Raw genomic sequence first — 189,016 nt, forward strand, 5'->3', positions numbered from 1 at the left:
TTTGGTCAAGCCGTTCCACCGGGAGGAGCTGCTCCTGCGGCTGGAGGCGATTGTCCGTCGGTCAGGCGGGGAGTTGAAGGAAAGCATGCTGACCTTCAAAGACTTGAAACTGAATATCAAAAACAAGACTGCTTTTATTGGGGAAGAACCCGTCAAACTGAACGGAAAGCAGTTTGATCTCCTTGAGTACCTGTTGAACAATAAGAATATTATATTAACGAAAGAACAGATTTTCGACCGGATCTGGGGGTTCGAGTCGGATACTTCGACCACTGTGGTGGAGGTATATGCCAGCAATCTCAGGAAAAGCTTAAAAAAATTCAATTACGACTCCTACATCAAGACCTTCCGGGGGCTCGGCTACATGCTGTCAGAAAACGGTGGGGCGAATGAATAGAAAGTCCGTTTTCAGGAAGCAGCAGCTCCGATTTATGGTATTGAATCTTTTGGCGTTCACAGTTATTTTCGCGATTTTTGGGTTTATTATCTTCAACCAAGTACAGGGTACCTTATTTTCTAAAACCGACGAGGAAATGTTAAACTTCAAAGAAATGATTGCTGAAGATCCTTTGGGGGAAGAGGGGATTCCGCCAAAAGGGGAAGAGCAGCGGGATTCTCCTGATTTCAGAGGGCCCGATCCAAATCCTCGGATTATCGTACTCGATTGGAACGAAAATGGGGAAATCGTCAATGAGGCCCAAATCGGAACTTTACTATATGAAAATTACTTTCAGGACTATACAGTAGACACTGAAAATCTGAATACCTTTACTAATAGTACATTTGATGAAACATACACATTCAGGTATTTGCTTTTCGAGGATGAAAATCCATCCGATGAAGTTGCCTATACGCAGCTCCTGGTGAATATCGATCCCGAACAAACAATTATAGAAAACTTTGGAAGGCTGCTGATCGTCTGCTCGCTGATTTTCATTATCTTGTCGATTTCGGCAAGTTACTACCTATCAAAGAAAATGATGAAACCCATCATTCAATCGTGGAACAAACAAGCGGAATTTGTCGAAAATGCTTCTCATGAACTGCGCACGCCATTAACCATCATTCAAAATAAATTGGAATTAATGTTGATGGCACCCCAAGAAAAAATCATGAACAAATTTGAAAATATTGCGCTTAGCTTGTCGGAAACAAGGCGCTTATCGAAATTGACTTCCGACCTCTTGACCTTGGCAAGGGCGGATTCCGCTGAAATGCAGTTATCCAAGCAAACCATACCGGTTGATTCTTTTATCGATAAAACGACTGCCCCTTACAAGGAAATTGCAGAGTCCCAAGACAAGTACCTATGGCTCGATCTCAATTCCAATGTAAATATGGAAGCGGATGAAAGCCGCATTCATCAGCTTTTGGTCATCTTGCTTGATAATGCCTTGAAATACACAGAGGAAAGGGATAGCGTCGGAGTCAAAACTTATTTAGAGGATCAGAAAGTGGTCATCGAAGTCAGCGATACGGGTGTCGGCATCAAAGAAGAAAATATTCCGCACATCTTTGACCGCTTTTATCGCGAGGACAAGGCACGTTCCCGGGAAACCGGCGGCATGGGACTTGGCCTGTCAATCGCCCAGTGGATCGTCGCCAGCCATTCCGGAACAATCAGTGCTGTGCCAAACAAGAAACAAGGAACAACTTTCAAAGTGAAATTGCCCCAGTAAGAGATCACAATCCTGTGATCTCTTTTTTTATTATTTTTATAAAACTTTTAAGGTTTGTTTAAGGTTAGCGCTCAATAATAGGTTTCAAGAGCTTAACACCACAAGAATACGGTTTGTTGAAGCAGAGCAAAGGAGTGAAGAAAGATGAAGGCATTGTGTTTGAATGGCGTACAAGGCCGGAGAGAATTGAAGCACGAAATGACAAAAATGGATTGTTACCTGCTGAGGAATAAATTGAAACATTATATGGAGATAGATCCTCATGCAAAAGCAAACGGCACGTATTCAATCCGCAGCGTCTATTTCGACAACTTTGACAACAAAGTGATGAACCAGAAAAAAGAGGGATTGTTCGAGCGCGACAAATTCAGGGTCCGGCTTTACGACAACAACACGGACTTTCTGAACTTGGAGAAAAAAAGCAAGCGCAATAACCTTACGTACAAGCAGAAATGCAGCATTACAGCTGAAGAATATGAAAAGATCCGTTTTGGCGACATTGCTTGGATGGAGAATGATGCAAGGCCGCTGATGCAAGACCTCTATTGGCAAATGGCAATGTTCCAGCTGCGGCCCGTCACTGTCGTCGATTATGAACGGGAGGTGTTCATCTATAAATACGGCAATGTCCGGGTGACGTTCGACAGTTCGATTCGGACGAGCCTCCGAAATAACGATGTCCTGAATCCGGATATCCCGATGGTGGACACGGAACCGGATGTTGTCCTGCTGGAAGTGAAATACGATGAATTTTTGCCGAATGTCATCAAGCAATTGCTGCAAGTCAGCGATTTGCGCGCAGGCGCTTATTCAAAATACCAAATCAGCCGGATGTACGGGTAACATACCCATTGCCAGGCTATCAAACTATTATTGGAGGAATTAGTAATGGAAAGTGTAAATTTTAGTGATATTTTCAAATCCAACTTTTTGGAGACAACTGGCAGTTTCTCGCTTGTCGATTCATTGATCGGCTTGGGGGTAGCGTTTGCCATCGGGTTGTTCATCTATATGATCTACAAGAAAACCTTCTCAGGTGTCATTTATTCGCATAGTTTCAATATTTCTTTAATCGTCATGTCGATGGCCACTGCGCTAATCATCATAGGGATTTCAACCAATGTGCTGCTATCGCTGGGGATGGTCGGGGCCCTGTCTATTGTCCGGTTCAGAACACCGATCAAAGATCCTATGGACCTGGTCTACCTTTTCTGGACAATCGTTTCAGGCATCTTGTGCGGCGCCGGATTTGTTTTACTGGCCATTCTCGGGTCGCTGTTGATCGGACTGGTGCTGATTGTCTTCATCAACAAGATTAAAATCGAGAATCCTTATTTATTGATTGTTAAATACGAAGATAATGCCATTGAGAAGTCATTGGAACACCTTATTTCTTCAAGTGTCCGGAAACATCTGGTCAAATCGAAATCCGTTGCCCAAGGCTTCGATTATGAAGTGACTTATGAAGTGCGCGTCAAAGATTCGGATATGAATTTCATTTCCCGCATTTCAGAAATGGCCGGAGTTAAATCGGCAGTTATGCTGAGCTATGATGGCAATTTCACAGCTTGATCAAAGGAGCGTTCATTCACCATTGCCGGTGAGTGAACGCTTTTTTTATCGCAAATTATCCAACTATATTTTTATAACTTGCAGTTTACGTTTAATGGAAAGGGACGATGGAGTAATTTAAACGGAATAAAAGAGAGGAATAACAATTTTTAAGCTTCTTTTAAGCTTCGCTCACTATAGTTACCTTATACCAGGCGAAGAAGTAAAGTTGCTTCTGGGAATGCAGAAGAAAAAATGGAAAAAGTGTATCAAAGGTCATAACTGGGCACCGTGAACGAAGTGGTTCACAAAACTATACATTGGAGGAAGAAAAAATGAAGAAGAATATACTACTGGGATTTGTACTGGCAACATCAATTGCAACGGCTTTAACAGGCTGCGGGACTGAAGAAGAGAGCCAAACATCAAGTGTAAACGAACAAGCGGAAAGCACAGAAACAGAAAGCGCAGAAAGTGCCACTAAAATGCCCGATGGTCCGCCAAGTGGAGGAGGGGGCATGGGCTCTGCTACTGTGGATACGGAAAGTATTGTGACAGACGTGGCTGCAACATTGGATGAAGAAGTTTCCGTTTCAGCTGAGGGTGCTTCCGTGGACGAACAAGCGACTAAACTAGCACAAGCGTTTTTGGCGACATTATCTGACGAGCAAGTAGAAACCATTCAATACGATCTGACTGCTGAAAATGCAGCGGTTTGGTCGAACTTCCCGGTAAATATGGTGCAGCGGAATGGAATCCTTCTTGGCAGTCTTTCAGAAGAAAGCCTGAAAGCAGCGAAAGCCTTATTTTACACCGCTTTAGGTGAAGAAGGGTATGAACAGCTGGTCATGAATTTAGAAGCGGAAGAAGAATTGGGAGAATCGGATAGCGGCTATGATGCTGATTTGTATTATGTGTCCTTATTAGGAGAAGTGTCAGATTCTTCCACTTGGATTCTTCAGGTAGGCGGCCACCATTATGCCAATAACTTCACATTCAATGCTGAACAAACGGGTGCCACACCTTTCTTTGTTGGGACAGAACCACAATCATTTGAGACGGCTGATGGGGAAACAGTTGAACCGATGGCTGTGCATAAAAGCGCAATCTACACGATGCTAGATTCATTGAGTGAGGATCAATTAGCTGAGGCAGAAATTACAGATAAATTTGATGATGTTCTTGTGGGTCCTGGAAATGATGGAAACTTCCCTGCAGAAAGCGAAGGAACTCTTGTCTCTTCATTAAGTGAAGAGCAGCAGGAATTGGTGAAGGAAGCCATCGAAGCATGGGTTTCAGATGTCAATGAAGAAGACCGGGAAGCGCTTTTAGAAGCTTATTATGCTGAAGATGCATGGGCGGAGACGTATATCGCTTGGTCCGGTTCTACAAGTTCAGAAGACCAGGGCTCCTATATAAGAATAGATGGACCGAGAGTATGGATCGAGTTTGCAGTACAAGGAGGAATCGTTTTTGATGATGTACACTTCCATACAATATGGAGAGATAAACTAGCCGATTATGGCGGGGAGTTTAGTTCGCAATGATTAAACAAATCACAGTTATAGCCATGAGCTTATTGATGGCGGTGCTGCTCATAGCACCTTCATCAACATCTGCTCATTCCATGCCTTCTTCACTTGTATATTTGGATTTCTTGGAAGATGAAGTGGGAGCAGAGCTGATTATCCCGCTGGATCGATTGGAAATCGCAATGGAAAAGAATTTGTACGAGGATCCCGAGCAAGCCATCGAGACCTATCATGATGAGCTTGTCACTTATATCACAAGCCATATCAGCGCCGAAACGCCTGAAGCAGAACAATGGACTGTGACGGTTGATGAAATGTCCCTTTTGTATCCGGATACAGAAACGGATCCGATTGACTTGTCTGCTCAGCTTACGCTTACACCTCCGGCAGGAGCAGCTGTCGATTCCTTTGCTTTGAACTATGATGCAGTAGTCAGGGAGCTTGTCACGCATACCATAACGGTTGCTGTCAGAAGTGACTGGAACAATGCCATTTACACAAGCAGCCCTGAAATTATTGCGACTGTTATTGAAGGCAATACGACAGTGCAAGTCGATCAGTCAGCGGGCAATACGTGGACAGGTTTTATCAGCATTGTTCAATCAGGCATGGCCCATATTGCAGAAGGTGTGGATCATTTGCTCTTCCTTCTTGCATTACTTTTGCCTGCGCCACTAGCAGTGAAAGGAAAAAGATGGGAGCGGTCGGCTGGCATTAAATCCAGCATAAAGCAGCTTTTGAAAATTACGCTGGCGTTTACTATTGGCCACTCCATCACCTTGATCATCGGAGCCACTGGCTGGTTGGCTGTTCCAAGCCAGCCGATTGAAGTTCTCATAGCTGTCTCTATTTTAGTCTCGGCAATTCATGCAATCCGTCCGATTTTTGCAGGCCGTGAAGTATTTGTGGCTGGAGGTTTCGGTTTGGTGCACGGATTGGCATTCGCGACCTTAGTGACTGAGTTAGGCGTGACACCGATGCGAATCATATGGAGTGTATTAGGCTTTAATATCGGGATTGAACTGATGCAGATAATCGTGATTTTACTGATCATGCCATGGTTGCTTGTACTGAGCGGTACAAAGAGTTATGCGCCAGTGAGAATAGCCGGGGCGTTATTCGCGATCGCTGCCTCTATCGGCTGGATTCTTGACCGCGCCTTCGCTGTAAGCACCCCCGTAGATGCCATTGTTAACGCACTTGCGCAAAACGTAGGGTGGGTTGTTGGAGTACTTGCAGTACTTGCTATTGTAAGTTCAGCTTTAAAGAGATTGAGAAAGAAGCAATATTCATTTAGCTGAAGGCAATGATTAGGTGTGATTTGGCAAACAGCCGCTATTGAGAAGCTAGAAGCGAATGAAAAAGTGATAGAATCGAAATTGTTTTTCGACTTTGAAAGCTGTTTCTAGCATTAAGGAGGTCAAAAAATGGAACGACTGTATATAAGAGTCAAAGAGTTAAGAGAATCACATAGCCTCTCTGCGGAAGAATTAGCAGAAAAAATAGGCGTTGCTAAAAGTACCCTATCGGCTTATGAAAGTGGAAAGAAACAAGTATCTATAGCACATCTTGTTAAACTAGCTGATTATTTTGAAGTAACTCTTGATAGTTTACTGGATCGAAGCAAAGAAACAATCAATTTGGATCTTCAAAACCCTAGTATCTTAAACGACCATAATTTTATGTTAGGCGATCAGCCGCTTACCCAAGATGAAATTGCTGAAGCCGCAACTTTCATTCAAGTAAAACGCCGTATGAGTAATTATGGAATCCCGAATTCGTAATTGCTAAAACTTAAAAAGGCTCATCCTTTTCCAGAGGAGGGGCTTTTTTTGTAGGCTGCAGACTTTTTCTTTCACAAAGACAAATGCTTAGCCCGACTAGCTGTGAACAGCGGAATCAATATGTCCAAACTACGGATTTTCGCTGCTATAAAGCAGGCGTTAGACAGACTGTATGGGATTTCATAGCCTTTTGTCTGATAGACAACAAGCATTTTTCGGCGAAAAGCTCTTCTAGATAAGTTTTTGTTTCTGTAGTTGCTTCTGCTGAATTTCTAGAAAAATTGTAAGAACCGCGGCCAACCGCCAGCAGCAGAGCAGTTCAAAATTGCTCATATGAACAACATATAAACAATCAATAAACCGAAAGCTATTTAACATTGAGTCTAGGCTTCAATCGACTAGTGTCATTTGCTAAAGAAAAGTTTATGGAAGTTACTGAGGATAGAATCCGAAATGCTTTTCGTCAAAACCATGCAATTTATACTCGGCCAAATGTAAAATAGCCGTCCCCAGTGGAATCAATCGATTCTGAGGACGGCTATTTATGTTTTGCTTCTCATATGAAGCAATCGCTTCTTTGATTTTTTCCGCTATCAGCTTCCAGAATTTTTCGGCCCCATTTACTGGCCCGATGCTAGTTTTTTATCTATTACAGTTCTTTCCCGTTAGTAGTGATGACATTTTTGTACCAGTCGAAAGACTTCTTCTTTTTGCGCTCAAGGGTACCGCTTCCGTCGTCGTGCTTGTCTACATAGATGAAGCCATAACGCTTGGACATTTCACCAGTAGAGGCACTTACTAGATCGATGCAGCCCCAAGGCGTGTAACCCATCAGTTCCACACCGTCTTCGACCGCTTCACCCATCGCTTCAATATGACCGCGAAGATAGTTGATGCGGTAATCGTCATTGATGCTCCCATCTTCTTCTACCGTATCGTACGCACCAAGCCCGTTTTCCACGATGAATAAAGGCACGCGATAACGGTCATATAATTGATTCAACGCAATTTGTAAGCCGGTAGGGTCGATTTCCCATCCCCAGTCACTTGCTTTTAAGAATGGGTTTTTCATGCCTGACATGATGTTTCCTTCTGCTACATCTTCTGGTGTTTTCTCTTTCTTTTCCGTACGGGACATATAGTAGCTGAAAGAAATAAAGTCAACTGGATGTTGTTTGATCGTTTCCAAATCGCCTTCTTGCATTTCAAGTTCGATGCCGTTTTCCTTGAAATAGCGTTTTGTGAAGGCAGGGTATTCGCCGCGCACTTGTACATCTCCGCAAATATAGTTGAAGATCTGCTCTTCCTTCATTGCATGTAATACGTTTTCTGGATTGGAATCATATGCATAAACGGGAGCATAGATCAGCATACAGCCGATTTGGGAACCGGGAATGATTTCGTGGCAAGCTTTCACTGCCAAGCTGCTCGCTACAAATTGGTAGTGCAGTCCTTGGAAGCTTTCCTGCAAACGGACCTCTTCAGTAGCAGGGGAGAAGCCAAGACCGAAAATCGGCATATGTGTTGCGCCGTTGATTTCATTGAACGTCAACCAATATTTCACTTTGTTCTTATAGCGGTTGAATAAAGTTGTGGCATAGCGCTCGAAGAAACCGATGACTTCACGGCTTCTCCAGCCGCCGTACTCTTTGATCAAGTACAAAGGCATTTCATAATGGGAAATCGTTACAAGCGGTTCCATTCCATGCTTTAAACACTCATCGAATACACGGTCATAGAATGCAAGGCCTTCTTCGTTCGGCTCAAGTTCGTCGCCGTTCGGGAAAATGCGTGACCAAGCAATGGAAAGACGGAACGTTTTAAAACCCATCTCTGCAAACAACGCGATGTCTTCAGCGTAACGGTGGTAAAAATCGATGGCGTCATGGTTTGGATATGTATACTTTTCTTTGTCAATTTCAAAATCGAATCCAGGCTGAGTGATCAGTTTGAAACGGATTTTCCCGCCAGGCATAACGTCTGCAAGGTTCATTCCTTTGCCGCCTTCAAGATGCGCTCCTTCTAATTGGTTGGCAGCTGTAGCGCCGCCCCACAGGAAATTCTCGGGGAATTGATATGTTTTTGTCATTGATAAACCCTCCACTTATGTATTATGGTTGCGCTTTCACGCGGGCAATAAAAAAACCTAAATCACGTAAGGAAGACATACTCGTCCCGTAGTTTACGCGATTTAGGTTTTGCCTGCATAACCAGTAACAACCCTATAATATTCAATTGCATTAACTGTAACACCGCTTTTTTGATTAGGCAAGAAATTCGAAGGAATTTTTCTATGAGCATTTGGGCTTCGCAAACAAAGTTTTTATGCCGAAAATAAAGCATATTGCATTTGGTTCTTTTTTTTGGTAACGTCGTTTCGTAACGGAAGAGTTTGAAAAACTTGGAAGGAGCAGACATACAGCAGTTTGCAGAGAGGGGAAATTACTGCGCGTAAACTGCGAAAAGCAAAAGGAACGTGTACTTAAGATAAATTCGAGATAGTGATCAAAAAGAAAGCAGGTGCACCTATGCAGAAAATTATTTTCATGGATATTGATGGAACACTGGTTAATGAGAACGGTGTAATTCCACCTTCAGCCAAAGTGAGTGTTCAAAAAGCCAGAGAGAATGGCCATCTTGTTTTTATCTGCACCGGACGATCTAAATCCGAATTGTTTCCGGAAATACTGGAAGTGGGCTTTGATGGCATCATTGGTGCAGCAGGCGGCTATATCGAAATGGGTGACGACGTATTGTTGCATGAAACGGTAAAAAAAGAGGATGTTCGCCATCTTGTGGAATTCTTTAACGGGCATGGAGTCGATTTTTATTTGGAGTCAAACGATGGACTGTTTGCTAGTGGAAATTGTAAAAAGCATATTCTTGCCATTATAGAAAAAATGGCAAGTGAAAAACCCGAAGCGAAAGAAGAAATTGAAAAAGGGATAAAGCCTTTTCATGATCTTTTAAAAGAGGGGCAAGAGTTGGTCAGAGAAGATATAAATAAGATTTCTTTTTTAGGGTCAGATTTGCCTTTTGAAGTCATAAAACAGGAATTCCAATCGAAATTTATGATTATCCCCAGCACCGTCCCGGCGTTTGGTGAAAATAGCGGCGAATTATCAGTTCTTGGAATCCACAAAGCAACAGCTATTGAAAAATTGATTGAACATTTGGATTTAGCGAAGGAAAATACGTATGCCTATGGCGACGGGGTAAACGATATCGAAATGCTTCAATTTGTTCAATACGGAATTGCCATGGGCAATGCAAAAGAAGCGGTAAAGAAGGCGGCCGATGACATTACGGAGTCGCATGATGAAGATGGCATTTTCAATAGCTTCAAAAAATATGAGCTGATCTGAATTGCCCCTACTTACCGGATAGGTGGGCTATTAAGTTGCCGTTAAGAACCTTTAAAACCAATAAAAACGTTTATGGTTATATATAAAAATTTAAAATTTCTGCAATGTAAGCGTTGACATCCGGATTTCACGCTGATATATTTAAGCCTATCAACTACATATCAATCCCTTTAGGGTTGTTACTGGTGAAGCAGGCAAAACCTAAATCATAGAACGTTACAGAGCTCTTTCTCTGTCGTTGTATGATTTAGGTTTTTTTGTTTCTAAAAAAGAATTGTTGACTAATACGGGGGTGGAAAAGATGAAGTACGAGAAGTTGGCAAAAGAGATTATTGAGAATGTTGGTGGCCGTGAGAACATCAACAGCGTGGTGCATTGTATTACCCGTCTTCGCTTTAAATTGAAAGACGAAAGCAAGGCGAATACAGAAGTATTGAAAGATATGGATGATGTTGTAACGGTTATGAAAAGTGCCGGACAGTATCAAGTGGTTATCGGCAATCAAGTGCCGGATGTATACAAAGCAGTTGTAGAAGTAGGCGGCTTTTCATCAAACGCGGCGGTAGAAGAAGATTCAAGCGACACAAACATGTTCAACCGATTTATCGATGTCATCTCCAGCATTTTCACGCCGATCCTGGGTGTGCTTGCTGCAACCGGGATGATCAAAGGATTAAATGCACTGTTTGTAGCGCTTGGATGGCTTGATACAACTTCTGGTACATATCAGATTTTAAATGCAATCGGCGATTCACTGTTTTACTTTTTCCCTATTTTCCTTGGCTATACAGCAATCAAAAAATTCGGCGGCAGTCCATTTATCGGGATGGCCATCGGTGCAGCACTTGTTTATCCGGCACTTTCCGGTGTAACGGCTGGCGAACCACTTTATACGCTGTTTAGCGGTACGATTTTTGAATCACCGGTTTTCATCACATTTTTAGGTATTCCTGTTATCTTAATGAGTTATGCGTCATCTGTTATACCAATCATTCTTGCTGCATTTTTTGCAGCTAAAGTAGAAAATGGCTTCAAAAAAGTGGTTCCTGATGTTGTAAAAGCATTTGTTGTACCGTTTGCTACATTGCTTGTAGTTGTACCGGTTACATTTCTGCTAATTGGACCGATTGCAACTTGGGCGGGCCAGCTGCTTGGCCAGGGAACTATGTTCATCTTTAACTTAAGCCCAATCATTGCCGGCTTGTTTATCGGCGGACTGTGGCAAGTCTTTGTTATCTTCGGTTTGCACTGGGGCCTTGTGCCAATCGCAATCAACAACTTGGCGGTTCAAGGCTCGGATCCTATTCTAGGGATGATGTTTGCGGCTTCTTTTGCACAAATTGGTGCCGTTCTTGCAGTCTACTTAAAGATTAAAGATCAGAAATTGAAAACACTTAGCGTTCCAGCATTCATCTCAGGGATTTTCGGTGTTACAGAACCGGCAATTTACGGAATTACGCTTCCGTTGAAAAAACCATTCATTATGAGCTGTATTGGCGGCGCTGTAGGCGGTGCGATTCTTGGATTTGCCAAATCAAGTTTATTCATGGTCGGCGGCCTTGGAATCTTTGGAATCCCGACTTACATCCACCCTACTGAAGGCTTGAATTTCGCTTTCTGGGCAGTTTTAGTCTCAATTGCAGTAGCCTTTATTCTTGGTTTTGTGCTGACATACCTGTTTGGCATGAGCAAAGTGAAAACAGCAGCTGATGCTCCATCTCCAAAAGTAGTCGTTCAAAAAGACGAAGCATTGCTTGTAGGAAATCAAATCGTGGCAAGCCCAATGCAGGGAGTAGTAAAATCGCTTTCGGAATTAGAGGATGCTGCATTTTCATCAGGTGCACTGGGCAAAGGCGTGGCGATCGAGCCGACAGAAGGAAAATTGTTTGCGCCGGTTTCCGGAACCGTAACAGCATTGTTTTCAACAAAACACGCAGTCGGCATTACAGCAGACAGCGGCGCGGAAATTTTGATCCACATCGGCATGAATACGGTCCAGCTCAACGGCAAGCACTTCACTGCCCATGTTGAGCAAGGCGTTCAAGTAGAAAAAGGCCAGTTATTGATCGAATTTGATATCGAAGCAATCAAAAAAGCAGGATATGAAGTGACAACACCTGTTGTCATCACAGACACTGAAAATTATACCAGCGTCCATACAACAACAGACAAAAAGATCAAGTGGGGCGAACCGCTCATTTCATTGGAAGTTTAATGTAGGTTTTATAAATATAAAAATTAGAATGATTGTTTATAAAAATAATGGATATTCCGTAAACCAGCTAGGCTTGCCGCGGACGAGCGCGAAGCCTAGCTCGTTTGCTTCTTTTACTAGTGAAGAATACTAGAAGAAAGAGCGGAGGGCGGCGAAGGGCAAAGATGTGCTCCTGTCTCTGCATCGCTACGCTAGCTTCGAGACATGAAAAAGCGTTGCGACGAAGCAGCACGAGCTGAAGACCCTGGACTGAGCGGAGCGAAGGTCTTTGTCTTTGCGACGAGTAATCGCAGGAGCAAGGGAAGCGGCTGAAGCCGTGCCCGCGGAAAGCGTCCGCCTGGAGCGATTTCTTTATCTCTTCTTCAATTTATTAATTCTTTTGTTCAATTAACACAAGAAGAAAAACGGAATTCCGTTTTTCTTCTATACATAATAGGAAAAGGAGCTCAGATCATGACATCTACTAAATTTCCAAAAGGGTTTTTGTGGGGCGGCGCAACAGCTGCCAACCAATTAGAAGGCGCATTTGATGCTGGTGGAAAAGGGCTGTCGATTTTCGATATGGTTTCTTTTGTTCCAAAGGAAGAGCGCGGAAACGACATCGAAATGGATGTAAAAAGCGAAGCGGAACTAAACGAGCTGTTGGCACAGGAAGGAAAAACCAACTTTCCGAAACGCCGCGGAATCGATTTTTATCATCGCTACAAAGAGGATATCGCCCTTTTTGCGGAAATGGGCTTTAAAACGTTCCGTTTGTCGATTTCATGGCCGCGTATTTTCCCGAACGGTGATGAGCAGACGCCGAATGAAGAAGGGCTGGCTTTCTACGATCGGGTATTTGACGAATTGCAGAAATACGGTATTGAACCGTTGGTAACCTTATCGCATTATGAAATGCCGCTTCATTTGGTCCAAAAATACAATGGCTGGACCGACCGCCGCCTGGTCGACTTTTTCGTCCATTATGCGGAAACAGTATTCAATCGCTATAAAGATAAAGTGAAATACTGGCTGACTTTCAATGAAATTAATATCTCTATGTTTTCTCCTTATATCGGCAGCGGCATTTTGATTGACGATGTCGAAAATAAAGAACAAGCGGTATACCAAGCGCTGCATCATCAGTTTGTGGCAAGCGCAAGAGCAGTAAAAGCATGCCACGAGATCATTCCGGGTTCACAAATCGGCTGTATGTTGGCCCGCATGGAAGTTTATCCAGAAACATGCAGCCCGGACGATGTACTGGCAGCTCTTGATGAAGATCAAAAAAACTTATTCTTCACAGATGTCCAAGTGCGCGGCTATTACCCAAGCTTTATGAACCGATACTTTGAAGAAAATAACGTCGAAATTCAAATGCTTCCGGGCGATGAAGAAATCCTGCTTCAGCACACTGTCGACTTCTTGTCATTCAGCTACTACATGACAATGGTGGCAAGCGGCAATCCGGATAAAGCAAAAGAGAAAGGAAACTTTTCTCTTGGCATCAAAAACCCTTATTTGGAAGCTTCCGACTGGGGTTGGCAGATTGACCCGAAAGGCTTGCGCATCACCTTGAAGAAATTATATGACCGCTACCAAGTGCCGTTGTTTATCGTGGAAAACGGCTTAGGGGCATATGATGTTGTGGAAGAAGATGGGTCGATCAACGATGATTACCGCATTGATTATCTTCGTTCGCATATCGAACAAATGGGAGAAGCCATCGAGGACGGCGTTGATCTAATGGGTTATACGAGCTGGGGCTGTATCGATTTGATTTCGGCCAGTACATCGGAAATGTCGAAGCGTTACGGATTCATTTATGTCGACCAAGACGATTACGGCAATGGCACGCTGGAGAGGAAAAAGAAAAAGTCATTTGACTGGTATAAAAATGTAATTGCCACTAACGGCGAAGAATTGCATCAGAAAAGTTTAAACGAAGTAAACTGATGAAAAGTGCCTTACTCACTTGAGTAAGGCACTTTAAATGTATCTCAATTTTATTGGAAGAGGAGATAAGGTATGAAACTCATTGCTATTGATTTGGATGGCACGTTGCTATCCCCGGAAATGGAAATCACGAACGAAAACCTCGAGGCGATGCGGGAAGCGCAGAGCCGGGGGAATATTGTCATGATCTGCTCTGGCCGCGCACCCGAAGATATTCAGCAGATTCTTACAAAATACGATTTTTCGATTCCGTTGGCTGGAAGCAACGGATCGGTTGTGCAAGCCCAAGGGCATCTCTTGAAAAGTGTGTCGATGAACCGGGAAGATATCATAGAGATTGCAGAAAAATTAGATGCTGATAGAGTGCCGTATCGGATTTACACGAATGACGGAATTTACATGCCCCAAGATTGGTCGGAACGTGTGGAAAGTGCTATGGAAAAAGAGCAGATCCAAGTCCAAGGCATTCCAGATAAAGTTTATAAATGGATTACGGAACAGCCGCAAAAATCCAGCCTTATCAACTTTTTTAGTCACTATAGCGAATTGCTCCACAAGAAAGATTTAACCATTCAAAAATTCTTCGTGCTGACATTGAATAACAGCGTCAAAACATCATTGGCTGCTTATTTGGAGAAGATTGGCACGATCGGTTTCACTTCTTCGCATCCTCTAAATATTGAAGTGATGGACAAGAACGGAAACAAGGGAAGTGCGTTAAAAAGAATGGCTGAACATTACGGCATTTCGTTGAAAGATACAATGGCCATTGGCGATAACTTCAACGATATTCCCATGTTTGAAATGGCGGGGCTTTCAGTGGCCATGGGAAATGCCGAGCCAAAGGTGAAAGAAATCTGTGATACCGTTACCTATTCAAATGATGAAAACGGCGTAGCTCACGCCATAAACAAATATGTATTAATTAAATAAATATCTCTAATCCAGCTTGATCCAGCGGAAGAGATAATAGACTGGCGAACTGATAAAAATGCCCTTGAAAATAGCGATAAGTCAGCTGTTTTCAAGGGCATTTTAATATGGGTTTTCAATTTGTTAACGTCTGGTTCATCTTTTTACAACCCGTTCAATATGGATAGTCAAATAAAGCATTTCTTCGTTGGTCAATTCATGGCCGTATTCTTTCTTAATGTATTCCTTGATTTTTTCAGTACATCTCGCAGCGTCTTTGTGCTTTTCCTTGACCATATTATATAAGGAATCATCCGTGCTTTCGTAATGCGTCCCTTTGAAAATGCGCTGAGCGAAAAACTTCAGATGGGTGATAAAGCGCATGTAATTCAAGGAGTCTTCTTCAAACTCAACTTTGAAATGGTATTTGACGATTGTGATGATCTGATGGATGAATTTCGTAATATTCAATGTGTTTGACACGTCTTCATTCATCTCTGCATTGATCAAATGGATGGCGATAAAACCTGCTTCATCTTCAGACAAAGAAACTTTGAATTTTTCATTTATATATTCGACTGCTTTAACACCGACTAAAAATTCTTCCTTGTAAAGCTGCTTTACTTCCCACAACAAGGCGTTCTTGATCTCGATTCCGTCGCGCAGCCGCTCCAGCGCGAAATTGATATGGTCTGTCAATGAAACATATATATTTTCATTCAATTTCTTGCCTAATGTATTTTTCGCATAGGTAATGATATCTTCAACCACCACCATCAATTCGACAGGCACTTCCCGAAGAAGCATCTTGAAGTTATCAGAGGTTTCTTTATTTTTCAAAGCAAACACTTTCTGGATTTTTGCCTGATCCACTTCTTCACCCGTCTTCTTTTGAAAAGCAAGACCTTTCCCCATTATAACCAGCTCTGAACCATCCGACTGCAGCACGCTAATTACATTGTTATTAATAACCTTGGCTATTCTCATGGCTTCGCCCCCCATCATTCCTCTGTCCAATAAAAAAACCCAAGCCGCACTAAAGGAGATAAAATCAAAACGATTTTAACCTTTTAGCGACTTAGGTTTTGCCTGCATGACCAGTAACAATCCTATTTTCAGTCTATTAATTTAGACCTAGTATAGACTTGGTTTTAAGGGTTTGTCAACGCTTTCATGCATTGCTTTTCTTAAACAAAAAATCCGAAATCCTGAGATTTCGGATTAGTATTTTATTTCTCGATTATTCTAGAAACTTTGCTTTTAGCAGTCCTATCTATTGGTTGCGATGACGTTCTTCTGCCATCTGAATCTTTTATCCGTATTAACGGAGCGTCACAATTTCCGTTTAATCAGTATATAATTTAACCTGGTAAAGAATGAAAATAAAGCAGACCATAAATCAAAATTAATCATTCTTAGTAAAATGATTAAGAACTGCAAAAATTAATGCTCTCTCTGTGCCAAATGATTTTCTCTAGCCTGTTGTGCCTTACTTAGCTTTGATATATCTTTCGATAACCTTTTCTGGATGTCGCTTAGAAGATACAGCCCCCGAAACAAGGTGCCTGCAATAATGCCAAAAGCGAGTAAGCCGCCGACCAACGGCCCCGTCATAAGCAATAGGTAACCTAATATGACCGACAAAATAATTGATAAGACCAACTGCAATGCAAATCCCCCTTTTTTCTAAAAAAACAGCCCCTAAAAAGGAGCTGTAATCATCAGTCTCTCGTTAAAAACGATGTAAGGCGCAAGATGTTCAAGAACAGGTTCAGGAAATCCAGGTACAAGCCGATGGCCACGAACGGCACATCCTGTTCCGACATCGGCTGGTGCCGGATGCGGTTGAAGTCATAGATCGTGTAGAGCGAGAACAGCAACACACCTGCCATCGAAAGGATCATCGCAAAGCCGCTTGAGAACGGAACGAAGAAACCGAAGAGCGAAATCACAAAAAATGCGATCAACGCAACAAACAGATAGCTCGACCAGCCGACCAGGTTTTTGTTCATCCGGTAGCCGACCAGGCCATAGGCGGCAAAAACAACTGCCGTTGACACGAATACCGCGAGGACGATTTCTCCGCCCAAGCTGCCTACGTAGTAAGTCAGTACGGGATAAAGCGTCACGCCGCTGATCAAAGCAAATACCATCGCAAATGTTCTGCCCGCTTTTTTTGCCTTGCGGATGAAGATCATGGAAATCAGAAGAATTACCTCAACAACCATCAATGGCAGCATCAGCGCCGGCGGCACGAATTGCCCTGCGATAACGCCGATTCCGGATATTACCCATAGCACCGAAAAGAAGCTCAAGACGCTTTTCAGCATTTCGTTATTCGGCATCTCTTTTTCTAGTTCATAGTGCGAATACATGTACATTTCCTCCTTTTGTCTATATAAAGTATACGTCCATAGACTTGTTTGGATTCACTGATTCGAAATTTTTTTAGGATATATGAAAAGGAGAAACTGAAATCCAGCCGGTTCCTCAAAAAAAAGCCGCTTCTACTCAATGTAGAAGCGGCTTTCAGGTTGTTGAATAATCCATATGATGAATGGATCTGGAAATGTCCTCGTTGCTATTCCGCCAAAAGCTGTACTATCTGGCAGGGAAGCATCGGCTGAACGGCATTCGGCCGATCGCTTTGCGATGAAGCAGCGAAGCGATGCAGAGACAGGAGCACATGTTTTCTCCGTTGTTTTGCTCCATAGCTAAAAGACAGGTATAAAACGAATTCATCAACTTTTTCCTGAAGACTTTCTGCTGGGATATGGAAAAGGTATATTCTTATCAAATACCAGGAGAACTCTCCGGTTTGAGTAAGCTTTTGAATGAAGCGGAAGGCGGCGACTTCAGCGGGGCTAGCACGAGCCAAAGACCCTGGACGGAGCGAAGCGGAGGAAGCGGCTGAGGCCGTGTCCGCGGAAAGCGCCCGCCTGGAGCGAAATGAAAAAAAGCTAATAAAAATTTCCCGACAGTCTGAAAGCCGCTTCTACTCAATGTAGAAGCGGCTTTGTTTGTAATGGCTGTAAACTTATTTTCGGCCGAGCTCGCGCCCCATGCCTTTCAGGAAATTGAGCCCGAATTTTATAGAGCGGTTGATATCCGGGTCGCGAAGCGCTTTCACAAGGCCGAAAACGCCAACTTTTTTCGGGTTGTCCCGGTGCAGTTCCGCTTCGTCGAGTCCGCCTTTGACGCTGTCCATGATGCGGGCCGTCGTGTTCGGATCGATGGTGGTGACAACGGCCGCCGCTTTCATCGCGTTGTTGATGAGGTTGGTGACCGGTTCCCGGGAAGCCTGGTGGACGGCGATGCCGGTCAAATTCTCACGTGCTTTGACCATCGCCCGCACCGCGTCGAGTATGCCAGCGTCGTTCAATTCGCCAGTGATCTCCAGTATTTTATTGAGTGCCTGGTCCTGCTGGACGAGCAAGGTCTCGAGTTCGCCCAGTTTTTTCTCTTTTTCTTCCTCTGGCGTCAGCTGCCGCTTGTTGATCTGCTTGATTGGCGTTGCCATGACATATCACATTCCTTCCTCATTGATCGGTCAGCGGCACATAGCCCGGGCGCTGCCATTTCCGTTCGACTTCAATGCCCCGTGTCGGCGTGCGCTTTTTGCCGCGCGGATTTGATTTTGATATCGGGCTTTTGCCTTTTTTCTCGAGCAGTTCAAGGCGTACTTTCGTCTGCTTAAAGGCCGGTGTGTTGGTCACCCGATCAACGGCAGGGCCCGTCAGGAAGTTGATGGCCGTTTCCTTGTTGGTCGAGTGCATCGGCATGAACAGCTCATTGCCTTTCACACGGTCCGTGACGAACGCCGGCACTTTCAGTGCGCCATAAGGGGAGATGAGCCGTACCAGCGAGCCATCTTCAACGCCGCGCGCTTTGGCCAGGTCCGGCGATACTTCGACGAAGGTTTGCGGCATTTTTTGATGGATGCCGCGCGATTTATCGGACAGGTTGCCTTCATGGAACTGCTCAAGCAGCCTTCCGTTGTTGATGTGCAGGTCATACTCTTCAGGGAACACCGCTGGCTGAACCCATTCAAACAGCGAGAAACGCGCTTTCTTGTCCTCAAAGTTAAAGCCGTCAAGGTAAAGGACCGGCGTGTGCGATCCATCAAGGCTGCCCCATTGGAAACTGTTCCAGCCTTCCAATACGTCATAGTTCGCCTGGGAGAAGATCGGCGACAAACTTGCCATTTCATCGAAGATGTCGCTTGGATGGCTGTAGTTCCAGCCGGCGCCCAAGCGGTTGGCTATTTCCTGGGTGATCCACCAGTCGGGCTTCGAGTCGCCGAGTTCCGGCAGAGCCTTGTACAAACGCTGGACGCGGCGTTCGGTGTTGGTGAACGTGCCGTCTTTTTCAAGCGACGGGGCAGCCGGCAAAATTACATCGGCATACTGGGCCGTCCTCGAGAAGAAGACGTCCTGGACAACAAAGAAGTCCAGTTTCGACAGCACTTCGTCGACGTGGTTGGAGTTGGAATCGACGAGAGCCATGTCTTCGCCGACCAGGTACATCGCCTTCATCTTGCCGGCATCGATCGCGCGAAGCATCGTGACGTTGTCATATCCTGGTTTGGAATCGATCTTGACGCCATAAGCGCGCTCGAACTTTTCGCGGGCCGCGTCGTCGGTTACATGCTGATAGCCCGGCAGCCATCCTGGCAATGAGCCCATGTCGCAGGCACCTTGCACGTTGTTGTGGCCGCGGAGCGGGTAAGCGCCGGCGCCCGGACGGCGGTAGTTGCCTGTCACCAGCAGCAAGTTTGAAATCGCTGCGGACGTATCCGAACCGCCGGTGTTTTGCGTAACGCCCATGCCCCACAGGATGCACGTGCCGTCCGCTTCGTGGATGGCGTGCGCAATCTCGACCAAGGTTTCCTGCGGAATGCCGGTTTCTCTTTCGGCGTAGTCAAGCGTGTATCTCTCGAGCACTTCTTTAAATTCCTCATAGAAGTTGACGTTTTCGCGGATGAACGCCTCGTCGTGCAGATCGTTGTCGATCATGTATTTCGTCACGGCCATCAGCCATACCTGATCGGTGCCTTGTTTCGGGCTGATGAAAAGATCCGAGCGCTCCGCCATTTCGTTGCGGCGCAAATCGGCGACGATGAGTTTTTGACCGTGCAACTTGTGCGCCCGTTTGATGCGGGTCGCGAGTACCGGATGGCCTTCCGCCGGGTTGGCGCCGACTATGATGACGAGGCCGGCTTTCGCGATATCCTTGATCGAACCGGCGTCTCCGCCCATGCCGACCGTACGGAACAGTCCGTCCGTTGCCGGTGACTGGCAATAGCGCGAACAGTTGTCGATGTTGTTCGTCTCGAACACTTGGCGTGCAATTTTCTGGAGCACGTAATTGTCTTCGTTGGTGATTTTCGACGAGGAAATGACGCCGATGGCATCTTTTCCGTAATCGCGCTTGTAGCCGCCGAGTTTGGACGCGACGAGGTCGAGCGCTTCTTCCCAAGAGGCCTCGACGAATTCATCGCCTTGCCGGATGAGCGGAGTGGTGATGCGCTTGTCGCTGTTGACGAAATCCCAGCCGAATTTTCCTTTGACGCAAGTGGAAATCTGATTTGCCGGCGCATCGGATACCGGCTGGATCTTGAGGATCTCGCGGTCTTTCGTCCATACTTCGAACGAACAGCCGACGCCGCAGAATGTGCAGACCGTTTTGGTCTTTTTCATGCGGGTGTGGCGCATCGCCGCTTCGGCGTCCGAAATCGCCAGAATCCCGCTGTAGCCCGGTTCGACGTCTTTCACAAGGTCGATCATCGGATTAAGGATTTCCGGTTTCAGGCTCGTCATAAAGCCGGCTTCGCCGAGCATGGTGTTTTCCATAAGGGCGTTGCACGGGCAGACCGTGACGCAATGGCCGCAGCTGACGCATGAGGAGTCGTTGATCTTCGCGCCGCCGTCCCAAAGTACGATCGGCCGGTCGCGTTCCCAGTCCATCGTCAAGGTTTCATTTACCTGTAGGTTCTGGCAGGCTTCGACGCACTGGCCGCAGGCGATGCACTGGTTCGGGTCGTAGCGGTAGAACGGGTTGGTGAAATCCACCGCATCGGTCGAGCATTTCGGCTCGAACGGGTATTTCTGGTGTTCGATCTCCATCATGTCAACGGTATTATGTACCTTGCAGTTACCGTTGTTGTTGTCGCACACCGTGCAGTAAAGCAGGTGGTTCTCGAGAATGCGGTCCATGGCTTCGGTCTGTGCCGCTTTCGCACGGGTCGATCCGAGCTGAACGCTCATTCCGTCCGCGGCTTTGGTCGAACAGGTGCGCATCAATTGGCCGTCCACTTCCGCGATGCATGTATCGCACGTCTGGATCGGGTCGACTTCAGGCATATAGCAGATCTGTGGGTGGGTGATATTATTCGCGTTGACGACTTGGAGAATCGTCTGGCCGGGTTCAAAGTTAAAAGATGAACCGTTGATGATGATCGGCATGCCATTACCTCCTTTTAGTCACGTAAATCGCGGGATATCCGCCAAAACGGCGGCTGACGATTCTTATATACCCGCATTGTGTGGTAGTATTATAATCAATTTAACAGAACCTTGTGATAAATTCATGGAATTATCAAAAAATAAAGGTGATTTTCCGAAGGAGCGTGAATTTGCCGATGGAACAGCACACTATACGCACCGTCATGCGCTACGCAAACGGGGCATTCACCGAAAAAGAAGACCGGGTCGTCGTCGAAGAGCCAATCACCATCCACATCAACGGCCGCGAATTCATCACCATCGTCTGCACGCCGGAATGGATTGAAGATATGGCGGTCGGGTTTCTAGCATCTGAAGGCATCATCCCGAACCATCAGGACATCAAGGAAATCCGACTGGACGAAAAGGCGGGAATCGTCCATATCACAGCCGAAAAAGTCTATCCGTTCTATGAGCAATTACAGAACAAGCGCTTCGTGTCCTCGTGCTGCGGCATGAGCCGACAGGGCTTCGTCTTCGCCCACGACGCCATCACCGCGAAGACGATGAAGGAGGCGCGGGTCAAACTCACACCGGAAGACTGTTTCGCGCTGATGCGGCAGATGGATGTGAGCGCCGAGACGTTCCGCAAAACCGGCGGCGTCCATAACGCGGCGCTTTGCAGCACGGACGGCTTTTTCCTGTCGCGCGTCGACATCGGCCGGCACAATGCGCTCGATAAGATCTACGGCCACTGCCTGAGAAATGAGATTCCTGTCCGTGACAAAGTCATCGTCTTCAGCGGCCGCATCTCGTCTGAAATCTTGCTGAAAGTCGCAAAAATCGGCTGCGAAATCATCCTCTCGAAATCCGCACCGACCGAACTCGCCCTTGAACTTGCCGAGGAGCTCGGCATTACGGCTGTCGGCTTTATCCGCGGCGAGTCGTTCAACCTTTATACGCATCCCGAGCGGCTTGTGGCAGGGAAAGCTGGCGGAAACTCGAATCTGCCGTCTTCAAAACAGGAAATTTAACAACGGAACCCTAAGGCAAAACGTCGGAAGTTCCATTTTAAAGCAATAAGCGGTGAATTAGTTTAAACTGAACTAGAAGAACTTACTCGCAATTTACAGAAAAAGGTGAAATTATGAATGGTTTTATGATTGAAAAACCCGTTCCGTACTATGAACAATTCTATCATTCGATCAAAGCGATGATTTTCGAAGGGAAATTCAAACCGGGGGAAAGAATCGTCGAAACGCAGCTTGCAAAAGAATTCAATGTAAGCAAAAGCCCGATTCGGGAAGCCATTCGAATGCTGGTGCAAGAAGGCTTGATCGTTACGGACGACAAATCAAAAATGGTCATCTACGAACCTACTTTAAAAGATGTGGAAGAAATTTATTTTTGCAGAAAAGCATTGGAATCATTTGCAGTCAGGTTGATGATAGAAAAAGCGACCGACAGTGAGATAGAAGAGATAGAAGAGCTTCTGCTGGAAACGGAAAAAGCAATCCACAATGGCCAAGAGGACAAGGCCATAATTGACCTGAACGCGTCTTTTCATAACTTGATCATTGAATTCACGAAAAACGAGCGGCTGAAAAAACAGATAAAAGACTTAAAAACCTTAATGTACTTTTTTAGGGTGATGAATTTTCAAGGTGGAAACCGGGCTGAAGATATACTGAAACAGCATCGCGACATCTTCTGCCATATTAAAAAGAGAGATGAAGAGAAAGCTGCACAAGCTATGCTCGGGCATTTGCAATTGGACGTGGATCATTTAACCGAGGTTCTAAATAAAACCGTAAAGTAAAGGCACTGGGAATTTTGCTCAGTGTTTTTTATTGGTTTGAAAAATAGTTAGAAAGTTTAAAATAATCTATTGATTTTCTTTCGGGCTTCTTGTAGTATTCAGTTTAGAAGTTAGTCGACCGGATACAGTCGACCAAATTAGACCGAAATTCAAAAAAGGTGGGTTAATATGAAAACTTTTCAAATCGCGAATATCCCGGGAGATGGAATAGGAAAAGAAGTTGTGCCAGCAGCAACGGAAGTTTTGAATGCGCTTGCAGAAGTGCATGGAGGCATAAAATTTGAATTCACCGAATTCCCTTGGAGCTGTGAGTATTATTTAGAGCATGGCCAGATGATGCCGGATGACGGCTTGGAGCAGTTGAAGGATTTCGACAGTATTTTCTTAGGCGCCGTTGGGAATTTGCAGCTTGTTCCCGATCATATCTCTTTATGGGGACTATTGATAAAAATCCGCCGTGAGTTTGAACAGGTTATCAATATCCGGCCTGCAAAGTTGATGGACGGGGTCCGCTCCCCGTTGGTCAATCCTAAAGATTTTGACTTGATTGTAGTGCGTGAAAACAGTGAAGGAGAATACAGCTCCATCGGCGGAAATATCTACAAAGATGAAGATGAAATAGCCATCCAAAATGCTATTTTTTCAAGAAAAGCTTCAGAAAGAGCAATGCGCTACGCTTTCGAGCTGGCAGCTAAACGCGGAAAGCATGTAACAAGTGCCACTAAATCGAATGGGATCATTTATTCAATGCCATTTTGGGACAAGGTTTTCAAAGAAGTCTCGAAAGACTACCCGGATATCACAACCGATTCACAGCATATCGATGCACTTGCCGCATTTTTCGTTACACATCCGGATAAGTTTGATGTAGTGGTTGCGAGCAACTTGTTTGGCGATATTTTAACTGATCTTGGAGCGGCGATCATGGGAAGTATCGGCATTGCCCCGGCAGCCAATATTAATGTGAACGGAAAATACCCTTCCATGTTCGAACCGGTGCACGGGTCAGCACCTGATATCCTCGGCAAAGGAATCGCCAACCCGATCGGCCAGATCTGGACAGCGAAAATGATGCTCGACCATTTTGGCGAAGAAGAACTGGGAACTGCTTTACTGGATATAGTGGAAAGCGTAACAAGGGACGGTTATTTGACACCGGACATCGGCGGCACAAATACAACTAAAGAAGTGACGGACGAAATTATCAAACGCATCAGGGACTTAGGGAAGTTGAATGCGGACGAAGAAACGACCGGCTACTCGAAAGTATAAAACCGGGATCTAGAGAATTGCATGGCAGGAGCAGAAGTTCTACCATGCTGTTCTTTGAAAGAATGTAAACGCTTTCTTAAAGATTTGCATAAAACGAATAGGGGTGAAAAGAATGAGCAGTAACAATGTCCAAGATATCAGCGGCATCAACAATGTAGGTGAAAAGCGCAAGGGATTGGGGTTAAAAGGCGTAAAAATTTCAGGAATCGAGGCTCCTGTATTTTTCGGGATTGCGGCAATCGTATTGATCGGCATGTATATGGAATTGCTGCCGGAGAACATTGTAAGCGGCCTGGCGGTCACCATGGTTTTAGGCGGTTTGCTGATGTGGATCGGGAACAGCATACCGGTCTTTGGAACGTTCGGCGGAGGTCCTATCCTTTGCATTTTGATTCCGGCCTTATTTCTGTATTGGGGATTGATCCCGGAAAGTTTTGCAGTGCTGGCGGATAATTTCTATAACGAATGGGGCTTTGCTGAACTGGTTGTAACCGGTTTGATCGTCGGCAGTATCTTAAGTATGGACCGGAAGATGCTGATGAAGACAGGGCCAAGATTTTTCGTGCCGCTTTTAGGCGGAGTGTTTGCTGCTCTTCTAATCGGCGGAGCGGTCGGCCACTTGATCGGCTTCGGCTTCTCGGAAACCATTTTCTTTGTCGTAGGCCCGATCATGGGCGGAGGAATGGCCGCTGGGGCTGTGCCTATGGCTGAGATTTATGCAGCAAACGGCAGCGGAGATGCGGGCAGCTACCTTGCGCAGCTTGCACCGGCTGTTATGGTCGGCAATATGGTTTGTATTCTGATTGCTGGTGGATTGAATGGGTTAGGAAAACGCAAAAAACCGCTTTCCGCTAACTTCACAGGAAATGGCAAACTCTTGAGAGCGACAGAGCCGGGTGCTGAGAAAAAGGCCAAGGAGCATAAAGAAAGCATCTTGCCGTTGTCATTAAGAAATTTGGCGGTTGGTTTGCTGATAGCTTCCGGGCTGTTCATTTTTGGTGAAATCGTCAACTCGTTTGTTCCAAGCCTTCATGCGTATGTCTGGATTATTTTGGGGGCAGCAGCTTTGAAGCTATTCAGAATATTGCCGGAAAGCATCGAGAAATCTTCGGAGGATTGGTACGACTTCATCTCCATGGCATGGGTTCCAGCTGTTTTGGTTACCATAAGCGCCGGAATGATTGATTTCAATAGTGTATTAGGGATTGTCACAGACCCAAGCTATATAACTTTGACGATTCTGACGGTGGTGCTCGCTACATTAGGTGCTGGTTTTATCGGAACATTAGTCGGGTTCTATTTTGTCGAATCTTCTATTTCTGCTGGCCTCGGCATGGCGGACATGGGCGGTTCAGGGGATGTCGCGGTATTGAGCGCAAGCGAGCGGATGGGCCTCATGCCGTTCCTGCAGATTTCTTCCCGCATAGGCGGCGCGATGATGCTGATCATTTTGTCGATATTAGCCCCGTTATTGCTATAGGCTGATGAAACTTATAAAACCCGCAGCTCAAATCTTATTTTTTAAGGTTTGGGCTTTTTCTATCACTTTAGCTAGCCAGAAAGGGATGTGTTTGTCATGAAAGTGCTCGTTGCAGTTGATTCCTTCAAGGGCAGTATTTCTTCCATAGAAGCCAGCAAAGCGATTTCCGAGGGCATACAAGAAAGTTATCCCGATGCTGAAATCATTGCCTTGCCTTTAGCTGATGGCGGAGAAGGAACTGTTGAAGCGCTGTTGCAAGCAACAGGGGGAATGAAAATTGAAACAAAAGTGAAAGGGCCGTTATCCATAGAAAAAACAGCGATCTACGGTATTTTGGACGACGGAAAAACAGCCGTGATAGAAGTGGCGGAAGCGTGTGGACTGACTTTCGTTTCACCGGAACAGCGAAACCCTCTTTTGGCGACTACATATGGCGTGGGCGAACTTATTGCAGATGCGATTGGAAAAGGCTGCCGGGAATTTGTCATCGGTCTTGGCGGCAGCGCTACGAACGATGGCGGCATCGGCATGCTGCAAGCGTTAGGTTTCAGGTTTTTGGATGGATCGGGCAATGAGGTGGAGCTTGGAGGGCAGGCGCTAAAAAAAATTACCGGAATTGATGGCAGCGGGGTCCTGCCCGAATTGATGGAGTGCCATTTCAGGATCGCTTGTGATGTGAATAATGTACTTTATGGCCCAACAGGAGCGGCGCATATTTTTGGGCCGCAAAAAGGGGCAACTCCCGAGATGGTGGAAGAACTTGACGAAGGGCTCCGGAATTTTGCGCAGATTGTTTTGGAACAACTCGGCATAGATTTGCAATCCATCGCCGGTGCAGGCGCGGCCGGAGGGCTGGGAGCCGCTTTTTCAGGTTTCTTGCATTCGGAGATGGAATCGGGAATCGATCTCATAATGGACATCACGAATATGGAACAAAAAATGCAAGGAGCAGACATAGCCGTCACAGGGGAAGGCAAATTGGATGACCAAACCGCCATGGGGAAAGCGCCGCTCGGGGTGGCCCGGCTTGCGGCAGTGCACGGCATACCTGTAGTTGCGCTGGCAGGAGCGGTTTCACCGGATGTCTGGGGATTGAACAAACTGGGAATGACTTCCTGCTTCTCAATTGTCAACTCACCCATGACATTGGAAGAAGCGATGGATCCCGAAGTGGCTTTCAATAATTTAAAAAGGACTGCAGCTCAGCTGTTTCGTTTGATCCAACGTGTCGCTGTTCCGGCGGAAAAGCTGCAAAACTAAATCAAAAGGAGAGAACAGGATGAAAATTACGGATGTTGAGGTTATAGGCGTCAATCGATTCCTCTATGTGAAAGTCCATACGGATGAAGGGGTTACGGGCATTGGGGAATCAGGGGCATGGGGGTTTTTGGATGCCTCAAGGGAAGTGGTCAACTCGTTCAAAAGTTACCTGATTGGCAAAGACGCGTTGCAGATTGAGCATCACTGGCAATACATGTACCGCTGTTTCCACTTTAGGGGGGCAGCCATAATGGGGGCCATCAGCGCCATCGATATCGCGTTATGGGATATCGCGGGCAAATGGTTCGGCGTGCCGACGTATGTCCTGCTCGGCGGGAAAAGCAGAAACAAGATCCGGACCTATTATCATGTAATAGGCGAAACCACAGAACAATTGGTTGCAGACTGTGTGAAAGCGAAAGAATTGGGCTATAACGCAATCGGCCACTTATCGCCATTTTTGGATGAACCAAGAGGGAAACCTTATTTCATGCCTTACGCCCAGATGATCAATGAAGCGGTGGAGCGGGTAAGGTTGATCAGGGAAGCGGTAGGAGATGAAATGGATCTTTGCCTGGAGCTTCACCGGAGGCTGAAACCGGGCGAGGCAGTGGCGTTTGCACATGCTGTTGAAAAATACCGGCCTTTCTTTTTGGAAGATCCGACCACTCCTGACAACTTCGATTCGATGGCCCTGATCGCAAACAAGACGAATGTACCGATTGCTACCGGGGAAAGAATCCATACCATCCAGGAATTTGAGATGCTGCTGTCACGGAATGCCATGTCATACGCAAGACCGAGTCTCGGGGTCTGCGGAGGGATTACCGGGGCCAAAAAAATCGCGGCCATCGCAGAAGCGCATGGCGTGCAGATTGTCCCCCATAATCCGTTAAGCCCCGTCAGCACAGCAGCGTGCATTCAAATAGCTGTCGCGGTGGACAACTTGGCGATTCTGGAATTTCCGGATCATGAAACCTTATCGGCTACCGAGCGCTTCACAAGTTCCGGCGTGAATACGCAGGATACTTTCAAACAAAGCGATATGGTCGACTGGGTGCCAAAAACGGTGGATGGATTTATCGATGTCCCTGAGAGGCACGGAATCGGTATTGAGTTGCTTGAAGGCGTCGAGTCGAAATTCCCATACAAGCGAAGAGAAATCAATACAAGATTGGGAATTGATGGTTCAGTTATTGACCAATAAGGGTAACTCATAAGAAACGAGGAAGCAACCACTCCTAAAAAAGAGATGAATCCATATGAGTAAAACCGTTCTCCACAACAATGCAGTATTAAATATCAACCCATGGCACATGCTGACTTGGCTCCTGATCGCTCAGATCATGGTGGCGTTTGTCGGCAGGAGCCTGGCACCGCTCGGTGTTTTGATCGGGGAGGACCTGTCGCTGACAAAAGCGCAGATCGGCATGCTTCCTGCGGCGCTGTTTCTCGGGCAGTCTTTGGTATCGATTCCGGCCGGTTTTCTGGTCGACCGGGTCGGTTCGAAAAAGCTGCTCTTTCTTTTGTCTTTGGGATTGGGCCTGTCTTTCATCCTCATGACAGTAACATCCGCCTATACGGTGGTCCTCACCATGGTGGTGCTCGGCGGAATCGGCTATGGCACCATGCATCCCACTTCCAACAAAGGCATCATCTATTGGTTCACGGAAAAGCGGGGGACCGCGATGGGCATCAAGCAAATGGGCGTAACGCTGGGCTCGGCGCTGGCGGCGCTTCTTTTGCTGCCGGCGGCCACGGTTTGGGGATGGCGGCCGGTGCTGATCGGGGCCTGTTTGCTGCTGATCGCCACCGGATTATTGGCCTTCAGGTTCTATCACGACCCGCCGGCCAAAAAAGCGGATGATGGGCATGCCGAAGAACCGGCGCGCCTGTTTGCGTCGATTCTCCAGATGTTCAAAGAAAAACCGCTGGTGTTGGTCAGTGTAGCGGCGATGGGCCTTAGCGGAAGCCAGCTGATCCTCAATACGTATATCGTCTTGTTCGCTTATGAGCACCTCGGCATTCCGCTTGTTCTGGCGGGCGTGCTCTTGGTCATTTCCGAAGTTAGCGGGTCGTTCGGGCGGGTGGCGTGGGGCATGATCAGCGATACGCTCTTCAGCGGCAAACGGATCATCGTCCTTGTCATTATCGCTTCCTTATCCATCCTGGCTTCAATTATTGTCAGTCTTCTGCCGGCGGGTACGCCGTTTTGGGTGATGGTTCCGATCACGATTTTGTTTGGCTTCTGCATTTCCGGATTCAATGGCCTCTGGATGAATGCCGCGACCGAGCTGGTGCCGATTGAACAGGCGGGAATCGCCACCGGCTTTACGTTGACGCTCGGTTCGTGGGGCGTCATTATCGGCCCGCCGTTGTTCGGCTATATTGTCGATATCACCGGAGTATTCACCTTCGGCTGGCTGTTTCTGGACATCGTCTTGGCGGTTGTCATCGCCTTGCTGCTTTTGGCCATGGCGATCATAAAAAAAGAGGAACAAAATCAAAGCTAGGAAAAATCTGCATCAACAAAATTGAAGGGGCTATGCACCGCCGTCCGGCTCAGGGCGGCGGTTTTCCGTTTACAGCCAATCCTAGAGAAGACTTATAGTATAATGAAGTCGGAAACCTTATATTTATACTTTTCAGTAAAATGGCTGATTGTTTTATTCGTACATAGCCGGAGGAGGAAATTATGTTCAAAGAGGAATTTTATCGAAACCTGAAAGAACTGGCGGCGCTTCCCGGAAGCCCGGGCAGGGAGCAGCAAGTCGTCAAGCGCATGGTGGAACTACTTGAGCCGTACGCGGAAGTTGAAGTGGACCATATGGGCAATGTCTATGCAGTGATGGAAGGGAACAAACCCGGACCTACCGTCATGGTTTCGAGCCATTCCGACGAAATCGGCTGCATGGTCAGCGCCATCGACGGCAAAGGGTTCCTTCGGATGGAGCGGACGGGCGGCATGATGGATTCGCTGCTGGTCGGCCGAAAAGTCAACGTCAACGGCCATTTCGGTGTCATCGGTGTAAAAGCGGGGCATCTGCAGACAGCGGCTGAAAAAACGAAAGTGCTGCCGATTGAGGACATGTATGTCGATGTCGGCGCTTCGTCCAGGGAAGAAGTGCTGGCCATGGGGATCAATATCGGCGACTCGATCACCTACATCAGCGACCTTGACCGGTTCACCAACCAGGATCTCATCTGCGGCAAGGCGATTGACAACCGGAGCTGCTGTGTGCTGTTGGTGGAACTGTTCAAAACCTTGCAGGACAAGGATTTTAGCGGCAAGCTGGTCGGCTTGGTGGCTGTCCAGGAAGAAGTCGGGCTCCGAGGCGCGCAAATCGCCGGCTACAAGATTGACCCCGACTTTGCCATCGTGCTCGATACCATCGCCTGTGCGGATACACCGGACGGCAACTATTACCCGATTGCCATCGGAAAAGGGCCGGTGCTGCCGCTTTTATCTGGAAGTGCGACGGGGAACATCATGTCCCCGCAGATGAAGGCTCTCATCACGTCCTATGCCGATAAGCTCGGCATCCCGTACCAGCTGTCGGTCATGTCGAAAGGGACGACAGACCTTTCTTCCATCCATTTAGTGAAGGAAGGCATCCACGGCGCCGCCATCACGTTCCCGCGCCGATATTCCCATTCGCCGGTTGAAATGGCGAACTTGTCGGATTTTGAGGCAGGTTTCAGGCTGCTTGAAGCCATGCTGCGGGACAGCGGCAATTGGGGCGACTTGAGTTTCGTCTGAACGAGAGGAATTTTCTCCGACGGTGGAAAGCTATGGCAAGAGAAGCGGTTTTAAGAAGATGAAACTAAAAGGAGATGAAAAAATGACACAGAAAATACACACAGAAGAAACGAAACAGCAGTTATTGGACATGCTCACGAGCCGGAAAGACGAAATGATCGAGCTCCGGCGCCGCCTGCATCAGAATCCCGAACTTTCCTTCAAGGAAGAAAAAACGGCGCAATTCATTGCCGACTTCTATAAAGGCAAAGATGTAGAAGTCCAGACCCATGTCGGGAATGGCTACGGCATCATTGTCACCATCCAAGGGGGCAAGCCTGGCAAAACGATCGGTTTGCGGGCGGATTTCGATGCCCTGCCAATCCATGAAGAAACGGACGTACCATTCAAATCGCAGAACGATGGCGTCATGCATGCCTGCGGCCATGATGGCCACACCGCCTATATGCTTGTTCTGGCCGACTGCTTGATCAGCTTGAAAGACCAGCTTTCGGGCACCATCAAAATCATCCACCAGCACGCCGAAGAGACACCGCCCGGCGGAGCAAAAAGCATCGTGGATTCTGGCGTCCTCGATGATCTGGATGCGGTGTTCGGCACCCATTTGTTCCCGAGCCACGCAACAGGCACGATCGGCTACCGGAGCGGCTACGCGATGGCAGGCCGGACGTATTTCAAGCTGATCATCCAAGGCAGGGGCGGACACGGCTCCGCGCCGCAAAACGCCAATGACCCGATTGTCGCCGGGGCCCATTTTGTCACAGCGGTGCAGACCGTCGTCAGCCGGCGGCTGAACCCGTTCGATATGGGGGTCGTCACCATCGGCTCATTCGACGGCAAGGGTTCGTTTAATATCATCAAGGACAGCATCGAAATCGAAGGCGATGTCCGCTATATGAACGAAGAGACCCAGAAACTTATTGCCCGGGAAATACACCGCATCGTCAAAGGGATTGAAGTGCAGTTTGACGTAACGTGCGACTTTACGTATCTTGCTGATTATCCGCCGCTCATCAACGACGCTGCGGTAACGTCAGAAGTGGTGGCGATCCTGGAAAATGCGGAAGACCCGGAAATCAAGGAAGTGGTTGAATTCCCGATATTTTCAGGGTCTGAGGATTTCGCCTACTACTTGGAGAAAACGCCGGGGCTTTTCTTCAATATCGGCTGCCGGCCGAAAGGGGAAGGCACCGTCTACCTTAACCACCATCCCAAGTTCGACATAGACGAAGATGCCCTTCTGGTGGCGGCAAAAGCGGTCGCGCATGTGGTATGCAATTACCACGGAAACAGCTGATTTCTTTTCAGTTGCAGCTGGTCCTTGAAATGGAAATTTACAGCAACTTCTTGTATGATGAAAACTAAAGGGGAAAACCCTTGCCTTTTGGGAGGTGATATCAGATGACAATCGCAGTCCAATTGTCAGCGTCACTAAAAACTCATGCAAAGCCTGGTATTCCAAACGGCGATACTTTGTATGGGGCAAACAATAACCCATCGCCCGATCATCCGCTGTTTTAAGCACCCGGCTTTCTTCCTTATATTCATTTATCCAAACTATTAAGGAGTGAGCACATGATACACGTAAAAGAAACAGCAGATAGAACCGGAAACGCAGGAGACCGTCCTGAAGCGTTCATCCGGAATGACCAATTCAACTTCATCAAAGACCAGACAAAAATCCTGGTGACCGGACAATCCACCGGCAACGACGCCGAAGTGCTGAGTGTCCTTCGCCATTTGGCGCACGAAAAAGTCTTCAAGCTGTTCCCGGAATTGACGCAGGAGCAAAAGGCAATCCTTAACCCGCTTGCACAAGTGAAGGAAAAAGCTGATGCCGAGGCATTCCTGGAGCAACTCCGACCTTACGTCATCCCTTTTAAAACAGTCACTGACCAAGGATTGAAGAAACTGTTCCCGAAAGCGAAAAAGCTCAAAGGGCCGAAGTTCGATACGATTGACTTCAAGAAGCTGTCGTACCTGGGCTGGGTCGAGAGTTCGACGCTCATGTATTTGGTGACGGAAAAAGACGGCGTGCTGCACGGCGTCCACGGCACATTGACGCGCAGCCACAAAAAAGGCATCTGCTCGATTTGCAACCGCCACAGCGAAGTCGGCCTGTTCACCGCCAAGACAAAAAGCTCGGGACAGGACAACTACACGAAACGCGGCAACTACATCTGCCAGGACAGCGAAACCTGCAACAGCAACATCAATTCACTCGACCGCCTGAATGAATTCATGGAGCGTTTGCAGAAATAATTGAATAGGATCCAATAAATTGCAAGGCCGCTAATTCACAGTGAATTAGCGGCCTTTTCTGTTTGCTGTGATGGAGAGAATCTGACATTAGCGGCTGCTGGAAGCCTCTTCGCACTCAGGCGAAAATTTTGCCGGGGTTCAGCAGATTGCCCGGGTCGAGCAGTTGTTTCATGCTTTTCATGACTGGAACGGCCGCGCCGTGTTCGGCTTCCTGGAATTTCATCTTGCCGAGCCCGACGCCGTGTTCGCCGGTGCAGGTCCCTTCAAGCGCAATCGCCTGGAACGCCAGCTTTTCGTTGACGGTCTCTGCGGCGAGCTGCTGGCTGGGATCCTTAGCATCGTACATGATCAGCGTATGGAAATTGCCGTCGCCGATATGGCCAAGTATGCCGCCTTCTAAGCCGCTGCCTGCGATCAGTTCACGGGCATAGTCAATCATGTCGGGTAGTTTCGAGATCGGGACGCAAACATCGCCGCCCGTCACGGAGACGCCGGGCTGGTGGCGGAAAGCATACGCCATTTCATGGCGCGCCCGCCAGACGAGCGCCCGTTCTTCCGAGCCAGAAGCGACTTTCCAATTCTCGCAGCCCATATCGCGCAGCAGCTCCTCGGCGAGAAGCGCTTCTTCTTCGGCCGCTTTCTTCATATTGGCGAACTCGAAGAAAAGCGAATGTTTTTCCGGCAGGCTGTAGCCGCCATATGTATTCACTTGCCGGATGCTCAGTGCGTCGACAAATTCCATGCGCATGACGGGGATGCCGCTGAGCAGGATCATATGGGCAGCTTCGGCGCACTCGCGCGGCGTCGCAAACGTACAGCTTGCGGCAATGGTGTGTTCGGGAATGCCGTGGAGCTTCAGCGTGATTTCGGTGATGATACCGAGCGTTCCTTCAGAACCCGCGAACAATCCCGTCATGTTATAGCCGGACGACGATTTTTTGGCTTTGGTGCCGGTATGCATGACGGTGCCATCCGCCAGGACAATTTCAAGGTCGAGCAGCTGGTCGCGCATGGCGCCGTAGCGGACGGCGGTTGTGCCGCTGGCATTGGTCGCGACCATGCCGCCGATCGTGGCATCGGCGCCCGGATCGATCGGAAAATAGAGGCCGTGGCGATTGATGATGCTGTTCAGCTGCAGGCGTGTCATGCCGGGCCCGACCGTCACAAGCAGATCTTCAGGAGAGAACTTGATGACCTGGTTCATGCGTTCAAAATTCAGCGAAATGCCGCCCTTCAGCGGAATCGACTGTCCTTCAAGGCCGGACCCTGAGCCGAAAGGGGTGACGGAGAGGCCGTACGTGCGGGCAATCCCGAGGACGGTTTGCACGTCTTGCGCCGACTCGGGAAAACACACCGCTTCGGGCTCGTGCGCCGAATGCGACGACTCATCGTGGCCATGGCGGTACAAGTCGCCTTCACTGACGGATAGCTGATCGGTTTTCAGCGACCGGCGCAAAATTTCAATCCACGCTTTCTCCAAAAATAAAACTTCCCTTCTTCATATAATTTAACAATTTAGAAAACTTATATTTACAAACAATTTAGCATATTCTATACTTTCTGTATACAGTATACACTGTTTATCGATGGAGGGAGGAAGGGGGACGTGGATAAAATCATAAAAAAAGCGACGTTAGCCGAGCAAGCCTACGACCAGATCAAAGGGATGATTGTCACCGGAAAACTGGCGCCGGGAGAGGAATTGCCGGAAGGGAAACTTGCTTTAGAGCTTGGCATCAGCAGAACGCCTTTGCGTGAAGCCTTGCGGAAACTGGCAGCTGATGCATTGATAGACTTGCGGTCTACACGCCCGGCAGTTGTAGCCCTTTTTACGTCCCAAGACGTCAAGGAAATCATGGAACTGCGGAAATTGCTGGAACTCCATTGCCTTGACCGGCTTCCCAAAGCCGACCGCTGGCAGCTTCTCTTCGAACTGAAGCGGAATGCAGCCCAGCAGGCGGAGGCGATCGAAGAAAACGATCTTGCATATTTTATGAATAAGGATCAGCAGTTCCACGCGCTCTTGACGAACACCACTCCGAACAAACGGATGAAGGAAATCATCGCTGCCATCAACACAGGCGGCAGCCGGGCGCTTCTGCTCTTATCGGAAACGCTGGCAACCAGCGCAGCGGAAGCATACCAGGAACATCTGGGCATTATCGATGCAATTGAACAAGACGATATCGGGCTGGCCAAACAGCAGCTGGCCGCCCATCTGGAAAACATCGAGAACAGGCTGCTGAACTATTACATCAACCAGGAGGTACTATGAAAAAACTACTAGGCTTACTACTGATAGCGGTAATCATTCTAGCGGCGTGCGGCAGACCCGGCAGCGAATCCACTACATCTACCGAGGGCGAGGGGGACCAGGAAGTCTACACCATCCGATTGGCCCACTTGGTTCCGGAAGAGCAGTCATCCCATGTGGCTGCAGTGAAATTCAAAGAAAAACTAGAAGCGGAATCGGATGGCCGCCTGAAAGTCGAACTGTACCCGAACGGGCAGTTATACGGCTCTGACCGCGAAGCGATCGAAGCGGTCCAGCTGGGCAACGTGGAAATGACCATCCCGGCGGTGGCGGCAATGGCTTCGTTCAACGAAAAATTCAGCGTTTTTGATCTTCCGTTCTTGTTCAACAATCATGAAGCCGCATACAAGGCGCTTGATGGTGAACTTGGCCAGAGTTTGCTGGATGACTTGGAAAACAACGACATCAAAGGATTGGTTTACGGGGAAAACGGCTTCCGGCATGTTTCCAACAACGAACAGCCGATTGAACTTCCTGAAGACATGCAAGGGCTGAAGATGCGTACATTGGAAAGCCCGCTGCATACGGACACGTTCAATGCATTCGGAGCAAACGCTTCGCCGTTCGCTTTCGGGGAATTGTACACGGCTCTTCAGCAAGGCACTTACGATGCGATGGATTGCCCAATTTCCCTTTACTACACGAACAAATTCTATGAAGTCCAGGACTACCTGACATTAACAGGACATGTGTATGCGGCGACGGCTATTTTGGCAAACAACGATTTTTATAACAGCCTGCCGGAAGACCTTCAGGCATTGGTCATGGAAGGTGCCGAGGAATTCCGCTCGGAACAGCGTGTAATGGCGCAGCAGCAGGATACCGACTTTTTGGAGCAGCTGAAAGCGGAAGGGATGCAGGTGAACGAGCTGACGGATGAGCAGCGCGCAGCATTCCGTGAAGCTGCACAGCCTGTCTACGATAAATACGAAGGCCAGATTGGCAAAGATTTAATCGACCAGGCGCTTGCCGCAAACGAATAAATCGAAAACGATAACAGGAAAAATCAAGGAAGCAATTCCTTGATTTTTCATTTCCAAAGGAAAGTGGGGGATATGGTGAAAAAGTTCGCTAAAGCAGAAGAAGCTTTTCTCGTTTTGACGCTTATTGTCATGGTGGCCTTGATCTTCGGCCAGGTAATCGGCCGCTACGTCTTTTCCAATGCGCCGAGCTGGACAGAAGAACTGGCGCGCTATATCCATATATTCCAGGTATGGATCGGCGCAAGCTACGCGGTCAAGTTAAGGGAACATATACGGGTGGAAGCCTTTATCGGGCTGTTCAAAGGGGTGCCAAGAAAAATCCTGGAAACGATATCGGCTTTGATCTGGTTTGCATTGGCCTTATTTTTAGCTTATTTCGGAACGCAATTGGTGCTAAGCAGTTTGAACAACGGCCAAGTGACGCCTGCGATGCAGCTGCCGATGTGGATTCCGTTTCTGGCGATTCCCCTGGGGGGGCTTGGAATGGCGATCCGCCTTGTGCAGCAGATTGTGCAGATCTGGCGCGGGGATTACGAGATGCACAAGGACGGTGAGCTTCCGATATGACGATTGGCATTTTGTTCGGCACTTTATTCGTCTGCTTGCTGATCGGTGTACCGATCGCCATCGCGCTTGGCGTATCGGCACTTGCGGCCATCTACTTCGGCACTACGCTGCCGCTCGGCATCATCACCCAAAAAGCATTTACGTCGCTCGATTCGTTCCCCTTGCTTGCGATTCCGTTCTTTATGCTTGCCGGGATCCTCATGGGCAAAGGCGGCGTATCCAAACGCCTGCTTGACCTGGCAGCGGCGATGGTCGGCTGGATGACCGGGGGGCTCAGCATGGTGACGATATTGGCCTGTATGTTCTTTGCGGCCATTTCCGGCTCCGGCCCGGCCACGGTCGCCGCAATTGGCGGTTTCATGATTCCGGCGATGGTGGCGCGCAAATACAGCGGCGGCTTCGCTTCTGCGGTTGCGGCATCCGCCGGTTCGATCGGCGTCATCATCCCGCCGAGCATCCCGTTCGTCTTGTACGGCGTCATCGGCAGTGTCTCGGTCGGAAGCATGTTCCTGGCCGGGATTCTCCCGGGCCTTTTAATCGGTGTCGCCTTGATGCTGACATCGTACATGATCTCGCGCAAGCGCGGTTACCGGCCGGATCCGGCGGATGGGACGAAGTTCGTTTTCAAGGATGTCGCCAAAGCTTTCTGGGATGCCAAATGGGCGTTGCTCATTCCGGTCATCATCCTCGGCGGCATTTACGGCGGGGTTTTCTCGCCTACCGAAGCGGCGGTAGTCGCGGTGGTCTATGCCATCATCATCGGCAAGTTCGTTTATAAAGAGCTGTCTTGGCAGGGGTTATTCGAATGCTTCCGGCAAGCGGTCGTCATCAACGCGACCACGATGATCATCATCGGCCTGTCCGTATCGTTCGCCTATTTCATGACCATCCAGCAAATACCGGGAGAAATCTCCTCATACTTAACGGCCTTATCGACAAATCCGTTTGTCATCTTATTGGCCATCAACCTGTTGCTGCTCGTGGTCGGCATGTTCATCGACACCATTTCGGCACTCGTCGTCCTGACGCCGATCCTGTTGCCGATCGTCGTCGCAGTCGGCGTCGACCCGGTGCATTTTGGCGTCATCCTTGTGGCCAACTTGGCGATCGGCTTTATCACGCCGCCGCTTGGCGTCAACCTGTTCGTTGCATCAAGCGTCGGTGGCGTGCAGTTTGAACGCATCGCGGTCGCGGTCTTGCCGTTCCTGTTCGCGATGATCATCTGCCTGTTGGTCATCACATATGTACCGGGGCTGTCTTTGTGGCTGCCGAACTTGTACGAGTAAGAAATAAAAGCTGGAAGAACGAAAAAGGCTCTCCGAGTGGCGGAGAGCCTTTTTTCTTTGGTTCAGCTGTCTTGCAAAAATCAACCGCTTTCTCGTATCGTTTCAGGGATTGTCTGTCTTGCCTGGATATAAAGCGCAATCTTGCTTGTAGATAAACTCGGAAGTTGATGGCCATCAAAGTACAACTATTCTCATATTTTGCAATATCTCGGCGCTGGACGAAATCTGGACATGGCTCGGGACTTAAAACATTTTTTGGAAAAGTAGTTTGACGGCTATAAGATCTTAGATAATAATAAATTGAATAATCGGGAAAAGGGGATGGATGATGAAAATTGTTATTTTGGATGACTGGGAGAATTGCTTTCGTAATAATCCATTGTTAAAAACATTGGAAAATAAACACGATGTGACAGTATATAACGACAAGCCTGGAAACAACGAAGTTATCAATCGGTTAAAAAATGCTGACATTGTAATCCCGATTCGAGAAAGGACAAAATTCACAAAAGAGCTGTTGAATGAAGTCAAAAATCTTAAAATGATTGCACAAACAGGTTCAGGAACGGCGCACATCGATATTGAAGAAGCCGAACGGTTGAATATTTCGGTTCGTTCAACTACGGGTGGCCATAAATCAGTGGTAGAACTGATCTTTGGCTTTATCCTGGCATTCAATAAAAAAATAATAGGATTACATGAAGAAATGAAAGATGGCCAGTGGCCGGAACTTTTGGTTGACGGGCTTGAAAAGAAAACCATTGGAATAATTGGTCTAGGCAAAATTGGTTCTGGGGTTGCTAAGATAGCTAAAGCTTTTGATATGAGAGTAGTTGCATGGGGTCCTCGTCTAACGGAAGAGCGAGCATTGAAAGAGGGAGTTGAATACCTATCATTTGAAGAGCTATTGAGGGAATCCGATTTCATTACAGTAAATGTCCGATTGGTTCCTGAAACAAAGGATTTGATCGGTGAGAAGCAATTCAACCTCATGAAACCGGGTGCGTTCTTCTTGAATACTTCAAGAGGTGAAATCGTAAACGAAAAAGCGTTAATTAGGGCGCTGCAAGAAAAATGGATTGGTGGAGCGGGGCTCGACGTATTTGTAAACGAACCTCTGCCAGCCCAGCATCCATTACGTTCTCTCCAAAATGTTATTTTGTCTCCACACATCGGTTGGAAAACCGATACCGTATTCAATCTTTTCTTATCGGAATCCATTCAAAATATTGAAGAATTTTTAAGAATAGAGGAACAACGCAGCCTATCATAATTAATTTTAAAAGAGATGACTTCCACATGGGGAGTCATCTCTTTTATTTTTGAAATCGCTACAAGATACTCTGTTTGGAAATGGATGTGAAAATCACAATAGAAAATATTAATGGAAAATTTAAAGTGAAAATAGAGATCATTGTCATTTGGTATACAATTTAAAATATTTTAAATAAAAAGTTGACTTAATGATACGGTTTTAATATACTCTCTGTATGGATGGTATACCATTACAAAGGGGGAGAAGGAAATGAAGAAAGCTATATGGTTAGTGTTGTTAATAGTAACAGTCGGATTATTAGCTGCTTGTAATTCGCCACAGTCATCGGGGGAAGCTGGGGCAAATAATGTAAGCGCTTCAAAAGAAGAAGTGGAAAACTTTCCGGAAAAGTCAATCACGATTTTAGTTCACACAAGTGCGGGTGGCCCGACTGATTTAATGGCACGAGAAATTGCAAAAGCCGTTGAACCGATTTTAGGACAGAAAGTTTTAGTGGAAAATCGGCCAGGTGGAAGTGGAGCAACTCAGATGGCTGGCATTCAATCTGCAAAAGCTGATGGTTATACACTAGGGGCTATGACTCCAAGCCAAATTGGTTTAATTGAAGGAACATTAAAAGATCAATATAAACTGGATGATTTTAGTTGGATAAGCAGAACTCAAATCGATCCGTATGTAATTGTTGTAAATAAGAAAAGTCCTTTCAATACCCTGGAAGAACTTATAGAGTTTGCGAAAGAAAATCCTGGAGAACTTAAAATAGGCGGGTATGGGGCAGTTGGATCAGGGCATAATGTTGCGTGGAATATTTTAGCGGAAAAAGCTGGCATCGAAGCTACATGGGCTGCTTATGAAAGTACGGGAGATGCTGTAACAGCGATTCTCGGAAACCATATTGATGTAGCGAATTCAAACCCTGGGCAAGTGAGTCAATATGTCGAGTCAGGTGATTTGAAAGTGCTTGGTGTTATGAATGATGAAAGATTAGAAGATCTTCCGGAAGTTCCTACCTATAAAGAATTGGGATATGACGTTGATACTTCATGGACGCAATTTAGAGGAATTTTCGGACCGGCTGGTATAGATCCGGCAATACAGAAGAAGTTAAGCGATGCTTTTGCAGAGGCTATGGAAACAGAAGGCTATAAAGAATATATGAAAAAAACTCAAATGGTTCAAGGTTCCATGAACAACGAAGAGTACACAGAATACATTGCTAAACAATCCGAACTTACGAAAGAATGGTACGAGCGTCTAGGGGTAGAGTAGGCTAAAGAATTGAGGGATACAAGTTGAAAACTCTAACTGCAAATATAATAGGGATGATTTTCTTCATATTAATCGGAGTATGGTTCTTGATTAATTCGCTGCTTTTGCCGGAAAGTGAGGGGACTGCAGATGTAGGTCCCTCTGTCTTTCCTATAATTTCAGCTGTCGGATTAATTATCGCATCATCTTTCTATCTGATTAATGACCTGCGCAACAGAAGGAACGCTGATAAAGAAAAGATAGTAATACCAAATAGAAATAAGGTCATAAGCGCTATCGGCATTTTAATCGCCTATCTGTTAGTTATGGACTTAGTGGGCTATTACATTGCAAGCATCATCGCAATTCCATTGCTGCTATACATTTCAGGAGTGAAAAATGTGATGAAAGTGGGAATTTTAAGCGCTGGTTTTCTAGTATTTATTTACGTTGGATTTGATACGTTACTTGGTATACCAATGCCATAACAAGGAGGTGCTCCATTGTTTGCATCGTTATTAGATGGATTCAGTACAGTATTTACATTTGAAATTCTTTTGTTCATTTTAGTGGGTTCTTTGATCGGCTATTTTGTTGGAGCTCTCCCAGGGCTTACTCCAAGTGTCGGAATCGCTTTGTTAGTGCCTATCACATTTACAATGGAGCCTGTACCTGCGTTGATCCTATTGGTTTCATTGTATGTAGCAGCGGAATATGGCGGGGGAATCACAGCGATATTATTAAACGCTCCGGGAACTCCAGCGGCGGCGGCGACAGCTTTAGATGGATATCCTTTGGCGACCAAAGGGCAGGCGGGGAAAGCTTTAACAATCTCGATTCTGGCATCCGGTGTCGGTGCATTAGTAAGTGCCATATTATTAATCTTTACAGCGGTTCCAATGGCGGCAATGGCATTGCAGTTCGGTCCTTTAGAGTATTTTGCTTTAGCGATTTTTGGATTGAGCCTGATCAGCAGTCTGAGTGAAGGTTCTATCGTAAAAGGCTTTATTGCAATGTTCTTCGGGCTATTGATAATTTCTGTTGGCATAGATCCGATTGTTGGGGTGCCAAGGTTTGCAATGACTGTCGATCTATTAGGAGGCATACCATTTTTACCGGCATTAGTAGGGTTGTTTGCATTATCAGAAGTACTATTCATGTTGGAAAAAGCAGATGAAAAAAGAAATAAAGTTGAAAAGATTACCGGATTAGGTGTGTCACTTGCTGAAATTAAAAGCATCAAAAAAACGATGTTTATAAAGGCCCCATTATTAGGTTATGTCATAGGGGTAATTCCAGGAGCGGGAGCGACCATTGCGTCTCTTATTAGTTACAATGAAGCAAGAAGATCTTCTAAAGACAAAATAAGCTTTGGAAAAGGGAACATTGAAGGGATCGCAGCTTCAGAAGGTGCTAATAATGCAGCTGTTCCCGGCGCTCTAGCCCCTTTACTGGCTCTTGGTATACCAGGTTCAGCCAGTGCAGCGATTTTAATAGGGGCTCTAACAATGCAAGGCCTTCAACCAGGCCCTAAATTATTCACTGATAACCCGGAAATACCTTATTCTCTCTTTGCGGCTCTCTTGATAGCGACACCCATTATGATAGTTATAGGGTTGGTCGGGGTCCGTGCGTGGGTGAATGTAACGAAGATTCCTAATAATATTCTAGCCGTAATTGTAGCTGGAATTTGTGTGGTAGGAGCTTACGCTTATAGTAATTCCATGTATTCAGTATGGGTAATGCTGATTTTCGGGATATTTGGTTACTTCATAAGAAAACTGAAGATACCTACAACCCCTATCGTACTGGCCATGGTTTTGGGATTCATGATGGAAGTAAATTTCAGAAGAGGTATGATTATAGCTGATGGAGAACTTTCCTTTTTGTTCACAAGACCCATTTCACTAATATTGATCGTGTTATCTTTACTCACTTTAATACTTCCTCTAATCCAAGGATACAAGGATGCAAAAATAAAAAGCACAAAGGCAGGGGTTAATCATAGGTAATAATACTAACGGAATGAAAAAAATCTCTGCATACGATTATTTATATAATGCAATCAGAACCGGAGATATAAAGCCTGGACAAACTTTAACGGAAAGAGGGTTGGCTGAGAGTTTAGGTGTCAGCAGAACCCCTATTAGAGAAGCGATACGCAGGCTGGAGGAGCAAGGGTTGGTGACCTATACGCCCCATAAAGGCGTAAAAGTTATAACTTTATCAGTTGAAAAAGTAGCTCAGTTGTATGAAGTCCGCGAACTTTTGGAAGGTCTCGCTGCCAGGAACCTAGCGCAGTTTCATACTCCTGAAATAATTGAGGAATTGAACGATTATATTGTGATTGCTGAAAAGGAAGCTCTTAAGAATAACGTGAAAGAACTTTCGAATATCAATTCCGAATTCCATCTAGCTTTAGCGAAATTCTCAAAAAATGTGTACTTGGAAATTATTATGAATATGCTGCAAACCCAAATCGGTTTAATGATGTCGACTTCTTTGTCATATACGGGGCGTCCATTAAAAAATATAGAAGAGCATAAAATGATTCTTGAAGCGATAAAATCTGGAGACGGTGATTTTGCAGAAAGTACCGCAAAACATCATGTTAGAAATGCCAGAGACTATGCCCTAAAAAAAATTGGAAAAGGTGGAGAATAAAATGGTCACAAAACAACTAGTACAGAATGTTATGAATACAAAGATGAGCGATATCCCGGAAGAAGTAAAATTGCATGGGAAGAGAAGTTTATACAATTGGATGGGTGTAGCGATCGGTGCAGCCAATCATCCTTCTGTAGACATGGTTTTGGGATTGAAGGAGGACATCAACTCAGCCGAGCAGGTATCGATTTTTGGCAGGTCTGAAAAGGTCGATCTTTTGTTAGGAAGTTTAATAAACGGAATGTCTTCTCACATTTTCGATTACGATGATACTCACTTGGATACAATCCATCATCCAAGTGGTCCGGTGGCGCCTGTTGTGTTGGCTCTTGCTGAAAAAATGAATATTTCCGGGGAAAAAGCATTGCATGCATTTGTATTAGGATGTGAAGTCGAGTTGCGCATCGCTAACTCGGTTTATCCAAGCCACTATCAATTGGGCTACCATATTACAAGTTCAACAGGCGTGTTCGGTTCTGCTGTTGCAGCGGGTCTCTTGCTGGATTTAACAGAAGAGCAAATGACTTGGGCTTTGGGGATAGCAGGTACACAATCTTTCGGCTTGAGAGAGATGTTCGGAACTATGACAAAACCGTTCCATCCAGGTAAAGCAGCTCAAAATGGCTTGATGGCAGCTCTATTGGCGAAAAAGAATTTCACAAGCTCAACAGAAGTTTTGGAAGCGAAAAGAGGATTTGCAAATGTACTTGCCCCTGAACATGATCTTTCTAAAGTGAATGTTAAGTGGGGAGAACAATGGGAATTGCTGAAAAATGCATTTAAACCTTATGCTTGTGGTATTGTTTTACATCCTTCAATTGATGCATGTATCGCTTTAGGAAAGCAAGTAGAAGCAGATCAAGTTGAAAGAATTGAACTGATAGTTAATCCGTATGTGCTGGAACTTACCGGTAAACCAACTCCTCCTACAGGGCTTGCAGGAAAGTTCAGCATTTACCATACTGGGGCAATTGCATTTTTAGAGGGAGATGCTGGAGAAGACCAGTATGCCGATGAAAAAGTCGCAGATGCGAAAGTTGTGGAGTTCCGGTCAAAAATCAAACCTAAAGTAGATGAAGGGATGAAGGAAGAGGAAGTAATAGCTACTGCCTACTTGAAAGATGGCAGCAAGGTTGAGCATATAGTGAAAAATGCTACAGGCAGTATTGAGAATCCAATGACGGATAAAGACTTAGCCAAGAAATTTAAAAAGCTTACGGCTTCTATCATTGGAGATCAGCAGGTTGAAGAACTTACCAAAGTCTTTTATGAAATGGACCAATTGGATAATTTAAATGAAATGATCAAATTGACTAATCCAACTAAACAAGAAGTAGTAAAATAAGCAATCAAACAAGAAAAGGCCTTTAAGGCCTTTTCTTGTTTGTACCTGCTAAAGAGAGGAGGGATAAAGTGTCTATATTTATTGATGTGCTTATTAATGTAATAAGCCCGATGTTTTTGCTGATTTTAGTAGGTGTTGTTTTACATAGAAAGTTCAACTTTAATCTCCAGACATTTAGCAACCTGCTTATATATTTCCTATTGCCGGTTGTCTGTTTCAAAAATATTTATGAAGCGGACATTTCGAAAGAGACGATAAGTTCAGTTCTCTTATATCTGGTAATATTTAATTTGCTATTAATTGGGGGCTCCATAGCAATTAGTAGATTTTATAATTTCGATAAAAAATTAAGCTCTACATTTCAAAATAGTTCGGTTCTCAGCAACTCGGCCAACTTTGGCCTTCCTGTAAGCAGTTTAGTTTTTGCAGCTAATCCTTTAGGGTTATCGATTCAAATCATGATTGCAATTGCACAAAATATCTTAACTTATACATGGGGATTTTATAATTCTGTTTCTGCTTCAACCAAAGGCAAAGGTGTAATAAAGAAAATTTTGAAATTGCCTATTCTGCACGCATTGGTTTTAGCATTGTTGTTCAGATTGTTTAATATTACAATTCCGAAGCCCATTTACGGACCTCTAGAAACTTCTGCAGATGCTTTTGTAGCGGTAGCTTTAATAACTTTAGGGGCGCAAATAGCTTACATACATATAAGATCAATTTCAAAGCTTGTTATTATTTCTTCATTGTTTCGATTGATATTATCTCCGGTTATCGGTTTATTAGTTATCTTGTCGCTAGGAATTGACGGGACGATCGCCCAAGCCTTATTTATATCTAGCTCGTTTCCTTCGAATAGAAGTGCTTCCCTGTTAGCATTGGAATACAATAACTATCCGGAAGTTGCTTCTTCTGTAGTAGTCATCACAACACTTTCCAGCTGTTTTACAGTAACAATAGTAATCTACCTTTCTCAGTTAGTTTTTCCGTGAAAGGATATTCAATGGAAAGTTAGACCCGGCCAGTAATGACTTTTAAACAAGAAAGTCCGAGAGATTTGGTTCTGTGAAACCGAGAAAGCTACAAAGCGTTCAAGCTTGAAGACAAGAAAATTTTAGCTTCACCATGCCAAAAGGATTCAACTATCCCTGAAAAAACTTTAAACCACCGCTCATTGATGAACGGTGGTTTAAAGTTTGTACTAGAATGCATACTGAAAAAGCGCATAGTACAGCGGGCCAAGCAGGAAGAGCATGAAAACGGCAGCGAAAAGATCCATTGAGCGTGAGCCCTCCGCATCCGCCTCAACCAATGTGCCCTTCAGGAAAAAGTAAAAGAAAATATCCCATAGCAGCGCGCCGACAAAGACGATCTGCCAAAAGAACGGCGTCAGGATTTCGCGGTGGGTGACAAAACCGAAAAGCCCGACCCAAGCGGTAGCCGAAACGGCCAAGTCGATCAGGAAGACAATGTTCTTATAGCCGCCATGGACCAGATAGGCAATGGTTGAAGTGGCCAAAAAGGCTGCGTAGATATACCAAAAAATTTGTATCATGTTTTTAGTTCCTTTTTAGATAGAATGGATGCACGAAGCAACAGTTTCCATTTTAACACTATTTCAAAATAAGAAGTTGAAATAAACCTAGGAGAAAATTACCCAATTACCGGAAATCTGTATAATGGAAGGTATAAACATAGAGCCAAAACAAGCGGGAAAGAACCCGCTTCTTATACAGGAGGAAAACAAGATGAACAAAACCGAACTGATCCAAGCAGTTTCAAATAAAACAAAGCTATCAAAAGACCAGGCAAGCAAGGCGGTCAATGAAATCCTAGGCAGCATCACGCAAGCCCTCCAAAACAGCGAAGAAGTGAAAATCAACGACTTCGGCGCTTTCCAGGTGGCCGAGAAAAGTGAGCGCAAAGGCCGCAATCCGCAAACGGGCGAGGAAATCACCATCGCTGCATCCAAATCACCGCAGTTTAAGGCGGCGAAAACATTGAAAGACGCGGTGAACGGACGCGACTGGATTGAAGACCTTCTTGCGGCAGGGAAACTGACCGAGGATGAGGCGAAAGTTCTCAGCTTTGTGGTGGAGGAGAACCGGAATACGAAAGAGGCGGGTGGTAATTCGGAGGAACGGATTTTAGTTGAAGTGAAAGATATAGCGGAGTCGTTGGAACTGGACTTTAGAGAGACTGAAAGCATTGCGAACCGGTTAATTGGAAAGCGAATATTAAATACGGAAGTGTTTACAAGCCAGATTGATACTGTTTTCTTGCGGGCGAATTATCGGAAGTATATTTAAGAAAGTGAGGAGAAACACATGAAAAAGAAAATCCATGTCGTAGGAGCAGTCATTACAGACGGAGAAAAGATCTTATGCGCACAACGCGGAACTGAAAAAGCATTGCCAGGACTGTGGGAGTTTCCAGGCGGAAAAATAGAGTCAGATGAAACACCGCAACAAGCCTTGCAACGTGAAATTAAAGAAGAAATGCATTGTGAAATAGAAATAGGCGAGCAAGTAGAACACACTGTTCACGAATATGATTTCGGTATTGTTCATTTAACAACTTTCTATTGCAATTTAGTAGAAGGTACACCGGTCCTTACAGAACATACGGCTATTGAATGGCTAAAGCCAAATGAATTGGAAAAGCTGGAATGGGCTCCGGCTGACATTCCAGCGACTAAGAAAATAGCTCACTTGTTATTATCATAAAATAGAATCATGTGTAAAATAATAGTTCATGAATAAGAGACGGTAATTACATTAAAGTAGGAAAAGTGTTGTTAGATATGTAAATTAAAGTGAAGATAGTGTTTAGAATTAAGAAATATACTGTTTTCTATGCGTTTAAATTTTTCTACATAATAAGGTTCTGCAAAAGTTCTTTATTTGTGTAGTAGAACAAATTAAAAATCTTCATGATACTTTGTGTTTTAATTTTATAGCGATCTGTGAAACATAGGTTCAATAAATACGTTTGATTTAAAAATATATTACTTATATTTTAGTACAAAAAAGGATCGTCATAAGACGATCCTTTTAAAAGAAATTTATTCATATATCCAGCACCAACGGCAACTCCAGCAAGACCAGTCCAAAGTGTTTCTGTCATAACGTTTATGAAGAATCGTGCTTGTATAGATGATAATAAGACAGTTTTCATAGGCATCCCCTCCGTTGTTAATATTTTAAGGCTAATAACTCTTAATGCGAATGCTAACAGAAGGTATCCAAGGGGTGGTACAAGTGGTAGCGTGGTTGCACCTATTAGTGCTGGATATATGAGTTACTTAATTTATACTAATATAACATGAAATTCTGTGAAATTAAATATTGAGAAAACTTTAAATCGATAAATTCACAAGTTTACAAACCTTTTTCTTACTATATTGGCTTCAAAACATTATGAATGTATTCCGGAAGAATATGTATAGAAGATATCTTTTTTCTTTGATTAATATGGAAAATTACAATACGGGAATTTTTAAATAACCTTTCAACAAATTCCATGTTTCATCTAAGGTTGATTTTGGTGGTATATAAATAATCGTACCATCTCGTCCTCTTGTTAGAATAACTCTGTACGCGTTAAGTTTAATTTGAAAGGGATTTTCTACACCCCATTGAAAGTGTTGGCCTTTCCACTTGCCATTTTGCAAAGTTAAGTCGTCATCCCAATGAACAAGTGCCATATCCAGTTCTAGCCCCTGTGTTTGAAATTCTGTTGTGCTATAGGCCAGTGTTTTGCAGTAATAAGGCGAAGTAGGATAATTAAAATATTGGGCAATTTTAATAGGGCGCTCATACCGTTCATCTCGTGGTAGAACCGGCACTTGTTTTTGCCGATCAGCTCCGCCGGCGCAAATAACGCCTACTGTTTTTGCATCATCAGAATAAACATGACTTAGAATCGCCTTAGCTCTATTTAAATCGCGCGTTACAAACAAACTGTAATGGTCCTTTGGCAAATGCTGGACAAGCGATTTTGTCTGCTCGAACTGTTCATTTAATAATGAATTAACAATATCGTAATACTGCAATGCAGCATGTGCACGAAACGAGCAATTCAAATGAAGATAAGTATGGGTTTCGTAGCGTCCAGCGTTTATAAATACAGTGTTTGGGTGCTTAGAATGGACCGTAATGTTTTTCCCTTTAATTGCGGTATTCCATAGCGATAATCCACCTTCTTCACCCGAGTATATTTCTTGTCCTTCCCCAATCAATCCAATTGTTACACTCCATGGTTTATTAAACGTAGCAATATGCACCATAATATCAGGTTCACTCAATTGCTTGGGTGCAAGGTTTTTTCTTATAAGGGATTGATCGACCTTTTTCGCGTCCCAGGCCCGTTGCGCCTCATCAAAAATAATTACCTTCTCCTTAGGAATAATATTCTTTTCAAGATAATCCATTTTATAACCATATAATTTTTGTACAAATGTTCGATTTTTTATCGCATCTTGTAAAACATCTACTAATGGGCCATTACCAGATAAATAAACTGCATCTTCAGTATTATGGGCGAAGGCTAAGCCTAAATAGGTTTTCCCTGCTCCTGGTTCACCGGAAACTAAAATTAAATGATGGGTATTCGTAGTTTGAGCCTCTTGGATAATTTGCTGAACAGTTTGTTGAACTTCTGGAAAATTACTACTTGCTACTGCTTTAACATTCGGAAGGGGCTCATTATGCAGAATAGACCTAGCAGCTTCTAACATAGAAGGAGAAGGTTCATACACTCCGGTTACAATCTCTTTAATACTTAGTGAATTAAGTTTTGATTTTTGTAAAATCCTTTTTAGAATTCCTGCTAATCCACCCATCGAAGCAATAGTAATGTCGTATTCTTTTTTGAACAAGGTCTGTTGACCTTCATAATTTGTTAGTAATAAAATACCGGAAACTTCAAGATCAGATTTTTGAATAGCAGAATGATAATGTTCCAAATCTCGCACATATAGTGAAGTTTGAATATACTCAGCAGGTGAGACGGTGTTAAAGCTTTTACACTCAAGGACAATGACAAAGCCATTTAGAAGTAGTAATACATCTGGACGACGTCCCCCTCCGCGCAATATTTCGTATTCAAAGATAAGAGAAGCCTCTATGTCTGGAAACTGATGAAATAAGTCTTGAAGTTTATTGTAACTATCTGTCCAAGCTCGTAATTGAGCTTCTATTTTTGAATCATTCTTCGTTGTACTTTTATATACATGATTTTGTAAACAAACAATAAAGGTCTGTAAATCTAAATGCCTAAACTGTTCAATTGTTCCAGCCCATCCATAATTCACAGCATATTTTCTCCTTTTTATTAGTATTAGAATGAATTTTCTTTCACATTTCATTATACTTGAAATAAATGGATTTTTTATAGAGTACCTTTCTTTAAATAGGAAAATATTTAGTAAAAATTCAACTTTGGAGAGTGTTTTTTATGAGGATGACACGTTCATTAGCCATAAATGAAGTTCTAAATAACCATCAGCTTTGTGAAGTGTTTTTATGTGCCCCACAAGGCGGAATGCGTAAATCTAACCGTACAAATACGTTAACTCTTATTTCCGACAAGACCAAGCTTTATGACGATCGAATTCTTGGAGAAATTTATCATTATACCGGTATGGGACAAACGGGCGATCAAAAGATGAGTGGGCAGAATTTAACATTAGCAGAATCAGATCGAAATAATGTAGAGGTACATTTCTTTGAAGTAATGAAGTCTAGAGAATACACTTATCGTGGTCAAGTAGAACTCGCTGGTGGACCGTATCAGGAACAACAGAAGGATCGAGATGACAGAAAACGCCTTGTATGGATTTTTCCTTTACGCTTAAAAGATAGCAAAGCAAAGTTTACAAAAATTTCCCCCCTAATAAATGATCAACAAGAGCTAAAAGATGAATTTGAAGAAATTAAGCAGGTTGAAAATTTACCAATTCCTCATACAGAAAAAGCACGCTTGATCAAAGCGCGTATTGGCCAAGGAAAGTTTAAAAAGCTCCTACTTGAACGTAATTGTAAATGTGAATTATGTGGAGTAACCGATTCCCGTATTCTAATTGCGAGTCATATTAAGCCTTGGAGTGAATCGACAAATGAAGAGCGTTTAGACATAAATAACGGTTTAGTGCTTTGTCCGAATCATGATGCATTGTTTGACAAGCATTTAATTTCATTTGATGAACAGGGAAAGATTTGTATCTCGAAAACATTAAGCGAAACTGTACGTATATTTATGAATGTGAATGATAATTTACATATTAGCTTTACTAAAAAGCAATTAAATTACATGAGAGATCATTTTAAAAAAATTAAATTAATAGAAGAGAAATGAGGATGAAAAAATTAATTTAAAAGTAAATCAGGCTGTATGGTTAGCACTTGCTGGGCTTACATATAATTAATTTTTTAAATAGAGAAGAAAAAATAAGAAGATGTAGCTTTTGTACAAGCCAATATTAAAAATAAAGCCCAAAGTTTAACAGTTAGTAATGAAGTTTTATCGAAGTAGTAATTTCATAATAAAAGAGACAGAAACTTTGCTTTAGCAAAGTTTCTGTCTCTTTTTAAGTGTTATATTTTAGATATTTGGAACTTGAAAAGATTAATCTTCCCAAAGTTCATCCATCAGATCCTTTATCTCTTTTCTTCGCTTCTCAGTCTCATCCTTCAAAACCGTTACTCGGTCCCCAGTAATTTCTACGAAGTCCCCAGGCGTAGCGAACTTGGGGAAGATACTCTTGTCGAAATCCTTAGTTACTCCTTCAATTTCTACTACCGCAAGTTCCCCTTCAAACCGGTCGATGATCCCTCTGATCGGTTTCTTCGTCATTTCTTTGAGGTCGCAATCGTGATTTTTGACCCAGTTGAGGTGAAGACGATGTTGCCCTTCTGGTCGGTACGATAGACCGTTGCCCGCGCAGTCTTAAAGCGGTTCAGCACATCCTTGGTCGGATGGCCATAAGAATTCTTTCCGACGCTGATGACGGCATGTTTCGGCTTCACAACCTTCAGGAAATCGGTGTTGGAAGAAGTCTTCGCACCGTGATGGCCGACTTTCAGGACATCCGCCTGCAATGTCTGCTTTGCTTTCACCATATCCGTTTCAGATGCCTTCTCCGCATCCCCGGCGAAAAGGAACTTGTTCTTGTTGTAGGTCACATGCAGAACGGCACTCCAGTTGTTCAAGTCACTTTTGCCGAATGCTTTGGTCGGTCCGACGAACTTGGCTGTCACACCTTTTACCGACAACTTTACGCCTGCTTTCGCCGTTTTGATGGTCAGCTTTTCCGCTTTTACGGCTCTTAGGAAATTCTTGAAGGCATCGGTTGTATGCTCCACTTTCGGCGCATAGACCGATTCCACCTTGTAGGCTTTCAGGACTTCATCCAAGCCGCCGAGGTGATCGGCATCCGGGTGGGTGGAAATCAGGATTTCGATGTCATCCACTTTCTGCTTTTTCAGGTAGGCGATGACTTCATCACCCTGCCCTTGGCGGCCGCCATCGATCAGGACATCTTCCCCGTTCGGCATCTTGATGTACGTGGCATCCCCTTGGCCGACATTGATAAAGTGCACCTTCATCGTTTTCGTGGCAGCTGTGGAAGTGGAAGGCAGGCTAAAGACCGTGGCAAGGAGCAAAAGGGATAGGATGAAGTGGATGGTTTTCTTCAAAGCGTCTCCTTCTTTCTTGTAAGTTTTTTACATCTTTATCATAAGCGATGCCCAAGCAGACCACAATAACATTTTTCTTTTTGGTGAAAAGGATTGTAAGGTGGAAATCTGAGGTATAGAATAAGAACAAGCGTTCTCGTAAAAGGGGTTTTTCAGATGGAAGCTCAAGCATTGCCAAACCGAACGATTGCCTGTATCGACATGCGCAGCTTCTATGCCAGCTGTGCAGCGGTGGAGAGGGGGCTCGACCCGCTGGAGGCCTATATCGCCGTTGTCGGGAACCAGGAACGGAAAGGGAGTGTGGTACTGGCTGCCTCGCCGCGCATGAAGAAGGAGTTCGGGGTGAAGACCGGCACCCGGCTGTTTGAGATTCCGGACGATCCCCGCATCCTGCTTGTCGAGCCGAGGATGGGGTTCTTCCTGCGCGTGTCGATTGCAATTACGGAACTCTTGATGGAGTTCGTACCGAAAGAATCGGTGCACGTCTACAGCGTAGACGAGAGCTTTGTGGACCTCACGCATGTGGAAGCGTTATGGGGCAAACCGGAAGCGGTCGTCCGACACATCCAGGACGCGCTCATCTGGCAGTTCGGCCTGCCATCGGCGGTCGGCCTGGGGCCGAATATGTTGCTGGCAAAGCTGGCGTTGGACTTGGAGGCCAAGAAAACGGGCTTTGCGGAATGGACGTATGAGGACGTGCCGAAAAAGCTGTGGCCGGTGGCGCCCCTCAGCAAGATGTGGGGGATCGGTTCCCGGACGGAACGGACGCTGAACGGCATGGGCATCTTCTCGATCGGGGATCTGGCACAAGCGGAGCTGTCGGTGCTCGAGGACCGGTTCGGTATCCTGGGCCACCAGCTTTATCAGCACGCGCACGGCATTGACTTCTCCCAATTGGGAGCGCTGCTCCTGGAAGGGCAGGTCAGTTACGGGAAAGGGCAGATCCTCTATCGGGATTACATCAAAGAAGAGGAAATCATGACCATCATCCTCGAGATGTGCGAGGACGTGGCCATGCGGGCACGGGTAGCGCGGAAGGCCGGGCGGACCATCCACCTGTCCATCGGCTACAGCAAGACCGCATTCGGCGGCGGATTCTCCCGCTCGCAATCGATTGACGAAGCGACAAACGAGACGATGAAGATCTATAAAGTCTGTCAGGAACTCTTCCGGAAGTTCCATCAGGACAAGCCGGTCCGGCAGGTTTCCCTCTCCATTACGAACCTGGAGGACGAGTCGAGCATGCAGCTGAGCCTGTTCGAAGCGCGGAAGTGGGAGAAGCGGAAGGTGGGTGCCGCCATGGATACCATACGGGAAAAGTACGGCTATTCGGCGGTTTACCGAGCGGTATCCGGAACGGAAGCGGGAACCGCCATTGCGAGGACTCGTTTGATTGGGGGACATATAAAATAATGTAAGCTTATTCAGGCGAATAACAGATGTCTTATACATAGTAGGAAGAAAAACAAGGATAAGGAGCGTTGAAAATGGAGAACGTGCTAACACAAGCTTTCAACGGAATCATAAAGGAAAGAGTTGAAGATACTGCCTTCTTGAAAGTTGAACAAACGCCGGAATATGCTGAACTAGATGAACGGATCACGGAAGGCCTTCACCGTTTGAAGGACTCTTTCACAACGGATGAGCAGCGGAGGAGGCTTCAGGAATTGGAAGAGGCATGGGCTTGCCAGAAAGCACTTTATCTGAATCATGCTTACCGGCAAGGATTAGTGGATAGCAACGTGCTGCAAGACGTGTTGAGAAAGTACGAGCACATAGCCAAGTAACCTTGCACAGAAGATCCAAATCGAAACGAGTGAAATGAAAAGAATAGCAGGAGCCCCCTTCTGTTTATCGCTTTGGCTTTAATTGATGGTAGAGGATCTCAGCGCCTTCAGGGCTTAGAAAGAGTCCCGGGGCGTATTCTTTGTTCTCTTTTTTTATTTCCTTCGTGATGTAACAGGCTTTGTATGGCTTGTGCTTTTTCAATACAAGTCTGTCGTTTTCAAGAAAAATTTCCATCTCATCGTTTTCGTGTATATCTAGTAATTTTCGTAAGGTGATCGGCATGACCACCCTCCCTAAAGGATCCAACTTACGAATAATTTTTGGCTTTTTCATGATTAAGCTCTTTTGTTGGGATGGAGAGAAAATTTGCTGTCACATCTCATTAGCGAATCTTTTATATGTAACTTATTTACATATTCATCATAATCGAGTGCTGATCTTCCAACAATAGGTTCTCTATCTTTTATTTAGTTATTAAAGTTAATTCGTAATTTCTTAATTTAAAGCCAGAAAATAATAACTAAAGATAATAGAGGATTTTCTATATTAAAGTTTTTCTAGTAAAGATAACACTTCAAAAGTTTGAAACTTTAGTATTTTAAAAACGTATGAGTTATAAATTGGTATTCTTTATTTAAGTTATTGATAAGGTGAAAATTAATAGTATTGAACAGGATCCGATTAAGATTAAATAACATAAGAGAAATTAAATTAAAAGGAGAACATATGGATCAAATTTTTTCCGCTTTTTTAAAACTTGCGACATCAGAAAACCTTTGGTATTTACCAATTTTAGTTATTCTATATACTGTATGGAATTGGAAATCGAGGAATCGATTTGAACGGATTTTTTTGACAAGAAATGTAGCCATTTTATATAAAGCTTTGAAAGAAGTCTTTCTATTTATAGGAATTTTATTTATAACTTTAATGTTGAATTTTGAAATAGAAAATTTATTAGATCCGCAAGGTTTGAGTTGGAATCATATAGCTTTAATTGCTTATTTCATAGCCATAATATTTTCTACACTTTATACAGTTAACTTTAAACAAATTAGAGAAAAGCAAATAATGAAGCATAAATTAACTGTGCTTTTTATTATGCTCCTTACAATCTTAGTTTCATGGGTAGTTTTTTTAGATTTGGTCCAACTTTCTCTTGCATCGATTGGAAAATCTTTAAAGGGTAATTTTACAGAAACTAACCAAGTTCTAAAAAATATAATATTTGATCAAGGTTCAAATTCTCCAATTATTGCTCTTATAATATTTTCTATTTTATTTTATTTTCCAGTTAAGAGTACTTTAGAGGCCATGTTACAAGAATATATAACTCATTTAAAATTAAAAAAGACACCAAAAATTACAGTGGTTTTGAAAAATGGAAAAGAAATAAAAGAATGTTATATGAAAAATAATCATCCAGGAAAATATCTTCATTTAATGAATAAAGAAAATGCTTCAACACAACATATAGCAATAAATAAAGAGGAAATAGAATACATCATAATAATGGATGAAAACCACAAAGCGGAATTTGATATTTCTATCACTCCTAAGTGATGAAAAATAGATTGATAAGAATTAACCACAGAATTAGTATGCTTTTGCAAAAAAACAGGTTGTAGAAAGATTATAAGATTGAAGAAATAAATTAATAATTGTGTAAAGAATATAAGTATAAATCAGAAGAAAAGGTGATTTTATGAGCAAAGCTATTGTGGCCCGAATGCATGGTGATGATTATCAAGCTTACTTCTTTTGGTCAAAAATAAGTGAAATGTTTCAGGAACATAATAATATAGAAAAAGTAGGGTATGAATACGAAGAAATTAAATCAATTGATGATGTGGTTGTATTTTATAAAAACAGTATCATGGATGAAAATGGAGATGAAGTTAAAGCCGATTACTTTCAAGTCAAATACCACGCTACACAAAATGGGAGTTTCACTTGGGCAGAACTGATAAATCCTGCTTTCATTAACGCTTCATCTGTCTCTTTCTTGCAGAAAATTGCTAACGCTCAAAAGCAAGTTGCTCCAACTGGAAAAGGTGTCCGCTTTTATATAGTTTCTCCTTGGAATATCCACCCCGACGATCAATTATCACAATTCGTTAGCAATGTCGGTGGACAAATTAGAGAAGATAAGTTATTTAAAGGCGGAGACAAAAGTGCTATGGGAAAGGTAAGAAAAGCTTGGCGAGAACATTTAAACATTACAGATGAGGAATTGAAAATTGTTTTAAGAACTCTTCGTATCAAATTTAGTCATAAAAGTATTGAAGACATGAAAAATGATGTGTTTCAATCTTTGTATATGGCTGGTTTTAAACCAATAAATAAAGAGACAAATACCAATCCTTATATTGATTTAATCAAGTTTGCACAAAAAACCGGAAAAACTGAGTTCACTAAAGAGGCAATTATTAAACTTTGTGAACGAGAAGGGTTGTGGATTGGAAAACCACTTATAACCCCAAAAGCAATTCCTATTGGTATCCGTAGTTTTTCAAGAAATACGGAATATATGGATAATGAATTAATACATTTAGAATGTTTGTTGGAAAACTTCAATGATCGGAAGATAAAGAAAGAGTATGATTGGGATACAAATATTTTTCCTAAAGTAGAAAAATTCCTTCATGAATTTACTAGAGAAAAATCATCTTATCATTTGTACTTGGAAACTCATTCGTCTATTGCATTTGCTGCTGGTTATCTTTTAGATTCAAAAGCTGGAGTTAATGTTGCTCCAGTCCAGAATTATGGAGGACGCCAACCTTGGGTGCCAAATCCAAAGGTAGATCTAAGCGGATATACTAATTGGGACTATAAGGTCGAAACATTGGATAACTCAGCAAAAGATATTGCAGTTGTCATTGCTGTTCGACATGACATTTTGGAAGAAGTAAAGTTTTTCATCGACCAGAAACAGTTGCCAATAAAAAAAATTATCGTTATGACACCTGGAATAAATCCTGGCGCTCATATCATTAAGGATGCTACACATGCATGGATATTAGCGGATAACCTCGCCACTAAAGTCAACAATCGAGCACTTGAAGATCGGTTAGGAAAAATGCATATTTTCATGTCTGGCCCAAATGCTTTAACATTTTTCATAGGTCAAAATGCTCGAGCCTTTGGGAAGTTTACTCTGTATGAATATAATTTCGAGACAAGAATCCCCGGAGATTATGAAAGTTCTTTTTCGTTTCCTCCTGGAATTAAAGAAATGTAGGAGGAATAAAAATGGCAACTATACCAACGTACTTTAACGATTTTTTAAAAGAAATCCGGTTAACAGAAAATCAAGTGAATGATTTAATTACAGGTCATGCCACTCTGCGGAAACGCTTAAACGAATATGAAGATTTGTCCCAAATTGTTATCAGCACCTTCTTGCAAGGTAGTTATAGACGAGCAACAGCTACTAGACCCAAAAGCGGAAAACGTTCAGATGTTGATATAATTGTTGTCACAAATTTAGAGCGAAACTCATGTACTCCTGAAGAAGCGCTAAAGCTATTTGAACCTTTTCTTGAAAAACACTATAAAGGAAAATACCGTACACAAGGTAGGTCATTAGGGATTGAATTAAGTTATGTCGATTTAGATTTAGTAATTACCTCAGCACCTTCTGAAAGTCAACAAGAGATACTAACTGCTGATAGCGTGTTAACGGAATATGCCTTAGAAAATTTAGACGACTGGAAATTGGCTAAATCTTGGGTCATACCGAGTCAAAGAACTTTTCTAAATCGTGAATTTGCAAAAGCAGAAAATGAAGCGGAATGGAAAACAGAACCGCTTTATATTCCTGATCGTGAAAAAGAGGAGTGGACCCCAACCGACCCTTTAGCACAAATGAAATTTACTTGGGATAAAAACAGATTGACAAACAAACATTTTGTAAACGTAGTTAAAGCATTAAAATGGTGGCGTAAGTTTGATGATCCAGAGGCAAATCATCCAAAAAGTTACCCGTTAGAGCACCTGATAGGACAAACTTGTCCTGATGGAATCCGTTCGGTAGCCGAAGGAGTCACCTTGACTTTAGAGAATATTATCACTAATTATAAAGATAAACCTGTTATGCCAGACCACGGAGTACCAGAACATGATGTATTTGGCAGATTAACTGAGGAAGAGTACGGTGCATTTTATGAGAGAGCAGTAATTGCTGCTAATATTGCTAGAAATGCTTTAAATGCTGAAACTCTTGATGCTAGTGCTGAACTTTGGAGAGGACTTTTTGGAAATAAATTTCCCCTCCCTCCTTCTCCAAAGGGGACTAACTCCATAGATAGATTTTCAGAAAGAACGAATCAGACCAGTTTAGGATCGAATAGATTTGCTTAATTATAAAAATATCGTTCCTTCAAATGAATTGGCTATAGGCAGAAGGGTAATAGAAGAGTTTAAGAATATTGAACTTCTTGAAGATTTAACGTGGAATCAAGATGAACTTAAGTGGGTTATGAAGTGTGCTATTACTATTGAAACTACAAGCAGTTTCGTTCCTAAGAAGACTATATGGTATATCTTTATTGAAAATTCCTACCCGCTCGGCACAATAAAATTTTATCCGGCTAAAGACGGGGGAATCACTTCGACTTTTCCTCATCAAAATTACAATGCAGAAGGAAAAAATGAAGTTCCATGGCGTCTAGGAGATTTATGTCTAGACACTAATAGTCGACTTTTTAATCGGCTTGGTTTAAGTCCCGAACCCGCAGAGTATTGTTTGCGATTGGGCTGGCATTTCGAGAGAATAATCCATTGGCTTAAAGCCGCAAGTGCAGAGGAGCTTTTTAAACTAGGAGATCCCTTTGAAGTTCCTCAGTTTCCTCAGAACTCAACATTGAAGTTAGCATTTTCTGAAGATGCCACAACAATTAATAACTGGAAAAGTATCAAAGCTAAATATGGTTATGCTGAATTTAATATTGTTAATAAGCACGAGGGAAATCCACTAGTGGTGACTAGTAAGTTTTTCAATTCTCAAGAAAATTTGGTGCTTGAAAATAAGTGGGGAAGTTTTATTGAAAATAATACAGGTTCTTTAATTTTAGGAGGTTGGCTTATTTTGGATGAAATTCCGGTAATTGAACCGTGGCAAGCGCCCATATACTGGGGAGAATTGATGCTCCAGTGCACAAAGCAGCAAGTTGATTTACTACAGATCTTGAAAGAACTTTCCCCAAAAATACGCGAAGAAAAGATTCAAATTTTAATGGTCGGCTTTCCTATTCCAAAAGAAGTTGGAAAAGATAAAACTCAAATTCATTGGGAAGCGATTGAACTACCCTTATTAACTAAAAACAATAAACAGGCCTCTAAAGGATTTAGAGACGAAGAAAAAGGTTACTGGCTCCGCGATCAACATAGAAATTACAAGGCTACAAATCGTATAAAATGGGCAAAAACAGAAAATTGGAATCAGGAACAGTTGATTAGCAGAGGCAGTATTGGAACAGAAGTTTCTTCAAAGCCTACTTTAATTATTGGAGCTGGTGCAGTCGGTTCAGTCGTTGCAGAACTGATGGTCCGTTCAGGGCAAAAAGAAATGACATTATTAGATCAAGATATTTTTCAAGCTGGAAATCTTGTTCGTCATACTTTAACCCTAAACGATTTAAAATCATATAAAGTTGAAGCAATGGAAAAAAGATTACAAAGTATTTCTCCTCATAACAGAATAAAAAGTTTTACTAGCCATTTCCCTTATATCGATGAAGAAACACAAGAAATCATTAAGATGAATGAGGTAATTATAGAGTGTACAGGAGAAAATGATACTCTTATTCATCTTGAAAATTTCAAATGGAATTCTGTTAAAACTTTCATTTCTCTTTCTATCGGCTATGAGGCTAAGTATCTTTATTTGTTTATAGCTAATGGGGAAATTTTTTCTTCGAAGGCTTTCTTTGACTTAATTTCTCCCTGGATGGAAAAAGAGAGAGAAATGACAGATGGAATTGAATTTCCTCGAGAAGGCGTCGGCTGCTGGCACCCAGTTTTTCCTGCAAGAGCTGATGATATTTGGCTATTGGTTTCCACAGCTATTAAGAACATTGAATTGGCAATAAAAGAACCAAAAAAACATCCAACTCTTTTGGTTTTTGAGCAACAAATTGAAGATGGCATATTCAAAGGCATCTTGCTTATTTCTCAGGAGGAATATAAGTGAATAAGCTTTTTAAGTATACTTGTGCCCATTCTGAAATTGAAATTACAATTCTCTCTAGTCAAATACTTAAGCTGCAAGAATTATGTAATCTTTCATTTCCAAATGAAACCGGTGGAATTCTTATAGGCAGCTACTCGCCCAATCAAAAAACGGCAAATATAATTCTGATTACTGCGCCTCCTACTGATTCAAAAAGTAGTCCAAATACATTCATTAGAGGTGTTAAAGGGTTACAACAGCAATTAAATATAGAATGGGAACTAAACGGTAATTATTACTTAGGTGAGTGGCATTTTCACCCTAACGGTTCAAAATATCCAAGTAGTATTGATAAAAATGAGATGAAAAAAATTTCCTTGGCTAAAGAGTATAATTGCCCGGAACCCATTTTGATGATTGTCAATGGGAAGACGAATGAGATTAATATTTCACCGTATGTTTTCTTCAGAAATGGTAGCTTTGCTTCGTTTTCATAAAAATTGCTCTAATTTTATGTATTATAAATGTGAATTGGTTGCTACTACTATTCAATATAAAATTATCGATATAAAAGCCAAGCCTATTTGAAGAGGCTTGGCTTTTAAACAACTCTCTTTTCATAAACCATTAAATTTTTTTACATATTTTAACTAATTAATCCAAAATAAAAATTTACTTCAATAAAGTAAAACAAAATTTTGAAATTAGGATTTTAAATCAAAAACGATCCTTTTTGGTATAGTTCCCGGATCTTAAAAAATTCCTCCATTTTCAACATCGACACATACTCCTCTGTAACATAGTATATGTCGATTATCCTTGATAAATGGGGAATTTTAAAACGGTGTTATTGGGTATTTTATCACCGGTGGTGACAACACCCCCGAGATCGTGAAACTACTATGATTTTTTATACAGGTAGTCGATCAAAATCTGCTAGTTGTTAATATCATAATAGTGGAAAATATAAACAAAGCATCAATACACTCTGTTATAATTTTAGTATGAAGAGACCGGTAAAATTGTATATTTTCTCTTAAAATAATATAAAATGACAGATAGAGAAGGAGTGTTTATCTATGGGAAACAGCTTTAAGGATTTGAATAAAGCAAAAGCTAATAAAAATGATGAGTTTTATACTCGACTGCCAGATATAGAGTTAGAAATGAAGCATTACAAAGACCACTTCAAGGATAAAATAATTTTTTGTAACTGTGACGATCCCTATGAAAGCAACTTCTTTAAGTACTTCTCCATGAATTTCAAATATCTAGGATTGAAGAAATTGATTGCCACTTGTTATGGGACTTCTCCAATTGTCTACACTCAATTGAATATTTTTGGAGAAGAAGAAGTTATCTCCACAGTTCGAGAAGGTAAAAAAGCCTATAAAATCGAGATTACTGAAGTAGAAGATTTAAACGAAGATGGAGCCATTGATCTGACGGATGTTAAGCAGCTTTTAAGAAGTAAAAAAAATGTTCTAACAATGTTGGAAGGTGATGGGGACTTTAGAAGCGAGGAATGTATAGAACTCTTAAAAGAGTGCGACATTGTAGTTACTAATCCACCTTTTAGTTTGTTCAGTGCTTTTATAACAACAGTAACACAATACGAAAAGGATTTTATCATTATAGGAAATACTAACTCGCTTAAATACAAAGAGGTGTTCCCGTTAATTCGAGCAGATAAAGCAAGAACGGGATATACCAACTTTAATAAAGGGATGTTTTTTGAAATTCCTGATCATTATGAAACATACCATCACATTGAAAACGGGAAAAAATTTGCAAGAGTTGCTTCTTCCTGTTGGATTACCACATTGCCAGTAAGCAAACACACAGAATTTGTATCGCTATACAAGAAATATTCGCCTGATAATTATATAAAATATGATAATTATGATGCGATTGATGTAAGTACATACACAGATATTCCTTACGATTACGATGGAATAATGGGAGTTCCTACCACATTTTTGGATAAATTGAATCCAGAACAATTTGAACTGTTAGGTTACGGTGGGGGAGATTTCGCTAAAGAGCTTGGAATAAGAAAGAATCACAGGGGACGTACCGATTTAGCATATACCATAGACGGTCAGCCAAAATGTCCTTACGCCAGGATATTAATCCGAAATAAGATGATCTGAGGAGGGGCGAAAAAATGAAAATTGAACTGCATGAAATAACCGTCCGTGAAATAACAGAGAACTTTATTGATAATGCTGAAGAAGGTGTTGTTGGCTATGATGGACGGTTGAATATTCGCCCGAAGTATCAGCGAGAATTTGTATACGATGAAAAAAAGCGCAATGCTGTGATTGATACTATCCGGAATGATTTCCCTCTCAATATTATGTATTGGGTAAAAAATGATGATGGAACATTTGAAGTGCTTGATGGGCAGCAGCGAACCATCAGTTTTTGTCGATACGTAGAAAATGACTTCTCTATTCAGATCGGCGAGTACCCAAAGGCTTTCTCAAACCTTACACGTGATGAAAAAGAACAAATTCTCGACTATAAGTTAATGGTATATTTTTGCGAAGGAACAGATACAGAAAAATTGGATTGGTTTAAAGTAATTAATATCGCAGGAGAACGTCTTTATGATCAAGAATTACGCAATGCAACATATACTGGCACTTGGCTTACAAGTGCAAAGGCCATTTTCAGTAAATCAAATTGTTCCGCTTATCTTCTATCCAAAGATTATGTTAAAGGTTCTCCTATACGTCAGGAGCTTTTAGAAACTGCACTGAGTTGGATAAGTAAGGGTGAAATAGAAAAATATATGTCAGTTCACCAACATGATCCCAATGCAAATGAACTTTGGACTTACTATAGGAATGTCATCGAGTGGGCCCAGCTTACTTTCCCTACATATCGTAGAGAAATGAAAGGACTCAACTGGGGAAAGCTATACGATGAATTTAAAGATGAAATGTTCGATACTGCAGCGCTGGAAGCGGAAATTAGAACCCTTATGATAGACGATGATGTAACGAAGAAAAGTGGAATTTATGTATACGTTCTGACAAGGAATGAAAAGTATTTGAATATACGTGCTTTTACAGTAGGACAGAAGCGTTCAGCATATGAAAGACAAGATGGGATTTGTCCTCATTGTGAAGAACACTTTGAGTTTGAACAAATGCATGGTGATCATATTACTCCTTGGCATGCAGGTGGCAAAACTTCTGCAGAAAACTGTCAGATGCTTTGTGTAGACTGTAACCTAGCAAAAGGCGGATAACTAGCAGTAATATACATTACGTTATTCCGGACCAGAGACTAACTGTCTCTGGTTTTTTAAATTTTCAAGAACTCGATTTTATTGTTAATATATAGATAGCGTTATTTTTTCTCTGCCCTTCAGAAAAAGTACAGAAAGTAAGAAAAGGGTCCATCGTAGCAATTATACTCACATAGCTGACGTGCAATAGCGATGCTGCTAAGAAGAAAAATACCTGTCCTAGACTCAGAAAAACAATTGCAATGATGAAATAATTTTAGAAAGTGCGAAGTAATCTTTAATTAATAAATTATAAGTTTGGTACGAGATTCATGAATTTATAAAGAGGTTGAGAAGCCAGTACTTTCTTATTTGCAAGTGCTATTATTTCTAGTACAATGACATAGTCGCCTCTTGGTAAGTAAGGAGGTAAAATCTTGAATCTTGAGATTTCATTTAAAAGCTACATATTTAAGTGTACTGTTACTAACAAAGTAATCATTGTTCTTGCCTCTTTGTATTGGCTTTAGATTACATTAACTAAGAATACTTTTGACTAAAATACCAATGCGACACCTTCTTGCTTTTTATGAAGAAGGTGTCGCATTAATAAATTATAATAATTTAACTAAATAAACGCCCTTCTCAAAGCAGCTATTCCAAGAAATGGCTGTTTTGTAACGTAAAATCGACGAGTTTCTTTATAGTATGTTGGCTGTTTCTTCTTCGAGTGCTTTCACCAATTTATAAAAACTAGTCTTTTTAACCCCAGCTTCTTGCATAGCTTCCACTGCCGTTAATTCTTTAGCCTTCCATTTTCTATAAACCTCTTTAAATTCCTCAGAAACAAAAACGGTCGGTCTGCCAAACTGAATACCATTTTGTAACGCCAGGTCGATTCCTTCGCGCTGCCGTTTCCGAATGCGCTCCCGTTTTTCTTCAGCCATCCAGGAAAGAATTTGCAAAACCAAATCCGCAATAAAGGTCCCCATACTATCTTTATATTGAGTTGTATCCAATAACGGCATATCCAATACGACAATATCGGCTTCGATGTTTTTCGTGAGGTCATTCCACTCCTGGAGAATTTCTTCTTTATTTTGGCCAAACCGATCCAACGAGTGGATGTACAAAATGTCGCCTTTTCGAATAACCCGTTTCAGTAATTGATAATTTGCGCGTTCAAAGTTTTTGCCACTCTGCTTGTCCAAATAAATGTCCCGTTCATTGATATCCATTTTTCTCATGGCTTCCAATTGACGGCCTTCATTTTGATCTTTGCTGCTGACACGTATGTAGCCAAATTTACGATGTTCCATAATTCACCTCTATAAACGATTGTTTCCTCTCATTATACCTGAAAAGCGTTCGTAAAAGTGTATGCAATTTCGCGAACGTTCGTAAAGTGATTTGACACGTTTACGAACGCTCTTTTTGCCATTTTTCGGCCCTTTTTCAAGCGTTCGTAAAAGTGTACTTTTACGAAAAGAAAATGAAGATTTAAAAAGTACCATAATATCTATAATTCTATATGTTATAAATAGATGAGAGATATGAAATTTACTTAATATAGGGGGAAGTAATTTGATAGCACATGTCATATTGGGAATTACTATTGATACAAAAATGTGGATTTCCGTTTTGAAATTGCAGAATTCTGAAAATATTTATGTAATTGACTATGAATATTTTGGAGAACCAATATTATCAAATGAAGTAATATATATATCATCTTTAGATGCTAAGAAGCAATTAACAAAATATGATTCAATTAGTTTTTATAAATCTATGTATGTATATCCGGGAATGGATGGTAAGATGTCATCTTTATACAAGAAATAATGTTAGTATGGCACCATTAAAACTTCCTTTTATAAAGTGATCTAAATTAGATAATGAAATCAATTCAAAATAAGAAGGAGTATATTAATGCCAAGATATAATAAACTTGTTCGTGATGAGATACCAAAGGTGATTAAGAAAACAGGGAAAGAATTTTCAACTCGTATTCTTTCAAATGAAGAATATATTGTTGAAGTAAGAAAAAAACTAAGCGAAGAACTGACAGAATACAACGAAGCAGAAACAAACAAAGAAGCAGTAGAAGAACTTGCTGACATTCTTGAACTAATCCATGCAGCAACAAAAATTCACGGTTCTTCTTTTGAAGAACTGGAAGAGGTTCGCAAACAGAAAACCGAAAAACGCGGCGGCTTTGAGAAGCGAGTCTTCTTGATCGAGGTCGAAGATGACTAAGTTGGAACTTGTAACTTCCCAACTCATATCACACTTAGAGAGATTATCGAAAGATGCGACTGAAATTCATTGGATTACCGCTTTTGCTATGAAGTCCGGTGTTGAGTTAATTGTCCCTTTTTTGAAGAAAGCGACTGAAAGGGGAGTGCCGATTAAACTATTAATCGGCGACTACCTTTTTGTCACTCAGCCTCAAGCGCTTAGACTCCTGTTGAATCAGCTGCCAAAAGCTGAAATCCGGCTATGGAAAAGTGGGGGAACGTCTTTCCATCCCAAATCTTATTTGTTTAGAGGCAAGGAAAACTCCCACTTGATTGTCGGCTCATCCAATCTGTCTGCATCTGCACTGACGAAAGGCGTTGAGTGGAGTTTGATTGCCCCAACATCAGTGGATGCAGAAGTTTTTGAAGAAGCGGTCATTCAGTTTAACAAACACTTCTATGCAGATCAGACAATTCCTTTGAACCAAGAAACACTTACTGAATACGAAACATTACATAAAGAAGCAAATATTAAACGGCCGATCAGTCCGGTCTGGTCAAAAGCTGAAGAAGTGGAAATGACCGTGGGTAAATCTCAGGCAGGGATAGTGGTAGATCCTCCAGCGCCTTACATAACCGATATTTCACCTCGGCCCGCCCAACAAGAAGCGTTGGAAGCTCTCGAAAACGCTATGGCTGAGGACTACAGCCGCGCCATGGTGGTACTGGCAACAGGACTCGGAAAAACTTACTTAGCTGCTTTTTTCGTGGAAAGATTCAAGCGGGTTTTATTTGTTGCGCACCGAGAAGAAATTCTTTTTCAGGCGAAGCAATCGTTCGAACATGTCCATCCGAACCGTTCTAGCACTTTCTATAACGCAGCTGAAAAAGGAACGGATGCCGACTTTATCTTTGCTTCCATTTTTACGCTCGGCAGCCAATACCACTTAGACCGATTCGCTCCGGATGCATTCGATTTGATTGTAGTGGATGAATTTCACCACGCGGCAGCGCCGACTTATGAGCGCCTGCTGAATCATTTCGAGCCAAAGTTCATGCTTGGAATCACGGCAACTCCAGACCGTATGGACAATAAGGACGTTTACGCATTATGCGACGGGAATGTTGCCATCTCAATCCACTTCTTGGACGCGATAGAACGGAATTGGCTGGCACCGTTTCAATATTACGGAGTCTATGACGACACGGATTATTCAGCTATTCCATGGCGTGGTACTCGTTATGATGAAGAAGAATTGCTGCAGGTACAGCTGCGGGAAGATTTTGCCCAGAAGATTATGGATGCCTGGCAAGAATACAAGCAGACCCGAACGATTGTCTTTTGCTCTTCCGTAAAGCAGGCAGTTTATATGAGTGCTTTCTTCCAAAAAAATGGTGTCCGTTCCATTGCACTGCATGGTGAATCTCCGTCAGACGAAAGAAAGTCCGCGAGAGCAAGACTGGATTCTAGGGATCTGGAAATCATCTTTACTGTCGATTTGTTCAATGAAGGCGTTGATATTCCAAAAGTTGATACCCTTCTCTTTATTCGCCCGACAGAATCATTGGCTGTCTACACGCAACAGATTGGGCGTGGTTTGCGTGTAGCTGAAGGGAAAACGCATTGCGTTATTATTGATTTTATAGGAAATTACCGCAATGCTGACTTAAAGCTGTCTGTCTTTGATCAAGGAGAAAAAGTTGGCAAAAGTAGTACGATTCAACCGCTAGTGCCGGTAGCTTGTGAATTCAATTTGGATTTGCAAGTCATCAACCTTCTTGAGGAGCTTAATAAAAAGAGGGCGCCTCGGAAAGAAGCTTTGGTCTTAGCTTACCAGGAACTGAAAAGAGAAATGGGGAGACGGCCGACTTATTTGGAATTCCATCTCCATGCCAATGTAGATTCTCGGACTGTAAAACAAGAATTCAATAGCTACTTCGGGCTGCTTGCTTATGCAGGGGAGTTAACAGGCGAGGAAGAAACTATTTGGATGAAATATAAACCTTGGTTTATTGAAGTTGAAAAAACCGGGATGACGAAAAGTTATAAGTTGGTGGTTTTAAGCTATATGCTATCTAAAGGAATCGAACGCTGGCTGGAGCCTATTACACCAAAGGAGGCTGCTCCTTACTTCCATCAATATTTAACAGAAAAAGATTATCGGTTAAAAATTGATTTTAGTGATGCTCAAGGAAAAAGACTCCATAACTATAATGAAAAGAAAATAGCGGATCTCATATCGAATATGCCGATGTCTAAGTGGAGCGGCAGCGCGAAAGACGGGCTTGTTTTGTTTGAGAATGGAGTTTTTGCGTTCAAGCTTGAACCATCTCTAGATGAAAATAAAGTTTTGTATAATTGGACGCGTGAAATTGCTGAGTACCGGTTACATTCCTATTTTGAAAGGAAAGGTAGCTCAAATTAATAATGGCCTTTAAAAAGTCTCCATTAATGTAAGCTAAGTGTTTTTAACTCTTATCTTAAGCATTAAAGGGGACTTCTTTATTTGCTTTATTAAATTTAAGCGATATTTATATGTATTTTAAGTAAGAGGGGAAACAATATTGACTATTTTCTTTTTTATATGTAAAAAAATGAGAGAAAAGTATATATTAAAGGTAAAAAAAGGTTATAATCTAGGTGTTAGTAAAGCGTTTAGGAGGACAAAGAAAATGGAACAATGGATTGGTAAAAAGCCAACTTCGGATCAAAAATTATTAGTTACACTTCACAAAAAATTGTTGCAGCAAGCACAAAGCTATATTATTGCTGCTGATGACAAAGTATTAAAGGTAATCGAGGCAAATTTACCAAAAACAACTCAACAGAAAGTCACTGGAATTTTGGCTTTAACAAGAAACTCTATAATTTTCGTAACTGGCCACGAGCATTGGGACGATTCATATATGAATATTAGTCATATAGATGTAAGAGAGATCATGAAAAAAAAGGAAGACAAAGAAATTAATGATCAGCGAATAGTGGTGAAATCCAATAATTCCAGAGTAATGCATTTCGATATTAAAAAGAACGAAGACACCCAAGAATTTATTGAAATATTAAAATTTAAATTTGAAAATCCTCGGCAAGAAGTATTAACTACTGTTACTCATGATTTTGATTATTTTTTACATGCCGACAAGCTTAAAGAATTGCAACGCAAAAATGTAAAAACAACTTTCATCTTGATGAAGCGTGATAACTTAGGGTTCTCCAAAAACGGAAGAAGATTATTGCAAGAAAGACATAAAGGCGCTGAATTGATTGTAGAAGGGTATTTTAAAGAGAAGAAGAAAGTTAATGAATTTATTGTAGTAGATAAGAGTATATTTGTTTATGAATATGATGACAATGAACGAAAAGCTAAGTTAATTATTATGTGGCCATTTCTTTTCTTCACAAACGCTGTTGTCGATTATTTTGCTTTCAAAACGGAAATTACCACTGAAGAAGGAAAATTAGTGTTAAATGATTCGGGTAAGAAGTTTGCAGCGATATTAACCACTGCAGGTATCCCGTTGGCATTTAAGAAGAGAAAGCTATATCAAAAAACTCCAGGGTTCCGAAGTGGCAAGTGGTGGAAACGAACCATTGCTTCACTTGTTTATGCTTTTGTGTTGCTTATGATTCTTATAAATGTCTTTGGTGATGAACCGTCAAAAGTAGCTGCTGATGAAGAAATTAATACTTTATCTACATCTGAATCCAAAAAAGATCAGAATGATACTACAGCCGAAGAAAAGGCGGAAGCCGATCGTTTAGCTAAAGAAAAAGAAGAAAAGGCAGAAGCCGATCGTTTGGCTAAAGAAAAAGAGGAAAAGGCAGAAGCAGAGCGTTTAGCTAAAGAAAAAGAGGAAAAGGCAGAAGCAGAGCGTTTAGCTAAAGAAAAAGAAGAAAAGGCAGAAGCCGATCGTTTAGTTAAAGAAAAAGAAGAGAAAGCTGAAGCCGAGCGTTTAGCAGAGGAGCAGCGTCAAGAAGAAGAAGCTGCTCGTTTAGCTGAAGAAAAGCAAAATGCTAACGTTTTTTATAAAAACTGCACTGCAGTTCGAGCAGCAGGGGCTGCTCCAATTCATACTGGAGATCCGGGTTATTCTAGAAAATTGGACCGCGATGGTGATGGTGTTGCTTGCGAAAGTTAATGATTTTTATGGATTGTCTTACAGACAATCCTTTTTTGATTTCTAGTTCTGTACTTAAAATTGGAACTTCCATCCAATCCATACGTAAAAAGAATATAAAGCTGAAAGTAGGAAGCACAATGCAATCTATAATTCTCATAGCCGCTATCTTTTTACTGTTTTTTATTTTAGATAAATTTCTAAGAAAATGGTTCAACGCTGAGAAAGTAGAATTTACAGACTCTCCGGCCAAAGAAATGAACCGATGGGGAGAAAGGATTATTTTTATTATTGCGTTGTGCTGTCTTCCTTTTGTGGTGATGAGCGAGGCTCCTTCTTGGCTTATGTGGTTTCTTATTGGGAGCATCGTTGTGCAGAATTGCTTCCAGGCGTATATGCAGTGGAAATACGCAAGGGAAGCCCGTGAGCATTTGGTGACGCTGTCTCTTATCCCGGTGGGAGCATTAGCAATGCTCGCCTTTGCTTTTCTTATTTGGTGATAGTAGAAAAAGTTGTTATGAAGTACAAGAAGTAAGACGATATTGATAAACACTGGAGGAAATCCGATGGAAATAGTCATTATACTCATCCTGCTCGCTATAGGGCTTTTCATCTTTGAAAAACTCATGCGAAAATGGCTGAATATCGAAAAAGTGGAACTGTCGGAAACTCCTGCGAAAAGCATCGACCGATGGGGCAGGGGGATTATTCTGGTGCTCGCGCTATGTACCATCCCTTTCAGCGCGGGCTCCGAGGAGATGGAGCGGCTGCTTTGGTTTTTTGTTGTCTATCTTTTGGCTGTAAATCTTTTTCAGGCTTATCTGCAATGGAAGTACATAGAAGGATCGAAAGAGTACGTAGTGACACTTATTGCCTTGCCAATTGGGATAGCGGCTTTTCTTTCGATCATTTTTATTTATTACTGAACAAAGCAAAACCTGAAAAAAGTATCCTTCCCCGTTTATTTTCTCTATCTACTAGGTAATCCCAGAGAACCGCTAACGAACGATTCTCTAGGGTTAATTTAGAGAGAGGTGAAAAGAATGGAGAAAGAGATTTACATCAAAAAAGTGGCGCATGACACGCAAGGCGAGCTTTACCAGTTCCTTTACTTGAATCCAGAAACGGGGCAGGAAGAGGCGGTAGACCCTTTCGAAACCGGATTGTTCCAGGAAGTGACGGCGCCGGAACCGGAACTGCTGGAAATCCGCTCGAAGCGGGGGGCGGACGCAAAAGGCTATTACCGGGGCGAGAAGTTTGTCGTAATGAGAGCGTCGAAGTTTGCGGCTTCGACTTCGCCGAAATGCCCGAAAAGGTACGTGAAGCTGCGCGAGCACCTGCTGCTCGAAGGCTTGCTTGTTCCGCTCGGGGCTCAGCTCCTTGTCATGCAGGACATCGAGTTCGAGTCGCCGATGGCAGCGATGGGTTCGGCGATCGGCGGCTGGGTGAGGGGGCCGCATGACTGGAAAGAAGTGAAGAAAAAATAAGGTCGAACTAAAGAGAGAGCGCTTTTTTAAGCTGCACCTCCATTGTTAATGCCACCTAACAATGGAGGTGCGGCTTTTCCTATGGAAAAAATCAATATTAAAGGTGGAATGCAAAAGTCACTTCCCAGATTCAAAAGCCAGCGAATTTTAACCGGGGTAAATTCGATCACCGCTTACCGCTAGAAGTCGTTCTCTGCTTCCGTTCAAATGAGCATCAACAGCTTCTAGTGCTCTATAAAGATCTCTTGTTTTTAATGCTTCAATAATTTCAAAATGTTCACCGACTGCTTCGGTTTTATCTACAGAACCTCTACTATGATAAAAACGGGCGATATGAAGATGGCTGTAAAGCCGTGTGTAAGCCTCAAAAAGTATGGGGTTACCACCTGCTTCCATTATCTTGCTGTGAAATTTTTCGTCGGTTTGAACAAACTCCAGAATTTTGAAGTATGATTCTTCCGTATTTATCGAAGACATAGCGTTTGTAATTTCAATCAATTCCCTGTATATCCCCGCATTATTATTGCGAATAATTGCTGTAACAGCATTTCCTTCGAACAAAATCCTGGCCTGGGAAAGGTCCTTCATCTCAGTTTCCGTCAAGATATCGCTGACACGATATCCTTTATTTCTTTCAAGCACAACCAATTTTTCTGAATTCAATCTGGAAAGTGCTTCTCTTAACGGAATAGTGCTTACGTTAAGTTTTAAGGCTAACTTGCTTATATTGATTTTTTCCCCAGGCTCCAATTTCCAGCCGAAAATCATTTCTTTTAAAATCCTGTAAACATGCGTGGTGGATTCTTGATCACTTTCTTTGCGTAACATACAAGTCATCCTTTCTGAAAAGAGAGCAAATCAAATAACAGAGGAAAATAATATATTATTTTTTGAGAAGATAAGAAGATTATATATAAAAACCAGCTGGTTATGAACCAAGTAACGCAAAAATATTAATCTAATTTCATAAATTATCGGTGGATATTTGGTTTTTGGATCTTCATGAAATAACAAAATGATATTAAATTTCCAGATAAAGATTCCATCTCAGTCTTTTTAATTTTTTCTTTGTTTTAATTTGGTATTTTGAAAATTATCCTTCAGTGGAGTAATTTGAAAATTTAAAAATTAAATTGATAATATATTATTTCTATGATACCTTTTTATGGAGATTAAAAAAGCAGGGGAATTGATGAAGGTATATAGGCATTTTATCGATGGAAAATGGATAATACTGTCCGAAAATCTGCAAGGGTCGTCGGAGCAATAACCCCCTTCAATTTCCCCTTGAATCTGACTGTACATAAGACAGCTCCGGCATTGGCAGCTGGAAACACCGTTGTTTTTCATCAGAAGTAACTTCCCTTGCAGCCAGGAAGGAAGTTAATTTTTCAGCTAAAGACAACGAATACAGAGGAGGAAAAGTAATGAGCAAGTTCGAAGAAGGGTTAAAAATACGCAAAGAAGTTTTAGGGGAAGAACAAGTAGAGAAAGCATTCAGCACAATGACTAGTTTTAATGAGGACATGCAAAAATTGGTGACAGAATATTGTTGGGGGGAAGTCTGGACCCGAGAAGGATTGGATAGAAAACAAAGAAGTTTAATAAACCTCGGAATACTTACTGCGTTGAATAGAGCGCATGAATTCAAACTGCATGTGAACGGAGCGATAAGAAACGGCTGTACAGAGGAAGAAATCAAGGAAGTGATTATGCAAACTGCGATTTATTGTGGAGTCCCGGCAGCGATGGAAAGTTTCCGGAATGCTATGGAGGTTTTGGACGAACATAAAAAGAAACAAAGAGAACAGAATTGAAATTTCCAGAACCGGGAGGGATTTATATGTCGGCTAATCTAGTTGGCTTTATCGGTTTAGGCAATATGGGTTATCACATGGCGAAAAATATTGCTCAAAGTGGCCGCGCTATCGTTGTATATGATGTAAGAACAGAAGCGGCAGAAGCCTTGTCTGATACTGAGAATGTTGTTGTGGCAAAGTCGGTTAAAGAGGTGGCGGACCGGGCCGAGACTGTTTTAGTAAGTCTTCCGAATGCTGAAATCATTGAAAATGTAGCCATTGGGGAAAACGGCTTAATCTCAGGTGCTGCAATAAAAACTTATATTGATTTATCAACTTCAGGAGAGAAAGCTGTTCAAAAAATCAGCGAAAAGCTGGCTGAAAGAGGAATATCCAGTTTAGATGCTCCGGTAAGCGGAGGTCCTCCGGGAGCAAAGGAAGGCAAACTGACTATAATGGTGGCCGGAGATAAAGATCTGTTTGATGCGAAATCTGATTTGTTGAATGCGCTAGGCAAAAAGATTTTTTACGTCAGCGATTCTGTGGGGAAAGCACAAATTATGAAAGTTATCAATAATCTATTGTCCTCGGCTGCTATGGCTATTTCTTCAGAAGCCGTCGTTTTAGGAGTGAAGGCAGGGTTGGATCCTAATCTGATGATCGATGTTCTGAATGCAAGCTCTGGAAGAAATAGCGCTACAGAAGATAAATTCAAAAAGTCGATAATCAGCCGGAAGTTTGACTGGGGTTTTTTAAGCGAATTAGCATATAAAGATATGAAACTATGTATGGAAGTTTCAGAGGAATATGAAGTGCCTATGTATCTTGGAACCAATATTACTCATTTTTGGCGATATGCAATAACCCAGGGCGCTGGAAAAGAAGATTTTACCGCAATCATCAAATACTTTGAGGATTGGGCAGGAATTCAAGTAGGGGAATCATTGAAGCATGAAGCGGATGCCAAAGGACATTAACGAAGAGATAAGTTTGCGGCTTCGGCCTCCTCGAAATGCCCGAACAAGTACGTGAAGCTTAGGTAGCATCTGCTGCTCGAAGGGCTGCTCGTTCCGCAGGACATCGAGTTCGAATCGCCGAGGGCAGCGATGGGTGCGGCGATCGGTGGCTGGATGCGGGAGTCGCGTGACTGAAAAAGAGTGAAGAAGGAATAGAAAGAAGTTCAGATTTGCTTTTTGGCAGAGTGTCTCGTGTAGAGGCACTCTTTTTATGCGTCCTCATAGCTGCAGTGCAGTAACTTGGGCCGTTTCCATGCTTTGGCGTATAAAGGAATCTATTATATGATTTGTAAAAATAATCAAAAAAATATACAATTGAATCACATCTTGGTGTAACTTTACGCTCTGCCTAATATTTATATGAGAGAAGGGAGTAAGGTAATGAAAAAAGTTATTAGTTTGGGAATCATGACAGTTCTCGTATGCTCGCTCTTCGGCAACAACCAGTCCGTTTCAGCAGCAGGCGCTTCTGAAGTGGATTACACAGATTATGCGCCCGGCGTAACAGTGGAGGCGGATCCTGCTTCTCCGACCGGCTATTACGCAACGTTCGTTTACGAGGACGAAACTTCAGCGGCGACAAAAGTTGAACTCTACAGCGATACCTTCCATCACTTCACCATTAAGGATGGTTTTGAAAACCCTTACAAGCCGGAAAACTATAAAACGGGGATGTTCCCTGCCGGCGGCAACAGCGACACCACGTATTATTTGGAATTGAAAAAAATAGGAGAAGATTTATGGGGAGGCAGAGTGCCGCTGTCGAGCGGAGCCTATCCCTACAATTTCCGCATCACCAACCCGGATGGCAGCACAACCGCAAGGCTGGACGATCCCAATAATCCGACGTTGACCAATACGGCAACCGGTATTCAAAGCGTATCCAGCATGGTCTACATTCCGTATGACCGGAAAATAATGGGCAAAGGGGACTGGCTGGACCGCTCGGTGGAACTTCCCCGGACAGACCATAAAACCGGTACAGTGGAAACGGTAGCTTACACTGGCGCTGCCGGTGACACGCGCGGGCTTGCTGTTTACCTGCCTGACGGATACAACCCCAACCGCAAGAAGCCATACAAAGTGCTGTACATGTCCCATGGGATGTCGGGCGACCGGTACGGCAACGAACTGCGCTGGATGAACGAGGGCGCAGTGGCCAATATTACGGATAATCTGATTGCAGATGGGAAAGCTGAGCCTTTTATTGTCGTAACAATGAACAATCAGGACTTTAATTGGGATTATAAGAAAATAGAAGAAGACCAGTTTGAACACATCATGCCTTATGTTGAAACGAACTACAATGTCTATGACACGCCTGAAGGCCGCGCTTATGCCGGTTTGTCGATGGGCGGAATGACCACGAACCGGATGTATTTCAATCATGCTGATGAATTCGCCTATTTCGGCATTTGGAGTTATGCGGTAACGGGAGAAGAACTGAGCAATATCGGATCATACAGCCATCTGGACGACCCTTCCGTAATGATAGGCGTCGGCATTTGGGATTACTTGATCGAACCTGTACAAAACCTTCATAATGCTTTAAATGAAGAGGGAATTGAACATGCTTATCTTGAGGTGCCGGCTGCGCATGATTGGAAATCCTGGCATTTGCTTTACGCAGCTTTTGTAGAAGATCACTTGTGGAAGAGCGATAACGGAAAAGAAGAAAAGAAAAAAGAAAAGGAAAAACTGAAAGAAGAGAAAGAGCAGGAAAAACAGGAAAAGAAACATGCGAAGAAAAAAGAATAGTGAGGGAATAACGGATTGCCTTTAGAGGCGGTCCGTTTTTTTATACAACCAAACGACATGAAAGTCAGACAAAAGCATCGTGCCTCGCTCCTCTGTATCTGGTTTGCCAGCATCAAGAATGACCAGAAAGAAACGCACAGTTAAAAGAAGTAAAGAAAATTCAATAACCGGTTATTAGAGAGGAACTATCAACCAATAGTAAATCGGGGACACAATTCGCATAAGAATTGGTGTCTCTTTTTGGACGATGGATGGAAATTTAATGGTATACTAACTTGAGGCTCAAATTATGTTAATATTTGTAACTTTACTATAGAATCTAAAGGGTGTGTCCTAATGGCAGTACAGGCATATGCCGGGGAAAGCCAATCCTATTTCAGCCCCTATCTGCTGTTTGCGGCATTGGGTCTCGTGGCGGGCATTCTCACCAGGCTCACGGATTTTTTCCCGAGCGGTGATTTGTGGAGCTTCAGTTCAATAGCGACGTTATTCGGCTTTTGGATGGTGACCGTGACACTCGTTATTTATGTTAGCCGCTCGAACAAAGATGCTGCGGTAAACGTCCTCCTATACCTCTTCATGATGAACTTCGGCTTTTATTTTTTGAACTATATTCTCGGCCTTTTTATTCCGTTGTTCTACACTGAAGGGGTTCAATGGGACCTGTTCATCGTTTATAACCTTTTGGCCTTAATATGCAGCGCTGTTGGCTACGTCCTTTACTATTGGAACAGATCGGGCAGGCTGAGCAGCTTTTTGTATGCGTTGCCGGTGAGCGGATTGGCTGCAGAAACGGTGGGCGTCGGAATCTACTTGGCCAAACATCAGACGTTTTTGTTTCAGTTCCTTTTCGATATCGCGGGCTTGATCGTCTTTGGCGGGTGGTTTTACCGGAAAGCGAATAATAAGCTGCTTTACATAGCGGCGATAGCCGTGGTTTCGTCAAGCAGTTATTTCCTGGTTTACCAACCTTTTCTGTGAATGATTTTACGTCAATAAATGAAAAGGCCATTTCCCATTAGGTTGGCAAAAGACTAAAAAGCATCATTCCCCAGTGTTCCGGGGTATGATGCTTTTTGAAATTTGATGTGACAACAGAAGGTATTGCTGCCCTTTCGGATTCAATGGCACGTCCTTCAAGAAAACAAAGAGGGTTTTCAGGTCGAACCTTTCATCCAGTGGCTGAATGGGATAGGAAATGCGGACCAAATCCATGAAGCTGCCATTGGCCAACTCCTCTTTATGGAGTTTTAGATAGGTGATCAGGTGTTCCGCGTGGTCCCGGAAAAAGTATTCAAGGAAAAACCAGCTGATGAACTCGTGGCGGAACTCCAGCAAGTCCACATGCTCGTGCTGCTCCATCTCTTTGTGCATTTTCCATTTTTCTTTTGCCAAAAGCAAAAATTCGACGATCTTTTTCACTTCCATGGATTTGACCGGCCGGAAGGAGACGGTGATCGTATTGATCAGTTCGCTCAGCACCAGCTTGTCTTGTTCATCATACAAAAATGCGTCTTCGCCGATATCCATTATATCCCGGCGGGTCCAATGGCTGTCGAAAGCAGGCAGCCATTCTTTTATAAGGCTGGCATAGTCCGTGATAGGGGGCAGTGTATACGGAAATGTTACACACGACTCCAGGATCTCCTGGCCTAAAGCGATTTTATCCCGTATGCCCGGCTGCTCCACTTCAAGCCGGTGGAGGTTTTTCGCAGCCAACGCCAACCGGACCGGAGCGGGATTCATCGGGATGATGAAATTTATTTGTTTATAGTCGGCATTCGTGTTGAACAGTTCGAGTGCTTCGAAAAACCCGGCGATGCTTTCTTCTGAGCAATTGTCGATATGGTCGACCATCACCACTATTTTATCGGCAGTTTCTTTTAGCCATACGTCAACCAAGGTATTCAGGCTTTCGATGACTTCCACCCGGGTGCCCAGCCGGTCCCGGTAGTCGGGGTATTTTATTTTTGTTTTCAGCTCATCGTACGTCGGCTTGATGAACAGCGTGCTGGTTCTTCTGAATGCCGGAATGGCGACGAATGAAATGAATGCATAGACGAGCGGCGTCAGGCCGAGCAGGATGCTGGCCAACACAGTGCCGGTAACGTCAGTGTTGGGGGCGATGGTGACCGGCAAGTTGATGACAAACCGGATGGAAAGGAGGATAAGCACCGACAGCAAAAGAGCCAATAGGAGCGTTATTTTTCTTTCCCGGCCGATTTTCATCAGGATGTGCTGCCAGTATGCAATTTTGGCCCGGCTGCCGTGTTCTTCTTTGTATTTGCCGAACAGCAGTTTCAGCAGCGCAAGCCAGATCTTTTCCTGGTCGTCGTATTCGGAAGCGTCGAATCTTACGACATGAAACCGTTTAGACTGTCTCGGGTGGATCCGGTCCAGGTTTTGGTTCGCTTTTTTGATTTCGTCTTCGATCAAGGATAAGAATGCCGATCTGCCTTCGCCCAAATGATTGTAAATGCCGATAATGAGGGGGGATGCGATCCGTTTGTCCATCAGGAATCGCGTAAGGGCCTGGGCGTGCTGCTCACGTCTCGGGGCAACCCGCACTTCTTCTATGGTGATGAGGATTTTGAAGGGGTAAGTTGCATCCCCTGAAATTGCATTGAACTCGAAAATTTTGGTTTCGCCGGTATGGATCTGGCGGGGCGTCCAAGTGAACGTCCGGGATTCGGGCTCGAAGCCGGCATCTTCCGGCGACGGCCGCATGGAAAATTCCACTGGAGTTCCGTCCACGGTGCAGTCGATCAATTGGAAAAAACCTTCTTTTCCCGTCTCCCATTTCAGCCATGGCCCCGAAAACGTATGGATCAGACGCCTGATGGGCTGGCCTTTTCTTATTCGTACGCTGCAGTTATAGGAGCTTTCGTTCATCATGAAAGTTACCCCCTAATCTCTATTCCTCCAAGAGGAACAGGCAAAGTTAAGCGATGCTGTTCGGAAAAAATGGCCACAGGAAAATTGTCTTTATCTGTAATAATGATACCATTCCTATTCAAATTTGTGTCATAAAATCAGAATATTGTTACAAAACAAACTTGTTTCCAATGGCGCTTGCTGATGGAGGACAAACTTAGGAGTTTTATTTCTTAACAGGCATAGAACTGGAACTTTCAACCAATTCATCCGTATATGATGTGTAGAAAAGCAAGGAGGAGATTCGAATAGAACTAGTACTTATTTTAATTGGTTTCTTCATTGTCTTTTTCGTTTTGGAGAAGATTTTGAGGAAATGGCTCGGCATCAAGAAAGTCGCGCTTTCGGAAACTCCAGCAAAAAATACCGACCGCTGGGGCAGGGGGATTATTTTCGCAATTGCTCTATGTGGCATTCCATTTATCGTTGGAACAGATGTAGCTAGCCGGCTTTTCTGGTTTTGGGTTGTGTACTTAACGGCGCTGACTGCTTTTCAGGCGTACTTGCAGTGGAAGTACATAAAAGAATCAAAAGAATATGTGATGACGTTGCTGCTTTATCCAGTAGGGCTTGCTGCTTTTCTGGCAATTGCGTTCGTTTATTGATGAATAAACGAAACAATACCAAAAATGAGGTGTCCCATGAAAAAAGCGTGGCTTGCATATAATGGCCTAGCGGTTATTGTTCTCGCCGTTCTGATTGTGCTGGACTATGTTGTCAATATTGTCATAGACGGATCAGGAATCACAACTACTTATACCGAGCTTGCCCTCTATTGGTGCGGGTTCAATATCCTGATCGCCATGCCCGTCTAGTTTGTTGTCCTGCTGATCAACCGCTCCCGGATGAAGTGGAGATCTGTTGTGGCGGGGCTGGCATTATTTTTGGTTTTTCTCTGCCTGGCCGCTTACCCGGTTGCCACGGTCATCGGGTATATGGCTTATTAGCATCGGGCTCATTAGGCTAGGCAGTTCGAGGAAATAAGCCCTCTTTTTAATTTCTGTTTATAGCAGACTATGGATGAATAACGGGAGAAGCCCGGTTAGCTTGTTTCTCAAGCTAACCGGGCTTTTTGAGAGTTTCAGGGGGCATCCGTCATATCTTCATTGGCAAGCTCCGCTCTGTCTAGCTTTCTGCTTTTTCGCCTTGTCCCCGGACAACCAGCACATCGCAAGGGCTGCTGCGCACAATATGTTCAGACACGCTTCCCATCAAAAAATGTTCAACTGCATTCAAACCTTGGGCTCCGCACACAATAAGGTCGGCCTTCACTTGTTTCGCGTAATCACGCGAAATGACCGTTTTAGGGGAACCGGAGGCAAGAATTGTATTTACCTTAAGGACGCCAGCTGCTTCGGCTTCCTTTCTATAACGGTCGAGAAATTCTTTTCCCTGATCGTAGATCCGGTCATCCAAATCGGGCACGCGCTTTGTCATGGTCGTGTAGGTGCGGAGATCGGTCACGTGAATCAGGTGGAGCCCTGCATTATTGCGTTTGGCTATTTCGATCGCTTTTTGGAATGCCCACTTCGCTTCATCTGATCCATCGACAGCTGCAAGAATTTGTTTGTATACAAATGTCATCGTACACCCTCCTATCGTGATTAATGCTGGTGCGTATTATTTCTCCATTCGAAGCTGAAATCCTGCAGGTATTTTATTTTCGGTTCTATTCAATATGCATAGAGAAACCCCGGCTGCCGCGCAGCCGGGGTTTCTCTGACTTTTAATTTTTTACACATGAAAATGCCAGGACAACGGGAATTCGGCGCCTTCTTTCATATTCCTTTTCGTCGGCGAAGTTTTCACGCACCGGTGTGCCTTCCCGCAGGCTGGTTACGGAAAATCCGCAGCGGATCAGCGCGCTGAAATATTGCTCGATTGTCCGGTGGTATTTCACCACGACTTGCCCGATCCATGGCTCTTTTCGTTCCCCGCTGCGGAAATAGTCGTCCACAATCCAGTTTTCGCGCCGGTCGCCTGTTGTTTTGCTGTTGAACGAAGCTGTGGTTACGGGATGCTGGACGCTGAAGATGAATTTGCCGCCATTCTTTAACGTGGAATGGACGTTTTGGAACAAAGGCTCGATATCGGGGACGTAATGGATGGCAAAGCGCGAAGCCACAAGGTCGAACGTTTCTTCCGGGTAGCCATACGACTGCATCGTATGGTGGAACACGGTTCCGTTCACACCTGATAGGTTCTGCTTTGCCGCTTCCAGCATTTGTTCTGACCCTTCCACACCGGTGTAGCTCGCTGCGCCGCGCTCCAGCAATTCTTTGCCGAACGAAGCATCGCCGCAGCCAAGGTCCAATATCGTTTTGTTTTGAAAATCGCCTGCCAATTCATAAATGATCGGCGTTTCAATCGCGTTGTTCGGACTGTCTTTCCGCCCTCTTCTTTTCATGTAAGCTGAAAAGAATTCTTCCTGGTCATACACACTCGATCCCCTGAATTCCATACATAACCCCCCGGTAAAGTTTGCGTATCTGCATCTCGTTTCGTAAACGTGTCTCTTGCGGAACGAGTTCCCGATTCATAATATCATAAAAAGTAAATTGCCTGGAATCTGCAAAGGGAAGACCTCTGTGTTTTGGCTGGTGGCCATCGTTGCAGTCTTTCTCCACAGCAATAAGTTTTCCCGTGGCTCTGTTGAACCGTATTGTTGAGAGTGAAATTAAAATGGCTTTTCATTTTGCTGAAAAGGCGGGCGGTATAGGTGTATGCAGCTCGATATGAATCTGCCGATCATCTGAGGAAAGGCCTGCATGAGCTTTTCCTTTTTTCCTTTCGCTTATAACGCTGCAATTTTAAGGTTAGGTTAAGGTTGACCCTCAATAATGCCATTATACGAGAAGGATACGGCCTTCCGATGAAACTAGTTGAGGGGGCGGGAATGGATGAAACCGGTTGTGATTATACCTGCATTGAATCCAGACGAGAAATTGCTTCTGCTTATAAAAGAGTTGACGTTATATGGCTTTCCTGTACTTATAGTCAATGACGGGAGTAAGCGTAGGTGCGACACGATTTTTCAACTGATATCAAGAGAATATGGCTGTACAGTCTGCAGCCATTCCGTTAATCAGGGAAAAGGGGCCGCTATAAAAACAGCCATAGCCTATGTAATGGAAAATTTCCCAAAAGCTCCTGGCATCATAACGGCAGATGCTGACGGGCAGCATACGGCCACGGATATCCGGAAAGTGGCGGATTCCATGGTCCATCATCAAGAATCTCTCATCTTGGGCGTCAGGGATTTTACAAAGAAGGGCATCCCTCTCCGGAGCCGGATCGGCAATCAGCTGACCTCCTTTGTTTTCCGTTCAGCGATGGGCATCAGATGCATGGACACACAGACAGGACTGCGAGGCATTCCGATGAATTACCTCCCGGCATGCCTAACGGTAACAGGAGATAGATACGAATACGAAACCAATCTGCTTCTTGAATTTGCCGGAAAGGATGTGCCGGTATGGCAAGTTCCGATTCAAACAATTTACCTGGAACATAACCGCTCCTCCCATTTTCATCCTGTGAAAGATTCAATGCGCATTTATCTCAATCTGCTGAAGTACGGCTTATCCTCTGTTTTGGCTTCACTTGTGGACGTGACGCTGTTTAGTGTGTTCAGCCTCTTTATTTTTGCATCGTTTTCCCACTCCCTGCTGATTGCGACAGTGCTTGCAAGGCTCTTTTCGGGAGCCGTGAATTTTACACTCAACAAACATTGGGTTTTCAGAAGCATGCAAAAAACGGGCAGCCAAGCAATCCGCTACGGAATGCTCTTCACCGCACAAATGGCCTTGAACTGGGTTCTGGTTGTCCTGTTGGTCCAATGGTCGGTGCCTTTACTGGCGGCTAAAATTCTCGTAAATATGGCACTCTTTTTTATCAGCTATTCAGTCCAAAAAAATAAAATCTTCAAATCAAAGAAGGAAGGATACTTGCTGTCATGAAACAATTCTTAATAAAACCTTATCGTTGGGCAATCCTGTTTTCGTGCCTCTTACCGGCTTGTTTTGCATTTGTTCTGTTGGATACCTTTGTAATCCCCAGAGCCTTGGAACCGGCCGCAATTTCAGCCGAAGCGGACAGTTCTGCAATGGAATCTGCAGAAAGCGGCTCAACAACATCGACGGCTGAACAGGAAAGCGAAGAAGCCGCTTCTTCAGCGGCAATTACGGATACATCCTATGAGGATGAACAAATACAGATTACAATCGATACCGAAAAGACGGACAATACAACATTCTACGTCGCTGATATACAGGTTTCAGATGCTTCTTATTTGAAAACGGCGCTCGCCGGGGACACATACGGACGGAATATTAAAGCAGCTACATCAGAAACAGCCGGAAGCAACGGAGCAATACTGGCGATAAACGGCGATTACTACGGCTTCAGAGATGAAGGCTATGTATTGCGGAACGGTGTGCTATACCGGGACACTGCGCGGAATTCGGAAGAAGATGACGCATTGGTGATCGATATTGAAGGGAATTTTTCCATCATCTCTGAAAATGAAACAAGCCTTTCTTCTATAGACACTTCATCGATCGCCCAGATTCTTTCTTTCGGGCCATCGTTAATCGAAGATGGTGAGATAACAGTAGACGGGTCAAGCGAAGTTTCCCGTTCCATGTCCGGCAACCCGCGGACTGCTATAGGCCAGATCGATCCGCTGCACTATATCATTATTGTGTCAGATGGCAGAACGAGTGAAAGCGAAGGACTGTCTCTGTTGGAATTAGCTGAAGAAATGCAGGAAAGAGGAGCTGAGACAGCCTATAACTTGGACGGAGGCGGATCCTCGACGCTCTATTTTAACGGAGAAATCATCAATAACCCGACAGACGGCAGGGAGATGGGAGAAAGGGAGGTGAGTGACATTGTCTATATCGGTTATTGAAAGGGGCACACAGCGGCGGGGCGTGATGAAAGCAGCTAGCGTTTATCTGGCCGTGTCACTGTTTGTGTTTGCCGCCGCGAAAGTATACGGCCTGTTTGGCCATGGGGTTGCTTCTCCGGCGATGACATGGGCATTTTTGTATCCGTTAATTGGCGGCGGCTTCTTCTGTTTGCTGAAATGGCGGGCAGTACAGATCCCCGTGCATTCATTAGAATTTCGTCTTTTCTCGAATTTGTATAATTCAGGAATCGCAACACTTGCAGCCGGCAGATTGCTGCAAGGGATCGTGGAAATTGCCGGAGCCAGTTCTGGGTATATCGTGTATTTCTATACAGCCGGAATTGTACTGATCGTCGGCGGGCTTACGTTTTATTTAAGGGGCAGCGGAAGATATGAGATACACTGAGTGCAGAGGAGGCAAAATGAGAAGTATGAAGAAGATCCTGACAGGCATGCTTTGCCTACTGCTGCTGTTCGGCTGTTCGGCTGAACAAGCAGCTGATTCCACAGAAAATTTGGAGCTTACATTTTTTAAAATCGGCAGTGCGGACAGTATGGTGCTGTCTGCCGGCAACCAGACAGTTCTGATAGACACAGGGGAAGACGAGGATGGAGAAGAAATTGCTGATTACTTGAAAGGTGAAGGAATCGAATCAATCGATGCGCTGATCATCACTCATTTTGATAAGGACCATGTAGGAGGGGCGGATACGGTTTTAAAAGAAGTGGACGTCCAGCAAATCTTTGTTCCGGATTATGCGGAAGAGAGTGAGGACTACGACGAGTTCCTTGAAGCGGCAGAAAATGAGGATGTGCCAATTGAGGTGCTGGACGAAGAAGTTGCTTTTACCGCCGGTTCAGCGAATTTCACCATTTATCCTCCTGAGGAAACCGAGTATGAGCAAGACAACGACTACTCGCTTGCTGTCAGTGTCCAGCACGGCGAAAACCGTTTTTTATTTGCAGGAGATGCTGAAGAAACAAGATTGGCAGAGCTGATGGAACAAGGAGATTTGGCTCACACCTTCTTGAAAGTGCCTCATCATGGCCGTTACGCGGAAAATAGCAGCGAGTTTTTCTCAGAAGTAAGTCCGGAGATAGCTGTTATCACCAGTTCTGACAAAAACACGGAAGACGAAGAAGTGGTTGCAGCGCTTGAAGATCTGGGTGCGGATATATACCTGACCCGTGAAGGCAATATTCATATGGTCAGTGATGAAAAATCCATTGAGGTAACGCAGTAGGTATACCAGTATAAATGAAAGATCTTTTCCAAACTGTTTGACTCTTTTTTAATGGAAGCGGTATTATAAAAAACAACAGTCGGACGTTTTTTTCTTTTGCTCTCGACAATGCTGGCTGCACCGTTTCACCAATCTGTCTATACCAGGGGGACTGCAAATTGCCATATCAATTAGGTCGGAACTTTAAGATTTTTTCGTTGAATTCGAATCCGGAACTGGCACAGGAAATCGCGGATATCCTCGGCTGCAAGCTCGGCAAAAGTTCGGTCACCCGGTTCAGTGACGGGGAGATCCAGATCAACATCGAGGAAAGCGTGCGGGGGACGGAAGTTTATCTGGTCCAGTCGACGTCCCAGTCGGCAAATGAACATATCATGGAGCTTTTGATCATGATCGACGCCTTGAAGCGGGCGTCCGCGAAAACCATCAACGTAGTGATTCCGTATTACGGCTATGCGCGGCAGGACCGGAAAGCGAGTTCGCGCGAGCCGATCACGGCGAAACTGGTCGCCAACATGCTGGAAACGGCGGGGGCGACGCGCATTATCACACTGGACCTTCACGCACCGCAAATCCAAGGGTTTTTCGATATGCCGGTGGACCAATTGTATGGCGGAACGATTCTGGCCGATTATTTCCAGGAGAAGAACTTGGAGGACGCAGTGGTCGTGGCGCCAGATAACGGAGGACTGGGGCGGGCCCGCAAGCTCGCGAGCCATTTGGATGTTCCGCTCGGATTTTTGGATAAGCGCCAGCCGGAACCGGGCGCGCCCGAAGTGATCAACGTTGTCGGGGACATCAAAGGGAAGAACACCATCATCATCGTCGACATCATCGATACTGCGAACACGATTGAGCTGGCTGCCAGAGTCTTGATCGAGGGAGGCGCAAAAGCGGTCTACGCCTGCTGCACGCATCCGGTCTTATCGGGAACATCCATCAAAAAAATCGACGAGGCGCCGATCACGGAACTTATCGTCACCAACACCATCCAGGTGGCAGAAGAAAAACGCATTCCGAAACTCACTATTCTTTCCATCGCCCCCCTCTTAGCTGAAGCGATTGAGCGCGTGCACAACGAAAAATCGGTGAGTCCTTTATTTGAATAACCGCACCAGCCGTATAAAGCGGGCCTCCGGTAAGGTCAAACTTACCGGAGGCCCGCCTTTTTCTGCCTGAACGGCCAAAATTAAAGGACAGAATTCGACAATTGCTCAAATTTAGTCCGCCGATTGGTTAAAAACGGCTTGTTCCTGTAGACACTCCACGGGAACTTGGTTTACTATCAATAAGGATACTTTTTTAATGTTTTATGATAAATACGATTTAACTTGGGGGCCAGCACATTGTCTTATCAATTGAACGGGGATTTCAAACTGTTTACGTTGAATTCAAATCCGGAATTAGCAAAAGAAGTGGCTGAAATATTAGGCTGCGAAATCGGCAAAAGTTCTGTCACACGCTTCAGTGATGGGGAAATCCAGATCAATATCGAAGAAAGCGTACGGGGCAGTGAAGTATACTTGATCCAATCGACTTCCCAATCGGGAAATGAACATATTATGGAACTTCTTATCATGATCGATGCGCTAAGACGGGCGTCTGCAAAAACCATCAACATCGTTATTCCGTATTACGGCTATGCGCGCCAGGACCGGAAAGCGCGTTCGCGCGAGCCGATTACAGCGAAACTGGTTGCGAACCTGTTGGAAACGGCGGGAGCGGACCGTATCATCACGATGGACCTTCACGCGCCGCAGATTCAAGGATTTTTTGATATGCCTGTGGACCAGCTGCTTGGCGTTCCGATCTTGTCCGACTATTTCGAGGCAAAAGAATTGGAAGACTTGGTCATCGTCGCACCGGACAACGGCGGATTGGTGAGAGCCCGCAAAATGGCCGGCCGCCTGAATGTGCCGCTCGCGTTCATCGACAAGCGCCGTCCGAAGCCGAACGTTGCAGAAATCATGAACATTGTTGGAGATATCGAAGGCAAGAACGCGATCATCATCGACGACTTGATCGACACGGCAGGAACGATCACGCTTGCGGCCAATGCTTTGAAGGAAAAAGGCGCAAAAGCGGTCTTCGCTTGCTGCACGCACCCGGTCTTGTCCGGTCCGGCGATCAGCCGCATCGAAGACTCGGCAATCGAGGAATTGGTCATCACCAACACGATTGCGCTGCCGGAAGAAAAACGCATTTCCAAAATCACGACTCTATCTGTCGCGCCATTATTGGCTGAAGCGATTGAGCGGGTCCATAACGATATATCAGTAAGCCCATTATTCGAATAAAATTTACAATATATGAATACCATAGAAAAGACGGCGTTTTGGCAGGAAGTTTGCCAAAACGCCGTTTTTTTATATATGGAAGACGCGCCGGAAGGGTGCTAAAATTTAACTTAAAATAAAGTGCTTGAGCCGGGTAGCAAATAGGCAAGAGAGGTCAGGGGGAATGCCAGTGGAGCGGTTTTGGAGTGAAGATGCGGCGTACTTGCGGCCATTCGATGTGAACCACTGGGTGTATATCGCGGTCTTGCTGGCGGTGTTCATCCTGTTGGTCCGGAAAAAAGCCTTTGTCCGCGAAAAACGGAAGAAGATCAGCATGATAGTGCTCACTGTCTCGTTGTTCCAGCAAGTGCTTTTGTATACGTGGTACTACTTTGAAACAGGATTTCATCTCTCCGTGTCGCTGCCGCTCCACATATCGCGGATCTCGACCCTGCTCGGCATGGTCTACCTGCTGACGAAAAACGCAAAAGTGATGGACATACTGTTTTACTTCAGCCTTTTCGCGTACGGGTCTTTCCTTTATCCGATGCGCGTCTATGCCATCGAACACGTTATGGGCCAGTCGTTTCTCATCAACCATATCATTACGTTATTGTTGCCTTACTACGCCCGCATGGCATATGGCTGGAAACCTGCGCCTTTCAGCTTCTTGAAAGCCTACGCTGCTTTTCTCGTCTATTTCGCCGTCGTGCTCATCGTCAATCCGCTCGTCGACGGCAATTACTTCTACTTGAAATTCCGGCCATTTTTCAAAAACTGGCCGGAATTGGCCTACAATACGACTATTCTTGTGGTGGTATTTGCGGGGTTCTGGGGAGTGTACTGGATAGTGGAGCGCTGGACGGGGAAGCGTAATCTGCCGCTAGATAACCAAATATCAGAGAGAAGATGACTGAAAAAAGAGCGCCTCCTTAAGGAGACGCTCTTTTATTTTTTTGAAGGATGAGGATTGGTATAGTGGAATCAGCAACCGAATCTATCGAAGGAGGAAAAACGAATGAAAATAGTTGTGGCACCGGATTCGTTCAAAGACTCGCTGTCGGCGCAAGGCGTCTGCAAAGCGGCCAAAGAGGGGATCCTGTCTGTATTCCCGGACGCCGAAGTGATCGAGCTTCCTTTGGCCGACGGCGGCGAGGGAATCATGGAAAGCATGGTATATGCCACGGGCGGCAAAACAATGAAAACAGAAGTGCACGATCCGCTGCTCCGGAAAATCGAGTCGGCCTACGGCGTCCTCGGCGACGGCGAGACCGTCATCATTGAAATGGCTCAGGCATCCGGGCTGCTGCTGGTGAAGGAAGAAGAGCGCAATCCGTTGATCGCTTCCAGTTTCGGGACGGGTGAGCTGATCCGTACAGCACTCGATGCCGGCTACCGCAAGTTCATCATCGGGATTGGCGGTAGCGCAACGAACGACGCTGGAGCGGGGATGCTGCGGGCGCTTGGCATTAAGTTCTTTGATGCAGCGGGCAAGGAGCTGGAGGACGGCGGCGCGGAGCTGACCCGGCTTGTGCGTCTTGATGACTCGGCTTTGGATCCGCGCATCGGGGAGTCGACATTTTTGGTGGCGAGCGATGTCCGGAACAAATTATGCGGCCCGTCCGGCGCTTCCGCCATTTTCGGCCCGCAAAAAGGGGCTGCTCCGGATATGGTGGGCCAGCTGGATGCCGCACTGGGCCATTTTGCAGATGTGGTTTTAGAAAAAAACCGTGTGGACCTCAGGAGCTTCGAAGGCGGCGGCGCGGCGGGCGGCATGGGCGCATCGCTTATTGCGTTCCTGCACGCCACGCTGCAGTCGGGAATCGATTTGGTCATGGAGACAATCGGTTTTGCTGAAAAGATCAGAGGGGCGGATTTGATCATTACCGGTGAAGGCCGGCTTGATGCGCAGACGCTCGACGGCAAACTTATCACCGGCATCACGAAAGCTGCAGGAAATGCGGGGGTGCCAGTTGTTGCGCTTGCCGGCTCTCAAGCTTTGTCCAGCGAACAAGTGGCGGAAATTGGGCTCGTCGCCGCTTTTTCAATCGTCTCCGGCCCGTGCACCGTCCAGGAAGCGATGGCGAAAGCTGAACCGCTGATTACGGAAAAGACCATTGCGGTCATGAACTTATTGAAACTTTTCAAATGAATACTGGAATACCGTAAAATCAGCAATGCATGAAGTGCTGATAGAATAGGCAACCGTTCAAAGTTCATATAGAAATAGAGGAATGTTCATAAAGTGCTAAGGCATAGCTGCAAACTTTTTTCTTTCAAATAGCCCATATGTTTCACTTGGTTTCATTGCTATTCTTTCCGAATTTCTCATCTCTTGGAGAAGAAAGCTGATAGTACGCTCGAGAGAAGCAAGAAAAGCCGGTTGACGGGTTTAAAAAATGCCACAGAATTACAACAGGAAAGTTCAAATAAAATGAACTAGAAAAAAGTGCCTTGCTCAATCGAACCGAGCACTTTAAACTGTGCCGATGTTTGTGGCCGGATACGTAGAACTTTAGATTAGAAGGCCATTTAAAATGCAGAATTAGAGTAATGGTTTATACTGAAGGCTAGCAGGACATACGATTTTAGTGGAAGAGGGGAAGAGGAATGAAACTTATCGCTATTGATTTGGACGGCACTTTGCTGTCCCCGGAAATGGAAATTACGAAAGAAAGCCTCGAAGCCATGCGGGAAGCGCAGAATCAAGGGAATATTGTGATGATCTGCTCCGGCCGTGCACCAGAGGATATCCAGCAAATTCTTAGGAAATACGATTTTTCAATTCCGCTGGCCGGAAGCAACGGAACGGTTGTACAAACCCAGGAGCGTGTTTTGAAAAGAGTTTCTATGAACAGGGAAGATGTCGGTAAAATTGCAGAGAAATTAGATGATGAAAGGACGCCATATCGAATCTACACCGATTCCGGAATTTACATACCTGCAGACTGGTCGGAACGAGTGGAGCTTGCCATGAAAGAGGAGCAGATCGAAGTCGAAGGCCTTCCAGATGAAACTTATCAAAGAATCACTGAAAAACCGCAAAAATCCAGCCTTATTAACTTTTTCGATCATTATAGTGAATTGGTTGACGAGAAAGAATTGACCATTCAAAAATTCTTTGTGCTGACGTTGAACAATAACGTTAAAACGGCCTTAACTGCTTACCTGGAGGGCATTTCCACCATTGGTTTCACTTCTTCGCACCCTTTGAATATTGAAGTGATGGACCAAGATGGAAACAAAGGAAACGCCCTGAAAAGAGTGGCCGAGCATTACGGCATCTCCCTGAATGATACCGTGGCCATTGGGGATAATTTTAACGATATCCCGATGCTTGAAATGGCCGGGCTCTCTGTTGCAATGGGAAATGCAGAACCGCTGGTAAAAGAAATTTGCGATTTTGTTACCCGCTCGAACGCTGACAATGGCGTAGCTTATGCAATAAACAACTACGTATTGAACAAATAAAAATTCAATCGAAGCTGGCTGGTTGAAAGTTTGCCGGGAGGTTTCAGCATTGGAAATTCTGCACTTCCTATTACGGTTATAAAGTAGCCGCAGCTTATAGCGTTTGGAAATGTTCTTAAAAACTGCATTTCGATTGTACTTCGATTTTAAAGGGGATCTTTCAACTGTCCGTTGTTGTGACCTATAATTAAAATTTAACTCTATTGAAGCAGGAAGGCCTTTGTCGATATTTAATTTGGATAGCAATTTTTGTATGTATGAGTAGTTAGATAGTGAAAGGAAATCAAAAGTGAATTCTTCTATTGATAAACCAGCCATGGATTTCTTGGGAAACAGAGAACTTTGCATCTGGAGGTATTATGAAATTTGTTTTATTATTCGGTCCTCAAGCCGTTGGCAAAATGACGGTGGGCCACGAACTTGAAAAGCTAACAGATCTTAAGCTGTTTCATAATCACATGACGATCGATTTGGTACACCCATTTTTTGGCTTTAATGCAGAAACGTGGCGGCTCTCCGATATGTTTCGAGAAGAAATTTTCAAAGCGGTCGCCCAAAGTGATTTGGAAGGCATGATTTTCACCTATGTATGGGCGTTTGATTCAAAGAAAGACTGGGATTTCGTCAGAAAAACACGTGCTATTTTTGAATCGGCAGGCGGAGAAGTTTTTTTGGTGGAACTGGAAGCAGAGACAAGTGAACGGCTGCAGCGGAATCGAACGCCCCATCGGCTTGAACATAAACCGACCAAACGAAATCTAGAAGAATCTGAATTGCATTTAATCGAAACCTTGGAAAAAAATCGATTGAATTCTTTGCCGGATGAAATTCAAGAAGAAAATTACATACGGATTGATAATACATGCCTGGATGCTTTGACTGTAGCTAAACAGATCAAGGACCGCTTTGCCTTATAAAAACATGACGGGATGAGGATGCCTCGCATGCAATGAAGATTCCAAAGCAAGCTCTGATACCATTGAACCGCACAACGAAACTAATCCCAGAAGGTAATTTTGTCGTTGCAAACGAATATATGATATTGGAAGGTTAAAACAATACTAGGAGATGATTTATTATGTGTGGGATTTGTAACTAGACATATGGAAAGAGATGCATCTTTATCAAAACACCGGGAAGTTCTTTTGAATACCGCCTTGAAGGATTTGACAGCCGATTCAAATGTGCTCGCAATTTATCTGGGAGGTTCATTAGCAAAAAAGGACTTTGATAATTACTCGGACATTGACTTGCATACGATTGTGAAGCCGGAAAAGAGAGCGGAATTCATTGAGAATAAGCGCAATAGGGCAGAAAGATGGGGAAGCGTGCTATTTCATGAAGATGCTAATCCATATGGTCCGGTAGTGGTCACGCACTATGACTGTTTCGTCAAAGTGGATAGCTGGTATCATGCTCCTGAAGAAATCATGCCATCCATCTGGTTAAAAGGGTTAAAGGTGCTTCACGATCCGAGCAGCATAATAAGTGCAATCCTAAAAGAATCATCTGATTTCACATACAAACTTTTGGCCGAAGAAGTAGAATTTTGGAAAGGGAAAATTCTTGCGTTTACTCATGAAACTTATCGGGCAGTCATGAGGAGGGAATTGTACCATGCAGCATCTAATTTAGATAAAATGCGTTGGCTTATTGTTTCCGGCTGGTACATGGAGATGGACGAACATTTTGATGCGCCTTATGGAAGTTGGTCAAAAGTGGAAGGGAAAAGAAGTAGATTAGCTAAAGAGCAGCTATCTCTTTTGGGAAATTGGAGATGTGGGGGAGAGGCGGACTCAATCATGGAAACAGTGGTAAGCATGGTTCCTGAAATCCTTAGACTGAATCAGGTCTTAAGTGAAAAAGTGGATATTGAAGCTAACGAAGAACAATTTAAAAAGATACTGGAATTTAGTTATTGAACAGTCCTTGGTTACATACAAATTTTAAGTGCAGTAGTGGCAAGAAGGGAATGGATAGCGGTGAAGGATTATTTGATCGGTGCCATTCTATCGGCCGTTTTGATGGTTGTATTGTTCGCCATTGATGCAACAATAGACGATCTTGTAATGTTCCTGAGCGCCCCGATTGCGTTCTTGGTCGTGCATGTGCTGATTTTGGGTGCCGCCATCTTCTTATCGCTGCCTGAATTCACCCATAAGCAAGTCCGGCGTGGAATAAACTTCATGAAAAAGCTGAACTTTAGAAACCAGTTCAGCTTTTTTGGCTTGTTGTTATTTTTTCTATCCCGCTACACATAAATGATCTTGCTGGAGCCATGAACTGCTTTATTTGTAAATTCGGTAAGCGTCCTGATCCGATTTTTTTGCTTCGTATAACGCCATATCGGCATACTTGATCAGCTGTTTTTCATTGGTTGTGTCATCAGGATAAAGGGAGATGCCGATTCCTGCACCTATCGGGATTTCGAATCCATTATAAATTAATGGTGTTTCAAACGATTTCAGAATCCGTTTTGCCGTGTTCTCGGCTATTTCCAGTGAATCGATTTCAGGTAAAATAACCCCCATTTCATCACCGCCCAAACGTGCGGCTGTATCGATAGGGCGGACGCAGTCCTGGAGCCGGACGGCCATTTCTTTAATCACGGCGTCTCCGGCATCGTGCCCAAATTGATCGTTAATTTGTTTAAACTTCCGCCCATCGAGCAGCAAAACGGCCACTTTTTTGCCGGAATGGTTTGCTTGATCGATGGCTTTCTGCAGTTTGTCATCAAAAGTGCGCCGATTTGGTATCCCGGACAGATGGTCATAGAAAGCCATTTTTGCAATTTTATCTTGAAGCCTTCTTCGTTCCGTAATATCTCTCGCAATTGTAAATAATTGCTTCACTTCTCCCTCCGCTAAGACAGGAGTTGGGGAAACTTCCATCCAAATGTAATGGCCGTCTTTATGCAAAAAACGGATTTCGACTGGAACCGGTTTGCCGCCATCAATGAGCGAAGTCACGCTTTCCATTAAATCAAATGCATCTTCAGGGTGTACATTTGTAGTGAACGGGCTGCCGATATAAGTATGATCGGGATACCCCAGAATCTTTTCATTTGCAGGCGAGACGTATTCAATCAGCCCTGAGAGGTTAATCAGTGTAATGATGTCAAACGTGCTTTCCGTTATAAGTTTGTATTTCTCTTGGCTTTTCTGCAGTTCCGCTTCGGCTTTTTTAAGTTCTGTCACATTTTTATAGATGATGGTTGCACCGATGATTTCTTTGTCGGCATTTCGCACCGGTGAATAGGAAGAGATGATATTCAACGGTTTTCCCGTCTTGGTTATGCGGATTGTTTCATGGGAAGTTACGGTTTCGCCTTTAACAAGACGATCTATGACATCGAATTGGGCAGTTTTCATATGCTGCGGGATTATGGTGCCTTTCCCGGTTGTCATTTCTTCTTCCGTGTATCCAAACGTTTCTTCAAATGCGGGATTTACTTTCAAGATATCGCCTTTAGTGTCGATGTAAAAGATAGGGTCGGTGGAATTTTCCCAGAACACTTCAAGCTCTTCTTTTGTTTCAGTTAAAGCTTTTTGCGCACGATTCATTTCAGTGATATCGGTCACGATGCCGTGGATGCCGACCACTTGCTCATCTACAATAATGGGAATGTTCATCGCCTGAAGATCGATTAACTGGCCATTTTTGTGGCGGAAGGTCAACTCATAACGTTCAGGCCGCTTTTCATTTATGGCTTTATAAAAATGATGCCGCACTTTTTCTGTTTCTTCAGGTATGATGACCGACAAGAACGATTTGGGCAGCAATTCAGTTATTGGATAGCCTGTAATGTTTTGGGATCCTGCATTGATGCTTTCTAAATTCCCTGTCCGATCAAAAGTGAATATCCCATACGGATGGTTATCGAATAATGATTTATACCGCTGTTCGCTTTCCCGCAAAAGGCGCTCCATTTTTTTCTGTTCGGTAATTTCTTTGGCAATGGCATAGATTCCAATTACTTTTTCTTCGATAATAATGGGAATCGTATTCACTTGAAATATGGCAATCTGCTGATTTTTCTTGCGAATGGTGGTTTCAAATTCTACGGCATCGCCCTTTAACGCCTTCTCAAAATTTGCAAGAGTCTCCTCCAAATAACTATCAACTACTAAGGAAACAATGGATTGGCCGAGCAGTTCTTCTTCGCTGAATCCAGTGGCTTCGTTAACCTTTTTATTGATGCTGATGAAGTTTTTTTGCTGGTCAAATTCAAAAACCGCGTACGCATTATTTTCTACAAGGGAATTCAATCTTGTGCGTTCTATTTCTGATTCTTTTTGCCTCTTTTGAAGGTCCGTCTTTTTACGCTCTCTTTCGGTGACGTCTCTTACGATGGCTAATATATATGTGCATTGTTCAGTTTCTCCCAATATCGGGTTAAGCATGGTTTCTCCGATGAATTCACTATCCGCGATTTCAATTCTTTCGGTAAACTCGATAGGCTTTCGAGTAGTTTGTACTTTTCGGTATTGCCGGATTATTTTTTGGCTTAGCTCGGGCAGAAACACTTCTTCAATTCGGCTTCCAATAACTTCTTGTAAAGGAAGCATGGCCAAGCCGGATGGGTTTACGTATACATAACGAAAGGAATCATGATCTTTCTCCATCAAAAAAACCGGGTCTTTGATCAAATCAAAAAGAGCGGTAGAAACCAAAATGTCCTTCCCAATTTTTGCTGAAAAGTGGTTCATAAATAACGTTCTCCCTTCGGTAAATAAAGGCAACAGTTTTTCAACTCGACTGAATGCGATGTTTTCCGTTTTCTGATATTGTGTGTTCGCAAAAGCTGATAGACAACTGTAGACGCGGCCGAGGCCAGTTTGTTCCTCCTCGATACCAGTAAGTTTCTATAAAATAGCGAAGCGTAAAAGAATTTTGGTGACGTCAATTTCTGAAAGCCCGAAACTATGGAAGAAATGGGAACTCAAAAAGTTCTTCTATAGTTAAACGTTCATTTCAACTTTTTAGATTTCATTTAGTTGGCTGGAGAGTTGAAGAATCTTCCTTAATAAATCTTTTTTGAAACAGTTATTATTTTCCATATTTCAAGTGTAAATGATTTGCCTCTCGCAAGATAGTGATTACTCGAATCTTTTTATAATTTTACAAGTATTTAAACATATTCAATATTTATCAGCGGTTTGTTGTTAATCTGAATTTGCCTGCTTGATAAAAGCGTTGCATATAAATCATTCATTTTATAAGGAAAGCCAGGTATAAAAAGAAAGATCCACAATTGTTATTTTTGCTGAAGAAATGTGTTCAATAAACAAACATGGACCATCCGTTCTAAGAAATATAATCGGGAAAATAGGAGCCAGTTATCCAAATGAAAAGCCGCATGGTGAAAATAAATTTTTCAGGAAGAGCAAAAACTTGATTGTAAGTTGATGCTCTCTTTTCTTGTTCATCGATGTGCATTTTTATGGACGGTTTATAAAGGGGGGAGGTCAAGGTATATAAGGCTTTTAATGGACAGCAAAAAATAAAGAAGTATTTTAGCAGAAAAAAGGTATTTAAATTGCTAAAACCAGCATTTAGGTATAGTCTCGAGTTGAAAAGTTTAATTATTCTGTCTATTTAAATGGATTATACATAATTATAAAAAAGGCGGTCGTTCTTGAATCGATTTTTCTGCTGATTTTTAATTGGTTAACCCCGAATAATGGGAGGGTTGGAATGACAAGCGCTATTGCTGAAAAATCACCTATTTTTTATAGAAGGTTGCCGGGGTGGGGCGTTAGCCATATGGCTAAAGGAAAGAAAATCGCAGGAATGGTTCCTTGAAAAGCAAACTATGAAGGGAGCGTTAATCCATGAAAGCCAGTGTCCACAAAACATACGGACCTCCAGGAGTTATGGAGCTTAGGGAAGTGGAGAAACCGATGCCCAAAGACGACGAAGTGCTGATAAAAGTGTATGCAACAACGGCGACCACAGGGGACTGTAAAGTCAGGCGGGCGGATCCATTTGCCGTAAGGTTTTTCTACGGAATGAAAAAACCTAAAATCGGTATATTGGGATCCGAGCTTTCTGGAGAAGTGGAAGCGACGGGAAAAGATATCAAGTCATTCAAAAAAGGAGATTTTGTATTTTGCGGAACGGGAGGAAGCCTGGGGGCTAATGCCGAGTATGTGTGCATCAAAGAAAAAGGGGCAATTGCCATAAAACCGGATAATATGACGTTTGAAGAAGCTGCTTCGGTGCCTTTCGGTGCCACTACTTCCTTGTTTTTTCTTAGGGATAAGGGGCATATCCGGGAAGGTCAAAAAGTGCTCGTTTATGGTGCTTCCGGCGGGTTGGGCACTTACGCGGTGCAGCTGGCTAAAAGTTTCGGGACAGAAGTTACGGCGGTCTGCAGTACGGGGAATATTGAACTTGTGAAGTCATTGGGAGCTGATTGGGCTATTGATTATACTAAGGAGGATTTCACTGAATCGGGTAAATTATATGATCTAATTTTTGATACGGTGGGTAAGACTTCATTCTCGAAATGCAGAAACTCCCTGAAGGAAAACGGGATTTTCCTTGCTGCAGCAGCTGGTTTGCCGCAGTTTGCGCGGATGATGTCGACGTCTGTCAGAGGCGGCAAAAAACTGAAAGGCGGAGTGGCGTCGATGCGCAAAGAAGATTTGCTTTTCCTGAAAGGGCTGATTGAAGCAGGGAAGATCAAGTCGGTAATAGATAGAAGTTATCCGTTGGATCAAGTGGCTGCGGCTCATAGCTATGTTGAGACAGGGCATAAACATGGAAGCGTTGTTATAACTTTGACACATCCTAATTGAAGACAAATGGCAGTGAATATCAACAGCAGCAGTCAATATATCACCATTTTTCAAAAGTTCCAGATGATTCCACATACAAAAAAGGAAGAGAAACTGCTTAGGATTGAGCAGGATCTCTTCCTTTTTGCGAAGAAGCAAATCTTACTGCCTTGCATTTTTCATCAATGCGAAAACAATTGAGAGAGGATGTAAAGAGCCATAGCCCAGACAATCAGCGCGGACAGTTTGTTTATTTTCTTTAAAAGCCTGCCGCTTGCATCGAACTGGCCGACCTTTCTTCCTGCAAGCGCCAGTGAAAAGAACCAGATCCAAGAGACGCCGATAACCGCTGCTGTGAAAAACCATTTCTCGTCCCCGGAATAAACGAGTGAACTTGTGCCGATCACCCCGATGATATCCATGATGGCATGCGGATTCAACAAAGAGACGGATGCTGCAAACATGATTTGCCGCTTTGCAGAAAATCGGCTGCCTTTCAGATCCGTGCCCGTTTTCGGTTCGGTTTTCCACATGGCCCATCCCATATACATCAAGAAAAAGAAACCAACCAAAAATAAGGCTAGTTTTAGCCACTCAAAACTGAATACGATGACGGAGACGCCGGCAATCGCCGTGTAAATCAAAGCCGTGTCGCAAATTCCGGCAGTGATAACAGCGGGCAACGCATGCATGAATTTTTTATTGGTCGCACCTTGATTGAAGACAAATACATTTTGCACGCCTAACGGCAGAATAAGGCCGAAAGCTAAGATGATGCCATGGATAAACGGTTCCACTAGTTTCTCCTCCTAATCGTCGACTTTCTTAGCTTAAGGCAAAAGAGCCGACTTGTCTCCAGCCAAATGATTGGAAACTGACCCAGCCATTTGGCTATACCGGACGAAACGAGGGGGAAGATGCCTGAAAGGAACTGAAAAGGGCATCGGCCATGCCGCTGTATCCAAGTGCATATCGGAAAAGCGAAATCATGGATGGGGAATGAACCTTAAGCCCCAATGTTCCCGAGCTAAGAACGCTGGCAGAACAATTGAAGCGAACCGAGTGCCATCGTGTGGCTATTTTCAGACGCCTATCGAAGCGGGGCACGGATAATAATTACATGCGGAATAATTAGAGGCAACATAAATTAGAGCTCAACAAGTGATGGATTTCCTCCACAAAATGTACTTTAAGGTTTTTTTAAGGATTGTACAAGATAATCTTACTTAAGCTAAATGCGTTAAGTAATTAACTGCAGCGGGCACAACTGGATATACTGCAAACCATGGAATCTATGTTGTGTAATATAAACAAATCGGAGGATGTAAATAATGAACAAGAAATTTTTTAAAAGCTTGATGGCTATGACATCACTATGCCTTATGTTGACAGCCTGTTCGAGCACGGAAGAAGACCAGACCAGCAGCGGTGCAACAGAAGAGGCGGCTCAAGAAACGGCACAGCAAACATCCGAAAGCGGGGCTCCTTCTGGTGAGAAACCGGAAGGCGCATCATCTGGGATGATGGGCGGTGGGGCAGTCGATAAAAGCAGCGATACGGAACTGCAAGCCATGATTTCTGAAGTGGAAGGGGAGTTCGAACAGCTGGAGTTCACCGATCCGGAAACAGGGGAGACGTTATCTTATAACTTGTATACGCCGGAAAACTACGATCCTTCAAAATCATATCCATTAGTCACATTCATTGCGGATTCCAGCGTTGTTGGCGGAGACGTTACTGCTCCATTAACGCAAGGATACGGCGGGTTGATCTGGGCTACGGATGAGGAGCAGGCAAAGAACGAGAGCTTTGTACTGGTGCCGCAATATCCGGAAGTGATCATTGATGACCATGGCAGCTTTACGACAACCGAGTATATTGAAATGACGAAACGGCTGCTGGATTCCGTCACATCCGAGTACAGCATCGATGAAAACCGGCTGTACGGCACAGGACAATCCATGGGCTGTATGACTTTGATGTATTTGAGCGCAGCATATCCAGACTTGTTTGCAGGCCAGCTCTTTGTATCGGGCCAGTGGGATGCCAATACGCTTGAACCGTTGGCAAGCCAAAACTTCTTCTATATCGCCGCAGCAGGCGATGAAAAAGCATCAACCGGACAGGAGGAGCTGCTGGCAACGTTACAGAATGCCGGCGCGTCAGTAAGTACGGCAACTTGGAATGCTGCATGGTCAGCCGAAGAATCTTCAGCTGCAGTAGAGAGTATCCTTTCTGAAGGAAACAACATCAACTTGGCAACATTTGAACTTGGAACCGTCTTGCCGGAAGGGGTAGAAGTCGGTACAAGTGAACATATGTATTCCTTTGATTATGCTTATAAAATAGAGGCCGTCCGTGACTGGCTATTTGAACAGGTGAACGAATAATAAAGACGTTCCGTCAATAACGCCAAGCCACTGCCTGGAAAAAGCAGCTGAAGAAAAGAAATTTAGAGAAGGGCGTTTTTTCGCCAATCACATCAATTGTCCGTAAAAATTAATTTTATGCTAAAATAAGGATAAGGATTTTATGCAGGCACCTCGCCTAGCACTGAAATCCTTATTTTTAATTCTCAATAATTCTATTTAAAGGTAGTTCTTCGCAAGCCCGCGGAAAGCGCAGCCGTTTTGCGGAGTGTTAATACAGCTACTTAGCGCGGGCTATACAAGAGATAAAGTAAACTTGGGGTGAAAGGAAGTTACAATGGCTAATATTCTATCTAAACGAACGATCGTTATTATTTTATGGGCTGCTTTTTTTGCAGTGATGGGGCTAATTGTTTTGCCCGCGTCCGTACCACTTATTTTTGCTTTCTTAACTGCACTGATATTAGAGCCGGCGGTCAGGCTGTTGCATCAGAAGAAATTCTTCTCCAACCGAAAGCTGGCCGTTTTAACCGTCTTTGTCTTATTTACCTTCATCCTCGGGTTATCCGTTTATTTCATTGTCGCTATTTTAGTCGGGGAAGTAGCCAGATTCATTGAAAATATTCCATATTACATAACAGAAATAAACACGATTTGGGTTGGCTTTGAAAATAATCTTTTTGGCAAAGCGGACAATTTGCCTGAAAGCATCCTTGTAGAGCTGTCTCTGTATGTCCAGAACTTCTTTGATACGATAAAGCTGAAACTTACAGAAGTGTTCAGCTTGGAAAAGATCGGTACATACCTAAAAAACATTCCAAATCTTTTGGTAAGCCTGATTGTTTATTTGATTGCATTGTTTTTGTTTTTACTCGATCTTCCCCGGATAACAGAAAAATTCTTCGGCTTGATGACAGCCAATACTGCCGCTAAATTTCAATTGATGACATTGAAAATGAAGCAAGTTTTTGTCGGGTTTTTGAAAGCCCAATTCTATGTCAGCATCTATATTTTTGCGGTTGCCTTGATAGGGCTTCTGATCATATCTCCAGAAATAGCGCTTGTGATGGCCATTATTATCTGGATTATTGATTTGATTCCGCTAATCGGTTCCATTATCATACTCGCTCCGTGGTCGCTGTATTATTTTGTAGCAGGAGATACGTTCTTTGGTGTGCAGTTAGCAATCCTTGGAGTGATCCTTTTAGTGGTCCGAAGAGTGATGGAGCCTAAGGTGATGGGCACCCATATCGGATTGTCGCCATTAGCCACACTAATCGCTATGTTTCTTGGTTTGAAGCTTTTCGGATTTTTAGGCGTCATCCTAGGGCCGGTTTTGATCATCCTCTTCAACTCGCTGAAGGACGCCGGGATCATACGTTTGAATTTTAAAGTATAAAGTGTTTCTCTTTATAGAAAATATTAAACACATCAAAGTAATTGAAGCAAAAGGAGGAGCTACTGTGCACATATGTAGGTCCTTCTTTTTTATTCGCAGCCGTATACTGCTGTGGACGTTCCAAGATTGATAAAATAGTAATACGTATTTGATAATGCTACGATTAAAGTATAAGGAACAACGGATGAATATCGATTTGTCATACCTGCAATAATAAGGGAGTTGTAATTTAAGCAATCAAAATTTGAAGGGATTGACCTCATGGAACTCATCGGAACTTTGTTATTCTTAATTTCTGTTATGCTGATTATCGGCGTATTAGCTACGAAATTCTCCTCGAAATTAGGGCTTCCTGCTCTTATTCTCTTCTTGGTGGCGGGGATGGTCCTCAACCGGTTCATGTATTTTGAAGATGTGCAGCTCGTTCAATTTATTGGTACATTGGCTTTGATCATCATACTTTTTGATGGAGGGACGCAGACGAAATGGGGAAAAATGAAACCCATTCTTGGTCCAGCCAGCTCATTAGCAACGCTTGGTGTTTTGCTTACAACATTTATAACGGGTGTCGCTGCCATGTACATCCTGGACTTCTCACTGCTGGAAGGGCTTTTGTTGGGGGCCATTGTCGGTTCCACAGACGCAGCAGCAGTTTTTTCTGTCTTGGGCAACAAAAACTTCAACCAGCGGTTAACGGCTACATTGGAGGCGGAGTCGGGCTCCAACGATCCTATGGCAGTGTTTCTTACCGTTGCGCTCATTCAATTGATACAAATGCCGGACATGTCCATTTGGGTCGCCATCGGAAACTTCTTTATACAGATGGGCCTCGGCCTTGCGATCGGTCTTCTTTTAGGGAAAATCTCTGTATTTGCCATTAACAATATTAAGTTGGACACTTCGAGTTTATATCCCATACTTGCAATGGGAGCGGCGGTCTTCACTTTTGCCGTAACCGACTATCTTGGGGGAAGCGGACTGCTCGCGGTTTACGTCATGGCAGTATTTGTTGGAAACAGCGATTTAACCCACCGGTTTTCCATCCTGCGATTTAATGAAGGGTTTGCCTGGATGATGCAGATTATCATGTTTACGCTGCTTGGGCTGCTTGTCTTTCCGGGACAATTGATCAGCGTTTTCTGGAGAGGTATTTTGATTGCCGTTATTTTAATGTTCATCGCGCGGCCCCTTGCTGTATTTATCAGCATGCTGTTCATGAAATACAATTTCAAGCAAAAATTATTCATCTCATGGGCGGGGCTGAAAGGGGCTGTCCCGATTGTTTTGGCCACCTATCCGATTGTGGCGGGAATAGGCAGCAGCAATCTGATATTCAACACGGTCTTTTTCGTTGTCTTGATATCCGCACTCATGCAAGGAAGCACATTGTCCTGGTTGGCTGAAAGGCTAAAGCTGACTGGGGATGAGGACGATGGGAGCGCAAGCGTCGAATTAATAAATCTTGGAGACACGGATTCAGAAATCATGAAGGTGACCATTCCAAAGCAATCACCCGCAGTCAACATGTCTTTGACGGACTTGACCTTGCCGGATCACACGTTGATCATTGGAATAACCCGGAAGAAAAAATTGCTGACGCCAACGGGATCGTCTGTGATTGAAAAAGGGGATACCTTGTACGTGCTGGGAGATAAAGAAAGAAGAAAAGAAGCGAAGCAATCTTTACTGGGAAATACGGAAAGGCCGAAGAAAACCATCTGAAAAAGGGCTGTGAGGAACTCTCCCTATGCAAAAGAGCTTGACTCCAGTCAACTGGACAAGGAGTTGTTCAATCGTCAACTTAGCTTTGGCACTTATCTGACAAGAAGATAGAAGAAGGTGGATTAAAATGAATGTAAAAGGCAATCGCTCCATTCAGCCCTACATAGATTCACCGGAAAAATTGGACAAACTATATCGCCGCGTCATTTTTGTCGCCAGTCTCTCTCAGATTTTCGGAGGTGCTGGTTTAGCTGCCGGAATTACGGTAGGAGCCCTTTTGGCTCAGCAAATGCTTGGAACTGCTGCCTATGCCGGACTGCCCATGGCTTTATTTACATTCGGTTCTGCAGGAACTGCGTTATTGGTTGGCCGGCTTTCCCAGCGCTATGGCCGCCGCTTCGGCCTGACAACAGGTTTTATGCTCGGGGGATTCGGAGGGCTTGGAGTTGTGCTTGCCGCCGTGATAAACAATATTCCTCTCTTAGTCATATCAATGCTAATCTACGGAGCTGGTACAGCAACCAATCTCCAAACCCGCTATGCCGGAACGGATTTAGCCAGCAAAAACCAAAGGGCTAAGGCTGTCAGCATCATCATGGTATCGGCCACGTTTGGTGCGTTTGCCGGCCCTAACATGGTAGGCATTATGGGGGAACTTGCTCTTTCAATCGGGATTCCGGCACTGGCGGGTCCATTCCTTTTATCCGGAACAGCTTTTATCCTGGCAGGGGTGGTCATTTTCCTGCTGCTTCGCCCGGATCCATTTTTGACTGCGAAAGCAATAGAAGCTTACAAACGGGAGAATGGACAGGAAGAAACTTCGCCGGATAGCGCCCAAGCTTACAACAAACAAGGAGTTGCAGCGGGTGCTGCCATCATGGTAGTGACGCAAATGACCATGATTGCGATTATGACGATGACGCCCGTACATATGGAGCATTATGGCCACGATCTTGGGGACATCGGGCTGGTAATCGGCATTCATATCGGAGCCATGTACCTTCCATCGCTCTTCACGGGCATCTTGGTCGATAAATTTGGTTCAACGGCAATGTCTGTCGCTTCAGGGGTGACATTGGGATTGGCAAGTGCCCTAGCAGCATTCGCACCAGGCGAGTCCCTGTTCTCCCTTGTCCTGGCGTTGGCTTTGCTGGGCATCGGCTGGAACATTGGGCTGATTAGCGGAACGACGAAAGTGGTCGAGTCGACGGAAGCTTCAAACCGTGCTAAAACTCAAGGGACCGTGGACGTGTTTATCGCTTTGTCCGGAGCTTCGGGCGGGATATTGTCCGGCATGGTGGTGGCGGGTTCAAGTTATGCTGCGCTGTCATTGATTGGCGGATTTTTGTCCCTGATTTTAATACCGTTCATACTGTGGTCTCGCAGAAGCAACGGAGCTGCACGCACAGATTAGGACAACTGGGCGTGAACCAGGCATCAGGACACTGGGGTGCGTTCAAAGAATGCCAGCACGCACGGATTCTTGTTATTGGAAAACAACTGAGCGGCTAAGGGTGAAATAAGCTCATAGAAAGTAAGGATAACATTCAAAAAAGAGTGGGGGAATCACGTGAATCGTGAAACACCCGCTCTTTTTTCTGTTACAAATGAACATTAATCTCTTTTATTCTTTTCCATCAGTTCAGCCATTTGCGTCGAATCAGGATTCTCTTCATTTTGCAGCTGATCGATGATGTTCCGATAGTCTGTTTCGTTCCGGTTTTGGCTTAACTTATACGCTGCCTGGATTTCTCCTACCTTGATCTTAAATCCGACAATCCCTTTCAGCTCTTTTTCCAATAGCGAAGGGGAGAGTGTATTCCAGAGAACAGGATGCTTGCGATGGTTCTCGTATTTTTCCAGCAATTTCGCCAGGTCCTGTTTCAATTCTTCCTCATCCAAAATGCTGGCCGCGCCGTATACATGGACAGCCTGGTAATTCCATGTCGGAACATTTTCCTGTTCATACCAGGAAGAAGAGATGTAAGCATGCGGCCCCTGGAACATTGCCAATACTTCTTCAGCGGCTTCGAATGTCCGCCACTGGGGATTTCCATAAGCCATATGCCCCGTAATATAGAACACGTCGTCTTCCTTAACTAACTGCAAGGGCAGATGGGTCGCTATTGGGCGCCCTTTCTTTGTGGTAACAAGCGTTCCGAATGAATGCGTTTGGATAAATTCCTGAACTTCGTCAATATTGACGACCTTGAAATGTTTCGGGATATACATGGGGACCCGCCTTTCACAATAAAGTTTTAGTCATGATCAAGTCCACTTGCTCATCATCACCCATATAAAACGAATGGGAACCAGTCTGGACAAATCCCTTTTTCTGATAAAACGTAATGGCGTTTTCATTTTCTTCCCACACACCCAGCCAAATTTCCTTTTTATCCTGTTCCATTGCAGTTTCCATCGCTTTAGCCAATAGCAATTTTCCGAGACCCTGTTTGTGGAATTTCTTTTTCACATAAATGCGCTCGACTTCAAGTGAGTCATCGCCCATTGCTTCTGACTGCGCGTCCCGGGTATTGACCTTCAGGTATCCAGCGACTTCCTGATCCGAATAAACAAAGAAGAATTGCGAAGAGGGATTGGCCAGTTCCCGTTCCAGTTGTTCCAAATTATAAGCCTTATCCAAATAGGCATTCAAATGTTCAGGTGAATTTTGATCTTTGAAAGTTTCGGTGAATGTTACAATACTGATCGCTTGCAGTTCGCGCAGATCTTCAAGGGTACACTCTTTTATCTTTATCATTTCAGCAGGTCGCTCCTTCAGCCTTTTAATAGGTTCTCTTATTCCCTTTTTTTACAGACTCCCAGTCTTTTTCGACATTTTTTCTGATCCGCTGCAGAAGGTCGAAAGCGGCTTTCGCTTCTTGTTCGGAAAACCCTTCCAATGCCACAAGGTTGGAATGATCATTTTCCCTGATGATGAAAGGGTAGACCGATTTCCCTTTCTCTGTCGGAAAGAGTTTTTTTATTTTTTTATTGGCGGGATCTTCTCTCTTTTCGATAAAACCATTTGTTTCCAACTTTTGGATAGCCCGGGTTGCGGTGGATCGGTCCACTTTGATCAGTTCCACTAACTGTTCTTGGATAATTCCGGGATTCTCGCATATCCGCACCAAGTACAGATATTGGCCTTTGGTAAGGTCAATTTCCTTGAATTCGATGTTGCTGATTGAATCGAGTGCCCTGGCTATCATGCCGATTTCGCGTAGGATTTCTTTCATAAGGCGCTCCTTTTTATAAGAATTAGTTGCAAATGCAATAAAAAATGTTATATATTGAATTTAACTTATTTTTGTTGCGTTTGCAATAAAAAACTGATGGAGAGGTTGTGTATAATGAAATATATTTTTTACCTGGCAGGAATTATACTGATGACCTTTGGTATCTCTTTCACCATTCTATCGGAATTTGGAACATCACCCTTCGATGCCGTTTTGGTTGGGCTATCCGTGAAAGTCGGGCTGACGGTAGGAAGTTGGGAGATTATACTGGCTATTCTTTTGATTGGCTGTAATTCGGCTTTAAGGAGGCAAAGGCCGGAAGTTCTGGGATTGGCAACAGCGTTTATTACGGGTATTGGAATTGATCTGTGGCTTTTCCTTCTAAGTAACGTAATCAATCCTGAACATTGGTACAGCCAAATGATTTGTTTTATCGCAGGCCTGATAGTGATAGGGGCAGGAACAGCGATCTATTTGCATACGAATGTTGCACCGATTCCAGTAGACCGGTTAACATTGATCCTGCAGGAATTGACCGGTACCAGTCTTTTCTTTTCAAGAACATTGATCTACTTCGTATTCCTGTTCATGGCTATGCTGCTGAATGGGCCAATTGGCATTGGAACGGTATTAACCGTCTGTTTAGGAGGGGGAATACTCCATCTCTTTATGCCGCCTATCGGAAAAGCGTTGGATGGCATGTTGACGAATCCCAATACATCCCTGCATTAGTTCATACAGCCGAACTGGGCAGCGATAAAAGCATGCTTTACAATAATGGCAAGAAAGTATAAATTCTGATGCTTCTGCTCAACTGAAAATCTAATAATTCTGTCATTATATAGACACAAATCGTTGTCTGCACTTTCTTTATAGAGGGTATACTAAAAGTACAACTCAATAGCCTTTGACTTTATGTCGAGGGGGAGTAGCTGTAGGGAAACCTATTTCACAATCGTCATTACATGGTTCATAGCCATCGGTTGTGATAGCAAATTATTTTGCTTAGCGAGACCTTTGCCTTTTATTAGGCAGGGGTCTTTTTTGTTGGCAAAAATCAAAAGGAGGACGAAAGATGGAAGCGATTTTATTGGAGTATTTATGGGTATTGCTGGTGCTTGTGGCATTGGAAGGGTTGCTGGCTGCTGACAACGCCGTTGTGATGGCGGTCATGGTCAAGCACTTGCCGCAAGAACAACAGAAGAAAGCGTTGTTTTATGGGTTAATGGGGGCTTTCATTTTCCGGTTTGCGGCACTGTTCATGATTACGTTATTGGTCGATGTATGGCAGATCCAGGCTTTAGGGGCAGCTTATTTATTGTTTATCGCGTTTAAGCATATTTACGACCAGCAAAAAGGCAAGGAACACTCCATCGAACCGGAAGCGACAAAAGGCTCCGGTTTCTGGATGACAGTATTGAAAGTTGAATTGGCGGATATAGCCTTTGCGATTGATTCGATGCTGGCTGCCGTTGCGTTGGCGATCACGTTGCCGCACCTCGGCGATATGGCAATTGGCGGCATCAACGGCGGACAGTTTGCGGTTATGTTGGCAGGTGGGTTGGTCGGTATCATCATTATGCGATTTGCCGCCCATAAATTCGTCAAGCTGCTGGCAAACTATCCGCAATTGGAAACCACAGCCTTTGTTATTGTGGGTTGGGTAGGCGTTAAATTGACGGTTCTTACTTTGGGCCACAAAGAGCTTGGCATCTTGCCATACGACTTTGCCCATTCAACAGAATGGAAACTCATCTTTTGGGGCATCTTGCTCGCAATCGTAGCGGTTGGGGCAATAATCAGCGTCAAGAAAAAGAGAGAACAGGAAGTATGATGGCTGAGAGGGCAGCCTTCGGTAAATGACTGCCGCATATTAACGCGATTAGCAGATGGCTCCTATATGCGGGTACTGGCAAAGGCCGGCCTTCGGAGGCGGGAAATTTTATGGCATTCCCATTTGAAGATCACGTCAGTACAGCAGCCTGTTTTACGCCAGTCGAAATAGGCGACACGCTATGATCGAAAACATTTGGACTGAAACACAGGATCCCAATCGGTACTTCACCAATAAGATGAACAACAGATTGAAAAAATCATACTCACCGTTTCAATTGCTGCAGGAGCTGTTCAAAAATAGATGCCGAAAAGGAGGAGAAGACGCTTAATGTCTTTTTCTCTTTTTTTATAGTTCACCTTTAAGCGGAATGCATAAAATTAAATAAAAATTTATTGTAAATCGATAAATACTATGTTAATTTCAAGGTAATAATATTCAGGCGTGTTATCAAGCAAGGATTCATAGACTCTTTCATAAGCTGTTGCTATTCCTGAGGGAATTGCTGTGTTTGCTTTTCTTCTATATCGGCTTTTAAAAAAGCAAAAGAATATCTGATTAATTGTCACAAAATTTAGAATTAAGGTGTCATTAGAGTAAGGGCTTTTTGAAGGGAGGAAATAATGATGGAGGTGACGGCGAATTTGTCTGAAAACAGCATCAATTCGTCAGAAGAAGGCAGATTTCAGCAGTTATTCAAACAACATTATCCTCTTGTCGTTCGAAAAGTACTGGTCATCGTTAAAGAACAATCCATTGCTGAAGATATTGCGCAGGAAGTGTTTGTGAAGTTGTACCATACGGATCCGAAAACCATCCACAATATGCAAGGTTGGCTGACAAAAGTAGCTGTTAATACAGCCTATAATCATCTTCGGACCGAAAAGCGCCATCATGCCCGTGCCGAAAAACAAAAAATCTATGAGAAAAATTCAGCTGGCTCGATTGAGGACAGGTACATGGAACTCGAGGACATTCAGGAAGTCCAAAAAACTTTGATGAAATTACCTGAACGGGACCGCGATATTTTAATCATGAAGTTCTCAGGATACAGCTACGAGGAAATTGCGAAAAATAATGGTGTAGAAAAAATGTCCATTGGAACTTTATTGGCCCGGGCTAAACAACGTTTCAAACAGTCGTATATGGAGGAAAGGAGAGGGGATCGATGACTTGCCATGATATGGGGGTGCTGCAGGCTTATTTGGACGGAGAAGTCAGCCGGGACCAGAAAAAGCAGATCATGAGGCATTTGGAGAGCTGCCGAATGTGCCGCAGCAAGATCGCTGAATTGCAAAACCTTCACGCTTTTTGCGGGAAAATCTTAGAGCCGAAAGACGTGGCTGTTGATACCGATCAGGCATGGGCAAAATTCGAAGAAAATCTTCTAAGAGATGGACATCAGAGGCTGGCGGAAAATAAAAATGTAAAAAACAGAAAGGGGTGGAGTACATTGAAAACGAAAACCAAACGCCTGATTATTGCAGGAGCCGCGGCCGCAGCTATTTTCAGCTCGTTTGCGCATCCTCAAGTCCGAGTGGAAGCAAATCAATTTTTATCATTATTCCGTGTGGATCAGTTTGAGGTGGTGACACTGACGCAAAATGATCTCAGTGAAATCGAGAGCTGGGTTAGTGAAAACAAGGACGGTACGCTGGACTTGAAGGGAATCGGGCAATTGGAAAAGTCAAAAGCCGCAGGTGAACCAATGTACTTTGAAACAAGAGAACAGGCTGAAGAAGCTGGCTATACAGTGCCCGATTTAGGCGGAATCGGCGTTGAGGGAGTCAATGTAATGCCAGAATCAACTATAACGTTTACGTTGAATGTAGAAAAAGCGAATCAATTGTTGGCTCAATTAGGCTCCGATCAACAGTTTGATGCATTATTGGATGGAAAACCTTTTTCCGTCTCGACCTATGAAGCGATTCATACAGACTACGAGACGGAAAGCCAGCGCATTTCTTATATGAGCACAAAATCTCCGGAACTCACCGTGCCAGAGGGAGTGTCTATCGAGCAGTTGAAGGATACGCTGCTTTCTCTTCCATTCTTGCCTGAAAATGTGAAGACGCAGCTGGCGGGCATTGAAAACATTGGAACCACTTTGCCGATTCCATATGCAGAAACAGAAGGATCCCAGATGACTGAAGTCCGGGTAGGTGAAGCCCAAGGCTATGCGGTGGAAAGCGACGAGGCTTCCTATATCGTCTGGCAGGAAAACGGTGATATTCATACGATTTTTACGGATGGTAAAATGGCTGCGGATGAATTGGTTGAGTTGAGTCAACAAGTCAATTAAATGAAAGTAAATCAAAAGTTCAGAGTGGCCTGGTTGCACTCTGAACTTTTTTAATCTGCGCGAGGGGGGAAGAGGATGGACGTTATCCAGACAAATTCGTTAACGAAAACGTACGATGGAAAAGGCGGCATCTCAGATGTGACGCTTTCTGTAGGGGAAGGGATTGTGTATGGTTTTTTAGGGCCGAATGGTTCTGGAAAAAGCACTTTCGTTCGTACGCTTCTTGGCTTGCTGCAGCCGACAAGCGGGGAAGGGTACATTCTCGGGGAACCGATCGGGACGACAAAATCGAGGGAACAGGTAGGTTATCTTCCGGAGCTGTTTCGCTACCCGGATTGGCTGACAGGCAAGCAGTTATTGGAAAGCCATGCCGATCTGTGTAAAATCCCGGTCCGCCAACGAAACAAACGAATTGAAGAGGTCATAGAGCTAGTAGGAATGACCGGAAGAGACAATGGCCGGATAAGCGGTTTTTCAAAAGGCATGTCTCAACGGATCGGCCTCGCTTGCGCGATATTAAACGACCCGAAGGTGATTTTTTTGGATGAGCCCACTTCTGCACTGGATCCGATCGGGCGCAAAGATGTCCGCGATCTCATGGTTTATCTGCGTGATCAAGGCAAAACAGTTTTCTTGAACAGCCATTTGTTATATGAAGTGGAATCGGTGTGCGACCACGTGTCGATTGTCCACCAAGGAGAAATGATTGCACAAGGGCCTTGGAGAGAATTGATGATGACCGAAGCGCAAGTTGAAATTGTAACAGAAGGGTCTATAAGTGCCCCGTTTCCTCCGTTCATCACTGATTACCAAAAAGGCAAAGCGGAGGAAGGGCGTACACGGTGGGTGGTCCAGCTGGAAACCGAAAAGGATATACCTAAAATCCTTCACCATTTATCTTCCAGGCATATTGACGTCTATGAAGTAAAACCGATCAATCCTCATTTAGAAGATGTTTTCATGCATTGGGTAAACCGGAAAAAGGAGAGCGCTTATGTGGACAATCAGTAAATTGACATTTAAAGAAATCGTATCAAAGCGGATCTTTATGATCACAATCGTTATGACGCTCATTTTTCTGGCTCTTTATGGAACGGCTATCTATTTTGCTGGAAAGGAAGGAGCGGAGGTTGGAGACGGTGGCCAAGGAACAGAAGCGATTTTGCTGCAGCAGTTTGTCTCTTCACAGCTTTTAGGGGTCGGCCTTTATTTTTCATCTTTTATTACAGCTTTGCTGGCGATATTGTCCAGTGTCAGTACAATTTCCGGGGAAGTGTCAAGCCACCAAATCGATACGTGGTTGATGCGCCCGATTTCCAGATCCCAATTCGTGTTAGGAAAGTTTATGGGTTTAGCCTTTCTGATGATTGCCTATGCGGTCTGCCTGTTTTTTAGCATCATCCTTTTGCATCAAGGGATTGGCACAGACTGGATGGCATTGAACCTCCAACCCATGCAATTGATAAAAGCGGTAAGCGTATTTGCGATACAACCGTTTGTTTTGATAGCGTTCGGGCTCTTATTAAGCACGCGCATGACCACATTAAATGCAGGGATTGTGTCAATTATGCTGTATGGAGCCGCCTTTATCGGAGGCTTTATAGAACAATTTGGCGCACTGGTTGAGAAAACAAGTCTCGTAAACATCGGGATCATCATGAGCTTGGTTTTTCCAATCGATTCAATGTACCGGAAAATGACCATTTTGCTATTTGATACGGCGGATAATCCACTGTCACTCGCACAAGGCGGAATGTTCACAAGTATCTCCACCCCAGGCAATGTGATGGTTTGGTATGCGGTGCTATACGGCGTAGTTGCCGTGATTTTGGCCATTTACAGCTTTAAAAACCGCGATGTGTGAATAGGCGAAAGCTCTCTGTTCCAACCATTGGCGCAGATTCCCTTAAAGACAGTAATTCAGGTTTAGAAAATAAGCCTTTTCGTTGTATACGGGTATGGTAAAGTTGGAAAGTATCGCAGACGTGAAAAAAAGAAATGGATTTTTACAGTTGGCTGGATATAAGCATTAAGGACGGTGGTATAAAAGATGGACTTTGAAACGGTTATGAGGGAACTTGAAGCGTTGGGCAAGGAACGGACGAAAAAAAGGTACTTATCCAATGGCGCACATGAGCCGCTTTTTGGCGTAGCTATAGGGGCTATGAAGCCGATCGCAAAGAAAATAAAAATTGATCAACGGTTAGCTGAGGAACTCTATGCTACAGGGAACTACGATGCCATGTATTTTGCGGGCATCATTGCAGACCCGAACGCTATGACACAATCGGATTATGACCGCTGGATGGATGGCGCCTATTTTTTTATGCTGTCTGATTATGTAGTGGCAGTCACTTTATCTGAGTCGGACATTGCTCAAGAGGTAGCCGATAACTGGATTGCCAGCGGCGAGGAGCTGAAAATGTCGGCGGGGTGGAGCTGTTACTGTTGGCTTTTAGGAAATCGCCGGGACGGCGAATTCTCTGAAAGCAAGATTTCAGATATGCTCGATACAGTGAAAAATACAATCCATGATGCACCAGAGCGGACGAAATCCGCTATGAATAATTTCCTGTACACTGTTGGGATTTCCTATATCCCATTAAACACAAAGGCGATTGAGACTGCAGCAGAAATAGGGGCAGTAGAGATCAAGGGAGCAGAGAAAAAAAGCAGCTTCTTGAATGCTTACGAAAGCATCCAAAAAGACATGGATAAAGGAAGATTAGGCTTCAAACGCAAGTATGTAAGATGTTAGCATATCGCTTTGCATAAGGGAGTTGCGCTTTAAGTGCGAGCAGAGAGTTGAAAAGGGGAATAGCTTTTCAGCCAAAATTAGAGAGGGCGCAGAATTCGCCCTCTCTTTTTATCGGGGATCAAGACGATAAGAGATTGCTCTCGGTCTGCTAAACTGTACTGGGCAATTCCGGAGAATCGATTGCTAACGGCTTGCGTTCAATTAATGATGGTGATGGGCATGCGGCGGTTCATTTTTCGCCGTACAGAGAATGGAGTTGTCGTGTTTGTGTGCAACAGATTCCATTTGAATTGTCACATGCGTAATTCCTTTATGCTCAAGGCTATGTTCGATAAGGTGCAGGATGTTTTCGCTTTCTGCAATCGTAAGATGATTGTCGATAACTGCATGGCAGGATAGAGCATTCAGGCCGCTTGTAATGCACCAGATATGCAGGTCGTGGACACCTTGGATTCCTTTTGTTTTTTTGATCGTTTGAAGAATGTCATTAACATCGATATTTTGTGGCGTTCCTTCCATTAATACATGAACAGATGCTTTTATTACAAAATAACCGCTTCTTAAGACAAGGAGGGCGACGATGACGCTTGCCAATGGATCTGCCCATCCCCAGCCGAAGAACATCATCAGCAATGCAGCTGAAATGGCACCTACTGAACCGAGCATATCGCTGAGCACATGCAGATAAGCGCCACGCATATTCAAATTCTCATGTGTGTCTCCACCCCGCATCATAATCCAGGCGACAAGAATATTGACCGCCAAACCGATGGCGCTGACAATCAGCATGCCTGTTGTTGCCACTTCCGGCGGGTTTGAGAACCGGTCAATTGCTTCATAGAAAATATAAAGAGCCACAAGAATTAAAGTGACGCCGTTTACGACAGCAGCAAGAATTTCAAAACGCTTATAGCCATATGTGTTGCTGGGGCTTGCTGCTTTTTCAGCAAGTTTGAAGGCGACAAGGGCAATCGCTAATGAGATGGAGTCACTTAGCATATGCCCGGCATCTGACAACAGCGCAAGGCTATTCGTCAAGAAGCCCCCGATTGCCTCAATGATCATATAACTTGTAATGATGATAAATGAAACCATTAAAACTTTTTTGTTGGCACCGTGAGTATGGTTATGACTATGGTCATGAGCCATTCCAATCCCCCCTTAAGCTTTCCTGGATTTTATAGCCTCTTCTATCACTTTTTTAAAAAGCGCGGCAAATAGCGCTTAATGATGAGCCGCATGCTCAATGGCTTGAGTCAGCAGATTCATGATATGGTCATCGTCTTTGGAATAATACAATGTTGTCCCGGCTCTTCTATACTTTACCAAGCGCAGCTGTTTTAAAAAGCGTAATTGATGGGACACGGTAGACTGGCTTAAATCCAGTTTCTCTGCAATGCCATTGACGGAATGTTCAGCTGAACAAAGCAAGTTCAAAATGCGTATTCGGGTCGGGTCGCTTAATGCTTTGAACGTTTGGGATACCACAAATAAGGTTTCTTCATCTAACTGCCGCTCTGCTTCAAAATGGTCTTCTTCTTTTTCAAAATCCTGCTTCATTTTGCGGCACCTCCGATTATCAGTCCATAGATTTTCTTTAAACTATATATGAACATATATTCATATATAAAGTATATGCCTCTTGTCCAAGGCCCGTCAAGCGAATGCTGAAAAGGTTTTCTTCTTGTTTATTTATTCATAACCGCGATTTCCGGTTTTAATTGAAAACAGCGTGCACCCGAAAAGATGCACGCTGTTTTTCTTATTCTTTTACGCGCAAAAGCCGTAAACTATTTAATGCGACCAGAAGAGTAGCTCCCATATCGGATAAAATGGCAATCCAAAGGGTCAGCCAACCAGGGATGACCAGCAGCAGCGCAAACACTTTGATGCCGATTGCAAAAGCGATGTTCGCTTTGATGACATTCAAGGATTTCCGGCTCAATTTCACGGTGAAGGGCAGCTTGCTCAAATCATCGCCCATTAACGCGACATCAGCTGTTTCCAGCGCTGTATCGGTTCCGGCTCCGCCCATGGCAATTCCGACTGTAGAAGCGGCAAGTGCCGGGGCATCGTTCACGCCATCTCCGACCATCGCGACCTTGCCATACTCGGCTCTTAATCGTTTGATAAAGTCCAATTTATCTTCGGGCATCAGTTCTGCCCGGATTTCAGAGACGCCCACCTGCTGGCCAATGGCATTTCCGGTTCCTTTGTTGTCACCCGTCAGCATGATTGTCTTCTTAATGCCTATTTGATGCAGTTTCTGGATAATTTCCTTGCTTGAATCCCGGACTTCATCGGCCACGGCAATAAAAGCCAATATTTCTTTTTGCGTCCCGATGATCATCGCTGTCTTTCCCTGATTTTGGAGGACGGACACGATTTGTTCCAGGCTGCTATCGCCACTCGCGGCGCCAAGCTCGTTGAACAGCACCGGGCTGCCGATATAATACGTAGTTCCATTCACCGTGCCTTTGATTCCTTTGCCGGTGATGGAAGAGAAATTTTCGACCGGTACATCGGAATAGCGAATGTTTTCTTCATCCGCTTTTTTCATGATGGCGGATGCAAGGGGATGTTGGGAACGATACTCCAAGGCTGTCACGATGGAGAGAAGTTCTTTTTCATCAGCCAGTTTGTCGATTAGTTCAAAGTCGGTCACAACCGGAACCCCTTTAGTGAGGGTGCCGGTCTTATCAAAGGCGATGGCTTTGAGTGTGCCCATCTCCTCCAAATAGATGCCGCCTTTTATCAGAACCCCTTTTTTCGCTGCGTTCCCGATAGCGGAAACAATGGAAATTGGCGTGGAAATGACCAAGGCGCAAGGGCATCCCACTACCAATACCGCGAGCCCTTGATAGACCCAGGTTTCCCAGCTGGCATCAAACAAAAGGGGAGGGACAATGGCGACCAGTGCTGCAACCACCATAATGATCGGTGTATAGTACTTGGCAAATTTATCGATGAACGCTTGTGAAGGTGCCCGTTCGCCTTGCGCTTCCTCGACCAGGTGAATGATTTTCGCAATGGTTGTATCTTCTACTAATTTGGTGATTTTGACTTCAAGCAAACCTTCTTCATTTAATGTGCCGGCAAAGACTTCATCGTTCACTGTTTTGGCCACCGGAACAGATTCTCCGGTAATTGCCGCCTGATTGACTGCCGAGTAACCATTGGCCACTACGCCGTCCATCGCGATTTTCTGCCCGGGCCTTACGATCATTGTGTCCCCAAGAGCAATGTCCTCGACATGGATCATCATTTCTTGTCCATTCCGGCGGACGAGTGCTTCTTTCGGTGCAATATCCATCAAGGAGCGGATCGATTGTCTGGCCTGGTCCATGGAATAGCGTTCCAGCGCTTCGCTGATAGCAAAAAGAATGACCACAATGGAAGCTTCCGCCCATTCGCCAATGATCGCAGCCCCAATGACTGCCACTGTCATAAGGGTCTTCATATCAAAATCAAGGCGCGCCAAGTTCTGAAACCCAACTTTAAAGAGTGAGAATCCCCCGATGACAATAGCCCCCATAAACAGAAGGGACGTCATCAAGTTTTCTTCGCCGTTCACAAATTGGGAAATGTAACCGAAGACGATCAACAGGGAAGAGTAGAGCAGCACGCTGTGTTTTTGATAAAAAGGCACTTTGTCCTCTTTTGAGGCTGGCGCGTTTTCACTTTTTGCCCCATGTCCGCTTTGTCTGCCAACCGTTTCGGGAATCACCTTCAGGTTTTCAAAAGCACCGGCTTTTTCCAGCTCTTGAACCGTGGCAGCCCCTTGAACGGAAAGTTTCGAAGCTCCAAAATTCACTTTTGCGTCTTGGACCCCCGGAAGAGATTTAACGTTTTTCTCGAATTTCCCGGCGCAATTGGCACAGCTGAAACCTTCTATACGATAGGTGCTCTTGGCTTCATCTGGCACTTTAGCTGGTGAGGCTGCAGGGCGTCTCGTTTTTTCCGGGGCAACTTTCAAGTTTTCGAAGGCGCCGGCTTTTTCCAGTTCCTCAACAGTCGCTTCGCCGAAAACTGAAATCTTCGAAGCCCCAAAATTCACTTGGGCGTCTTGCACACCAGGAAGGCTTTTGACGTTCTTCTCGAATTTTCCGGCGCAATTGGCACAGGAAAACCCTTGAACCCGGTAGACTGTTTTCTCCTCTGGTATTTTCGCTTTTTCAACCAATTTCAACACCCTCCTTCTGATGGGTGAAGGCCACTTGCACCAAATGTTTCACATGTTCATCATCCAATGAATAATAAACCAATTTCCCTTCTTTGCTGTATTTGGCTAAGCCCATATTTTTTAACAGCCGAAGGTGATAGGACGCAGTTGCAATTGTAGAGCCGATGATATTGGCGACATCGCAGACGCATAGTTTGTCTTCCAGTGATAACGCATAAGCAATTTTGATTCTCGTATCGTCAGACAGCGCTTTGAAAATTTTCGCAACTTCCAACGGATTTTGTTCCGAAAGCTGTTGCTGGACTCTTTCTACTTTTTCTCCGTCCACACACAAAATTTCGCACGTATCTTTGCTCATCGTATCTTCTCCTTTTGGTCCATTGGATTTTTCCGGAAACCTTTTTTCTATAGAATGACTAAGATGGCAATCCGCTTCAGCGGCACCCATTCCTCTATGTAAAACAAATAAATAGCTTTTCGTATAAATCAACATTCAAACGAACGTTTGATTATTGTAAGTGTATAAATATTCTGGCTAAATGTCAATTGAACATTCAAACAAGCGTTTAAATGTTGTACTCCGCAGTGCCGGATTTGCTGTTTTGACAGGATTTTTATGGTCTAAAAGAGAATGGGAGTAAAAGGCCATTTATATGTAAAGGATGAAGTTCAGATGAAGGTTACTTTTATTGCGGCAATGGATAAAAATCGAGTTATTGGCAAAGATAACGACATTCCTTGGAGAATTCCAAGGGATTGGGAATATGTGAAAGAAACCACCGAAGGGCACTCGATAATTTTAGGGAGAAGAAATTTCGAATCTATCGGAAGAGCCCTGCCAAAGAGAAGAAATATTGTACTGACAAGAAACCCGGATTTTTGGTGCAAGGGCTGCGAAATTGCCCACTCCATTCAAGAAGTCTTTGGATTATGTAAAAATGAACAGGAAATCTTCATCTTTGGCGGGGAAGAAATCTATAGAGCCTTTTTGCCCTACGCAGAAAAAATGCACATCACCAGGATTGATCATGAATTTGAAGGTGACACATTTTTCCCGGAAGTAGACTTTTCGCAATGGACAGAAGTGTCGGTTAAGAAAGGCATTCGGGACAGTGAAAATCCATATGCCTATTCTTTTCATGTGTACGAAAGCCGATTATCGGACCACGAATAAAAGGAGGTGGATTCTCCTGAAAAAACTATATTCAATCTTTTCAGCAATTTTCTTTGCATTAATGATTTTGCCGCTTGCTCTTCCATATTCTCCTGGAATTTTCAATCTTTTAGAAGCTATCATGAACCTCAACTTCTATTTGCCGCTCATTCTTGGGGCAGCAGGAATTATTCTGGGATTCATAGGAGTGAAAGGAAATGTGAGGTTATACCTCGTTCTATTTCATGCCGTGGGTTTAGGTTTTTACATACTGGTTGCTTTTGCGGCTGTATTTGGATTTAAAGAACCTTGAATGCAAGTCGAAGCAAAATCATGAAATAGCAAGAGGAGAGGGTATGCGGCTGAAGTAATATCAGAGACACTGGATTTGCTTTTGATAAGTTAGCCCTTTCGGCAGTAGTTGCTGAAACACAAACTGAGAATCTGCCTTCTTGTAGGCTTTGGGATAGGTAAGGGATGGAATTGGATCGAATGATATTCAGATTTGGAGCCGAACAAGCAATTTATATTAGCCATCAGAAATAAGCTGAATTCTATAGAAACAATTGCTTTGACAAAAGCAATAAAGTTTAATATGATACGGGTATAGGGTATGTTGAATCGGGAGGTTCGGTAAATGGAAAAAACGATGAAGTCTACAGTACAGCCAAACAAGCAGCAGCTTTTGAATCGGCTGAAGCGTATTGAAGGCCAGGTTCGCGGCGTTCATCAAATGGTGGAAAATGATCGTTATTGTGTGGATATCTTGCACCAGGTCAGTGCTATCCAGTCAGCAATGAACAAAGTATCATTGGCTCTTTTGGAAGATCATACTCATCATTGTGTAGCGAAAGCCATTAAGGAAAACAAAGGCGAAGAAGCGATCAGCGAACTGATGGACGTTATGAAAACTATGACAAAATAAACTCTGGAACAAAACAGTTGAAATACCCTTTTGGGGTATGTTAGATTGGAAGAAAATAGATACTGGGAGGCAAAAACAATGAATGAAACATTAAAAGTGCAAGGCATGTCTTGCGGACACTGTGTAAATGCAGTTGAATCGAGTGTAGGCGAACTTCAAGGCGTATCATCTGTAAAAGTGGACCTTGAAAAAGGCGAAGTGGCAGTTGAATATGACACTAGCAAAACATCATTGAATGAGATTCAGGAAACTATTGAAGACCAAGGGTATGACGTTGTATAAGAGTGCTTTTGCAGCACTCTCTATTTTTAAATGAATTATACCCCCGGGTAGTATGTGGGAGGAGGAGAGCTTTATGGCTGCGGAAGTAAAAGAAGCAAATTTTCAGATCATCGGCATGACGTGTGCCGCATGTGCTGTACGGATTGAAAAAGGGATCAACAAAATGGAAGGTGTCGAGAAAGCGAACGTCAACTTGGCACTTGAAAAGTCATCCATTCAATACGATCCATCGAAACTTAGCGAAGCCGATTTTGAAAAGAAAATCGAAGCGCTAGGCTACGGAGTCGTAAAACAGAAAGCTGAATTTGATATTACTGGTATGACGTGCGCAGCGTGCGCAACGCGGATTGAAAAAGGGCTGAATAAACTGGGCGGGGTTGCAACTGCAAACGTCAATTTGGCGCTTGAAAAAGCCACCGTCGAGTTTAATCCATCTGAGGTAGATGCTGCAGACATTATTGCAAAAGTCGAGAAACTGGGTTACGGAGCGCATCAAAAGCAAGAAGACGATAAAAAGGTGGATTACCGGGAAAAAGCCATCCAAGACCAGAAACGGAAATTTATCGTCTCGGCAATTTTGTCGTTGCCGTTATTGTGGACGATGCTCGGCCACTTTTCATTTACATCGTTTTTGTATGTTCCCGATTTCCTCATGAACCCGTGGGTCCAGATGTTGCTGGCGACACCGGTTCAGTTCATAATCGGAAAACAATTTTATGGCGGAGCTTATAAAGCCCTTCGCAATGGCAGTGCGAATATGGATGTGCTGGTCGTGCTGGGAACGTCGGCTGCCTATTTTTACAGTGTCTATCAAGCGATTGTGACCTCGGGAACGCATCACAGTCCACAGCTGTATTTTGAAACAAGTGCGGTGTTGATCACCCTTATTATTTTAGGGAAATTGTTTGAAGCGAAAGCAAAAGGCCGTTCATCGGAAGCGATAAAAAAATTAATGGGCCTTCAGGCGAAAACAGCAATTGTGGTGCGCAATGGAATTGAACAAATAGTGCCATTGGAAGAGGTCGTAATCAATGACACCATATTAGTCAAACCGGGTGAAAAAATTCCGGTCGATGGGGAAGTACTGGAAGGGACGACAGCGGTTGATGAGTCGATGCTGACGGGTGAAAGTTTACCGGTGGACAAAGCTGCGGGCGATGTTCTATACGGAGCGACGATCAACAGCAACGGCTTCATTCACATGAAGGCCACTAAAGTAGGACGTGATACGGCGCTAGCCCATATCATTAAAGTGGTGGAAGACGCGCAAGGGACAAAAGCGCCGATTCAGCGATTGGCAGATAAAATTTCAGGCATCTTTGTCCCGATCGTTGTCGGCATTGCCATACTCACATTTTTGGTTTGGTATATCTGGGTGGATCCGGGCAATTTTACCCCGGCACTTGAAGTGCTGATCGCGGTGCTTGTCATTGCTTGTCCATGTGCACTCGGGCTGGCAACTCCGACTTCCATTATGGCGGGTTCGGGCCGGTCAGCAGAAATGGGTATCTTGTTCAAAGGCGGCGAGCATTTAGAGCAGACCCAGAGCATTGATACGGTAGTCATCGACAAAACCGGTACAGTGACGCACGGGAAACCTGAGCTGACAGATATTTTGCCGGCAAACGGCCAGGATGAAGAAAAGTTCTTATCACTTATTGGCGCAGCGGAAAAACAATCTGAGCATCCGTTAGCCCAAGCCATCGTCCAAGGCATTCAGGAAAAAGGCGTCGAACTTGGCAAGGTGCAGTATTTTGAAGCGATTCCAGGATACGGCGTGCAAGCGACAGTTTCCGGGCAAGGCGTTATTATCGGAACCCGCAAACTCATGCAACAATATGGAATCGATATTGAGCCGGTTCTGCCAGCGATGGAAGCTCTAGAGAGCAAAGGCAAAACAGCGATGCTTGCTGCCATCAATGGTGAGTATGCAGGCATGGTGGCTGTAGCGGATACCATTAAGGAGACCTCCCGGGAAGCAGTGCGCCGCTTACAGGAAATGAATATCCGAGTCATCATGATGACGGGGGATAACGAGCGGACAGCCCAAGCAATTGGCAAAGAGGTGGGGGTTGACGCAGTGATTGCGGAAGTGCTTCCGGAAGGCAAAGCTGAAGAAGTGAAGAAACTTCAGCAGCAAGGCAAAAAAGTGGCGATGGTCGGCGACGGCATCAACGATGCACCGGCTCTTGCTACAGCCGATGTCGGCATGGCAATCGGCACCGGTACCGATGTGGCGATGGAAGCGGCAGATATCACATTGATCCGCGGCGACCTCAACAGCATTGCCGAAGCGATTCTTATGAGCCGCAAAACGATGCGCAATATCAAGCAAAACCTGTTTTGGGCATTCGCCTATAACACACTTGGGATTCCGATTGCCGCAATCGGATTGCTTGCCCCTTGGCTTGCCGGTGCGGCGATGGCATTCAGCTCTGTATCGGTTGTCTTGAACGCACTGCGGCTGCAGCGGGTAAAACTGGAAAAGTAAAAGAACTGAGGTATGGTTCGTGCTCTGACTCAGGAAATAGCATACAACCATAAAAAAAACAGCCGACCGGATTTTCCAGGTCGGCTGTTTTTTGTTATTTGATGCGAAGTTCTGTCGCTTTATCGAAGAAATGGGCTTTGCTCATGTCGAACGCCAAGTCAAGCGACTGGCCAGTTTCCACGTTGAAACGTGAATCGACGCGTGCCACGAAATCTTGAGACGCTACTTGAGAATAAAGGATGATTTCCGCACCCATCAATTCAGCAACTTCGATTTTTGCGCGGAATTTTGTCTCCGGCGAAACATCAAGGAATACCGGTTCATCGTGAATGTCTTCAGGGCGTACGCCAAGTACAATTTCTTTGCCTTCGAAACCTTGCTTACGCAAGTTTTCCACTTTGCCTTGCGGCACAAGGATTTTCTGGTCGCCCATCACAAAGTAGTTGCCTTCAAGTTTACCGAAGAAGAAGTTCATCGCCGGTGAACCGATGAAGCTGGCTACGAACATGTTGTCCGGCAAGTCGTATACTTCTTTCGGAGTTCCCACTTGCTGGATAAAGCCTGCTTTCATAACAACAAGGCGCGTTGCCATTGTCATCGCTTCTGTCTGGTCATGCGTTACGTAGACAGTGGTTGTCTGCAGGCGTTGGTGAAGCTTTTGGATTTCTGCGCGCATCTGAACACGCAATTTCGCATCCAAGTTGGAAAGCGGCTCATCCATCAAGAACACTTCCGCGTCGCGGACGATGGCGCGTCCAAGTGCCACACGCTGACGCTGACCGCCGGATAACGCTTTTGGCTTGCGGTACAGATATTCTTCAAGGTTCAGGATGCGTGCCGCGTTGTCGACGCGTTTTTTGATTTCGTCTTTTTTCATCTTGCGCAATTTCAATGAAAACGCCATGTTGTCATAGACGTTCATATGCGGGTACAAAGCGTAGTTCTGGAACACCATTGCGATATCGCGGTCTTTCGGCGAAACATCGTTTACGCGTTTTTCGCCGATGTACAAATCGCCGTCCGTAATGTCTTCAAGGCCTGCGATCATGCGGAGCGTTGTCGATTTCCCGCAGCCGGATGGGCCGACGAGCACGAGAAATTCCTTATCTCGGATCTCCAAGTTGAAGTCTTGCACGGACACTACGCCTTTATCGTATTCTTTACGGATGTTCACTAAATTTAATCCAGCCATTCTATTCCCCTCCAATTATGTAAGTGCTTTCATTTTCTGCTTCTAGCATACAATTTTCCGACAATTAACGTAATGGTAAACATGCACAAATAATTTGCCCTTCCTTGGTGCATGTTTACGAAAAGCGGGAAGATCTTACTTTTTGGCAAGCATCGCCAAATAAACCGGCATGGCCTGATGGAATTGGCGCACGTCAATGCCTGTCTTTTCAAAAAAGCGGTCCAGCCGGTATTGCAGGCTGTTGCGGTGCAAATGCAGCTCTTTTGCAGTCTCCGATATATTCAGGTTGCTGTGGACGAACGTTTCCAACATTTTCAGCGTATCTTCATCATCGATAAATTCTTGCAGTACGTTTTTTACGAGCTGCTGGCGGAATGCCAGATCTGTCTGGTCAATCAGTAGATAAGGCACCGCGTCAATATAGGTAATGACGGTCTTGTCCGAATAGGCAAACGCTTTTTTCGCGTCGCTTATGACGGAACGATAATACGGCTGGATGGACTCGAAGCCTTTCCGGAAAGGGCCGATAAAAAAGGTGATTTTCACATAGAGGTCGCTCATTAAAATATCAATCATCTGCTCATAGGAAGGGGTGTCTTCGCTTGTGCTCTCTTCTTCGATAATGATTCCTTCAAATTCGTTCTCCCAGAGAATCGGCACTGGTTTCTCAAACAATTCCTGAATGGCCTCATGAAAAAAAACTGGGGTGATCTGGTTTTTGTTAATCGAAAAGTAAATAAACCGGTAAGGGATGGCTGATGGAAAAGTGAATGGAGGATGCTCTTCTGCCTGGTCGATCGCTTTTTTCCATCGTCGTTCCTCGTCCGTCATCGGCGGGAAGTTTATATTGTAAGGCGATAAAAAAGCATTTAGCATCGCTTGATCTTTCTCGGTCAGTTCTGTCTGATGGATGCCGATGATATCGTTGTTTCCGCTTATAAACCATTTATAGCTTGCATCTAGCGCACCGTCCTCGGTCGTATAAATGAGGAGGGAAGGAAAGAGTTTGCGCAATTGCTCGATCATTAAATCACTTCTTTCTGGATTGGTGCTTCTAATAATCTATTTTCCCATAGCGGAAACTGCTCCGTCTATTGATAATGCAATAAAAGTGCAGAAAAAAACGGATTGCCCGAACGGCAATCCGTTTTTCTTTGGGATTATTTTCTTTTTAAAGAGCCTGCGGTGCCGATTCAACTAATTTTTCCGTGCAGGAGCTGGAGCGGTAAGCAGGGAAAAATTCTTCATCAGTTCCGGCTCCTGCCATTTCGCAAAGCTCCGAATAAACTGCCTCGTTCCAGACTTTTTGGCCGATATGGAATTTAAATTCCGTATTTTGGCCAAACTTCTTCTTAAACAGGTACAGCGAATCGTCAGGATTGTTGGTTGTACCGCCGCCTGCGTGGACAAGGTCAGCTCCATTTTTCTTGCCCCACTCAGCAATCGCAAAGGTCATGACATATACAGGAGACAGGTGGTGGAAATCTTCAAGCGTGCCGGAAAGATGGGTATGGATCAAGTTGTTGTAATAAAAATGCAGCTCTGCTCCGATGACCTGTTCTTCATAGACCGCTTCGACAAGCACGATATGTTCGCCGAAAAACTCAAGGCAACGGGAAAAATAGCTATCATCAAAATAATAAAACGAATCGGCGCCAATCCGTTTCATAGTCGCATAGTAAAGTTCCTTGAAAGTATCCAAATTATCCGGTTTTCTCGTTATCCGGCATTCAAGCCCTTCCCGAAGCGCCTTCCTTATGCTTTTTCGAGTGGATTTGGAGAATTCCGATTGAACCGGATCCTCATAATCCTTAAGGTTTGTGCCAACAGTGTTCCGCATGAATTTCACTTTGTAGCAGCTTTCAAAATCCTCTGCGTTTTTGAGTATCGGGTGAAAACGTATAAACTCGCTGACAATCCGATGTTCTTGGCAATATTGATAAAAGGCTTTGTGAAATTCCTCGATAAGCTGAGTTTTGTTTTCAGTTTTGCAAGATGTGATTAGAGGGCCGCCATAGCCATACGGCGTGATAATGTCAAAGTAATTTTCACCTTGGACTGTCTGTGGAATCTTACGCTTAATGAAAAGATGTTTGACTGTGCCAAGCGGATGGCTGAAATTAAAAATTTCGCATTTGCCATTTTCGAGATTTTCATAAAGTTTGCCGTATTCTTCTTCAAAAAAAATATCCATCATTTTAAAACCTCTTTTCTTTGGTAGTCCATTGTTTAAATAATATGTTGAATGAATGATTTTCAACGTTTCCTCCGAGCATTTACGTATAGGGTCCGATAACCGCTATCGTGTTTCCAGTTGAATTGTCTGTGATGCAGGAAATGACAGAAGCTAATTTCGTTATTTTTTATTTCCCCGCTTGTTGCCTTTATCAACGGGATGGGCAAAGGAGGATGTTCTTTGAAGTATTTATGTACGTGCTTATCCCCTAATCCATTTAGAGTGACTTTTTCGTTTTGATGGGTATAAACCAGTTGCACGCCATAACCGTGATTGATAAAACACGTGATAATCACTTTTGGATTGTGAAAATTGGAGTGCCTTGCCATGCTTTTACTTTGTCCATAACATAGCAAACCGTAATGCTTTGGCTGGAATAGCTGCCCACAGGTTTAACGGTTTCCGGAAATTCCAGTTTTGTCACAATCTCTTTGATCAAGTCGCCATCAAGTTAGGAATCTTCAATCTCTGGAACGCTGTAGTTTTTGCACCGTTCACTGATTCTTAAAATATTATTTTTGCCCTAAATAAGGGAAGCTTCTATAACTATCAGCAAATGGAAAATAAACGTTAAATATCTATGAAATTTAGATTACTACTATAAAACTAACAACTCTAAAAGAGAGTGTCAATGATAATATCTGAATTTTACAATTAATTAGATTTTTTGAAGGGGGAGAAAGCTGTTTTTTCATGACTAGGTTAGTATTTCTGTGAAACATCGAAGTTTGCTTTGGACGTAAGAAAATAAAAAATTGTTTTAACCAGTTTTTAACCAGGTGCTATTATGATTAACCTAAATTATAGGTAAGTTATTTAGCTGAAACAGCCAAGGGAGGAAGTACTAAATGAAAGTTATTACCAAAACAACTGTCCCGGATATCTTTTTTGCTCCTGAATGGGGGAAAGCTTATGAAAGTCACGATCATGGAGAAATGCGTATTTTTGAAGTGAAAAATGAGTTGGGGCATATTTATTATTCTTTTATTTTAAGAGCAATCCCTATTCCGGTCGGCGCAGTCCGTTACTATGATACAATCACTTCTTTCGGATTAAGCGGCCCCATCATTCTTGACTGCATCCCAGGGAAGAAGAGAGAATTAGCTGCTGTATTTGATAAGGAATTCCAGCAGTATTGCAAGGAAAACAACATCGTATCCGAGTATGTCCGGTTTAATTCCTGGTTAAATAATGCAACTGATTTTGAAGATGTATATTGTATGGATAACCGGGGAATCGTCATGTACGTTGACTTGACTGTTGAAGACTATTTTATGCAGGAATTTAAATCCTGCACGCGCCAGCAAGTCAGACGGGCACTGAAGAACAACGTGGAAATTGAATATGATTATACTGGCGCCAGCGTCAAGGAATTCCATCGTCTTTATATGATCATGGCAAAGAAAAACAACATTCCGGAACATTATATGTTCTCGGAAGAATTGCTTGCGGAATCATTCAAGCATCTTGAAGGGAAACAATTTATCGTCTACGCGAAATATGAAGGGCAATACATTTCAGGTGCAATTTATCTGCACCACGAAGATTACCTCCACTATCACCTGGCGGCAAACGATCCGGACTTCTTCAATGTCGCCGGCAATAGCCTGGTTTTGAATGAAGGCTGCCGGTGGGGAGTGGAGCACGGGAAAAAACAACTGCATCTGGGTGGCGCTTCGACTGAGCCGCTATACCGGTTCAAACGAGGTTTTACCAAAACCGAGCCGCTTGCCATCCTTACCGGAAAAAAAGTGAGAAATCCAGAAGTCTACGAGTGGCTGACATATTATAAGCAAAGTACGGATGCAGAAGCTGATCCCGGTTATTTTCCTGCTTATAGAGGGTAGGGGCGCAGTGTCTCGATAAGATATATTTCCGCCGGAGCGGCCCCATCGTTGTTTCTTTTGGAATGGAGCATGTCGAGCTTCACTTCAACAGGAAGATGCTTGGACAAAAGCCATAGAGCGAACAAAGAGCGATTCCGGAATACCGGAATCGCTCTTTGTATGCGAAACTTCCCGGAAAACTTATAATGAAGAAAAACGGAAGGCGGTGCAAGAGCGAGATGAAACTGTACAATGAATTGGCGGAGTGGTGGCCATGGATGTCGCCGCATACGGAGTACGAAGAAGAAGCTTCGCTATATTTGGAAATCATCCAGCGCTATCATCCGAACGTGAAGAGGGGGGTGGAGTTTGGGGCAGGCGGTGGAAGCAATGCGTTCTATTTGAAAAAGCATTTTTCTATGGTCTTGTCTGACTTGTCGCCCAAAATGCTGGACGTGAGCCGTCAGCTGAATCCGGATTGTAAGCATATTCAAGGCGATATGCGCACCATCAGCGCGGGTTCAGCGTTCGACTTGGTATTTATCCATGACGCGATCACCTACTTCACAGAAGAGGCCGATCTGCTCGCGGTTATGAAAAATGCAAAAACACATTTAAACGAAAACGGCATTTTGTTCATCATGACGGATCAGTTCAAAGAAACGTTTCGACCAGAAACAAGCCATGGAGGCATCGACAAGGACGGCCGGGGATTCCGGTATTTGGAATGGACCGACGACAGCGATCCTGAAGACTGCGTGACTGAAACGGAATACCTCTATATGATGAAAAGTGAAGAAGGCGAGATTTTCAGGGAGTCCGACAGTTCCCGTTCCGGACTGTTTTCTATGGCTATATGGGAAAAGCTGCTCGCTTCAGCCGGTTTTAAAGCGACATTCGAACGTATCCACTATACGACGGAGACCGGAATTTACTATGGAATTGTCGCGGAGCAACTTTCAGCGGAGTAGGAGATCGGCCATTACGCTTTGTTCAAAAAACTGCCGCAATACAAGTTTTCAGGCCTTTTGAACAAGCATTAACAATTTATGGTGATGAGGGGGTGCAAAAGCTCTTTATATCGTTCCTCTTCTTAATTCAGCGAAGAAAACCTTGTACTCCTGCCTCTGCTTTTAGCCAATAGAACTTCGCCTAATATTGGTGTGAAAAAGGACGGCTAAACAAAGAAAAAAGGCAGCCCATTGATGAACTGCCTTGTCCAGCTTGTTGAGAAAGTAAACGTTGTATGAGCGAGCATCCCTTAGCCGATAGTTCGCCAACCGGCTGCGCTTGCCCGCGGAAAGCGTCCGTCTGGAGCGCAATGTGAAAAGCGCAACAAGAGTTTCTCGACAGCCTGAAAAGAACTGATTTATTGAATTGGACGGATTCGATTTGTGAACGATTTTTGTCAGACGACCTGCAGCGGCTGTTTAACTAATGCCCAGTTTGGCTCCTTTGCCGGGAACCCCATTGCCGCAAGTTCCAGCGCATATAAGCTGTCAAATGCGCTTACTTCAATCACTGGCACGTTGAAGGTCTGGCAATATTCCTTGAAACGGTAGTTGTTGGGGTAGCTTCCGGGCTGTTCGCTCGACGTGTAAATAGGAAGGCCCATTTTTTTGCATAAGGCCAATGCATGCCAAGTGTTGATATCGTCAAACATGTTGAAGACTCCGGCAATTTGCTCTATCTTGGCTATTTCAGCAAGCTCCCATAGATCGGCCGCGCTGCTATTGTAAGCCTTATCCGCATACTTTTTGGCCGGCGATGCCATCGTATTATCCGTTACAATGGTGTATAACCCCAATGCTTTTGCCGTTTCCACAGCCTCGATCATGTATGAAGCTCCACTAAGAATCAGGACCTTTTTCTTATTTTCAATCATATTTAAAACCCCCTGGTTAAAGAATGAGTGGATAGGGATATGTCTAAAGATAAATTATTATCCTAATTCAATGAAATATAATTGTTTATTATTAAAATACCAGTCTTTTCTACCAAAGTCAACTAATTGTCAGAAATTTAAAATAATAAAAAGAAAGGATGTGAAGGAAAAAATTTCCTTAACTTTATTCACTTTCAATCGATTTTCCAGAAGTCTATACTAAGGGCATGGAACAAAGCCAATGGAAGGATGGAAAACATGGAAAAATACCGCATTGAACCAACACAAGGTTTGGAATTCGGGTTATATACTTTGGGAGATCATCTTCCCGACCCGAAAACAGGGGAACGTATTTCCGCAGGCGAGCGAATCCGTGAAATAATTGAATTGGCAAAACTGGCTGAACAGGCAGGCATCGATTTTTTCAGTATCGGGGAAAGCCACCAGGAATATTTTGCAACGCAAGCGCACACTGTCGTGCTTGGTGCGATTGCCCAGGCAACAGAAAAAATCAAGATTTCCAGTTCATCCACTATTATCAGCACATCGGATCCGGTCCGCGTGTATGAAGATTTTGCAACGATCGACTTGATCTCAGAAGGCCGTGCGGAAATTATTGCCGGGCGTGCGTCGCGCATTGGATTGTTCGAACTGCTCGGTTATGATATCCGGTATTATGAAGAACTATATGAGGAAAAATTTGATTTGCTCCGCAAGATCAATGAAGAACGGGTGATAAACTGGAGCGGAAGGTTCCGTGCGCCGTTGAAAGATGCAGAAGTTTTGCCGAGGCCGCAAACGGGTTCGCTGCCTATTTGGCGGGCGGTGGGTGGGCATCCGGCAAGTGCCATCAAAGCAGGCCATGCAGGCGTACCGATGATGCTTGCGACACTCGGCGGACCGGCGGAGAGCTTTAAGCACTCCATTGACGCTTTCCGGGAAGCTGCTAGAGAAAACGGTTTTAATCCTGCAGATCTGCCAGTTGCGACAGCTGGATTTTTTCACGTGGCCGAAACCACGCAACAGGCATTTGAAGAAATTCATCCACATGTGGATAAAGGGATGATGAAAACGAACGGCCGTGGTTATCCACAATGGCAATTCATGCACGGAGCAAATCCGCATGATGTTATGAACATCGGCAGTCCGCAGCAAGTCATTGAAAAGATTCTTTATCAGCATGAATTGTTTGGCCACCAGCGCTATATCGCGCAAATGGATTTCGGCGGAGTTCCATTCAATCGGCTGATGCGCAATATCGACATGATCGGAGCGGAAATTTTGCCGGCCATCAAGAAATATACGAAAAAACAATAGTGCAGGCAGGTCTTCTTGGTGGGGGCCTGTTTTTCTTTGCGGGCAATGTTTCTTTTATAAATATGGAATTCAATAGTTTAAAAACTTTTTTAAAAAATAGTGATCTAAATATCTTCTTTGGCCGTTTAGTTAGCAGAACAAAAAAACAAAACAGAAAAAGGAGATGTTTGGTATGAAAATGAACAAATTATTGGTCGCATTACCATTGACGCTTTCCTTGTTAGTCCCGACTGCTGCATTGGCGGATAGCCACGGGGAACATTCACAGAAAGGTTCGCATGAATCATCAATGGAAGCAGGCACAGCAACACCAGCAGCTGAACTGCGGATCGCTCTCGATACTGTATTGACAGAGCATGCTTTCTTGGCGGTGGAAGCGATGAGAAAAGGTGTGGACGGAGCTGAAGATTTTGAACAGGCATCAAACGCACTTATGGCAAATGCCGATGACCTGAAAGCGGCTGTCGCATCAGTCTACGGAGAAGAAGGGGCTGCCCAGTTTGATGAAATCTGGAAATCGCATATCGGTTACTTTGTCGATTACGTGACAGCAACTGCTGAAGACGATCAAGCAGGAAAAGACAAGGCGCTTGCGGAACTTGATGAATACAAGAAAACACAAGCAGAGTTCTTTGATGCTGCAACAGAAGGACGCTTGCCTGCCGCAGCAGTTGAAGAAGGGCTGGATATGCACGTTGACCAATTGATCAAAGCGTTCGATGCTTACGTTGCCGGCGATTTCGAAACAGCTTACTCACTTGAACGCGAATCAATTCATCACATGAGCATGTTTGCAGAAACATTATCGATTGCAATCACAGACCAGTTTGCTGATAAGTTCGAGAACACGAACCCGGACACACCAGCAGTCGACCTCCGTGCACAGTTGAACGCCACGTTCACTGAGCATGCTGGACTTGCGGCAATGGCAATGCAGGACGGAGCTGATGGAGCTGAAAGCTTTGATGCAGCATCAGCCGCATTGCTGGCAAACGCTGATGATTTATCAGCTGCTGTCGCGTCAGTATATGGTGAGGAAGCCGGTGCCCAGTTCGATAAGATCTGGAAGTCGCATATCGGCTACTTTGTCGATTATGTAGTGGCGACAGGCGAAGAAAACGCTGAACGCCAGGAACAGGCGAAAGCTGAGCTTGATGAATACATCGTTGAACAAGCGGCTCTATTAGACGTTGCAACTGAAGGCCGTGTCCCTGCCGACGCACTTGAGGAAGGATTGACTGCACACGTCGACCAGTTGCTGAAAGCATTTGACTCTTACGTAGCAGGCGATTACGAAACTGCTTACAGCTCGATTCGTGAAGCTTACGCTCACATGACAATGCCGGCAGCCGGTTTATCGGAAGCGATTGTCGATCAGTTCCCGGAAAAATTCAGTGCAGCCCAAATGCCTTCTGAAATGCCGAAGACTGGAATGGGTGGAACAGCCGATTCGTCTACAGCGCCATTCATGTGGATCCTTGGCGGCTTGATGCTGGCAGGATTAACAACAACAGTAGCTTTGCGTACACGCAGACAATCATAAAAATCACACAAAATATCAGGAAGCTGGCCTCTTATGGGCTAGCTTCTTTCTTGCTATCGGGAATTTTCCGTTAGCCTTTTTTATTTCGTTCTTGGCGGTTGCTTTCGTCAAGCTGTTCTTGCAAGACGTGCCTTAAGTGAAGAGTGTTCGGACAAGTATTTGTTCTCAGTAGATTGGTTTTGAATTTCACCAAATTTAAAGGCTATGTTAAACCATACTTTTAATACTTTCATGAGTGATAGTATGATTGATGCTATAAGTTAATCCACATAGGGAAGGGGCGGAAGTGGGATGATTTCTTTAAGGAATGTTCAATCCACGGATTTAGAGCAGCTAATGACAATTGAAAGTGAAGGGTTCTCAAGAGAAGAGGCCGCCACGATAGAAGCATTCGCGGAGAGGATCAAGTTGATACCTGACACCTTTATTGTGGCAGAAAAGAACGGGGAGATCCTTGGTTATATTAATGGACCTATTATCAATCAGCCCTATATTACCGACGATCTTTTCGGGAAAATCAAAGAAAACCCAAAAAGAGGAGGCTATCAGAGTGTTTTAGGAATAGCAGTTTCCAAAAAGGCCAGAAATCAAGGGATAGCAAAAACATTGGTTGTAAAAATGGAAGAGCTTGCAGAAGAAAACGAAAGAGAAGGAATTACGTTAACATGTAAAAAGGACTTGGTTTCTTTTTACGAAAATTTGGGCTTTGTAAACCATGGGCTTTCCGATTCAAAACATGGCGGAGTGAGCTGGTATAACATGGTTAAATCAAAACAGGCATGAATGGATTCTTTCTTGAATGCTAGGATACTCGACTGTACGATCTTATATTGAATAAAAGGCCATTTCAATCAGAACTCGCTGTAGGGAGCGGAAGAAGAGATGAGCACTCCCGATCTGCCGGTTCTTTTGGAACAACTAAGGACCTTGCTTAGCATTCCATAGTCTTCATTCCACAGCAGCCTATAAAAGCCGGCACTATTACAAAGAAAGGCTTCAGGAGATAGATTCTCGAATCGATACTGCTCAGACGGACTGGATACCTGGCAATCAAACAAGTTGCGCATATCTTGTTCGATGGAGATGCCCCCGGCTTTGAAGACGAAGCCCGCATATAATTCCAGCAGGAACTGCTCGAAGTCTTGAAGATCTTCTGTTTTAATGCCAGTTTGATGGTGTTCTGGATCATCAAACTGGCTCCCGTAAAACCAAAAATCGGCCAATAAGGCATTGGAGGACAATTGCTCCACTTGCAATATGGCTTTGCGCAGGCCGGCAATTCGGATCTCTATCCTCAAATGCAAGGAATGAATGCGGAGGGAGTGCAAATCTTCTTCGTCGCAAGGGAATCCTGCAGTGAATGCATCAACGAGGCCATCGATATTTTCATCCTCAAAATTGATCCTGATGGGGAAGGAGGAAAGTTTGTTGATCAAAGAGCGGGCCGCTTCTTTTTTGCCTGCTTCCTGCTCCAATAGAAAACTCACCTCAAGAAACGGGCCGCCTTGCAGCCAAATCTTGTCCATAAATCCACCTCCCAAATACCGCTGATTCCTCCAATTGTACATGGAAAGAACCATAAAGAAAACCGGACCTGCAGGCTGTTTAGGCGCTGCAATCCGGTTATTCTGAATGCCATGGTTATTGTTTTGCTTGGGCTTTCTTTGATTCGTTCAAATCGACGTCCACGGAGGTGACAAAATAGCGTTTGTCAGGAGAAGTTTGCAGCTCCACTTTTTTTCGGTCGAACAGTGAAACCGTGTCGATTTTCTTTATTTCACCCGTCTTTTTGTCTTCTTCGTAAATACGGTAGCCGATGATGGCATCATCGCGCACTGCATGCCAAGAAATATTGAACGAGGTGGCTTTGACGTTTGTCGGCGGTTCTGGCTCTTTTTCCTTTGTAGCCGAATCGGAGACCAATTCCGCGGATACGACAAGCCGTTCTTCATGTGAACCGATTTTCCGGTTGAAATCGCCTGTGCACGTGATCAAGTTGATCATGCGTTTGCCCGAGCTGCCGAATATTTCTTCAATCGGTGCTTCGTCTGTCTCGTAGCTCACCATTTCGGTTACTTGGAAAACCATTTCGCGTCCATCACGATCTGTCAATATGACTGTCTCGCCGATTTGCATTTTCTTTAAATCATAAAAAATCGCAGGACCCGTCAAGCTATCGACATGGCCGGCAAGAACGGCATGGCCTTTTGCTCCGACTTTGAAGCCGGGTTCGAACCAGCCGACTTCATCGACATCTTCAGGCACACCCATTTCACCGTTTTCCAATATGCCGGTTGCCTCTATTTCCGCTTTGGCTTTAATAGAGGGAATCTCGATTTGGGCCGGCTCCATGCCTTTTATGCTTTCTTGGCGCTGCCGCTGTAAAGCATCCAATTTTTCCCGCTGGGCAGGGAGGACCGGGAATTCGGCAATTTTATCAAAAGCTTCATCTTTTTCTTTGGCAACTGTTTCGATTTTTGTTTGAACTGGCGCACTATTTTTTTCAGTTGGCGGTTTTTCAAATGCTGGACCATCCGCCAGCGGGTTCATGACAAAAAACAGCGCTGCGCATAGAATCAATGCAGTAGCCATCGTGAATATTTGCTTCATGCTTAACCCTCCCTTTCAACAGGAATAGAGAGAGCGCAAAGGCCCTCTCCTGATATTATTGTTGCTTGCTTTGACGGTATGTCAGTGTTCCGGCGCCAAGCAAAATCAATGAGCTGAGTGTAACCCAAAGAACCATAGTGTTTGATTGGCCAGCTGTCCAGCCAAATCCTGTTTTCGGCATTTTTTCAGGTGCATCATTGTGGAAGTTGTCAGGGAACTGATCGACGATGGCGCTGCTTAGTGCGGCACCAATATCAAACATCAGAGCATAGCCTGTACGGTATGTTTCGTAAGATGTTTCAAAGTCGCCTGCAACATACTGATTGAAAGTGTCAATAACAGAAGTTTCATGCGCCTGGATTCCGGCAATGGTGTCTTCTTTTGGCATGCGGTCTTCAGTGGCTGTGCTTAGAAATGTTCCGAGCTCTGTAGCGAATTCATTCGTCAAGGCGTCTGCCGCTTCACCCGCAGCTGCTTGGTCCTCTGAAGCCGCAGCTCCTGCAAGGTCACTTTGTACGGAAATATGCTGGTTGTCCCAAATTTCCACGAATTGCGTGCCGGCTTCTTCCCCGTATATGGAAGCGATGGCGCCACGGAATTCTTCAGTATTCTGGTCTTGCGCCCAATTTGCAAAGTCAAAATCCTCTGCGCCGTTATAGCCTTTTGCCATGCTCAATTGCGCCAAAGCAAAATGTTCGGCTGCAATGCGGTTCACTGTCGAGCGGAAATCTCCGGCTGGAGTATTTGGATCAGAAAATTTATCCGGGAACTGAGTGGCGATGGCGCCACTGATGGCACTTCCTGCACCGAAAATCTGTTTGAATCCTTCCAAGTAAGATGTGTACGCTTCTTCGTATTTTCCTGCTGCGTAAAGGTCAAAAGTGTCTTGCACAAAATCTTCATGTTGGCGAAGTGCTTGGGTCGCTCCGTCCTCCGGCAAGTTGCCTTCAGTGGCAGTCCCTAAAAATGCGCCCATATCATCTACAAACGATTGGATTTCCTCGAGCGCTTCTTTTTGCATTTTCTTATCGCCTTCTTTGACGGCTAAGGCATATTCTTCTGTCCCTGTATTGTGTTTTGTGAAAATTTCTTCGAATGCTGCACCGCCTTCTTCACCGTATACAGAAGCGATGACCGGTTCCATGTCTGCGGCGTTGGCTTCAAGTGCTGCAACCGCTGCTTCAGCGCCTTTGTCCCCGTCGTAGACTTTCATCATGGAATCGACTGCAAGTGCATAATGCTCTGATAACAGAGAGTCAAGTGTCGCACGCAGTTCCACGCCTGTAGTATCGGTTTTCGGTGTACCATGTGCGAAAGCAGTTGTTCCTGTTCCGGCGGCCAAAAGCGCCGCCCCTACTACCGGTGCCAAAAATTTTCTCCATTTCATCAATAAACCACTCCTCTATTTCTGATTTCTTGCCTACCTAACGCAATGAGTTCAGGAATAGATCACTTTTTCATAAAAAATTGCTTCAAGTAAAGTTAAAAGCAGGCGGTTTATTAATAAATTGTATATTTTGGAAAAACAGTCCCTGTATTGTGATAGTATATGTGACCAAAGGGGGAGAGAGATGGGGTGGATGATTGTTGTAGTAATAGCTTATTTACCTATTTTTATAGAATTCATCGGCGCATAAATTTTCTTGAAAGCGAAGTGGAAAGACTGAAAAAGGAACTTTAATCCCTTTGGAAAACGTCCGCCTGCGTTCTGCTTGTTTTCCTTTTAGCTATGGAGCAAAACAGCGGAGATTCCTGCAGGAAAGCGAGACAGCTGAGACCCGAAGGGAACGAGTTGTGCAAAAATATTGTAGAACTCGTTTGCTCCTGCAACACTGCGCGCTTCGTCGCAAAGCCATTAGCCGAAACTTTTCGGCTAATGGCTTTGCAGCTGTTTTACGGAATAGCAAAGGCTATAAGTTTTCAATTTAACAATGAATAGAAGTTCCTCATCAAGCTGAAAAAGAGGCGCCATCTGGCGCCTCTTTTAAGCAGTCAATGGGGATATTTATTTCACGCCTGAACTTTTTAGGAAGTTGATCATTTCTGTATTGAAACGTTCCGGCTCATCGCCGTTGATGCCATGTCCGCTGTCCTTGAATGGAACAAGAACAGAGTTGGGAATTTGTTTTTCCATTTCTTCGCCAAGCTCATAGGCGCAGATCTGGTCTTTCTTTCCATGAAAAATAGCGGTCGGCACTGTAATATCGGCCAACTCGCCGCGCAGATCCTCATCACGCAATGCAATGGCTGCATTGATCGTGGAATGTGCACCGGCTTCAAGTCCCAGCATCTGGAACCAGTGAAGGAATTCGTCCGATTTCTTCTGTTCAAAGAACATATCAGCGAATTGGGCCAGGAAAGCTGGGCGGTCCTGCTTGATTTGTTCGATGATGTCATCCACTTCTTCAGCCTTCAAATTGATGTTGAAATCATCCCGCTGTGTGAATAGTGGAGCCGCCGCGCTCATCAGCAACAGTTTGTCCACGCCTTGCTGGCCATATTTGGTCAGATAGCGGATAGCGATGGGGCCTCCCATCGAGAATCCGCCAAGGACGAAACTCTCCAATCCCAAATGGTCGATAACTGCTTTCACGTCGCTTGCCTGTGTATCGTAGTCATAGCCGGACCATGGCTTGTCCGATTTGCCGAATCCACGCAAGTCAATGCCGATAAATCGGAATCCTTGCAGCGCCAGTTCGTTTGCCTGCATTTCAAACGATTTGCTGTTCAAAGGCCAGCCGTGGATAAAAACGACAGGCTGCCCGGTGCCGATATCTTCCACAAATACTTTTACTCCAGCTTCCACTTCAATATAATGTCCCAAATTCTTTTCCTCCTCTTATTTTTTTGTTTTACTTGCTAATATTTAAGGTTCCCTAACTATCTTTAATTAAACAATTCCGAATTCATGATATATAAGGTGATAATATCTTCTAAAAAGATACCAGAACCATATTTGGTGAAAAGTGAACTAAGAAGCCTTTCAAAACGTTATGTTATAAAGCTTTTACATCTAAAGCGCGATGGTTTTCCATTCAACAGCTTCCACCTGCCACGCAAGATGTAGTAAGCTTGAAGGACGACATCAAAAAAAGGGGAACGTTCATGGAGAAAAGTTCAGACTTTATGTTATACGGCCGTATACAGCAAAAAGACAAAGCGGCGCTTGAACAGCTGTACGACCGTTATGAAAAAATCCTTTTTTCTTTCCTTGTCAAAATGACTGAAGATCCGGATTTGGCAGAAGAAGCTCTGCAAGAAGTCTTTATCAAGTTATGGCGAGGCACAGGGGAATATAATGAAAGCAAGGGGAAATTTACATCCTGGTTATTTACAATGTCACGCAATGTGGCAATAGACCTGATCCGGAAGCGTAAAAAACCTATGGTTCCTTTGGAAGAAATCGGCGACTTGGTGAATAATGAGTCTACAGTCGAAGAAGTGGCGGAATGGCAGGAACAAAAAGAACAGATTGAAACTGCTGTCCAAGAGTTGTCAGGCGAACAGCAAAAGATGATCCAGCTATTTTATTTTAAAGGATATACGCACGAAAAGATTGCCGGTATTTGTGATATCCCGCTTGGAACGGTAAAGAGCAGGATTAGGCTGGCACTGAAAAAATTGAAAAAATCACTGCACGGTGTGCAAGAAAGGGGGGCTATTGATGACTAAAATGAATTGTGGGCACGTAGTGGATTATTTGAATGGCACATTATCCGATAAAGAAATTCGGGAATTTGAAGAACACCTTAAAACTTGTGCAGATTGCCAGCAAATTCTGGAACTGACAGGTGAGCTCCCTTACCTTGCCGAACCGATTGAACCGCCGGCAGAGATGAAAACGCGAATACTTGCAAATGTTTTTGAAGAAGATGCAGGAAGGGAGCAACAGCCAGAACCGAAAACGGCAGCAGTCCCGATGGCTAAGCGCATGCCGAAGCGCAATTGGTGGCCACCACTTATAGCAGCGGTCCTTTTACTGTCCCTGCTCGGCAACGCTTACGCATTTTTCCAGCTTTCCGGCCAACAAGAACCGGAAACTGCGATGCAGGAGGTAAACCTTCAGCCGAACGAATTGTTTGAAGGCGCGGCACAAGCAAAACTGATAAGGGAAGATGGTTCGCTTGATGTGGTCGTATCAGCTGACGGCCTTGAAGAATTGCGAGGCGATGAAATTTATCAAGTATGGCTGCTGAAAGAAGGACAGCCGATTCCCGCCGGCGCCTTTAAGCCGAATCCTAGTGGAGAAGGCGCCGCATATTTTAGCCTAAACGAAAATACTGAAGGCTGGGACACAATAGCTATCACACGCGAACCGCAAGCGGGCAACGAATTGCCTCAAGGCGACATTGTCCTCAGTTCCGAACTTTAAACTTATCAATCAAGTTTTTCTTGATCAAAATGCACTCGTTTCTCGAGTGCATTTTTTATTTTGAGTTCAAAAAGCGAAAAGACAGCAAAAAACCGCCAAGATTGTTCTTGGCGGTTTTTCATTAAGCTTAAGCTCTTTTATTAAAAGCCTTTGTTGTTGCGGTCTGTAGTATTTGTTGTATTGTCATCTTCGTCGATATCAGCAACTTCACGGCGAACAGTTTCGTTCACGTGTTCAGTGTCCTGAACTTTCTTTTTGCCGACAACGATTTCTTCGGAGACAACATCTTTCTTCGAAACGTTTACGCGTTCTTCGGAAACCGGTACATTGATTGTATCGTTAGTATCGCGGAAAGTGTCGGTGCCTGTCACTTCTTCATTTACCGGACGGCGTTCTACATAGACTTCCTCGCGTTCAACCGGTACTTCGATTGATTGGTTTTCTTCAACAACATGTTTACCGACGTTTACTTCGCCAGTTTGCACGCGTTCTTTGCCTACATTCAAGCGCTCTTCATGAAGGCGCAGGCGCTCTTCGTCTGTCATATTCGCCTCATCTCTTGATGAATCGAATGTGTTGCCCGCAGTGCTGCCTGTAGTTCCTGAAGTGGAACCGAATGTGCTGTCGTTGTCTGTAGTCGAACCGAATGTGCTTCCAGTACCTGACGAAGATGAACCGAATGTGCCGCTCGTATCAGACGATGACCCCAACGTATCGCGGTCATTTGATGTCAATCCGGAAGTTGTGCTGGATCCGAATCCTGCAGCCGTTTCACTTGAAGTATGGCCAGTTCCTGAAGAACTGTTATAGCTTTGGCTATAACGATCATACGAATCGCCATAATCACTGTCTACATATAGAACAAGTTTGCCGTTTTGTACTTGGCGATAATAATCTTCTTGTTCGTGCTGGTCTAAGCCCATTCCATTGAACGCTTCCATAGAAGAAGATTCACCAGAGAGTGCTGACATGAATTTGCCCATAAATCCTTGGTCTTCTTTCTCGCCAGCTGCGTCTACGTGAACGTCAGTCTGGTTTTGAACCATTGAAAATGAGTTGTCATCTTGGCCAACAACATACATATCTGATTCGTTATAGCCTTGTGCCTTAAGTTCCGTTACTTTGCTTAAAACTTCCGCTTGCGTGTCAAATACTCCGATAAATGTATTGTCTTTTCTCGCCATGGTAAATTCCTCCTTGTAATGTTGGATAACCTTAAACTCAGGTAATGCTTGTTTACCCAAGGTCTTCTACAAAATAAACATTCAGCATTACGGACATGGGGAAAAGGGTTTTTGAACCCTTGGTACATAAGGATTTTAAGCATGAAAGGTTTTTGGGAAGATGTACAAAAACAATATTTTTTTGATGAGCCGATTATGTTTGATGTTCGCTGACCAACTTGTTTTCTTTTAAGCGTATAGTCCCGTATTAAAAATTATTTCAAAGGCTGCCAACTCTTGCGATAAGCCAGTGGGGTAGTCCCAACCCGCTCTCTAAAGAGATTTATGAAGTGGCTGACGTTAAGGACACCAACTTTTTCTGCAATGTCAGCTATAGACTCATCTGAATACTTCAACAAATTTTTAGCATAAGTGATTCGGTAAGAAATCAAAAATTCATTGGGCGTTAGGCCAGCGTATTTTTTGAACTCTCTTGCAAGGTGGTATTTGCTGATGTTGAATTGCTTGGCTAAGTGCTCAAGTGACACTGGCTCATTAAAATGCTGTTCCAAATAGCGCATAATGGCTTTTATGGTATCGGGAATAAAATCACCAACTGCCTGCGAACTGTTAGCGGAGTAGAGGCATTCGGTTAAGAGATCCACTATGATTTTTGAACTAAGCGGTTCTGAATGGGGAGTGTATTCACGATGAAGCTGTATCAGCTGCTGCAGAGAAGATTTTGCGCGTTCAGGATTCTTCAGCGTGATAACCGGAGATTCAGACAGTTGGAAATAGTGATAATAGCCGCTGATAGTGGCTCCATTCAAGTGCACCCAGCCGAATTCCCATAAGTTATGTTCACCTGTCTCATAATACTGATAATCCATGCAATGGATAAAAAATGCCTGGTCGGCTTCGAGTTTGTACTGCTTGCCTTTAAATTTCAAAAAACCCGTTCCCGATAAAGTGACGGCGATCAAGTAGGAGTTCAGCTGCTCCCGCTCAGTGAAGTAGCCCGGTTGAGTGCGAAAATAACCTACTTCTTCAACGTAGAAAAAAGAATATCTGGCAAGTTGGCTAGGTGTGGCGATAAGGCGGATTGAATCTTCTGTCCAATTATGGGCAGCCTGTTCTCGGTAATATGCCATCATAGACCTCCGCAAGATTCTATTATTTTTAAACAACATTATAGGATGAAGTATAAAGTGTAAACGGATACACTGGGGAATAATCATGGGATTTTATTAAAAGGAGGCGTTAGCTATGAATTTTCAATCAATCAAACCGGCAAAAAAAGCACGGATAGGCATCTATACAATCGGTTTGCAAGCTTATTGGAGCCAATTTCCAGGATTGAAGGAAAGGATAAAAGACTACGGGAAATTTTTGGAGAAAAAGATGTCTCGATACGGGGATATCTATAATTATGGACTGGTCGACACGGAGGCCGAAGCCAGAAGAGCCGGTTACTGGTTTAATGAGAAAAACGTTGATTTGATTTTCTGCCATTCTGCTACGTATTCAACCAGTTCGGCGGTTTTGCCTGTCCATCAGCTCTGTAAAGCTCCTGCCGTCATTTTGAACTTGCAGCCGACTGCAAAAATCAATTACCGGCATACAACAACGGGTGAATGGCTCGCGCATTGTGGAGCTTGCCCGGTACCGGAAATTTCAAATGCTTTTAACCGGGCAAGAATTCCGTTTCGGGTTGTCAACGGATTGCTTGGTTTGGAGGAGACACCCGAAATTTCATTGGCAAATGAAAAAACAAGCGGACGTAAAGAAGCGCTCCGCGCATGGAAAGAGATTGAAGAATGGATTCGTGCGGCGGCGGTTCCCCGTACATTGCGCGAAAGCCGCTTTGGATTTTTAGGAAACACATACAATGGCATGCTGGATATGTACAGTGATTTCACAATGATCCAAGCGCAGACCGGCCTTCATGTCGAAGTCATGGAAATGGGGGATCTTGACAGGTTCTTTAAGGAGGTCACCGAAACTGCTGTAAGAGAGAAGCTGGAAGAAGTCTACGCCATGTTCGAAATCAGCGGTGATTCCCAGTCAGATCCTATCGCCAGAAAACCGACACAGGAACAACTGGAGTGGTCTTGCAAAGTTGCAGCAGCGCAGGAAAAAATGGTGAAAGAATATGATCTTGATGCTTTGGCTTATTATTATCACGGTTCACCCGGCAGCCATTTTGAACAGCTTCAATCGGGATTCATCGTCGGCCATTCCTTGCTGACTGCAAAAGGCATTCCCTGTTCAGGAGAAGGGGATTTAAAAACGGCAGTCGGCATGAAAATAGCCGATATTCTTGGGACAGGCGGCAGCTTTTCAGAAGTGATGGCGGTAGACTATGACGCAGAAACCATTTTGCTCGGGCATGACGGACCATTTCACATCGCCATATCAGAAGGCAAGCCGGTTCTTCGGGGCATGGGGCTATATCATGGGAAACAAGGAACAGGGGTATCAGTGGAAGCTAAAGTTCAAACAGGTCCCGTAACCATTTTAAATGTCACCCAAACCGGGGATGGCAATCTCAAGCTGATAATCGGTGAAGGCGAGTCGATAGCCGGAGAGATTATGCAAGTCGGCAATACCCAAACGCCCGTGAAATTCCCAAAACAGCCGGATGAATTCATGGAACAGTGGTTTACAGAAGCGCCGACCCATCATTGTGCAATGTCCATTGGGAGCAACGCGAAGCTTTTTCAAAAAGTGGGAGAGCTGTTGAGTGTGAAGCATGTGACTTTGTGAAAGCATTAGTTGCCTATAAAAGAGAGGCTGCAAGCGGTCTCTCTTTTATATATGGGCCACTGAAAAAAGAGAGAGCTAAATTATCTGAAAAGTGTTAAAATATCCGTAAATTTAAATTTGCTTCTACATGGATCTGGCAGGTTTATAAATTGATAATGCACAGGAAGGAGCGTGCATTCACCTATGAAATTATTTTTCAGTCTTGTTTGTACCTTGTCTCTTGTAAGCGCTTGCGCTATGCCTGTTGCTGACCATGGAAATTATGATGTTATCTATTCAATAGATGAAGTTGTACAAGAAAAAGCGGATGCGAAACAAGCTCAGCAAATCACGATAGCGGTCGTCCCTAAAGTGGTGAATATCCCCTATTTTAATGCGGCAGAAGAAGGGGCCCTTGAAGCGGCAGAAGATTTAGGGGTCAATCTTCTCTATGAAGGGCCTGCTTTTGCGGATGCTGGCCAGCAAATTTTAATCATCGAGGAATTGATAGAAGAGGAAGTGGATGCGATTGCCGTTTCAGCAAATGACCCTGAAGAATTGGCGCCCATTTTATTGAAAGCAAAGGAAAAGGGCATCCATGTGATTACCTGGGATTCCGATACGGTCCCAGAAGCAAGGGATTTTTTTATAAACATGGTGGATCCTGAAACGCTTGGCCGTCATTTGATGGATACACTGGCATGGAACACGGATGAAAAAGGTGAGTTTGCGATATTGACAGGGGCTTTGTCGGCTGCAAATTTGAATGAATGGCTCCATTGGATAAAAGTTCACCAAAAAGAATATTATCCGGACATGACCTTGGTTGAAGTATCGGCAAATGATGATGATTCCCAGCGCGCATATGCATCAGCAAAAAAGCTGCTTGAGAAATACCCGGACTTAAAAGGCATTATCGGCAACTCCTCGGTTGGGCCTCCAGCAGCCGCCCAAGCGGTGAAGGAATTAGGAAAGGAAGGGGAAGTGGCAGTAGTGGGGCTATCGTCACCCAATCCGATGAACGAATACTTGAAAGATGGCTCGGCCCAGATTATCACATTATGGAGCCCTAAGAAATTAGGCTATTTAACAGTGGCGTTAACCAACAATGCGTTGAAAGGGATAGAGCCTTTTGACTGGCAGGAAATCGCCAAGGTGGGAAAGATACGGATGTTCAACAATACGGTGATTATGGGAGACCCGATGGATTTTACAAAAGAGAATGTGGATCAATATGATTTCTAAACTGACGAAATTTAAAAATTACCGGCTGCGGACCAAATTGATTGTCACTTATGTATTGCTTACGGTTATACCGATTTCTCTTTTGGGCTATATCGCTTACAGCCAGTATACAAATTCCATTGAAGAACAAGTGGGCGAATATATTCCAAAGCTTTTGGAACAAGCGAATGAAAACATTGCCAACCAAATAAGGGAATTGAGAAAGTTTCCGGATCTGATTTACAGCTCAGATGAAGTGGTCGGAATTCTGAGGAAGGATGCTCATCAAAGCCGTTCATCTCTTTTGCAGGACGAGTTCACTGTTAACAATTATTTGTCGAGAACCTTCATTAACGGAGGCAGCCAAGACATTTTAGGGGTCTTCGTAATTTCGAAAAACCGACTTTTTCAAAGCACTAAAATTCCCTACACTAATTTCGGGTTGATGGATTATTCCCAATCATACGGGCAGGATATCCAGCTGAAAACTGACGACGTTTTCGTCCTGCCGCATCAAACTTCGCTGCGTTTCGAAGGAAATCCGCCATTTGTTCTGATCATGAAACAACTTACCGATTTGGAAAACAGAACCGATCTCGGCACTGTCCTTGTTGCGGTCAATGTCACTTTTTTGGAAGATGTCATCAACGATATGAGCGAAGAAGGAAAAGCGGATTTGTGGATGATGAACAAAGAAGGACGAATTATTTACCATACGAATTCCTCTGAGATCCGGACGATTGACCGGGAATTTGATGAGTACCCCAAAATAAACGGCAGTTTCCGGACGACCCAAGAAAACGCAAACAGGTTGATCAGTATAAATTATATGGATGAAACGGGCTGGACTTTGGCGCATAGCATTTTAGCCAAAAATTTGACCGAGCAAACCGATCTGGTGCGTAATGCTTCTATTGCAATCTTTATTGTTTTTGTTTTTATCAGCACCATTATTTCTATCTTGCTGGCGTGGAATGTATCAAGTCCGCTTAACCGGCTGACCAAAGTCATGAAGCGGGTTGAAAAAGGAGATTTTGATGTGGATTTGGCGATTGGCACAACCGATGAAGTGGGAATGCTTGCCAATAACTTCAATTCCATGATTACAGAAATCAAGGACCTTATCCGTGAAAATTATCAAACGGAACTGAAGCAAAAAGAAGCGGAGCTCTATGCCTTGCAGTCTCAAATCAATCCGCATTTTATGTACAATACATTGGAAACGATTGCCATGTCGGTTGAAGATGATGAAAAAGATACAGTCATAGAAATGGTTACACTGCTCGGACGGATGCTTCGCTTTTCAATCGGCAATAAAGAAGCGATGGTACCGATTGCGGACGAATTGTTGCATGTGAAAGACTATTTAACGATTCAAAAGATCCGCTTCGAGGAAAAATTCGATTTTTCCATTCAGGAAGAAATAGAATCTCAAAATTATTATACGCCAAAGTTCATCCTGCAGCCGATTGTCGAAAATGCCGTTAAACATGGCCTTGTATATGGACGCATTACAAGCATTGAAATTGATGTCTGCCTGGTTCCCGGCAGTGGCGGAGCAGAAGAAATCGCTCTTAAAGTAAAAGATAACGGATCTGGCATAAAAGAAGAGACGCTGGCAGACATCCACCAGATACTGGCTTCAGATCCGATGGCCAAGCGCAATTCGCATTTTGGGCTGATCAATGTCCATGCGCGCATTGCCATGAATTTTGGCAGCGGCTTTGGCCTGAACATTACAAGTGGCGCCGACCAAGGAACAGAAGTTGAAATTAGAATTCCGGTTCTTAAAAATGGCAATGAAGGAGGTCACTATGGACTCAAAAAAAATTAAAACGGTCATTGTTGACGACGAAAGCCGCATCCGCCGGGGAATAGAAAAATTGGTGTTGTCCTGTGGGGAAGATTGGGAAGTTACAGCATCTTTCGGTGATGGAATTGAATTGATTGAGGCTTTTGAAAAAGAGCCGTTTGAATTTGACGTTTTGCTTACCGATATTCGTATGCCGGTAGTGGATGGCCTTACCTTGATCAAAAAAATGAAAGCAGTGACTTTTTTTAATCCCATTGTCATTAGCGGATTTGATGATTTCAATTATTTGCAGGTGGCTATGAGAGAAGGGGCGCTGGATTATTTACTAAAGCCCATCGACCGTGAAGAATTTAGGAAACAGCTGGAAGTGCTGAAGTGCAAAGTGAAAAAACAGTGGGAAGAGCAGGAACAAGCCGACTTATTGCAAAGTGAGGCCAATAAACTGAGCTATATCAAACAAGTCGAAAAATTGAACGAAGTAACAAAGGGATTTGAGTTCGACATTTCTTTAGTGGACTGGACAAGCGGTTTTCCAAAAGGCTTCTATACATTAATCCAGATTGCGATTGACCAGCCGTTAAGTTACTCTCAGACCATGCCGAAGGACGAGTGGCATACATGGGTCCTTGCTAACGAAAACATCATTGGTGAGCTGCTTCGGGATAGCAAAAGGGAATTTTGGGAATGGCGGGGAGAAGCAGCTTGTTTTTGGTCATTGTTATGCAGCAACGAAAGTGAAAGTGAAGAAGAGTTTAAAGAGGCGATCCGAAACTTTGTATATGAACTCCAAAGCAATGTCCAGAATCTCTTGCCCTTTACGAATTCAGTTGCAATTAGCCAATCCTTTGAAGATTTAGCCTGTCTGCAAACAATCGCTAATGACGTGCTAGCACTCATGCAGTACCGCTCTGTTTTTGGAAATAACCAAATCCTGCTGCAAGATTCGAGCGAAATCCTCATGATAAAAACGGAATTGAAGAATGCAGGTAAGCTGCAGCAGTCGATACAACAAATTATTCAAGCGTTGGAGCGCATGAATGAAACAGAATTGAAAAAGCAACTTGGTTTGTTCACAGACGAGCTGCATTCGCTGCGCCTATCCAGTGAAACGGAGTTTTTCCTGCAATCGCTCAGCATCCAGCTGATTAACTACGTGATCAAATGCACTCCTCGGGTAAACAACGATTTGCTTGATGTCCATGATACGGCGAACTTATTGAGAAAAACGAAAAACATGGAAGAGCTGAGACTGGAATTGGAAAGTTGGGTCCTGGCTGTTTATCAGAAACTTTCGGTTGCAAACAAAGAAAAAGTCCACAATGAGACAAAAGTGGCCAAAGAATGGATTTTAGAAAATCTAAAGGACAATATCACAATTGAAAAGATAGCCGGCCATGTCTACATGAATCCCACCTACTTCTGTGAATGCTTTAAAAGCGAAACAGGAGAAACGGTTCTCGATTTTGTAACAAGGAGCCGGATCAACAGAGCCAGGGAATTGATACTCACCACAAATCTGAAAGTCTATGAAATTTCAGAAGAGGTTGGGTATACGGACACTAAATATTTCAGCAAACTGTTCAGAAAGTATTATGGAGACCTCCCTTCCAAATACAGAGAAAAATTAAAAGCTTAAAAACCCTCAGAAATGGGGGTTTTTTTAGTGCAAACAAAAACAAACAGAGAATTATCCACCCTTTTCCGAAAATCCTCTCCTTACTGAATATGTACAAAAGAGATAACCTTTATGAAAGCGCTATCAATAAAAGGTTTTCGCAAAACTACTATAGGTATGGGAGTGAAACTATGTCTGAATACGTTTTGGAGATGAAAGGGATAACCAAAAGATTTCCGGGAGTTACAGCTCTAGATCAGGTGAATTTCAAGCTGAAAGCAGGAGAAATTCATGCATTGATGGGCGAAAACGGCGCAGGAAAATCCACGTTTATCAAAGTGATCACAGGTGTTCACAAACCAGATGAAGGAGACATATATCTTAACGGGGAAAAAGTGGAGTTTTCGAGCCCGATTGATGCCCAGGAAGTAGGGATAGCTGCAATTTATCAGCACGTTACAAATTATCCTGATTTAAGTGTGACTGAAAACATATTCATGGGACATGAAAAAGTTCAAAAACTCACCGGGCGCATACGTTGGAAAGAAATGCACGAAGAGGCGCGGAAGATTTTGCGGTCGTTAAGTTCCTCCATTGATCCAAAGGCGGAAATGGGCTCTTTAAGTGTAGCGCAGCAGCAAATTGTTGAAATTGCCAAGGCGATTTCAACACATGCCCGAATCATCATCATGGATGAACCGACAGCCGCTTTAACATCAAGAGAAAGCGAAGAGCTTTACAAAATTGCTGAAAGTTTAAGGGATCGAGGTGCATCAATCGTTTTTATCTCGCACCGTTTTGAAGACATGTACCGGCTTGCATCCCAGGTTACCGTATTGCGGGACGCCAAATACATCGGCTCTTGGGGAATCGATGAAATTTCCAATGACGCGTTGATTGTCGCAATGGTCGGCCGCGAAATCAATCAAGTATTCCCGGACCGGAACGGGGAATTGGGCGAAAAACTTTTGCACGTGGAAGGGCTCAGCAAGGCAGGGTATTTCGCTGATATTTCGTTTACGCTCCGCAAGGGGGAGATTTTAGGCTTGACGGGACTGGTAGGAGCAGGACGGACGGAAGTTTGCCAGGCACTTTTTGGAATCATGCCTTACGACAAAGGGACAATCGAATTAAAGGGTCAAAAGGTCCGAATTCAGAGCCCAAAAGAGGCCATAAAGCTGGGCATCGGTTATCTGCCCGAAGACAGGCAGCTGCAAGGGCTGGTGCTTCAGTGGAGCATCGGAAGAAACATTACGTTGTCTGCTTTGAAAAAGTTTGACGCAAAAGGCTGGCTCAATGAGAAGAAAGAACATGCTTTTACGAAAAATCTGGCTGAAAAAATGCATGTGAAAGCGAACAGCATCTTTGATCTCGTCAGCTCCTTATCCGGGGGCAACCAGCAGAAAGTTGCGGTAGCGAAGCTTTTGACCGCCCAACTGGATGTCATTATTCTCGATGAACCAACAAAAGGTGTGGATGTTGGAGCGAAGACAGCTATTTATGAAATCATCAATGACTTGGCTGCCCAAGGATACGGAATCATCCTCGTTTCATCGGAAATGCTGGAAGTGATCGGGATGAGCGACCGCATCGCTGTAATGCGTGCAGGCAGGATCACCAAAATCCTAGACCGGGAAACGGTTACCCAAGAAAAAATCCTTGAAGCGTCAATGGCAGATAAACCGAAGAAAAATGTCGGATAAGACAGGAAAGGCAAGAGGTGAATCGTATGGCTGAATCTGTAATAGATAATTCTGCAGAACTTCCTGTGGAGAAGAAAACTTCCAAACTGGCGGCGGTTTCAAAGTTTCGCGAACTGGGCTTATTGGCTTTTATCGTCCTGCTTTGCGTCGTCGTCCAAACAAAAAATGCCAGCTTCTTAACGATCGGCAACTTGACGGACATGATAACCAACACTGCAATTCTCAGTATCCTTGCACTGGGCATGATGCTGGTATTGATCACAAGAGGAATTGACCTGTCAATCGGTTCTACTCTTGCTTTATCGGGGATGATCGTAGCACAAACGGTCAGTGTCTACAGCGGTTTGAACCCCATCCTGGCAATTTTGATGGGGACGGCGATCGGGGTTGCATGCGGTGTGGTGATCGGTTTTTTGGTGGCGAAGATCGGCATTCTTCCTATTATAGCGACGCTGGCGATGATGAACATTTTCAGGGGCCTGAATTACACGGTGAGCGACGGGCAATGGATCAGCTCTTACCAAATGCCGACGAGTTTCGTTTCCATCGCAACCAGCAAGATTATCGGCATCAACACATTGGTTTTTATCGCCATAATCATTTATATCGCGGCATTCTATTTTATTAACCACACAAGGACGGGAAGGCAGATTTACGCTGTCGGCAGCAACCCCGAATCGGCGAAAGTGAGTGGCATCAATCAAACAAAAATTTTATTGATTGTGTATTCAATTATGGGTGGTTTGTCTGGCTTGTCCGGGGTTTTGTGGGTATCAAAGTTTGCATCTGCACAAGGAGATACTGCATCAGGCTATGAGTTGACTGTCATTGCAGCCTGTATTCTTGGCGGAGTAAGCATTGCCGGAGGTTCGGGGAAAATTTCAGGAGTCATCTTAGGGGCGTTTTTATTAGGAATCCTGAACAATGCGCTTCCACTTATGAATGTATCGCCTTTCTGGCAGATGGCGATACAAGGTTCAATCATTTTAATAGCTGTCATTATTAACACCCTAGTTAAAAGAGGAGTAGACAGGAACAACCTGCTAAGGAGGAAGATATGACCATGACGCAGAAAGCGATCGGCCAAAATGAATATGTGCAACGGACACTCAAGGATAAACAAGAGTTTTCATGGAAGAAATTTTTTCTCCAGTGGGAATGGTTATTGATTTTAGTTTTCTTTCTGGTCCTGGTTATCAATACCAATCTTTCTCCTTTCTTCTTAAACGGAGCGGGATTGCGGGACGCTACAATGATTTTCCTGGATAAGGCGTTTGTCGTTTTCCCGATGGTCATGATCATGATTCTTAGGGATATTGATATTTCAGTCGGTTCTACAGTCGCTTTATCTTCTGTCATTATGGCGACGCTTTACAATGATTTCAGCCTCCCGATGGGCGCAGCGCTTGGAGCGTGTTTGCTGGTTGGGGCTCTATGCGGATTGGTCAATGGCCTGCTGATTGTGAAATTCAAAGAGCTGTCGGCGGTTATTGTAACGCTCGGAACCATGATTCTGTACCGGGGCATCGCCTACATCATTTTAGAAGATCAGGCATCCGGAAACTTCCCGGCATGGTTCAGCTTTTTCGGATGGGGGAATGTCGGCGGCATGCCGTTTATCTTGATTGTTTTCTCGGTACTTGCGGTTGTATTTACCCTATTGCTCCATAAGACGACTTTCGGAAGACAAATTTTTGCAATGGGAAACAACACGACAGCCAGCCGGTTCTCCGGGGTCCAAATCGACAAAGTGAAAATCATCGTTTTTACATTAGCCGGTGTAATGGCTGCCATTACAGCCATCTTCCTGACTTCGCGAATGGGCAGTACGCGGCCAAACGTGGCAACAATGTATGAGCTGGACGTTATTGCGATGGTCGCTTTAGGAGGCATCAGTACAGCAGGGGGCAAAGGCAGGATGATTGGCGCTATCATTGCGGTTTTCATTCTCGGTTACCTTCAGTACGGATTGGGGCTGATCAATATTCCTTCTCAAACCATGCTTGTCATCACAGGGCTCTTGTTGCTCGCGGCTGTCGGGATACCAAAACTGAATGTCAGCCAGAAGTTCAAACGGTTCAGACGAAAACAGCTGGAATAGGTTACTGGCAGTAGGCCACTCCAGGCTTGCTGCGTAATTATAAAAAACAAACTAAAGGGGCGGAAAAAGATGAAAAAATTTCTATCGAAATGGGCAATGATCGGTTTGGCTGCAACAATGCTCACAGCGTGCGGAAGCCAGGAAGCGGCGCCTGAACAAAACGCAGCAGCAGGCGATTCGGGCGGAGATGGAGCCAAAACGTACGCCATGGTATTTAAAAACACTGGAAATCCATATGGGGAAAAAATGATGGAAGGTTTTGAGGAAGCCATCAAAGAAGCTGGCGGCGAAGTTATTCTCCGTGCTCCTGAGCAGCCGACAGCAGAAGGCCAGATTCAAATTGTTGAACAGCTGATCACTCAAAAAGTGGATTCTATTTTAATCACAGGAAACGACATAGACGCCCTTCAACCAGTTTTACAGAAAGCGATGGACGCAGGCATCAAAGTTCTTTCAGCTGATGCTGCAGTAAACCCGCAAAGCCGGTTGGTGCACGTAAACCAAGCAGATCCGGAACTTATCGGCCGCACGCAGATTCAGGCAGTTTCTGAAATGATCAATGGGGAGGGCCAAATTGCAGTCTTGAGTGCTACATCTCAAGCTTCCAACCAAAACCTCTGGATCGAATGGATGGAAAAAGAACTTGAAAAACCGGAATATGACAAAGTTGAACTTGTAAAAGTTGCTTATGGCGATGATTTGCGTGATAAGAGCACATCTGAAGCAGAAGCTTTATTGCTGCAATATCCGGATTTAAAAGCCATTGTATCGCCTACTACTGTAGGGATCGCGGCTGCTGGGAAGGTTCTAACGGACAAAGGGCTGCAAGGGAAAATCGCTTTGACAGGCTTAGGGCTTCCAAGTGAAATGGCGACTTACATTGAAAACGGTGTTTCCCCGGCAATGTTCCTGTGGAATCCGATTGACGTTGGCTACGGGGCTGGCATGACTGCTGTCGCTTTAGTGGAAGGCGATATTACTGGGAAACTTGGTGAAACTTTTGAAGCAGGACGCCTCGGTGAAAAAGAAATTGTTGAAGACGGTGAAGGAACACAAGTCATGTTGGGCGAACCATTCCGTTTTGACAAAGAAAATATTGCCGAGTGGAAAGAAGTTTACTGACAGAACAAAGGGCCGGCCCTGCATGAAGAAGATATTGATGGGAAGCAGCTGTTTCCCATCAATATCCTTTTGTTATAGGGGGGAAATCAGGGCTCTTTATTGATGGGGGGAGCAAGATGGAAAAAAGCAATAAGTTCGCCTGGACTTGGGTGATAAAAGAAGAATTTTTGGATGACTATGTAAAACTCCATGAAGACCCATGGCGCGAAGTGCTCGATGAACATGCCAAAGCAGGAATCCGGAATTATTCCATCTTCCAAAACGGCCCGCAGTTTTTTTATTGCTTTGAATGCGACGATGTTGAGCAGGCATTTGCTTATATAGCGGAAAGTGAAGCCTGCAATAAATGGAATGCCATCACTTCGACTATGGTCAAAGGATCGTTCGATTTCAAAGAGGCGGAACCGATCAAGCCGTTGAAAGAAGTGTTTTATCTAAAATAAAGGTGCCTTACTTTTTCAAGAAGGCAACTTTTACAGCTTCTAAAAGACGCAAGCATCAAACTAATGAAAGCAACTAAAAACTGCAGTTTAGGAAGCTGTCAAAATCAACTGCACAGGAGGTACTTATGGTACAGAAACTATGGAGCGAAGAAAAAGCCAATAATTTAGCTGTTGGACTTAGTGAACTTGTCTACCGGTCGAACTTGATCGGATCTGACCGTTCCGTCTGCAATTGGGGCGGCGGCAATACATCCATGAAAACAATCGAAAAAGACTTTCGGGGCAGAGATATTGAAGTGATGTGGGTCAAGGGGAGCGGTTCGGATCTTGCTACTATGAAAGCTGAAAACTTCACGGGCTTGAACCTGGAAGATATCCGTCCGCTGATGGAGCGGGAGGAAATGTCGGATGAAGAGATGGTGGAGTATTTGTCGCATTGCATGATTGACAGCAAACATCCGCGCGCTTCGATCGAAACTTTGCTCCACGCATTTTTGCCCTTCAAGCATGTCGACCACACACATCCGGATGCCATTATAAGCCTCTGCTGTTCAGATAACGGCAAGGAGCTGGCAAGAGAGATTTTCGGGGATCGATTTGTCTGGGTGCCATATGTCCGGCCAGGTTTTACACTTTCCAAAATGATTGCAGAAGGCGTCCGGAACAACCCTGCTGCTGACCTCGTGCTGATGGAAAAGCACGGCTTGGTCGTATGGGGAGAGACGGCTAAAGAAAGCTACGATAAAACTATTTCCGTAATCAATGAAGCCGAAAGCTTTATCCAGGCGCGCATCGACAAAAGCAAAACTTTTGGCGGCAGGAAATGCGAGTCTTTGCCGGCAGAAGAACAAAAGCGCATTCTAGCCCGGGTGATGCCGTTTATCCGGGGTTCTGTGAGCGAAGAAAAGAAAATGCTCCTGACATACGACAACGGGCATGATGTATTGGAATTCGTCAACAGCCAGGACGCCGCTGCATTATCGCAAATCGGGGCGGCCTGTCCGGATCACTTGGTCCATACAAAGATGAAACCACTGTTTGTCGAGTGGGATCCGGCTACAAAAGATGCTGAACAATTGATCAAGGCGGTTTCTGCCGGCATCGCAAAATTTAAAGATGAATACAAAGCGTATTTCGAGCGCAACCAAAACAAAGGCGATGTGATGTTCGAACCAGCTCCGCGTGTAATACTAATTCCTGGAATCGGTATGGTGAACACCGGAAAAAATAGTGCCATGGCAAATGTCAGCGGACAGCTTTACCATCGGGCGATAGCGGTTATGAAAGGCTCGACGGCGCTTGGCAATTTCGTCTCCTTGAATGAGAACGAGTCGTATAACATTGAATATTGGCCGCTGGAGCTTTATAAATTGTCTCTTGCCCCTGCAGAAGCGGAGTTTTCCCGCAAGGTGGCTTTTGTAACTGGCGGAGCCGGGGGTATCGGCAGCGAAACGTGCCGCCAATTTGCCGCCCAAGGGGCACACGTTGTCTTGGCGGACCTGAATCTTGAAGGCGCTGAAAAAATTGCCGGGGAGCTTACGGAGGAATTCGGAGAGGGCCGTGCCATTGCTTTGAAGATGGATGTCACCAGTGAAGAACAAATACAGGCGGCTTTTCAACAAACTGCATTGGCGTACGGTGGCGTGGACATCATTGTCAATAATGCCGGCCTTGCAACCTCAAGCCCATTTGATGAAACGACGTTAAAAGAATGGAATTTGAATATGAACGTTCTTGGAACCGGCTATTTTCTGGTTGCCCGGGAAGCTTTCAAGCAAATGAAAGATCAAGCGATCGGCGGCAGCATGGTCTTTATCGGGTCGAAAAACTCCATTTATGCGGGCAAGAACGCCTCCGCTTACAGTTCAGTCAAAGCTTTGGAAGCGCATTTGGCCAGATGCATTGCGGCTGAAGGAGGGGAATTTGGAATCCGTGTCAATTCGGTTTTGCCTGACGCAGTTTTGCAGGGCTCTGCGATTTGGGGTTCGAGATGGCGTGAAGAACGGGCGGCGGCGTACGGCATTGAACCTGATCAGCTGGAAGAGCATTACCGCAAGCGGACGACATTGCTGGTAAACATTTATCCGAAAGATATTGCGGAATCCATTTTATTTTTATCTTCATCCAAGGCGGAAAAAACGACCGGCTGCATGATTACCGTAGACGGCGGAGTGCCGGCTGCCTTTACCCGCTAAAAATAGGTTAGCTTTTGGAGGTCTGTCATGAAAAAATATAGCCTTGCTGTAGATATCGGTGCATCCAGTGGCCGGCTAGTTCTCGGGAGCTTGGAAAAAGGACGTCTGGAACTCCAGGAAATCCATCGGTTTGCAAATGAAATCATTGAAAAAAACGGCCATTTCTGCTGGAACATCGAAGTCTTGTTCGAGGAGATAAAAACCGGGATAAAAAAATGCGGCAGCTTGGGAATAGTTCCGGCAAGCATCGGCATCGATACATGGGCAGTGGATTTTGTTTTGCTTGATAAAAACGACCAGCTGCTTACCGATGCAGTCGCTTACCGGGATCCCAGGACAGATGGGATCATGGAAGAAGTCACTGAAATTTTCATGAAAGAACGGCTGTACTTGGAAACAGGCATTCAATTTCAAAAATTTAATACCATTTATCAATTGTATGCTTTGAAAAAACAGCAGCCTGAAATATTCGAAAAAGCGGCGGCTTTCTTGATGATTCCAGATTATTTGCACTTTTTATTGACCGGCAAAAAAACAAATGAATACACCAATGCGACATCAACCCAGTTGATTAACGCGTTTACAAGAAATTGGGATAAAGACATTATCCAAACGTTAGGGTTCAGCATGGACATGTTCCAGGAAATCCTTGCACCTAAATCGGTTATAGGCCCTATAAAGGAAGAATTGGCAGCGGAATTTGGGTTTGGGATGGATGTTATTCTGCCAGCCACCCACGATACGGGGTCAGCTGTCCTGGCGGTTCCGCAATTGGAAGACACCATCTATATCAGTTCAGGCACATGGTCGCTGATCGGTGTAGAAAATTACTTTCCGATCTGTGTCACGAAAGCTTTGGATTACAACTTTACGAATGAAGGCGGAATGGACTATCAATTCCGGTTCTTGAAAAACATTATGGGATTATGGATGATTCAGGAAGTCCGGAGAAATTATGAAAACCGCTATTCGTTTGCTGAATTGGCAGAGTTGGCAAGTGCGGCAAGCGAAACAGCGGCAATTGTGGATGTAGACGACTCCCGCTTTTTAAAACCGGATAATATGGTGGCGGAAATACAGGCTTGCTGCATGGAAACCGGCCAAAAGGCACCGGAAAGCCCGGGAGAAATTGCCAAGTGCATCTTTACAAGCCTGGCAAACAGTTACCAAAAGGCAGTGTTTGAAATCGAAGACATCTTTGAAAAAGAATTCAAATCAATCAATGTTATCGGTGGCGGTTCCAAGAACGAATTATTAAATCAGTTGATTGCGGAAACAACAAAAAAAGAGGTATATGCCGGACCGGTTGAGGCTTCAGCCATCGGAAACCTTGTAGCACAATTGATTGCGTTAGAGGAGATAACAGACATTAAGGAAGCCCGATACATTGTCCAGCAGTCTTTCGAAGTAAAAAAATATATGAATTCAATAAGTGAAAAACAAGGAGGGGTTGTATGAGTGTGAAAAGTCAGTTTGAAGAAGCCAAAAAAGAATATGAACAATGGGGAATTGACGTAGAGAGCATTTTTGGGAAACTGAAAAACGTCCCGATATCTGTCCACTGTTGGCAAGGGGACGATATTGGCGGGTTTGAGATAAACAAAGAAGCGCTCTCCGGCGGCATTGATGTGACGGGCAACTACCCAGGAAAAGCGACGACCCCTAAAGAATTGAGACAGGATTTGGAGAAAGCGCTTTCCCTTATTCCCGGGAAGCACCGCGTGAATTTGCATGCAATCTATGCTGAAACGGACGGAGAAGTGGTGGAAAGGGATCGTTTGGAACCAAAGCATTTTGAGAAATGGGTGGCATGGGCAAAAGGATTGGGGTTGGGCCTCGATTTTAACCCCACTTTATTTTCGCATCAAAAAGCGGCAGACGGCTTGACGTTGTCCCATCCCGATCCGGAAATCCGAAAATTCTGGATCAATCATTGCATCGCCAGCCGGAAGATAGGCGAATATTTTGGCAAAGAATTAGGAACTCCTTGCTTAACGAATATCTGGATCCCAGATGGTTTTAAGGACACCCCGAGTGACCGGCTGACCCCAAGGAAACGGCTGAAAGAGTCGCTTGATGAAATTTTTGCGGTTGAAATAGACGAGCGGCTTAATATAGATGCGGTGGAAAGCAAATTGTTCGGCATCGGTTCGGAGTCGTTTGTGGTGGGATCGCACGAATTCTACTTGAGCTACGCTTTAAAAAATAATAAATTATGCTTGCTCGATACGGGGCATTATCATCCTACGGAAATGGTTTCCAACAAAATTTCAGCTATGCTGCTGTTCAATGACCGGCTGGCCCTCCATGTCTCAAGGCCGGTGAGGTGGGACAGTGATCATGTTGTAACGTTTGACGATGAATTGAAAGAAATCGCTTTGGAGATCGTCCGCAATGACGCGTTGGGTCAAGTGATGATCGGCTTGGACTTTTTTGATGCCAGCATCAACCGGGTGGCCGCTTGGACCATCGGCACTCGCAATATGATCAAAGCGCTGCTCTATGGGATGCTATTGCCTAATGGACATTTAAAAGCGCTTCAGGAGCAAGGGGATTTCACAAAAAGACTTGCGCTAATCGAAGAATTTAAAACCTATCCATTTGGCGCCATTTGGAATTATTACTGTGAAGCGCAAAATGTGCCGGTAAAAGAACACTGGCTTGATGAAGTCGTGCAATACGAAGAAACCGTGCTCGCTAAAAGATCTGAGGGTGCCATGCTGGATGCCTTGGAGAGAGCCTGAGATGTAAGGACAAATATGGCACGAAGTGCAGTTAGGAGGAAGAGGAATGCTTGTAGCGGAGCGTCATAAAAAAATGGCGTCACTTGTCAACGAAAGGGGCAGCAGCCGGGTTTCCGAACTCAGCCGTATCTTTAAGGTGACCGAAGAAACTATCCGACGCGATTTAGAAAAGCTTGAAACAGAAGGGAAATTGAAGCGCAGCCACGGCGGAGCTGTAAGCATTAAAGAAAATGACTTGGAATCTTCCTACAGCGAACGGGAAATACGAAACGTCCAGGAGAAAATGGCAGTGGCAAAAGAAGCCATAAAGCACGTCTCCAACAATGACCGCATTATTTTGGATGCCAGTACGACGGCTTGGTACATGGCGAAAATTCTCCCGGATATGCCATTGACTGTAGTGACGAACTCATTGAAAGTAGCGATGGAGCTGGCAACTAGGGAAAAAATCACAGTGATTTCCATCGGCGGTACGCTAGTGCGAAAATCGTTATCATTTGTCGGCCCGCAAACAACCAACGCTTTGGACTGCTACCATGTCAACAAAGCGTTCATATCATGCCAAGGAGTTCACCCGGTAAGGGGGATTAGCGATTCCAGTGAAATGCAGGCATTGGTGAAAAAAAAGATGAGCGAAATTGCGGACGAAGTTTATTTATTGGCGGATCATACGAAGTTCGGTTTGCAGGCTCTTTCATGGGTTGCTTCCATGCAATCAGTTGATTTTATCGTAACGGACTCAAAAACGAGTGAAAATCAGCTGAAAGATTTCCGTGATTATCCTGTAGCCGTAATTCAGCCAATAATGCATCATTGGGGGTAAGAAGGGGCTGTTTTTTTTTTTCTGAAAGAACATTTGTTAAAAGCGAGTGAAAAAAGAACTCTAAAAGAGGGGGATGCCATTATGGCGGAGAAAACATATAGAGTGATTTCCGACACCGGAATTCAAGCTCGTCCTGCTGCGCAATTGGTTAATCTGGCTTCACAGTTTGATGCAGATATTTCCTTGAAGTACAACTCCAAAACAGTCAACTTGAAATCCATTATGGGCGTCATGTCTTTGGCAATCGGCAAAGGATCTGAAATTATCATTACAACCAAAGGCAAAGGCGAGCAAGAAGCATTGCAAAGAATTGATTATTTCATAACAGGCGAAATTGCAGAGTAGGCTGCGAATGGCCCGTTGCTTAGATCTGATGCTTAGCTGGAAAATACACGATGGAAGAGTGGATGGAAATGAAAGTCTCTTTGTTTATCACTTGTCTCGCAGAGATGTTTTATCAGGACGTTGCTAAGGATGTCGTAGAAGTTTTAGAACGGCTCGGATGTGATGTCGATTTTCCAAGGGGACAAATTTGCTGTGGCCAGCCTGCGTACAATAGCGGTTACCGGAAAGATGCCCAAAAAGCTGCCAGGCAGATGATCAGGAGCTTCGAGCATTCGGAGTTCATCGTGACACCTTCTGGCTCTTGTGCAGCAATGTTCAAAGAATATCCTGAATTATTCAAGGAAGAGCCGGAATGGCGAAAGCGGGCTGAAGCTCTGGCAAACAAAACGTATGAGTTCACCCAGTTTATCGTAAATGTACTGCATATTGAAGATGTTGGAGCAGTTTACCCGGCAAGCGCCACTTATCACACTTCCTGTCATATGATTCGCTTACTGAAAGAGACAGACGCCCCTTTTAGGCTATTGAAAAACGTTAAAGGGCTCGAACTCTTGCCGCTTGAAAACAGTTATGACTGTTGTGGGTTTGGAGGGACCTTCGCCGTAAAGATGGCGCCGATTTCGGAACAGATGGTAGATGAGAAAATTCGGCATGTGGAAGCATCAGCAGCGACGCTCCTAATCGCAGCGGACAATGGTTGCCTTATGAACATCAAAGGAAGGATCGACCGAAAAGGCAAGCCCATTGAAGTAAAACACATCGCGCAAATTTTAAATACGCGAGTCGAGGGGAGGAAATAACCATGCCCATGAAAATCGGGGAGAAACCGTTTTTCGGCCGAGTTGACGATGCACTGGAAAAAACTTTCATGCGCACAGCCATGGCTTCCGCGCAAGATCGGCTGCGCGGCAGAAAACTGGATGCCACAGTAAGAGACGAGCAAATTGGGGATTGGGAAGAGTGGCGCAGTGCAGGAGAAGAAATTCGCCGCCACACTCTTGAAAATCTCGATTATTACTTGAATCAGTTGAGCGAAAACTTTTCCCGAAAAGGCGGCCATGTATATTTCGCCGATACAGCAGAAGACGCTACCCGCTATATTCAGGAAGTGGCCAAGAAAAAGAATGCGAAAAAAGTAACGAAAGCTAAATCGATGGTGACAGAAGAAATTGGTTTGAACGAAGCATTGGAAGAAATCGGCTGCCAAGTATTCGAAACAGATCTTGCTGAATACATCTTGCAAATAGACGATCATGACCGGCCTTCCCATATCGTCGTCCCTTCGCTTCATAAAAATAAAGAACAGATTCGCGATACGTTTCGGGACAAAGCGGGCTACACAGGAACGGAGGAACCGCGTGAATTGACGGCATTTGCGCGAAGCCAATTGCGCGAAGTGTTTTTAGAAGCGGACATTGGAATCACGGGATGCAATTTTGCTGTGGCAGAATCGGGGACCATTTCACTTGTGACAAATGAAGGCAATGCAAATATGGTGACAACTTATCCTGATACCCAAATCAGCGTCATGGGAATGGAACGTCTTGTCCCAACTTGGGAAGAGCTTGATGTCATGGTGAATCTGCTGAGCAGAAGTGCTGTTGGCCAAAAAATAACCACTTATGTAACCAATTTAACTCCCCAACTAGAGGAAAACAGTGTCGATGCCCCGAAAGAATTCCACCTTGTTATTTTGGATGCAGGACGCTCCAATGCTCTAGGAACGGAATTTCAATCAGCTCTTCATTGCATACGCTGTGCCGCTTGCGTAAATGTATGTCCAGTTTACCGGCACATCGGCGGACATGCGTACGGTTCGATTTATCAAGGGCCAATTGGAGCTGTCTTGTCTCCGATTCTTGGCGGCTACGATGAATACGGCGAGCTTCCGTTTGCTTCGAGTCTTTGCGCCGCTTGTTCAGAAGCTTGCCCTGTCCGGATTCCGCTTCATGAGCAATTGATCCGGCACCGGGAAAACTATGTTGCCCAAAAAGGGAAGATGAGCGAAAAGCTGGCAATGAAGGCATTTGGCATCGGTGCCAGTACCCCGTCTCTTTTTCAAGGGGCAGTAAAAGGGTTGCCGGCCATAATGAAACCTTTGGTTAAAGATGATGGCATTTCTTCTGGACCAGGTCCGATGAAATTATGGACAGCTGTACGGGAATTTCCTGTTCCTGAGAAAAACAATTTTAGGAGCTGGTTTAAAAGCCACAAACAGGAAGGGGAGTCTTGAATGGCTGAAGGGATTGTCCACAATAAAGATGCGTTTTTAAATAGAATCGCCAGTAAACTCGGACGCGAACGAACTGAGGCCGTGGTGCTTCCGAAGTGGAAACATCAGCCTCAATGGGAAGTTTTTAAAAACGATGGAGCAGATGATCTGCTGGGAACTTTCCGCAAAAGCAGCATGGCCAAATCAGCCCTTGTAATCCAAACAGAACGCGCGAACCTCGCTGCAACCGTCAAGGAGGCTATTGAAAAGTATGGTGGTGGATTAGTTGTCACAACTAAAGACCGGCGGTTTGCCGAATATGGTCTTGAATCCTTATTAGCAGATTCCAAAACCCATGTCTGGGATGCCGGCTTGGGAAAAAGGAATATCGAAATCGCAAAACAAGCGAATATCGGTGTGATTTTCAGCGATATCAGTCTGGCGGAATCGGGGACGATCGTTCAATTCAACGATAAAGACATCGCCCGGTCAGTCAGTTTGCTGCCTGTAACTTATATTGCGATCGTTCCCCAATCCACCCTTGTGCCGCGAATGACTCAAGCAACGCAAATGGTGCACCAGGCGGCAGCGGAAGGAAAAGATATTTCAACGTGCATCAATTTCATTTCAGGACCGAGCAATAGTGCTGATATTGAAATGGACATCGTCATTGGTGTGCACGGACCAGTTGAAGCGGTGCATATTGTGGTGGCTGACAAATGAATAAAGCCGGAAAACGGAACGTCTTTCGAATGTCATTTTATGAGATTGGCAAAGGCGTTTTTCTTATGCCCAAAAGGGTACGTATAAATCAGCAAAAACTTTATCTCCATAATTAGGAGTTGGTAGCATGTCCAATAAGATGCCGCGTTCGGGGCTGACGGTTGTTGTCACCGGGGCATCAAGCGGTTTTGGCAAGGGAATAGTGAAGCAGCTGTCAGCGGAAGGGGCGAATGTGGTGCTTGCCGCAAGGCGCACTGGCCTGATTGAAGAGTTAGCTCGGGAATGCGGTCCGAATGCGGTGGCGGTTACGACTGACATCAGCAAGGAAGAAGATATTGCGAACTTGTATGAAACCGCTATATCGCACTTCGGAAAAATCGATGTCTGGATCAACAATGCGGCTCTTGGCATCATCGGCTCGTTTACCAAAGTGCCCCTTGAAGATCTGGTTCGTCTTGTGGAAATCAATATACTCGGTACAATGTATGGCAGCCATTATGCACTGAACCATTTTAAAGAGCAAGGCCGCGGCACGCTCATCAATATGTCGTCATTCGTCAGTAAAGTGCCGCTGCCGTACGGGGCAATTTATACCGGAACAAAAGCGGCCATCACGTCACTCAGCGAAGGGCTTTATCAGGAAATGAAACTGGAAGGCCGGGACAACATCCATGTATGCGTCGTCCATCCGTGGGTGACCGATACGCCTTGGACGGAACATACCGGCAACTACAGCGGCCATGATCTGCGATTTGGTCCTGTAGACAATCCGGAAACAGTCATTGGAGCAGTTATCGGACTGATTGACAAGCCTCAAGAAAGCATCGACATCGGCTTCAAAGTAAAAGGGACGCTGGCTTCCTATAAATTAATGCCGGGTCTCGTAGGAAAACTAAACGGCGCTTCTTTGATGGCGATGCTGCAATCTGCACCGGCAGCTGACGCTACGTCAGGGAGTTTGCACATTCCTCAACCAGGCGGCACGGAAGTCTCAGGCGATTTGCGTGAAAAGCTGAAGCGGAAATTGAAAGGCCAGGAAGAAGCATAAGAGATAACAGACAGGAGGAAAGCAAGATGCGGGATAATACAAATCGGCAAGGATTGACGGTGGTTATTACCGGGACATCAAGCGGCATCGGGAGAGGCACCGCACAGCAGCTGGCAGCGCAAGGGGCGAATGTGGTGCTGGCGGCACGCCGCACGGATGTTATTGAAGAAATCGCGCAAGCTTATGGACCGAATGTAATTGCGGTGACTACAGATATCAGCCAGGAAGAAGACATTGCGAATTTATGTGAAACTGCTGTATCCACCTTCGGCAAAATTGATGTCTGGATCAACAATGCGGGCGTCGGCACTTACGGCTCTTTTACGGAAACTCCTCTAGCGGATTTGGTCCGTACGGTGGAGATCAATATGCTCGGCACCATTTACGGCACACATTATGCGCTTCAGCATTTTAAAAAGCAAAAATCCGGTACGCTCATTAATATCGCTTCTTTCGCCAGCCAAGCTGCGGTGCCTTTTGGTGCAGTTTATACCGGCACCAAAGCGGCGGTCTCAGGGCTCAGCAAAGGCTTGTATCAGGAGATGGAAGTGGATGACTTTGAGGATATCCATGTTTGTGTTGTAGATCCATGGGTGACCGACACACCGTGGACAGCCCATGCCGGCAATTACAGCGGACATGAAATTCTCGTAGGTCCTGCCGATGACCCACAAAAAGTCATTGATGCCATTATTGGATTGATCGATAAGCCGCAGGAGCAAGTGGAAATCGGAGCTAAAGTGACCGGAACAGCCTTTATCGGCAATATTGCACCTGGTGCAACCGATAAATCCACTGGCAAAGCACTGCATAAAATGCTGATGGATGCGCCTCCTGCCCCGGCAACTTCAGGCAGTTTGCACGAATCGCATCCGGAAGGCACGGGTGTATCGGGTGACTTGCGAGAGCGTTTGGAACGGAAAAAAACTGCCGATTAAGCGATAACCAGACTAAAGAAGCGGAGGAATTTACGATGGCCAACAAACATTCGCATGCGGGACTGACCGTTGTCATCACCGGTGCATCTAGTGGAATCGGAAAAGGTGTCGCACTAAAGCTCGGGGCAGAAGGGGCGAACGTAGTGCTCGCGGCGCGCCGAACTGAGTTGATTGAAGAATTGGCAATAGAAATTGGGCCAAACGCATTGGCGGTGACAACAGATGTCAGCAAGGAAGAAGAGGTCAAACATCTATTTGAATCGGCAATAGCCGCTTTTGGATCAATTGATGTTTGGATTAACAATGCGGCGGTTGGTGTTATTGGGCCTTTTACAGAGGTTCCGACAAAAGACATTACCCGTGCTGTCCAGATCAACGTCATCGGCACCATCTATGGCAGCCATTATGCACTGCGGCATTTCAAAGAGCAAAAAACAGGAACGCTTATTAATGTAGGATCGGTTTCAGGCAAAATCCCCTATCCTTACTATACGCCTTACAGCACAACAAAGTTTGCAGTGACAGGGCTTAGCGCAGCTCTTCATCAGGAAATTGAACTGGAAGGCTATGATAAAATCCATGTTTGTACGGTGCATCCTTGGGCAACGGACACACCGTGGTTTGAACATACCGGAAACTATACCGGCCATGCTGCTGAACTGAAGCCGATGGACGACCCGGAAATTGTCATTGATGCCATCATCGATTTGATCGACAATCCGAAAGAAAGCGTCGATACCGGCGCCAAAGCGAAAAGTGCTGCTATATCCAGCCATTTGGCGCCAGGTGCAACAGAAACGTTCAATGCCAAATACGTTAAAAAGATTATTCAAAGTGCACCTCCGGCACCGCCGACTTCCGGCAGCCTGCATGAACCGATGCAAACGGGTACGGGTGTATCAGGCGGCATGCGGGAGCGCATGAAACACGAAGAATAGCAAAAAGGAACGTAAAAAGGAAGCTGGCCCGTCATATGGCCAGCTTCCTTTTATGCCTATTGCTTTTAAGTTTGTGCCGCAAGTTCTCGTTCTTGTTCACGCTTGATAACCTTAATCGAACCTTTGGATAACTGAACCGTTACATCCGATGAACGGGCAATGCCTTGGTCATGGGTCACAACGATGATGCATTTGTTTTCATTGTGAGCTAAATCCCGCAGCAGGTCGACGATTTCCTTAGCGGTATCTTCGTCCAAGTTGCCGGTCGGCTCATCTGCAGCAATCAAGTCCGACTCGCATGACAGGGCGCGGGCGATTGACACCCGCTGCTGTTGGCCGCCGCTGAGCGTCAACACTTTCTGTTTTGCCTGTTCAGGCGAAATCCCGACTTTCTCAAGCATGCCGAGCGCATATTGTTTTTTATCCGTTTGTTTGGAACCGGTAATTTCCATGGCGGTCACCACGTTCTGCAAAGCGGTCATATAGGGCAGCAGATTATAGGACTGAAAAACAATCGATACGTATTTGTTCCGGAAGCGGGTCATGCCGATGGCTTGTATGTCCTTACCCTCGTATAAAACAGCACCTTCCCTCGGTTTATCGAGTGCGCTCGCCAGCGCCAAGAATGTCGTTTTTCCGGAACCTGAAGGGCCGGTAATCGTATAGAATGCCCCTTTATTAAATTGAGCGCTAATCTTGTTCAAAATCTGCTGTTTGCTGTTGTTTTGGTTATACCAATACGATACGCTTTTGAATTCAAGCAATGCGTCCATAATCGTTTCTCCTCTTGGTTTAGTCTTGTTTGGATAAGATGTTCTTCGGCTGCATGCGCAAAATCGACAGTGAAGGCAAGAGCGCGGAAAGAACGGCAATCAATAAGCCGATGCCGGCCAGCCAGCCAAGATCCTGGGCGGATACATCAACTGCTAATTCATCGATCGCTTCGACGCTTTGTTCAGCAGATTGGGCGCCTGGCATTCCGCCGCGCATGCCTCCGGGGCCGCCGCCAAATGATTGCGGATTCACCGCGCTTTCGGCACTTTGGGCAACTTCCTGTGACAATAACTGTTCTCCGAACTGATTGGCAACGGCGTTGCCGGCGACAGCAGAGATGCCGAGTGCAAGAACAGCGACAATCACGATTTCAACAACAAACTGGCTGATCAACTTTGTTTTGCGCTCACCGAGTGCGAGCAGGACGCCCATCTCATATTTGCGTTCACGGATAGACAGCATAACGATTAAGCCTAAAATGATGGCACCGGCGATTGTCACCAGGTAAACGATATTTTTCGAGAACGAAGCGACGTTTTCAATCGGTCCAATCATTTGCTGATAGGCCGCATCGTTGGCATCCAATTTAAAAACTTCAAAGTCCAGATCGCTTGTTGCTTTTGCTTCTTCAATGAACGAATCGATTTCTTCCGGATCGTTCAAGTAGTAAATGGCACTATCGACCATGCCTTCGTTTGTTTCGCCTTTATATGTACTGGCAAGTGTATAGGGGACGTAAATTTGGTTATAAGGGTTCATAGCGGCGAAATTCATGCCTTGTGCATCACCGGTTGATGACGTTTCGTAAATCCCGACAATTTCAAGTTCTTTTGTCACAACTTCATCCCCGGTGGATGAAATGGTAATCGCATCACCGACTGTTAAATCGTTTTCCTCAGCTAATGTCGCTTCAATGACCGCAACCGATTGTCCGGCATCCGCTTCTGTTAAATGGCGCCCTTCTGTCAGTACGGCTTCTTCGTTTAGGAAAGCAGAAGCGGCATCTGTATAAAGCACACCTTGCAGTGTTACGTCAGCGTCTGCAAAACCACCGCCGCCACCTCCCATTCCACCTTCAGGCATTTCTGATGCGTCTTCATCCGTTTGGCGGACAACCGACTCGGTTGATTCATTTTCAATCGGCTCAAAGTCATCAGCAGTTGCCGTGGAAGACGACAGCAAATTGTAGCCTTTTACTTGAGACATCTCAGCAAGCGCAGAAGCGGAATCCGCTGGAATCGGTTCGGAGGCAAACCTTACACGTCCGCCATTCTCCGAACCGCTTTGTTCAGAACTCTGGCGTTCCATCATACTTTCAACATCCATCTGCAGTGTTACTTCTCCGCCGAGGGACTGCCTCGCAAGATCTGCCGATTTTTCGGCGGCTGTCTGAATCGACAGGCCGGATAATACAAAGACGCAAATGACCGTAAAGACGATCAGCTGCAATAGCGACTTTCCTTTCCTTGCTTTGACGCTTAATCCTGCTCGTTTGATAAAGTTCATACCTTTGGCTCCTATTCTGTTGAAATGCTGCTGTCAGCAGCTCCTAATAAAACAATAATGGAGGAATATGAACAAAGTATGACCAATCTATTGCGTAAAGATTAAATAATACGGCGGCAGAAAAAGATTGCCGCCCCGGGGGATAATGCTGTAGAGTATGCAGAACCTTGTTATAATCAAGTTACATTTCACGAAACCATTGCTTACCCAATTGATGTAGTCAGGAGCGATCTAATGAACCATCGGGCGTACTTAGCTCTAGCAATTCCACTTGCCATCTCAACCATTACCACACCGCTGCTTGGGGCTGTCGATACGGCAGTTGTCGGGCAGCTTCCAAATCCCGCTTATATTGGCGGCGTAGCAGTCGGAACTGTCATTTTTAATACGATGTACTGGCTGTTCGGCTTTTTGCGCGTCAGCACTTCCGGTTTTGCGGCGCAGGCAAGCGGCGCAAATGATGAAAGACAAAGTGTGCTGGCATTGGCGCGTCCATTTTTTATTGCTTTGCTCGTGAGCCTCGGGTTTTTGTTGCTGCAAAAGCCGATTGAACAAGCGGCGTTGGCTTTGATCAATCCAGCGGCAGATGTCAGCAGATTCGCGTCCGAATATTTCGGCATCCGCATTTGGGGCGTCCCGTTCACTCTATTAAACTACGTCATTTTAGGCTGGCTCATGGGAATGGGGCGCATCAAAATCTCAGTAACGATTCAAATCTTGATGAATGTGCTGAATATCATTTTGGCACTGCTGTTTGTCAACGTATTCTCATGGGGGATATCAGGGGTGGCGACAGCGACGCTTATTGCCGAATTTTTTGCTTTTGCTCTTGGGGTATTTATTTTATGGAAGGAACCTTCCATCCGAACGAACTTGCCGCCTTTAAAAGAAATTATCGATTCCGGCTCGTTCAAAAAAATGATGAGTGTAAACCAAGATCTCTTTATCCGTACGTTGTGTTTGTTAACGGTATTTAACTTGTTTACGATGAAGAGTGCTTCGTTCGGCACCGAAATGCTGGCGGCAAACGCGGTGCTTTTTCAAATCCATTATTTGATGGCGTATGTATATGATGGATTTTCCAATGCATCCAGCATTTTCGCTGGAAAAGCGAAAGGGGCAAATGATAGGGAGCTCTACACTAAAACGCTATCATTGTCTTCCCAATGGGCTGTTATTTCGTCGGTGCTCATTGCCGCTGTTTACTTTATATTCAGCGAACGTATCATTTCAATCTTCACCAACATTCCAGCTGTAATTGCTTTAGCGGGAGCATATGATCAGTGGCTGATTCTCTTTCCGATTGCTGCAAGCTTTGGCCTTGTGCTGTACGGCTTATTTACGGGCGCAACAGAAACCGCGCCTATTCGAAATTCGATGATTTTTGCTTTGCTCGTCTTTTTGCTGGCGCTGTATTCCCTCGTACCGCTTTTAGGCAACCACGGCTTATGGCTGGCTTTTCTCGTATTCAGCTTTGGCCGCTCATTCTTTCTGGCGTTATACGTGCCTAAGTTAAACAAAAAATATATGGAGTGGGCAAGAACCGTCTCCTGAAAATAATTCCTATAGCTGAAAAGGTTGGACTACTTATGAGATTTGTACCATATCCTTTTTGTTTTCAAAAATAATGATATTATAGAAGAAGTTAGGAAATTCGTTAAAGTAGATGCAAATGGGGGAACAGAGAAATGAACACAGAAATTTTAAAACGCAATAATGTGCAGATAAAAGGACAAGGGGCCAAAACCATGGTATTTGGCCATGGCTTTGGCTGTGACCAGCTGGTTTGGCAAGAAGTGGCTTCAGCTTTTGAAAGTGAATATCGAGTAGTGCTGTTCGATTACGTTGGATCAGGAAAAAGCGATAAATCCCAATATTCAACAGAACGCTACAACTCGTTGCATGGTTATAAACAAGACTTGCTGGAAGTATGCGCTGCGCTCGATTTGGAAAATATTATCTTTGTCGGGCATTCAGTCAGCAGCATGATTGGAGCGCTTGCTTCTATAGAGCAGCCTCAGCTAATGGATAAGCTGATTATGGTAGGACCGTCACCGCATTACTTGAATGAACCTGGCTACACTGGAGGTTTTGATAAAGAGGATGTTGAAGAATTGCTGGAAATGATGGAAGTGAATTACAAAGAATGGGCGAAATACTTAGCACCGGTCAGCATGCAAAACCCTGAACGGCCAGAGTTGGCAGAAGAGCTTGAGCAATTACTCTGTTCAAATGATCCGGTTATTGCGCGCCAGTTCGCAGAAGTTACATTCAAATCTGATGTCCGTGCTGAACTGGAAAAATTGGCTGTACCGACTTTGATATTGCAGCCGAAATTCGATGCCATCGCTTCGCCGGAAGTTGGGCAATACGTACATAGTAAAATTGTGGGCAGTGAATTTATGGTAATGGACGCAATGGGCCATAACCCGCATATTAGCGATTCACGAGAAACGGTGTGCCGTATAAAAGAATATTTAGCGAAAAAATAGGAGGGAATCTGGATGGAAGAGCAGTTGAATTTAGCGCCTTGCGGCTATTTGGTGATTGACCCATCCAACTGCATCATCGAAATAAACGAGACGCTGAAACAAATAATTGGTGGGACAGAAGCTCCAAGCCATATGCACGAATTGTTGACCGTTGCTTCACGCGCATATTTTCAAACGTACTTTACCCCGTCAATCAAAACATATGGCAAAGTGGATGAAATGTTTCTCACCTTGAAAAGTGCAAACGGACGTATACCAGTGCTGATGAATACAGTGGAACGGAACGGCCGTTACGAGTGTGTGCTATTGCCGATGACCACTCGTCAGGAATACGAGAACGAACTGTTGTTAGCCAAGCGCCAGGCTGAAAAAATTCATCGGGAAACAATAGAAGCATATGCGAAGCTTCAAGGACTCATGAAGGAAGTGGAAGGCAAAAAGCTGGAACTGGAGAAATTGAATGTGCAACTTCAGGGGATGACAGTAACAGATTCACTTACTGGCTTAAAGAATCGGCGTTATTTGGATGAGCAATTGCTGCAATTGGTAAGGGAAGCTTCGGAAACCGGCAAGCCGCTGTCGTTGCTGGTAGTGGATATCGACCATTTCAAACATGTGAACGATACATACGGACATCCTACTGGCGATTCGGTGTTGCAGGAATTGGCTTTGAAGCTTCAAACCGAAACACGGGATCAGGACATTGTCGCCCGCATGGGGGGAGAAGAATTTGTTGTCATCCTTCCGGGCATGGATACAGACAATACCATGGAGATGGCAGAGCGAATTCGCGCTAATGTTGAGAATGGGGCATGGAAACATGTGAACATTACGGTTAGCATCGGTGTTGCTGCATATGAAAACGGCGATGACCCAGCAAGCTTGTTCTTGAAGGCGGATGAAGCCTTATACCATTCCAAAAATTCCGGGCGCAACCGGGTAACAGCCCAGTGGGATATGCCTGTAAAAGAAATGGACTAAAATGATTTTAAAATTCTTGATGCCCGTTATAATAAGAGAAGATTAAAATGAAGAATTATGCAGGAGGACCAAATGGAGAGAGAAATTGTATTGTTGGGAGAACGGGTGGCAAAGGACAAGTATCTCATTGCCCAGCTTATTCATGAAGAGACGGTTAGAGACGTTAGTGAAAAAGAGTTGAAGCAAAACGAAGGATTCATTGAGGTTGTAACCGAGACAAGAGCAAACTTTGTTGAATTGCTGGGCAACTCAATGCAGAACTATTTGGAGCAAGAAGCATTTGAGCAGATTTCAAAATGGGGAGAAGCGACAGGCAGATATTTTTTAGAGCAAGGAATGTCTTTGGAAAGTGCTTTAATGGAGACTTCTATCTACCGGAAGCACATAGGAAAAGTGATTAAGACAGAAGCGTTATACCAAAAAATGTCCATTGAGAACGTTTTTGAAGGGCTGGAAGTCTTTCACTCATTTCTCGATCACGCCGTTAACTCTTATAGCGCGGCGTATATCAAAGCTTATCAAAAGAATATGGCTGCGGCCCGGAAAGAATTTCTGGAGTTGTCAGCACCTGTTGTGCCGTTAAACGACTACATCGCAGTTTTGCCAATTATCGGCGATCTTGATTTGGACAGAGCACGCTATATGCTTGAGAAAACTTTGATGGCGGCGAGCCGGCTTCAAATCACCACACTGATCGTTGATTTGTCTGGTGTCGTCAAAGTCGATACGGTAGTGGCCCAGCAAATCATCCAAATCGTCCAATCGTTGAAGCTTGTTGGTGTACGTGCAATTTTAACGGGCATTCGCCCGGAAATCGCCTTGACCTTGACACAGCTCGGTGTGGACATCAACAGCCTTGAAATAGGCGGAAGTTTAAAACAAGCCGTTCAAAAGCTGGATTTTGCCAAATAGAAAAAAGCCACTGAAGAAAAACTTCAGTGGCTTTCGCTATTTAAGGAGATTATTTTGTGGCAACATCTAATTTACCCGCAGGCAAAACTTTTCTCAGTGCATCGGTTTGTTCAGCTGTCAATGGAATCATCGGCAACCGGACGCCGCCGACTGGAACGCCGGTTAAGTTTAATGCAGTTTTCACCGGTGTCGGGTTCGGTGCAGCGAACAACCCCTTCATTAGCGGCAATAACTGGCGGTGAGCAGCCGCGGCACGTGCTGTATTTCCTTGTTTGAAGCTTGAAATCATCTCTTGCATTTCGTTTCCGATTACGTGTGAAGCGACAGAGACAATGCCTTGTCCGCCAATTGCGAGCACTGGCAGTGTTAAGCTGTCATCGCCACTGTAAAGGAAAAATGTCTCCGGTGTCCCTTCGATGATTGCAGCCATAGCTTCCAAATCGCCGCTTGCTTCTTTCACCGAAACGATGTTGTCGATGGCTGACAGGCGGACGATCAGCTCAACAGACATGTTGACGACGCTGCGCCCTGGAATGTTGTAAAGCATGATTGGCAGTGAAGTGGCTGCTGCAATCGCCTGGAAATGCTGGAACATGCCTTCTTGGGAAGGTTTGTTGTAGTAAGGGGCTACGAGCATAATGCCGTCAACACCGGCCTCTTCAGCTTGCTTGGTTAGGGAAATCGATGCGCGCGTGTTGTTGGAACCGGTTCCAGCAATAACCGGAATTCGTCCGTTAACGGTTGCCACAACAAACTTGAACAATTCCACTTTTTCTTCTGTCGATAAAGTTGGCGATTCTCCAGTTGTGCCTGCAACGACCAATCCATCCGATCCATTGGCGATCAAATACTCTATTAATGTTTTTGTTGCTTGAAAATCAATTTCTCCGTTTGCGTCAAAAGGAGTTACCATCGCTGTTACTACTTGGCCAAAATTCATAAGCTCACACCCTTATCATTTTTTTATATCTATTCCTGAGGTGTTGGGCAGCTGCAGATAAACAAAAAAGCACCAACGAGGGTCTCGTTGGTGCAGTAGAAACAATGTTTACCGATCGTTTCTGTGCGTCAGATAGCCCTCCATATAGTTTCCTATATGACAGTCCGGCATTTGTTCAATGCAGAACCAGCGGGTAAGAACATGAGCTTCTTGCCGCTTCGGCAAATCCCCCTTTCCACAAACGTCACCGGACCTCATACTCCTCGGTTTGTGTACTGATGGTTTTTGCACCTCTATCCTCACTTCAAATGAATGAAGCAGGAAATATTGAATTAGCTAGACTTTAACAAAAATCTCTTTTAAATGCAAGGGAATTCGGGTATTGTTTTGCCGAAATGTGAGGTGGAAAGCGATGAAGGAAAAAGATTGCGACAAACGATTGAACGTGAAAACAGAAGGCAACCAGAGCGGATTCAATGATTCTCCTCATTTTCACCGCTATGAGCCGACTCCTTATGCTCTGCTTGATCAGCTCTTCAGCCAATATAAACTTCACCCCGGCGACCGGCTTGTCGACTTTGGCTGCGGCAAAGGGAGACTGAATTTCTATGTCCATCATGTATTTGGCTGTGAAACAACCGGTGTCGAACTGAATCCAGTCTTTTATAGTGAAGCGCTGGAAAATCAGGCGCGTTATGTCAGCAAAAGAAAAAACGCCAGTGGCAAAATTCGATTTTATTGCTGTCCGGCTCAAGAATATGAAATTGATCCACGGGATAACCGCTTTTATTTTTTTAATCCGTTTTCCGTTCAGATTTTCATGTCTGTTATTGCCAATATTCTGCGCTCTGTGGAAAAGGCAGAGCGTGAATTGGAATTGCTGCTGTTCTTTCCATCGGATGATTATGTCGATTTTCTTGAGCACCGAACTTCATTTGAATTGAAAGAAGAAATCGTTTTGCCTGGAGCGCATCATGACTCAAGGGAACGCTTTTTGGTTTATCGCCTTTCATAAAGCGGATTAGAAACCCGAAAGATGTGGGTATAAGCAAATACAGCGTGAAATGATGAAAGCGGGGAGATTTTATGAAGTGGCAAGGCAGAAGGGCGAGCAGGAATGTAGAGGACAGACGCGGAATGGGTGGCGGCGGAAAGCTCGTCGGCGGCGGGCTTGGAGGTCTCGTCATTGTTTTGATCGTAGCATTTATGGGCGGCGACCCGACAGCGGTCTTGAATGAACTGGGCGGTGCCGGGACCGGTTCTGGCCAGCCTTATGTGGAAACAGCGGAAGACCAGGAGCGGGCAGAGTTTGTGTCTGTGGTCTTGGCAGATACAGAACAAATTTGGTCGGAAGTTTTTGCCGAGGAAGGCATGGAATATGTCGAGCCCACCTTAGTCCTGTTCTCGGGGAGTGTCGAGTCCGCTTGCGGGACTGCGGGGGCTTCTGTGGGGCCATTCTATTGCCCCGGCGACCAGAAGCTTTACATCGATTTAAGCTTTTATGACGAGCTGCAGCAGCAGTTCCAGGCACCGGGAGACTTCGCGATGGCATATGTCATTGCCCATGAAGTCGGCCACCATGTACAAAACTTGCTTGGCGTAATGGAACAGGTCCAGCCGCTCCGCAACCAGCTCAGCGAAGAGGAATACAATAAGCTGCAAGTCCGGCTTGAACTGCAGGCGGATTATTTGTCCGGCGTCTGGGCACACCACGCGGAAGACATGGGGCTGCTTGAAGCGGGTGACCTGGAAGAGGCGCTGACAGCAGCAAGCGCGGTCGGCGATGATACGATCCAGCAGCGAGCGCGCGGCTATGTAGTGCCGGAAAGTTTTACCCATGGAACGAGCGAGCAGCGCAAGAAATGGTTTTACCGCGGCTTTGAAGCCGGAAACCTAAAAGAAGGCGATACGTTCAATGCGAAGGATTTGTGACGGAATATTCGATTGAAATATGGAAACTGAGGATGGAGCATTGATATTTCGGCCATTGTGATTCATTATAAGAATAGACAGTCTTTTCGCGCGTGGCGTGGGAAGAAATACATTTCTACAAAGGAAGTTCACTATGGCGGAAGAAAATATCACGCGTATACAATTAGGCGAAAAAGAACTGATTTTGATCGGAACCGCGCACGTTTCCAAACAAAGTGCAGAGCAGGTCAAACAAGTTATTGAAGCGGAGCGGCCGGATTCGGTCTGCATCGAACTTGATGCACAGCGCTATCAGTCCGTTACGGAAAACAGCAAATGGAAAGAAACGGATATCTTTAAAGTGATCAAAGAGAAAAAAGCGAGCTTCCTGCTGATGAACTTGGCGATTTCGTCGTTCCAGAACCGTCTGGCCGACCAGTTCGGCATCAAGCCGGGACAGGAAATGATCCAAGGCATCGAGTCGGCAAAAGAAACTGGCGCCAACCTTGTGCTGGCAGACCGCAATATCCAAATTACGTTTTCTCGGATTTGGGGCAATATCGGCATGATGGGGAAGGCGCAGCTGTTGACTTCGGTTTTTTTCAGCATCTTCAGCAAAGAAACGATTTCAGAAGAAGATCTGGAAAAGATGAAATCGCAGGATACATTGAATGCGGTGCTTGATGATTTCACTAAAGCGTTTCCCAAGCTGAAAACGCCATTGATTGATGAACGCGACCAATATTTGGCGCAAAAAATCAAAGAAGCGCCGGGCAAGAAAGTTGTAGCGGTGCTTGGGGCGGCACACGTGCCGGGAATCACGAAAGAAGTCCACCGCGACCATGATTTAGAAGCGCTGAACAAGCGGCCGCCAAAATCCAAATGGCCAAAGATCCTGGGCTGGGCGCTGCCGGTTCTGTTAGTGGCGATCATTGCTTACACATTTTACTTGAATCCGGCTGCAGGCATTGACCAGACAATAAGCTGGGTTCTTTGGACCGCGACATTGGGCGCTATTGGTGCGGCTGTTGCATTTGGCCATCCGTTTGCCATTTTGACAGCGTTTGTTGGCGGACCGGTGGGGGCATTGCATCCGCTGCTTGCTGCTGGCTGGTTTTCAGGCCTTGCGCAAGCGTATGTCCGTCGCCCGAACGTCGGCGATTTTGAAACGCTATCAAGAGACGTCTTTACCATAAAAGGCTTTTGGGACAACAAAGTCACACGTGTTTTATTGGTGGTTGTTTTAACTAACCTTGGGACTGCGGCTGGCAATATTATTGGCGGTGCAGACGTTATCCGCTTGTTTTTGAAAAATTTATAAAGACTATTTGAAACCGGACAGGAAAATTCCTGTCCGGTTTTTCTTTTGAACATGATAGTTCACAGAGGAAAAGGGTATAGCAGGAATAAGAATATGAACACGGGAGGCGCAGAAAATGGGTCTTTTCTTGGCGGGGATTGTACTTTGGTCGCTGGTCATTTTATCTGTCGTGCTGCTGGTTGTTGGGGTTTGGAAGAAATCGTGGCAATTGCTTGCCTGGAGCGGTGCTGCAATGATGCTGCCCAGCTTGCTGATATTCATGGGAGATGACGGCATTTGGTTTAAGATGGCCATTTTGCCGCCGATTTTACTCTTTGCCGGTGCGTATTATATGAGAAATAAAATGAAACACACTTTTTAGAGGACAATTGGAAATGAGGCAGCGAAGGCAGTTAATGGAATGCTGGTTTTAGGTTCTCTATGTTGACGAGGTGATGGTTATAATGGAAAGACAGCAAGCCTTAGCAGGACAGGATTTTAGAAAAGGGCCATTTTTGGCGGTTTTAATGGCCGGTGTGTTTGTGGCTATTTTAAATCAGACACTCCTCGCCACGGCTTTGCCGCATATAATGGAAGATTTAAAGATCAATGCCAATACCGCGCAGTGGCTAACGACCGTCTTTATGCTGGTCAATGGAGTCATGATTCCAGTCACTGCTTTTTTGATTGGGAAATTTTCAACAAGGCGGCTGTTTCTAACAGCAATGGGGCTGTTTGCTGCCGGAACAATTATTTGTGCGTTTGCTCCGGGGTTTTCAGTGCTAATAGCCGGCAGAATCATTCAAGCATCAGGAGCCGGAATTATGATGCCGCTGACCCAGACCATTTTCTTTGTGATTTTCCCGGTAGAAAAACGTGGCCAGGCAATGGGGCTGTTCGGCTTGGTGATAGCATTTGCTCCAGCTATCGGACCGACTTTATCCGGTTGGATTGTCGGGGAGTACCCGTGGCGTGCATTATTTTATATTGTCATTCCGATTGCTGTAATCGATTTTATTTTAGCGATTTTCTTATTAAGAAATGTTACAAAGCAAACATTTCCGACGCTTGATGTGCCTTCAATCATTTTATCGACGTTCGGATTTGGGGGAATCTTATATGGCTGTTCAAGTGCAGGCAATCATGGGTGGGGCAGTGTTGAAGTCCTGAGTTCCATTGTGGTTGGCGTAATTGCACTGACTTTGTTCATCCGCCGCCAATTCCGTTTAAAAGAGCCGCTTCTTGAATTTAAAGTGTTCACTTATGGCATTTTCACGCTATCGACCATATTAAGTGTGATTGTCTTTGTTTCCATGATCGGCAGCGCGACTATATTGCCCATTTATATGCAGAATATGCACGGCTTTACAGCGCTTGAATCCGGCTTGATGTTATTGCCGGGTGCCATTTTAATGGGAGTGATGAATCCGATCAGCGGCAAGATATTCGATGCAGTCGGAGGCAAATGGCTGGCTATTGTAGGCTTGTCGATTGTGACAGTAACGACGTTCCAATTTTCAGTGTTGACTACGGCTACAACCTTCACTTACTTGACAGTTGTAAATGCTTTGCGGATGGCTGGTGTGGCGATGGTCATGATGCCGGTGACAACTGCAGGGCTCAATCAGTTGCCGGAGCGGCTTATTCCGCATGGTACAGCCATGAGCAATACGATGCGGCAAGTATCGGGATCAATCGGAACAGCGCTGCTGGTCACCATCATGACCAGTACGGCATTAAATCCTGAACAATACGGCATGGAAGGACTAGTGCGGGGAGTGAATATTTCATTTATCGTAGCAGGTATTTTAAGCGGTATCGGTGTGGTAATGGCCTTTTTTCTTAAACGGCCGGTACCGGAAGAAGAAAAAAATTAATGCCTCTGCTTTTTGAAGAAGGTACTTGGTCCAGAAAGCGTTTTCTTTTAAGCGGCAAAAGTCATTTTTGTCACAACCTGTCCATTTACTTCTTCTGTTTTCTTTGGTAAGATGTCTGACGACTGAAGGTCTAGACTTGGAATTATCTTAATATTCTAAGTGGGAAATCAAACTAATGAGGTGAAGCTGTGAATTTATTGTGGGGGTTACTCGGCATATTCGTTGTTTTAGGAATTGCCTTTTTATTATCCGGAGCTAAAAAGTCCATCAAGCCACGGACCATTATTGGCGGTTTAGCTATTCAGATTACGTTTGCTTTTATGGTGCTGGAATGGGATTTGGGGAGACGGGCTTTGCTATGGCTTTCTAATGTTGTGCAAAATGTGATCAACTACGCGGGGGAAGGGATCAGTTTCGTATTTGGTCCTGCAGCCGATACAACAAACTTCGGTTTCGTATTTGCGTTCCAAGTATTGACGATCATCATCTTCTTCTCTTCTTTAATATCTGTTCTTTATTATCTTGGTGTTATGCAGATTATCATTAAATTTTTGGGCGGCGCATTGGCAAAACTTCTTGGAACGAGCAAAGCGGAGTCCATTTCAGCTGCGGCGAATATTTTCGTCGGCCAGACGGAAGCGCCGCTTGTCGTGCGTCCGTTCATCGCAGGAATGACGAAATCTGAATTATTCGCTGTTATGACTGGCGGGTTGGCCTCCGTGGCCGGTTCGACATTAGCGGGTTACGCGCTTCTTGGCGTGCCGCTCGAGTATTTATTGGCCGCAAGTTTCATGGCGGCCCCAGCCGGTCTGATCATGGCTAAAATGATGATGCCGGAAACTGAAACAGTGGAAGAAAAAGATTTTATCATGGAAAAAGATAAAACCTCTGTCAATGTGGTGGATGCTGCGGCACGCGGTGCGGCAGACGGCCTGCAATTGGCCTTGAACGTCGGTGCCATGCTTTTGGCATTCATCGCGTTGATTGCGTTATTGAATGGCATGCTTGGCTGGGTCGGTGGCTGGTTCGGTGCAGAAAATCTGACGATTCAAAGTATCCTCGGCGTCATTTTCTCACCGCTTGCTTTTGCAATCGGAGTGCCGTGGGCGGAAGCAGTCCAAGCGGGCAGCTTTATCGGGCAAAAATTAGTGCTCAACGAATTTGTGGCGTACACAGCATTTGCACCTGAAATTGCTAACTTGTCGCCTAAGACGGTTATCGTTATCAGCTTTGCCCTTTGTGGTTTCGCAAACTTGAGCTCACTTGCAATCCTGCTTGGCGGGCTTGGCGCAATGGCGCCGACCCGCCGTCCGGATATCGCACGCCTGGGTATTCGGGCTGTTGCAGCCGGTATGCTTGCATCACTTTTAAGTGCGGCAATTGCCGGTATGTTTATCTAATGAAATAAGATCAGAGGCCTCTGCGAACTTGCAGAGGCCTTTTTGTTTGCGGAAAAAGTAAAATGCTTCTCTGTAAATGCTGATTGCTATAAAGCTTGTTTCCTTGACAGCCTTTTCATTTTTCATTAAACTACTATATTGGCTCACCTATTCTATATAGGAAGAGCGGGTTGGGAGAGGGCTAATTTAATAGAAGGTAGAAGCTATGTTTAAGTGGTTAGACCAATTTTTTGGTCTTCAAACGAATGAAACAACAGTGAAGCGCGAAATGTCAGCAGGGTTGATCGGTTTTTTCACAGTGGTGTACATCATTGTGGTCAATTCACTTATTTTATCGGAAGCGGGTATGCCGCTTGAAGGTGCAATTGTTGCTACGATTGCAGCGTCCGTATTCGGCTGTCTGGTCATGGGATTTTTGGGCAATGCCCCGATCTTACTTGTTCCAGGCATGGGGATCAATGCACTGTTTTCGTACACAATGGTCCAGTCGATGGGCTTGTCCTGGCAGGAAGCACTCGGTGTAGTTTTCGTTTCGGGCGTTATTTTTGTCGCTGTGGCATTTACACGATTCGCTAAACTGCTAAGTGCCGCTGTGCCGCATTCGCTGAAAGAAGCGATTACGGTCGGGCTTGGACTGTTCCTTATGCTGATTGGCCTTGAAAAAGGCGGCATTGTCGAGCGGGGGACCGCTTCAATTTTAGCACTTGGGTCGCTCGGTGAAGCGCATGTGCTTGCGACCGTTTTAACGTTTATCGTGGCCATCATTTTGTTTGTCCGCAATGTGCCGGGGAATTTCCTCATCACTATTGTAGCTGGAACAGTGATTGCATCATTTTTCGGCTTGATCGATTTCAGCCAGATGGAAGGCGGCTCAATCAATGCGTCTGAAGCGTTCTCAGTGCTTGGAGCGCTGTCGTTCGATGGAATTTTGTCGATGACGTTCTGGATAGCGGTCTTTTCGTTGACGATGGTGCTGGTGTTCGAGAACATCGGCCTTGTCCACGGGCAAGTCAATTTTATCGGCCGCCCTGAAAAGTTCGGCCGCGCGTTCCAAGCAACGTCGCTGTCGTCGATGGCTTCCGGCATTTTTGGAACCAGTCCGACTGTGGCATCTGTCGAAAGCGCGTCAAGTATGGTGGCTGGAGGACGTACTGGTTTAACGGCTATTACAGCGGGCTTGCTGTTTTTAGTTTCAGTGTTTTTCATACCGGTGATCAAGCTGATTCCAGACAGTGCCATTGCCCCGATTCTCGTCATTATCGGTGGGCTTATGCTGCAGAACATCCGCAATCTTGACATGCAGGACATGAGCGAAAGCTTTCCAGCGTTGTTGATCATTGCGCTGATCCCGTTTACTTACAGCATCGCAGACGGCATCGGCATCGGCTTTATCCTTTATCCGATTTTAAAAATCGCGGTTGGCAAAACCCGGGAAGTTTCCGTCACATTGTATGTTATCGCCGCCTTGTTCCTGATGAACTTTATCTTCCAGGTAGTCGGTTGACTTAAAAGCGCATTTGCGAAAGCAAATGCGCTTTTAATATTTCCGGCCGATGCTGGCTGGAAGATGGGCATGGTATACTGGAAGCACAAGAAGTTGAAAGGAGTTGGAATCCACATGAAATTCACCAAAACAAAAATGGAACGGCTCGTCAATAACAATCCGGAATTGAAAAAGCAATTGAAGACATTGATGAAGGATATGGATTTGGAGAAGAATTTTGCGCTAAAAGCTCTTTACCATTCTCAAGTAACCGATAACGGGCCGTACCAATCTGCTTACCAGGACTTGGATTCAGAATAAATTGCCGCTGTTTATTGGTAAAATTATCTATATAAAATTTATACAGATAATGCTTTAAAAGACAAAAAATCCCGCTAAGTGTAGCTTTACTTAGCGGGATTTTTCTTTTTTATAAAGGCTGCTGCTGCAGCCAATCTTGCCAAATTTCATAGCTTGGGCCGAGAAGCGCGATGTTGCCATCGATTTTATCTTCTGATACGCCTTGTCCTCCAACCAAAAAATGAATATCCGGATTTACTTCAGCCAATTTTTTTACATAATGGTCAATAGCGGGCAGGAAGTCCTCCCTCGATATCGACATACAGACAATTTTAAAGTTTTGCCGAAGCACCAATTCATCCAGGCCTTCAAGTGGGGTATCGGGTCCAATATAAGCCACTGAAAACCCGTTTTCACGCAAGAACAAGGTGAACAACAGCAAGCCGAGCTGATGGTGCTCGCCGCTTGGGCACAAGGCTATTACTTTTGGCAAATCTTCGGATGTGGGAAATACGCGGAAAAACTGATTGAATCGCTGTTGCACAATATGGCTGATCAAATGTTCATGAGCGATAGTGATGGTGCCGTTTTCCCACTCGTCCCCTATGCGAACCATCAAAGGAACGATAATAGAGAAAAAAACAGTACGGTAATGGAACAACGAAAAGTTCAAGTCGAGAAGATAGTTAAAACGCTCTGTATCCATTTCAGCTGCTGCTGCATATAATTCCTGTATTTGTTTATCATAAGGCTGGTCGGTGCGCTCTTCTGCAACGGCCGGTTTCGTATGAAACTTTTTCCGGGAAAGATGAAGCTGCTGAACGGCTTGGCTAATCTTCATGCCTTTTTCCTGCACTTGGATTTTCAGCCATTTTAAATCTTCTAAGTTCTGGTCCGAATAAAGGCGATGCCCTGATTCCGTGCGCGCAGGAGTAATCGCCTCATAGCGTGTTTCCCATGAACGGATGGTCACTTTTGGCATATCTAATATTTTGGCGGCTGCTTTGATATTGTACATAGCATTACCTACATTTCTATAGTTTAGTCGTAAAGTTATATAATTATTATACATCGTGTAGGCGCATTACGTAAAGCTGGGCACACGCCAGCAGAAAAATGAAAAAGCTGATCCCTTAAATAGGGACCAGCTTTTTGCTAGAAAATTGCGGCAGACGGTTTAACGGAGCGTGAACGTTGCCAGATGACGGTGATAGCCGTTGTAATCATCAACAATAATAAGCCCAGGATAAATGGATAAACAATGTTGATGTCATACAACATGCCCGCAAGCAGCGGCCCCATAACATTGCCGATGCTCATGTATGCATTGTTCATGCCCATTGCAAAACCAACTTCGCCTTCAGCCATTTTTGAAATCATGGTGTTGAGGACAGGGCGCAAAATGGAAGACGCCATGAAGATGATCAATGACACAGCGAAGAACATAGCATAGTTTCCGGAAATCAGGGACAATAGGAAGCCGGCAGCCGCCACAATCAGGAATGTGATCAAGACCGCAGTCTCCCCATAGCGGCGGACAATGCGGTCCACAACAAACAACTGGACAATAACACTGACAATGCCTGTTGCCGTAATCATAAATGCAATGTCTTTTGCGGTCGATTGAAATTGGTTATCCAAATACAAACCGACAACCGACTCATAAGCGAGCAGGCCAAAGCTCATGACGAGCGTGATGACAAGCGGAATAAAATAAGGCATGCTGACGGAGCGTCCGATTTTCCGGAACATCGACTCTTGTTCAGCAAGAAGCATCGCTTCTGTTTGTTCTGAAGCTGGTGCGTCGTTTTCTTTCAATAAGGCAACCGAAAAAAGAACTGCTACAAGCGAGACGAACGCCGAAACCAAAAATGGCAGCTTCATATCGTAATCGGCAAGAAAACCGCCGATGCCGGGTCCGACCACAATGCCAAGCGACATGGACGCCGAAACAAGGCTATTGCCTTTTGCGCGCTGGTCATGCGTGGTGATGTCCGCAATATAGGCGAAAATCGCCGGAACGAGCATTGCCGCACCAATTCCGCCGATGACGCGGGAAAGGTACAAAATCCAAATGGAATCGGATGCGTAAAAGACGAACATAGAAGCGGTCAAACCGGCAAGGCCGTAAATGATCATTTTGCGGCGGCCGTATTGGTCGGCCCATTTGCCTGCAATCGGAGAAAACAGGAATTGCGCGGCTGCAAAAATTGCAATCATCAAACCGGCAGCCATGCCGCCTTGATTGATGGAAGCCAAGTACGAAGGAAGAATCGGAATGATGATTCCGAAGCTTGCAATAGCGATAAACATATTGATCATTAAGATGACTATTTTTTTTCTTTGGTCTGCAGACATGAAAAAGCAGCCTCATTTCTATCTGTATTATTTTTTCGGGACACTAAAATTATGAATCCAACCTTTTTAGGATAGGGTTCCTTCAGTGGTTTGTCAATGCAGCAAACTTAACTTTTGAGCATCCTTTCTTTGCTTAAGCAAAAAAAAGAAAAAGCCGAATCCTAAACGAGGGATTCAGCTTCTAGAGCATGAGTTTCAGCAGTAGCAATCGTTTTTCGGCCGTTTGAACGGTACCAAGCGACTGTGATTCCGATTGTAACCATCAACATCGACAAGCCAAGAATAAACGGATAAACCATTTGAGTATCGTACAGCATACCGGCCGAAATTGGGCCGATGACATTGCCGATTCCCATATAAGATGTGCTCATTCCCATGGCAAAACCGACTTCGCCTTTGGCCAGCTTTGAAATCAGGATATTCAGCACCGGGCGAAGAATCGACATCGCCATGAAAATAATCAATGTCACAACAAAGAACATGACATAGCTTCCCGCAACCAAAGCCAACAAGAACCCGGCGGAAGCAACAATAAGAAACGTAATCAATACAGGAACTTCGCCAAAGCGGCGAATCAGCCGGTCGACAGCAAACAATTGCGTAAGGACGCTGACTCCTTGTATCGCGATGCAAATAAGGGCGATATCTTGTACGCTGGCATTAAACTCATCATTGAGAACTAAACCAAAAACAGATTCAAATGCCACCAAACCAAAACTCATGACAAATGTGATGATGAGTGGAATAAAATAAGGCATTTTAGTGGAGCGGGCTATTTTTTGGGACATGGACTCTTCGTCTTTAAGGTTTCTAACGTTCTCTTGGCCAGTGCGCAGCGGATCGCTTTCTTTTAAGAAGGCAAGTGCAAATAGGACTGAGGCAAGAGTGATAAAGCCGGAAACAAGGAAAGGCGCCTTGACGCTGAAATCAGACATAAACAGCATGATAATCGGTCCGGCAACAAGGCCCATGGATACGGAAGCCGTAACCAGCCCGGTCCCTTTTGCCCGCTTTTCAAGCGATGTCACGTCTGCTGTATAAGCGAAGACAGCGGGAATAAGAAAAGCATCACCGATGCCGCCGATAACACGTGCAGTATATAAAACCCATAAAAGGTCAGTTGCATAGAACATGAAGCCTGAAAAAGCGATCATTGCCAGTCCAATGATAATCATTTTGCGGCGGCCGTACAAATCGGTCCATTTCCCGCCGAGTGGAGCAAACAAAAGCTGAGCGCCGGCAAAGATGGCGATAATCATTCCGGATGCCATTCCGCCTTGGCCGATCGATTCCAGATAAGCCGGAATTACGGGTCCGGTAATCCCGAAACTTGTTATAGCAATAAACATAGTAATCATTAATATGGTAATTTTTTTTCGCTGTTCAATAGTCATTAAAAGTGGTCCTCAATTCATATATAAATTATTGCGCAATCGCGTTTTTCGTTTTGACAACTTTCATATAGTATTCCGCTAAGAGGGACAAGTCAATAAAAAAATCCGATTTTTATTAAAAAAATGGTTTATAAAAATGTTTTGCTGAAAACACTTTTTAAGAAATTTTTCTTAGTGTTTTTTTGTAAGAGCTTTCAATGTCTCTTTGACAAGGAATTATAGTGAAATACAACTTACAACTAATTGAATCGCGGTTTGAAAAAAAGGGAACAGGGAATGTCAAAACTGTGACGCGTAAGAATGGAATATTGGAAGTTTTGGAGCAGGGTTTTTAGAGAAATGATGCGCAGGATTTATAATAGAGATAAGCGGAAAACACAATTTAAACTCGAAAGGTGACAGTGATGGAAAACAACATTCATCGGATTCAAGCCATTCAATTGCAAGACCGTATTGTGAAAGCGGAAACAGCAGCTTCATGGATTCAAGACGGCATGACGCTCGGACTGAGCGGGTTTACCCGTGCGGGTGATGCCAAGGCGATTCCTTATGCTTTGGTGCAGCGGGCAGAATCGGAAAGCTTCAAAGTGAATGTGTTTACCGGGGCCTCGCTCGGCTCGGATATTGATAAATTATTTGCGGAAGCGGGCATCGTCAACAAGCGCTTGCCGTTCCAGGCAGATTCTGCCATGCGGAAAAAAATCAACGAAGGCGACATGCTGTTTGTTGACCATCACTTGTCCCATACAGCAGAGTGGATCAAAGCGAATGTCATTGAACCGATAGACTTTGCAATCATTGAGGCGCTTTCGATTACAGAAGATGGCATGATCATCCCGACAACTTCTGTTGGGAACTCAGCCCTTTTTGTGCAACATGCAAAAAACGTTATAGTGGAAATCAATTTAGACCAACCAAGGCTATTTGAAGGTATTCATGATATATACGATACTGGAAAGCAAGGCGAGCGGTCGCCGATTCCTTTGACCAAAGCCAGTGACCGGATCGGCACGATCGGCATTCCAGTGGATTTGGAAAAAATCAGAGGAATCGTATTTACCCAGCAAGAAGACTCGCCATCGCCGATTGTTCCGCCAGATACTGAGACAGAGATTATTGCCAGCCATCTTTTGGAGTTCTTGCGTTCTGAAGTTCAAGCGGGACGGCTCACTGAAAAACTGGCGCCGCTGCAATCCGGCATCGGTTCGGTTGCAAATGCCGTGTTGGAAGGGTTGATCGACTCGGAGTTCACCGATTTGGAGATGTATTCAGAAGTGCTGCAGGATGCCGTATTTGATTTGATTGATGCGGGGAAAGTGAAATTTGCATCAAGTTCTTCTATTACATTGTCTCAGGAAAAAATGGAGCAGGTATACGCCGATTTTAAGAAGTACCGCGATAAAATTGTCCTGCGGCCTCAGGAAATTTCCAACCATCCGGAGATTATCCGACGCCTCGGCCTGATTTCAATCAACACAGCGCTGGAATTTGATATTTACGGCAACGTCAATTCCACTCATGTATCGGGAACAAAAATGATGAACGGCATCGGCGGCTCCGGGGATTTTGCCCGCAACGCGCGCCTTGCGATATTCGTCACTAAATCAATCGCCAAGGACGGAAAAATTTCCAGCATTGTACCGTTTGTTTCCCACGTGGATCACACGGAACACGATGTGGATATTGTCGTGACGGAACAGGGCTATGCCGACTTGCGCGGGCTAGCGCCGCGCGAACGGGTAGAGTTGATCATCGATAATTGTATGCATCCGATGTACCGGGAACAGATGCGTGCGTACTATAAAGAAGCGTTGACACGCGGTGGACAGACGCCGCATGTGCTGGAAAAAGCATTTTCTTGGCACACGAACCTTGCACAAGCAGGGACAATGCTTCAACAAAAAGAACAGTTTATTTAAAAATTTAAAACCCAGCCAGTCCCCGTGAAGGGTTTGGCTGGGTTTATTATTTGCTGCCGTACATTTCCGAAGTACTGCGCGAATACAGTTCAATTGTATGGCCGAAAGGATCTTTTGTGTAAACCAAATAATGCGGCTTGCCTTCAGAAAGATTCCAGATTTTGCTGGTTTGTTTGCCGCCATGCTGTACAATTCGCTCAATTGTTTCCACTAAGTCATCAACAATGAGGCAGATGTGGAAAAAACCGGAGTGAGCAGGAAGTGGCTCTTCTTCAAAACTGGGCTGCTGAAATTCAAATAATTCGATTCCGACGCCGCCCATTGACATCAAATGTACATTGCGCATTTTTTTCACTTCGTTACCTAATAAGTCTTGTGTCATATTGCGTTGTTTTTCATTTTCTTCATTAAATTCAAAAGGCCCGGCAAGCACATAAAAGCCGAATACTTTACTGTACCAGTCGATGGCCCGTTCCAAGTTGGGAACTGCAAGTCCTACATGAGTTATGACACTCATTTCACCGCCTCCTTATGTATAGAACATTACCCAGAATCCGGCGTTCTAATCCAACATGAAAACAGAGTTTTCTGTATAAACAAAAATAGTTGTTGTCAAAGGCTATTTTTAGTATTATAATAAGCAATTGTGAAATTCGAAAAGAGGGTATTAAACAATGAAAAATTCCATCTATGGATTGACGTTAGATCAACTAAAAGATTGGTTTTTGGAAAATGGACAAAAGAAATACCGTGCCGAACAAGTTTGGGACTGGTTATATATTAAGCGCGTCACTGAATTCTCCCAGATGAACAACTTGAGCAAAGAGGTTGTTCATCTGCTGGAGGAAAACTTCGCGATTCGTACACTTGAGGAAGCGGTCAAACAGGAATCTTCAGATGGAACCATCAAATTCCTTTTCCGTCTGCAGGACGGCAACTTGATCGAAACCGTTTTGATGCGATTCAAATACGGCAACTCGGTTTGTGTAACAACGCAAGTCGGCTGCAACATCGGCTGCAGTTTCTGCGCAAGCGGGCTATTGAAAAAGAGCCGCGACTTGACCGCTGGTGAAATTGTCGAGCAGATCATGCAAGTGCAGTCTCACTTTGATGCACAGAAAAAAGACGAACGGGTCAGCCATATCGTTGTTATGGGGATCGGCGAACCGTTTGACAACTACACAAATCTAATGGGCTTCCTGAATGTCGTCAACTCGCAAAAAGGGCTCGCTATCGGAGCTCGCCACATCACGGTATCGACAAGCGGAATTGTGCCGAAAATCTACGATTACGCGGACGAAGGCTTGCAAGTCAATTTGGCGATTTCCATCCATGCGCCGAACAATGAATTGCGTTCACGCATCATGAAGATCAACAAAGCTTATCCGATTGAGAAATTGATGGCAGCCATCGATTATTATCTGGAAAAATCAAACCGCCGCATCACGTTCGAATATATTTTATTGCGTGATGTCAATGACCATGTTGAAGAAGCGAATCAGCTGGCGAAGCTGCTTGAAAACAAACGCCATTTGTCTTACGTTAACTTGATTCCGTACAACTCTGTCAGCGAGCATGACCAGTACCAGCAAAGCACACCGGAAGCGATCAGCGCTTTCTTCGATGCTTTGAAAAAGAAAGGCATCAACTGCGGCGTCCGTGTTGAACAAGGCGCAGATATCGATGCAGCTTGCGGCCAATTGCGAAGCAAGCAAATCAAAAAAGAAAAAGCAACTGTGTAAGCAAGTAAAAAGCGTCCTGCCTGCAGGACGCTTTTTCATGCTATTAGAGAGTTAGTTGATAGTTGTCCATTGCGCTCGGGCTTGACGCGTTCCGTGGGCGAGCGTTGAGCCGTTTGCTAAGCGCAAAAAAATCCCATCTGCGGACATTAGAGTGACCCAATAAAATGAGACAAGGAAAAAACACCGCCATCGTCGTATGTAGTTATCCACGACAAATTGGAGGTGTTTTTCTGTATGGGTTCAAAAAAGGGATCAACCAAGCGATTCTATCCAGAAGAAATTAAGCAAGCGGTCATTCAACTG

Annotated in this window: 172 protein-coding genes, 2 pseudogenes and 1 riboswitch (1 of these 175 cut by a window edge); of the genes and pseudogenes, 130 read left to right on the top strand and 44 right to left on the bottom strand. The window is 44.5% G+C overall.

Annotated features, from left to right (window positions below; genetic code table 11):
• The 8 genes from FQV28_RS14330 to FQV28_RS14365 all read left to right on the top strand — a co-directional run.
• Positions 1-397, top strand: the 3' portion of a protein-coding gene (locus FQV28_RS14330) for a response regulator transcription factor (protein WP_146497183.1). It extends 290 nt beyond the left edge of the window; only the last 397 of its 687 coding nucleotides appear in the window; its start codon lies off the left edge, out of view; the stop codon is at positions 395-397.
• 34 nt (positions 398-431) lie between these two features.
• Complete coding sequence (locus FQV28_RS14335; RefSeq protein WP_370455137.1) at positions 432-1,679, top strand: sensor histidine kinase; 1,248 nt, start codon at positions 432-434, stop codon at positions 1,677-1,679.
• A 144-nt stretch (positions 1,680-1,823) separates the two neighbouring features.
• Positions 1,824-2,522: a polyphosphate polymerase domain-containing protein gene (locus FQV28_RS14340; RefSeq protein ID WP_146497185.1), complete on the top strand. Its 699-nt coding sequence runs from the start codon at positions 1,824-1,826 to the stop codon at positions 2,520-2,522.
• A complete protein-coding gene (cas5, locus tag FQV28_RS19675) occupies positions 2,495-2,587 on the top strand; it encodes a CRISPR-associated protein Cas5 (RefSeq protein ID WP_370455139.1) in 93 nt (30 codons plus the stop codon). Before FQV28_RS14340 ends, cas5 begins: the two co-directional genes overlap by 28 nt.
• Entirely contained in the window at positions 2,568-3,251 is a 684-nt protein-coding gene (locus FQV28_RS14350) for a DUF4956 domain-containing protein (RefSeq protein ID WP_146497186.1), read from the top strand. Before cas5 ends, FQV28_RS14350 begins: the two co-directional genes overlap by 20 nt.
• A gap of 314 nt (positions 3,252-3,565) precedes the next feature.
• On the top strand, positions 3,566-4,777 hold the full coding sequence (locus FQV28_RS14355) for a DUF3500 domain-containing protein (RefSeq protein ID WP_146497187.1): 1,212 nt from the start codon (positions 3,566-3,568) through the stop codon (positions 4,775-4,777).
• Positions 4,774-6,063: a HupE/UreJ family protein gene (locus FQV28_RS14360; RefSeq protein ID WP_146497188.1), complete on the top strand. Its 1,290-nt coding sequence runs from the start codon at positions 4,774-4,776 to the stop codon at positions 6,061-6,063. The genes FQV28_RS14355 and FQV28_RS14360 overlap by 4 nt, the downstream gene beginning before the upstream one ends.
• A gap of 126 nt (positions 6,064-6,189) precedes the next feature.
• Positions 6,190-6,546 carry a helix-turn-helix domain-containing protein gene (locus FQV28_RS14365; protein WP_146497189.1) on the top strand — a complete coding sequence of 119 codons (357 nt, stop codon included), beginning with the start codon at positions 6,190-6,192 and terminating at the stop codon, positions 6,544-6,546.
• A gap of 649 nt (positions 6,547-7,195) precedes the next feature.
• Here FQV28_RS14365 and FQV28_RS14370 read toward each other — a convergent pair.
• Positions 7,196-8,635 carry a glycoside hydrolase family 1 protein gene (locus tag FQV28_RS14370; RefSeq protein WP_146497190.1) on the bottom strand — a complete coding sequence of 480 codons (1,440 nt, stop codon included), beginning with the start codon at positions 8,633-8,635 and terminating at the stop codon, positions 7,196-7,198.
• A gap of 439 nt (positions 8,636-9,074) precedes the next feature.
• On the opposite strand from FQV28_RS14370, the gene FQV28_RS14375 reads away from it, so the two are divergent.
• The 4 genes from FQV28_RS14375 to FQV28_RS14390 all read left to right on the top strand — a co-directional run bounded on the left by FQV28_RS14375 (position 9,075) and on the right by FQV28_RS14390 (position 14,994).
• Positions 9,075-9,911 carry an HAD family hydrolase gene (locus FQV28_RS14375; protein ID WP_146497191.1) on the top strand — a complete coding sequence of 279 codons (837 nt, stop codon included), beginning with the start codon at positions 9,075-9,077 and terminating at the stop codon, positions 9,909-9,911.
• A 301-nt stretch (positions 9,912-10,212) separates the two neighbouring features.
• Positions 10,213-12,126, top strand: coding sequence for a beta-glucoside-specific PTS transporter subunit IIABC (locus FQV28_RS14380; RefSeq protein ID WP_146497192.1), 1,914 nt, complete (start codon positions 10,213-10,215; stop codon positions 12,124-12,126).
• A gap of 453 nt (positions 12,127-12,579) precedes the next feature.
• A complete protein-coding gene (locus FQV28_RS14385) occupies positions 12,580-14,061 on the top strand; it encodes a glycoside hydrolase family 1 protein (protein ID WP_146497193.1) in 1,482 nt (493 codons plus the stop codon).
• 72 nt (positions 14,062-14,133) lie between these two features.
• The gene (locus FQV28_RS14390) at positions 14,134-14,994 is read left to right on the top strand and encodes a Cof-type HAD-IIB family hydrolase (RefSeq protein WP_146497194.1); all 861 of its coding nucleotides are present in this window, start codon (positions 14,134-14,136) and stop codon (positions 14,992-14,994) included.
• A gap of 135 nt (positions 14,995-15,129) precedes the next feature.
• Here FQV28_RS14390 and licT read toward each other — a convergent pair whose 3' ends face one another.
• The 3 genes from licT to FQV28_RS14405 form a co-directional block, all read right to left on the bottom strand.
• A complete protein-coding gene (gene licT / locus FQV28_RS14395; protein WP_146497195.1) occupies positions 15,130-15,960 on the bottom strand; it encodes a BglG family transcription antiterminator LicT in 831 nt (276 codons plus the stop codon).
• A gap of 456 nt (positions 15,961-16,416) precedes the next feature.
• The gene (locus tag FQV28_RS14400) at positions 16,417-16,641 is read right to left on the bottom strand and encodes a hypothetical protein (RefSeq protein WP_146497196.1); all 225 of its coding nucleotides are present in this window, start codon (positions 16,639-16,641) and stop codon (positions 16,417-16,419) included.
• Between the two features lie 53 nt (positions 16,642-16,694).
• Entirely contained in the window at positions 16,695-17,348 is a 654-nt protein-coding gene (locus FQV28_RS14405) for a Bax inhibitor-1/YccA family protein (protein ID WP_186763889.1), read from the bottom strand.
• Positions 17,349-17,523: 175 nt separating this feature from the next.
• Here FQV28_RS14405 and FQV28_RS19280 point away from each other — a divergent pair, with 175 nt between their 5' ends.
• Positions 17,524-17,691, top strand: a complete 168-nt coding sequence (locus FQV28_RS19280; protein WP_186763890.1) for a hypothetical protein — start codon at positions 17,524-17,526, stop codon at positions 17,689-17,691.
• 319 nt (positions 17,692-18,010) lie between these two features.
• Here FQV28_RS19280 and FQV28_RS14410 read toward each other — a convergent pair whose 3' ends face one another.
• Complete coding sequence (locus FQV28_RS14410; RefSeq protein WP_146497198.1) at positions 18,011-18,493, bottom strand: helical membrane plugin domain-containing protein; 483 nt, start codon at positions 18,491-18,493, stop codon at positions 18,011-18,013.
• Between the two features lie 19 nt (positions 18,494-18,512).
• A complete protein-coding gene (fdhF, locus tag FQV28_RS14415) occupies positions 18,513-21,437 on the bottom strand; it encodes a formate dehydrogenase subunit alpha (protein WP_146497199.1) in 2,925 nt (974 codons plus the stop codon).
• Positions 21,438-21,613: 176 nt separating this feature from the next.
• Between fdhF and fdhD the strand changes: the two genes are divergently transcribed.
• The 10 genes from fdhD to FQV28_RS14465 all read left to right on the top strand — a co-directional run bounded on the left by fdhD (position 21,614) and on the right by FQV28_RS14465 (position 33,269).
• Positions 21,614-22,450: a formate dehydrogenase accessory sulfurtransferase FdhD gene (fdhD, locus tag FQV28_RS14420; RefSeq protein WP_146497350.1), complete on the top strand. Its 837-nt coding sequence runs from the start codon at positions 21,614-21,616 to the stop codon at positions 22,448-22,450.
• Between the two features lie 113 nt (positions 22,451-22,563).
• Complete coding sequence (locus FQV28_RS14425) at positions 22,564-23,235, top strand: GntR family transcriptional regulator (RefSeq protein WP_146497200.1); 672 nt, start codon at positions 22,564-22,566, stop codon at positions 23,233-23,235.
• A gap of 168 nt (positions 23,236-23,403) precedes the next feature.
• Positions 23,404-24,507, top strand: a complete 1,104-nt coding sequence (locus FQV28_RS14430) for a tartrate dehydrogenase (RefSeq protein ID WP_146497201.1) — start codon at positions 23,404-23,406, stop codon at positions 24,505-24,507.
• Between the two features lie 112 nt (positions 24,508-24,619).
• The gene (locus FQV28_RS14435; protein WP_146497202.1) at positions 24,620-25,987 is read left to right on the top strand and encodes a 2-hydroxycarboxylate transporter family protein; all 1,368 of its coding nucleotides are present in this window, start codon (positions 24,620-24,622) and stop codon (positions 25,985-25,987) included.
• 96 nt (positions 25,988-26,083) lie between these two features.
• Positions 26,084-27,247, top strand: a complete 1,164-nt coding sequence (locus tag FQV28_RS14440) for a glycerate kinase (RefSeq protein WP_146497203.1) — start codon at positions 26,084-26,086, stop codon at positions 27,245-27,247.
• 19 nt (positions 27,248-27,266) lie between these two features.
• The gene (locus FQV28_RS14445) at positions 27,267-28,454 is read left to right on the top strand and encodes a mandelate racemase/muconate lactonizing enzyme family protein (RefSeq protein WP_146497204.1); all 1,188 of its coding nucleotides are present in this window, start codon (positions 27,267-27,269) and stop codon (positions 28,452-28,454) included.
• A 55-nt stretch (positions 28,455-28,509) separates the two neighbouring features.
• Positions 28,510-29,760 carry an MFS transporter gene (locus tag FQV28_RS14450; protein ID WP_146497205.1) on the top strand — a complete coding sequence of 417 codons (1,251 nt, stop codon included), beginning with the start codon at positions 28,510-28,512 and terminating at the stop codon, positions 29,758-29,760.
• Positions 29,761-29,942: 182 nt separating this feature from the next.
• The gene (locus tag FQV28_RS14455; protein ID WP_146497206.1) at positions 29,943-31,007 is read left to right on the top strand and encodes a M42 family metallopeptidase; all 1,065 of its coding nucleotides are present in this window, start codon (positions 29,943-29,945) and stop codon (positions 31,005-31,007) included.
• Positions 31,008-31,089: 82 nt separating this feature from the next.
• Positions 31,090-32,304 carry an amidohydrolase gene (locus tag FQV28_RS14460; protein ID WP_146497207.1) on the top strand — a complete coding sequence of 405 codons (1,215 nt, stop codon included), beginning with the start codon at positions 31,090-31,092 and terminating at the stop codon, positions 32,302-32,304.
• 278 nt (positions 32,305-32,582) lie between these two features.
• Positions 32,583-33,269, top strand: coding sequence for a FusB/FusC family EF-G-binding protein (locus FQV28_RS14465; RefSeq protein ID WP_146497208.1), 687 nt, complete (start codon positions 32,583-32,585; stop codon positions 33,267-33,269).
• 115 nt (positions 33,270-33,384) lie between these two features.
• Here FQV28_RS14465 and FQV28_RS14470 read toward each other — a convergent pair whose 3' ends face one another.
• On the bottom strand, positions 33,385-34,749 hold the full coding sequence (locus FQV28_RS14470; RefSeq protein ID WP_146497209.1) for an FAD-binding oxidoreductase: 1,365 nt from the start codon (positions 34,747-34,749) through the stop codon (positions 33,385-33,387).
• A 126-nt stretch (positions 34,750-34,875) separates the two neighbouring features.
• Between FQV28_RS14470 and FQV28_RS14475 the strand changes: the two genes are divergently transcribed.
• The 11 genes from FQV28_RS14475 (at position 34,876) to FQV28_RS14525 (ending at position 45,950) form a co-directional block, all read left to right on the top strand.
• Complete coding sequence (locus FQV28_RS14475) at positions 34,876-35,544, top strand: GntR family transcriptional regulator (protein WP_146497210.1); 669 nt, start codon at positions 34,876-34,878, stop codon at positions 35,542-35,544.
• The gene (locus tag FQV28_RS14480; RefSeq protein WP_146497211.1) at positions 35,541-36,566 is read left to right on the top strand and encodes a TRAP transporter substrate-binding protein; all 1,026 of its coding nucleotides are present in this window, start codon (positions 35,541-35,543) and stop codon (positions 36,564-36,566) included. Before FQV28_RS14475 ends, FQV28_RS14480 begins: the two co-directional genes overlap by 4 nt.
• Before the next feature lie 72 nt (positions 36,567-36,638).
• A complete protein-coding gene (locus tag FQV28_RS14485) occupies positions 36,639-37,133 on the top strand; it encodes a TRAP transporter small permease (protein ID WP_146497212.1) in 495 nt (164 codons plus the stop codon).
• Positions 37,130-38,419, top strand: coding sequence for a TRAP transporter large permease (locus FQV28_RS14490; protein WP_146497213.1), 1,290 nt, complete (start codon positions 37,130-37,132; stop codon positions 38,417-38,419). Before FQV28_RS14485 ends, FQV28_RS14490 begins: the two co-directional genes overlap by 4 nt.
• A 328-nt stretch (positions 38,420-38,747) precedes the next feature.
• Entirely contained in the window at positions 38,748-39,692 is a 945-nt protein-coding gene (locus FQV28_RS14495) for a D-2-hydroxyacid dehydrogenase family protein (RefSeq protein ID WP_146497214.1), read from the top strand.
• Between the two features lie 252 nt (positions 39,693-39,944).
• The gene (locus FQV28_RS14500; RefSeq protein WP_146497215.1) at positions 39,945-40,964 is read left to right on the top strand and encodes a tripartite tricarboxylate transporter substrate binding protein; all 1,020 of its coding nucleotides are present in this window, start codon (positions 39,945-39,947) and stop codon (positions 40,962-40,964) included.
• Positions 40,965-41,017: 53 nt separating this feature from the next.
• The gene (locus FQV28_RS14505) at positions 41,018-41,431 is read left to right on the top strand and encodes a tripartite tricarboxylate transporter TctB family protein (RefSeq protein WP_255472972.1); all 414 of its coding nucleotides are present in this window, start codon (positions 41,018-41,020) and stop codon (positions 41,429-41,431) included.
• Between the two features lie 15 nt (positions 41,432-41,446).
• Positions 41,447-42,955, top strand: a complete 1,509-nt coding sequence (locus FQV28_RS14510; protein WP_146497217.1) for a tripartite tricarboxylate transporter permease — start codon at positions 41,447-41,449, stop codon at positions 42,953-42,955.
• Positions 42,956-42,968: 13 nt separating this feature from the next.
• Positions 42,969-43,607: a GntR family transcriptional regulator gene (locus FQV28_RS14515; RefSeq protein ID WP_146497218.1), complete on the top strand. Its 639-nt coding sequence runs from the start codon at positions 42,969-42,971 to the stop codon at positions 43,605-43,607.
• Between the two features lies 1 nt (position 43,608).
• A complete protein-coding gene (locus FQV28_RS14520) occupies positions 43,609-44,955 on the top strand; it encodes an MmgE/PrpD family protein (protein WP_146497219.1) in 1,347 nt (448 codons plus the stop codon).
• Positions 44,956-45,023: 68 nt separating this feature from the next.
• Positions 45,024-45,950, top strand: coding sequence for an AEC family transporter (locus FQV28_RS14525; RefSeq protein ID WP_255472967.1), 927 nt, complete (start codon positions 45,024-45,026; stop codon positions 45,948-45,950).
• Positions 45,951-46,159: 209 nt separating this feature from the next.
• Here FQV28_RS14525 and FQV28_RS14530 read toward each other — a convergent pair whose 3' ends face one another.
• The gene (locus FQV28_RS14530) at positions 46,160-46,513 is read right to left on the bottom strand and encodes a hypothetical protein (RefSeq protein WP_146497220.1); all 354 of its coding nucleotides are present in this window, start codon (positions 46,511-46,513) and stop codon (positions 46,160-46,162) included.
• 193 nt (positions 46,514-46,706) lie between these two features.
• On the opposite strand from FQV28_RS14530, the pseudogene FQV28_RS19580 reads away from it, so the two are divergent.
• Both FQV28_RS19580 and FQV28_RS14540 read left to right on the top strand, forming a co-directional pair.
• Positions 46,707-46,982: pseudogene (locus FQV28_RS19580) on the top strand (HU family DNA-binding protein); the annotation flags it as partial.
• Between the two features lie 303 nt (positions 46,983-47,285).
• Positions 47,286-47,684: a (deoxy)nucleoside triphosphate pyrophosphohydrolase gene (locus tag FQV28_RS14540; RefSeq protein ID WP_146497222.1), complete on the top strand. Its 399-nt coding sequence runs from the start codon at positions 47,286-47,288 to the stop codon at positions 47,682-47,684.
• Positions 47,685-47,976: 292 nt separating this feature from the next.
• On the opposite strand, the gene FQV28_RS19285 is transcribed toward FQV28_RS14540, so the two are convergent.
• Together FQV28_RS19285 and FQV28_RS14545 are read right to left on the bottom strand one after the other, a co-directional pair.
• A complete protein-coding gene (locus FQV28_RS19285; protein WP_186763908.1) occupies positions 47,977-48,135 on the bottom strand; it encodes a hypothetical protein in 159 nt (52 codons plus the stop codon).
• A gap of 304 nt (positions 48,136-48,439) precedes the next feature.
• Positions 48,440-50,272, bottom strand: coding sequence for a DNA/RNA helicase domain-containing protein (locus FQV28_RS14545; protein WP_146497223.1), 1,833 nt, complete (start codon positions 50,270-50,272; stop codon positions 48,440-48,442).
• Between the two features lie 143 nt (positions 50,273-50,415).
• Between FQV28_RS14545 and FQV28_RS19290 the strand changes: the two genes are divergently transcribed.
• A complete protein-coding gene (locus tag FQV28_RS19290; RefSeq protein ID WP_186763891.1) occupies positions 50,416-51,315 on the top strand; it encodes an HNH endonuclease in 900 nt (299 codons plus the stop codon).
• Positions 51,316-51,585: 270 nt separating this feature from the next.
• Here FQV28_RS19290 and FQV28_RS14555 read toward each other — a convergent pair whose 3' ends face one another.
• Both FQV28_RS14555 and FQV28_RS14560 read right to left on the bottom strand, forming a co-directional pair.
• On the bottom strand, positions 51,586-51,813 hold the full coding sequence (locus FQV28_RS14555; protein ID WP_146497224.1) for a DUF3006 domain-containing protein: 228 nt from the start codon (positions 51,811-51,813) through the stop codon (positions 51,586-51,588).
• A complete protein-coding gene (locus FQV28_RS14560) occupies positions 51,810-52,655 on the bottom strand; it encodes a ComEC/Rec2 family competence protein (protein ID WP_370455138.1) in 846 nt (281 codons plus the stop codon). The genes FQV28_RS14555 and FQV28_RS14560 overlap by 4 nt, the downstream gene beginning before the upstream one ends.
• Positions 52,656-52,811: 156 nt before the next feature.
• Here FQV28_RS14560 and FQV28_RS14565 point away from each other — a divergent pair, with 156 nt between their 5' ends.
• Positions 52,812-54,068: a Y-family DNA polymerase gene (locus tag FQV28_RS14565; RefSeq protein WP_146497226.1), complete on the top strand. Its 1,257-nt coding sequence runs from the start codon at positions 52,812-52,814 to the stop codon at positions 54,066-54,068.
• Positions 54,069-54,142: 74 nt separating this feature from the next.
• Positions 54,143-54,442: a hypothetical protein gene (locus tag FQV28_RS14570; RefSeq protein WP_146497227.1), complete on the top strand. Its 300-nt coding sequence runs from the start codon at positions 54,143-54,145 to the stop codon at positions 54,440-54,442.
• A gap of 64 nt (positions 54,443-54,506) precedes the next feature.
• On the opposite strand, the gene FQV28_RS14575 is transcribed toward FQV28_RS14570, so the two are convergent.
• A complete protein-coding gene (locus FQV28_RS14575) occupies positions 54,507-54,776 on the bottom strand; it encodes an AbrB/MazE/SpoVT family DNA-binding domain-containing protein (RefSeq protein ID WP_146497228.1) in 270 nt (89 codons plus the stop codon).
• A 393-nt stretch (positions 54,777-55,169) separates the two neighbouring features.
• Between FQV28_RS14575 and FQV28_RS14580 the strand changes: the two genes are divergently transcribed.
• The 7 genes from FQV28_RS14580 (at position 55,170) to FQV28_RS14610 (ending at position 63,877) form a co-directional block, all read left to right on the top strand.
• Complete coding sequence (locus tag FQV28_RS14580) at positions 55,170-56,006, top strand: hypothetical protein (RefSeq protein ID WP_146497229.1); 837 nt, start codon at positions 55,170-55,172, stop codon at positions 56,004-56,006.
• Positions 56,007-56,148: 142 nt separating this feature from the next.
• Positions 56,149-57,687 (top strand): SAVED domain-containing protein, encoded by a 1,539-nt coding sequence (locus FQV28_RS14585; RefSeq protein ID WP_146497230.1) that lies wholly within the window; start codon positions 56,149-56,151, stop codon positions 57,685-57,687.
• 11 nt (positions 57,688-57,698) lie between these two features.
• On the top strand, positions 57,699-58,808 hold the full coding sequence (locus FQV28_RS14590) for an SMODS domain-containing nucleotidyltransferase (protein WP_146497231.1): 1,110 nt from the start codon (positions 57,699-57,701) through the stop codon (positions 58,806-58,808).
• Positions 58,801-60,639, top strand: a complete 1,839-nt coding sequence (locus FQV28_RS14595) for a ThiF family adenylyltransferase (RefSeq protein ID WP_146497232.1) — start codon at positions 58,801-58,803, stop codon at positions 60,637-60,639. Before FQV28_RS14590 ends, FQV28_RS14595 begins: the two co-directional genes overlap by 8 nt.
• Positions 60,636-61,115 carry a Mov34/MPN/PAD-1 family protein gene (locus FQV28_RS14600; RefSeq protein ID WP_146497233.1) on the top strand — a complete coding sequence of 160 codons (480 nt, stop codon included), beginning with the start codon at positions 60,636-60,638 and terminating at the stop codon, positions 61,113-61,115. Before FQV28_RS14595 ends, FQV28_RS14600 begins: the two co-directional genes overlap by 4 nt.
• Positions 61,116-61,697: 582 nt before the next feature.
• Complete coding sequence (locus FQV28_RS14605; RefSeq protein ID WP_146497234.1) at positions 61,698-62,771, top strand: adenine-specific methyltransferase EcoRI family protein; 1,074 nt, start codon at positions 61,698-61,700, stop codon at positions 62,769-62,771.
• Between the two features lie 14 nt (positions 62,772-62,785).
• Positions 62,786-63,877 (top strand): HNH endonuclease family protein, encoded by a 1,092-nt coding sequence (locus tag FQV28_RS14610; RefSeq protein WP_146497235.1) that lies wholly within the window; start codon positions 62,786-62,788, stop codon positions 63,875-63,877.
• A 680-nt stretch (positions 63,878-64,557) separates the two neighbouring features.
• Here the strand turns inward: FQV28_RS14610 and FQV28_RS14615 are convergent.
• Positions 64,558-65,175 carry a recombinase family protein gene (locus FQV28_RS14615; protein ID WP_146497236.1) on the bottom strand — a complete coding sequence of 206 codons (618 nt, stop codon included), beginning with the start codon at positions 65,173-65,175 and terminating at the stop codon, positions 64,558-64,560.
• A 265-nt stretch (positions 65,176-65,440) separates the two neighbouring features.
• Between FQV28_RS14615 and FQV28_RS14620 the strand changes: the two genes are divergently transcribed.
• The 7 genes from FQV28_RS14620 (at position 65,441) to FQV28_RS14650 (ending at position 71,699) form a co-directional block, all read left to right on the top strand.
• Positions 65,441-65,698, top strand: a complete 258-nt coding sequence (locus FQV28_RS14620) for a hypothetical protein (protein ID WP_146497237.1) — start codon at positions 65,441-65,443, stop codon at positions 65,696-65,698.
• A gap of 87 nt (positions 65,699-65,785) precedes the next feature.
• Positions 65,786-66,112: a nucleoside triphosphate pyrophosphohydrolase gene (locus FQV28_RS14625; protein WP_146497238.1), complete on the top strand. Its 327-nt coding sequence runs from the start codon at positions 65,786-65,788 to the stop codon at positions 66,110-66,112.
• Positions 66,105-68,519 (top strand): DEAD/DEAH box helicase family protein, encoded by a 2,415-nt coding sequence (locus tag FQV28_RS14630; protein ID WP_146497239.1) that lies wholly within the window; start codon positions 66,105-66,107, stop codon positions 68,517-68,519. Before FQV28_RS14625 ends, FQV28_RS14630 begins: the two co-directional genes overlap by 8 nt.
• Positions 68,520-68,766: 247 nt before the next feature.
• Entirely contained in the window at positions 68,767-70,233 is a 1,467-nt protein-coding gene (locus FQV28_RS14635; RefSeq protein WP_146497240.1) for an excalibur calcium-binding domain-containing protein, read from the top strand.
• A gap of 119 nt (positions 70,234-70,352) precedes the next feature.
• Positions 70,353-70,712 carry a DUF4181 domain-containing protein gene (locus tag FQV28_RS14640; RefSeq protein WP_186763892.1) on the top strand — a complete coding sequence of 120 codons (360 nt, stop codon included), beginning with the start codon at positions 70,353-70,355 and terminating at the stop codon, positions 70,710-70,712.
• 66 nt (positions 70,713-70,778) lie between these two features.
• Positions 70,779-71,138: a DUF4181 domain-containing protein gene (locus FQV28_RS14645; protein ID WP_146497242.1), complete on the top strand. Its 360-nt coding sequence runs from the start codon at positions 70,779-70,781 to the stop codon at positions 71,136-71,138.
• A gap of 117 nt (positions 71,139-71,255) precedes the next feature.
• The gene (locus FQV28_RS14650) at positions 71,256-71,699 is read left to right on the top strand and encodes a methionine sulfoxide reductase (protein WP_146497243.1); all 444 of its coding nucleotides are present in this window, start codon (positions 71,256-71,258) and stop codon (positions 71,697-71,699) included.
• A gap of 147 nt (positions 71,700-71,846) precedes the next feature.
• Here the strand turns inward: FQV28_RS14650 and FQV28_RS14655 are convergent, their stop codons facing one another.
• Positions 71,847-72,527 carry a GntR family transcriptional regulator gene (locus FQV28_RS14655; protein WP_186763893.1) on the bottom strand — a complete coding sequence of 227 codons (681 nt, stop codon included), beginning with the start codon at positions 72,525-72,527 and terminating at the stop codon, positions 71,847-71,849.
• A gap of 405 nt (positions 72,528-72,932) precedes the next feature.
• Here FQV28_RS14655 and FQV28_RS14660 point away from each other — a divergent pair.
• The 5 genes and pseudogenes from FQV28_RS14660 to FQV28_RS14680 form a co-directional block, all read left to right on the top strand.
• Positions 72,933-73,043 (top strand): annotated as a pseudogene (locus FQV28_RS14660) (aldehyde dehydrogenase family protein); the annotation flags it as partial.
• Positions 73,044-73,126: 83 nt separating this feature from the next.
• Positions 73,127-73,516, top strand: a complete 390-nt coding sequence (locus FQV28_RS14665; RefSeq protein WP_146497245.1) for a carboxymuconolactone decarboxylase family protein — start codon at positions 73,127-73,129, stop codon at positions 73,514-73,516.
• Positions 73,517-73,542: 26 nt separating this feature from the next.
• Positions 73,543-74,475, top strand: a complete 933-nt coding sequence (locus FQV28_RS14670) for an NAD(P)-dependent oxidoreductase (RefSeq protein ID WP_146497246.1) — start codon at positions 73,543-73,545, stop codon at positions 74,473-74,475.
• 420 nt (positions 74,476-74,895) lie between these two features.
• On the top strand, positions 74,896-76,272 hold the full coding sequence (locus FQV28_RS14675; protein ID WP_186763894.1) for an alpha/beta hydrolase-fold protein: 1,377 nt from the start codon (positions 74,896-74,898) through the stop codon (positions 76,270-76,272).
• A 336-nt stretch (positions 76,273-76,608) separates the two neighbouring features.
• Positions 76,609-77,253: a hypothetical protein gene (locus FQV28_RS14680; protein WP_146497248.1), complete on the top strand. Its 645-nt coding sequence runs from the start codon at positions 76,609-76,611 to the stop codon at positions 77,251-77,253.
• A 63-nt stretch (positions 77,254-77,316) separates the two neighbouring features.
• Here FQV28_RS14680 and FQV28_RS14685 read toward each other — a convergent pair whose 3' ends face one another.
• Positions 77,317-79,167 carry a P-loop NTPase fold protein gene (locus FQV28_RS14685; protein WP_146497249.1) on the bottom strand — a complete coding sequence of 617 codons (1,851 nt, stop codon included), beginning with the start codon at positions 79,165-79,167 and terminating at the stop codon, positions 77,317-77,319.
• Positions 79,168-79,502: 335 nt separating this feature from the next.
• On the opposite strand from FQV28_RS14685, the gene FQV28_RS14690 reads away from it, so the two are divergent.
• Both FQV28_RS14690 and FQV28_RS19295 read left to right on the top strand, forming a co-directional pair.
• Positions 79,503-79,811 (top strand): DUF4181 domain-containing protein, encoded by a 309-nt coding sequence (locus FQV28_RS14690; RefSeq protein WP_255472968.1) that lies wholly within the window; start codon positions 79,503-79,505, stop codon positions 79,809-79,811.
• 36 nt (positions 79,812-79,847) lie between these two features.
• Positions 79,848-80,021, top strand: coding sequence for a hypothetical protein (locus FQV28_RS19295; protein ID WP_186763896.1), 174 nt, complete (start codon positions 79,848-79,850; stop codon positions 80,019-80,021).
• Positions 80,022-80,331: 310 nt separating this feature from the next.
• Here FQV28_RS19295 and FQV28_RS14695 read toward each other — a convergent pair whose 3' ends face one another.
• Together FQV28_RS14695 and FQV28_RS14700 are read right to left on the bottom strand one after the other, a co-directional pair.
• Entirely contained in the window at positions 80,332-80,790 is a 459-nt protein-coding gene (locus tag FQV28_RS14695) for a universal stress protein (protein WP_146497251.1), read from the bottom strand.
• Between the two features lie 142 nt (positions 80,791-80,932).
• The gene (locus FQV28_RS14700; RefSeq protein WP_146497252.1) at positions 80,933-81,667 is read right to left on the bottom strand and encodes a class I SAM-dependent methyltransferase; all 735 of its coding nucleotides are present in this window, start codon (positions 81,665-81,667) and stop codon (positions 80,933-80,935) included.
• A 439-nt stretch (positions 81,668-82,106) separates the two neighbouring features.
• Between FQV28_RS14700 and FQV28_RS14705 the strand changes: the two genes are divergently transcribed.
• From FQV28_RS14705 to FQV28_RS14760, 12 genes are all read left to right on the top strand, one after another.
• Positions 82,107-83,165, top strand: a complete 1,059-nt coding sequence (locus FQV28_RS14705; protein ID WP_146497253.1) for a bifunctional glycosyltransferase family 2/GtrA family protein — start codon at positions 82,107-82,109, stop codon at positions 83,163-83,165.
• 146 nt (positions 83,166-83,311) lie between these two features.
• On the top strand, positions 83,312-84,118 hold the full coding sequence (locus tag FQV28_RS14710) for a phosphodiester glycosidase family protein (RefSeq protein WP_222433277.1): 807 nt from the start codon (positions 83,312-83,314) through the stop codon (positions 84,116-84,118).
• Positions 84,099-84,524, top strand: coding sequence for a hypothetical protein (locus tag FQV28_RS14715; protein WP_146497255.1), 426 nt, complete (start codon positions 84,099-84,101; stop codon positions 84,522-84,524). The genes FQV28_RS14710 and FQV28_RS14715 overlap by 20 nt, the downstream gene beginning before the upstream one ends.
• 25 nt (positions 84,525-84,549) lie before the next feature.
• Positions 84,550-85,362 carry a ComEC/Rec2 family competence protein gene (locus FQV28_RS14720; protein WP_186763897.1) on the top strand — a complete coding sequence of 271 codons (813 nt, stop codon included), beginning with the start codon at positions 84,550-84,552 and terminating at the stop codon, positions 85,360-85,362.
• Between the two features lie 158 nt (positions 85,363-85,520).
• Positions 85,521-86,471, top strand: coding sequence for a ribose-phosphate diphosphokinase (locus tag FQV28_RS14725; protein ID WP_146497257.1), 951 nt, complete (start codon positions 85,521-85,523; stop codon positions 86,469-86,471).
• A gap of 237 nt (positions 86,472-86,708) precedes the next feature.
• Positions 86,709-87,659: a ribose-phosphate diphosphokinase gene (locus FQV28_RS14730; protein ID WP_146497258.1), complete on the top strand. Its 951-nt coding sequence runs from the start codon at positions 86,709-86,711 to the stop codon at positions 87,657-87,659.
• A gap of 169 nt (positions 87,660-87,828) precedes the next feature.
• Positions 87,829-88,551, top strand: coding sequence for a YwaF family protein (locus FQV28_RS14735; protein ID WP_186763898.1), 723 nt, complete (start codon positions 87,829-87,831; stop codon positions 88,549-88,551).
• A gap of 105 nt (positions 88,552-88,656) precedes the next feature.
• A complete protein-coding gene (locus tag FQV28_RS14740; RefSeq protein WP_146497260.1) occupies positions 88,657-89,790 on the top strand; it encodes a glycerate kinase in 1,134 nt (377 codons plus the stop codon).
• 458 nt (positions 89,791-90,248) lie between these two features.
• Positions 90,249-91,109 carry a Cof-type HAD-IIB family hydrolase gene (locus FQV28_RS14745; RefSeq protein ID WP_146497261.1) on the top strand — a complete coding sequence of 287 codons (861 nt, stop codon included), beginning with the start codon at positions 90,249-90,251 and terminating at the stop codon, positions 91,107-91,109.
• Between the two features lie 359 nt (positions 91,110-91,468).
• Entirely contained in the window at positions 91,469-92,026 is a 558-nt protein-coding gene (locus FQV28_RS14750) for a DEAD/DEAH box helicase family protein (protein ID WP_146497262.1), read from the top strand.
• 165 nt (positions 92,027-92,191) lie between these two features.
• Positions 92,192-93,031: a nucleotidyltransferase domain-containing protein gene (locus tag FQV28_RS14755; protein WP_146497263.1), complete on the top strand. Its 840-nt coding sequence runs from the start codon at positions 92,192-92,194 to the stop codon at positions 93,029-93,031.
• Positions 93,032-93,091: 60 nt separating this feature from the next.
• Entirely contained in the window at positions 93,092-93,370 is a 279-nt protein-coding gene (locus FQV28_RS14760) for a hypothetical protein (protein ID WP_146497264.1), read from the top strand.
• 27 nt (positions 93,371-93,397) lie between these two features.
• Here the strand turns inward: FQV28_RS14760 and FQV28_RS14765 are convergent, their stop codons facing one another.
• The gene (locus FQV28_RS14765) at positions 93,398-95,818 is read right to left on the bottom strand and encodes a PAS domain S-box protein (protein ID WP_146497265.1); all 2,421 of its coding nucleotides are present in this window, start codon (positions 95,816-95,818) and stop codon (positions 93,398-93,400) included.
• A 1,125-nt stretch (positions 95,819-96,943) separates the two neighbouring features.
• On the opposite strand from FQV28_RS14765, the gene FQV28_RS14770 reads away from it, so the two are divergent.
• Complete coding sequence (locus FQV28_RS14770; RefSeq protein ID WP_146497266.1) at positions 96,944-97,912, top strand: NAD(P)-dependent alcohol dehydrogenase; 969 nt, start codon at positions 96,944-96,946, stop codon at positions 97,910-97,912.
• 161 nt (positions 97,913-98,073) lie between these two features.
• Here FQV28_RS14770 and FQV28_RS14775 read toward each other — a convergent pair whose 3' ends face one another.
• Positions 98,074-98,688 (bottom strand): LysE/ArgO family amino acid transporter, encoded by a 615-nt coding sequence (locus FQV28_RS14775; RefSeq protein ID WP_146497267.1) that lies wholly within the window; start codon positions 98,686-98,688, stop codon positions 98,074-98,076.
• A gap of 534 nt (positions 98,689-99,222) precedes the next feature.
• Between FQV28_RS14775 and FQV28_RS14780 the strand changes: the two genes are divergently transcribed.
• The 4 genes from FQV28_RS14780 (at position 99,223) to FQV28_RS14795 (ending at position 104,795) form a co-directional block, all read left to right on the top strand.
• Positions 99,223-100,281, top strand: a complete 1,059-nt coding sequence (locus FQV28_RS14780; RefSeq protein WP_146497268.1) for a carboxylesterase family protein — start codon at positions 99,223-99,225, stop codon at positions 100,279-100,281.
• Positions 100,282-100,597: 316 nt separating this feature from the next.
• On the top strand, positions 100,598-101,659 hold the full coding sequence (gene ytvI / locus FQV28_RS14785; RefSeq protein ID WP_146497269.1) for a sporulation integral membrane protein YtvI: 1,062 nt from the start codon (positions 100,598-100,600) through the stop codon (positions 101,657-101,659).
• A 261-nt stretch (positions 101,660-101,920) separates the two neighbouring features.
• Positions 101,921-103,381, top strand: a complete 1,461-nt coding sequence (locus tag FQV28_RS14790; RefSeq protein WP_146497270.1) for a potassium/proton antiporter — start codon at positions 101,921-101,923, stop codon at positions 103,379-103,381.
• Between the two features lie 127 nt (positions 103,382-103,508).
• A complete protein-coding gene (locus FQV28_RS14795; protein WP_146497271.1) occupies positions 103,509-104,795 on the top strand; it encodes an MFS transporter in 1,287 nt (428 codons plus the stop codon).
• Positions 104,796-104,995: 200 nt separating this feature from the next.
• Here the strand turns inward: FQV28_RS14795 and FQV28_RS14800 are convergent, their stop codons facing one another.
• Genes FQV28_RS14800 through FQV28_RS14810 form a run of 3 tightly spaced genes read right to left on the bottom strand, consistent with a single transcriptional unit; the run spans position 104,996 to position 106,620 of the window.
• Positions 104,996-105,613 (bottom strand): FMN-binding negative transcriptional regulator, encoded by a 618-nt coding sequence (locus FQV28_RS14800; RefSeq protein ID WP_146497272.1) that lies wholly within the window; start codon positions 105,611-105,613, stop codon positions 104,996-104,998.
• Between the two features lie 13 nt (positions 105,614-105,626).
• Entirely contained in the window at positions 105,627-106,142 is a 516-nt protein-coding gene (paiA, locus tag FQV28_RS14805) for a spermidine/spermine N(1)-acetyltransferase (protein ID WP_146497273.1), read from the bottom strand.
• 25 nt (positions 106,143-106,167) lie between these two features.
• Entirely contained in the window at positions 106,168-106,620 is a 453-nt protein-coding gene (locus FQV28_RS14810) for a MarR family winged helix-turn-helix transcriptional regulator (RefSeq protein WP_146497274.1), read from the bottom strand.
• Between the two features lie 114 nt (positions 106,621-106,734).
• Here FQV28_RS14810 and FQV28_RS14815 point away from each other — a divergent pair, with 114 nt between their 5' ends.
• From FQV28_RS14815 to FQV28_RS14845, 8 genes are all read left to right on the top strand, one after another.
• A complete protein-coding gene (locus FQV28_RS14815) occupies positions 106,735-107,352 on the top strand; it encodes a YczE/YyaS/YitT family protein (protein ID WP_146497275.1) in 618 nt (205 codons plus the stop codon).
• A 343-nt stretch (positions 107,353-107,695) separates the two neighbouring features.
• The gene (locus FQV28_RS14820) at positions 107,696-108,454 is read left to right on the top strand and encodes a TerC family protein (RefSeq protein WP_146497276.1); all 759 of its coding nucleotides are present in this window, start codon (positions 107,696-107,698) and stop codon (positions 108,452-108,454) included.
• A 181-nt stretch (positions 108,455-108,635) separates the two neighbouring features.
• Entirely contained in the window at positions 108,636-108,785 is a 150-nt protein-coding gene (locus FQV28_RS19300; protein ID WP_186763899.1) for a hypothetical protein, read from the top strand.
• 295 nt (positions 108,786-109,080) lie between these two features.
• Positions 109,081-109,626 (top strand): RNA polymerase sigma factor SigX, encoded by a 546-nt coding sequence (locus tag FQV28_RS14825; protein ID WP_186763900.1) that lies wholly within the window; start codon positions 109,081-109,083, stop codon positions 109,624-109,626.
• Positions 109,623-110,756 (top strand): zf-HC2 domain-containing protein, encoded by a 1,134-nt coding sequence (locus FQV28_RS14830; protein ID WP_146497352.1) that lies wholly within the window; start codon positions 109,623-109,625, stop codon positions 110,754-110,756. Before FQV28_RS14825 ends, FQV28_RS14830 begins: the two co-directional genes overlap by 4 nt.
• 75 nt (positions 110,757-110,831) lie before the next feature.
• Positions 110,832-111,767 carry an ABC transporter ATP-binding protein gene (locus FQV28_RS14835; protein ID WP_146497278.1) on the top strand — a complete coding sequence of 312 codons (936 nt, stop codon included), beginning with the start codon at positions 110,832-110,834 and terminating at the stop codon, positions 111,765-111,767.
• The gene (locus FQV28_RS14840; RefSeq protein ID WP_146497279.1) at positions 111,751-112,620 is read left to right on the top strand and encodes an ABC transporter permease subunit; all 870 of its coding nucleotides are present in this window, start codon (positions 111,751-111,753) and stop codon (positions 112,618-112,620) included. The genes FQV28_RS14835 and FQV28_RS14840 overlap by 17 nt, the downstream gene beginning before the upstream one ends.
• Positions 112,621-112,806: 186 nt before the next feature.
• A complete protein-coding gene (locus FQV28_RS14845) occupies positions 112,807-113,514 on the top strand; it encodes a DNA alkylation repair protein (RefSeq protein WP_146497280.1) in 708 nt (235 codons plus the stop codon).
• 201 nt (positions 113,515-113,715) lie between these two features.
• Here the strand turns inward: FQV28_RS14845 and FQV28_RS14850 are convergent, their stop codons facing one another.
• From FQV28_RS14850 to FQV28_RS14865, 4 genes are all read right to left on the bottom strand, one after another.
• The gene (locus FQV28_RS14850; RefSeq protein ID WP_146497281.1) at positions 113,716-114,663 is read right to left on the bottom strand and encodes a cation diffusion facilitator family transporter; all 948 of its coding nucleotides are present in this window, start codon (positions 114,661-114,663) and stop codon (positions 113,716-113,718) included.
• Between the two features lie 75 nt (positions 114,664-114,738).
• Complete coding sequence (locus FQV28_RS14855) at positions 114,739-115,074, bottom strand: ArsR/SmtB family transcription factor (RefSeq protein WP_146497282.1); 336 nt, start codon at positions 115,072-115,074, stop codon at positions 114,739-114,741.
• 202 nt (positions 115,075-115,276) lie between these two features.
• Positions 115,277-117,697, bottom strand: coding sequence for a heavy metal translocating P-type ATPase (locus FQV28_RS14860; protein ID WP_304608787.1), 2,421 nt, complete (start codon positions 117,695-117,697; stop codon positions 115,277-115,279).
• Positions 117,690-118,055 carry an ArsR/SmtB family transcription factor gene (locus FQV28_RS14865; protein ID WP_146497284.1) on the bottom strand — a complete coding sequence of 122 codons (366 nt, stop codon included), beginning with the start codon at positions 118,053-118,055 and terminating at the stop codon, positions 117,690-117,692. Before FQV28_RS14865 ends, FQV28_RS14860 begins: the two co-directional genes overlap by 8 nt.
• A gap of 315 nt (positions 118,056-118,370) precedes the next feature.
• On the opposite strand from FQV28_RS14865, the gene FQV28_RS14870 reads away from it, so the two are divergent.
• The 4 genes from FQV28_RS14870 (at position 118,371) to FQV28_RS14885 (ending at position 122,548) form a co-directional block, all read left to right on the top strand.
• A complete protein-coding gene (locus FQV28_RS14870; RefSeq protein ID WP_146497285.1) occupies positions 118,371-118,871 on the top strand; it encodes a dihydrofolate reductase in 501 nt (166 codons plus the stop codon).
• Positions 118,872-119,487: 616 nt separating this feature from the next.
• Positions 119,488-119,775 (top strand): metal-sensitive transcriptional regulator, encoded by a 288-nt coding sequence (locus tag FQV28_RS14875; RefSeq protein ID WP_146497286.1) that lies wholly within the window; start codon positions 119,488-119,490, stop codon positions 119,773-119,775.
• Positions 119,776-119,853: 78 nt separating this feature from the next.
• Positions 119,854-120,057 (top strand): copper chaperone CopZ, encoded by a 204-nt coding sequence (gene copZ, locus FQV28_RS14880; protein WP_146497287.1) that lies wholly within the window; start codon positions 119,854-119,856, stop codon positions 120,055-120,057.
• A gap of 73 nt (positions 120,058-120,130) precedes the next feature.
• Positions 120,131-122,548, top strand: coding sequence for a heavy metal translocating P-type ATPase (locus FQV28_RS14885; protein WP_146497288.1), 2,418 nt, complete (start codon positions 120,131-120,133; stop codon positions 122,546-122,548).
• 94 nt (positions 122,549-122,642) lie between these two features.
• Here FQV28_RS14885 and FQV28_RS14890 read toward each other — a convergent pair whose 3' ends face one another.
• The 3 genes from FQV28_RS14890 to FQV28_RS14900 all read right to left on the bottom strand — a co-directional run bounded on the left by FQV28_RS14890 (position 122,643) and on the right by FQV28_RS14900 (position 125,937).
• A complete protein-coding gene (locus FQV28_RS14890; protein WP_146497289.1) occupies positions 122,643-123,740 on the bottom strand; it encodes an ABC transporter ATP-binding protein in 1,098 nt (365 codons plus the stop codon).
• A 135-nt stretch (positions 123,741-123,875) separates the two neighbouring features.
• Complete coding sequence (locus FQV28_RS14895) at positions 123,876-124,766, bottom strand: PucR family transcriptional regulator (protein ID WP_146497290.1); 891 nt, start codon at positions 124,764-124,766, stop codon at positions 123,876-123,878.
• Positions 124,767-124,911: 145 nt separating this feature from the next.
• Positions 124,912-125,937, bottom strand: coding sequence for a GNAT family N-acetyltransferase (locus FQV28_RS14900; protein WP_146497291.1), 1,026 nt, complete (start codon positions 125,935-125,937; stop codon positions 124,912-124,914).
• An 887-nt stretch (positions 125,938-126,824) separates the two neighbouring features.
• Between FQV28_RS14900 and FQV28_RS14905 the strand changes: the two genes are divergently transcribed.
• Positions 126,825-127,823: a GNAT family N-acetyltransferase gene (locus FQV28_RS14905; RefSeq protein ID WP_146497292.1), complete on the top strand. Its 999-nt coding sequence runs from the start codon at positions 126,825-126,827 to the stop codon at positions 127,821-127,823.
• 218 nt (positions 127,824-128,041) lie between these two features.
• On the top strand, positions 128,042-128,773 hold the full coding sequence (locus tag FQV28_RS14910; protein WP_146497293.1) for a class I SAM-dependent methyltransferase: 732 nt from the start codon (positions 128,042-128,044) through the stop codon (positions 128,771-128,773).
• Between the two features lie 437 nt (positions 128,774-129,210).
• On the opposite strand, the gene FQV28_RS14915 is transcribed toward FQV28_RS14910, so the two are convergent.
• The gene (locus FQV28_RS14915; RefSeq protein ID WP_146497294.1) at positions 129,211-129,687 is read right to left on the bottom strand and encodes a hypothetical protein; all 477 of its coding nucleotides are present in this window, start codon (positions 129,685-129,687) and stop codon (positions 129,211-129,213) included.
• Between the two features lie 258 nt (positions 129,688-129,945).
• Between FQV28_RS14915 and FQV28_RS14920 the strand changes: the two genes are divergently transcribed.
• From FQV28_RS14920 to FQV28_RS14930, 3 genes are all read left to right on the top strand, one after another.
• A complete protein-coding gene (locus FQV28_RS14920; protein ID WP_146497295.1) occupies positions 129,946-131,004 on the top strand; it encodes an LLM class flavin-dependent oxidoreductase in 1,059 nt (352 codons plus the stop codon).
• A 172-nt stretch (positions 131,005-131,176) separates the two neighbouring features.
• Positions 131,177-132,547: a copper amine oxidase gene (locus tag FQV28_RS14925; protein ID WP_146497296.1), complete on the top strand. Its 1,371-nt coding sequence runs from the start codon at positions 131,177-131,179 to the stop codon at positions 132,545-132,547.
• Positions 132,548-132,838: 291 nt separating this feature from the next.
• Positions 132,839-133,330 carry a GNAT family N-acetyltransferase gene (locus FQV28_RS14930; protein ID WP_186763901.1) on the top strand — a complete coding sequence of 164 codons (492 nt, stop codon included), beginning with the start codon at positions 132,839-132,841 and terminating at the stop codon, positions 133,328-133,330.
• 68 nt (positions 133,331-133,398) lie between these two features.
• On the opposite strand, the gene FQV28_RS14935 is transcribed toward FQV28_RS14930, so the two are convergent.
• The 4 genes from FQV28_RS14935 to FQV28_RS14950 all read right to left on the bottom strand — a co-directional run bounded on the left by FQV28_RS14935 (position 133,399) and on the right by FQV28_RS14950 (position 137,981).
• Positions 133,399-134,073 (bottom strand): hypothetical protein, encoded by a 675-nt coding sequence (locus FQV28_RS14935; protein ID WP_146497297.1) that lies wholly within the window; start codon positions 134,071-134,073, stop codon positions 133,399-133,401.
• Between the two features lie 115 nt (positions 134,074-134,188).
• Positions 134,189-135,157 carry a sortase gene (locus FQV28_RS14940; protein ID WP_146497298.1) on the bottom strand — a complete coding sequence of 323 codons (969 nt, stop codon included), beginning with the start codon at positions 135,155-135,157 and terminating at the stop codon, positions 134,189-134,191.
• Positions 135,158-135,212: 55 nt separating this feature from the next.
• Positions 135,213-136,544 (bottom strand): hypothetical protein, encoded by a 1,332-nt coding sequence (locus tag FQV28_RS14945; RefSeq protein WP_146497299.1) that lies wholly within the window; start codon positions 136,542-136,544, stop codon positions 135,213-135,215.
• Positions 136,545-137,162: 618 nt separating this feature from the next.
• Complete coding sequence (locus FQV28_RS14950; RefSeq protein ID WP_146497300.1) at positions 137,163-137,981, bottom strand: alpha/beta fold hydrolase; 819 nt, start codon at positions 137,979-137,981, stop codon at positions 137,163-137,165.
• A gap of 281 nt (positions 137,982-138,262) precedes the next feature.
• Between FQV28_RS14950 and FQV28_RS14955 the strand changes: the two genes are divergently transcribed.
• Together FQV28_RS14955 and FQV28_RS14960 are read left to right on the top strand one after the other, a co-directional pair.
• Entirely contained in the window at positions 138,263-138,829 is a 567-nt protein-coding gene (locus FQV28_RS14955; RefSeq protein WP_146497301.1) for an RNA polymerase sigma factor, read from the top strand.
• A complete protein-coding gene (locus FQV28_RS14960) occupies positions 138,822-139,529 on the top strand; it encodes an anti-sigma factor (RefSeq protein WP_146497302.1) in 708 nt (235 codons plus the stop codon). Before FQV28_RS14955 ends, FQV28_RS14960 begins: the two co-directional genes overlap by 8 nt.
• A gap of 140 nt (positions 139,530-139,669) precedes the next feature.
• Here FQV28_RS14960 and FQV28_RS14965 read toward each other — a convergent pair whose 3' ends face one another.
• On the bottom strand, positions 139,670-140,713 hold the full coding sequence (locus tag FQV28_RS14965; RefSeq protein WP_146497303.1) for a DUF2382 domain-containing protein: 1,044 nt from the start codon (positions 140,711-140,713) through the stop codon (positions 139,670-139,672).
• Between the two features lie 254 nt (positions 140,714-140,967).
• Positions 140,968-141,843, bottom strand: coding sequence for a helix-turn-helix domain-containing protein (locus FQV28_RS14970; protein ID WP_186763902.1), 876 nt, complete (start codon positions 141,841-141,843; stop codon positions 140,968-140,970).
• Positions 141,844-141,958: 115 nt separating this feature from the next.
• Here FQV28_RS14970 and FQV28_RS14975 point away from each other — a divergent pair, with 115 nt between their 5' ends.
• The 20 genes from FQV28_RS14975 to FQV28_RS15070 all read left to right on the top strand — a co-directional run bounded on the left by FQV28_RS14975 (position 141,959) and on the right by FQV28_RS15070 (position 165,424).
• A complete protein-coding gene (locus tag FQV28_RS14975) occupies positions 141,959-143,458 on the top strand; it encodes an L-fucose/L-arabinose isomerase family protein (RefSeq protein WP_146497305.1) in 1,500 nt (499 codons plus the stop codon).
• A gap of 183 nt (positions 143,459-143,641) precedes the next feature.
• The gene (locus FQV28_RS14980) at positions 143,642-144,682 is read left to right on the top strand and encodes an autoinducer 2 ABC transporter substrate-binding protein (protein ID WP_146497306.1); all 1,041 of its coding nucleotides are present in this window, start codon (positions 143,642-143,644) and stop codon (positions 144,680-144,682) included.
• A complete protein-coding gene (locus FQV28_RS14985) occupies positions 144,672-146,495 on the top strand; it encodes a cache domain-containing sensor histidine kinase (protein ID WP_186763903.1) in 1,824 nt (607 codons plus the stop codon). Before FQV28_RS14980 ends, FQV28_RS14985 begins: the two co-directional genes overlap by 11 nt.
• On the top strand, positions 146,476-148,110 hold the full coding sequence (locus tag FQV28_RS14990) for a response regulator transcription factor (RefSeq protein ID WP_186763904.1): 1,635 nt from the start codon (positions 146,476-146,478) through the stop codon (positions 148,108-148,110). Before FQV28_RS14985 ends, FQV28_RS14990 begins: the two co-directional genes overlap by 20 nt.
• A 170-nt stretch (positions 148,111-148,280) precedes the next feature.
• The gene (locus FQV28_RS14995) at positions 148,281-149,792 is read left to right on the top strand and encodes a sugar ABC transporter ATP-binding protein (protein WP_146497309.1); all 1,512 of its coding nucleotides are present in this window, start codon (positions 148,281-148,283) and stop codon (positions 149,790-149,792) included.
• Between the two features lie 26 nt (positions 149,793-149,818).
• Positions 149,819-150,853 carry an ABC transporter permease gene (locus FQV28_RS15000; protein WP_146497310.1) on the top strand — a complete coding sequence of 345 codons (1,035 nt, stop codon included), beginning with the start codon at positions 149,819-149,821 and terminating at the stop codon, positions 150,851-150,853.
• A complete protein-coding gene (locus FQV28_RS15005; RefSeq protein ID WP_255472969.1) occupies positions 150,850-151,893 on the top strand; it encodes an ABC transporter permease in 1,044 nt (347 codons plus the stop codon). Before FQV28_RS15000 ends, FQV28_RS15005 begins: the two co-directional genes overlap by 4 nt.
• Positions 151,894-151,962: 69 nt before the next feature.
• Positions 151,963-153,015 carry a rhamnose ABC transporter substrate-binding protein gene (gene rhaS / locus FQV28_RS15010; protein ID WP_146497311.1) on the top strand — a complete coding sequence of 351 codons (1,053 nt, stop codon included), beginning with the start codon at positions 151,963-151,965 and terminating at the stop codon, positions 153,013-153,015.
• A 116-nt stretch (positions 153,016-153,131) separates the two neighbouring features.
• Entirely contained in the window at positions 153,132-153,458 is a 327-nt protein-coding gene (locus FQV28_RS15015; protein WP_146497312.1) for an L-rhamnose mutarotase, read from the top strand.
• A 125-nt stretch (positions 153,459-153,583) separates the two neighbouring features.
• Positions 153,584-155,653, top strand: a complete 2,070-nt coding sequence (locus FQV28_RS15020; protein ID WP_146497313.1) for a bifunctional aldolase/short-chain dehydrogenase — start codon at positions 153,584-153,586, stop codon at positions 155,651-155,653.
• 27 nt (positions 155,654-155,680) lie between these two features.
• Positions 155,681-157,111: a rhamnulokinase gene (gene rhaB, locus FQV28_RS15025; protein ID WP_146497314.1), complete on the top strand. Its 1,431-nt coding sequence runs from the start codon at positions 155,681-155,683 to the stop codon at positions 157,109-157,111.
• Positions 157,108-158,397: an L-rhamnose isomerase gene (rhaA, locus tag FQV28_RS15030; RefSeq protein WP_146497315.1), complete on the top strand. Its 1,290-nt coding sequence runs from the start codon at positions 157,108-157,110 to the stop codon at positions 158,395-158,397. Before rhaB ends, rhaA begins: the two co-directional genes overlap by 4 nt.
• Positions 158,398-158,443: 46 nt before the next feature.
• Positions 158,444-159,220 carry a DeoR/GlpR family DNA-binding transcription regulator gene (locus FQV28_RS15035; RefSeq protein ID WP_146497316.1) on the top strand — a complete coding sequence of 259 codons (777 nt, stop codon included), beginning with the start codon at positions 158,444-158,446 and terminating at the stop codon, positions 159,218-159,220.
• A gap of 81 nt (positions 159,221-159,301) precedes the next feature.
• Entirely contained in the window at positions 159,302-159,565 is a 264-nt protein-coding gene (locus FQV28_RS15040) for a phosphocarrier protein HPr (protein WP_146497317.1), read from the top strand.
• A gap of 68 nt (positions 159,566-159,633) precedes the next feature.
• Entirely contained in the window at positions 159,634-160,365 is a 732-nt protein-coding gene (locus tag FQV28_RS15045) for a (Fe-S)-binding protein (protein WP_146497355.1), read from the top strand.
• 2 nt (positions 160,366-160,367) lie between these two features.
• Entirely contained in the window at positions 160,368-161,798 is a 1,431-nt protein-coding gene (locus tag FQV28_RS15050) for a LutB/LldF family L-lactate oxidation iron-sulfur protein (protein WP_146497318.1), read from the top strand.
• Positions 161,799-162,500 carry a LutC/YkgG family protein gene (locus FQV28_RS15055; protein WP_146497319.1) on the top strand — a complete coding sequence of 234 codons (702 nt, stop codon included), beginning with the start codon at positions 161,799-161,801 and terminating at the stop codon, positions 162,498-162,500.
• Positions 162,501-162,627: 127 nt separating this feature from the next.
• The gene (locus FQV28_RS15060; protein WP_146497320.1) at positions 162,628-163,548 is read left to right on the top strand and encodes an SDR family NAD(P)-dependent oxidoreductase; all 921 of its coding nucleotides are present in this window, start codon (positions 162,628-162,630) and stop codon (positions 163,546-163,548) included.
• 26 nt (positions 163,549-163,574) lie between these two features.
• Positions 163,575-164,486 carry an SDR family NAD(P)-dependent oxidoreductase gene (locus FQV28_RS15065; RefSeq protein ID WP_146497321.1) on the top strand — a complete coding sequence of 304 codons (912 nt, stop codon included), beginning with the start codon at positions 163,575-163,577 and terminating at the stop codon, positions 164,484-164,486.
• A 35-nt stretch (positions 164,487-164,521) separates the two neighbouring features.
• Complete coding sequence (locus FQV28_RS15070) at positions 164,522-165,424, top strand: SDR family NAD(P)-dependent oxidoreductase (protein ID WP_146497322.1); 903 nt, start codon at positions 164,522-164,524, stop codon at positions 165,422-165,424.
• A 65-nt stretch (positions 165,425-165,489) separates the two neighbouring features.
• Here the strand turns inward: FQV28_RS15070 and FQV28_RS15075 are convergent, their stop codons facing one another.
• Together FQV28_RS15075 and FQV28_RS15080 are read right to left on the bottom strand one after the other, a co-directional pair.
• Positions 165,490-166,197: an ABC transporter ATP-binding protein gene (locus tag FQV28_RS15075; RefSeq protein WP_146497323.1), complete on the bottom strand. Its 708-nt coding sequence runs from the start codon at positions 166,195-166,197 to the stop codon at positions 165,490-165,492.
• Between the two features lie 19 nt (positions 166,198-166,216).
• Positions 166,217-167,704 (bottom strand): ABC transporter permease, encoded by a 1,488-nt coding sequence (locus FQV28_RS15080; RefSeq protein ID WP_146497324.1) that lies wholly within the window; start codon positions 167,702-167,704, stop codon positions 166,217-166,219.
• A gap of 234 nt (positions 167,705-167,938) precedes the next feature.
• Between FQV28_RS15080 and FQV28_RS15085 the strand changes: the two genes are divergently transcribed.
• The 4 genes from FQV28_RS15085 to FQV28_RS15100 all read left to right on the top strand — a co-directional run bounded on the left by FQV28_RS15085 (position 167,939) and on the right by FQV28_RS15100 (position 172,089).
• Positions 167,939-169,258 (top strand): MATE family efflux transporter, encoded by a 1,320-nt coding sequence (locus FQV28_RS15085; RefSeq protein WP_146497325.1) that lies wholly within the window; start codon positions 167,939-167,941, stop codon positions 169,256-169,258.
• A gap of 134 nt (positions 169,259-169,392) precedes the next feature.
• Entirely contained in the window at positions 169,393-170,196 is an 804-nt protein-coding gene (locus tag FQV28_RS15090) for an alpha/beta fold hydrolase (protein WP_146497326.1), read from the top strand.
• A 12-nt stretch (positions 170,197-170,208) separates the two neighbouring features.
• Positions 170,209-171,177: a sensor domain-containing diguanylate cyclase gene (locus FQV28_RS15095; RefSeq protein WP_146497327.1), complete on the top strand. Its 969-nt coding sequence runs from the start codon at positions 170,209-170,211 to the stop codon at positions 171,175-171,177.
• A gap of 72 nt (positions 171,178-171,249) precedes the next feature.
• Entirely contained in the window at positions 171,250-172,089 is an 840-nt protein-coding gene (locus FQV28_RS15100) for an STAS domain-containing protein (RefSeq protein WP_186763905.1), read from the top strand.
• A 49-nt stretch (positions 172,090-172,138) separates the two neighbouring features.
• On the opposite strand, the gene dapA is transcribed toward FQV28_RS15100, so the two are convergent.
• Positions 172,139-173,029, bottom strand: a complete 891-nt coding sequence (dapA, locus tag FQV28_RS15105) for a 4-hydroxy-tetrahydrodipicolinate synthase (RefSeq protein ID WP_146497329.1) — start codon at positions 173,027-173,029, stop codon at positions 172,139-172,141.
• Between the two features lie 125 nt (positions 173,030-173,154).
• A riboswitch (Lysine riboswitch) is annotated at positions 173,155-173,333 on the bottom strand.
• A gap of 108 nt (positions 173,334-173,441) precedes the next feature.
• Between dapA and FQV28_RS15110 the strand changes: the two genes are divergently transcribed.
• The 8 genes from FQV28_RS15110 to FQV28_RS15145 all read left to right on the top strand — a co-directional run bounded on the left by FQV28_RS15110 (position 173,442) and on the right by FQV28_RS15145 (position 181,321).
• The gene (locus FQV28_RS15110; protein ID WP_146497330.1) at positions 173,442-174,044 is read left to right on the top strand and encodes an SAM-dependent methyltransferase; all 603 of its coding nucleotides are present in this window, start codon (positions 173,442-173,444) and stop codon (positions 174,042-174,044) included.
• 71 nt (positions 174,045-174,115) lie between these two features.
• Positions 174,116-174,961, top strand: a complete 846-nt coding sequence (gene ypfJ / locus FQV28_RS15115; protein WP_146497331.1) for a KPN_02809 family neutral zinc metallopeptidase — start codon at positions 174,116-174,118, stop codon at positions 174,959-174,961.
• Between the two features lie 133 nt (positions 174,962-175,094).
• Positions 175,095-176,261 carry a TraB/GumN family protein gene (locus tag FQV28_RS15120; protein WP_146497332.1) on the top strand — a complete coding sequence of 389 codons (1,167 nt, stop codon included), beginning with the start codon at positions 175,095-175,097 and terminating at the stop codon, positions 176,259-176,261.
• 115 nt (positions 176,262-176,376) lie between these two features.
• Complete coding sequence (locus FQV28_RS15125; protein WP_146497333.1) at positions 176,377-176,622, top strand: hypothetical protein; 246 nt, start codon at positions 176,377-176,379, stop codon at positions 176,620-176,622.
• Positions 176,623-176,704: 82 nt separating this feature from the next.
• Positions 176,705-178,117: a DHA2 family efflux MFS transporter permease subunit gene (locus FQV28_RS15130; protein WP_255472970.1), complete on the top strand. Its 1,413-nt coding sequence runs from the start codon at positions 176,705-176,707 to the stop codon at positions 178,115-178,117.
• 188 nt (positions 178,118-178,305) lie between these two features.
• Entirely contained in the window at positions 178,306-179,517 is a 1,212-nt protein-coding gene (locus tag FQV28_RS15135) for a NupC/NupG family nucleoside CNT transporter (RefSeq protein ID WP_146497335.1), read from the top strand.
• 205 nt (positions 179,518-179,722) lie between these two features.
• Positions 179,723-181,021 carry an NCS2 family permease gene (locus tag FQV28_RS15140; protein ID WP_146497336.1) on the top strand — a complete coding sequence of 433 codons (1,299 nt, stop codon included), beginning with the start codon at positions 179,723-179,725 and terminating at the stop codon, positions 181,019-181,021.
• 114 nt (positions 181,022-181,135) lie between these two features.
• On the top strand, positions 181,136-181,321 hold the full coding sequence (locus FQV28_RS15145; protein WP_146497337.1) for a hypothetical protein: 186 nt from the start codon (positions 181,136-181,138) through the stop codon (positions 181,319-181,321).
• Between the two features lie 109 nt (positions 181,322-181,430).
• On the opposite strand, the gene FQV28_RS15150 is transcribed toward FQV28_RS15145, so the two are convergent.
• The 3 genes from FQV28_RS15150 to FQV28_RS15160 form a co-directional block, all read right to left on the bottom strand.
• Complete coding sequence (locus tag FQV28_RS15150; RefSeq protein ID WP_146497338.1) at positions 181,431-182,318, bottom strand: MerR family transcriptional regulator; 888 nt, start codon at positions 182,316-182,318, stop codon at positions 181,431-181,433.
• A 137-nt stretch (positions 182,319-182,455) separates the two neighbouring features.
• Positions 182,456-183,658 (bottom strand): MFS transporter, encoded by a 1,203-nt coding sequence (locus tag FQV28_RS15155; protein ID WP_146497339.1) that lies wholly within the window; start codon positions 183,656-183,658, stop codon positions 182,456-182,458.
• Positions 183,659-183,819: 161 nt separating this feature from the next.
• Positions 183,820-185,052 carry an MFS transporter gene (locus FQV28_RS15160; RefSeq protein ID WP_146497340.1) on the bottom strand — a complete coding sequence of 411 codons (1,233 nt, stop codon included), beginning with the start codon at positions 185,050-185,052 and terminating at the stop codon, positions 183,820-183,822.
• 404 nt (positions 185,053-185,456) lie between these two features.
• On the opposite strand from FQV28_RS15160, the gene FQV28_RS15165 reads away from it, so the two are divergent.
• Positions 185,457-186,971 (top strand): succinyl-CoA:acetate CoA-transferase ScpC, encoded by a 1,515-nt coding sequence (locus FQV28_RS15165; RefSeq protein ID WP_146497341.1) that lies wholly within the window; start codon positions 185,457-185,459, stop codon positions 186,969-186,971.
• Between the two features lie 46 nt (positions 186,972-187,017).
• Here FQV28_RS15165 and FQV28_RS15170 read toward each other — a convergent pair whose 3' ends face one another.
• Positions 187,018-187,488 (bottom strand): VOC family protein, encoded by a 471-nt coding sequence (locus FQV28_RS15170; protein ID WP_146497342.1) that lies wholly within the window; start codon positions 187,486-187,488, stop codon positions 187,018-187,020.
• Positions 187,489-187,645: 157 nt separating this feature from the next.
• Here FQV28_RS15170 and rlmN point away from each other — a divergent pair, with 157 nt between their 5' ends.
• A complete protein-coding gene (rlmN, locus tag FQV28_RS15175) occupies positions 187,646-188,713 on the top strand; it encodes a dual-specificity RNA methyltransferase RlmN (RefSeq protein WP_146497343.1) in 1,068 nt (355 codons plus the stop codon).
• The last annotated feature ends 303 nt before the right edge of the window (positions 188,714-189,016 follow it).

The organism is Planomicrobium sp. CPCC 101079 (genome assembly GCF_007859275.1).
Classification (GTDB): Bacteria; Bacillota; Bacilli; order Bacillales_A; family Planococcaceae; genus Planococcus.

Bases quoted from the DNA above. Each gene is read 5' to 3' on its own strand.
- FQV28_RS15165 (WP_146497341.1), top strand. From the start codon at position 185,457: ATGGAAAACAACATTCATCGGATTCAAGCCATTCAATTGCAAGACCGT.
- FQV28_RS15150 (WP_146497338.1), bottom strand. From the start codon at position 182,318: ATGTACAATATCAAAGCAGCCGCCAAAATATTAGATATGCCAAAAGTG.
- FQV28_RS15075 (WP_146497323.1), bottom strand. From the start codon at position 166,197: ATGGACGCATTGCTTGAATTCAAAAGCGTATCGTATTGGTATAACCAA.
- FQV28_RS14985 (WP_186763903.1), top strand. From the start codon at position 144,672: ATGATTTCTAAACTGACGAAATTTAAAAATTACCGGCTGCGGACCAAA.
- FQV28_RS15020 (WP_146497313.1), top strand. From the start codon at position 153,584: ATGGTACAGAAACTATGGAGCGAAGAAAAAGCCAATAATTTAGCTGTT.
- FQV28_RS15050 (WP_146497318.1), top strand. From the start codon at position 160,368: ATGCCCATGAAAATCGGGGAGAAACCGTTTTTCGGCCGAGTTGACGAT.
- FQV28_RS14970 (WP_186763902.1), bottom strand. From the start codon at position 141,843: ATGGCATATTACCGAGAACAGGCTGCCCATAATTGGACAGAAGATTCA.
- FQV28_RS14990 (WP_186763904.1), top strand. From the start codon at position 146,476: ATGGACTCAAAAAAAATTAAAACGGTCATTGTTGACGACGAAAGCCGC.
- FQV28_RS14580 (WP_146497229.1), top strand. From the start codon at position 55,170: ATGGATCAAATTTTTTCCGCTTTTTTAAAACTTGCGACATCAGAAAAC.
- FQV28_RS14900 (WP_146497291.1), bottom strand. From the start codon at position 125,937: ATGATGGATATTTTTTTTGAAGAAGAATACGGCAAACTTTATGAAAAT.
- ytvI (WP_146497269.1), top strand. From the start codon at position 100,598: ATGGCTAATATTCTATCTAAACGAACGATCGTTATTATTTTATGGGCT.
- FQV28_RS15090 (WP_146497326.1), top strand. From the start codon at position 169,393: ATGAACACAGAAATTTTAAAACGCAATAATGTGCAGATAAAAGGACAA.
- FQV28_RS14445 (WP_146497204.1), top strand. From the start codon at position 27,267: ATGAAAATTACGGATGTTGAGGTTATAGGCGTCAATCGATTCCTCTAT.
- FQV28_RS19280 (WP_186763890.1), top strand. From the start codon at position 17,524: ATGATGAATGGATCTGGAAATGTCCTCGTTGCTATTCCGCCAAAAGCT.
- FQV28_RS14645 (WP_146497242.1), top strand. From the start codon at position 70,779: ATGGAAATAGTCATTATACTCATCCTGCTCGCTATAGGGCTTTTCATC.
- FQV28_RS14625 (WP_146497238.1), top strand. From the start codon at position 65,786: ATGCCAAGATATAATAAACTTGTTCGTGATGAGATACCAAAGGTGATT.
- FQV28_RS14800 (WP_146497272.1), bottom strand. From the start codon at position 105,613: ATGTATATCCCGAAACATTTCAAGGTCGTCAATATTGACGAAGTTCAG.
- FQV28_RS14670 (WP_146497246.1), top strand. From the start codon at position 73,543: ATGTCGGCTAATCTAGTTGGCTTTATCGGTTTAGGCAATATGGGTTAT.
- FQV28_RS14480 (WP_146497211.1), top strand. From the start codon at position 35,541: ATGAAAAAACTACTAGGCTTACTACTGATAGCGGTAATCATTCTAGCG.
- FQV28_RS15130 (WP_255472970.1), top strand. From the start codon at position 176,705: ATGGAAAGACAGCAAGCCTTAGCAGGACAGGATTTTAGAAAAGGGCCA.
- FQV28_RS14845 (WP_146497280.1), top strand. From the start codon at position 112,807: ATGGACTTTGAAACGGTTATGAGGGAACTTGAAGCGTTGGGCAAGGAA.
- FQV28_RS14910 (WP_146497293.1), top strand. From the start codon at position 128,042: ATGAAACTGTACAATGAATTGGCGGAGTGGTGGCCATGGATGTCGCCG.
- fdhF (WP_146497199.1), bottom strand. From the start codon at position 21,437: ATGCCGATCATCATCAACGGTTCATCTTTTAACTTTGAACCCGGCCAG.
- FQV28_RS15045 (WP_146497355.1), top strand. From the start codon at position 159,634: ATGAAAGTCTCTTTGTTTATCACTTGTCTCGCAGAGATGTTTTATCAG.
- FQV28_RS14495 (WP_146497214.1), top strand. From the start codon at position 38,748: ATGAAAATTGTTATTTTGGATGACTGGGAGAATTGCTTTCGTAATAAT.
- FQV28_RS14455 (WP_146497206.1), top strand. From the start codon at position 29,943: ATGTTCAAAGAGGAATTTTATCGAAACCTGAAAGAACTGGCGGCGCTT.
- FQV28_RS15015 (WP_146497312.1), top strand. From the start codon at position 153,132: ATGGAAAAAAGCAATAAGTTCGCCTGGACTTGGGTGATAAAAGAAGAA.
- FQV28_RS15000 (WP_146497310.1), top strand. From the start codon at position 149,819: ATGGCTGAATCTGTAATAGATAATTCTGCAGAACTTCCTGTGGAGAAG.
- FQV28_RS15160 (WP_146497340.1), bottom strand. From the start codon at position 185,052: ATGACTATTGAACAGCGAAAAAAAATTACCATATTAATGATTACTATG.
- FQV28_RS14875 (WP_146497286.1), top strand. From the start codon at position 119,488: ATGGAAAAAACGATGAAGTCTACAGTACAGCCAAACAAGCAGCAGCTT.
- FQV28_RS14980 (WP_146497306.1), top strand. From the start codon at position 143,642: ATGAAATTATTTTTCAGTCTTGTTTGTACCTTGTCTCTTGTAAGCGCT.
- FQV28_RS14555 (WP_146497224.1), bottom strand. From the start codon at position 51,813: ATGACGAAGAAACCGATCAGAGGGATCATCGACCGGTTTGAAGGGGAA.
- FQV28_RS14815 (WP_146497275.1), top strand. From the start codon at position 106,735: ATGAAATATATTTTTTACCTGGCAGGAATTATACTGATGACCTTTGGT.
- FQV28_RS14585 (WP_146497230.1), top strand. From the start codon at position 56,149: ATGAGCAAAGCTATTGTGGCCCGAATGCATGGTGATGATTATCAAGCT.
- FQV28_RS14885 (WP_146497288.1), top strand. From the start codon at position 120,131: ATGGCTGCGGAAGTAAAAGAAGCAAATTTTCAGATCATCGGCATGACG.
- FQV28_RS14955 (WP_146497301.1), top strand. From the start codon at position 138,263: ATGGAGAAAAGTTCAGACTTTATGTTATACGGCCGTATACAGCAAAAA.
- FQV28_RS14435 (WP_146497202.1), top strand. From the start codon at position 24,620: ATGAGCAGTAACAATGTCCAAGATATCAGCGGCATCAACAATGTAGGT.
- fdhD (WP_146497350.1), top strand. From the start codon at position 21,614: ATGGAACAGCACACTATACGCACCGTCATGCGCTACGCAAACGGGGCA.
- FQV28_RS14335 (WP_370455137.1), top strand. From the start codon at position 432: ATGGTATTGAATCTTTTGGCGTTCACAGTTATTTTCGCGATTTTTGGG.
- FQV28_RS14695 (WP_146497251.1), bottom strand. From the start codon at position 80,790: ATGACATTTGTATACAAACAAATTCTTGCAGCTGTCGATGGATCAGAT.
- FQV28_RS14635 (WP_146497240.1), top strand. From the start codon at position 68,767: ATGGAACAATGGATTGGTAAAAAGCCAACTTCGGATCAAAAATTATTA.
- FQV28_RS14465 (WP_146497208.1), top strand. From the start codon at position 32,583: ATGATACACGTAAAAGAAACAGCAGATAGAACCGGAAACGCAGGAGAC.
- FQV28_RS14920 (WP_146497295.1), top strand. From the start codon at position 129,946: ATGGAAAAATACCGCATTGAACCAACACAAGGTTTGGAATTCGGGTTA.
- FQV28_RS14830 (WP_146497352.1), top strand. From the start codon at position 109,623: ATGACTTGCCATGATATGGGGGTGCTGCAGGCTTATTTGGACGGAGAA.
- licT (WP_146497195.1), bottom strand. From the start codon at position 15,960: ATGAGAATAGCCAAGGTTATTAATAACAATGTAATTAGCGTGCTGCAG.
- FQV28_RS14960 (WP_146497302.1), top strand. From the start codon at position 138,822: ATGACTAAAATGAATTGTGGGCACGTAGTGGATTATTTGAATGGCACA.
- FQV28_RS14365 (WP_146497189.1), top strand. From the start codon at position 6,190: ATGGAACGACTGTATATAAGAGTCAAAGAGTTAAGAGAATCACATAGC.
- FQV28_RS14820 (WP_146497276.1), top strand. From the start codon at position 107,696: ATGGAAGCGATTTTATTGGAGTATTTATGGGTATTGCTGGTGCTTGTG.
- FQV28_RS14750 (WP_146497262.1), top strand. From the start codon at position 91,469: ATGAAATTTGTTTTATTATTCGGTCCTCAAGCCGTTGGCAAAATGACG.
- FQV28_RS14975 (WP_146497305.1), top strand. From the start codon at position 141,959: ATGAATTTTCAATCAATCAAACCGGCAAAAAAAGCACGGATAGGCATC.
- FQV28_RS14765 (WP_146497265.1), bottom strand. From the start codon at position 95,818: ATGAACCACTTTTCAGCAAAAATTGGGAAGGACATTTTGGTTTCTACC.
- FQV28_RS14665 (WP_146497245.1), top strand. From the start codon at position 73,127: ATGAGCAAGTTCGAAGAAGGGTTAAAAATACGCAAAGAAGTTTTAGGG.
- FQV28_RS14940 (WP_146497298.1), bottom strand. From the start codon at position 135,157: ATGAAGCAAATATTCACGATGGCTACTGCATTGATTCTATGCGCAGCG.
- FQV28_RS14685 (WP_146497249.1), bottom strand. From the start codon at position 79,167: ATGATGAACGAAAGCTCCTATAACTGCAGCGTACGAATAAGAAAAGGC.
- FQV28_RS14575 (WP_146497228.1), bottom strand. From the start codon at position 54,776: ATGAAAAAGCCAAAAATTATTCGTAAGTTGGATCCTTTAGGGAGGGTG.
- FQV28_RS15155 (WP_146497339.1), bottom strand. From the start codon at position 183,658: ATGTCTGCAGACCAAAGAAAAAAAATAGTCATCTTAATGATCAATATG.
- FQV28_RS14795 (WP_146497271.1), top strand. From the start codon at position 103,509: ATGAATGTAAAAGGCAATCGCTCCATTCAGCCCTACATAGATTCACCG.
- rhaS (WP_146497311.1), top strand. From the start codon at position 151,963: ATGAAAAAATTTCTATCGAAATGGGCAATGATCGGTTTGGCTGCAACA.
- FQV28_RS14870 (WP_146497285.1), top strand. From the start codon at position 118,371: ATGAAGGTTACTTTTATTGCGGCAATGGATAAAAATCGAGTTATTGGC.
- FQV28_RS14905 (WP_146497292.1), top strand. From the start codon at position 126,825: ATGAAAGTTATTACCAAAACAACTGTCCCGGATATCTTTTTTGCTCCT.
- FQV28_RS14745 (WP_146497261.1), top strand. From the start codon at position 90,249: ATGAAACTTATCGCTATTGATTTGGACGGCACTTTGCTGTCCCCGGAA.
- FQV28_RS14430 (WP_146497201.1), top strand. From the start codon at position 23,404: ATGAAAACTTTTCAAATCGCGAATATCCCGGGAGATGGAATAGGAAAA.
- FQV28_RS14610 (WP_146497235.1), top strand. From the start codon at position 62,786: ATGAAAATTGAACTGCATGAAATAACCGTCCGTGAAATAACAGAGAAC.
- FQV28_RS14425 (WP_146497200.1), top strand. From the start codon at position 22,564: ATGAATGGTTTTATGATTGAAAAACCCGTTCCGTACTATGAACAATTC.
- dapA (WP_146497329.1), bottom strand. From the start codon at position 173,029: ATGAATTTTGGCCAAGTAGTAACAGCGATGGTAACTCCTTTTGACGCA.
- FQV28_RS14520 (WP_146497219.1), top strand. From the start codon at position 43,609: ATGGTCACAAAACAACTAGTACAGAATGTTATGAATACAAAGATGAGC.
- FQV28_RS14995 (WP_146497309.1), top strand. From the start codon at position 148,281: ATGTCTGAATACGTTTTGGAGATGAAAGGGATAACCAAAAGATTTCCG.
- FQV28_RS14565 (WP_146497226.1), top strand. From the start codon at position 52,812: ATGGAAGCTCAAGCATTGCCAAACCGAACGATTGCCTGTATCGACATG.
- FQV28_RS14385 (WP_146497193.1), top strand. From the start codon at position 12,580: ATGACATCTACTAAATTTCCAAAAGGGTTTTTGTGGGGCGGCGCAACA.
- FQV28_RS15100 (WP_186763905.1), top strand. From the start codon at position 171,250: ATGGAGAGAGAAATTGTATTGTTGGGAGAACGGGTGGCAAAGGACAAG.
- FQV28_RS14770 (WP_146497266.1), top strand. From the start codon at position 96,944: ATGAAAGCCAGTGTCCACAAAACATACGGACCTCCAGGAGTTATGGAG.
- FQV28_RS14810 (WP_146497274.1), bottom strand. From the start codon at position 106,620: ATGAAAGAAATCCTACGCGAAATCGGCATGATAGCCAGGGCACTCGAT.
- FQV28_RS15065 (WP_146497321.1), top strand. From the start codon at position 163,575: ATGCGGGATAATACAAATCGGCAAGGATTGACGGTGGTTATTACCGGG.
- FQV28_RS15095 (WP_146497327.1), top strand. From the start codon at position 170,209: ATGGAAGAGCAGTTGAATTTAGCGCCTTGCGGCTATTTGGTGATTGAC.
- FQV28_RS14700 (WP_146497252.1), bottom strand. From the start codon at position 81,667: ATGGAATTCAGGGGATCGAGTGTGTATGACCAGGAAGAATTCTTTTCA.
- FQV28_RS14460 (WP_146497207.1), top strand. From the start codon at position 31,090: ATGACACAGAAAATACACACAGAAGAAACGAAACAGCAGTTATTGGAC.
- FQV28_RS15080 (WP_146497324.1), bottom strand. From the start codon at position 167,704: ATGAACTTTATCAAACGAGCAGGATTAAGCGTCAAAGCAAGGAAAGGA.
- FQV28_RS14720 (WP_186763897.1), top strand. From the start codon at position 84,550: ATGAAGAAGATCCTGACAGGCATGCTTTGCCTACTGCTGCTGTTCGGC.
- FQV28_RS14675 (WP_186763894.1), top strand. From the start codon at position 74,896: ATGAAAAAAGTTATTAGTTTGGGAATCATGACAGTTCTCGTATGCTCG.
- paiA (WP_146497273.1), bottom strand. From the start codon at position 106,142: ATGATAAAGATAAAAGAGTGTACCCTTGAAGATCTGCGCGAACTGCAA.
- FQV28_RS14505 (WP_255472972.1), top strand. From the start codon at position 41,018: ATGATTTTCTTCATATTAATCGGAGTATGGTTCTTGATTAATTCGCTG.
- FQV28_RS14895 (WP_146497290.1), bottom strand. From the start codon at position 124,766: ATGATCGAGCAATTGCGCAAACTCTTTCCTTCCCTCCTCATTTATACG.
- FQV28_RS14630 (WP_146497239.1), top strand. From the start codon at position 66,105: ATGACTAAGTTGGAACTTGTAACTTCCCAACTCATATCACACTTAGAG.
- FQV28_RS19300 (WP_186763899.1), top strand. From the start codon at position 108,636: ATGATCGAAAACATTTGGACTGAAACACAGGATCCCAATCGGTACTTC.
- FQV28_RS14360 (WP_146497188.1), top strand. From the start codon at position 4,774: ATGATTAAACAAATCACAGTTATAGCCATGAGCTTATTGATGGCGGTG.
- FQV28_RS14705 (WP_146497253.1), top strand. From the start codon at position 82,107: ATGAAACCGGTTGTGATTATACCTGCATTGAATCCAGACGAGAAATTG.
- ypfJ (WP_146497331.1), top strand. From the start codon at position 174,116: ATGAAGTGGCAAGGCAGAAGGGCGAGCAGGAATGTAGAGGACAGACGC.
- FQV28_RS15085 (WP_146497325.1), top strand. From the start codon at position 167,939: ATGAACCATCGGGCGTACTTAGCTCTAGCAATTCCACTTGCCATCTCA.
- FQV28_RS14355 (WP_146497187.1), top strand. From the start codon at position 3,566: ATGAAGAAGAATATACTACTGGGATTTGTACTGGCAACATCAATTGCA.
- FQV28_RS14930 (WP_186763901.1), top strand. From the start codon at position 132,839: ATGATTTCTTTAAGGAATGTTCAATCCACGGATTTAGAGCAGCTAATG.
- FQV28_RS14935 (WP_146497297.1), bottom strand. From the start codon at position 134,073: ATGGACAAGATTTGGCTGCAAGGCGGCCCGTTTCTTGAGGTGAGTTTT.
- FQV28_RS15005 (WP_255472969.1), top strand. From the start codon at position 150,850: ATGACCATGACGCAGAAAGCGATCGGCCAAAATGAATATGTGCAACGG.
- FQV28_RS14515 (WP_146497218.1), top strand. From the start codon at position 42,969: ATGAAAAAAATCTCTGCATACGATTATTTATATAATGCAATCAGAACC.
- FQV28_RS15140 (WP_146497336.1), top strand. From the start codon at position 179,723: ATGTTTAAGTGGTTAGACCAATTTTTTGGTCTTCAAACGAATGAAACA.
- FQV28_RS14655 (WP_186763893.1), bottom strand. From the start codon at position 72,527: ATGTTACGCAAAGAAAGTGATCAAGAATCCACCACGCATGTTTACAGG.
- FQV28_RS14340 (WP_146497185.1), top strand. From the start codon at position 1,824: ATGAAGGCATTGTGTTTGAATGGCGTACAAGGCCGGAGAGAATTGAAG.
- copZ (WP_146497287.1), top strand. From the start codon at position 119,854: ATGAATGAAACATTAAAAGTGCAAGGCATGTCTTGCGGACACTGTGTA.
- FQV28_RS14530 (WP_146497220.1), bottom strand. From the start codon at position 46,513: ATGATACAAATTTTTTGGTATATCTACGCAGCCTTTTTGGCCACTTCA.
- FQV28_RS14490 (WP_146497213.1), top strand. From the start codon at position 37,130: ATGACGATTGGCATTTTGTTCGGCACTTTATTCGTCTGCTTGCTGATC.
- FQV28_RS14925 (WP_146497296.1), top strand. From the start codon at position 131,177: ATGAAAATGAACAAATTATTGGTCGCATTACCATTGACGCTTTCCTTG.
- FQV28_RS15125 (WP_146497333.1), top strand. From the start codon at position 176,377: ATGGGTCTTTTCTTGGCGGGGATTGTACTTTGGTCGCTGGTCATTTTA.
- FQV28_RS14405 (WP_186763889.1), bottom strand. From the start codon at position 17,348: ATGTATTCGCACTATGAACTAGAAAAAGAGATGCCGAATAACGAAATG.
- FQV28_RS14380 (WP_146497192.1), top strand. From the start codon at position 10,213: ATGAAGTACGAGAAGTTGGCAAAAGAGATTATTGAGAATGTTGGTGGC.
- FQV28_RS14965 (WP_146497303.1), bottom strand. From the start codon at position 140,713: ATGGCGAGAAAAGACAATACATTTATCGGAGTATTTGACACGCAAGCG.
- FQV28_RS15040 (WP_146497317.1), top strand. From the start codon at position 159,302: ATGGCGGAGAAAACATATAGAGTGATTTCCGACACCGGAATTCAAGCT.
- FQV28_RS14640 (WP_186763892.1), top strand. From the start codon at position 70,353: ATGCAATCTATAATTCTCATAGCCGCTATCTTTTTACTGTTTTTTATT.
- rlmN (WP_146497343.1), top strand. From the start codon at position 187,646: ATGAAAAATTCCATCTATGGATTGACGTTAGATCAACTAAAAGATTGG.
- FQV28_RS15145 (WP_146497337.1), top strand. From the start codon at position 181,136: ATGAAATTCACCAAAACAAAAATGGAACGGCTCGTCAATAACAATCCG.
- FQV28_RS14865 (WP_146497284.1), bottom strand. From the start codon at position 118,055: ATGAGCAAAGATACGTGCGAAATTTTGTGTGTGGACGGAGAAAAAGTA.
- FQV28_RS14375 (WP_146497191.1), top strand. From the start codon at position 9,075: ATGCAGAAAATTATTTTCATGGATATTGATGGAACACTGGTTAATGAG.
- rhaB (WP_146497314.1), top strand. From the start codon at position 155,681: ATGAAAAAATATAGCCTTGCTGTAGATATCGGTGCATCCAGTGGCCGG.
- FQV28_RS14840 (WP_146497279.1), top strand. From the start codon at position 111,751: ATGTGGACAATCAGTAAATTGACATTTAAAGAAATCGTATCAAAGCGG.
- FQV28_RS19295 (WP_186763896.1), top strand. From the start codon at position 79,848: ATGAAAAAAGCGTGGCTTGCATATAATGGCCTAGCGGTTATTGTTCTC.
- FQV28_RS14500 (WP_146497215.1), top strand. From the start codon at position 39,945: ATGAAGAAAGCTATATGGTTAGTGTTGTTAATAGTAACAGTCGGATTA.
- rhaA (WP_146497315.1), top strand. From the start codon at position 157,108: ATGAGTGTGAAAAGTCAGTTTGAAGAAGCCAAAAAAGAATATGAACAA.
- FQV28_RS15055 (WP_146497319.1), top strand. From the start codon at position 161,799: ATGGCTGAAGGGATTGTCCACAATAAAGATGCGTTTTTAAATAGAATC.
- FQV28_RS14890 (WP_146497289.1), bottom strand. From the start codon at position 123,740: ATGGCTGGATTAAATTTAGTGAACATCCGTAAAGAATACGATAAAGGC.
- FQV28_RS14740 (WP_146497260.1), top strand. From the start codon at position 88,657: ATGAAAATAGTTGTGGCACCGGATTCGTTCAAAGACTCGCTGTCGGCG.
- FQV28_RS14650 (WP_146497243.1), top strand. From the start codon at position 71,256: ATGGAGAAAGAGATTTACATCAAAAAAGTGGCGCATGACACGCAAGGC.
- FQV28_RS14855 (WP_146497282.1), bottom strand. From the start codon at position 115,074: ATGAAGCAGGATTTTGAAAAAGAAGAAGACCATTTTGAAGCAGAGCGG.
- FQV28_RS14450 (WP_146497205.1), top strand. From the start codon at position 28,510: ATGAGTAAAACCGTTCTCCACAACAATGCAGTATTAAATATCAACCCA.
- FQV28_RS14605 (WP_146497234.1), top strand. From the start codon at position 61,698: ATGGGAAACAGCTTTAAGGATTTGAATAAAGCAAAAGCTAATAAAAAT.
- FQV28_RS14390 (WP_146497194.1), top strand. From the start codon at position 14,134: ATGAAACTCATTGCTATTGATTTGGATGGCACGTTGCTATCCCCGGAA.
- FQV28_RS14590 (WP_146497231.1), top strand. From the start codon at position 57,699: ATGGCAACTATACCAACGTACTTTAACGATTTTTTAAAAGAAATCCGG.
- FQV28_RS14825 (WP_186763900.1), top strand. From the start codon at position 109,081: ATGGAGGTGACGGCGAATTTGTCTGAAAACAGCATCAATTCGTCAGAA.
- FQV28_RS14410 (WP_146497198.1), bottom strand. From the start codon at position 18,493: ATGGCAACGCCAATCAAGCAGATCAACAAGCGGCAGCTGACGCCAGAG.
- FQV28_RS14615 (WP_146497236.1), bottom strand. From the start codon at position 65,175: ATGGAACATCGTAAATTTGGCTACATACGTGTCAGCAGCAAAGATCAA.
- FQV28_RS14780 (WP_146497268.1), top strand. From the start codon at position 99,223: ATGAACAAGAAATTTTTTAAAAGCTTGATGGCTATGACATCACTATGC.
- FQV28_RS14370 (WP_146497190.1), bottom strand. From the start codon at position 8,635: ATGACAAAAACATATCAATTCCCCGAGAATTTCCTGTGGGGCGGCGCT.
- FQV28_RS14570 (WP_146497227.1), top strand. From the start codon at position 54,143: ATGGAGAACGTGCTAACACAAGCTTTCAACGGAATCATAAAGGAAAGA.
- FQV28_RS14850 (WP_146497281.1), bottom strand. From the start codon at position 114,663: ATGGCTCATGACCATAGTCATAACCATACTCACGGTGCCAACAAAAAA.
- FQV28_RS14485 (WP_146497212.1), top strand. From the start codon at position 36,639: ATGGTGAAAAAGTTCGCTAAAGCAGAAGAAGCTTTTCTCGTTTTGACG.
- FQV28_RS15035 (WP_146497316.1), top strand. From the start codon at position 158,444: ATGCTTGTAGCGGAGCGTCATAAAAAAATGGCGTCACTTGTCAACGAA.
- FQV28_RS15170 (WP_146497342.1), bottom strand. From the start codon at position 187,488: ATGAGTGTCATAACTCATGTAGGACTTGCAGTTCCCAACTTGGAACGG.
- FQV28_RS14350 (WP_146497186.1), top strand. From the start codon at position 2,568: ATGGAAAGTGTAAATTTTAGTGATATTTTCAAATCCAACTTTTTGGAG.
- FQV28_RS15120 (WP_146497332.1), top strand. From the start codon at position 175,095: ATGGCGGAAGAAAATATCACGCGTATACAATTAGGCGAAAAAGAACTG.
- FQV28_RS14540 (WP_146497222.1), top strand. From the start codon at position 47,286: ATGAAAAAGAAAATCCATGTCGTAGGAGCAGTCATTACAGACGGAGAA.
- FQV28_RS14790 (WP_146497270.1), top strand. From the start codon at position 101,921: ATGGAACTCATCGGAACTTTGTTATTCTTAATTTCTGTTATGCTGATT.
- FQV28_RS15070 (WP_146497322.1), top strand. From the start codon at position 164,522: ATGGCCAACAAACATTCGCATGCGGGACTGACCGTTGTCATCACCGGT.
- FQV28_RS14680 (WP_146497248.1), top strand. From the start codon at position 76,609: ATGGCAGTACAGGCATATGCCGGGGAAAGCCAATCCTATTTCAGCCCC.
- FQV28_RS15110 (WP_146497330.1), top strand. From the start codon at position 173,442: ATGAAGGAAAAAGATTGCGACAAACGATTGAACGTGAAAACAGAAGGC.
- FQV28_RS15060 (WP_146497320.1), top strand. From the start codon at position 162,628: ATGTCCAATAAGATGCCGCGTTCGGGGCTGACGGTTGTTGTCACCGGG.
- FQV28_RS14835 (WP_146497278.1), top strand. From the start codon at position 110,832: ATGGACGTTATCCAGACAAATTCGTTAACGAAAACGTACGATGGAAAA.
- FQV28_RS14945 (WP_146497299.1), bottom strand. From the start codon at position 136,544: ATGAAATGGAGAAAATTTTTGGCACCGGTAGTAGGGGCGGCGCTTTTG.
- FQV28_RS19290 (WP_186763891.1), top strand. From the start codon at position 50,416: ATGAGGATGACACGTTCATTAGCCATAAATGAAGTTCTAAATAACCAT.
- FQV28_RS14915 (WP_146497294.1), bottom strand. From the start codon at position 129,687: ATGATTGAAAATAAGAAAAAGGTCCTGATTCTTAGTGGAGCTTCATAC.
- FQV28_RS14710 (WP_222433277.1), top strand. From the start codon at position 83,312: ATGGAATCTGCAGAAAGCGGCTCAACAACATCGACGGCTGAACAGGAA.
- FQV28_RS14440 (WP_146497203.1), top strand. From the start codon at position 26,084: ATGAAAGTGCTCGTTGCAGTTGATTCCTTCAAGGGCAGTATTTCTTCC.
- FQV28_RS19285 (WP_186763908.1), bottom strand. From the start codon at position 48,135: ATGAAAACTGTCTTATTATCATCTATACAAGCACGATTCTTCATAAAC.